General features: G+C 39.3%; 204 protein-coding genes, 3 tRNA genes and 2 pseudogenes (2 of these 209 cut by a window edge). 125 read left to right on the top strand and 84 right to left on the bottom strand.

Annotated elements, in window-relative coordinates; all coding sequences use genetic code 11:
- The 5 genes from dnaE to PP182_RS02460 form a co-directional block, all read left to right on the top strand.
- On the top strand, nucleotides 1-1364 hold the 3' end of the coding sequence (dnaE, locus tag PP182_RS02440; protein WP_272649741.1) for a DNA polymerase III subunit alpha. The gene continues 3073 nt to the left of window position 1, outside the view; only the last 1364 of its 4437 coding nucleotides appear in the window; its start codon lies off the left edge, out of view; its stop codon occupies nucleotides 1362-1364.
- A gap of 18 nt (nucleotides 1365-1382) precedes the next feature.
- The gene (locus tag PP182_RS02445; protein WP_272649742.1) at nucleotides 1383-2600 is read left to right on the top strand and encodes a multiheme c-type cytochrome; all 1218 of its coding nucleotides are present in this window, start codon (nucleotides 1383-1385) and stop codon (nucleotides 2598-2600) included.
- 97 nt (nucleotides 2601-2697) lie between these two features.
- Entirely contained in the window at nucleotides 2698-3015 is a 318-nt protein-coding gene (trxA, locus tag PP182_RS02450) for a thioredoxin (RefSeq protein WP_047246489.1), read from the top strand.
- Nucleotides 3016-3085: 70 nt separating this feature from the next.
- Nucleotides 3086-4015, top strand: a complete 930-nt coding sequence (locus tag PP182_RS02455) for a DUF58 domain-containing protein (RefSeq protein ID WP_272649743.1) — start codon at nucleotides 3086-3088, stop codon at nucleotides 4013-4015.
- Nucleotides 4016-4087: 72 nt separating this feature from the next.
- A tRNA-Asp gene (locus PP182_RS02460) sits at nucleotides 4088-4164 on the top strand.
- Between the two features lie 313 nt (nucleotides 4165-4477).
- Here PP182_RS02460 and PP182_RS02465 read toward each other — a convergent pair.
- The 19 genes from PP182_RS02465 to PP182_RS02555 form a co-directional block, all read right to left on the bottom strand.
- The gene (locus tag PP182_RS02465; protein ID WP_272649744.1) at nucleotides 4478-4954 is read right to left on the bottom strand and encodes a hypothetical protein; all 477 of its coding nucleotides are present in this window, start codon (nucleotides 4952-4954) and stop codon (nucleotides 4478-4480) included.
- A 76-nt stretch (nucleotides 4955-5030) separates the two neighbouring features.
- Complete coding sequence (locus PP182_RS02470; protein ID WP_272649745.1) at nucleotides 5031-5723, bottom strand: M48 family metallopeptidase; 693 nt, start codon at nucleotides 5721-5723, stop codon at nucleotides 5031-5033.
- Entirely contained in the window at nucleotides 5716-8895 is a 3180-nt protein-coding gene (locus tag PP182_RS02475) for a type I restriction endonuclease subunit R (protein WP_272649746.1), read from the bottom strand. The genes PP182_RS02470 and PP182_RS02475 overlap by 8 nt, the downstream gene beginning before the upstream one ends.
- Nucleotides 8895-9374, bottom strand: coding sequence for a DUF1643 domain-containing protein (locus tag PP182_RS02480; protein WP_272649747.1), 480 nt, complete (start codon nucleotides 9372-9374; stop codon nucleotides 8895-8897). Before PP182_RS02480 ends, PP182_RS02475 begins: the two co-directional genes overlap by 1 nt.
- Nucleotides 9371-10690: a restriction endonuclease subunit S gene (locus PP182_RS02485; protein ID WP_272649748.1), complete on the bottom strand. Its 1320-nt coding sequence runs from the start codon at nucleotides 10688-10690 to the stop codon at nucleotides 9371-9373. Before PP182_RS02485 ends, PP182_RS02480 begins: the two co-directional genes overlap by 4 nt.
- On the bottom strand, nucleotides 10687-12249 hold the full coding sequence (locus PP182_RS02490) for a type I restriction-modification system subunit M (RefSeq protein ID WP_272649749.1): 1563 nt from the start codon (nucleotides 12247-12249) through the stop codon (nucleotides 10687-10689). The genes PP182_RS02485 and PP182_RS02490 overlap by 4 nt, the downstream gene beginning before the upstream one ends.
- 162 nt (nucleotides 12250-12411) lie before the next feature.
- Complete coding sequence (locus PP182_RS02495) at nucleotides 12412-12885, bottom strand: hypothetical protein (protein WP_272649750.1); 474 nt, start codon at nucleotides 12883-12885, stop codon at nucleotides 12412-12414.
- A gap of 106 nt (nucleotides 12886-12991) precedes the next feature.
- Nucleotides 12992-13780 carry a hypothetical protein gene (locus PP182_RS02500; protein WP_272649751.1) on the bottom strand — a complete coding sequence of 263 codons (789 nt, stop codon included), beginning with the start codon at nucleotides 13778-13780 and terminating at the stop codon, nucleotides 12992-12994.
- A 265-nt stretch (nucleotides 13781-14045) separates the two neighbouring features.
- A complete protein-coding gene (locus PP182_RS02505) occupies nucleotides 14046-14315 on the bottom strand; it encodes a hypothetical protein (RefSeq protein WP_272649752.1) in 270 nt (89 codons plus the stop codon).
- A gap of 410 nt (nucleotides 14316-14725) precedes the next feature.
- Nucleotides 14726-16681, bottom strand: a complete 1956-nt coding sequence (locus PP182_RS02510) for a VapE domain-containing protein (protein WP_272649753.1) — start codon at nucleotides 16679-16681, stop codon at nucleotides 14726-14728.
- Entirely contained in the window at nucleotides 16671-16862 is a 192-nt protein-coding gene (locus tag PP182_RS02515) for a helix-turn-helix transcriptional regulator (RefSeq protein WP_272649754.1), read from the bottom strand. Before PP182_RS02515 ends, PP182_RS02510 begins: the two co-directional genes overlap by 11 nt.
- 152 nt (nucleotides 16863-17014) lie before the next feature.
- Complete coding sequence (locus PP182_RS02520) at nucleotides 17015-17983, bottom strand: hypothetical protein (protein WP_272649755.1); 969 nt, start codon at nucleotides 17981-17983, stop codon at nucleotides 17015-17017.
- Between the two features lie 3 nt (nucleotides 17984-17986).
- Nucleotides 17987-19267: a site-specific integrase gene (locus tag PP182_RS02525; RefSeq protein WP_272649756.1), complete on the bottom strand. Its 1281-nt coding sequence runs from the start codon at nucleotides 19265-19267 to the stop codon at nucleotides 17987-17989.
- 386 nt (nucleotides 19268-19653) lie between these two features.
- Nucleotides 19654-19833 carry a hypothetical protein gene (locus PP182_RS02530; protein ID WP_272649757.1) on the bottom strand — a complete coding sequence of 60 codons (180 nt, stop codon included), beginning with the start codon at nucleotides 19831-19833 and terminating at the stop codon, nucleotides 19654-19656.
- A 43-nt stretch (nucleotides 19834-19876) separates the two neighbouring features.
- A complete protein-coding gene (locus PP182_RS02535; RefSeq protein ID WP_272649758.1) occupies nucleotides 19877-21187 on the bottom strand; it encodes a TRAP transporter large permease in 1311 nt (436 codons plus the stop codon).
- Nucleotides 21184-21645, bottom strand: a complete 462-nt coding sequence (locus tag PP182_RS02540; RefSeq protein ID WP_272649759.1) for a TRAP transporter small permease — start codon at nucleotides 21643-21645, stop codon at nucleotides 21184-21186. The genes PP182_RS02535 and PP182_RS02540 overlap by 4 nt, the downstream gene beginning before the upstream one ends.
- 8 nt (nucleotides 21646-21653) lie before the next feature.
- Complete coding sequence (locus tag PP182_RS02545) at nucleotides 21654-22646, bottom strand: TRAP transporter substrate-binding protein (RefSeq protein WP_272649760.1); 993 nt, start codon at nucleotides 22644-22646, stop codon at nucleotides 21654-21656.
- Nucleotides 22647-22670: 24 nt separating this feature from the next.
- Nucleotides 22671-23867, bottom strand: a complete 1197-nt coding sequence (gene uxuA / locus PP182_RS02550; protein WP_272649761.1) for a mannonate dehydratase — start codon at nucleotides 23865-23867, stop codon at nucleotides 22671-22673.
- 432 nt (nucleotides 23868-24299) lie between these two features.
- The gene (locus PP182_RS02555) at nucleotides 24300-24710 is read right to left on the bottom strand and encodes a VOC family protein (protein WP_272649762.1); all 411 of its coding nucleotides are present in this window, start codon (nucleotides 24708-24710) and stop codon (nucleotides 24300-24302) included.
- Between the two features lie 278 nt (nucleotides 24711-24988).
- On the opposite strand from PP182_RS02555, the gene PP182_RS02560 reads away from it, so the two are divergent.
- From PP182_RS02560 to PP182_RS02575, 4 genes are all read left to right on the top strand, one after another.
- Complete coding sequence (locus tag PP182_RS02560; protein WP_272649763.1) at nucleotides 24989-25399, top strand: hypothetical protein; 411 nt, start codon at nucleotides 24989-24991, stop codon at nucleotides 25397-25399.
- Nucleotides 25400-25540: 141 nt separating this feature from the next.
- The gene (locus PP182_RS02565) at nucleotides 25541-26623 is read left to right on the top strand and encodes an efflux RND transporter periplasmic adaptor subunit (RefSeq protein WP_272649764.1); all 1083 of its coding nucleotides are present in this window, start codon (nucleotides 25541-25543) and stop codon (nucleotides 26621-26623) included.
- 24 nt (nucleotides 26624-26647) lie between these two features.
- Entirely contained in the window at nucleotides 26648-29890 is a 3243-nt protein-coding gene (locus PP182_RS02570) for an efflux RND transporter permease subunit (protein ID WP_272649765.1), read from the top strand.
- Complete coding sequence (locus PP182_RS02575; RefSeq protein WP_272649766.1) at nucleotides 29883-31328, top strand: TolC family protein; 1446 nt, start codon at nucleotides 29883-29885, stop codon at nucleotides 31326-31328. Before PP182_RS02570 ends, PP182_RS02575 begins: the two co-directional genes overlap by 8 nt.
- A 70-nt stretch (nucleotides 31329-31398) precedes the next feature.
- On the opposite strand, the gene PP182_RS02580 is transcribed toward PP182_RS02575, so the two are convergent.
- From PP182_RS02580 to dinB, 6 genes are all read right to left on the bottom strand, one after another.
- Complete coding sequence (locus tag PP182_RS02580; protein ID WP_272649767.1) at nucleotides 31399-33180, bottom strand: alkaline phosphatase; 1782 nt, start codon at nucleotides 33178-33180, stop codon at nucleotides 31399-31401.
- A 164-nt stretch (nucleotides 33181-33344) separates the two neighbouring features.
- Nucleotides 33345-35096, bottom strand: coding sequence for a RagB/SusD family nutrient uptake outer membrane protein (locus PP182_RS02585; RefSeq protein ID WP_272649768.1), 1752 nt, complete (start codon nucleotides 35094-35096; stop codon nucleotides 33345-33347).
- An 18-nt stretch (nucleotides 35097-35114) separates the two neighbouring features.
- The gene (locus PP182_RS02590; RefSeq protein ID WP_272649769.1) at nucleotides 35115-38180 is read right to left on the bottom strand and encodes a SusC/RagA family TonB-linked outer membrane protein; all 3066 of its coding nucleotides are present in this window, start codon (nucleotides 38178-38180) and stop codon (nucleotides 35115-35117) included.
- A 388-nt stretch (nucleotides 38181-38568) separates the two neighbouring features.
- The gene (locus PP182_RS02595) at nucleotides 38569-40293 is read right to left on the bottom strand and encodes a family 43 glycosylhydrolase (protein ID WP_272649770.1); all 1725 of its coding nucleotides are present in this window, start codon (nucleotides 40291-40293) and stop codon (nucleotides 38569-38571) included.
- Nucleotides 40294-40384: 91 nt separating this feature from the next.
- On the bottom strand, nucleotides 40385-43390 hold the full coding sequence (locus PP182_RS02600) for a DNA polymerase III subunit alpha (protein ID WP_272649980.1): 3006 nt from the start codon (nucleotides 43388-43390) through the stop codon (nucleotides 40385-40387).
- A gap of 19 nt (nucleotides 43391-43409) precedes the next feature.
- Nucleotides 43410-44624, bottom strand: a complete 1215-nt coding sequence (dinB, locus tag PP182_RS02605; protein WP_272649981.1) for a DNA polymerase IV — start codon at nucleotides 44622-44624, stop codon at nucleotides 43410-43412.
- 131 nt (nucleotides 44625-44755) lie between these two features.
- Here dinB and PP182_RS02610 point away from each other — a divergent pair, with 131 nt between their 5' ends.
- Together PP182_RS02610 and PP182_RS02615 are read left to right on the top strand one after the other, a co-directional pair.
- Entirely contained in the window at nucleotides 44756-45577 is an 822-nt protein-coding gene (locus tag PP182_RS02610; protein WP_272649771.1) for a 3-keto-disaccharide hydrolase, read from the top strand.
- Between the two features lie 16 nt (nucleotides 45578-45593).
- On the top strand, nucleotides 45594-46562 hold the full coding sequence (locus PP182_RS02615) for a 2-hydroxyacid dehydrogenase (RefSeq protein ID WP_272649772.1): 969 nt from the start codon (nucleotides 45594-45596) through the stop codon (nucleotides 46560-46562).
- A 43-nt stretch (nucleotides 46563-46605) separates the two neighbouring features.
- On the opposite strand, the gene PP182_RS02620 is transcribed toward PP182_RS02615, so the two are convergent.
- The gene (locus PP182_RS02620) at nucleotides 46606-47718 is read right to left on the bottom strand and encodes a Gfo/Idh/MocA family protein (protein WP_272649773.1); all 1113 of its coding nucleotides are present in this window, start codon (nucleotides 47716-47718) and stop codon (nucleotides 46606-46608) included.
- 228 nt (nucleotides 47719-47946) lie between these two features.
- On the opposite strand from PP182_RS02620, the gene PP182_RS02625 reads away from it, so the two are divergent.
- Both PP182_RS02625 and PP182_RS02630 read left to right on the top strand, forming a co-directional pair.
- The gene (locus PP182_RS02625) at nucleotides 47947-48828 is read left to right on the top strand and encodes a hypothetical protein (protein ID WP_272649774.1); all 882 of its coding nucleotides are present in this window, start codon (nucleotides 47947-47949) and stop codon (nucleotides 48826-48828) included.
- Nucleotides 48829-49026: 198 nt separating this feature from the next.
- Complete coding sequence (locus PP182_RS02630) at nucleotides 49027-50382, top strand: TolB family protein (protein ID WP_272649775.1); 1356 nt, start codon at nucleotides 49027-49029, stop codon at nucleotides 50380-50382.
- 308 nt (nucleotides 50383-50690) lie between these two features.
- Here PP182_RS02630 and PP182_RS02635 read toward each other — a convergent pair whose 3' ends face one another.
- Nucleotides 50691-51119 carry a response regulator gene (locus PP182_RS02635; RefSeq protein WP_272649776.1) on the bottom strand — a complete coding sequence of 143 codons (429 nt, stop codon included), beginning with the start codon at nucleotides 51117-51119 and terminating at the stop codon, nucleotides 50691-50693.
- Nucleotides 51120-51271: 152 nt separating this feature from the next.
- Between PP182_RS02635 and PP182_RS02640 the strand changes: the two genes are divergently transcribed.
- The 3 genes from PP182_RS02640 to PP182_RS02650 are packed head-to-tail and all read left to right on the top strand — an operon-like array spanning nucleotide 51272 to nucleotide 58761.
- On the top strand, nucleotides 51272-57325 hold the full coding sequence (locus tag PP182_RS02640; protein WP_272649777.1) for a PAS domain S-box protein: 6054 nt from the start codon (nucleotides 51272-51274) through the stop codon (nucleotides 57323-57325).
- Nucleotides 57312-57737, top strand: a complete 426-nt coding sequence (locus tag PP182_RS02645; protein ID WP_272649778.1) for a response regulator — start codon at nucleotides 57312-57314, stop codon at nucleotides 57735-57737. Before PP182_RS02640 ends, PP182_RS02645 begins: the two co-directional genes overlap by 14 nt.
- A 4-nt stretch (nucleotides 57738-57741) precedes the next feature.
- Nucleotides 57742-58761, top strand: a complete 1020-nt coding sequence (locus PP182_RS02650) for a response regulator (RefSeq protein WP_272649779.1) — start codon at nucleotides 57742-57744, stop codon at nucleotides 58759-58761.
- Nucleotides 58762-58886: 125 nt separating this feature from the next.
- Here PP182_RS02650 and PP182_RS02655 read toward each other — a convergent pair whose 3' ends face one another.
- Both PP182_RS02655 and PP182_RS02660 read right to left on the bottom strand, forming a co-directional pair.
- On the bottom strand, nucleotides 58887-59285 hold the full coding sequence (locus PP182_RS02655) for a response regulator (protein ID WP_272649780.1): 399 nt from the start codon (nucleotides 59283-59285) through the stop codon (nucleotides 58887-58889).
- 372 nt (nucleotides 59286-59657) lie between these two features.
- Nucleotides 59658-59738, bottom strand: a tRNA-Leu gene (locus PP182_RS02660).
- A gap of 164 nt (nucleotides 59739-59902) precedes the next feature.
- On the opposite strand from PP182_RS02660, the gene PP182_RS02665 reads away from it, so the two are divergent.
- The 3 genes from PP182_RS02665 (at nucleotide 59903) to pth (ending at nucleotide 62271) form a co-directional block, all read left to right on the top strand.
- On the top strand, nucleotides 59903-60844 hold the full coding sequence (locus PP182_RS02665; RefSeq protein WP_272649781.1) for a ribose-phosphate pyrophosphokinase: 942 nt from the start codon (nucleotides 59903-59905) through the stop codon (nucleotides 60842-60844).
- 60 nt (nucleotides 60845-60904) lie between these two features.
- Nucleotides 60905-61558, top strand: a complete 654-nt coding sequence (locus PP182_RS02670; protein WP_272649782.1) for a 50S ribosomal protein L25/general stress protein Ctc — start codon at nucleotides 60905-60907, stop codon at nucleotides 61556-61558.
- A gap of 83 nt (nucleotides 61559-61641) precedes the next feature.
- Nucleotides 61642-62271, top strand: coding sequence for an aminoacyl-tRNA hydrolase (pth, locus tag PP182_RS02675; RefSeq protein WP_272649783.1), 630 nt, complete (start codon nucleotides 61642-61644; stop codon nucleotides 62269-62271).
- A gap of 5 nt (nucleotides 62272-62276) precedes the next feature.
- Here pth and PP182_RS02680 read toward each other — a convergent pair whose 3' ends face one another.
- Both PP182_RS02680 and PP182_RS02685 read right to left on the bottom strand, forming a co-directional pair.
- Entirely contained in the window at nucleotides 62277-62960 is a 684-nt protein-coding gene (locus PP182_RS02680) for a hypothetical protein (protein WP_272649784.1), read from the bottom strand.
- The gene (locus PP182_RS02685; RefSeq protein ID WP_272649785.1) at nucleotides 62957-66742 is read right to left on the bottom strand and encodes a reprolysin-like metallopeptidase; all 3786 of its coding nucleotides are present in this window, start codon (nucleotides 66740-66742) and stop codon (nucleotides 62957-62959) included. The genes PP182_RS02680 and PP182_RS02685 overlap by 4 nt, the downstream gene beginning before the upstream one ends.
- 53 nt (nucleotides 66743-66795) lie before the next feature.
- On the opposite strand from PP182_RS02685, the gene PP182_RS02690 reads away from it, so the two are divergent.
- Both PP182_RS02690 and PP182_RS02695 read left to right on the top strand, forming a co-directional pair.
- On the top strand, nucleotides 66796-67725 hold the full coding sequence (locus tag PP182_RS02690; RefSeq protein WP_272649786.1) for a bifunctional riboflavin kinase/FAD synthetase: 930 nt from the start codon (nucleotides 66796-66798) through the stop codon (nucleotides 67723-67725).
- On the top strand, nucleotides 67725-69044 hold the full coding sequence (locus tag PP182_RS02695; RefSeq protein WP_272649787.1) for an HTTM domain-containing protein: 1320 nt from the start codon (nucleotides 67725-67727) through the stop codon (nucleotides 69042-69044). The genes PP182_RS02690 and PP182_RS02695 overlap by 1 nt, the downstream gene beginning before the upstream one ends.
- Here PP182_RS02695 and PP182_RS02700 read toward each other — a convergent pair.
- Entirely contained in the window at nucleotides 69041-69421 is a 381-nt protein-coding gene (locus PP182_RS02700; protein ID WP_272649788.1) for a VOC family protein, read from the bottom strand. The genes PP182_RS02695 and PP182_RS02700 overlap by 4 nt on opposite strands.
- Before the next feature lie 81 nt (nucleotides 69422-69502).
- Here PP182_RS02700 and serS point away from each other — a divergent pair, with 81 nt between their 5' ends.
- From serS to PP182_RS02790, 17 genes and pseudogenes are all read left to right on the top strand, one after another.
- Complete coding sequence (gene serS, locus PP182_RS02705; RefSeq protein WP_272649789.1) at nucleotides 69503-70774, top strand: serine--tRNA ligase; 1272 nt, start codon at nucleotides 69503-69505, stop codon at nucleotides 70772-70774.
- Between the two features lie 276 nt (nucleotides 70775-71050).
- A complete protein-coding gene (locus PP182_RS02710) occupies nucleotides 71051-72835 on the top strand; it encodes a tetratricopeptide repeat protein (protein WP_272649790.1) in 1785 nt (594 codons plus the stop codon).
- A gap of 60 nt (nucleotides 72836-72895) precedes the next feature.
- Nucleotides 72896-73525 (top strand): DUF4286 family protein, encoded by a 630-nt coding sequence (locus tag PP182_RS21010; protein WP_330097970.1) that lies wholly within the window; start codon nucleotides 72896-72898, stop codon nucleotides 73523-73525.
- 17 nt (nucleotides 73526-73542) lie between these two features.
- A pseudogene (gene rsmA / locus PP182_RS02725) lies at nucleotides 73543-74412 on the top strand (16S rRNA (adenine(1518)-N(6)/adenine(1519)-N(6))-dimethyltransferase RsmA).
- Nucleotides 74399-75751 (top strand): magnesium transporter, encoded by a 1353-nt coding sequence (mgtE, locus tag PP182_RS02730; RefSeq protein ID WP_272649791.1) that lies wholly within the window; start codon nucleotides 74399-74401, stop codon nucleotides 75749-75751. Before rsmA ends, mgtE begins: the two are co-directional and overlap by 14 nt.
- Nucleotides 75752-75804: 53 nt before the next feature.
- Nucleotides 75805-76170 carry a cupin domain-containing protein gene (locus PP182_RS02735; RefSeq protein ID WP_272649792.1) on the top strand — a complete coding sequence of 122 codons (366 nt, stop codon included), beginning with the start codon at nucleotides 75805-75807 and terminating at the stop codon, nucleotides 76168-76170.
- Between the two features lie 161 nt (nucleotides 76171-76331).
- Nucleotides 76332-76904: a dienelactone hydrolase family protein gene (locus tag PP182_RS02740; protein ID WP_272649793.1), complete on the top strand. Its 573-nt coding sequence runs from the start codon at nucleotides 76332-76334 to the stop codon at nucleotides 76902-76904.
- Entirely contained in the window at nucleotides 76901-77842 is a 942-nt protein-coding gene (locus tag PP182_RS02745) for a 2-hydroxyacid dehydrogenase (RefSeq protein ID WP_272649983.1), read from the top strand. The genes PP182_RS02740 and PP182_RS02745 overlap by 4 nt, the downstream gene beginning before the upstream one ends.
- 9 nt (nucleotides 77843-77851) lie before the next feature.
- Nucleotides 77852-78262 carry a response regulator transcription factor gene (locus tag PP182_RS02750; RefSeq protein ID WP_272649794.1) on the top strand — a complete coding sequence of 137 codons (411 nt, stop codon included), beginning with the start codon at nucleotides 77852-77854 and terminating at the stop codon, nucleotides 78260-78262.
- A gap of 103 nt (nucleotides 78263-78365) precedes the next feature.
- Nucleotides 78366-78836, top strand: coding sequence for a DUF4199 domain-containing protein (locus PP182_RS02755; RefSeq protein WP_272649795.1), 471 nt, complete (start codon nucleotides 78366-78368; stop codon nucleotides 78834-78836).
- A complete protein-coding gene (locus PP182_RS02760; RefSeq protein ID WP_272649796.1) occupies nucleotides 78833-79201 on the top strand; it encodes a VOC family protein in 369 nt (122 codons plus the stop codon). Before PP182_RS02755 ends, PP182_RS02760 begins: the two co-directional genes overlap by 4 nt.
- A gap of 1 nt (nucleotide 79202) precedes the next feature.
- The gene (locus PP182_RS02765; RefSeq protein ID WP_272649797.1) at nucleotides 79203-79661 is read left to right on the top strand and encodes a DUF1801 domain-containing protein; all 459 of its coding nucleotides are present in this window, start codon (nucleotides 79203-79205) and stop codon (nucleotides 79659-79661) included.
- Nucleotides 79658-80044 (top strand): VOC family protein, encoded by a 387-nt coding sequence (locus PP182_RS02770; protein ID WP_272649798.1) that lies wholly within the window; start codon nucleotides 79658-79660, stop codon nucleotides 80042-80044. Before PP182_RS02765 ends, PP182_RS02770 begins: the two co-directional genes overlap by 4 nt.
- Nucleotides 80045-80101: 57 nt before the next feature.
- Nucleotides 80102-80488: a YtxH domain-containing protein gene (locus PP182_RS02775; RefSeq protein WP_272649799.1), complete on the top strand. Its 387-nt coding sequence runs from the start codon at nucleotides 80102-80104 to the stop codon at nucleotides 80486-80488.
- A gap of 83 nt (nucleotides 80489-80571) precedes the next feature.
- Entirely contained in the window at nucleotides 80572-80895 is a 324-nt protein-coding gene (locus PP182_RS02780; protein WP_272649800.1) for an ArsR/SmtB family transcription factor, read from the top strand.
- 16 nt (nucleotides 80896-80911) lie between these two features.
- Entirely contained in the window at nucleotides 80912-81397 is a 486-nt protein-coding gene (locus tag PP182_RS02785) for a DUF6428 family protein (protein WP_272649801.1), read from the top strand.
- 11 nt (nucleotides 81398-81408) lie between these two features.
- A complete protein-coding gene (locus tag PP182_RS02790; RefSeq protein ID WP_330097971.1) occupies nucleotides 81409-81903 on the top strand; it encodes a GNAT family N-acetyltransferase in 495 nt (164 codons plus the stop codon).
- Here PP182_RS02790 and PP182_RS02795 read toward each other — a convergent pair.
- The 3 genes from PP182_RS02795 to PP182_RS02805 form a co-directional block, all read right to left on the bottom strand.
- Nucleotides 81900-83717 carry a lysophospholipid acyltransferase family protein gene (locus tag PP182_RS02795; protein WP_272649802.1) on the bottom strand — a complete coding sequence of 606 codons (1818 nt, stop codon included), beginning with the start codon at nucleotides 83715-83717 and terminating at the stop codon, nucleotides 81900-81902. The two genes, PP182_RS02790 and PP182_RS02795, sit on opposite strands and share 4 nt — an antisense overlap.
- An 83-nt stretch (nucleotides 83718-83800) precedes the next feature.
- Complete coding sequence (locus tag PP182_RS02800) at nucleotides 83801-85048, bottom strand: aspartate kinase (RefSeq protein ID WP_272649803.1); 1248 nt, start codon at nucleotides 85046-85048, stop codon at nucleotides 83801-83803.
- Between the two features lie 24 nt (nucleotides 85049-85072).
- Nucleotides 85073-85552 carry a GNAT family N-acetyltransferase gene (locus PP182_RS02805; RefSeq protein ID WP_272649804.1) on the bottom strand — a complete coding sequence of 160 codons (480 nt, stop codon included), beginning with the start codon at nucleotides 85550-85552 and terminating at the stop codon, nucleotides 85073-85075.
- A gap of 109 nt (nucleotides 85553-85661) precedes the next feature.
- Here PP182_RS02805 and fbp point away from each other — a divergent pair, with 109 nt between their 5' ends.
- A complete protein-coding gene (gene fbp, locus PP182_RS02810; RefSeq protein WP_272649805.1) occupies nucleotides 85662-86672 on the top strand; it encodes a class 1 fructose-bisphosphatase in 1011 nt (336 codons plus the stop codon).
- 48 nt (nucleotides 86673-86720) lie between these two features.
- Here the strand turns inward: fbp and PP182_RS02815 are convergent, their stop codons facing one another.
- Entirely contained in the window at nucleotides 86721-87143 is a 423-nt protein-coding gene (locus PP182_RS02815) for a tellurite resistance TerB family protein (RefSeq protein ID WP_272649806.1), read from the bottom strand.
- Between the two features lie 101 nt (nucleotides 87144-87244).
- Between PP182_RS02815 and PP182_RS02820 the strand changes: the two genes are divergently transcribed.
- Genes PP182_RS02820 through PP182_RS02840 form a run of 5 tightly spaced genes read left to right on the top strand, consistent with a single transcriptional unit; the run spans nucleotide 87245 to nucleotide 93925 of the window.
- Nucleotides 87245-88267 (top strand): ligase-associated DNA damage response exonuclease, encoded by a 1023-nt coding sequence (locus tag PP182_RS02820; RefSeq protein ID WP_272649807.1) that lies wholly within the window; start codon nucleotides 87245-87247, stop codon nucleotides 88265-88267.
- Nucleotides 88264-89910: an ATP-dependent DNA ligase gene (locus tag PP182_RS02825; RefSeq protein ID WP_272649808.1), complete on the top strand. Its 1647-nt coding sequence runs from the start codon at nucleotides 88264-88266 to the stop codon at nucleotides 89908-89910. The genes PP182_RS02820 and PP182_RS02825 overlap by 4 nt, the downstream gene beginning before the upstream one ends.
- 1 nt (nucleotide 89911) lies before the next feature.
- Nucleotides 89912-92380 carry a ligase-associated DNA damage response DEXH box helicase gene (locus PP182_RS02830; protein ID WP_272649809.1) on the top strand — a complete coding sequence of 823 codons (2469 nt, stop codon included), beginning with the start codon at nucleotides 89912-89914 and terminating at the stop codon, nucleotides 92378-92380.
- Nucleotides 92381-92393: 13 nt separating this feature from the next.
- Complete coding sequence (gene pdeM, locus PP182_RS02835) at nucleotides 92394-93065, top strand: ligase-associated DNA damage response endonuclease PdeM (RefSeq protein WP_272649810.1); 672 nt, start codon at nucleotides 92394-92396, stop codon at nucleotides 93063-93065.
- A 56-nt stretch (nucleotides 93066-93121) separates the two neighbouring features.
- Nucleotides 93122-93925: a tryptophan-rich sensory protein gene (locus tag PP182_RS02840; RefSeq protein ID WP_272649811.1), complete on the top strand. Its 804-nt coding sequence runs from the start codon at nucleotides 93122-93124 to the stop codon at nucleotides 93923-93925.
- A gap of 1 nt (nucleotide 93926) precedes the next feature.
- On the opposite strand, the gene PP182_RS02845 is transcribed toward PP182_RS02840, so the two are convergent.
- Complete coding sequence (locus PP182_RS02845) at nucleotides 93927-95276, bottom strand: dihydrolipoyl dehydrogenase family protein (protein ID WP_272649812.1); 1350 nt, start codon at nucleotides 95274-95276, stop codon at nucleotides 93927-93929.
- A 146-nt stretch (nucleotides 95277-95422) separates the two neighbouring features.
- On the opposite strand from PP182_RS02845, the gene mfd reads away from it, so the two are divergent.
- The 5 genes from mfd (at nucleotide 95423) to PP182_RS02870 (ending at nucleotide 103315) form a co-directional block, all read left to right on the top strand.
- Nucleotides 95423-98866: a transcription-repair coupling factor gene (gene mfd, locus PP182_RS02850; protein ID WP_419197720.1), complete on the top strand. Its 3444-nt coding sequence runs from the start codon at nucleotides 95423-95425 to the stop codon at nucleotides 98864-98866.
- 121 nt (nucleotides 98867-98987) lie between these two features.
- On the top strand, nucleotides 98988-99350 hold the full coding sequence (locus PP182_RS02855; protein ID WP_272649814.1) for a tellurite resistance TerB family protein: 363 nt from the start codon (nucleotides 98988-98990) through the stop codon (nucleotides 99348-99350).
- A 42-nt stretch (nucleotides 99351-99392) separates the two neighbouring features.
- Nucleotides 99393-100673, top strand: a complete 1281-nt coding sequence (locus PP182_RS02860; RefSeq protein ID WP_272649815.1) for an APC family permease — start codon at nucleotides 99393-99395, stop codon at nucleotides 100671-100673.
- Nucleotides 100670-101977: a serine hydrolase domain-containing protein gene (locus tag PP182_RS02865; RefSeq protein ID WP_272649816.1), complete on the top strand. Its 1308-nt coding sequence runs from the start codon at nucleotides 100670-100672 to the stop codon at nucleotides 101975-101977. The genes PP182_RS02860 and PP182_RS02865 overlap by 4 nt, the downstream gene beginning before the upstream one ends.
- Nucleotides 101978-101992: 15 nt before the next feature.
- On the top strand, nucleotides 101993-103315 hold the full coding sequence (locus tag PP182_RS02870) for a TlpA family protein disulfide reductase (RefSeq protein ID WP_272649817.1): 1323 nt from the start codon (nucleotides 101993-101995) through the stop codon (nucleotides 103313-103315).
- Nucleotide 103316: 1 nt separating this feature from the next.
- On the opposite strand, the gene PP182_RS02875 is transcribed toward PP182_RS02870, so the two are convergent.
- Entirely contained in the window at nucleotides 103317-103976 is a 660-nt protein-coding gene (locus tag PP182_RS02875; protein ID WP_272649818.1) for an aspartate kinase, read from the bottom strand.
- A gap of 89 nt (nucleotides 103977-104065) precedes the next feature.
- Entirely contained in the window at nucleotides 104066-104425 is a 360-nt protein-coding gene (locus PP182_RS02880; protein ID WP_272649819.1) for a YraN family protein, read from the bottom strand.
- Between the two features lie 189 nt (nucleotides 104426-104614).
- Here PP182_RS02880 and PP182_RS02885 point away from each other — a divergent pair, with 189 nt between their 5' ends.
- The 6 genes from PP182_RS02885 to PP182_RS02910 all read left to right on the top strand — a co-directional run bounded on the left by PP182_RS02885 (nucleotide 104615) and on the right by PP182_RS02910 (nucleotide 114082).
- Nucleotides 104615-106108, top strand: a complete 1494-nt coding sequence (locus tag PP182_RS02885) for a DUF1800 domain-containing protein (RefSeq protein WP_272649820.1) — start codon at nucleotides 104615-104617, stop codon at nucleotides 106106-106108.
- Nucleotides 106109-106119: 11 nt separating this feature from the next.
- On the top strand, nucleotides 106120-107832 hold the full coding sequence (locus PP182_RS02890) for a DUF1501 domain-containing protein (RefSeq protein ID WP_272649821.1): 1713 nt from the start codon (nucleotides 106120-106122) through the stop codon (nucleotides 107830-107832).
- 126 nt (nucleotides 107833-107958) lie between these two features.
- Complete coding sequence (metG, locus tag PP182_RS02895) at nucleotides 107959-110034, top strand: methionine--tRNA ligase (RefSeq protein WP_272649822.1); 2076 nt, start codon at nucleotides 107959-107961, stop codon at nucleotides 110032-110034.
- A 24-nt stretch (nucleotides 110035-110058) separates the two neighbouring features.
- On the top strand, nucleotides 110059-112200 hold the full coding sequence (locus PP182_RS02900) for a Tex family protein (protein WP_272649823.1): 2142 nt from the start codon (nucleotides 110059-110061) through the stop codon (nucleotides 112198-112200).
- 20 nt (nucleotides 112201-112220) lie between these two features.
- Complete coding sequence (locus tag PP182_RS02905) at nucleotides 112221-113123, top strand: histone deacetylase family protein (RefSeq protein WP_272649824.1); 903 nt, start codon at nucleotides 112221-112223, stop codon at nucleotides 113121-113123.
- A 125-nt stretch (nucleotides 113124-113248) separates the two neighbouring features.
- The gene (locus PP182_RS02910; protein WP_272649825.1) at nucleotides 113249-114082 is read left to right on the top strand and encodes a phosphatase PAP2 family protein; all 834 of its coding nucleotides are present in this window, start codon (nucleotides 113249-113251) and stop codon (nucleotides 114080-114082) included.
- A gap of 3 nt (nucleotides 114083-114085) precedes the next feature.
- Here PP182_RS02910 and PP182_RS02915 read toward each other — a convergent pair whose 3' ends face one another.
- Nucleotides 114086-115744, bottom strand: coding sequence for a solute:sodium symporter family transporter (locus PP182_RS02915; protein WP_272649826.1), 1659 nt, complete (start codon nucleotides 115742-115744; stop codon nucleotides 114086-114088).
- A gap of 226 nt (nucleotides 115745-115970) precedes the next feature.
- Between PP182_RS02915 and PP182_RS02920 the strand changes: the two genes are divergently transcribed.
- Both PP182_RS02920 and PP182_RS02925 read left to right on the top strand, forming a co-directional pair.
- Nucleotides 115971-117254, top strand: a complete 1284-nt coding sequence (locus tag PP182_RS02920; RefSeq protein WP_272649827.1) for a serine hydrolase domain-containing protein — start codon at nucleotides 115971-115973, stop codon at nucleotides 117252-117254.
- A gap of 84 nt (nucleotides 117255-117338) precedes the next feature.
- Entirely contained in the window at nucleotides 117339-117938 is a 600-nt protein-coding gene (locus tag PP182_RS02925; RefSeq protein WP_272649828.1) for a hypothetical protein, read from the top strand.
- Nucleotides 117939-117968: 30 nt separating this feature from the next.
- Here the strand turns inward: PP182_RS02925 and PP182_RS02930 are convergent, their stop codons facing one another.
- On the bottom strand, nucleotides 117969-119216 hold the full coding sequence (locus PP182_RS02930) for an NAD(P)/FAD-dependent oxidoreductase (protein WP_272649829.1): 1248 nt from the start codon (nucleotides 119214-119216) through the stop codon (nucleotides 117969-117971).
- Between the two features lie 119 nt (nucleotides 119217-119335).
- Here PP182_RS02930 and PP182_RS02935 point away from each other — a divergent pair, with 119 nt between their 5' ends.
- The 32 genes from PP182_RS02935 to PP182_RS03090 all read left to right on the top strand — a co-directional run bounded on the left by PP182_RS02935 (nucleotide 119336) and on the right by PP182_RS03090 (nucleotide 149830).
- Complete coding sequence (locus PP182_RS02935) at nucleotides 119336-120865, top strand: HAL/PAL/TAL family ammonia-lyase (protein WP_272649830.1); 1530 nt, start codon at nucleotides 119336-119338, stop codon at nucleotides 120863-120865.
- A 2-nt stretch (nucleotides 120866-120867) separates the two neighbouring features.
- On the top strand, nucleotides 120868-121989 hold the full coding sequence (locus PP182_RS02940) for a WG repeat-containing protein (protein WP_272649831.1): 1122 nt from the start codon (nucleotides 120868-120870) through the stop codon (nucleotides 121987-121989).
- A 14-nt stretch (nucleotides 121990-122003) separates the two neighbouring features.
- Nucleotides 122004-122750, top strand: coding sequence for a 3-oxoacyl-ACP reductase FabG (gene fabG / locus PP182_RS02945; protein ID WP_272649832.1), 747 nt, complete (start codon nucleotides 122004-122006; stop codon nucleotides 122748-122750).
- Nucleotides 122751-122763: 13 nt separating this feature from the next.
- Nucleotides 122764-123987 (top strand): beta-ketoacyl-[acyl-carrier-protein] synthase family protein, encoded by a 1224-nt coding sequence (locus PP182_RS02950; protein ID WP_272649833.1) that lies wholly within the window; start codon nucleotides 122764-122766, stop codon nucleotides 123985-123987.
- A gap of 5 nt (nucleotides 123988-123992) precedes the next feature.
- Nucleotides 123993-124235 carry an acyl carrier protein gene (locus PP182_RS02955; RefSeq protein WP_272649985.1) on the top strand — a complete coding sequence of 81 codons (243 nt, stop codon included), beginning with the start codon at nucleotides 123993-123995 and terminating at the stop codon, nucleotides 124233-124235.
- A 23-nt stretch (nucleotides 124236-124258) separates the two neighbouring features.
- Nucleotides 124259-125146 carry an LpxL/LpxP family acyltransferase gene (locus tag PP182_RS02960; RefSeq protein ID WP_272649834.1) on the top strand — a complete coding sequence of 296 codons (888 nt, stop codon included), beginning with the start codon at nucleotides 124259-124261 and terminating at the stop codon, nucleotides 125144-125146.
- Complete coding sequence (locus PP182_RS02965) at nucleotides 125143-126072, top strand: dialkylrecorsinol condensing enzyme DarA (protein WP_272649835.1); 930 nt, start codon at nucleotides 125143-125145, stop codon at nucleotides 126070-126072. Before PP182_RS02960 ends, PP182_RS02965 begins: the two co-directional genes overlap by 4 nt.
- Nucleotides 126069-127202, top strand: a complete 1134-nt coding sequence (locus PP182_RS02970) for a beta-ketoacyl-ACP synthase III (protein WP_272649836.1) — start codon at nucleotides 126069-126071, stop codon at nucleotides 127200-127202. Before PP182_RS02965 ends, PP182_RS02970 begins: the two co-directional genes overlap by 4 nt.
- Nucleotides 127203-127637, top strand: a complete 435-nt coding sequence (locus PP182_RS02975) for a hypothetical protein (protein ID WP_272649837.1) — start codon at nucleotides 127203-127205, stop codon at nucleotides 127635-127637.
- A gap of 5 nt (nucleotides 127638-127642) precedes the next feature.
- Nucleotides 127643-128098 carry an ABC transporter permease gene (locus PP182_RS02980; RefSeq protein WP_272649838.1) on the top strand — a complete coding sequence of 152 codons (456 nt, stop codon included), beginning with the start codon at nucleotides 127643-127645 and terminating at the stop codon, nucleotides 128096-128098.
- Nucleotides 128099-128100: 2 nt separating this feature from the next.
- The gene (locus PP182_RS02985) at nucleotides 128101-128511 is read left to right on the top strand and encodes a hypothetical protein (protein ID WP_272649839.1); all 411 of its coding nucleotides are present in this window, start codon (nucleotides 128101-128103) and stop codon (nucleotides 128509-128511) included.
- Nucleotides 128495-129502, top strand: coding sequence for a BtrH N-terminal domain-containing protein (locus PP182_RS02990; protein ID WP_272649840.1), 1008 nt, complete (start codon nucleotides 128495-128497; stop codon nucleotides 129500-129502). Before PP182_RS02985 ends, PP182_RS02990 begins: the two co-directional genes overlap by 17 nt.
- Nucleotides 129503-129518: 16 nt before the next feature.
- On the top strand, nucleotides 129519-130262 hold the full coding sequence (locus PP182_RS02995; RefSeq protein ID WP_272649841.1) for an ABC transporter ATP-binding protein: 744 nt from the start codon (nucleotides 129519-129521) through the stop codon (nucleotides 130260-130262).
- The gene (locus PP182_RS03000; protein WP_272649842.1) at nucleotides 130255-131520 is read left to right on the top strand and encodes an ABC transporter permease; all 1266 of its coding nucleotides are present in this window, start codon (nucleotides 130255-130257) and stop codon (nucleotides 131518-131520) included. The genes PP182_RS02995 and PP182_RS03000 overlap by 8 nt, the downstream gene beginning before the upstream one ends.
- Nucleotides 131510-131947, top strand: a complete 438-nt coding sequence (locus PP182_RS03005; RefSeq protein WP_272649843.1) for an acyl-CoA thioesterase — start codon at nucleotides 131510-131512, stop codon at nucleotides 131945-131947. The genes PP182_RS03000 and PP182_RS03005 overlap by 11 nt, the downstream gene beginning before the upstream one ends.
- The gene (locus PP182_RS03010) at nucleotides 131940-133085 is read left to right on the top strand and encodes a beta-ketoacyl-[acyl-carrier-protein] synthase family protein (protein WP_272649844.1); all 1146 of its coding nucleotides are present in this window, start codon (nucleotides 131940-131942) and stop codon (nucleotides 133083-133085) included. Before PP182_RS03005 ends, PP182_RS03010 begins: the two co-directional genes overlap by 8 nt.
- Before the next feature lie 59 nt (nucleotides 133086-133144).
- The gene (locus PP182_RS03015; protein ID WP_272649845.1) at nucleotides 133145-134206 is read left to right on the top strand and encodes a methyltransferase; all 1062 of its coding nucleotides are present in this window, start codon (nucleotides 133145-133147) and stop codon (nucleotides 134204-134206) included.
- A 5-nt stretch (nucleotides 134207-134211) separates the two neighbouring features.
- Nucleotides 134212-134823: a 3-oxoacyl-ACP synthase gene (locus PP182_RS03020; RefSeq protein WP_272649846.1), complete on the top strand. Its 612-nt coding sequence runs from the start codon at nucleotides 134212-134214 to the stop codon at nucleotides 134821-134823.
- Nucleotides 134816-135070, top strand: coding sequence for a phosphopantetheine-binding protein (locus PP182_RS03025; protein ID WP_272649847.1), 255 nt, complete (start codon nucleotides 134816-134818; stop codon nucleotides 135068-135070). Before PP182_RS03020 ends, PP182_RS03025 begins: the two co-directional genes overlap by 8 nt.
- Nucleotides 135071-135132: 62 nt before the next feature.
- Nucleotides 135133-136332, top strand: coding sequence for a beta-ketoacyl-[acyl-carrier-protein] synthase family protein (locus tag PP182_RS03030; protein WP_272649848.1), 1200 nt, complete (start codon nucleotides 135133-135135; stop codon nucleotides 136330-136332).
- The gene (locus PP182_RS03035; protein ID WP_272649849.1) at nucleotides 136329-137396 is read left to right on the top strand and encodes a beta-ketoacyl synthase N-terminal-like domain-containing protein; all 1068 of its coding nucleotides are present in this window, start codon (nucleotides 136329-136331) and stop codon (nucleotides 137394-137396) included. Before PP182_RS03030 ends, PP182_RS03035 begins: the two co-directional genes overlap by 4 nt.
- On the top strand, nucleotides 137390-138166 hold the full coding sequence (locus tag PP182_RS03040) for a polysaccharide deacetylase family protein (RefSeq protein WP_272649850.1): 777 nt from the start codon (nucleotides 137390-137392) through the stop codon (nucleotides 138164-138166). The genes PP182_RS03035 and PP182_RS03040 overlap by 7 nt, the downstream gene beginning before the upstream one ends.
- The gene (locus tag PP182_RS03045; protein ID WP_272649851.1) at nucleotides 138159-138776 is read left to right on the top strand and encodes a LolA family protein; all 618 of its coding nucleotides are present in this window, start codon (nucleotides 138159-138161) and stop codon (nucleotides 138774-138776) included. Before PP182_RS03040 ends, PP182_RS03045 begins: the two co-directional genes overlap by 8 nt.
- A complete protein-coding gene (locus tag PP182_RS03050) occupies nucleotides 138757-139362 on the top strand; it encodes a hypothetical protein (protein ID WP_272649852.1) in 606 nt (201 codons plus the stop codon). Before PP182_RS03045 ends, PP182_RS03050 begins: the two co-directional genes overlap by 20 nt.
- On the top strand, nucleotides 139362-139952 hold the full coding sequence (locus PP182_RS03055) for a porin family protein (RefSeq protein ID WP_272649853.1): 591 nt from the start codon (nucleotides 139362-139364) through the stop codon (nucleotides 139950-139952). The genes PP182_RS03050 and PP182_RS03055 overlap by 1 nt, the downstream gene beginning before the upstream one ends.
- The gene (locus tag PP182_RS03060) at nucleotides 139953-140321 is read left to right on the top strand and encodes a 3-hydroxyacyl-ACP dehydratase (protein WP_272649854.1); all 369 of its coding nucleotides are present in this window, start codon (nucleotides 139953-139955) and stop codon (nucleotides 140319-140321) included. It begins immediately after the preceding gene.
- A complete protein-coding gene (locus tag PP182_RS03065; protein WP_272649855.1) occupies nucleotides 140321-140806 on the top strand; it encodes a hypothetical protein in 486 nt (161 codons plus the stop codon). Before PP182_RS03060 ends, PP182_RS03065 begins: the two co-directional genes overlap by 1 nt.
- 94 nt (nucleotides 140807-140900) lie before the next feature.
- Nucleotides 140901-142070, top strand: a complete 1170-nt coding sequence (locus tag PP182_RS03070) for a DUF2062 domain-containing protein (protein ID WP_272649986.1) — start codon at nucleotides 140901-140903, stop codon at nucleotides 142068-142070.
- A complete protein-coding gene (locus PP182_RS03075) occupies nucleotides 142063-145746 on the top strand; it encodes a 1-acyl-sn-glycerol-3-phosphate acyltransferase (protein ID WP_272649856.1) in 3684 nt (1227 codons plus the stop codon). Before PP182_RS03070 ends, PP182_RS03075 begins: the two co-directional genes overlap by 8 nt.
- Nucleotides 145743-147293 carry a phytoene desaturase family protein gene (locus PP182_RS03080; RefSeq protein WP_272649857.1) on the top strand — a complete coding sequence of 517 codons (1551 nt, stop codon included), beginning with the start codon at nucleotides 145743-145745 and terminating at the stop codon, nucleotides 147291-147293. The genes PP182_RS03075 and PP182_RS03080 overlap by 4 nt, the downstream gene beginning before the upstream one ends.
- Complete coding sequence (locus PP182_RS03085; protein WP_272649858.1) at nucleotides 147293-148168, top strand: cupin-like domain-containing protein; 876 nt, start codon at nucleotides 147293-147295, stop codon at nucleotides 148166-148168. Before PP182_RS03080 ends, PP182_RS03085 begins: the two co-directional genes overlap by 1 nt.
- Nucleotides 148169-149830, top strand: a complete 1662-nt coding sequence (locus PP182_RS03090) for a C45 family autoproteolytic acyltransferase/hydolase (protein WP_272649859.1) — start codon at nucleotides 148169-148171, stop codon at nucleotides 149828-149830.
- A 280-nt stretch (nucleotides 149831-150110) separates the two neighbouring features.
- On the opposite strand, the gene PP182_RS03095 is transcribed toward PP182_RS03090, so the two are convergent.
- Nucleotides 150111-150443, bottom strand: coding sequence for a single-stranded DNA-binding protein (locus PP182_RS03095; RefSeq protein ID WP_272649860.1), 333 nt, complete (start codon nucleotides 150441-150443; stop codon nucleotides 150111-150113).
- Nucleotides 150444-151026: 583 nt separating this feature from the next.
- Here PP182_RS03095 and PP182_RS03100 point away from each other — a divergent pair.
- The 10 genes from PP182_RS03100 (at nucleotide 151027) to PP182_RS03145 (ending at nucleotide 160095) form a co-directional block, all read left to right on the top strand.
- The gene (locus PP182_RS03100; protein ID WP_272649861.1) at nucleotides 151027-152433 is read left to right on the top strand and encodes a glycoside hydrolase family 140 protein; all 1407 of its coding nucleotides are present in this window, start codon (nucleotides 151027-151029) and stop codon (nucleotides 152431-152433) included.
- A 70-nt stretch (nucleotides 152434-152503) separates the two neighbouring features.
- Nucleotides 152504-152797, top strand: a complete 294-nt coding sequence (locus tag PP182_RS03105) for a GNAT family N-acetyltransferase (RefSeq protein ID WP_272649862.1) — start codon at nucleotides 152504-152506, stop codon at nucleotides 152795-152797.
- Nucleotides 152798-152803: 6 nt separating this feature from the next.
- Nucleotides 152804-153235 (top strand): (4Fe-4S)-binding protein, encoded by a 432-nt coding sequence (locus PP182_RS03110; RefSeq protein ID WP_272649863.1) that lies wholly within the window; start codon nucleotides 152804-152806, stop codon nucleotides 153233-153235.
- A 23-nt stretch (nucleotides 153236-153258) separates the two neighbouring features.
- On the top strand, nucleotides 153259-154146 hold the full coding sequence (locus PP182_RS03115) for a sugar phosphate isomerase/epimerase family protein (protein WP_272649864.1): 888 nt from the start codon (nucleotides 153259-153261) through the stop codon (nucleotides 154144-154146).
- Nucleotides 154147-154162: 16 nt separating this feature from the next.
- On the top strand, nucleotides 154163-155326 hold the full coding sequence (locus PP182_RS03120; protein ID WP_272649865.1) for a mandelate racemase/muconate lactonizing enzyme family protein: 1164 nt from the start codon (nucleotides 154163-154165) through the stop codon (nucleotides 155324-155326).
- 4 nt (nucleotides 155327-155330) lie between these two features.
- Complete coding sequence (locus PP182_RS03125) at nucleotides 155331-155825, top strand: VOC family protein (protein WP_272649866.1); 495 nt, start codon at nucleotides 155331-155333, stop codon at nucleotides 155823-155825.
- The gene (locus PP182_RS03130; protein WP_272649867.1) at nucleotides 155826-156818 is read left to right on the top strand and encodes a 2-hydroxyacid dehydrogenase; all 993 of its coding nucleotides are present in this window, start codon (nucleotides 155826-155828) and stop codon (nucleotides 156816-156818) included. It begins immediately after the preceding gene.
- Nucleotides 156799-157152, top strand: a complete 354-nt coding sequence (locus PP182_RS03135; RefSeq protein ID WP_272649868.1) for a hypothetical protein — start codon at nucleotides 156799-156801, stop codon at nucleotides 157150-157152. Before PP182_RS03130 ends, PP182_RS03135 begins: the two co-directional genes overlap by 20 nt.
- 21 nt (nucleotides 157153-157173) lie before the next feature.
- Nucleotides 157174-158472, top strand: coding sequence for a Zn-dependent hydrolase (locus PP182_RS03140; RefSeq protein ID WP_272649869.1), 1299 nt, complete (start codon nucleotides 157174-157176; stop codon nucleotides 158470-158472).
- Nucleotides 158473-158541: 69 nt separating this feature from the next.
- On the top strand, nucleotides 158542-160095 hold the full coding sequence (locus PP182_RS03145; RefSeq protein ID WP_272649870.1) for a M20/M25/M40 family metallo-hydrolase: 1554 nt from the start codon (nucleotides 158542-158544) through the stop codon (nucleotides 160093-160095).
- 3 nt (nucleotides 160096-160098) lie between these two features.
- On the opposite strand, the gene PP182_RS03150 is transcribed toward PP182_RS03145, so the two are convergent.
- Together PP182_RS03150 and PP182_RS03155 are read right to left on the bottom strand one after the other, a co-directional pair.
- Complete coding sequence (locus tag PP182_RS03150) at nucleotides 160099-162666, bottom strand: cyclic nucleotide-binding domain-containing protein (RefSeq protein WP_272649871.1); 2568 nt, start codon at nucleotides 162664-162666, stop codon at nucleotides 160099-160101.
- A 264-nt stretch (nucleotides 162667-162930) separates the two neighbouring features.
- A complete protein-coding gene (locus tag PP182_RS03155) occupies nucleotides 162931-165261 on the bottom strand; it encodes a TonB-dependent receptor (protein WP_272649872.1) in 2331 nt (776 codons plus the stop codon).
- 214 nt (nucleotides 165262-165475) lie between these two features.
- On the opposite strand from PP182_RS03155, the gene PP182_RS03160 reads away from it, so the two are divergent.
- The 5 genes from PP182_RS03160 to PP182_RS03180 are packed head-to-tail and all read left to right on the top strand — an operon-like array spanning nucleotide 165476 to nucleotide 170492.
- Nucleotides 165476-168619: a WD40/YVTN/BNR-like repeat-containing protein gene (locus PP182_RS03160; protein ID WP_272649873.1), complete on the top strand. Its 3144-nt coding sequence runs from the start codon at nucleotides 165476-165478 to the stop codon at nucleotides 168617-168619.
- A 16-nt stretch (nucleotides 168620-168635) separates the two neighbouring features.
- Complete coding sequence (locus PP182_RS03165; RefSeq protein ID WP_272649874.1) at nucleotides 168636-169208, top strand: pentapeptide repeat-containing protein; 573 nt, start codon at nucleotides 168636-168638, stop codon at nucleotides 169206-169208.
- Nucleotides 169208-169591, top strand: coding sequence for an SMU1112c/YaeR family gloxylase I-like metalloprotein (gloA2, locus tag PP182_RS03170; protein ID WP_272649875.1), 384 nt, complete (start codon nucleotides 169208-169210; stop codon nucleotides 169589-169591). Before PP182_RS03165 ends, gloA2 begins: the two co-directional genes overlap by 1 nt.
- Nucleotides 169592-169645: 54 nt before the next feature.
- Entirely contained in the window at nucleotides 169646-170137 is a 492-nt protein-coding gene (locus tag PP182_RS03175) for a DUF6265 family protein (RefSeq protein WP_272649876.1), read from the top strand.
- Nucleotides 170094-170492 carry a hypothetical protein gene (locus PP182_RS03180; RefSeq protein ID WP_272649987.1) on the top strand — a complete coding sequence of 133 codons (399 nt, stop codon included), beginning with the start codon at nucleotides 170094-170096 and terminating at the stop codon, nucleotides 170490-170492. Before PP182_RS03175 ends, PP182_RS03180 begins: the two co-directional genes overlap by 44 nt.
- A 78-nt stretch (nucleotides 170493-170570) precedes the next feature.
- On the opposite strand, the gene PP182_RS03185 is transcribed toward PP182_RS03180, so the two are convergent.
- A complete protein-coding gene (locus tag PP182_RS03185; protein ID WP_272649877.1) occupies nucleotides 170571-171035 on the bottom strand; it encodes a CBS domain-containing protein in 465 nt (154 codons plus the stop codon).
- Nucleotides 171036-171154: 119 nt separating this feature from the next.
- On the opposite strand from PP182_RS03185, the gene PP182_RS03190 reads away from it, so the two are divergent.
- From PP182_RS03190 to PP182_RS03205, 4 genes are all read left to right on the top strand, one after another.
- Nucleotides 171155-173440 carry a M28 family peptidase gene (locus PP182_RS03190; protein WP_272649878.1) on the top strand — a complete coding sequence of 762 codons (2286 nt, stop codon included), beginning with the start codon at nucleotides 171155-171157 and terminating at the stop codon, nucleotides 173438-173440.
- A gap of 1 nt (nucleotide 173441) precedes the next feature.
- The gene (locus tag PP182_RS03195) at nucleotides 173442-174245 is read left to right on the top strand and encodes an SDR family oxidoreductase (protein ID WP_272649988.1); all 804 of its coding nucleotides are present in this window, start codon (nucleotides 173442-173444) and stop codon (nucleotides 174243-174245) included.
- A gap of 120 nt (nucleotides 174246-174365) precedes the next feature.
- Complete coding sequence (locus PP182_RS03200; RefSeq protein WP_272649879.1) at nucleotides 174366-174740, top strand: hypothetical protein; 375 nt, start codon at nucleotides 174366-174368, stop codon at nucleotides 174738-174740.
- A gap of 133 nt (nucleotides 174741-174873) precedes the next feature.
- The gene (locus PP182_RS03205; RefSeq protein ID WP_272649880.1) at nucleotides 174874-175575 is read left to right on the top strand and encodes a hypothetical protein; all 702 of its coding nucleotides are present in this window, start codon (nucleotides 174874-174876) and stop codon (nucleotides 175573-175575) included.
- A gap of 85 nt (nucleotides 175576-175660) precedes the next feature.
- Here PP182_RS03205 and PP182_RS21015 read toward each other — a convergent pair.
- A pseudogene (locus tag PP182_RS21015) lies at nucleotides 175661-175810 on the bottom strand (nuclear transport factor 2 family protein); the annotation flags it as partial.
- Between the two features lie 120 nt (nucleotides 175811-175930).
- Nucleotides 175931-176431 carry a hypothetical protein gene (locus PP182_RS03215; RefSeq protein ID WP_272649881.1) on the bottom strand — a complete coding sequence of 167 codons (501 nt, stop codon included), beginning with the start codon at nucleotides 176429-176431 and terminating at the stop codon, nucleotides 175931-175933.
- A gap of 65 nt (nucleotides 176432-176496) precedes the next feature.
- On the opposite strand from PP182_RS03215, the gene PP182_RS03220 reads away from it, so the two are divergent.
- Nucleotides 176497-177438, top strand: a complete 942-nt coding sequence (locus PP182_RS03220; protein WP_272649882.1) for an NAD-dependent epimerase/dehydratase family protein — start codon at nucleotides 176497-176499, stop codon at nucleotides 177436-177438.
- Nucleotides 177439-177445: 7 nt separating this feature from the next.
- Here the strand turns inward: PP182_RS03220 and PP182_RS03225 are convergent, their stop codons facing one another.
- The 17 genes from PP182_RS03225 to PP182_RS03305 all read right to left on the bottom strand — a co-directional run bounded on the left by PP182_RS03225 (nucleotide 177446) and on the right by PP182_RS03305 (nucleotide 194138).
- Nucleotides 177446-178207 (bottom strand): SDR family oxidoreductase, encoded by a 762-nt coding sequence (locus PP182_RS03225; protein WP_272649883.1) that lies wholly within the window; start codon nucleotides 178205-178207, stop codon nucleotides 177446-177448.
- Nucleotides 178208-178312: 105 nt separating this feature from the next.
- Nucleotides 178313-179203, bottom strand: a complete 891-nt coding sequence (locus PP182_RS03230; RefSeq protein ID WP_272649884.1) for a cation diffusion facilitator family transporter — start codon at nucleotides 179201-179203, stop codon at nucleotides 178313-178315.
- A gap of 92 nt (nucleotides 179204-179295) precedes the next feature.
- Nucleotides 179296-180348: a DUF4421 family protein gene (locus PP182_RS03235; RefSeq protein WP_272649885.1), complete on the bottom strand. Its 1053-nt coding sequence runs from the start codon at nucleotides 180346-180348 to the stop codon at nucleotides 179296-179298.
- 99 nt (nucleotides 180349-180447) lie between these two features.
- The gene (locus tag PP182_RS03240) at nucleotides 180448-181056 is read right to left on the bottom strand and encodes a hypothetical protein (RefSeq protein ID WP_272649886.1); all 609 of its coding nucleotides are present in this window, start codon (nucleotides 181054-181056) and stop codon (nucleotides 180448-180450) included.
- 31 nt (nucleotides 181057-181087) lie between these two features.
- A complete protein-coding gene (locus tag PP182_RS03245; protein ID WP_272649887.1) occupies nucleotides 181088-181594 on the bottom strand; it encodes a hypothetical protein in 507 nt (168 codons plus the stop codon).
- A 39-nt stretch (nucleotides 181595-181633) separates the two neighbouring features.
- Nucleotides 181634-182344, bottom strand: coding sequence for a DoxX family protein (locus PP182_RS03250; protein WP_272649888.1), 711 nt, complete (start codon nucleotides 182342-182344; stop codon nucleotides 181634-181636).
- 105 nt (nucleotides 182345-182449) lie between these two features.
- Nucleotides 182450-182995: an ASCH domain-containing protein gene (locus PP182_RS03255; protein ID WP_272649889.1), complete on the bottom strand. Its 546-nt coding sequence runs from the start codon at nucleotides 182993-182995 to the stop codon at nucleotides 182450-182452.
- An 86-nt stretch (nucleotides 182996-183081) separates the two neighbouring features.
- The gene (locus PP182_RS03260; RefSeq protein WP_272649890.1) at nucleotides 183082-183600 is read right to left on the bottom strand and encodes a hypothetical protein; all 519 of its coding nucleotides are present in this window, start codon (nucleotides 183598-183600) and stop codon (nucleotides 183082-183084) included.
- A gap of 8 nt (nucleotides 183601-183608) precedes the next feature.
- A complete protein-coding gene (locus PP182_RS03265) occupies nucleotides 183609-183890 on the bottom strand; it encodes a hypothetical protein (protein ID WP_272649891.1) in 282 nt (93 codons plus the stop codon).
- A gap of 399 nt (nucleotides 183891-184289) precedes the next feature.
- Nucleotides 184290-184622: a hypothetical protein gene (locus tag PP182_RS03270; RefSeq protein ID WP_272649892.1), complete on the bottom strand. Its 333-nt coding sequence runs from the start codon at nucleotides 184620-184622 to the stop codon at nucleotides 184290-184292.
- Between the two features lie 239 nt (nucleotides 184623-184861).
- A complete protein-coding gene (locus PP182_RS03275; RefSeq protein WP_272649893.1) occupies nucleotides 184862-187252 on the bottom strand; it encodes a glycoside hydrolase family 95 protein in 2391 nt (796 codons plus the stop codon).
- 154 nt (nucleotides 187253-187406) lie between these two features.
- Complete coding sequence (gene rimK / locus PP182_RS03280; protein WP_272649894.1) at nucleotides 187407-188774, bottom strand: 30S ribosomal protein S6--L-glutamate ligase; 1368 nt, start codon at nucleotides 188772-188774, stop codon at nucleotides 187407-187409.
- A 3-nt stretch (nucleotides 188775-188777) separates the two neighbouring features.
- Nucleotides 188778-190304: a bifunctional GNAT family N-acetyltransferase/carbon-nitrogen hydrolase family protein gene (locus PP182_RS03285; RefSeq protein WP_272649895.1), complete on the bottom strand. Its 1527-nt coding sequence runs from the start codon at nucleotides 190302-190304 to the stop codon at nucleotides 188778-188780.
- Between the two features lie 130 nt (nucleotides 190305-190434).
- Nucleotides 190435-190761 (bottom strand): hypothetical protein, encoded by a 327-nt coding sequence (locus tag PP182_RS03290; RefSeq protein WP_272649896.1) that lies wholly within the window; start codon nucleotides 190759-190761, stop codon nucleotides 190435-190437.
- Nucleotides 190762-190766: 5 nt separating this feature from the next.
- Nucleotides 190767-191744, bottom strand: coding sequence for a deoxyhypusine synthase family protein (locus PP182_RS03295; RefSeq protein WP_272649897.1), 978 nt, complete (start codon nucleotides 191742-191744; stop codon nucleotides 190767-190769).
- Nucleotides 191731-192669, bottom strand: a complete 939-nt coding sequence (gene speB, locus PP182_RS03300; protein ID WP_272649898.1) for an agmatinase — start codon at nucleotides 192667-192669, stop codon at nucleotides 191731-191733. Before speB ends, PP182_RS03295 begins: the two co-directional genes overlap by 14 nt.
- A gap of 20 nt (nucleotides 192670-192689) precedes the next feature.
- Nucleotides 192690-194138, bottom strand: coding sequence for an arginine decarboxylase (locus PP182_RS03305; protein WP_272649899.1), 1449 nt, complete (start codon nucleotides 194136-194138; stop codon nucleotides 192690-192692).
- A gap of 480 nt (nucleotides 194139-194618) precedes the next feature.
- Here PP182_RS03305 and PP182_RS03310 point away from each other — a divergent pair, with 480 nt between their 5' ends.
- The 3 genes from PP182_RS03310 (at nucleotide 194619) to PP182_RS03320 (ending at nucleotide 195872) form a co-directional block, all read left to right on the top strand.
- A complete protein-coding gene (locus PP182_RS03310; RefSeq protein WP_272649900.1) occupies nucleotides 194619-195329 on the top strand; it encodes a hypothetical protein in 711 nt (236 codons plus the stop codon).
- 167 nt (nucleotides 195330-195496) lie between these two features.
- Entirely contained in the window at nucleotides 195497-195781 is a 285-nt protein-coding gene (locus PP182_RS03315) for a GIY-YIG nuclease family protein (protein WP_272649901.1), read from the top strand.
- A 19-nt stretch (nucleotides 195782-195800) separates the two neighbouring features.
- Nucleotides 195801-195872 (top strand) — tRNA-Arg (locus tag PP182_RS03320).
- A gap of 294 nt (nucleotides 195873-196166) precedes the next feature.
- Here PP182_RS03320 and PP182_RS03325 read toward each other — a convergent pair.
- The 6 genes from PP182_RS03325 to PP182_RS03350 form a co-directional block, all read right to left on the bottom strand.
- A complete protein-coding gene (locus tag PP182_RS03325; RefSeq protein WP_272649902.1) occupies nucleotides 196167-196973 on the bottom strand; it encodes an SDR family NAD(P)-dependent oxidoreductase in 807 nt (268 codons plus the stop codon).
- A gap of 2 nt (nucleotides 196974-196975) precedes the next feature.
- The gene (locus PP182_RS03330) at nucleotides 196976-197740 is read right to left on the bottom strand and encodes an SDR family NAD(P)-dependent oxidoreductase (protein WP_272649989.1); all 765 of its coding nucleotides are present in this window, start codon (nucleotides 197738-197740) and stop codon (nucleotides 196976-196978) included.
- 29 nt (nucleotides 197741-197769) lie between these two features.
- Nucleotides 197770-198615, bottom strand: a complete 846-nt coding sequence (locus tag PP182_RS03335; protein ID WP_272649903.1) for a fumarylacetoacetate hydrolase family protein — start codon at nucleotides 198613-198615, stop codon at nucleotides 197770-197772.
- Between the two features lie 84 nt (nucleotides 198616-198699).
- A complete protein-coding gene (locus PP182_RS03340; protein ID WP_272649904.1) occupies nucleotides 198700-199572 on the bottom strand; it encodes an SMP-30/gluconolactonase/LRE family protein in 873 nt (290 codons plus the stop codon).
- 50 nt (nucleotides 199573-199622) lie between these two features.
- The gene (locus PP182_RS03345; RefSeq protein WP_272649905.1) at nucleotides 199623-200438 is read right to left on the bottom strand and encodes an alpha/beta hydrolase; all 816 of its coding nucleotides are present in this window, start codon (nucleotides 200436-200438) and stop codon (nucleotides 199623-199625) included.
- A gap of 19 nt (nucleotides 200439-200457) precedes the next feature.
- The gene (locus PP182_RS03350) at nucleotides 200458-201024 is read right to left on the bottom strand and encodes a RidA family protein (RefSeq protein ID WP_272649906.1); all 567 of its coding nucleotides are present in this window, start codon (nucleotides 201022-201024) and stop codon (nucleotides 200458-200460) included.
- 235 nt (nucleotides 201025-201259) lie between these two features.
- Here PP182_RS03350 and PP182_RS03355 point away from each other — a divergent pair, with 235 nt between their 5' ends.
- Nucleotides 201260-202501, top strand: coding sequence for an MFS transporter (locus tag PP182_RS03355; protein ID WP_272649907.1), 1242 nt, complete (start codon nucleotides 201260-201262; stop codon nucleotides 202499-202501).
- A gap of 57 nt (nucleotides 202502-202558) precedes the next feature.
- Here the strand turns inward: PP182_RS03355 and scpA are convergent, their stop codons facing one another.
- The 11 genes from scpA to uxaC form a co-directional block, all read right to left on the bottom strand.
- Complete coding sequence (gene scpA / locus PP182_RS03360; protein WP_272649908.1) at nucleotides 202559-204715, bottom strand: methylmalonyl-CoA mutase; 2157 nt, start codon at nucleotides 204713-204715, stop codon at nucleotides 202559-202561.
- Complete coding sequence (locus tag PP182_RS03365; RefSeq protein WP_272649909.1) at nucleotides 204708-206093, bottom strand: methylmalonyl-CoA mutase subunit beta; 1386 nt, start codon at nucleotides 206091-206093, stop codon at nucleotides 204708-204710. The genes scpA and PP182_RS03365 overlap by 8 nt, the downstream gene beginning before the upstream one ends.
- Nucleotides 206094-206168: 75 nt before the next feature.
- Nucleotides 206169-206930, bottom strand: coding sequence for a LytR/AlgR family response regulator transcription factor (locus PP182_RS03370; protein WP_272649910.1), 762 nt, complete (start codon nucleotides 206928-206930; stop codon nucleotides 206169-206171).
- Nucleotides 206927-207973, bottom strand: coding sequence for a sensor histidine kinase (locus tag PP182_RS03375; protein WP_272649911.1), 1047 nt, complete (start codon nucleotides 207971-207973; stop codon nucleotides 206927-206929). The genes PP182_RS03370 and PP182_RS03375 overlap by 4 nt, the downstream gene beginning before the upstream one ends.
- Before the next feature lie 124 nt (nucleotides 207974-208097).
- Complete coding sequence (locus PP182_RS03380; protein ID WP_272649912.1) at nucleotides 208098-208475, bottom strand: hypothetical protein; 378 nt, start codon at nucleotides 208473-208475, stop codon at nucleotides 208098-208100.
- A 354-nt stretch (nucleotides 208476-208829) separates the two neighbouring features.
- Nucleotides 208830-210377, bottom strand: a complete 1548-nt coding sequence (locus PP182_RS03385) for an aldehyde dehydrogenase (NADP(+)) (protein WP_272649913.1) — start codon at nucleotides 210375-210377, stop codon at nucleotides 208830-208832.
- Nucleotides 210378-210471: 94 nt separating this feature from the next.
- Nucleotides 210472-212088: a UxaA family hydrolase gene (locus tag PP182_RS03390; RefSeq protein ID WP_272649914.1), complete on the bottom strand. Its 1617-nt coding sequence runs from the start codon at nucleotides 212086-212088 to the stop codon at nucleotides 210472-210474.
- Nucleotides 212078-213544, bottom strand: a complete 1467-nt coding sequence (locus tag PP182_RS03395) for a tagaturonate reductase (protein WP_272649915.1) — start codon at nucleotides 213542-213544, stop codon at nucleotides 212078-212080. The genes PP182_RS03390 and PP182_RS03395 overlap by 11 nt, the downstream gene beginning before the upstream one ends.
- An 86-nt stretch (nucleotides 213545-213630) precedes the next feature.
- Entirely contained in the window at nucleotides 213631-214302 is a 672-nt protein-coding gene (locus tag PP182_RS03400; protein ID WP_272649916.1) for a bifunctional 4-hydroxy-2-oxoglutarate aldolase/2-dehydro-3-deoxy-phosphogluconate aldolase, read from the bottom strand.
- 25 nt (nucleotides 214303-214327) lie between these two features.
- Nucleotides 214328-215368 (bottom strand): sugar kinase, encoded by a 1041-nt coding sequence (locus PP182_RS03405; RefSeq protein WP_272649917.1) that lies wholly within the window; start codon nucleotides 215366-215368, stop codon nucleotides 214328-214330.
- 20 nt (nucleotides 215369-215388) lie between these two features.
- Nucleotides 215389-216792, bottom strand: a complete 1404-nt coding sequence (uxaC, locus tag PP182_RS03410) for a glucuronate isomerase (RefSeq protein ID WP_272649918.1) — start codon at nucleotides 216790-216792, stop codon at nucleotides 215389-215391.
- Nucleotides 216793-217338: 546 nt separating this feature from the next.
- Here uxaC and PP182_RS03415 point away from each other — a divergent pair.
- Nucleotides 217339-218559, top strand: a complete 1221-nt coding sequence (locus PP182_RS03415) for a site-specific integrase (protein ID WP_272649919.1) — start codon at nucleotides 217339-217341, stop codon at nucleotides 218557-218559.
- Nucleotides 218560-218782: 223 nt separating this feature from the next.
- Here the strand turns inward: PP182_RS03415 and PP182_RS03420 are convergent, their stop codons facing one another.
- Nucleotides 218783-219694, bottom strand: a complete 912-nt coding sequence (locus PP182_RS03420; protein ID WP_272649920.1) for a helix-turn-helix domain-containing protein — start codon at nucleotides 219692-219694, stop codon at nucleotides 218783-218785.
- A gap of 184 nt (nucleotides 219695-219878) precedes the next feature.
- Here PP182_RS03420 and PP182_RS03425 point away from each other — a divergent pair, with 184 nt between their 5' ends.
- The 7 genes from PP182_RS03425 to PP182_RS03455 are packed head-to-tail and all read left to right on the top strand — an operon-like array spanning nucleotide 219879 to nucleotide 225590.
- Nucleotides 219879-220673, top strand: coding sequence for a hypothetical protein (locus PP182_RS03425; protein WP_272649921.1), 795 nt, complete (start codon nucleotides 219879-219881; stop codon nucleotides 220671-220673).
- Between the two features lie 43 nt (nucleotides 220674-220716).
- Nucleotides 220717-221700, top strand: coding sequence for an aldo/keto reductase (locus tag PP182_RS03430; RefSeq protein WP_272649922.1), 984 nt, complete (start codon nucleotides 220717-220719; stop codon nucleotides 221698-221700).
- Nucleotides 221701-221734: 34 nt separating this feature from the next.
- Nucleotides 221735-222475 carry a carboxymuconolactone decarboxylase family protein gene (locus PP182_RS03435; RefSeq protein WP_272649923.1) on the top strand — a complete coding sequence of 247 codons (741 nt, stop codon included), beginning with the start codon at nucleotides 221735-221737 and terminating at the stop codon, nucleotides 222473-222475.
- 4 nt (nucleotides 222476-222479) lie between these two features.
- Complete coding sequence (locus PP182_RS03440) at nucleotides 222480-223538, top strand: alpha/beta hydrolase (RefSeq protein ID WP_272649924.1); 1059 nt, start codon at nucleotides 222480-222482, stop codon at nucleotides 223536-223538.
- Entirely contained in the window at nucleotides 223535-224026 is a 492-nt protein-coding gene (locus PP182_RS03445; RefSeq protein ID WP_272649925.1) for a cupin domain-containing protein, read from the top strand. Before PP182_RS03440 ends, PP182_RS03445 begins: the two co-directional genes overlap by 4 nt.
- 39 nt (nucleotides 224027-224065) lie before the next feature.
- A complete protein-coding gene (locus PP182_RS03450; protein ID WP_272649926.1) occupies nucleotides 224066-225160 on the top strand; it encodes an alpha/beta hydrolase in 1095 nt (364 codons plus the stop codon).
- 4 nt (nucleotides 225161-225164) lie between these two features.
- A complete protein-coding gene (locus PP182_RS03455) occupies nucleotides 225165-225590 on the top strand; it encodes a putative quinol monooxygenase (protein ID WP_272649927.1) in 426 nt (141 codons plus the stop codon).
- Between the two features lie 41 nt (nucleotides 225591-225631).
- On the opposite strand, the gene PP182_RS03460 is transcribed toward PP182_RS03455, so the two are convergent.
- A complete protein-coding gene (locus PP182_RS03460; RefSeq protein WP_272649928.1) occupies nucleotides 225632-226225 on the bottom strand; it encodes a hypothetical protein in 594 nt (197 codons plus the stop codon).
- A 138-nt stretch (nucleotides 226226-226363) separates the two neighbouring features.
- Entirely contained in the window at nucleotides 226364-226942 is a 579-nt protein-coding gene (locus PP182_RS03465; RefSeq protein WP_272649929.1) for a Crp/Fnr family transcriptional regulator, read from the bottom strand.
- Nucleotides 226943-227300: 358 nt separating this feature from the next.
- On the opposite strand from PP182_RS03465, the gene PP182_RS03470 reads away from it, so the two are divergent.
- The 4 genes in view from PP182_RS03470 to PP182_RS03485 are tightly spaced (at most 30 nt apart) and all read left to right on the top strand, a layout consistent with a single transcriptional unit that may run on beyond the window.
- Nucleotides 227301-228146, top strand: a complete 846-nt coding sequence (locus PP182_RS03470; RefSeq protein WP_272649930.1) for a DUF4440 domain-containing protein — start codon at nucleotides 227301-227303, stop codon at nucleotides 228144-228146.
- Between the two features lie 26 nt (nucleotides 228147-228172).
- Entirely contained in the window at nucleotides 228173-228619 is a 447-nt protein-coding gene (locus PP182_RS03475) for a nuclear transport factor 2 family protein (RefSeq protein ID WP_026810978.1), read from the top strand.
- A 30-nt stretch (nucleotides 228620-228649) separates the two neighbouring features.
- Complete coding sequence (locus PP182_RS03480; RefSeq protein WP_272649931.1) at nucleotides 228650-230269, top strand: carboxylesterase/lipase family protein; 1620 nt, start codon at nucleotides 228650-228652, stop codon at nucleotides 230267-230269.
- A gap of 16 nt (nucleotides 230270-230285) precedes the next feature.
- Nucleotides 230286-230686, top strand: partial view of an alpha/beta hydrolase gene (locus PP182_RS03485; RefSeq protein WP_272649932.1) — the start only. 505 nt of this gene lie beyond the right edge of the window; 401 of the gene's 906 nt are visible here — the first part of the coding sequence; it begins with the start codon at nucleotides 230286-230288; the stop codon falls past the right edge of the window.

The following is a 230686-nucleotide window of genomic DNA, read 5'->3' on the forward strand; positions in this document are numbered from 1 at the left end:
AGCATGTATTGGACAAAATGAAACCCAAGTTTATACAGCAGGCTTCCGCAAAAGGTCATCCCGAAGATAAGCTGGAAAAAATTTGGAAGGACTGGGAAGCATTTGCTGCCTATGCCTTTAACAAAAGTCACTCTACTTGTTATGCCTGGATAGCCTACCAAACAGCCTATTGTAAAGCCCACTACCCTGCCGAATACATGGCAGCCGTTCTTAGCAACAACATGAACGACATTAAACAGGTAACCTTTTTCATGGAGGAATGTAAACGCATGGGATTGGATGTATTAGGTCCTGATGTCAATGAATCCTACTATAAATTTGCGGTAAACAAAGAAGGCGCTGTACGTTTTGGTATGGGAGCCATAAAAGGTGTAGGGCGTGGTGCCGTGGAAACCATTGTGGAAGAAAGAAAGGAAAATGGACCCTACAAATCCGTTTTTGACATGGCCAAACGAATAGACCTGAGAGCAGCCAATAAAAAGGCTTTTGAAAATCTGGCACTCGCGGGTGGTTTTGACTCCATGGGAGATTCTCACAGAGCTCAGTATTTCCATAATGAAGGAGACGGGATTACTTTCTTGGAAAAGGTAATTAAATACGGCGCAAAGTTTCAAGAAAATGAAAATTCCGCTCAAGTAAGCCTTTTCGGTGACGCTAGTGAAGTTACGATTCCGGAGCCCATTGTACCTCCTTGTGAGGAATGGGGTACCATGGAAAAGCTACGAAGGGAAAAAGAGGTAGTGGGAATCTATATTTCCGGTCACCCCTTGGATGATTTTAAAACAGAAATTAAGGCCTTTTGTAATGCTAGTCTTTCCCATTGCAGCGACTTGCCCAATTATGTAAATAGAGAGCTGACCTTCGCAGGTGTTATTACGGACGTACAACACAGAATTTCCAAAAATGGAAAAGGTTGGGCCTCTTTTGTAATGGAGGATTATACAGATTCCTTCGAATTCAGGATTTTTGGAGAGGAATACCTTAAGTTCAGGCACTTTCTTATGCTCAATTCCTTTGCGTATATTAAACTTTATGTTCGGGAAGGCTGGGTGAATCGGGACACAGGAGTAAAGGGCGACCCTAGAATGCAGTTCAACAGTTTCATGCTACTACAGGACGTCATGGAATCCTATGCGAAAAAATTGACCATAAAATTGAATATTGATGAGTTGGAAGAAGAAAATGTTCATCAGTTAAAGGACACCTTGATTTCTCATAAGGGAGACCACGCCTTGAATTTTATTGTGTACGAAATGCAGGAACAGATTAAGGTCCGACTATCCAGCCGAAAACAAAAAGTTCAGATATCAAGTGAACTTTTGCAGCGACTGGAAGAACAACAAGTGCATTTTAAACTTAATTAAAATTTAGATTTATTACCGTTGAAGAAGAAACTCTATTTGATTATTGGCGCATTGCTTATAGGGTTTTTAGGCCTTAAACTCTATCAACACTTTTCCGGTCCCAAGGAAATTTCTGACCTGGAGGTAATTGCATACCATTATAACGGTAAGGGTTACGTTGGTTCATCGACTTGTATGGAATGTCATAGGGGTATTTATGAGACACACCTCAATACAGCGCATTACAACACTTCCATATTCGCGACACTGGAGAACATTAAAGGCAGTTTTAAGGAGGGTGAAAATTTAGTTTCCTTATTGGATGCAGAAATACGAATGGTAAGTAAGAAAGGAGAACCTGTTCAACATGCCCAAATAAAATATGGAAATAGAAGGACTTTTGACTGGACCATGGATATTACAATAGGCTCTGGATTAAAAGGCCAATCCTATCTTAGCAATCAACCCGATGGTTTATTTCAGTTACAAGCATCCTATTTTGTCCCAGCTGATACTTGGATAAATAGTCCCAATTACACCAATAGACTAAATCCATTACGTCCGGTAAACGACCAATGCTTAAAATGCCATGTGACCTTTGCAAAAAATCCAGATGATGCTATAAACTCCAATCAATATGATATTTCAAAAATTGTTTTGGGCGTGGATTGTGAAAAATGTCATGGTCCTGCGGAAAAACATGTAAGGTTTCAAAAAAATTGGAATGGAGTTTCCAAAGATTCCAGTTTAGTAAAATTGTCTTCTTTAACTAGGCAACAAAGTTTGGACCTCTGTGCTTCTTGTCATTCAGGACTCAGAAACAATCAGACCCAAAATCCATTTAAATTTTTACCTGGGGATACCCTGGTCAACTTTTCAAAAAATTACAATTCGCTAAGACCTAGTACTAACTTGGACGTCCATGGAAACCAATATGGTTTATTGACGAGTAGCAAATGCTTTGCCGAATCTACTCAGATGGATTGCATAACCTGTCACGACCCTCATAAGAATCAAAGAAATGACCACCTCTATTTCAACAATAAATGTGTGGGATGCCATAATACAAATAAAAAACACTGTACCATCCCTGCATCTAAAATGAAAGAGAACGGAAGCAACTGTATTCAATGTCATATGCCCGTGATACCATCCAAGAACATGCAGGTGCAACTTTCTAAACTAGAAAATTCAACTCCAGTAGGCGTAAGAACACATAATATTGCTATATATCCCGAAAGTGCTGCCCAAGAATAGATTACATCAATTTTGATATAATCAAAAGGAATACTATATGAGTAAGGAAACCTTTTATTATTTGACTAAATTTGCATAATCATTAAAAGAAATAATCATGGCATTAGAAATAACAGACGCTACTTTTGACGAAGTAGTTTTAAAAAGTGATAAACCTGTAGTTGTAGATTTTTGGGCTGCTTGGTGTGGACCTTGTAGAATGGTAGGTCCTATCATTGACGAAGTAAGCAATGAGTATGAAGGTAAAGCGGTTGTAGGAAAGGTGGACGTTGATGCCAACCAAGAATTCGCAGCAAAATACGGTGTACGGAATATACCTACGGTTTTGGTATTTAAGGATGGAGAAATTGCCAGTAGACAAGTTGGTGTCTCCCCTAAAAAAGTGTATACCGATGCTATAGACGCCCTTTTATAATAACATAATTAAAACAATTTCAGAAAAGGTCCAGTTTAAACTGGACCTTTTTTTATGTTATCTTTATTCTGTGGACATACGACAAGAATTAAACAATACTTCATTATTTCCCAATCTTGAACTTTTGGCCAAGCAGGTAGTAGAGGGGTTCATTAGCGGTATTCACAAGAGTCCTTTCCATGGATTTTCCGCGGAATTTGCCGAACATAAAATTTACAACAATGGTGAAAGTACCAAACATATTGATTGGAAACTTTTTGCCAAAACGGACAAACTCTATACTAAACGTTATGAGGAGGAAACCAATTTGCGGTGCCATATGATTTTGGACAACTCTGCCTCCATGTACTACCCAGAAGTAAAGAATATATCCTTAGGAAATCTCAACAAAATAGGTTTTGGTATTTTGGCCATTGCGGCATTGATGAATGTCCTTAAGAAACAAAGGGACGCTGTGGGGCTAAGTGTATTTTCTGATGACTATAATTACTATGCACCGGAAAAGGGCAGTGAACGTCACTTTCAGATGTTATTGGCCAAACTTAACGAAATTGGTGCCGAAAAACAACCAGCAAAGAATTCGAGAACATACACATACCTGCATCAGATAGCGGAAAAAATAAAAAGAAGAAGCCTAATCTTTTTATTTACGGATATGTTTCAGACAGAAAAAGAAGACAGTGAACTTTTTGAAGCCCTACGTCATTTAAAATACAATAAGCACGAGGTTGTACTCTTTCATTTAATGGATAAGGAGCATGAATTTCACTTTAATTTTGAGAATACCCCCAAACGCTTTTTGGATGTTGAAACAGGTGAGTATTTAGACTTGTATGCCGATAATATTAAAGAAGCTTATGAAAAAAGCATTAGAGACTATTATACGGCCATTAAGCTTAAATGCGCGCAATATCGTATTAAGTATGTAGAAGTCGACATCAACAATAATTTTTCTACCATCCTGAATACATTTTTGGTAGAACGCAGTAAATTTCTTTAAAGGAAAATTTTTTAAAAGAAAATGTTTGTGCAATTGAATAAGCAATGTATATTTGCACACGCTAAACGCCACGGTCTGGTAGTTCAGTTGGTTAGAATACCTGCCTGTCACGCAGGGGGTCGCGGGTTCGAGTCCCGTCCAGACCGCCAACAAATTCCCTAATAGTCTATTAATTAGATTGTTAGGGTTTTTTGTATTTCAAAGGGTGTATGCAAGGGTGTTTTTAAATAATAGTTGTTGCATTCCAAACCTATTTTGCTGAAGGTTTTAAGAAAAGAGGTGGGGGTGGTTTTAGATTCCGTTTTCCTTAGAATGGGGTATCCCCTAGACTATAGTTGTACCCTATCTTCTGTATTTATCTGATGCTTTTGACAGATATCAAATATAAATTCATCTAATTGTTAGGAATCGCCACTTGTTTTATTTGATTATTGTATTGAATACATTGTTATTAAGATTTTATTATCTCAACATTATATCATAATCCTTTAAAATAGCACGCATCAGCACTTCTCCATTTTTGCCAAGACCTTTATTATTTAATCCTAAATCTTTGCGCATTTCAGCCATTATTTTTGTCATATGCAATAAGTTAGTTTTAATATCTATACCAGATTCTGTATCCTGATGGTAAATTAATTGGAAATAATTAGAAAAAGCTTTTATCACAGCAGGTGAAGCATACAGCACATATTTTTTATAAAATTCAAACAAGTCTTTAATAAGTCTATCTTGATTAAGATTTTTATTCGTTTTTGAATTAGCAAATATTCCAATTATTAAATTCACATATTGCTGATAAATATCTCGCCTCTCTTTCGCTATTTCACTTATGAGTTCCTTTTTCTTTTCAATGTTGTGTTTGATAAAGTAGCCAAGAATCAAACCAAAGATTGGCAATACAATTGATAAAAGTGTGATGATTGTTTGTGTATTCATTTTTTCAGCTTGTTACCCACTATGGGATATAATTATTGATGATATTTCACTTAAAAGAGTCATAAGTAAAATCAACTTACAACTTCATCCCATACATCTTATCATCCAATTCCTTCCAATTTGGAATGTGCTTTGAAAGTTCTGCCCAAAACTCCTTTGAGTGGCTCTTTATCTTGGTGTGTACCAGTTCGTGAACCAGTAGATAATCAATTAAGCTGTAAGGAAGTTTTATAGCGTCTATATTAATTATGATATCGTTAGAGGGTGTGCAACTTCCCCAGCGTTTTTCTAGTTTTCTAATCTTGAAATTATTATACGCTAGTCCTGTAACTTTCACTAATTTCTTTATTCTTGGCGTTAACTTCTCTTCAGCTTTGGCTCTTAAAAAGGTTTCAAATGCTGCCATTAATTCCTCTTGATTATTTAGTGATGTAGGCAATGAAACCTTAAATTTGGATTCTGTAAAATCAATGATTACTTCATCAATTTCGTTGTTCTCAAATACCTCAACATAGTACTTTCTACCCAAGTATTGTATCCTTGAACCTGTTACAATATCATCGTCACCAATGGAACTTACCAAGTCCAATTTATCAAGTATCCATTTAGCCTTTTTCAGGATTAGTTTTTGCGCTTTTTCGTCAGAAATGGATTTACCTTTCAGTACAACACCATCACCCTTGTCCACAGTTATGTAATGCGATTTAAGTTTCTCCTTTTCTTTAAAGGAATATGTTATGGTTTTATGTCCGTATTGTACGCTAGGCATCCTTATTCTTTATTAGCACTTCCACCATTTCCTTTGCCTTCAATTTAGCATCTTCACGTTCTATTTTGGCTGTGGTCAAGTAGCGTCTAATTTTGTTTTCAATATCTTTTTTCACTTGTCCCTTACGTTGCCATCCAACAATACCCAATTCCCCTTTTATAAGGTCAAATATGGTCTTTGTAGCGTCTTCTGCGTCTTCACCGAATAAGACCTTCATAGAGTCATAAACGGCTCTCTCACGCTCTGTAACAAAGCCTTTTTGCTCTCCTTCTTTTTGTTGGTCAATGATTTCGTCCTGTATGTCGGTGTAGGCTTTTAGCAATTCTAATTGAGTGATGCGCTGTTCTGCTTTTAACTTCAACAGTTCATCCAATCGCTGTGCCAAAGGTTTATAGAAGTCAGGGTTCTTGTCAATACCAACCTTTATGGTGTGCTTTAAGTTATTTCGCATCTTCAACTCTTTGGTGGCTGGTGATGAGTTCATGATTTCCTCCTTAAACTTATCCTTGTCTATAATGGATATAGGTTCTGCCAGTAAACTTTCAACCCCTTCTGCTTTTAGATGCTCATCTATCATGGATTGAAGCATCTTGCTCTCGTCTTTGGTGATTTTCAATTCCTCATCCTCTGGGTATGCGTTTCTGGCTCTTAACTTAATCTCATTGAAGAGTTTAAAATCCCCTTGATACTTTAATGCTTTGGTGTTGGGCAGCACGATATTAATCGACTTATTGAAATCCTTTAACATCACCTTGAAATCATCACGCTTGTTGATTGGCTCAATAAACCGCACAGCAGCATCGATATAGTCCTCACGGTTATAGTTTCTGTCAATCTTCATTGATTTAAAGAACTCCACCAGTTTGGTGTGATTCATGACCAATTTGGGAAACTCTTCATTGATGTTCTTTAAGATATCATCTGGTCTTATATCGCCTGAAAAGATTTCCAATGCCTGAATCAAATACGCTGTGATACCGTTGTAATCAACAATATAACCAGCGTTCTTTCCTTTTCTGGAACGGTTGACCCTTGCAATGGCTTGTAACAGGTTATGTTCCTTTAATGGCTTATCCAAGTACAGACAAGAGGCTATAGGGGCATCCCATCCTGTCAACAGCATATCCGATACAATCATAAAAGCGGTATTGTCAAACTTCTTTTTACCAGACTTCTCCCTTTCTGCTGCGTTTCCAAAGGGCAGTTTGAAGTCATTGGTAGCATCCTTGATATCTTCTGGTGGCACGACCAAGACTGGTCTTTTATCATTAGGATTTTCTTTATTCCATTCTAAAGTCTCATAGTACGTTTTAGCAATTCTATCCGACTTTGGAGAGGCTATACTAATCACCACCTTAGATTCAAAATTGTGATAACCTTCTCCTTTAAGGGTCTCTAGGACTTCTTGATATTTAATTGCTGCCTCTCTTCCACTACAGACAATCATAGCTTTATGACCATCTGGGAAAATTTTATCCCTGTAGTGGTCAATCATGTGTCTTCCTATGGCATCCATGCGCTCTGCCGACAATTGGTATTTCCGCAAGGCTTCCCTTTTTAGCTTGTCTTTTTTGTCTTCCGAAAGATGACCAAATTGTTCTTCAAACTTTTGGTCTAACTCCTCTTTTTTAACATCCAACTTGGCGATTCCCTCATCATACAGTAACTCTACCGTTGCGCCATCAGCCACAGATTCCATAATGGTATACACATCTATATATTTACCACCATAAAACTCCGCTAAAGTTGATTTGTCTTCTTTGGAAATGGGTGTGCCCGTAAAGGCAACAAACTTTGCATTTGGCAATACGGTACGCATAAAGGACGCTAGAAAACCATAATGACTACGATGTGCTTCATCAACAAGGATGTAAAGGTTCTCCTTTCTGGATAGTTCTTCCAGTTCTATTTCTACTCGTTCTATTTCGACCCATTTACCTTTTTGGAGTACTTTGGTAATCTTAGTGAGGGTTTTCTCATTCAGATGTTTTTCAATTTTAAGATTTCCATGTTCTTCCAACTCTGTTTGGTCGGTTGAGGTGGTTGCATCTTTGTCGGTTTCTTGAAATTTCTGTAAGGTAGTTGTGATGATTCCCCCGTAATCGTTACGCAATAATTTATCCAGATGAACTACCGAAGAGGCTTGATTCACATTCTTAAAACCGACATTTTGAAAGGTAGTGGTAATCTGCCTGTCCAAGTCTTTACGGTCTGTCATTATCAGTACCGTTGGGTTGTTAAAACCATATTCGGGTGCTTGCAGCTTTCGGGTCACATATGCCATCGTTAGGGACTTGCCAGAACCCTGTGTATGCCAAACCACACCACCTTCACCCCCTTGTAAGCGTGCAATGGTTTTGTTGGTGGCTCTTAGTTGTTGGTATCTAGGTAACTTTTTAATGGTGCTCCCTTCCTCCACTTCGAACAGTACAAAGTGCCGAATGATATCCAACACCCTTTCTTTCTTAAAAAGTGCTATAATGAGTTTATCTTGGTCTTTCTTAGCTTGGTTGATGATGTCCGTATCTTCCTTACTGGTCTTAAATACAGAATAGAACTGTTGAGGTGAATTTATCGCTCCATACCTACCTCCAACCTCCCAAATACCAGCACAGATTTGATTGTAATGGAATAGCTTTGGTGAGTTTTCTTGGTAATATTTTAAATCGCTGTAGGCTTTGTCCCATGCGTTTTGTGCTGTGGGTGACTTGCATTCAATTACACCAATAGGTAAGCCGTTAATGTATACCACCAAATCAGGTACGGAATGTTGATACCTACCATGATACTTCATCTGGTTCACCACCAAGAAGTCATTGTTATCTGGATGCAGGTAGTCTATAAAGTGAACCACCTTAAATTCTTCAACCCCATCTATGGTCTGCTTCACAGAAAATGTACCCCCTCTAATGAGTTCCCAGACCTTTTCATTGATTTCCATTAATGATGCGCCATTAACGGTGGTTATCTCGTTATATGCTTTGTTGAGGTTGTTATCATTAATCCAAGTGTTGAGCCTTTTGATAGCAGCTAAAAGCCTGTCTTTTAGAATAACTTCTGTGATGTCCGCTCTTTCATCTTGCTGACTGGCATCAAAATAATGATACCCCATCTGCTGGAACAACTTTATGGCTGGTAATTCGCTGTGGATGTATTCTGGTGATTGGTTCATTAAAATTTAATTGGTATTAAATCACCATTTAAATACAAGGGATGAGCAGGTGAGTTTTCTTTGTCTTTATTTATTTTTAGATAATGTAAGTTTCTGAATTTGGAAAAAATGCGTTTTGGTCTACCTTCTTCATTGCCCCATGCACAGACAATCTTATCACACTTTATACTAAGTTCCATAAGATTCATTTCATTTTCTTCACCTATGGGATTTAATACTGATTTTAATACACTTCTATCTTTCGACCTAAAGGCGTATAAGTTGCCAACATAAAACCCCCCATAACCCCATTTAGTAGCATAACGGAAGCACTTTCTAATGGTAGCATCGTCTTCATCAGCATCTGCTGTACTTGGATTAAGCATGATAAACAGAATAGTTGGTTTGTTTTTATCCCAGATACGCCAAAGTTGGTAGCGATAAGTTTCACAATCTGATAGTACAGCGCCTTTAATTATTTCTTTAGTTGATTGGCTCATGAAGTAACAGAAGAATTTAGTTGTACTCGAACCTTACCAGTTAATAACTGCTGCATTAAGCCTTGTTTTAATTCTACGTAGTTTGTTTTCTTTTCTGATAATACTTCTAATTTCTTATCGGTTGTATTTAGAATTTCTGATATTTCCTTTTGTTCTTGAAATGTTGGAAGCACAGAAAGAAAACTTCTTTGCATCGTTATTGGAACTTGATTCCGTGTTGATTGTCCCATTACTTTTTCATATTGATTTTTAAAAGTTGGTGAACTAAGAAAAAATAACCAATATTTAGCATCAATAGTTTTATTGTCTAGTCTAAAATAAGTCGCAGTAGTGCTAAGTATAACAAAATCCAAATCAGTTTCTAAGAAAGCAACAGGACCGACTGTTGCATTGTGAGCAAAAAGCACATCACCATTTTTTGCAACACCTTTTCTAAATTGCAGAGAACGTTCCATTGATAAATGTTTGCATTTCGAAAAATCAACTTTACTATTAATAAAACAATTTGCGCTAATGTACGGTACACCATCATCTATAAATTCATCTGCTTTAGGATACAATCCACCATGATTACCGTCTAAATGACTAATTATTCTACCCTCATTTAATAGGTCTTGAATCTTTACCACTTTCCAACTTTTAGGAATCTCACCCAAAGATGAATCTTTAAACTCGGTATGCCCAATGCCTTTGGTCATTAGGCGTTGCATTAAGCCTTTTTTGAGTTCTTGGGTTTCGCTTATCTGTTGGTCTATGACATCAATTTTAGCATCTACTGTGCTTAGTATTTCTGCTATTTTTTGTTGTTCTGCGAGAGGGGGTAACAGAATAGGAGTAGACTCTACCTGTGATTTATTGACGAACTTAGTGGCATTTCCACTTGTTAGCCTATCCAAATATTTGTTCGAATACAAAAATCGCAATGCCTCTCTTACAAACGGAGGGAAAGCCAACGATTGAATAGGACGAATTAGAAAAATATTCCATGCAATCAATAAATCTATTTCCTTTTCTATAAGAACTGTTCTGCCAATCGTTCCTATGTTGGATAATAAAATCTCCCCGTATTTTGGTTGATACTTGTTTTTATACTTACACCAATCATCATCATCCACATACTTTGTATCATTCAACTGTATTTTTTCGCTAGTAATATGTTTTGCTTGAAGTATAGGATAACCATCATTAACATATTTTACTTTTTCAGCAACGGTATTGATTCCTTGATGATTACTAGCCGAGATATCCCCTAATGATTTTAAAGTCCAATCATCTGGTATATCATCATAGCCAAAGGGTTTAAGTTTTTCCATCATACCCCCAACTCCTTTAAAAATCCAGCTAGTTTTTTATCAATGTCAGTTTCACGTTGTTCCAACACAGCCAACTTTTGATGAACGGCTTTAATATCCACTTCGGGTTCTGGTTCGCTGGTATCAATAAAACGGGAAATATTGAGGTTGAAATCGTTTTCTGCTATTTCAGCAACATCAACAATGCGCATATATTTATCTACATCCACAGCACCATCGTAAGCGGTTACAATTTTACTAATATGTTCTTCCAGCAATTCATTTTGGTTTTTACCATCTTTGAAATCACTACTGGCATCAATGATGGTTACTTTACCTTTTTGTGTTTCTGTTTTGTCCTTGTTGATAATCCAAATAGAAGCTGGTATGCCAGTATTGTAAAACAATGCACTTGGTAAACCTACAATACCTTCCACCAAATCGGCTTCCAATAAGGCTTTTCTAATCTTACCCTCTGTACCACTTCTAAACAATGTGCCGTGTGGCAAAACCACACCAGCCTTTCCATCCTGTTTCAAAACAGCTATCATATGCTGTAAGAAAGCCAAATCCGCATACCCTCTGGGTGGTATCCCATATTGAAAACGTCCATAAGGGTCGCTCACTACTTTATTATAGTTGGGTGACACTTTTTTTTCCTTACCGTTCTTGTCCAACTTCACCTCAATAGAGTTTTCGGCAGGTGTCCACCAACCACTTTGAGAAAAAGGTGGGTTGGCGATTACTCGGTCAAAAAGGGTTAGTTCGTTATTATCATTCTTGTGTTGTGGGGTGGTCAGGGTATCTCCTTTTCTGATGTCGGCATCCATATAGTTATGTAGCAGCATATTCAGTTTACCTATTGCCCAAGTACCCAAGTTCTTTTCTTGTCCGAATAGTGAAACATTTACATTGTTCCCAACTTTACCGTTGGGTTGCTGTGCTATGTATCTGGCAGACTCAATCAACATACCCCCAGAGCCACAGGTAGGGTCATACACCTTTTGTTTGGGTTCAGGTTTAATCAGCTGTACAATCAACTGTACCACGCCTCTAGGGGTATAAAATTCACCACCTTTCTTGCCAGCGTCATCGGCAAACATCTTAATCAGATACTCATAGGCATCGCCTAAGAGGTCATTAGATTCTAGGTGGTCATTGCGCAATGAATGTTGGTTAAAGTGCCTTAACAAACGCTGTAATAACTCATCGGACAGCTTCTCCTTATCTCCAAACTTGGTAGCAGTCATAACCCCCTCTAATGAGGTGTTTTCACGCTCTATGGCTGCAAAGGCTTTGTCCAATGCAATACCAATGTTCTCGGTATGTTTCTTTATGTTCTCCCAACGAGATTCTTCTGGTAATTGAAAATAGGTTTCGTCTTCGGCATCTGCTCTGGAAACGCCATCACGTTGCATAATGTTTTCAACCTCTTCTTCAAACACGTCATTTGAGCGTTTTAAGAATAGTAATCCGAAGATGTAGTTTTTGAAATCCGAAGAATCGATGCTTCCTCTTAATATGTTTGCTGAATCCCACAGCCATGATTCTAGGGTGGAAAGGTTTAGTTTGTTTTGTGTCATTGTTCGATTAGTAATTCAACATTTTTACTGACTTAATTAAATTTAAAATTGGTCAGTTTTATATTACAGTTTAAAAATATGTAAATAAAAGTGAAATACTATTTTAACAAAAGAAAAGACAGCTGTTTAGGCTGTCTTTATTCTATATATATTGTAAATTATTTACTGTCTATTGTATACAGAATAGGTATAGATATTGCCCTTTGTGCTTATTTCCACACAAGGGTCGTCAATGCCGAAATTCATAGTGTTATTACCTATAAATTCTACTTCTAAACTATAAGAATCGGGTTCACCTTCTACTGTATAGTTCAAACGATAGAAACCATCGCCAATATTTTCCCATGTACCCATTTGGTCTTCAAAATCTACCAATTCACCATCCCTATATCTTAAATAAGTCATATCGCTATTGAATACCAAAGTTTGGTCATACTCATTATCGGAAGCAGGTCTGTCAGTTACTACTTCATCTGTCCCACAGCGATAATCATTTTGCGAAGCAAATAGCCATTCGCCAATAATTAATTCAGTTGCTTCTTCCATACTGTCATCATCTGAATCGTTAGAACAGGAACTTAAGCTAAACGTAAGGACTGTAACAAATAAATAGATTAAAGATTTTGAGATTTTCATTAGATAAGATTTGGATTATTTATTTATAATATTGGATTCCCGAGAAATGCGCTGTTTAACAGAATGCCTAGTGAGACATTTGCAACCAATGATTTTGAGTTACCATTTATTGCTTGATAAATGCACCCCCATCGAGTACGTTATCAGTAGCTGTATCTCTTATTTGTCCGCCAAAAACAATAGTTTCATATTGATAATGTGGTAATGCCAGATAGGCATCACCAAAACTGATAATACCATCAACTACCAACTCATTTGTATTTGCATTTTCAAGTTCAAAATATGCCTCAACTGTTTGCCCATTAGATGTTATATCAAAAGTATACCTACCTCCATTCACACTATTAGGTGCATATCTTATATTAGAAACATCCAGAGAATATAATCCACTTTCGTGTAAATAAAAGCCCGAGAAGTCATACAATTCCGCTCCTGTAGCATCAATACCATCTGTTCCGTCTGCTCCATCAGCACCATCCACGCCATCCTGTCCATCTGTACCGTTCTGACCATCTACACCATCAACACCATCTTGTCCATCTACCCCATCCTGTCCATCCGCACCAGCCACGCCATCCTCTCCATTTGTACCGTCTTGCCCATCTATACCATTACAGGTAACAATTTCATTGAATTGAATACCATCTGCAAACAATGTAACAATACTACCGCCATTCGGGCATTCTTCACTACCTACTTCTAAGTCAATAACTGTAGCTGTAATGCTTGCGCCATCTTGACCATCAATTCCATCCCTACCATCAGCACCAGCCACGCCCTCAATAATGGTTTCCTTTGTACACGACAAGGAGAGACATATAATAAAGAATACTAAAAACACCTTCTTCATAAGGCATATGGAGCTCTGAAAACTGGATAAAGGATTAAATATCATTAATGTAAGATTTTTATTAATAAAATATAGTGGAGATTGTGAGTTGTGATAACGGTATGATTTATTATTTATTATAACTGTGAGTCTAATTTAAAAGAGAGAAATTTGGATATACAAACATCTATAGGGAGCTAATTAAAATATAACCAAGAGTAACTCAAACCACGAAATAGACTAGTCAAGTTTGTTATATCAAAATGAATTGAATATACATTTAAGAAAAAAGACAGCTGATTAGCTGCCTTTAGTTTTAGCCTTAAAAAGTTTAACCCATTTTTCTCCATTCAATGTAATTGGATATGAACTTTAAAGCACATTCACATTCTGAATGATAAAACTGTCCATATTCATTTTGTATACAATACCAATCGAAGAATCCACCGTCTAACCTTTTTGGCATTAATTGAAAGAACTTCCCATTTTCAATACTTTGGTCTTCGTTCATCCTTGAATTGGTAACTGCAAAAACATTTTGATATCCAGTAAGTTTATGAAGCGTTTCTATTATAAAGTTTTTATCTATATCAATCATCATCTATTATATTTTAATTGTTATTATTAGAATTATAAGTTTTTCATTTTATTGGATTTAACCGTTAAGAATTTAATTTATTCAATGGAAAAAGTCCAAAATATTATTTGTTAGAGCAGACATTTTACTTTTACTAAAACATGGGAATGACATATTCAATATCCCTTCTAAGACCCTACTAGAATTGCAGTAAGCTACTTTTGCAAGGAGTGAATAAAGGGTAGTTTGTTAAGGGAGGTCTATTCTATTACACATCTAACCTAAACTCTCCAAGCAACTAACTATTTTTCTTCATTTACTAGCTTTTTAAAAAGAAAGAGGGGATAGGTAACGTTTATAACTTTTCCTTATATACTTATTTAATTAAATATATATTTTAAAAGTCTTTGGAAACTACTACCCCCTCCCCTATATTAAGCTGATAACTTTAAAACGGCTTGCTCATCATTGTCAAGATTAGATTTAATATCAATTGCATAAACATACCTACCACCTCTTTTTCGTTTCTTGTAACCACGTTGAGAAAGAAGTATACCTAACTTAACATTGTTTCGGTCATCTATTTGTACTTTGAACTCATCACTAAGATGATTTAGAAACTCCCCTGCATTCATATATAAATCAGCATCATTAATTTTATCCGCAGGTTTATAATTATCAATTAAATCTTCGAGAAGACTTTTTTGCCTGAATTTCTCATTTCTTGCAGTCAGCTTTTTGTTATCATCTTGGTCAAAATAGTACTTGAAACCAGATTTCAATAACTTATAGGCTTGTGAAAACACACCTTGATGATTTACTGGACTTGTATAGTCTATTTTATCAACTCTAAAACATAAATATCTCCTATTACCCGTAGTGTCCGTTAAGAACTGGTCTTCATTGACAGAACCAATAAATGAAGCGCTTCTAGGTAAATCTTCACTCATCTTTCCATATGGTCTTCTCACTTTAACCTTGCCTTTGGTAATCATTTCTTTCATTTCGTTATTGCTCTTTCTAGTAAGATTTGAAAGTTCATCTAAATCGATAATAAAGCATTCAGCTAAATAAATAAGTGAATCTTTACTTTTGGGTTCAATCATCCCAGAATACTGATAATGCCTTAACTGCTTTGGTAAGAGATTCCTAATAAAGGTAGACTTGCCAATACCTTGTCCTCCCGAAAATATCAACGCACTTTGGTTGACGATATCAGGATATATAGCACAAGCCACCATTGCCACAAACCATCTTTTGAAAGCATCAACAAAGAACTCATTGTCATCGGTACTGACTCTTTTAGCCAAGTCGGCTATATAATCCGTTTCTCCATCCCAAACAGGCAGTTCAGTTAGATACTCCACCATTGGGTGAAATTCAGGCGAAAAGTCAGATTCTAGAAGGTCTACTAGTTTATTCTTGTGAATCTTCAAACCTTCGATTTTCAATTCTCTTACAAAAGAGTTAACCGTTCTGTCGGTCAGACCACTATAACAAGTTTCACCCTTCTCCTTGTATTCAACTGAACCCTTGACAAGATTAAATCTAAAATCATATTTTCTGGATAAATAAGTCTCTATGGGGTCTGCTTCTTTAAACGAATCTTTTAAGGGCGGCAAAACCCTAGAATATGCACTATTTATGGTGCTTAAGACCTCATCCCTATCATAGGCATATTTACCCATTATAAATTTAGTTGCTGCTTTTATGGGTATTCCTAGCCTATTACAGTTACAAGCAAGTGAATAAACGAAATTGTTTCTCTGCCCCTCAATGAATTGATTAGACTTACTAGTAAGAACAAGTGCTTTTGAAAATTGTTCTTCAATTAAATCAACAATTTGGAAAGCCTTTGAATTTGGATTATAGAATAGTTCAGGGTCATAAGAAATGAAACACAAACGACTAACATCTTTACCGCTTTTATCTACTTCTAAATTCAAGAGAGATTCATAATATTCGGCAACCTGTTTAAAAGCTACAGCATGTAAATCTTTATCTGAATCGACCTGTACTAGGATTTTAAGTCCTGCGCCAGAGGGAGAGACAAACACAGCTAACGTATGTGGGTCATGAATTGCTTGTTGCTTAATCTTTGGTAGCTTTCTAATTCCTAAGTTGTCCAAATCTAGTACAATAAGACCTGAATATTCTTTTAGATTTCCTTCTTTTCGAGATACTTTGAATGTTCCACAGGGAGTAAAACCTGTCAAACCCCTCTTCAACTGGCTATAGTCTTCATCTCTCTTTTTTCGGTCTCTAATCTCTAGTAATATTTCTTTTTGAAAATCACCTTTCTTTATCCCTGATAAGATATCCGATAAATCCATTTCACATTTTGGCTTACTAAATCCTTCGAAATAACTTATTGTTCTTTTAGCTTGCATAACGTAAGTTTTTAGGGTTAGACAATTCTATTTGTGCAAGAACATCCTCTAAGAGATAAAGTGGTTTTCTTCCGATTTTATGGGATGGTTTTAAAATCCCCTTTTTGTTGTGATTGTGAAGTGTTACGAGTGAAATACCTAACATTTCCGCTACTTCTTTTCTACATAAGAACTTTTTCATATTTATAAATTTTAATTAACAGCACACCTTTTTGGCGAACTTGAGTACAAAATTACAATACGAAATAGGTGATTTTCCTAAAATGGGTATTCACAGGTCTTATTGTAGATAATTATTAATTTATTATATATAAAAATGGGTATTTAAAGGTATTAGAACAATTTGATAATATCATCAATTTGCTGTGAAGTAGATGGATTTTTTTTACTATTGGAAATATTAGTTATAGTTTCTAAGTTCGGATTTACGAAAACTCTTTGAGCAATTTGATGTACGTGTTTGTCGGTTATTTTACCCTCTGATTTCAGCTTTCTGAAAAAATAATTCAGTTCGTTCTTGTCGGCTATCCATATCATGGGTTTTATTAAGAACTTTTTATTAAGACCGAACAGCTGTTCAAGGTTCTCATGACTTGTTGTTCTACTGTTTAGAAATTTAGGAACTAACAACTTGTAAATTGACCTTAGTTTGTTTTCGAACCTATCAGGGTTAACCAAATGATACCCAGTAATAGGCAAATAAAGTCCGCTATACATTTGCTCTTCCTCATCATCATATTCTTCATCGTCCCATTCCTTTAGCAAATCCTTTAAATTAAATCCTAATTCCGATATCCTATATTCTAATTCTATATTTAATTCGTTAATATTTCGTAGAAGTAAATCTCTAAGACTGCTTTTTCTAACCCCCTTTCCCTCTAATATGTAGTTCCTTCTTTCCACTTGTTCATGAGGTTCAACGCTACGCAAATACTTTAAAATCTCTGCATAGGTAGAGGCTATCGAGGAAGGTTTCTCATACTTAAATTTAAGATGGTATTTGTAAAAATGAATCACCAAATCATCTATTTGATTTTGTAGAACATTATCTAAAGAACCATTATTAATGAAGCTAATTTCTGAATCGGTAAGGCGATAGCATTTTGATTTCAAAGTCCCTTGTTTAGATGCTTCTGGGTATAATTCAGTATTATGCTTACTTACGAAGAAATCAATAATCCACCAATTCATTGTTGCAATAAATGGGATTTGTTCAACCTTTCTCAAAAGCTTATAGTGTTCATCCAAATAATCATCTGATATCTTTGGGTACGGTAGGTTTATGGTTTTATTGTTCAGCATCTATTATATATTGAAAAATCCACTTTCGGCTATCCGAACCGCTCTTTCTTCTTTATCAATTCGAATATAGTTGTAAAATACTTTTTCTGAACTATGCCCTGAAACCTCCATTATTTGGTATGGTTTCATTCCTTTTTTGAACATATTAGTACAGAATGACCTTCTGGCTGTATGTGTTGCTATTAGTAAATATTTTGGTCTTTTTTCAACTATATTTTTATCTCCCTTAGAGTAGCTAACTTCTATAAGTTGGTTTATATCTGCTTTTCTTCCTACTTCCTTGATGTATCTATTAATATCTTGTTCATTCATTTTTAAGGATAGATTACCTTTATTTCTAGGGGCATTTATAATTTCCTTTATCTCATTTGAAATAGGACAAAAGACCTCTTTACCTGTTTTCTTTTGTTTAATTTTAAAGAACTCGTACCCCCTATTCTTAATGATATCTTCTCGAGTTAATCCATTATAGTCACTAACTCGTTGACCAGTATAACAACCAATTAAGAATATATCTCTTGCTTTTTCTAGTCTAGGGAAATCACTAAGATTCAATTCATGAATCCGCTTAATTTCATCTTCATCCAAATAGATAGCAACTGTTTGCTCCTTAATAACTTTAAACTCCCTCTGTCTATATAAGAAGTTTGTATTAATCCCTTCATTTGTAGCGGAGTTCATCACTACTTTTAGGTTCTTAATATGTTTACCAACAGTATTGGGGGCAAAATCCTTTGAATAAAGGAAATCAATGAATGCATCATAAAAGTCATGGTCAATTTGCACAAAATCTAACTTGTTGTCATATTCTTGCAGTAACCTATGGGTCTGTTTGTGCGAACCTAGTGTGGTTAGTTTGACTTTATCCTTCTTTCTCTGTATTAAGCGAGAATAGTATTCTATTAGGTTAGGCTTCTCGTAGGAATCTGCTTCTTGGTTTTTCCCAGTTATTTGGTCTAATTTCCTTGTTAAATACTCTTTAGTTATTGGTTTTCCTTGAGCATTCATTTTACTTATTTCCCTATACAACTCACTTTCTATTTTATTTAAATAGTCATTGACATAATCCCTATCGATAATATGAGCCTTATTCCTTATTCTTTGCTTTTGAGAGTCCCAATCCGAATAACAAGAATAAAACCCTGTTGAATATTTAAATCGTTCTTTTCCGTTACTGAAGTACATCATTATAAGAGATTCTCTTTTAGGTTCTTTTTCAAGTTTAACCTTTGAATCCTTAAATGTGAATCGAATAGTTCCTTTTGAGCGTTTTACTGTTGGCATTTTCTTATTTATTTAACACGGGGTGTAACATAGGGTGCTTTTAATACTTAACGAAAAGATACTAACATTTATTCTAATTAATTATAAAAACTCTGTAAATACTGTTAATATAAATGTTTAGGATTAAATACAAAAAAGTAGAGTTAATTTAAATAAACTAAATTCGAGTCCCGTCCAGACCGCGAAAAGCCTTCAAGAAATTGAAGGCTTTTTTTGTTTTTTAGTTTTACCAACAAATTACCTAATGGGGATTAATTTGCTCTTTACCTTTTCCACCCCGTCATGATCCAAGTCCTCAAGAATACGAATACTCCCTACTGGTTCGTTCTCTGCAGAGCCTTGCATACCGTTCATGTGCCCCGGCATCTGAATTACCCAATTCTGCCCTAATTAACAAAATACATAGCAACGGTTGCCTTTAGGAGCGGTTCAGATGCTATGACCTCCAAATAAAAACCCGCTTCCAACTTGTACACATACAAAGGAACTACAGTCTCCTTATAAGAGGTATCACAAGAATCTAAAAAAATACAGGTGAGAATTAGAGGAAGGAGCGCGAACTTCATAAAAATTTAGGCTTTAGATGTCCCCTTGTAATATTTTTTTCCTTTAATCAATCAAACCAAATAATTTAGGCAACCACAATGATATCTCTGGAAAATAAGTAATCAAAAACAAAACAAAAACCATGGCCATTAAAAGTGGCAATAATGGTTTGATAACCTTTCCTACTGATACTTGGGCCACGCCACTGCCCACAAACAGCAAGGTACCCACAGGGGGTGTACAAACTCCGATACATAAATTTAGGACGATTACCATACCGAACTGTACGGAATGCATTCCAAGCGCCATGGCAACGGGAAGAAAGATGGGTGTAAAAATAAGGACTGCAGGCGTCATGTCCATAAAGGTCCCTACAATAAGCAATATTAGGTTAATGAGTAAGAAAACCAAAATTGGATTACTTACCGAATCTACCATAAGCCCGGTGAGCATTTGAGGGATTCCCTCAAAAGAAAAGACCCAGGACATGGCCATTGAAGTGGCAATGAGAAACATCACGATAGCTGTGGTCTTGGCGCTTTTTAATAATATGCCCCTTAAATCAGCCAAGTGGAGCTCTTTATTCAAGAAACCCAGAAAGGTGGCATATATTACAGCTATGGCCGCAGCTTCGGTGGCAGTAAAAATTCCGGCTACAATTCCACCCACAACAATAATCAATAGAGTAAGGCTGAGGAACGCATCCTTAAAATGTATCAAAAGTTGCCTAAAACCTACCCTATCAGCTCTAGGCAATTTCTTTCGTTTTGCATAGATGTACACCATGAGCATGAGCACAAGACCGACCAAAATACCGGGCAGATAACCCGCGACAAAAAGTGCTGCAACCGAAGCTGTACCTCCACTGGCAAGGGCAAAAATAATGAGGACGTTACTCGGAGGTATCAATAAACCCGTAGTAGATGAACTTATGTTTACAGCAGCGCTGAATTGCCTAGGATACCCTTCCTTTTCCATCTTGTCCGTCAAGGTACTTCCAATGGCCGAAGCTGCCGCAATGGCCGACCCTGAAATAGCACCGAACAGCATGGCTGAAATGATGTTCACATAGGCCAACCCCCCAGGAAGACTACCAATGAGCGACTTCGCGAAAGCAATAAGCCTATTGGCCACACCCCCACGGTTCATCAACTCCCCAGCCAATATAAAAAACGGAATGGCCAATAGCGCAAAATTATCTATTCCTGTGGTCATTCGCTGCCCCACGGTGGTTACGGAGGGCATAAAAGCCATATTGATAACGAGCACGAGGGTAGTAGAAATCCCTATAGAATAGGCTACCGGAACACCGTACAGTAATAAGACAGCAAAACTTATGAAAAGGACCAATACACTTATAAGTTCTATACTCATTTGTTAAGTTTTTTAATGTTATACCAAGAAAAGAAGATAATAATAAGACCGCTCAGGGGCACAATGGCATATACATAGCCCAGTGGTAAGTGCAGGGCAGATGATGTTTGTCCTAAGCGAAGTGTGGTATAGACCAAATTGCCTCCACCTATTACCATGACCACCAACGCAAAGAGGGCCATGCTTATTTGAATCACCTTTTGTCTTCCTTTTCTTTTGGCTTCCGGTAACTTGGAAAGTAAAAAATCCATGGCCAAATGACCTTCTTGCTGCCCATTGATGTAGGCCGCGCCCAAGACTGTGAGCCAAATGAGTGAAAAGCGTGCGAATTCTTCCGTGAACGAACTGGATTGGCCCACGATATACCTTGAGATTACCTGCCAGACCACATCAATCACGAGCAGCCCAAAGATGGCCACCAAGAGGCCCTCAATTATTTTATTAATTAGGGTGTACATTTTTTGCATTACTCTGACCGTATTTTTTCAATGACCGTTTTCATTTTTTCATCCCGCATCATTCTCTCCAAAAGTGGAGTGGTCATTTTTGAAAATTCGCTTTTATCCGGATACAAAAATTGGACTTGGGCCTGCTTTAATACCTTCATGTTTTCTGCTACTGTTTCTTCCCAATACTGCTTTTGTTTTACCACACTTTCATCGGCTGCTTCCTGTAGCCAAATTTTTTCATTTTCGTTTAAGGTGTCCCAAAATCTTGTACCAATGACCACCACATCGGGCACCATGGTATGTTCATCAAACGTATAATACTTACAGACCTCATAGTGGTTGGAAGTGACAAAAGAGGGAATATTGTTTTCAGCTCCGTCCACTACATTTTGCTGAAGGGCGGTGTAGAGTTCCCCATAGGCCATGGGGGTTGCAGATCCACCAAGAGTATTGACCATGTCTACGGACATTTGGTCGTTCATGGTCCTGATTTTCATCCCATTTAAATCCTCCGGGCTACCTATCTGATTCTTCTTTGCATAAAAACTACGTGCTCCAGCATCATAAAAACAAAGCCCCCGTAGTAAATATTCCGTACTGCTCAATAATAATTCCTTCCCAATCTCACCTTCCAATACCTTAAAAAGGTGTTCCCTGTCCCTGAATAAATAAGGAATACTCGTTACCTGGTAATCAGGTGCAAAGTTGGAAAGTGAGGCGGCGCTTACTTTTGTCATGGAAATACTCCCTATTTGTAAAAGTTCCAAGACCTCGCGCTCCGTCCCCAGTTGCCCGTCCGGAAATACCTTTATTTGCAGTTGTCCATCAGATTTTTGGACCAAGGATTCCTTCATGTCCAGAATGGCCCTATGCACAGGATGGGTAATGGGAAGGGAATGTGCAAAATACATAACCTTGGTATTGCTTTCTAATGCACAGGCGTTCAACAAAAGGAACGTACACGCCCCGATGGTCAAATTTCTTATTCTTTTAAAAACGATAGTGTACATTTTCTGAATCAATTTAATACTACTTTAAAAACCAAAGCTTTCCCGTACGCCCATCTCTAACCCGGAGAGCTGGGCCAGACCCATGGCCCTTCCAATAAGGGAGTACCCAGAGTAGAACTCATGTTGTCGATTCTTATCCTCCAACAAAACATGCCCATGATCTGGCCGCATAGGAATGTCTACAATTCCTTTTTGAGTTGTATGTCGTATTTTTTGTTGCTCTACAATGGCCTTCATGACTTTGTCCATAGGCACAGAACCACTTAGATGGTCTGCCTCGTAAAAACTACCATCTTGGTCGCGCGCTACATTTCTAAGATGGATAAAATGAATCTTATCCCCAAAATCGGCTATGATTTTTACCAAATCATTGGTTTCCGATGCTCCCAACGAACCCGAACAAAAGGTCAACCCATTGTTGGGAGAAGGGCAACATTCCAATAAAAACTTAATATCTGCATAATTGGAAACGATACGGGGCACTCCAAAAACCGAAAATGGCGGATCATCTGGATGAATGGCCATACGAACGCCCAACTTTTCAGCTTCCGGAATAACGGCGTTGAGAAAATAGGACAAATTCTCCTGTAGTTGTTCTTTGCTTATGTTTAAAACAGTGGTGTGGTTCTTCTTGAAATCATTTAAATCTATGGTCTTTTTAGATCCGGGCATGCCCGCCAATATAGCCGATTTTAAAGCTCCTCTTTGTACATCTGATAAAGCTTCAAAATAGGATTTAGCCTGTTGATATTCTTCTTCTGTATATGACTCTTGAGCTCCTTTCCTTTCCAAAATAAAAAGATCGAAGGCCGCTGCGGAAATTGGACTATACCGTAGGGCCGAGGCCCCTGTTGGCAATATATAATCGAGATCTGTACGTGTCCAATCTATTAACTGCATAAAATTATAACAGACATTATAAATGTCGTTTTTTGCCAAGTTGCGCAAGGTCTGGATGTAATTAGCGATGTAAAGATCTCTTTCCGGTAAGCCATACTTAATGGCCGTATGAATATTAACGCTCTCCACTACAGACCATTCCATGTGGTGTGCCTCAATGGTAGATTTAAGTGATTTAATGACCTCTTCCGGCCAGACCTCACCTAGTGACACCTCTTGGCAAGCGGCTACTATGCCCTTAACACCCAATTGCCGTATCTCCGACAGTGATACGCCAAAATCTGGTCCAAACCACCGAAACGTTTTCTTCAAATTTTCCATTTACCAGTTAAGCTTTAATATTTTTTGTTGAAAATACACTTTCTACCTTTAAACCCATCAACAATATCCTCCATTTAAAAATATAGAAGAATTTGAAATGTACAGAAATACTGTTAGAGAAACTAATGGTTCCTACACACTCGAATACCAATTGAAACGCGCATCCATATCAAAAATACGACGTATAAAAAATTTTAGATGCATTAGTCAGATTTATAGAGGATATTGAAAATTGGGTAGAGAATTCTTGTCGTAGACTTTGGAAACAGTTGTTTATCCTCAATTAAAACCGACTGTTTTGTTTATTGAAAGCACTTGTAGCTTTTAAGGACCTCATCTCATGATTTCCAGTAACCTCCCGCTTATTTTAAAGAATAGGAATATAAACTGTTCAATAGTCATGGTTCCCTGTAAATTTAGTCCGACACATTTTCATTTCGGCATTTTATCCATTTCCATAAATAGCAAACTCCACCTATGACCATCCAAATCAGTGAAACCCATGGCATACATCCAGCCATCCACTTCAGAAGGATTCGCAAATATCTTACCGCCGGCTTCTTTTATGCGTTTGGCCATTTCGTCTACTTCCTCCTTGGACTGGGCATCTATATTTATCAAAATTTCAGAACCCTTACTCGTATCCGAGATCTCAGCTTGAGAAAAGTGCTGAAATGCATATTCCGGAAAAAGCATCAAAACAAAATTATGCTCACCAATTAAAAAACTACCAAGATTATCCGCGTTGGCATGCATAGGGTTTTCTTTAAAACCTATTTCTTTAAAAAAGGACTTGGATTTTTGGACATTCTTGACTGGTAAGTTTAACCAAATAGATTTCATATGGTCTGTGATTTAATTGGTTAGGTCCATCTTAAAATACAACCCTATGGTTGAATCGCCAATAAAAGTTGGAAATACAACATTTATTAATTAATGCGTAAAAATTATTCTTGCCTTAAATTTAGCTTAGGTTTTATCCATTACTTAGTGATAGTAATTACTGATTCTGTAAAATAGTATCCTATAAACTATAAAAACCGTTTTTATATCTAAATTTAGATTTTTTTAACAATCACTTTTTGTATGCCCTGTTTTCTTAACATAATTTCGCTCCCGAAATGAAACAAAGGCTTTTAAAATATATTGTACCTGTAGTGCTCACTCTGCTTTGCGGGCTTACCTTTGTCCATTCAAATCTGGAAATTGACGAAAGTTCTGTATCCAATTCCAACGCTGTTCTTTCTAGTCTTGACAATCAAGAACATCATGCCCAACTAGACAGTTTTTCAATTTCTAGCAATAGAAAAGTTGCACTGGAAATTGCGGAAACTGAAGAACAGGAAGAAGAGATAAGACATTCTTTCCTGGATCAAAGCAAACAATTTGGAAATAGCCTGGGAAGGTATTTACACGATCAATTTTTAGAATATTTTCTTAATCCAACAAAAGTATCTCACGCCAATCTTAAAAATCTGGCAACGGTTCTTCCATATAGTAGATACATTTGCTACCAGGTATTTAGGCTATAGCATTCTTTTTGGCCGCCCTATTCTGGGTTTCGTCAAGTCACTTTACAGTTTATCTATATCAACAGTTACCAAGAAACAGGTAGCGACCTATAGATAATTCCCAATAAAACTAAGTACAATCCATTTTAATAAAATTTGATTATGAGGAGAATTCCCATGATTGTAGGCCTTTTTGTTCTACTAGGCCTTACTAGTTGTAACTCGAAAAAAGAATCACATAAAGAAGAGACCCAATTTTTGGTCACTAGTCCCATTAAAAAAGATACTTCTATTACCAAAGACTATGTAGCGCAAATACATTCCATTCGCCATATAGAATTGAGAGCCTTGGAAAAAGGCTATCTCAATGAAATTCATGTAGATGAAGGTCAATACGTGAAAAAAGGGCAGAAGATGTTCAATATTATGCCCAATGTATATCAAGCCGACTTACAGAAAGCTGAGGCTGAAGCTAAAATTGCCGAGATAGAATTAAAGAACACCCAATTATTGGCGGATGGAAATGTAGTTTCCGAGAATGAACTCTCGTTGGCTAAAGCCACATTGGAAAAAGCGAAGGCGGAGGTATCCTTGGCCCAGACCCATTTGGGCTTTACGGATGTAAGAGCACCATTTGACGGTATCATGGATCACCTCCATGTAAGAGAAGGTAGTCTTTTGGATGAAGGCGAACTTTTGACCACATTATCGGACAACTCCGAGATGTGGGTTTATTTTAATGTCCCCGAAGCTGAATACTTGGATTATATAATGAGTACGGATAAAGATGAAAAAAAATCCGTAGGCCTTTTACTTGCCAACAACAAAACCTTTAATCAAATAGGTATTGTTCAGACCATTGAAGGTGAATTTAATAACGAAACGGGAAACATCGCCTTTAGGGCTACATTCCCAAATCCGGACAAAATATTGAGACATGGTGAGACTGGGAGTATTCTCATGACCATACCCTTTAATGATGCCCTTATTATCCCACAAAAAGCAACATTTGAAGTATTGGACAAAAAATTTGTCTTTGTCGTTGACAAGGGAGGAAAGGTCTTTCAAAAAGAGGTCACCATAGGTGGTGAGCTTCCTGACCTGTTTATTCTGGAAAAAGGCTTATCAGAGAATGACAGAATAATTCTTGATGGTATACGAATGGTAAAAGATGGTGATGTAATCCAAACAGAATTTATTGAACCAAAATCCGTAATCGGCAATTTGTCCTTATATGCCGAATAGGTTAAAAACTTAATTCTCCAAAAGATGTTTAAAAAATTTATTAAAAGACCGGTACTGGCTATCGTCATATCGGTTATGATAGTTTTCACTGGCCTATTGGCCATCAAACAATTACCGATATCGCAATTTCCTGAAATTGCTCCGACCACCGTAAATATATTCATTGCCTATCCGGGTGCCAGTGCCGATGTTTTGGTAAACTCCACCCTAATTCCATTGGAAACAGCTATCAACGGAGTCCAAGGCATGCGTTATCTCGCTTCGGATGCGACCAGTGCGGGGGAAGGCACACTTCGCGTCATCTTTGAGCCGGGCACGGACCCCAACAGGGCCGTGGTAATGGTAAAGACAAGGGTAGACCAGGTGATGCCCAACTTACCCGAGTTGGTTCAGAAAGAAGGCGTGGTAATTACTCCGGTGCAGCCCAGTATGCTGATGTACGTAAACTTGTTTGCCGAAGATGGTCACAATGATGAAAAGTTCCTTTATAACTATGCATACACTAAAATTATACCGGAAATTCAGCGGATCAACGGTATTGCAAGCGCCCAAATACTAGGGAGCCGAAAATACGCCATGCGTGTTTGGCTAAAACCGGACCGTATGCGTGCCTATAATGTTTCCGCAGAGGAAATCATGGAAGCCATGCAGGAACAAAGTATTATTGCCCGTCCGGGTAGAATAGGTCAGAGTTCCGGTATGAAATCACAATCCTTGGAATATGTACTTACGTATACAGGTAGGTACAATCAGCCGGACCAGTATAAGGAAATTATTGTCCGTGCCAATGCTGAAGGAGAAACGATCACTCTTGGGGATTTGGCAGACGTGGAACTCGGAAGTGAATTCTTTGATATTTATTCCAATCTGGATGGACATCCATCGGCTTCCATTATTTTGAAACAAACCCTTGGAAGTAATGGTAAAGATGTCATTGACCAGGTAAAGGCCAAATTGACGGAACTAAAAGAGGAGCTCCCTCCTGGGTTGGATTACAGCATCAACTACGACGTGGCAAATTTCTTAGATGCCTCCATAGAACAAGTGCTCCATACGCTAAGGGATGCCTTTATTTTGGTAGCCATAGTAGTGTTCCTTTTTCTAGGGGATTGGAGATCTACACTGATTCCTATTATTGCCGTACCCGTGTCCTTGATCGGAGCTTTCTTTGTAATGCAGCTATTTGGTCTTTCTATCAACCTCATCACCCTATTTGCATTGGTATTGGCCATTGGTATTGTGGTGGATAACGCCATTGTGGTGGTAGAGGCGGTACACGTAAAAATGGAGGAGGAAAAATTGAATGCATTTAAGGCGTCTAAAGAAGTATTGGGTGAAATAGGCGGTGCTATCATTGCCATTACCTTGGTGATGGTTTCCGTGTTCATTCCAATTTCCTTTATGACCGGACCCGTTGGTGTATTCTATAGACAGTTTTCCATTACCATGGCAGGATCTATTGTAATATCTGCCGTTGTAGCCTTGACCCTTACCCCTGTTCTTTGTGCTATCCTTCTAAAGAATAACCATGGAAAACAAAAAAGAAAATCGCCCATAGACAAATTTATTGACTGGTTCAATAAGGGTTTTGAAAGGCTTACGGGTGGTTATGTTGGACTGTTAAACAAAATAGTGGCCCGTAGGGTGGTTACTTTTGGGATTCTTATTGCCTTTTGCGCAGGTATTTTCTTTACCAACGAATCGCTTCCTGCAGGATTTATACCCAATGAGGATCAAGGAATGATTTATGCTATTATACAGACACCTCCTGGATCTACATTGGAAAGGACCAATGACGTGGCTCGTAAGCTTCAAAAAATATGTGAGGAGACCGAGGGTGTAGAATCCGTTTCATCATTAGCGGGATACGAAATCATGACAGAAGGTCGTGGATCCAATGCAGGTACTTGTTTGATCAACTTGAAGCCATGGTCAGAGAGACATCATTCCGTACATGAAATTATGGAGGAACTGGAGGAAGAAACAAAAAATCTTGGTGCAAGAATCGAGTATTTTGAACCTCCTGCCGTTCCAGGTTTTGGTTCTTCAGGTGGTTTCTCCATGCGTTTGTTGGACAAAACCAACTCCACGGATTACCATGAGTTTGGTAAAATCAACGACGACTTTATGGAAGCTTTGGGCAAGCGTAAAGAATTGACCGGTTTATTCTCATTCTTCTCCGCAAACTATCCTCAATATGAGCTTAAAATAAACAATAAAATTGCCATGCAAAAAGGAGTTTCCATCGGAAAGGCTATGGAAAACCTCAATATTCTCATTGGTAGTACCTATGAGCAGGGCTTTATCCTTTATGGACGATTCTTTAAGGTTTACACCCAATCAGCTCCAGAGTATCGGGCGCTACCATCGGATCTCGAGAAACTCTTTGTAAAAAACGAAGAGGGTGAAATGGTACCTTATTCGGCCTTTATGAGCTTGGAAAAACGATTGGGACCTAACGAAATTACGCGTTACAACCTGTACAATTCAGCGACCATCAATGGTCTTCCGGCATCTGGTTATACCACTGGGGATGCCATCAAAGCCATTAGGGAAGTTGCGGCGGAATCCTTACCAAGAGGATATGATATTGCTTGGGAGGGTCTATCGTTCGACGAGGCCAATCGCGGAAACGAGTCCCTTTACATTTTTATAGTCGTACTAATTTTCGTGTATTTCGTTTTGGCGGCTCAATATGAAAGTTTCCTATTGCCCTTTGCCGTAATTTTATCGCTACCGGTAGGTGTATTCGGGTCATTTGCACTGTTAAAGCTAATGGGCTTGGCCAATGACGTTTATGCACAGATCGGTGTAATCATGCTGGTGGGCCTTTTGGGAAAAAATGCAGTATTGATCGTGGAATTTGCTGTTCAAAAACATAGGCAAGGTGCCTCGGTTTTAGAAGCGGCCATCGAAGGATCAAGAGCAAGGTTTAGACCTATCCTCATGACATCTTTTGCATTTATTGCCGGTCTAATCCCATTGGTAGTAGCCACAGGCGCTGGCGCCATAGGAAACCGAACCATCGGCGGATCTGCATTGGGAGGAATGCTTATAGGTACAATAGGTGGTGTGTTGGTCATACCTGGACTCTACTACATTTTTGCAAAAATGGCCGAAGGAAAAAGTCTTATTAAGGATGAATCTTTTGAGCCAATTTCAGAAGAATTTATGCGTACCAGCGAGGGTGAGAGCAAAACAGCTGCAGCACTCCGAGAAATGAAAAAACTCTTGAAAAAATTAACCAAAAGAAAAGACGATGAATAATATTAAAAATCTAAATAATAAAAAATCGCTTTTCGTCTGTGCGATCCTATTAGGGGTGTTGTATTCCTGTGTTCCAACAAAAACGTTGAAAGAGGAAAACAAAAATGTTCCGGAAAGCTATCAAACGTTATCTACCGATTCTTTAAATACGGCTAATGTTCAATGGCGGGAGTTTTTCTCAGACCCTAATCTCATTTCACTGATAGATACCGCTTTGGTAAACAATCAGGAACTGAACATAATGCTTCGTAAAATTGATATTGCACAGAACGAGGTCAAGGCAAGAACGGGAGAGTATTTGCCATTTATAGACCTAAAAGCCGGCGCAGAGGTGGAAAAAGTTGGCGAGTATACCCGGAACGGAGCCGTGGAAAAAAACCTGAAAATTAGGGAAGAAGAAGAATTTCCCGAGCCTTTGACGGATTACTCAGCAGGTGTTTTTGCCTCTTGGGAACTAGACGTTTGGAAAAAGCTTAGAAATTCTAAAAAGGCGGCAGTAATGGAATATCTGGCCACCGTAGAAGGTAAAAACTTTATGGTGACCAGTCTTATTGCTGAAATTGCCAACTCCTATTATGAATTGGTTGCTTTGGACAATCAAATGGCCATTATTGAGCAGAACCTTGAAATACAAGGTAACGCCTTAAAAATGGTTCGTTTACAAAAGCAAGCTGCTAGGGCGACCGAGTTGGCCGTACGAAGATTCGAAGCAGAGGTTCTAAAAAACCAAAGTCACAAATTCGAGGTGCGACAACAAATCGTAGAAACAGAAAATAGACTTAACTTCTTGATAGGACGGTCTCCTAAACCGATTGAACGCAATTCTGAACGTTTTATAGAAAGTGAGATTGATACCGTATACGCGGGAATACCAGCTCAACTACTTCAAAACCGACCTGACATTCGACAGGCCGAATATGAGTTGGAAGCGGCGAAATTGGACATTAAAGTGGCTAGGGCCAACTTTTATCCCTCCATAGGAATTAAGGCAGGTGTTGGACTGGAGGCTTTTAAGCCCAAATATCTTACTTCAACTCCTCAATCCCTTTTGTATTCGGCAGTAGGCGACTTAGTAGCTCCTTTAATCAATAGAAATGCGATAAAAGCAGAATATAATACAGCTAATGCAAGACAGGTTCAAGCTGTTTATGAATATGAGAAGTCCATTTTGCAAGGTTATATAGAGGTTGCCAATCAGCTTTCTAATCTAGACAATCTTAGAAAGACCTATGACCTAAAAGCAGAGCAAGTAAAGGCCTTAACCGAATCGATAGACCTTTCTACCCGACTTTTTCAATCTGCCAGAATTGAATACATAGAAGTCCTACTGACGCAGCGTGAAGCATTGGAGTCCAAAATGGAGTTAGTGGAAACCAAAAGAGATCAACTGGTAGCACGTGTAGATATTTATAAGGCCCTAGGTGGTGGATGGAATTAGCTTTTCCCCTAAACCATTTTAAAAAAGCCTCCAAAAATCGGAGGCTTTTTTTATTTATGAAAATCGATTCCTATTTCTTTAAATCCAGCACCGCATTGATCTTTGAAAATATTCCTGAGTTTTCGTAAACTCCTCTAAAGTTTTGTGCCTGTGGGCCATAAGCGAACAATGGTACCATAATAGCCGTATGGTCTATGGTCAGAAAATCGCCTTGCACTTCTCCTTTTTGGATATCTCCTCCTACTATTCCAAAACCGGAAGTTTCATGGTCCGCAGTAATCAATACCAAGGTATTTTCGGTTTTATCCGCAAATGTTAAAGCTTCCGCGACAGCCGCATCAAAATCCAGCATTTCATCTACGATAGTAGACACTTTGTTAGAATGTCCTCCATTATCAATCTGAGCACCCTCAACCACAATGAAAAATGGCTTTTTACCGCTTGAAAGAACGTTCAAGGATTTTTCCAAGGATTTTGGTAACATATCCTTTCTACCATTTTGCATCGTAGGCATCTTATTGTCCCCAAGATAAATTGCTGTCCTACTATCCAAAGTATTGAATTCCCTTAGCGTTGTAGGTTTAAAAATATCGCTTAATTCAGTTTCGAAACTTCCCCCCCCAGAAATAAAAAAATCGAGGTTACTTTTTTTTAAGTCCTGTAAAATCCCTTGGGTATTGTCTCGGTCCTTTACGTGCGCATAAAAAGAAGAAGGGGTCGCCCCATAAATTGCATCCGTTGTAATAATACCGGTTCTATACCCTTTGCTGGACGCAATTTTAACCAAGCTGTTTAAAACCTCATCTTTTGGCCCCAAACCTATGGCCCTGTTGTTTGCTTTTTGACCTGTCGCCATTGCAGTTGCGCCTGCAGCTGAGTCCGTTACCAAATCATCATAGGAAGACGTTTTAATAAGTCCGATATCCTTGATATTCGTGAGACTCAGATCTCCTTTATTCGCTATCATAGCGGCCGTAATTTGAGCCAATCCATTACCATCCCCAATCATAAGAATAATATTCCATGGTTTGGTGTTGGGGTCAAAGTTGTATTTGGGATCGTACGTTGATTTAATTCGCCCTGTATAAATCTTAGTGTCCAAAGATTCCAAATAGTTATGTGCCAACGCCGGATTATCTGTATTGATAAAATCCACACCTAATTTTGCCAAACGGGCCCACGCGGTCTTGGTATCTGGCGTCGCCCAAAATCTAAAAGGTTTTTCATGGGCATGTACTTTATCCAGAATGCCCTTTACGGTCTGTAACTCTTCAGATACCATTCGTCCATACCCGTTCCAAATAGAAAATCTTTGAAAACTTAAGCTTATCATCGCTACCTTTTCCAGAGGAATACTGTCCAAATCATCGATACTTTGGTGATCAAACAATATATATTCCGGATAATTCGCATAATCAGCGGGTTTGGGTCGGTTTCCCGATATCACAAATTTCACTTTACCCTCGGTTATAAGGCTTGGATATTTTTTTAATACGTTCTGAATTTCAACTAAAGTCGATTCTGCTTCTGATTTAATATCAATCAGTAACTGTACATCGCGTAGCTTACCCTTTTCCTGCATCTGTTTTAAGGGGTCTAGATATAGTTTGGAGAAAGTATTTCCTTCTATTATTTCCGATTCCTCATGGGTAGCATAAAGAGTCTTGTTCTTGAGGAACAAGTCTACCTCTATAGATGCCGCATTATTGATATAGGCCTCAAAAAAAGGGAATTCCTGTTCATAATCGTTATGTGAATGTACTTTGTAGGGTTCCTGCCCAAAAGTAAAATGAAAGTTTAGAACAATCCATAATACCGAGCAAACAATTCCTTTTGAATAATTCTTCTTCATTATTTTATGATTGATACTTCTCGCACCCTTATTGTTGGTTCAACATAGGACAATTTAAACTTAATACGCTTTTACCGCAAAGCAATTGTTCAAAACATTAGAATTTCAACTGCAAAAAAGAAAACGGTAGGGCTATCCTTACCGTTTTCTTTTATCCCCTGCAATTAATACCCTGGATTTTGCTCCAAAAATCCCTCGATACCCGATGCTGCATCCACAGCACTTTGAGGAATGGGAAACAGTCTTTTGTTTGGGTCAGAATCTGTTTTTTCCGTCCAAGAATCCTCATATTTACCAAAACGAATCTGGTCTCCCCTTCTGAATCCTTCCCAATAAAGTTCAAACCCGCGCTCGTTGAACATAACATCTAAATCTATTGATGCCAGCGGTGGTGGTGTTTGATCTGGCCTTGCCGTTCTTGAGGCTCGCAGTGTGTTTAAATCAGCTAAAGCCCCAGCATTATCCCCATTCCTTAATTTAGCTTCGGCGCGCATTAGATAAACTTCGGCCAAACGTAAAAGTACCAAATCTACACTGCTGAAGTTATTACCATTGGGGGATGTGCGGCTAAACTGATATTTGGCACAGCGATAACCTGTGTTATGATAAGAACCCTCCAAAGAAAAATCAACTTCAAGAGTATGGTTTACATAAGCAACATCACGGTCAGTTGCATTGCCCTTGCGCTGTTGTACCGGATAAATTCGCACACCGCCGTCGCAAGTAATGAACTGGCCATCCTCTCCTTTTCTTGGTCCCCATTGGGTTCCCCTTATGATACCCCTATCCATTTCAAAGGTCAAAGGATCGGCACAGTAATAGCTGTCCTCCGTTTCTGTTACCAACAACTTGTCACGTCCTTCAAAATCCAGTAATTGAGCCTCTGGCACAATGGTGTTCCTTTTGTAGAACCTAGCATCGACGTTGGCAGGATCTTCATCGTAGGCGTTTAGCCAACTTTGTATAAAGTCTGGGTTAAACGCAGGTCCATCGGTTCCATCAGCACTAGGAAATTCTGGTCTTGGAAACATGGATCCTGCAATGGACCAGTAGGCCCAACGACTGTGCTCCCTGTTAAGTACACCACGTTGGTCTAAAGCCCAAATGAGTTCAGGATTGCTATTGTTTTCATCATTGAAGAGCTCAAAATATTCGGCCGATAGGGAGAAATTTCCCGAATTGATTATGTTGTCGGTATACCGTATTACGGCATTCATATCCTCCGAAGTGAAATTAGGCGAACCATAAGGGTCCCTATATACCGCCGCATTGAGGTGCAGTCTTGCCAGAAAGCCCCAAACTGCCGACTGGGTAATACGCCCTGGTGCTCTATTCGTATTGATGACGTCGACCACAGACAACAACTCACTTTCTATGTAATCAATGGCCTCTTGGGCTCTAAGCACTTCGGAAAGCTCGTTGGAATCATCTTTTTTGAGAACCAAGCCCCAACTATCCAACATGAGCATATTTAAATAGGCACGAAGCGCTATCATCTCGTGGAGGGCTGCGGTTGCCTCGCTATTTCCTTGCTCAGAAAGTGGTCGTAAAACCTCTATAGCAGATAATGTTCTGGAAAGGTTGGTGGTCACCTCATTCCATCCATCACCTATCAAGTCATTGGTTGGTGTAAAGCTATGTTGATGCGCAGCAAGAAACTTCCCACCATCAAACCAGTCTGTTCCACCTCTGTAAGGCAAGATGGCCTCATCGGAAGGTATAAGCTGAAGACCATAGTAGTTGGTATGTCTCCATACCCATGATACATATCCATAAGCCGGCGCAATTGCTCCGCTTACCAGTTCTGCCTGGCCACCAAATTCGGCCTCGTCAAGCCTCTCCTCTTCGAGATCTGTACAGTTCCAAAAGAGTAGGGATACAAAAATTGTAGCCGTAGTTATAATTCTATTTCTCATAATTCTAATTTTTTTGATTTAAAACGATACATTCAATCCAATCAATAGTGTTCTAGGGGTGGGATACGTAAAGCGATCTATACCAAAGGTCTGTATCCCATCAATGGTATCCCCGGTATTTACCTCAGGATCAAACCCAGAATAATCGGTTATAACAAAGAGGTTCTGACCGGTTATGGTAAGCCTAAGGTTATTGACCAAATCTTCCATTCCTATGGACGAAGGCGAAAAGGTATATCCTAAGGTTGCATTATTGAGCCTAAGGAAACTACCATCTTCTAGATACCTTGTAGAGACCTCATTGGAATTACTCAATGTTTCGGCAGGAAACTGAACGGCAAAAGGAGTCGTATTAAGATTTCTACTCAGTTGCCCTTTGGAGAATAAGCTCATGGCCGTATGGTTATAGATTTTATTTCCGGAAACACCATTGAAGTTAAAGCCCAAATCAAAGTTATTGTAGTTGAACTTCATGTAGAAAGCATATAGAATATCTGGTAAAGCGCTTCCGGCCACTATTCTGTCATTATCTAATGAAACACCATCTGGAACGACATCCCTAAATTGGTTTTCACCTTCATTGTTTATGCCCTCGAAATCTTTCATGAAAAAGGCACCAATAGCCTCATTGTTAATGTATCCATTTATGGTGGCCCCAGTCTGCCCAGCGCCTTGGGCTGCTCCTGTGGTAATGACCTCAAATTGTGAATTTTCTACCCGATTGTCCGTATAAGATATGTTACCCCCAACATTAAAAGTAAAGTCATTCGTGAAACTACCTCTATAATCCAAGGCCAGTTCAACCCCTGTATTCTTGATTTCCAAATCAGGAATATTGGTCCAGATTTTCTCTGTAGGTTGTACGGGATCTACCCTATTGGCGAAAAGCACCACGTCACTGGTTACCTTATTAAAATAATCTAAGGTACCGGTTAATTTATTCTGCCATAGGGCGAAATCAAGACCAATGTTCGTTTGGGTGGTCACCTCCCATTTCAGGTCTGGGAAGGCTGTACGTACCGGTACAGTACCAAACGGGTAATCTGCTAAGCTTACCTCATTCCCACTGATAGGATAGGTATCGTTTTCATTCTTAGAATCTATATAACTTGCTAAACTAACTTTACTGGGTATACCATCCTGGTTTCCTGTCTGCCCCCAGCTAGCCCTTAATTTCAAATTATTAAAAATGGAATTTTCTGACATAAACACTTCATTACTAATATTCCAACCCAAGGCTATGGAGGGGAAATATCCATATTTATTATTTTTTCCAAACCTAGATGAGCCGTCTGCACGCATGGTGGCCGTTACCAAATATTTATCGGCATATCCATAATTGACCCTACCAAAAAAAGACTGTAATTCATTAATAAATGCCTGTGAGTTAAGTGTGGTTGGAAAACGCTCGGAACTGATTTGGTCCTGATACCTTGGTTCAATACCATTATCGGCAAAATCATCCAATTCAAACATTTTTTGTTCCAACGAGGTCTCTTGATAGGAATGACCTCCCAATATGGTAGCATTGTGCTCTCCTTTATTGTAGGTGTAGGTAAGCGTATTCTCTACAAGCGTATTGCTGTTTACCGTGGCAGAGGTATTTAAAAACCCAAATTCAAAGCCCTCAATCAAAGAAAAGGGAATCCTTTGCACATCCCTTGTAGTAGAGGAGTAATCAACACCTAAATTTAACTTGTAGGTAAGTCCCTTGATAATCTCAACCGAGGGCATGATATTGGCCAAAATTCGATTGCTTACAGCGTCATCGGAATATATCCTGTTCCGCACCAAAGGGTTTAATCGTTCATCATAGAAAGAAGGTTCTCCATTGGTAAATGGCGAAAAGGTAGGGTTTAGCTGCAACATATCAACTACGGTAGCCCCTGCATCAGGTCTTTCATTCAATGTCCTTGAAGCTGTTAGATTCAAGTCTACATTCAATCGGCCATCCCAGGCCTTTTGATTTAAGTTAACACGGCCCGAATACCTTTTTAGGGAACTGTTTTCAAAAGTACCTTGCTGATTATCTACACCGGTGGACACAAAATAATTGAAACTATCGGACTTTCCACCGCTCATGGAGAAGTTTATATTTTTTGAAATACCAGTACGTGTAAGTTCGTCCTGCCAATCTGTATTGGCTCCTGCATCCAATAGGTTTCCCCCAACGGCATTGACTTGGTTCCTAAATTCACTAGCGGAAAATACATCTATGGGGTTGGCAATGGTGGCAAAGGCTGTTGAAACATTAAGATTCATTTCTGTTTTTCCAGCCTGACCTTTCTTTGTGGTAATAACGATAACTCCATTGGCAGCCCTAGCCCCATATATAGCAGTTGCAGACGCATCCTTTAATACGTCCATAGTAGCAATATCCTGTGGATTGATAAAGTTCAATGGATTAGATGCCACGCCTATACTTGAATTGTCTATTACAAATCCATCCACAACGAAGAGAGGGGTAGTACCAGAACGTAAACTCCCAACACCCCTAATGATGATATTTTGTGAAGCCCCAGGTTCACCGCTAACATTGGTAACATTTACACCCGCCAATTTACCTTGAAGCAGTTGGCCAGGATTGGCTACTACACCTTTGTTAAAGTTCTCACTTTTTACGGATGCAATCGACCCGGTAACATCAGATTTCCTTTGCGTACCATAGCCCACAACCACAACATCGTCCAATTGGGTAGCGTCCGGCTCCAATTGTACATTGATCGCGGAATTAGTTCCAACTACTATCTCCTTGGGACTATAGCCCAAATAGGATATTTGTAAAGTTGCTCCAAAATCTACATTGATGGTGAAATTTCCATCAAAGTCCGTAATGGTACCATTATTGGTCCCTTTTTCCATAACGGATGCTCCAGGAAGCGGTGCTCCCGTTTCATCCATAACCTGACCTGTTACAGCGTTCTGGTCAGAAAAAAGAACAGAATCAAGGGAATCCTCTATGGATACCCGTTCCTTTTCTATACTTTTACAGGTAGTTTTTGAGTTCCCAAATAGGAAACTGTTTCCTGAAATCGCCAAAAGTAAGGCAATGCCGATTTTAGTTCGTCGGTTTTTAAAATACATAGATTTAAAGTGTTGAAGTTTTAGTGATTTTCGATACTTTTTTAGAGAGCCTGTTGCCGCAGGCTCTTTTTCATGGTTTTTATTTTAGCCCAAAAATAGATCTTAGTCAGCCACAGCTATGTTAGCTGTATATTATGCTTTGTTTAATTAAAAACGTCTCATAATATTTAACTTTAATAATGATATTGGAGGAATTGAAAACCATATTGCCCTTTTATCGATAATTACCTTCAGGTGTTCGAAGAGTTTGTTTGATTTGGGATAGTTATATCTAAATTCATATTGGAATAACCAATTACCAAAAAAACAGATTATGAAAAAGTGTTTAATACTTCTTGCTATTTATACTTTGTTACTCCTTTTTTATTAAAAGTATACTAGGAAAATTTTATTCTAATGTAAGAATGGAAGATTTCTGAGACACCCCATTTTCATTGAAGGCTTCTATAGAAAAATAGTACGTCAGATTTATATTCAAGGATTTTATATCCAAGGAAGACTTATCATAAACCATCCAAGAACTATAGAGCTTATCCGGAGCAATGCCCCAAAGAATATTATAGCCTTGGGCATTTTTGATAGGGTTCCAAGATAATTTGGCCCCTCTTCGTTTATCCGTTCGGGTTATCTTGAGTTTATTTACGGTTCTTGGTGCTTTTCCAAAACCGTTTCCAAAGATTCTTATATCGGATATGGACAAATAGGTAGTGGGTACGTGCAAATTCCTGTATCTAATAAACCTTACTCTTTGAGGTTCGTTCAATGCAACATAATCATTAGGTACGTCCGTTTTATTCTTACTTTTATCAATGATTACCTCCCAATTAGTACCGTCCACGGAAGCCTCAATACTATATTGATGATATAGGGCGGGAATCTTCCCATATAGATTCGACTTGTAATCATTATAATTAACTTGAACCGCTCTTACCAAAGCTGGTTTTTCCAAATCTATTTCTATCCACTGTGAGTTGTTATTTTCATCTGCCAACCAAAATGTTTTTACATTTTCGTCAATCAGATTTTCTGCGGGATATTCATTGACAGATGTGGACACCTTCACCGGCTTTTTGTAAGATAGTAGCATCCATCCGGTAAATTCACCCATTTTATCGGTTTCAGAGGGTGCATAATGGGGGTAATCCCCAAATCTTGTATTGGAATATAGTAATCCGTCATCATCGATAAATGTGGGGAACATACCAATTCGTCGTTCCCAACCCACATTAATGCCAACGGACATGGACGAAAAATGCCAATATTGGTTATCTGGACCAAGTACGGTACTTCCATGTCCCGCACCATTTATAAAACCTCCTGGTTTATAGGAAAATGGATTGTTCGGAGCATAGGTAAAGGGTCCTAGCGGGGAATCGGACATATAAGTGCCGTCTCCGTATACATTGAATTCCGTTCCCGGAGCTGCATATTGCAAATAATACTTTCCCTTTATCTTGTTCATCCAAGGACCTTCGACGTATCCTCTATTAATGGTATCCGAGTGATTCTCCCCAAATCTCTCCCAGCCATGTTTTTCTGGCTCCAGATTAAAAAATTCGTGAATTTCATCTGATGGCCGAAACCTTTTGTCCTTGTTCAACATTCTAGCTCTTACAGGAAATTTATTGGAGGAACCCCAATACATATATGCTTTACCATCATCATCTATAAAAAGTGCGGGATCTTGAAGGTTATGAAGAATGGAAGGGGTAGCTTGCCATTCTCCCCTTTCCGGGGTTTCACTGAACAATACGCTCATTGATCCCGAAGGATTTCCCGCCACACATAAGACCGAATCCTTGTAATTAAAGGCAGCTGGTGCATTGGAGCCTTGAAAATACCATTGTTTTGGTTTAATAAACTCCCAACTGTCCATATCCTTTGAATACCAATACCCCATGGAACGGGTGACAAACATATAATACCCGCCCTTAAAATGAACCACTGCTGGGTCTGCACCGGATCTATAGGATATATCCTTATGGGCGTCATAAATCATGTAGGTATAATCTATATTGATGGGATTGCAATAGGTTGATGGTTGGGCATTCGACAGAAAAGGAGATAAGAACCAAACAAAAAGAAAATAAAAATGATTTTTCAAAATTTGCATAGTCCTATTGGAATAGAAATCAAATAAATTTAAGAAATTTATGTTTAGCCTTCCTTAAAATCCTTTTGCCATTCTTTGCCATTTACAGAATTCATAAAGGACTTTTACTACCAGAAAAGACCTTTTTACTCGTTCTCATATCCGCATATCTCGGATCCGGGATATAATCTTCCTTTTTCATTTTCACCACCTCTATGCTTAAAAAGTCGAATTCGCTCACCACCTTCCCATAAAATCGATAAACACCCCTACCCCTAAAAGAATACTTAGCAGCTACGGGCGGAAACAGCACCGTATCGAAAACAGTTCCCTGCTGATCTACGAGGGTAGCAAAGTGCATACGCTTACCTGTGTAGGTACTCGTATTCTTGACCGTAACCAAATACCCATAAATATCTATATATCCATTTATATATTGTTTTAAATCCTTGCTCCCGTTTTTGTTTTTTGGAGCCTCCTCCAATAATTCGAACGGACTGCACAAACAAAACCCCAATAGCTCCAATTGGGTAAAGGCATTTTCCAGCTCACTGGTATGCAATTGGGGAATTTTGAAATTTTGATGTACGGCTGGAAAAAGCTTGGGATGCTCAAATTTTGTTCCCTTATTCAAAAATAAATGGGCTTTCCATAGTAATTGATGTTTGTTTACACCCGTAAACCGAAATGCGTCAATACGTATTAGAATACCCACTTGTTCTATAGATATAAGTACGCGGTCCAAGAAATCCTCTAAGGAAACGAATTTTCCCGCTTTCATTCTTTCTTTTAGGATACGTTCCGCTACACGGCTTTCCAATTCCCGCAGATAGCCCAGCCCCAGATAAATAGACTTGCCATAAATAGCATTGTTGTTGTTGCTTTTATTAACACACGGAGGATGAATGGTTGCCCCCAGCATACGGGCTTCATGAACGTAAAATTCCGTACGGTAAAAGCCACCGCCATTGTTGAGAACGGCCACCATATATTCCAACGGATAATACGCCCTTAAGAATAGGGTTTGGTAGCTCTCTACCGCATATGAAGCGGAATGCCCCTTTGCAAAGGCATAGCCTGCAAAGCTGGCGATTTGCTCCCACACTTCAAAGATGATACTATCGGGTTCTCCTTTTTTACGGCAATTTTCAATAAACTTTAAACGTACTTTTTCAAATTCTTCCCGGGAACGGAATTTTCCGCTCATTCCCCGTCGTAAAACATCGGCTTCGCCCAAATCCAAGTCGGCAAAATAATGGGCCACTTTAATTACATCCTCTTGATATACCATGACCCCATAAGTATCCGGCATAATATTTAACATTACCGGGTGGGCTTTTTTTTCGGTTCTGCCCTTTTCCCGATGTCGTAATATATATTCCCGCATCATGCCGCTTTTGGCAACGCCTGGACGGATGATGGAACTCGCAGCGACAAGTCCTAAATAATTATCTACTTCCAGCTTCTTCAAAAGCATACGCATAGCAGGGGATTCCACATAAAAACACCCCATACACTGAGCCGTTTTTATTAGATTATTGATTCTTGGGTCCTTTTTGAATTTTTTGACATCGTGGATGTCAAAACTGGAACTATCTGGCCTATTATATCCAATAATTTCCAGGGACTCCTTGATTTTTGCCAACCCCCTTTGGCCAAGGATATCAAATTTATAAAGTCCCACGTCTTCCGCAATGACCATATCAAAATGGGTAGTAGGAAAACCCTTGGGGGGCAAGTGGGTAGCCGAAAACCAATGTAACGGCTTTTCAGTAATGAGAATACCCCCTGCATGAATGCTCAAATAGTTGGGCATTCCCATAATCAATCGACCATATTTTAACACCAGCCGGGTAACCTCATCAAGGTTCGACGGATCATATTTCCCCTCGGAAAGTAAATCTATTTCGTTCTTAGGGAGCCCGAACACCTTGCCCAATTCTCGAACAACCCCTCTTTCCTTAAAAGTAACATAGGTACCCAAAAGGGCTACATTCTTAAACCGCTTAAAAATGTATTGTGTCATCGCTGGACGATCCCAATGGGAAAAATCAATATCAAAATCGGGGGGATTGGTACGGTATAGATTTATGAACCGTTCAAAATAAAGATCTAGTTCCATGGGGTCCACGTCCGTAATCCGTAATAAATAAGCGACAATACTATTTGCCCCGCTTCCCCTACCCACATAAAAGAAACCCTGCTTTCGTGCATAGGAGACAATATCGCAATTGATTAAAAAATAGGAAACAAAGCCTTTTTTCTTAATCAGCCCCAATTCCTTGTCCAAGCGCTCTAGGACACCCTCCCCTCCATCCGGATAGCGATAGGGCAAACCTTCTTGACATAATCTTTCGATCATTAAATTATCTTCCTCCTTGGTACCTGTATAGGTTCGAAGATTTTGGGATTCCTTTTTCTCGGAAAAATCAAAATAAATGGAACAGGTATTTAAAAGTCGTTCTGTATTCTCTAAAATAAAAGGATACTCGGAGAAGGCGGCCGCTAAATTTTGAATAGGGTACATTTTTTCATCCTCATTACCTTCCTCCGTTTTGTCCAACTTGCTTAACAGCACATTTTTATCGATGGCCCTTAATAATCGGTGTGCATTAAAATCGTTCTTATGCCTAAAGGTTACGGGTTGCTGGACTACCAACTTATTTTTAAGTCCTTTTATTCTTGAAAATGGTAGTTTCCGTAAGTCGGCAATCGATATTCCTATAAATTCATTTTCTTTGAAATGTAACATTTCATTGAGCAAAACCTTTTCAAAAGGATAAACCACATAGGCATTTTGAAATTCCGGAGCATTGGACGGTAACTTTTTTTCTTCATGAAGGTATTCCGATAAAAAGTCGTTAAGCTCCAAATAACCTTCATTGTTTTTGGCAATACCTATAAAACATTGGTCCACACCGTTCCTAAAATCAACACCTAGGATGGGGGTCACATTAAACTCTGGAGCCTTACGCACAAAGTTAAGTGCAGCCGAAGTGTTGTTAATGTCCGTCAATACTAGCCGGGACACCTTATTTTCCTGGGCAAGGGACAAGAGTTCCTTTTCGGAAAAAGTACCGAATCTAAGGCTATAATATGTATGACAGTTTAAGTACATTGGAGTGAAATCACAAATTTCATTGTTTCCGATGTGCCAGTACGATTGGTGGTCGGCCATCGAACGGATTATGCATACGCCCAATGGTATTCTTTCCCATAGCAGAGGCGCGGACTACACTTTTATCGCCATAACGATTCCGAATATGGTCCATGGCATGGTAAAGATTCAATATCTCCTCGGTATCCTCGAATAGATTGATTTGATAATTACCTGACACCAGATGACTGAACCGAATCCCTATCAACCTTACCAATAACCTTCTATTGTACAGTGCCTTGAACAGTTCCAAAATTTTGGGAATAAGGATATGATCGGCACTCGTATAGGGAATCCGTACTTGTTTGGAATAGGTGTTAAAATCGGAATAACGGAGTTTCACCGTAATGCAGGCCGTTAATTTCTCTCCCCTGCGAAGTTGGTAGGCTAAGTTTTCGGTCATGGCGATAAGGATACCCTTTAACTTTACTACATCTATAGTGTCCCGATCAAACGTACGCTCCGTTGAAATAGATTTGCGCTCGCAAAAAGGAACTACGGGGGAATGGTCTATGCCATTGGCCCTTTTCCAAATTACCCTTCCATTCTTCCCCAATACCCTTTGCATAACATCCATGGGCATTTCTTGTATGGTCCGTACTTTTCGTAGCCCCAGGTTACGCAATGTTTGATAGGTCTTATCCCCGACCATAGGAATTTTCTTTATGGAGAGTGGGGCCAAAAAAGGCTTTTCCAATCCATAATCTATCTTCAATTGGTTATTGGGCTTGGCTTCGTTGGTGGCTACTTTGGAAACTACTTTGTTTACCGAAAGACCAAATGAAATGGGCAGCCCAGTCTCCTTTATAATCCTATGCCGTAATTCGGAAGCATATTTATAGGCGCCAAAAAAACGGTCCATTCCCGTAAGATCTGCATAGAACTCATCGATACTGGATTTTTCAAAAAGAGGAACACTTTCCTTGACGATATCGGTCACCACATCCGAAAATTGGCTATAGGTCCCTGCATTCCCCTTGATCTGTATGGCTTCGGGACAAAGTTCCTTCGCCATTTTCATAGGCATCCCGGAATGCACCCCATATCCACGGGTCTCATAACTACACGCAGCTACTACCCCACGGTCACTAAGTCCACCCACAAGAATTGGTTTTTTTAGCAACTTACTGTCGAGCTTTCGCTCTACGGACACAAAAAAAGTATCGAGATCTAAATGTAAAATAGTTTTGTCCATCATCAATCAAAAAAGGAAGACTAAATTATGGAATAAATCCATATTATTGGAAATATTCCATAATATATTTTAAAATATAGTATTTGGAATATTGCTACTTTTAAAATTCAATTCAATTTGAACATAAAACGATGATAAAATCTATACCTAACCTTTTAAAAGTTTATTTGTTGATAGGATTTGTTTGCCTAGTGAGCTGCAAAGAAAAAAAGGAGGATGAAGATAAAACCACCAAAGAGTCCGCTAAAGAAGAATGGGTCTCCATTTTCAACGGTAAGGACCTCAACGGATGGACCATGAAAATCAACGGATATCCCTTAGACGAAAACTTTGGCAATACTTTTAGAGTAGAAGACAGCATTCTGAAAATACGGTATGATGCCTACGGACCTGAATTTGGCGAGCGCTTTGGTGCGCTTTTCTATGATAAGGAATTGTCCGATTACCGATTAAAAGTAGAATATCGATTTGTGGGCGAAACCGCTGCCGGTGCTCCCGAATGGGGCTATAGGGACAGCGGGGTACAGATACATACCCAACCCCCCAATACCGTTCAACTGAACCAAGGCTTCCCCATTTGTCTGGAATACAACTTACACGGCGGTAATGGAACCGAGGATCGACCACTAGGTGCTATTTGCGGTATTGGAATGAAAGTAGAAATAGACGGAAAGCGAAGTGACCTGTTCTGTAATCCTGCAAAAGTGGCCAAAACCTTCCATGGAGATCAATGGGTAACCATTGAAATTGATGTACAAGACGGAAAAGTGAAGCATTTTGTAAACGGCGAGGAAATCATGAGCTACGCCAACCCCGTGTACGATCCAGAAAATGAATTTGCAAGGGCTTTTATCAAAGAAGGTGATTCCACGGTAAACAGCGGATATATTTCCCTACAATCCAATAGCCACCCTATCGATTTTAGAAAAATAGAATTATTACCCTATAACTAGCCCAAAAACTAAAACCATGAACGTATTGGTTTCCTTAAACTTTCCTTCCTTGGGGATAGAAATGTTAAAAAAAGAAGGGTTTGAGGTCACCGTGTGGACCCAAGACCTCCCCATGACCAGGGAACAACTACTCCAGACCACCCAAGAGCACGATGTGCTGTTATCATCAAGTATTTATACATTGGATGCCGATTTTCTGGAACAGAACAAACATTTAAAGTTGATTTCACAGTTCGCTGTAGGATACAATAATATCGACTTAAAAAAGGCAGCAGAACTGGGAATACCCGTTACCAATACACCAAACGCCATGACCGATGCTACCGCCGATATCGCTTTTGGGCTTTTGTTGGCCGTCTCCAGGAAAATGTTCTACATGCATAAAAAAATCATATCCGGGGATTGGGGACATTTTAGGCCAAAGGCCAATTTAGGCATGGAACTAAAGGGAAAAACAGTAGGGATATTCGGGATGGGACGAATTGGAAGTGCGTTCGCCAAGCGTTGTCACGGGGCCTATGACATGAAAGTCATCTACCATAACAGAACACCAAACCCCTCAGTTGAAAAAGAGCTAAATGCCAACTACGTATCCTTTAATGAATTATTGGAGCAAAGCGATGTCCTATCTATACACGCAAACCTTTCAGAAGAAACAAAAGGATTATTTAATGCCGCCGCCTTTTCCAAAATGAAACCTTCTGCCATTTTTATAAATACCGCCAGAGGAGGGCTTCATGATGAAGAAAATCTAATTAAAGCATTGCAAAACAAAACCATTTGGGGTGCGGGTCTGGATGTTACCAATCCCGAGCCAATGAAAAAGGACAACCCCTTGCTAACTATGGAAAATGTTGCTGTGACCCCCCACATAGGTTCTGCGACCATAGAGGCCCGCAACGAAATGTCACGATTGGCGGCTTTAAACATCATTCAATTTTCAAGGGGGGAGCCATTAACCAACTTGGTTAGCCCGGAAATATAAAATCTGCTCTGCCCCAATATTTTCTAGGGCCGGAAAATACGTTTTAAACTTCAATCTCAACCTTATCCCCTGTTTTCGCCGCCTTAAAAATCGCATCAATGATTTTCATATCCTTCACCCCTTCTTCTCCATCAACGGGTACAATAGGTTGTTTATCATTGAATATTAATTCGGACATACCATCCATTTGCAGGGTTTGATGCGTTACATGGGGCTGATCAAGCTCTCCCTTATGTGTACGCCCTTCTATTGGGCCGTACCCTGTGGAGGGTTTCATCTCCATCCAACCTTTGGAACCCGTCATGAAAAAACGATCCAAATTATTCATATTATAGGTAGATAGGCAATTGGCAACAGCGCCACTAGGAAAACCCATTTGAAACTGTATGGTCTCATCCACTCCTTCCTTAAATTTAACCGGGTCGGTTTTTGTTTCCTGGGCGGTCACCCAAATAGGGTCTTCACCCAAAACATATCTAGCACCATTAATGGAATAAATTCCTATATCCATCATGGCACCACCACCAGCAAGTTCCTTGTTTAATCGCCATTGTGTAGGGTCACCGATGACAAAACCTGATTGCCCCTGAAAAAACTTTGGCTGACCGAATTCCCCGTCCTTGCGCATTTGGATGACATGAACCGTTTTAGGTTCAAAATGCATCCTGTAACCTATTAGTAATTTTACATTTGCAGCTTTACAGGCATCCACCATTTTCTGGCCTTCCTCGGCATTCACCCCCATAGGCTTTTCGCAGATTACATGTTTACCTGCCTTCGCCACTCGAATAGTCTGTTCGCAATGAAGTCCATTTGGCGTAATTACATATACTGCATCTATATCACTATTATCCTTTATGGCATCAAAATTTTCATAATTGTAACAATTCTTTTCCGGGATATTATACTTACGTTGCCAATTTTTAATTTTTGAGGGAGTGCCGCTTATTACGCCCACCAATTTGGCTTTTTTGCAATCCAACATAGCTTCCGCGACCCTAGTTCCATAGCTGCCCAACCCCATAATAGCGACTCTTAAAATGGGACCCTCATAATAATCATCAGGTGAGGCGAATAGTTTTGTAGGGTTACTCAATAACGAAACCCCAATCGATGAAACTGCAATATTTTCTATAAATTTTCTTCTTGAACTCATTGTTAAATAGATTTTATATGCTTCCTATAAAAATAGTGTTTTCAACACACAATTGGGTAGTATACCTTAATCATTCAATTTTTAGACATAGAAAAATATCAGTTTTCATCATACCCACGGCTATAAACCCAACATTTTAATGTAAATAGCGTTATAATTGTAATCCCATGCTTTATTGGCTTTATTAAAATGAAAAGAAATTCATTTATTTTGCATTTTAACCCTCCTATGAAATCCCCCGTAATACCTATTATTCTTTGTTTGATGCTCAAACTTGGTTTTTCGCAAGAAAAATCAAACATTCAGATTACAGACCCGGCTCAGGGTACCATTTGGAACATTCCACAAAAGGTTACTTTGGAGTGGAATACCAAAAATATTGACACAGAAAAATCGATCCGTTTTTTCCTGGTAAGAAATGAAATGGTAGTACAGGAGCTAGGATCCTTTAAGAATTCGGGTACAGCGAATGGAATTGAACTAGCCAAGAACATTGGTTCTGGAGACCAATATCAAGTAGTGGGTATAGAGTTATTTCCTGATGATAAATTCAATATTGCAAAATTCGTTACACCCTTCTTTTCCATTACCAACAAGGCATCCGATGAACGGAAAAAAAAGCATCAGATGGCAGAAAAAGCTAAAAGAGGCCTTACAAAAAAAGAAAAGAAAAGAAATAGGAAAGCAAAGAAGGAACCGGTTCAGGCTCTAAGCACTGGACCCACCAAGGAAAGCCTCAAGCCCGAACCTTCCATAAGGGAACAGTTCGATGGTCGAAAAATTTCCTATACCGAAGAACTATCGTTCAGCAATGAAAACATAACAATTAAAATTTGGGACCACGGAAGACAGGATGGGGACATTGTATCCATATACCTAAACGGTTCCCCGGTAGTCTCCAAACACTATCTGACCTATTACAAGCGCGAATTTAAGGTGAAGCTGAATCCGAATAAATCCAATGATTTGTTCCTCTATGCGCACAACTTGGGCGATGCCCCTCCAAACACGGTTTCCGTGGAAATTTCGGATGGATCAAAATCCGAAAACTTAATTTTGAACTCGGACCTTCAGAGTTGTGAAGCCGTTATGATCAGTGTAAACAAGTAACTACCTTGATAGAAGGTATACTTTATTAAATCTATATTACGTTAGGCATTCTAATTTAGGTTCCTGCAAACTTTTTCTCCTTCCGTTCCAAAACAGCAAGTTCAATAATTTCAGACTATCCCATTTACAAATAGTTGTATGCAATTTTGGGAATCAAAAAATGTATATTTAAGGCATATTCTTTCTAAAAAAGCAATCATGAAGCACACTATTTGTCGTGAGAAGTATTTCACTGAAATTAAAGGAACACTGAGGTTTCTAATTTTACTGTTCGGAGCATTGACAACTACTGCGATGTATTCACAACAAAACAAGGACTCACTTGATATCATTGAACTTCTTGAAAAAGAGGGACTCACGTGGCGTTTAGGTGACAAGGAAAGACATTCCGAATGTTGGAAAGCTACCCCAAATGGTATCATGGTCATGTCCACAGCGGATGGCAATGTAATAAACATCCCCGTTGAGATGGTAATAGACCCTTCTCCCAATATGATCGGGAATGGTGGATTCGCATTTCACTTCAACCATAAAATGAATATAGGAGAAAATAAGGCGTGGGTAGGTCATGATGAAGTTTCCGTTGATACCTTGGGAAAGGAAACACTTTCTTATGAAGTGCGGTTCTTGAATAAATCAAATGATCGATGGAAGCTTGTTGGCCAATCCATGCATTTTTATAAGCATCCACCCGAAAACAAAATAGACACCACCAGTTACATACAAACGGTGGACATAGAAACCGGACGAATAGAAACCGTGTTACGTATTAACGAACATTTTGAGGCACCCAACTGGCATCCGGACGGTTATTTAATCGTAAACAGTAAGGGCAAACTATACACCTTAGATCTTAAAACAAAAAAATTAAACTTACTTGATACCGGTTTTGCAAACCAGTGCAACAATGATCATGGTATTTCGCCAGATAACAAGTGGTTGGCCATAAGCCACAATGATAAAGACAATCCTTCCTCCAAATCTTATAAATCGGCCATCTTCATCATGCCGATAAATGGCGGGGAACCAAAGCGTATAACGGCTAACGTACCCTCATATTGGCATGGTTGGTCCCCTAACGGGAAAACTTTGGCTTATTGTGCTGAACGTAACGGTAATTATGATGTATATACCATTGGGATCAATGGCGGAAAGGAAAAAAGACTCACCACTGCGGAGGGGTTGGACGACGGTCCTGAATATTCCCCGGATGGAAAATATATCTACTTTAATTCCTACAGATCGGGACACATGCAAATTTGGAGGATGACGGCAAATGGAAAAAAACCTGAACAGCTAACTTTTGACGAGAATTCCAATTGGTTCCCGCACCCTTCCCCGGATGGTAAATGGATTGCCTACATAGCCTATACCTCCGACCAAAAACAAAGTCACCTCTTCGGAAAACAGGTCAAAATCAGACTTATGGACGTGGAAACCAAGGTGATTCGTGATATCACTCCCGTTTTCTTTGGGGGCCAAGGAACCATCAACGTACCCTCTTGGAGTCCGGATAGTAAAAAGTTGGCTTTTGTGAGCTATTCCGTGAATTAATGGCATTACTTTAAATTAAAAAACCTCAACATGTTGTGGTTTTTAGATATACTCGAGGTGGGAATCGATTTGGTATTCTATTAACGAAGTTTCCCAATTAATTATGCATTAGGACGATGTTTTTAAAATAGAGTTTTAAACTTTTAACGCGGACATCGATAAAAAATTCACCATGAAGGAAGCGCAACAGATTTAATAAACCCTATTTGAACCGGAGATACACAGATAGTAACTTTGCAGCATCAAATCGCTTAATAATAAGTAATATAAATTGTTAAAACTTAAGTAGGAAAGTATTCACCTTTGGTTTAAACATTTTTCCTTTTGGATACTATTCGGAGTTTTTCCCAGTAGAGCAACATGTTCTTTATATATTCGGAAAAGTTCTCAATATCGTAGGGCTTGGTAACAAACGCATTAGCGTGATTTTGATACGCATAGTTGATATCCTTCAAATCACTGGATGTTGTTAAAATTACAACAGGTACATCAGCGTAGCTTGAATCAGCCTTTAAAAATTTCAATATCTGTCTACCATCAGGGCTCGGTATATTAAGGTCCAACAAAATTAGGTCGAATAAACCAATACTATCCCTTTGCGAAATATCCTTAATCTTTTTAAGGGCCATTTCACCATTGGTTGCCGTTTCTAAATGATACGCAAGATCTAATTCGTCGATAGCTTCCTGTATAATAAAGAGATCAGCTAGATTGTCCTCTACCAAAAGTATATTCATAGTTTATTACATAATGTAATAAAAATACTACAAAATAATCGAAGTCAGTAATCTAAATCTGTCAGTTTATTGAGTTTTTCTTTGTTAAAAATAGAACATTCCTTACCTTCTATTTGAGTATACGGTATTTCCCAAAATATTTAATCCAAATTATGGAACAATTACAGTTGACCAATATCTTTCTAGAACAAAGTAAAGTTCCATTTTGGATTATTGACCTTGAGTTTCAATTGCTTTATTCCAATAAAGCATACCAAGGCCTCACGAAAGTAGTGCCTGGGTTGACAAATAAACTGAACGAGTCGATATTTATCGAAGACGTTGGCAAAGAAGATGTTGAGAAGTGGGCAGCCTATTATAAAAGGGCTTTTAAAGGAGCATCTTTTGAAGCAGAAAATCACTATTATAATTCTGAGTTAAAAGAAACACAATATGGCCAAACAACTTTTGAACCTTTAAAAAACGAAGAGAACAAGATTTATGCGGTTGCTTGTCAATGGAAAAATGTATCGCACATTGTAAACCATAAAAGTGAAGCCAAACAATTAATGGATTCTTCTTTGGATGTATTCTGCACTTTTAATGAGCAGGGTGAGTTTCTTTATGTCAGTGAAGCAGCAAAAGAGCACTGGGGCTATTCCCCTGCGGAATTACTGGGTACACCTTACAGGTCGTTGGTAATTGAGGAGGATTTATCCGCTACAGATTCAATAGATACGACTATAAGGAACGGACAAGAAATTAAATCATTCTCAAATAGGTATCGAAAAAAAGATGGTGGAATTGCTTATAATATCTGGTCATCCAAATGGGACGAGCGTACAAAACGCTTTTACTCCGTGGCAAGGGACGGCAAAGAAAAACTTGAACAAGAAGAAAAGTTACTCAAAAGTGAAAAACGTTTTAAAGCGCTAGTTACAGGGGCATTCGACTTGGTGGCAGTGATAGATATTAAAGGACATTATTTGTACATGAGCCCTTCAATAACTGCCATTGCCGGCATTCCTCCTGAAGTATTTATTGGTAAAAATGCATTTGACTTTGTTCACCCAGATGATAAAAAACAGACAGCAGCCGAACTGGAAAAATCAATAAAAGAGGATAGGGTAATAATGAAACCCTATCGTGCTAAAAACCATAAAAATGAATGGAGATGGGTTGAATCTATACTAACAAATATGTTAGACAACTCAGCGATTAATGGCATTGTTATTAATTCAAGGGATATCACAGAAAAAATTGAACAAGAAGAGAAATTACTTCAAAGTGAAAGACGTTTTAAAGCACTAATTCAGGAGGGTTCCGATTTAATTGGAATTCTGGATACAGATGGCACCTATAGCTATGTGAGTCCAACAAGTAACGCTGTTCTTGGAATATCACCTGAAGAATTTATCGGCAGAAATGCCTTTGAATTTATTCATCCTAATGATGAGCCGAGAGTCTTAGCTGGTCTCCAAAAAGTACCTACAGAAAACAAAGTCACGCTGAAACCTTATCGTTTTTTAAACCACAAAAAAGAATGGCGTTGGGTAGAAACCGTGCTGACGAATATGTTAGACAACCCATCTGTGAAGGGTATCGTTGCAAATTCGAGGGATGTTACAGATAGAATTGAGCAAGAAGAACGAATTGTTCAAACTGAGAAAAGATTCGAGACACTGATTCAAAATAGTATGGACTGTATTGTTATTCTTTCACCAGAGGGTGAAACTAACTTTGTATCTGAGGCTATTAAAAATATTCTAGGTTACACCCCATCTGAAATAATGAAAATGGATATCTGGGAGTTGATTCATCCCGAAGATATTAAAGGCTCCCAGGCCGCATTGGCAAAATCCTTTAAGCAACCAGGAGTTTCTATAGAGGGTTTTACAGCAAGATTAAAGCACAAAGATGGTTCCTGGAGGTGGGTTGAACCTGTTGTGACTAATTTGGTTCATGATCCTTCGATAAGAGGCATTGTAGATGTTTTTAGAGACGTAACAAAGCGAAAAACAGAAGAACTTGAAAAAGACCTCATCAACCGAATTAGCGATATTTTCAACCAAAACACCCACAATGAGTTAACCACATGCCTATCATCTGTTTGCGAACAAGTAGTTCATTTTGATAATTTTAGTTTTGCTGAAATATGGTTGCCAACTTTTGACAGTAAAAAGCTTAACCGCGCAGCAAGTTACACCGGTAGTAAGGCAGGCAAGCAGTTTTTTAAGGAATCCAAAAAATTAAACGCTGTAGGCATAAAAGAAGGCTTGTCAGATCAAGTTTTGAAAAATAGAGAAACAGTTATTTGGGAATCCGTTGATGAAGAATGGCATTTATTCAAGAGAAAAGCTGCAGCAGAAAAGGCAGGGATTAAATCGCTTATTGCTATACCATTAATGCACAATGACAATCTATTAGGTGGCCTTTTGATAGGGACAGAAAAAGCCAAATCTGCCCTTTCTATGAATTTAGATTTGTTTCTAAAATTAGAGTCAACCATTGGGTCTGAGCTAAGCAGAAAGAAAACAGAAGTTGAGCTATCTCAAATTTTCAATTTCACACCTGATATGATTTGTGTGGCAGGTTTTGATGGTTATATTAAGCAAATCAATCCGGCGGGGTTAGCGTTATTGGGGTATTCATTGGAGGAGATCCGCTCTCGTCCAATAAAGTCATTTGTACATGAGGAAGATAAATCGCTCACAGAAGAAAATCAAAACAAACTATACAATGGCAAAGACCTAGACAGTTTTGAAAATCGATATATTACCAAAGCGGGCAAAGTCATTTGGTTGAGCTGGACTGCAACTTCTTTACCAGAGCAAGGTATTATTTATGCGGTTGCCAAAGACATCACTGAAGAAAAAAACCTTAGAGAATTGAACCGGCATGTTGGGCTGCTGGCCAAAATTGGAAGCTGGGAGGTAGATCTGGTTAAACAAACTGTATTTTGGTCAGATGAGGTCCATAAAATTTACGAAACAGACCCAAATTCATTCGTTCCCACTGTGGACAATGCAATTGATTTTTACAGAGAAGATTTTCGCCAATTTGCGCTGTCAAGTTTTGAAAAATGCATAGAAACTGGAGAGTCCTATGAAATTGAAGCGGTTATTGTCACTTGTAGTAATAAGGAGCGATGGGTGCGCACTACAGCAAAAGCCGAATTTATTGATGGTGCGTGTGTAAGAGTCTATGGTAGTTTTCAAGATATAAACGAGCGCAAGCAAGCAGAAAATAGGCTACAATCTCTGGCTGACAATATACCTGGAATAATTTACAATTATGCTATTTATCCAGATGGAACAGATGCATTATTGCATGTATCTGGAGATGTTGAAAAAATTTGGGGTTTTACGGCTGATCAAGTTATAGAAAACTCAAAACTAATATGGGACCAAATCAAATTGGGAGGCGATTTTGAAGAAGTTCAAGCAAGTGTTCAAAAGTCTATCCAAACAAAATCAAAGTGGATAAGTCGTTCAAAATATGTATCTCCAACAGGTGAAGTTCGTAACCTTTTAGGTTTTGGCAGTCCTAGTTTTTTAGCAGATGGCACCATTCTATTTAACTCTATTATTCTTGACAATACGCAACAGGCTAAAAACGAAGAGTTATTAACATCAACAGGAAAACTAGCCAAAATTGGAGGTTGGGAGGTTGATCTTATTAATAATTCTGTATACTGGACAAAAGAGACCCACTTAATTCATAAGACAGACCCTAACTTTTTTATACCAACCTTTGAGGGCGCAATTAACTTTTATAGAGAAGACTTTCATGATCTGGTAAGGTCTAATGTTGAAGAATGTATAAGAACTGGAGATCCCTATAAAATAGAAGCTGTTTTAATTACTGCAAATAAAAAGGAATTGTGGGTTAGAAGTAATGCTAGTGCAGAATTCATTAACGGTGTATGTACGCGTATTTATGGTAGTATTCAAGATATTCATGAGCAAAAGACTGCAGCTCTAGAATTAGAAAGAAGTATAAAAGCTTTGGGAGATTATAAATATTCACTGGACCAATCTGCCATTATCGCTTTCACAGACCAGAAAGGGGTGATAACTTCTGTCAACGATAATTTTTGTGAAATATCGGGCTACAGCAAAAAAGAGCTTCTTGGAAAAACTCATCGTATTATTAACGCTAGCTACCATCCTGCAAGCTTTTTTAAAGAGTTATGGAAAACAATAGCCTCAGGAAAAGTATGGCGTGGAGAAGTTAAAAATAAAGCAAAGAATGGCTCCTATTACTGGGTGGATACGACCATAACACCTTTTTTAAATGATAAAAACAAACCCGTACAATATTTGGCCATTCGTTTTGATATCACAGAACGAAAAAAAGCAGAAGATGAAAAAGCTAGATTTCAAGAAACGCTAGAAAACAGCTTGAACGAAATTTACATGTTCGACTCCAAAACCTTTAAATTCGGTTATGTCAACAAAGGAGCGATGCTCAACCTTGGTTATACAAAGCAAGAATTACATGATCTAACTCCATTAGATATAAAACCTGAGTACACAGAAGAGTCCTTTAACCAATTAGTTTCTCCTTTATTAAGTCATGAAAAAGAGAAGGTAATATTTTTTACCGAACATAAGCGTAAAGATGGTAGCCTTTATCCTGTAGAGGTCCACTTGAAATTAGTTGAGGAAGCCGACTATAGTAACTTCATTGCTATAATTTTAGATATTACCGAAAGAAAAAAAGCCGAAGAAGATTTAATTGCTTCCTCAGAAAGATTACGTCTTGCAACCAAAACTGGAAATATTGGCATATGGGATTGGGATGTGGTAAATGACCACCTTATTTGGGACGATACCATGTACGATATTTTTGATGTTGAAGAAAACGAATTTCAAGGTGCATTTGAAGCTTGGGAAGCCAAAATTCATCCTGATGATGTTGATGAAGCTAATGAGGAATTACAAAATGCATTAAAAGGCCTTTCCAAATTTAACGCAGAATTTCGAGTGGTTAGGCATGATAAGTCAATTAGATATGTTGCAGGAGAAGCTATCGTAATAAGAGATGAGGTTTCAGGAAACCCTATTAGAATGATAGGTACTAACATAGATATTACCGAAAGAAAAAAAGCTGAAAAAGAAAATAGGTTCAAAGCTAATTTATTAAGCATGGTTAGGCAGGGGGCAATAGCAACCAACCTAGAGGGGGAAGTTAACTACTGGAACAAAGGCGCCGAGATTATGTATGGTTGGAAAGCTGAAGAAGCTTTGGGGAAGAATATCATGCAACTTACCACTCTGGAAAATAATGAAGAAGAGGCCCGGAAAATAATGGAAATGCTGAAGAAGGGGGAGTCCTGGTCGGGCAATTTTGAAGTACAGAAAAAGGATGGCACAAATTTTACAGTCAAGATTACCAATTCTCCAATCTATGATGGGAAGAAAAATTTGAGGGGTATTATTGGTATTTCAACAGACATTACACAAGAAATTAAAAACAGGGAGTTACTAAAGCAGTATACTAAAGAACTTGAGCGCTCTAATGAAGAGTTGGAACAATTTGCATTTGTCACCTCCCACGATTTACAGGAACCATTGCGAATGATTTCTGGCTTTATGGATCAATTAAAAAGAAAGTACGAAGACCAACTGGACGATAAAGCGCTTCAATATATTTACTTCGCCACCGATGGTGCTAAACGCATGAAAAACATCATTTTAGATTTACTTGACTATTCTAGGGCCAGTAAACCCTCTGATGATCTTGAAGAAGTAAACTTAAATGAAGTCATAACCAGCTACGAACAATTAAGAAGAAAAGTTATAGCAGAAAGTTCAACGATCATAAAATCGGAAGAATTACCATCTATAGTAACGTACAATGCCGTAGTGACTCAAATCTTTCATGGATTGCTGGATAATTCCATTAAATATGCCAGAGAAGGAATTGCACCTGTTATAGAAATTAAATCTCAGGAAAAGGAAAATGAATGGAAGTTTTCAGTAACCGATAATGGAATAGGGATAGATGCTCAATTTTATGATAAAATCTTTGTTATTTTCCAAAGATTACATAATCGAGAAAGTTATGCCGGAACAGGAATTGGTCTTGCTATCGTTAAAAGGTGTGTTGAATTTTTAGATGGAAAAATATGGCTGACATCAACAGTTGGTGAGGGCACAACGTTTTTCTTTACCATAGCAAAAAATAGAAAACATAAAATACAGAAAAATGAAATTAGCTAATATTCTTTTGGTGGAGGATAATGAAGGAGATATTCTCCTTACCCTGGAAGCTTTTGAAGAAAGCCAAGTAAAAACAGAAATCAATGTTGCAAGAAATGGACAAGAAGCTCTTGATTATCTATACAAAAAAGGGGATTACACAGAAGTAAAAAAACCTGATTTGATTCTATTGGATATAAACATCCCAGTATTTAATGGGCATGAAGTATTAAAAAAAATAAAAGGCGACCCAATACTCAAAAAAATTCCCGTAATAATGTTGACCACCTCCTCAAATGAAAAGGATATTGAAAAAGCTTATGAAAACCACACCAACAGTTATGTAAGAAAGCCACTTAATATGGAGGATTTTTTAAAGGCAATTCTAAAAATTGAAGAATTTTGGTTGCAGATAACTACCCTAACCAAATAGGAAAATGCATAACGTTTTTAAACACAATGAACCAATCACCGTGTTAGTGGTTGAAGATAATGATGGTGACTTTATACTTGTTGAAGATTATTTGCATGAAAAATTCAAGAATATAGCGCTTAAACGCAGCAAGGATTTTAAGGAAACAGTTTTAGCTATTAAACAAAATAAATCAACCCTTTCTGCTATTCTTTTAGATACACATTTACATGATGGGAACGGTCTAGATCTTATAAAAAAAGTTCTTGACGCTGCAAACGATATTCCCATACTAATCTTAACAGGTTATTCAGATGTGTCTATTGCTCAATTAAGCCTTCAATTGGGTGTGTATGATTTTTTGGTGAAAGATGAGTTAAATCCAAATTTGCTACATAAAAGCATAGATTTTGCGATAAACAGGAGACAATTCATTTCGCAAATTGAAAGTGAACGTTCAAACTTTGAAAATCTTTTCAATTTCAGTCCCCAACCTATGTGGCTTTTAAATGCAGATGATTATACAATTTTAAACGCAAATTTATCGGCAATTGAAAAGTATGGATATACTTTAAAGGAGTATAAGAAAAAGTCCTATTTCGAATTACATCCAAAAGAGGAGTCCGAAAACATATCGAAACGCCTCTCAAATCATCATTTAGAAGTAGTAAACAATAATTTTACCCATTGTTTAAAGAGTGGTGAACAAATAAAAGTTGATTTTTATTGCAAAAAAGTTAAAGGAGAAACAGACGGTATGGAGAGAATCATCGTTCAATCCAATGATGTAACTGAAAAATTGAATCATATAAAGACCATAGAAATCCAAAATGAAAAACTAATGAATATAGCTTGGACACAATCTCATGAAGTACGGGCACCACTAGCAAGAATTTTAGGTATTATCGAGGTGATTGAGAATATAGATTTAGAAATGGAAGAATTACCATTTTGGCTGAAAAAACTAAAAATATCTTCAAAAGAATTGGATGAAATAATACATACCATTGTAGAGCAAACCCAAACATTAAATTTTAAGGATTAAAAGTACCGCTTACATATCTTTTAAAGATTAGGTATGATTGCCATGGAAATATTTGGTAGAATTATTATTTTTCTATTTTAGATTTGGGTAAACTCATCTTGTTTCTTCTTAAATGGAATAAACGTTCAAAGAGCTCTTTTAATAGGGTTTTGCAGCAGTTCCTCTATTTTTTCTATTTTTAATGGTTTAGTTACAAAATCCATAATATATTGTGGAAAGGTTTTGGCTATTGCCTTATCCTTTTTGTTTATAGAAGAAGTTACAATAACAACATCTATATTGGTGGTAAATTTTTCCAAAACCATACATTCTAGGAACTGGAAACCATTAATTTCTGGCATATTAATGTCCAAAAGAACTAGAATTGGGTTCTCACCTTTTTCATGTATTCGTAAATGATTCAAAGCTTTTACTGGATTAGTAAATGAGACGACCATATCCTCCAATCCCAACTTTTTAAGCATCATAAGATGCATTAGATTTACCAATTCCACGTCATCAATCAAGTAGATTTTAGAATACATAATTCCTATCTTTAACTTCCCTTTTATTTAAAGTTAATACTATTGAATTGCATTGCCAGTTTTTGTTGTGAATCTTTCATTTAAGTATATGAAATGCCTAGAATCCGATGTCATAATTTAATCATAGCCATGTTCTAAATATTGATGCTGCCCTTACTCAATCATGAAAGTGTTTAGCGGAATTCTTTCCAATTAAGTTTGTCAAAAAAATTGAAAAGCTTAAATTTCTTTTCTACGTAATGAAGGGTTTTATGTGCCAAAAGCCTCCAAATTATGAATATTAATGAGCGTGATCTACGAACAAAAGTTAAATGTGCACATGTTGTACCTGAGCAACAAAAAAGGCCTCAACATTTCTGTTGAGGCCTTAAGTACTCGAGGTGGGAATCGAACCCACACTCCAAAGGAACTGGATTTTGAATCCAGCGCGTCTACCAGTTCCGCCACTCGAGCTTATAAAATAGGACTGCAAAACTAAAAAATATTTTCTTTACCACATCAAAAATTTAAACAATAATACTTTAGCAAGACAAATTAATTTCTAAATTTGCACCTCCTTAGAAAACAGGGACTTCCAAGTTTTTCTTTTCGGGGATAATGATACAACAAGACAAGTCATGCCATATAGAGTTCCAGAACCTAAATTTTTTGCCTGTACCCAAAGTACGATTTTAGGTAAGAAAATTGCAAAAGCATACGGTGTGGATTTGGGCAATGTCATATTTTCCCGTTACAGTGATGGGGAATTTCAACCTTCTTTTGAAGAGTCTATAAGAGGTGCAAGAATATTTATTATTGGTTCTACGCACCCCGGTCCGGAAAACCTGATGGAAATGTTGTTGATGATTGATGGTGCCAAAAGAGCCTCTGCCCGTCATATTACTGCGGTTATGCCTTATTTTGGTTGGGCAAGACAAGACAGAAAAGACAAACCTAGGGTTCCCATTGCCGCCAAATTGGTTGCTAAAATGTTGGAAACCGCAGGTGCAACGAGAATCATCACCATGGATTTACATGCGGACCAGATTCAAGGCTTTTTTGAAAAACCTGTCGACCACTTGTTTGCCTCAACCCTGTTTCTTCCCTATTTAAGAAATCTTGGATTGGACAATTTAACCATTGCCTCACCGGATATGGGAGGGTCAAAACGAGCATATGCCTATTCGAAAGCACTGGATAGTGATGTGGTAGTCTGCTATAAACAGCGAGCTAAAGCCAATATTATTTCCCACATGGAGCTCATTGGTGATGTTCAAGGAAAAAATGTAGTGTTGGTAGATGATATGGTAGATACCGCCGGTACCTTGACAAAGGCTGCGGACCTAATGATGGAAAGAGGGGCAATCAGTGTAAGGGCCATAGCGACCCATGGATTGTTATCGGGGGATGCTTATGAAAAAATAGAAGATTCTCAATTAACGGAATTAATCATTACAGATTCCATTCCTATAGAGATAAAAAGCGATAAAGTACGAGTACTTAGCTGTGCAGATCTGTTTGCGGATGTAATGCATAAAGTACACAATAACAACTCCATATCCTCCAAATTTTTAATGTAGGTAAAGCATTGACACAAAGGAGAAATGGCAATTTTGAATTATTAATTTTTAATATATACAATGAAGTCAATTACAATTAAAGGATCAGAAAGAGAAAGCGTGGGCAAAAAGTCAACAAAGGCCCTACGTAATGCTGGAAAGGTACCTTGCGTAGTATACGGAGGGGATAAGCCATTGCACTTTTCAGCAGATGAACTAGCGTTCAGAGACTTGGTTTACACTCCAAATGCACATACAGTTGCAATTGAATTGGACAATGGAACTAAGGTAAGAGCCGTTATGCAGGATATTCAGTTTCACCCTGTAACGGATAACATTTTGCACATCGATTTCTATCAATTATTTGAGGACAAACCGGTAACCATGAACATTCCTGTTCGGTTGCAAGGGAACTCTCCCGGAGTTAGAAACGGTGGACGTCTATTGTTCAGAAAAAGAAAATTGGCTATCAAAGCATTACCGGATAAATTACCGGATTTCTTTGACGTGGATATTTCTAAACTTAAAATTGGACAGAATATCGCAGTTGAAAGTTTATTGAATGATGATTTTACTATTTTGCATCCCGACTCTACAGCAGTAGTACAAGTTAAAACAGCTCGTGCCGCAATTGTTACGGATGAGGAAGATGAAGAAGGTCTGGAAGGAGAAGAAGGGGCAGAAGCTAGTTCAGAAGGAGCGGAGGCACCGGCTGAAGAAGCGGCTCAAGAATAGTTCTGGGAAATTAAAGGAAAAAGCACTCCGGTTTAATTATCGGGGTGCTTTTGTATTTTTAAGGAATCGTTGCTGTTTGTAGTATGTTTAAATTTCTGAAAAATTTACTGGGTTTTGAAGAACCCATTTTAGAAGAGGTTGACCCTATGAAGAAATATTTAATAGTCGGTTTGGGTAATATCGGAGATGAATATGCCGAGACGCGACACAATATCGGTTTTAAAATTCTGGATGCCTTAGCAGATCAAAGAGCACTGGATTTTAAAACCCAAAAACTGGGCGAGGTAGCAATCCACAAACTAAAAGGACGCAGTATTGTCTGCCTTAAACCATCAACCTATATGAATTTGAGCGGAAAGGCTGTTCGCTATTGGCTGGAAAAAGAAAAAATCCCTGTTCAAAATCTACTAGTTATTACCGATGATATTAATCTTCCTTATGGAACTTTAAGGGTAAAGACCAAAGGAAGCCATGGAGGCCACAATGGGCTAAAGGACATCCAACACGTATTGCAAACTACCCAATATAACAGGTTCAGGTTTGGTGTTGGTGCTGATTTTGGTAAGGGAAGACAAGTAGAATATGTATTGGGAACGTGGAATGAGGAGGAAAATTCCAAATTAAAGGGGCGCCTTGAAAAATCTGTTGAAATTATAGAATCATTTGTACTATCTGGAGTGGCCCGTACCATGAACCAATTTAATGGTACTTAAACAAATTATAGCACACTAAAGGTATAAACGCCGGAATTTGTTGCATTACCTTCTGCATCCTTGGTAATTACGTTCCAGTAATACGTTGTACCGGATACGACCGAAACTTTTAAGGAGGAAGAACTATTGGATAGGGTAGCCTCCAAATCCGTGGGTGGATTTTGTTCCGAAAAATAGACTTCGATACTTTCAATATCATTATCCAAATCCGAAGCAGACCAAGATAAGGTAACCTCGTTATTGATGTCCTTAAAGACTTTTTCGGACATATTCGGAGTAAGGATTTCAGCTGGAAATGGGGCAAAAGTCGTTCTTGATCCAGAATTATAAAAACTCCATGTTTCACTTGAAATAGTATTGTCTACCTGATTGTTTCTAGATCGGACCAACCAAGAATAGGGCTGGCCTTTTAATAGTGGTAAACTAGAGGTCGTATTTGGCGTTGAAATGGTCTGTACGGTATTCGTATTTATATTGGTAACCCTTAATTCATAACTATCCGTATTATCGGACCTCTGCCATCTAAAGGTTACTCTACTGGTAGTGGCATCTTGATCCACACCCGTTGTACATTCAGAATTCTTATCCGGAAACAACAATTGTGCTTGTTCGGGAGGTTTTGGGTCGTCCTTTTTTTTACAACCAAATACTGCAAAAAAGCAAATAAAAAGTACTACGGTGCGCATCATCTTTTTATAATCTTAGTTGTTTTCCTTACTCCTTTGTTAGTAAACTGAAGATAATACATTCCAGTTGACAACATACTTAAATTATATTCCTTGGAAATTAAATCATCTTCTATTTTATCTGTTTTAAGTAATCTACCATCGGAACTAAATAGACTAACGGATGCCTTTTGTGTTGGAGTATCAAAATAAAGTTGTATGATATCCACAAAGGGGTTTGGAAAGACTACCGGACCGTTTGAAAGGATAATTTCCTCTTCATAAATTCCTTGACAGGGAATATCTGTATACACTTTTAAGAAGTTAATACCCGAAGATAAATCCAATATTATTTTATGATCTCCCGTGTAAATGGTATTACCATTGAGTTCCACATAATATCCTTTGGCGCCTTCCATGTCAACTTGAACCTGGGAGGACTGCAAAGAGACCTTTGAAGTTACATTAAGGGGCTCAGGCTCCGATATAACCACCTCCAAACAAAAGGGTTCGTAGGTGATAGTCCCGTCTGTTCCATTAATACAAATAGAATATATACCCGCGCTTAAACCCGTTAAATTGAAACTATTTGTGAAATTGTCAGTAACATTTGTGCCATTTCCATTTACGGTAATCTCATAATCCAAGAATACTTTTGGCACAATTCTAATGGAACCATCGTCCTTGTCCCTACAGGTTTCACTCTCTAGACTTACATTGAAATTCTCCTGTGAAAATCTATAAATGGCACAACCAAATTCATCAACTTCCTGTCCCAAAGGCGTATTAAGGCATAAATCCTCCCCATCATCAAAAACACCGTCCTGATCATCATCCGGCCTAAAATCGCCCTCTACACAAACTTCTAAAGAAAAATTATTTAACCTTCCACCATCAGAGGCGGCATTATCCTGTATTTCCAAAGTCCACTCCCCTAAAATTGACTCCCCATAAAATGAACTTAAAGTCCCTATAGGTCTTACCGTGCCGGTAATTGCCGGTGTTCCTGAACATGTAAACGTTTCGGCCGCTTCATCATCGAATATTGCATTAATATCGGAGTTATCCCCACAGGCGCTTGAAACCAGCACCACCGTTGTTCCGGCTGGCGATGTTAGGCTGATAACTAAATCCGACAAGTAGGTATGTTCAACATCTAAATTCACATTAATATCCGCCAAGTTCAAATCCTGATAAAAGAAAATCTTCGAAGTGATGGTGGGTGTACCCACAGGTGAAATTGAAACGGGCAGGTTGCTACTTGCCTTGTTGGTACAATTAAACTGGATTGTTGTAAAACTAAAAGGTACCCCAAATGTGCCCTCTCCACAACTATTTAAGGGTTTTACTCTCCAAAAATATTGTGTCTCATTCGATAAGTTGGCCGGTGAATACGAATTGCTGTCTACAGTATTGGACTCAACGATATCCATGAAATTGGTATCAGTGGCAATTTCAACGTCATATGAGGTACTTACCAAATCGCCCTCCCATTCCAATAGGACATCCTTGGACACATCCAAACTTCCATCCGTAGGGTTTGTAAGAACAACTTCAGAAAAATTGGTATCAAAGACGTTGAGCTGTAAAGTAACACTCTTAGTTGAGGATATCGAAGTAGCAACCACATCTATAGAATAGCTGCCAATAGCTAAATTTTCCGTACCTGAAAAAGTAATAGCTATAGGTGTGTTGGAAACGGAAACCGTATCCTGCGAAAAAACAGCCGTTAAGCCTAATGGAAGCCCAGCAGCGCTAAGTGTACTCTGTTCCGTAAAATCCAAATACGTCTCATAGTTGAAGTTAACAACCAGATCGTTCGGTTTACATATCTCATAGTTTAAATCGTCAAAATTCAACACCACTTCTGATTCCTCAATGGAAAAATCCGTAGTATTTACAGCAAAGAAAACATTATCCGATGCCTTTATCATGAATCTTCCAGAATCCGTACTAAATCCCCCTGGGATAACAACGGCATGACTTCCATCATTAACAACATTTTGGGCAATCAAATTAGGGAAAGTTATTCCACCATCAACAGAAAGAAAAATATCCACCGTTTCGGATGCTATGGGAAGCAAGTTGGTGTTTGCTACATCCCAAGTAATAGTCTCCGCTTCACCTGCAGTAAAAGTAGCCTCAGTATCTTGAGAGGTTACCGCAAAAGGTCCAGCCTCATTTGTAACCGTTACCGTGACCTCATCCGAAGCTGATTGCCCACCATTTAAAACGTTATCACGTACCGTTAACGAAAAATTTAAATCTCGTTGTACATTGGAAACCGTTTCCCATACGCCACCTTCAACAGGTGTGGATTGTGTGAGATTCCCAGAAATGACTCGACTTAACCTTGGAAAATAACGTTCAGGTGAAATGGAAGGCGGTAACGAACGGAACATAGCTCCAGTAGGGTTATTTGGGCCAAAAGTCGCCTGTGTCACAATTCCATTGTCTATCTGTTCCCAATCGTAAGTCAACACATCTGTAGTATCCGGATCGGTTGCATCCCCTTGTAGAACAAAAGCCGTTCCCACAGGTATGGTATAGTTATTAACCGGGTTTAATATTGGAGCATTATTGGTTAAAACTATAGTTTCGCCACAACTTATCGTCTGCAAATAGTCACGAATTTGCACAATACTCACGTAATGAAAATAATCATCGGAATTAGGGGCAACATCATTAGCCCCAGTAATTCCTGCGTATCCCATTATCGTAGTTCCACTTCCTGGTTCTACTTGGACCAAGGTGCCTTCCGATAAATGAGAGAAAGTATGGTTAGCACCAAATTGATGTCCCATTTCATGAGCTACTAGGTCAATATCGAATTGATCTCCTTGAGGAGATGATAAAGTTGTGTAAGCACTTCCCTTTTTATTATCCTGACAAACAGAACCAATAAAACCAGAGTTCCCATCCAAAGTATTATCTTCTTGATTAAACAAGTGACCGATATCATAATTCTCTTCTCCTATAACATTGGTCAATGTGTTTTGAGTTTGTGAACTCAGCCCCCCGGAGAATGGATCTGTATCCGGAGAAGTGTAAATAACTTGATCTGTGGTCGCAATTAACTCCAAGGTTACCCCGAGGTCCCTTTCAAAAACACCGTTTACCCTGGTTAGCGTGGCATTTATTGCAGCAAGTGCATCAGCGATGGTTCCCCCATGAAATAGAGTGTATTCTCCAGAAGCAGCAATAGCTACTCTAAATTTTCTTAGGCTTTGGTCGTCCACTAATTTTGCAGTTGAAGGGATAGTTTGTGGTGCTGAGGCCTGTGGATTGGTTTTACAAATGAAATCTAATTTTTTAGTATTATGATCCTTACCATTATATACCAAATAATCTCCGCTCACTCCTTTTTCCATAAAAACCGTGCCTTGCTTGGTAGGGTCCAGCACCATCGTCTGTACACCTTTGGGTGAAACACTAAAAAATATTGTTTTCTGATGTGGACCTAAACTTCTACCTCGATACGATTTTATATTCGGATATTTTTTTGAAAGCTCTGGCGCAAATAATTTGGACTCCTCAACACGGTATGCAATCTGAGCACCATCCTCATCCGGAAAATAGACAATTTTCGAAGTCTTGTTACTAATGGAAACCCGTGAAAGGGCTGCTTTTAAAGCATTTTCGTCTAAGCTAAAGGCCCGGGCATCTTGCAAATCCAATTGTCTTAAGGTGGTTTGGCGATCCAGGGTACTAAGCCCAACACTTTGCCAGTATTTGGTCTGCGCAAACCCATAAAAGGAAAGAAATGCTATGGTAATTGAAAAAACAAGACGTAATTTAGCAATCATTGAGAGGCTTTTATCTCCAAATCAAATATAGTTCTTTTTATTTTCTAGCACAGTTGATTACAGTCCAAAGCATTTCCAAATACGACGAACAACATCCCGTTGCCATTACCATTGGTACCTTTGATGGAGTGCATATTGGACACCGGAAAATATTGGAAAAAGTCATAAATCACGCCAAGAATTCAAATCTCAAATCCGCTGTCCTTACTTTTTTTCCTCATCCACGTATGGTACTCCAAAAGGATACCGACATAAAACTCCTTAACACCATAGAGGAAAAGAAAGCCATATTGGAGCAAATGGGTTTAGATTTATTGGTTGTACATCCATTTACCAAGGAATTCTCCAGACTTTCTGCAACCGAGTTTGTTCGGGACCTTTTGGTCAATACATTAAAATCAAAGAAAATTATCATAGGATACGACCACAGATTTGGTAGAAACAGAAACGCAAACATTTCTGACTTAATTGCCTTTGGAAATACCTTGGATTTTTCAGTTGAAGAAATTCCAGCACAGGAAATCGACGATGTTTCCGTAAGTTCTACTAAAATCAGAAAAGCCCTGGAAGAAGGGGATGTTGAAACTGCCAATTCCTATCTGGGATACAATTATATGTTAACCGGGACCATAAAAAAAGGTAAAGGATTGGGTAGGCAGATACAGTTTCCTACAGCGAACATCGCCATTGAAGAGTCCTATAAGCTCATTCCAAAAAATGGATCTTATATTGTAAGTAGTATTATTAATGAAAATGTAGTTTATGGTATGATGAATATAGGCTACAACCCCACTGTAGATGGAACGAAAAAAACTATAGAGGTTCATTTCTTTGATTTTGATGAAAATCTTTATGGGAAAAAGCTTCAAATTGATCTATTGTCAAGGCTTAGGGACGAGCAGAAATTCGAATCGTTGGAAGACTTAAAAAATCAATTGGCAATGGACAGAGAAAAATCCCTTAATTTCATATCAAAAATGTAATGGTCAACACGTTGTTATTTCGGAGAATTGACAACAGCCCGCTCATCATTTTTCGTATTTTCTTCGGGATACTTGTTGCTTTGGAATGTTTTGGAGCCATTGCCACAGGGTGGTTAAAAAGAAACCTTATAGAACCCACCTATACATTCCCATTTATTGACTTTGCTTGGTTAGAATCCCTTACAGGGCCTGGAATGTATGTTTATTTTTCAATTATGGGTCTTTTGGGCATCACTATTGCCCTGGGCTATAAATATCGATTTTCGATTATAACCTTTACATTGCTTTGGACAGGAAGTTATTTAATGCAAAAGACAGCATACAATAATCACTATTACCTACTCATCCTTATTTCCTTTTTTATGTGCTTTTTTCCGGCAAATACCGCCTATGCTTTGGATAATCGCTTGGGGAAAACGCAAAAGGCAAATTTTATGTATAGCTATATTAAGTGGGTGATTGTACTCCAATTGCTTATTGTGTATACGTATGCTTCTATAGCAAAACTATACGGCGATTGGTTGGATTTTGGTATGATCAAGTTGTTAATGCAACCCAAATCCGATTATTTTCTGGTGGGGGAGCTATTACAACAACCATGGGTCCATAAAATAATTGGATCGGCTGGGATTATTTTCGATTTGCTCATTGTGCCGGCCTTACTCTGGAAACCGACTAGAAAATTTGCTTTTGTCGCTTCCATTTTTTTTCACCTCTTCAATTCATTTATATTTCAAATAGGAATTTTTCCGTATCTCTCTCTTGCATTCAGTGTTTTCTTTTTTGAGCCAGAAACAATTCGAAAACTATTCTTTAAGAAAAAAACACCCTATCAAATACTCAAAATAGCGATTCCAAAATATAAAACTGCGTTTCTTATCGGGTTTGGAATATTTTTCCTGATTCAACTTATACTCCCGGTAAGACATCACTTTTTGAAGGATGATGTACTTTGGACAGAAGAAGGTCATAGAATGAGCTGGCGCATGATGCTTAGGTCGAGAAGTGGTTCAGGTCAATTTAAAGTAGTGCGGGAGAATGGCAAAGAACTATATATCGATATAGAAAAATACCTAAATAAGGGACAACAAAGAAAAGTACTCTCCTATCCTGATTTTGCCTGGCAGTTTGCACAATACCTTAAACGTGATTTATCTCAGGAGAGCAAAAGCCTTTCCGTCTATCTTATTAATTCCAAAGTACGTATTAATGGACACCCCCCGGCTCCGTTTATTGACCCAAAGGTAGATTTAGCCAATATTCCTTGGAAACCTTTTAAACATAGCGCTTGGATTTTTCACTCGAGACTAGAAGATTAAAACTTTGTAGTCCTTTGACACAATTGCAATGGCATACCCCATGGGTCTCTTAACATTACTAAATGACTACCGTCGTCTTTGTAAATTTCTTCAACAAAAGTAGCGTCATTGGCAACCAATCTAATTTTGTCCTTTTCGGCATCACCAGATTCAAAAGCAAGGTGAAAAGTCAATGGATGTTCATCCCTAAAATCCTTGCTTTTGGCATCCTCCCTACTATATAGTTCCAAAAACACCCTTCCTTTACTATCGGCTAAAAAGGTCATAAACGGCGCTTCCTTTTGCTTACTTACCACCTTCAAGTTTAAATGCTTACAATACCAATGAACCACCTTATCAATTTCCTTAACGTTCAACGCAAAATGTTCAAAAACCATAGGCCTTTATATTTTGGGGTTAAAAATATGCCTTTTAAGTGATAAGTTTAGCTTAAATTTGCAGCCAAATTATATGGATTAATGCTACAATTACAGGTAATTAGAGAAGAGAAAGCGAAGGTTATTGACGCACTAAAAAAGCGTAATATTGATGCTGAATCCATGTTGAACGGTGTACTTCTTTTAGATGAAAAAAGAAGAGCTGTACAAACTCGATTGGATAATGTATTGGCAGAGTCCAACAAACTTTCCAAGGAAATAGGTATGCTTTACAAGTCAGGTAAAGCACAGGAGGCGAACGCCCTAAAGGAAAAAACAGCTACTCTTAAGGACGAATCCAAGCAATTAGGAGACGATCTAACCAATACCGCAGAAGAACTACAATCCCTTTTATATCAAATACCCAATATCCCTAATAATTTGGTTCCGGCAGGTAGTTCCGAAGAGGACAATGAAGAGGTTTTTAAGGAAGGGGATATTCCTGAATTGGTGGAGAATGCACTTCCTCATTGGGAACTTGCCAAGAAATATGATATTATCGATTTTGAGCTTGGAGTTAAAATTGCGGGTGCCGGGTTTCCCGTTTACAAGGGAAAGGGAGCTCGTTTGCAGCGAGCTTTAATTTCCTATTTTTTGGATAAAAACACGGCTGCCGGTTACACCGAAATGCAAGTACCCCATTTGGTCAATGAGGCATCTGGCTTTGGAACGGGACAATTACCGGATAAAGAAGGTCAAATGTACCACGTCACCGCTGATGATCTTTATTTAATTCCTACGGCGGAAGTTCCTGTAACCAATATTCTAAGGGACACCATACTGCAGGAAAGTGATTTCCCAGTTAAATATACGGGGTACACTCCATGTTTTAGAAGGGAAGCTGGTAGTTATGGCGCACATGTACGTGGGCTTAACCGACTTCACCAATTTGATAAGGTCGAAATTGTACGTGTTGAACATCCTTCTAAATCCTATGAGGCACTAGATGGTATGGTAGAACATGTAAAAAATATTCTACGAGAGCTAGAATTGCCCTACCGCATCTTACGGTTATGTGGGGGTGATTTAGGTTTTACGGCTGCACTTACCTATGATTTTGAAGTGTTCTCTACCGCACAGGACCGATGGTTGGAAATAAGCTCCGTTTCCAATTTTGAAACCTACCAAGCCAATCGGTTAAAACTTAGGTACAAGGACGAAAACGGAAAAAGTCAGTTGGCACATACACTGAACGGTAGTTCATTGGCCTTACCGCGAGTATTGGCAGGAATTCTGGAGAATAATCAAACCAACAACGGAATCAAAATCCCAAAAGTTCTTATACCTTATTGCGGATTTGATACTATCGATTAATAGTTACAGGTTGTTATTTTTCATTGTATAGGATTCCCATTGATATCCCATTTGGACCCTGCGTAAAGCACATATGAATTCACCATCTGTGCTAACCTTTATAATCTCAGGAAGTACTTTTTTAAAGCGCTGACGTGCCTAAGCATTGGCCAGTGGGTTTGAATAACTGTGTGTTTTGCTGCACAATTGTCAAATACAATTTAGACCATTGACCTAATTATGCTTCACTTAACAGATTCTTTTAGTCAGCTTCCGTAAATTTGATAAATTTCAATTATGAAGTTTCTTGGACTTTTTACATTTCTACTATTCTCATTAACAATAAGTGCCCAAGAAGATTTTTTGGCCAAACAGTATTTTGCCGATGGCGATTTTGAAAAAGCAGTGGTTTTTTACGAAAAACTAGCAAAAAAAAGTCCAAGAAGGACAGATTTTCTACAGGGATTAATCGCCTGCTATCAACAATTAGAACGTTACGAGGATGCAGAAAATTATTTAAGGAATCAGCTAAATCAACGTAACCCGCATCCAACCTTGTTGATTGAAATGGGCTATAACTATTCATTACAAGATTTACCGGAAAAAGCCAGTGAATATTATGACGAAGCTTTGGAGTATATAGCGCAGAACCCTAATTATGGATATGCGTTAGGCTATCAATTTCAAAAATATAGTCTGTTGGATAGAGCAATATTGGCGTATCAAAAATCAATGGAGCTCAATCCTGCTTTGGATTATAATTACCAACTGGCAAGAATCTATGGCGAACAAGGGGATATTGAACGTATGTACAATGCTTACTTGGAACTTTTGGCAAATAACAAAACATCAAAATCCAATATTTTAAGAAGTATTGATGACTTCGTTACTAACGACCCGGAAGATGTAAATAATCAAACGCTTAGAATGACCCTACTCCAAAGGGCACAAAAAAATCCGGATATTCTTTGGAACGAATTATTGAGCTGGCTGTTCGTTAAGCAAAAGCAATTTAGCAGTGCTTTAAGGCAAGAAAAGGCCATTTACAAACGTATGGAAGGAAGTACAACCGGAAGATTGGAAAATCTCGGTGCCATGGCCCTCGAGGAAAATGAAAATTCGATTGCCAAAGATATCTTTGAATATATAAAAAAGGAATCCAGTGACCCAATAACCCAGTTGAACGCCGAACTTCATCTAATCGATATAGCTTTGGAGGAGACCGGCAAAAATCAATTGGATAACATACAAAAACAGTATGAAGGACTAATTGACAAGTATGGTTATCAATCCCAGACCCTTCAACTACAGGTTGCCTATGCCAATTTTCTCACGTTTAAGAGAAATGACCCTAGTCCTGCTATAGACATCTTGAAAAACAGTCTGGAACTTCCTTTGAACGAAAGAAGTAAAGCTTACATAAAGTTGGCGCTCGGCGATATTTTGGTCTATGACAAACGCTTCAATGAAGCCCTTATTTATTTTTCACAGGTACAGGATAAATTAAAAAACGATGTTATGGGTCAAAATGCCCGTTACAAAGTAGCGGAAACCAGTTTTTACAAAGGTGATTTTGACTGGGCGCTAACCCAGCTTAAAGTGCTTAGGGGATCAACATCTCAATTAATTGCCAACGATGCTATGCAGTTAAGTCTTTTAATATCGGATAATTCATTGGAAGACTCCACTCAAACGGCTTTAAAGAAGTATGCACGGGCAGACTTTTTGGCTTATCAGAACAAAACGGATGAGGCCATTGAAGGTTTGAACGATATCCTAGAAAACCATAAAGGCGAAAAAATTGAGGATGAGGCGTTACTAAAACAAGCGCAGTTATTAGAATCTCAAAAAAAATACGAAGCCGCGGAACTTAACTATCAAAAGATTATAGAATTCTATGGTAATGGCATATTGGCCGATGATGCTTACTTTGCTCTTGGAGAATTATATAGGAATATTTTAGACCAACCCGAAAAAGCGAAGGCCCATTATGAACGTATTATCTACGATTATCAGGACAGCTACTATTTTCCGCAGGCCAGAAAGAATTTTAGAATATTAAGAGGAGACGCAATCAATTAATGCTTCTTGATCAAATTAAAAATTAAACTTCCATAAAGATTTTTAGGACTTCAATTTATCATGTACATATATAACGTAACCAGCAATATAGAGGATAAGGCACATACTAAATGGGTATACTGGATGAAAACCGTTCATATCCCACAAGTACTAGCTACGGGCAAATTTTTAGGTGCAAAGATGACCAAAGTAGTTTCAGAAGAAGGTACCGGGCAAACCTATTCCGTGCAGTACACGGTAGCAAATAAAAAAATACTTGAAAGGTATTATAAAGAGGACGCACCGCAACTAAGGAAGGAAGGATTACGACTGTTCGCTGATCAATTAATTTCTTTTAGGACAGAGTTGGAAGTAATCGATGAATTTTATGTACATCAAAATTCTGCGACCCATCATTTGTTTACCTATGGTACGCTTCAAGAAAAAGAGATACAATTAGGTGTTTTTTCAAGATTACTGGGAGGCTTTGATGATACTTTGCATGGTCATAGAATTTCTGACCATAAAGTAGCGGGGCGCTACCCCACTTTGGAACTTACGGAAAACACACAAGATCAAATTTCCGGAAAAGTATATATTCTTACAGACGAAGAGCTGAAAAAGGCAGATTTTTATGAAGGTGAAGCTTATAATAGAATAGAGGTCATTTTAAGTTCTGGCAGAAAGGCATGGACATATCTGGCAAAGTAATCGCTTAAAATGGTGATATGGGAAGAAAGAGAAAAAAGAAAAAAACTGAGCGTTATGGGAACGGATACGAATCCAAGGGAAACAGTCCTGTAAAAGCGAAAAAATACCTTGGGCAACACTTTCTTAAGGACGAAGAAATAGCAAAAAAAATAGCGGGGACACTTTCCCTTAAAGGCTACAGGAATGTTATAGAAATAGGTCCCGGTACCGGGGTACTCACTAAATATCTATTAAAGGAGGGTATCGATTTGGTTGCAATGGATTTGGATGCCGATTCCATTATCTATTTAAACCATAGTTTTGCCCTAGAGCACCCAAAGGTATTACAAGGAAAAGGTTCCTTTAAAGTGATAGAGGCAGATTTTCTCAATTACGACCTCCATACGCTTTTCGGAGATGATCAATTTGCGATTACAGGTAACTTTCCATATAATATTTCAACACAGATTGTTTTCAAAATGTTGGAAATGCGAAATCAGGTGCCCGAGTTTTCAGGAATGTTCCAAAAAGAAGTGGCACAGCGGATTTGTGCAAAAGAAGGCAACAAGACCTATGGAATTTTATCTGTTCTGACCCAAGCTTTCTACGAAGCGGAATATCTTTTTACCGTACACCCACAGGTGTTTGACCCACCTCCAAAAGTGCAATCCGGAGTACTGAATCTTACTAGAAAAAATGACTACCACTTGGACTGCAACGAAAAATTATTGTTCACTGTGGTAAAAACAGCTTTCAATCAACGTAGAAAAACGATTCGTAACAGTTTAAAAACACTGGGACTTTCCGATAATCTTAAAGAAGATGCTATATTTGACTAGCGTCCGGAACAGCTTTCCGTTTCCGAGTTCATTGCGTTGACGAAGAAGATAGCAGATGACACCGTTTAAATTAACAGAAGAACTTATAGCTCAGATAGAAGAGCTTATCGAAAACCAAAGGGATACCAATCTAAAAACCCTTTTGGACGATGTTCACTATGCCGATGTCGCGGAAATAATAAATGAGCTTAACGAAGAGGAAGCCACCTACCTAATTAAGCTACTGGATAGCAAGAAAACATCCGATGTCCTAACTGAATTGGATGAAAATGTCAGGGAGTCCATTCTGGGTAATCTATCGTCAAAAGAGATTGCGGGAGAGCTTGGTGAATTGGATACGGATGATGCTGCGGATATTGTTGGCGAACTTCCTCAAGAAATCGTCCAAGAAGTAATTTCTGAGATTGAAGATCGGGAGCACGCCAAAGACATTGTAGACCTGTTACGCTACGATGAAAACTCTGCAGGTGGATTAATGGCCAAAGAATTGGTCAAGGTAAGGGAGAACTGGAACGTGTTAACTTGCGTTAAGGAAATGCGGGCCCAGGCTGAAAATGTAACCCGCGTGCATTCCATTTATGTCGTAGATGAAGAGGATAAACTTATTGGTAGATTATCCCTGAAGGATTTATTGACCACCTCCACAAAAACTCATATAAAGGACGTTTTCATTGCCAAGGTCGATTCCGTAAACGTCAATGAAAAACCGGAGGAAGTCGCTAAAATTATGTCCAAATATGATTTGGAGGCTATTCCTGTTGTGGATGAAATTGGCAGATTGGTAGGACGTATTACAATTGACGATATTGTAGACGTAATACGAGAGGAAGCGGACAAAGATTACCAAATGGCGGCTGGTATATCGCAGGATGTTGAAGCGGATGATGGTGTATGGGAGTTAACCAGGGCGCGTTTACCCTGGTTGATACTTGGTCTTTTTGGAGGATTGGGCGCTGCAGCCATTATGGGTGGGTTCGAAGAAATGATTGCCAAACACGCAGTGCTTTTCTTTTTTACACCTTTGATTGCGGCCATGGCCGGTAATGTTGGAGTACAATCCAGCGCTATTATTGTTCAGGGTTTGGCCAATGACGATTTAAAGGGAAGCATTGGCAATAGACTTGTTAAAGAAATGCTTTTGGCCCTGCTCAATGGCGTAATTTTAGCAACCATCTTATTATTATTCACTTGGGTATGGCAAGGAGCCTTCCTTTCTTCACTTGCTATTTCCATATCCTTGATTGCAGTTATTGTAGTCGCCGGTTTTATCGGTACGTTTATTCCGTTGTTCCTGCACAAAAGAGGTATAGACCCTGCAATTGCCACGGGCCCGTTTATAACCACAAGTAATGATATTTTTGGAATATTGATTTACTTTATGATTGCCAGAGTGGTTCTTGGGATTTAATTCTTTGTTAATGTCACTCCATTTTTCACTTGGAAAACCAATAAAAACACCCTATGAAAGCTATCAACCTAAAGGAAAAGCATTCCCTCTTTGATAAAAATTGGCATCCCCACCAAATTGCCGTTGTAGATGACATGCAAGTACTCTTGGCAAAAATAAAGGATGAGTTTGTATGGCATGCCCATGAAAATGAAGATGAGCTTTTCCAAGTGCTCAAAGGGACCCTCTATATGAAATTTAGAGATAGGACAGAAGTTGTAAAAGAAGGTGAAATTATAGTTGTACCGAAAGGGGTAGAACATTGTCCGTCGACCAAAAATGGTGAGGAAGTTCATGTATTACTTTTTGAAAAGCTTAGTACGGCACATACAGGGGCCGTACAACACGAACTCACACAAACGGAATATCCTAAGATATGAGTCGGTCAGCCCTAATATTCATAGTTATTTTTTGCCTTCTGTTTCAAGTAAGCATTGCTCAAAAACTAAGTCCGTCTGAAAAATCATTTATAAAAATAAAGCAAAAGCCGGGTATCCAAAGTACAACACTGTCGAACGATTTTAAAAATAAATATCCGGTAATGATAAGTTTTCCGAATGTTTCCAATAAAAAATACCGATTGATTATTGCCCTTCATTGGGCCGGTGGAGGCGACACCTATAAAACATTTTTTGAATGTCTTGCCTTACCCGGGTTGGATGATGAGGAAACCATAATTGTTTCACCTGAAGGACAAAATCAACTTTGGAATACGGGGAATAATATAAATAAAGTTAAGAATTTGGTCGGTAATGCCATTAAATACTGGAACGTTGACGCAAACAAAATCGCGGTAACGGGTTATAGTAATGGCGGTAATGGCAGTTGGTATTTTGCCGAACATTATCCCGAACTTTTTTCAGCCGCGATTCCTATGGCAAGTTCATATCCGATCAACAAAAAATTGAACACGCCACTTTATGTCATACATGGGGGTAAAGATGAGCTTTTTAGCGTTACAAAAACATCGGAATGGGTGGAAAAAACTAAGGAAGCGGGGAGTAATATTAGGTATATTATCATTGAAGAACGCTCCCACTTTCAAGGTTGTTCCTATGTGCCGGAACTAAAAAAAGCACAAAAATGGTTACAAAATTTATGGAAAGAAGAATGAAAGTTTTACACGTAGACACCAATCACCCACTAATTATAGAACAGTTTAACGAGCTGGGTTTTCAAAATGATGAAGACTATAACTCGTCTAAAGAAGCAATAGAGGAAAAAATTGAAGAATATGACGGACTTATTATACGAAGTAGGTTTTCCATAGATGCCTCTTTTTTGGACAAAGCCAAAAACTTAAAATTTATAGGACGTTTAGGGGCAGGGCTTGAAAATATTGACACCAAATATGCCAAATCGCTGGGTATTTTTCTCGCTGCAGCTCCCGAAGGCAACAGAAATGCCGTGGGGGAACACGCCATGGGAATGTTATTATCTCTTTTCAATAAACTCAACAAAGCCCATGGCGAAGTAAAAAATGGTACATGGGACAGAGAAGGAAACAGGGGTATTGAACTTGAAGGTAAAGTTGTGGGTATCATTGGATATGGGAACATGGGTAAAGCATTTGCAAAAAAATTGAAAGGCTTTGATGTCGATGAAGTCATCTGCTATGATATTGAAGGCGGCGTTGAAGATGAAAATGCTAGGCAGGTGGGTATTATGGAGTTGCATCAAAAAACGGATGTTTTAAGTTTACATGTACCACAAACCGAATCTACAATAGGTATGATCGATTCGGAATTTCTAAACAAGTTTCACAAGAATATCTGGATCATAAATACGGCCCGTGGAAAATGTATAAAAACAGAAGACTTAGTATCCGCTCTAAAAACCAATAAAGTGCTCGGAGCAGGCTTGGATGTGTTGGAGTATGAAAAGTCGTCCTTTGAAAATATGTTTACAGGGAACGGACTTCCCGAAGCCTTTGAATATTTGACTCGGTCCGATAATGTGTTGCTTACGCCACATGTTGCAGGATGGACCGTTGAAAGCAAAATCAAATTGGCACAAACAATAGTGGATAAGATAAAATCCAAATTTTGCTAACTTTATGACATGCGGAAGACGGTAATACTATTTGGCACTTTGGGCTTGGCCTTAGTGTTATTTTTTAAAATAAGCACCTACATTTTAATACAAGGAAACACGAACATTGAATTAATTTTGGTTCTTGTAGCTCTTATTTTCTTTTTTACTGGAATCTACCTCAATAAAAAAAGTCTACAAAAAAAAGACGATGCCACTTCCAATGTTGATTTAAATAAAGTCCAAAAATTAGAAATTAGCGAAAGGGAGTACCAAGTATTGAAAGAGGTTGCCTTGGGCCTATCCAATAAGGAAATAGCGGACAAACTTTACTTAACGGAAAGTACTATAAAAACACATGTCTCCAATTTGCTCTTTAAGTTAAATGCCAAAAGGAGAACTCAAGCTGTACAAATTGCCAAAGAACTTCAAATTCTTTGAATATGGCTTTTTTAGCCCAAAAAATTAATTTGGTACTTTAGTATGAATACTTAATTTGTAGGTAGTTATAGATTTATTTTTAGAATCTTAATCTATAAATAATATGAAAAACACCGTATTAAAATTTGGCCTTTATGGATTTCTTTTAGGACTTGGCCTTTTTCTATTGGGCCTGGTCATTTTGGAAGATTCAGATTTGTCCATTGCCGAAATTTTCGGATATGCTACCATGATTGCTTCTCTTTCGGTTGTCTTTTTTGGAATTAAACACTATAGAGATAATGTAAATAATGGTACCATTTCGGTAGGGAAGGCTTTGGGCGTCGGTATCTTGATTTCCGGTTTCCCAGCCTTGGGAGTTTCAATTGCGGACTATATCTATACTGCATTTATTAATCCCAACTTTTATAAGGAATATGTTGAAACGATGAAGGCCCAAGGCCATATGGAGCCCATACCCGAATGGAGCAGTAGCACAATGGCTCTCCTTATGTTCATAACAGTGGTTTTATTAGGTTTTATAATTTCATTGATATCCGCTTTTATCCTGCAAAAACAAAAACTAAAAATATGAAACTAGGTACTTTTTCCATCAGCCTAAGTGTCAAGGACATTAAGGCCTCCAAGGAATTTTATGAAGCCTTGGGCTTTTCAGTTTTCCATGGTGCTATTGAACAAAATTGGCTGATTCTTAAAAACGAAACTTCTACCATAGGGCTATTTCAAGGAATGTTCGAGAAAAACATTCTTACCTATAACCCGGGATGGGATTCGAACGCGAATACGTTAGAGGATTTTACGGACGTTAGGGAGATTCAAAAAGAATTGAAGGCTAAGGGATTAAATCTCGTCCGTGAGGTTGAGCAAGGTGCCGGCCCTGGCAGTATTACCTTGCTCGACCCGGATGGAAATCCAATTTTAATAGACCAACATATCTAAAATGCAATACAAGGCCGACACACCCGAAGATTATATTTCACAATTACCTGCCGAAAGAAAAGAGGTAATTTCAAAAATTAGGGAACGTATCCTAAAAAATCTTCCCGAGGGTTTTGAGGAACAGATCAGCTATGGGATGCTCGGCTATGTTGTTCCACATAATTTATACCCAGATGGTTACCATGTTAAACCGGAACTTCCATTACCGTTTGTTAATCTTGCCTCCCAAAAGAACTACATAGCGCTATATCATTCCGGGATTTATGCCGATAAAAATATTTTGGATTGGTTCATTAAGGAATTTCCAAAGCACTGCAAGCGAAAATTGGATATGGGTAAAAGCTGCATTCGTTTCAAAAGCATGGATGACATCCCTTATGATTTAATTGGTGAATTATGTAGTAAAATAACAGTGCAGGACTGGATCAATCTTTACGAGAAAAAAACTAAAAAACGATGAAAAATAGAGTTACAGGATTGGGCGGAATCTTTTTTAAGACAGCTGACCCCGATAAAACTAAGACATGGTACAAGAACCATTTAGGACTAAATACAGACCAATATGGCTGTACATTCTGGTGGAAAGATAAGGAAGGGAACGATTGCTCGACCCAATGGAGCCCAATGAATGAGGACACCAAATATTTTGAACCTAGTAAATCACCATTTATGATGAATTTTAGGGTGGAAAATTTGGTCGGACTTTTAAAAGCACTAAAAGAGGAAGGAGTAACGGTTGTAGGAGAAATTGAGGAATATTCCTATGGTAAATTCGGATGGATTTTAGATCCTGACGGAAATAAGTTAGAACTTTGGGAACCCATTGATAAAGTATTTTTGTGATTTACTTTTATTCTTTACATTTAAAGAACAGTTAACCACCAAAAAAAAAACAATACCATGTCAGAAGAAAACAAAGATTTCGGAGATAAGGCAGAGGATGCTGCCAAGGACTTCAAAGAAGACGTAAAAAAAACATTTGACCCCCAAAATCCGGACAATGGCAAAACAGTTGCCATCATTGCACACATTACCGTCATAGGATGGATAGTTGCCTTAATAATGAATAGTCAGAATAAGTCTGAGTTTGGTAGTTATTATATCAGGCAAACCTTAGGGATTTGGATTTTAGGGTTTATTCTAGGTATAATACCAGTGGTTGGATGTTTTGCTTTTATTATTTGTGTAGTTCTTATTATAATTAGTCTGGTAAATGCCGCTAATGATAAAATGGTGCCGATTGTTGGACTTGGCGAATACTTCCAAGATTGGTTCAAAAGCCTTTAAGTCATGTTTAAAGACTGAATTTATTCTTCAGTCTTTTTTATTTAAATTTATTATCGTAATATTGCGATATATAAATATAAGAGATGGGAATTACTAAAACACAGATATTCAACAAAAAGCAAAATGATTTGGCCGTTGTTTTTAAAGTATTGGCCAATCCTGCACGGATTGCCATACTAGAATATATTAGCAAACAAGAAGCCTGTATCTGTAATGATATTGTGGATGAAATTGGACTGGCACAACCGACCATATCACAACACTTGAAAGAGTTAAAGAGTATCGATTTAATTTCTGGCGAGATAGCCGGAAAAAAGGTATGCTATTGTATCAATCTTAAAAAATGGTCTGCGATTCAAGAAACCCTAAACTCATTTTTTAATACGACCAAAACAAATTGCTGTTAACTAAATTTTTTCTGACATGAAGACTAAAGAACTTTTAAACATCCTAAATGAGAACCCAAATAAAAATTTACTTTTTGAATATACCCCAGGTTCCTTTGTGGGTGCAAATTATCACATTACCGAAGTAAAAAATATAACTATCGATTCTATTGACTGTGGCGCACGACCAGACTATTGGAAGGAAACCATTATTCAACTATGGGAAAGTCCAAAAGAGAAAGATAAAAGGGACTACATGTCCGCATACAAGGCGCTATCCATTTTAAATAAAGTGGATAAAGTCAAACCTATGGAAAGAGAAGTTGAAGTAAAATTTGAATATAGCAACCCCAACTTTCACACGGCACAGTTGTACGTAAACGCCCATCAAGTAAATGGTGACAATCTTATTTTTCATCTAGGCGTGGAACAAACGGATTGTAAGGCTAAGGAAACCTGTGGGGTACCCGAAACGATAGAAGAGTCGGTCTCTGAATGTGCTCCTGGTAGCGGTTGCTGTTAACATTAGTTTCCGTGAATTTAATTAGAACTATGCTTGCCTCCGACTGGGGGCAAGTATCCAAAATCTATAAAGAGGGCATAGATACGGGTTTTGCAACCTTTGAAACCAAAATCCCTACTTATGATAATTGGGATAAGGTCCATTTAAAAAATTGTCGCTTTGTAGGTATCCAAAAAGACCAAATTACTGGATGGGCTGCCTTGTCTCCGGTTTCCAGCCGTAATGTTTATAGGGGCGTGGCCGAAGTAAGTGTGTATATAGCAAAAGATTTCAGGGGGCTAGGTATTGGAAAAGCACTTATGAAACACCTTATTTTAGAGAGTGAAAAGGAGGGTATTTGGACGCTACAATCTGGAATTTTTCCTTCCAACTCAAAAAGTATTAAACTTCATGAATCCCTGGGGTTTAGACATATTGGAAAAAGGGAACGCGTGGGTAAGCTACATGGGGTTTGGATAGATAACGTTTTGTATGAAAGAAGAAGCAAGGTCGTAGGACTGGACTAGCTATCCGCATTTTGTTGTGCTTCGGCCATTTTACGCTCCAATTCGGCCTGAAACTCCTCCATTACTGGCTTTACCGTACTTTCTGGCAGATCGGCAATTTTAATGTACATTAATCCATCCACCGAATTGTTGAACAACGGATCCACATTAAAAGCGACGACTTTCGCGTTTTGTTTGATGTACTTTTTTATGAGTACCGGCAATCGCAAGCTACCCGGTTCCACCTCATCGATCATCCTATCGAACTTATTTAAATCGGCTTGGGTTTCATCAAAAACGAATTCCTTGTCCGCGTCCTTTAACTTTACCTTGAATTCCTTTTTTGGTCGGATATACTGTGCAACGTATGGGTCCCAATAATTAGATTTCATAAACTCGATCATCAAGGACTTGGAAAAATTAGAGAATTGATTACTTATACTCACGCCGCCTATTAGATATTTATGTTCTGGATGTCTTAAGGTAGTATGGACTATACCTTTCCAAAGTAAAAATAATGGCATAGGCTTTTGTTGATACTCCTTGGTGATGTAGGCCCGGCCCATTTCAATGGAATTCTTCATCATCCCATATAATTCCGGTTCAACACGAAACAAGTCTTGTAGATAGAATCCATCTATACCGTACTCCGGGAAAATTTCAGACCCCATACCCATCCTATAAGCTCCTACAATGCACTGCTCAGCGTCGTCCCAAAGGAAAAGATGGTAGTAATAGGTATCAAATTTATCTAAATCAATGGAATTATTGGTTCCCTCGCCTATAGCTCTAAAGGTAACTTCTCGTTGCCTGCCAATTTCCTTTAGAATAAAAGGCATGTCTTTTTCCTTTGCTAAAAAGACCTCATAATTTTTGCTTTGTAGCAGACGACAATCCTTTTCCCGTAATTTTTCAATTTCGCCCTGCATCACTTCTTTGCGAATAGCTGAAGCAATTTTTTTAGGAGGCTTTGGTAGCTTAAGAGAAGCCGGCAACTGATCAATCAATCGTTCTTTTTCATAAGCGTTGGAAAGGATATAGGTTTTTCTTCGTAATAAATCTGAAAACTCCTCCAGACTTGCATGTTCCTTCTGTGTCTGTACCGAAATAGGTTGTCCTATCCTTATTTTAATGGGTCGGCTATGTTGTGTGAACACTTGTGATGGAATCATGGCCGTCCTAAAAATATCCCTGAACTTGGAAAGTCTATAAAAAAGTTTGCTATTTCTTGCATGAAAGTAAATCGGAACAACGGGGACCTCTGCCTTTCTGATTAGTTTTAAGGCAGCAACTTCCCAAGGTTTATCAACTATAAGCTTACCATCCCTGTAAGTCGATACTTCTCCTGCGGGAAATATTCCCAAGGAATTACCGTCCCTTAAATGTTGTAAGGTTTTTTTAAAGCCACTTACACTACTAATAACACCTTTATGTCCTTCAAACGGATTTACAGGAAGTATATAGGGCTCCAAGGGTACCATGCGTTGTAAGAGAAAGTTGGCCATTATTTTATAATCAGCCCTTCTTGGTATTAAAAGGTGCATTAACAAAACCCCATCGATTGCCCCCAAAGGATGGTTACTTACCGTTATAAAAGGACCCTCTTTGGGTAGTCTTTTAAACTCTTCTTCCGGAATTTGAAAATCAATTTCAAAATGATCTAAGATAGCTTGGGTAAACTCGGTTCCTTCTAAATGGGAAATACTGTCGTAGAACGTATTGATACCGGAAATACGGGTTACCTTCATCAATATCCATCCCATAAAGGTTCCTAAAAAGCCGTACTTGGATAAGTTAATAGCTTTGGCTACTTCCTTTGCGGTTACTAAACCCATATTCCTCTCCTGTTCTAAAGCATAAATATAGGAAAATAGAATCTGGAGGTCACTATTTTAGTGAAATGAAAGAAGTATTCTAGCTATTTGACTACCAATTGAACAGTCTCCTTGCCTCGTTGTTCCAACATAATTTCATGTCCATTCTGTAAGGATTCAAGAGCTTGAGCGTTAAAATGTCGTATGGTATACAAAGATACGTCCTCATGATGTACCACCTTGAACTTACTCTTCAATTGCTGCAACAGATCTTCCAAACCACCGAACTTATTATCCACACAAACGGAAAAACTAATGGCCGAGTTTTGAATAAGATCTACTTTCATTTTATAATCATGGAAAAGTTTGAAAATCTCACTGATGTTGTTCTCTACCATAAATGAAAAATCCAAAGAAGAAAGTTTCATCAAAACCTGATTTTTCTTTACGATAAAACAGGGAACCCTTGGTTCAATACCCATGCCCTTTCCTACCGTAGTTCCAGGGTCTTTTGGGTTTAAAAAAGATTTGACGTGTAATGGTATTTCTTTACGCTGAAGTGGTTGCAGTGTTTTGGGATGGATAACGGAGGCTCCATAAAAGGCTAATTCTATCGCTTCGCGATAAGAAATAGTGTTCAACAACTGTGTTTCCTTAAAATACCTAGGGTCTGCATTCAAAACACCCGGTACATCTTTCCAAATAGTAACTGAATCGGCATTTAAACAATAGGCAAATATAGCGGCCGTATAATCGGACCCTTCCCTCCCCAAGGTGGTGGTAAAGTTATTATCATCGCTTCCCAAAAATCCCTGAGTAATATTCAAGACCTTCTTATCTATATTCGCAACATTGTTTTGGGTCCTTTCCCAATTAACGGTAGTATCCCTATAAATGCTGTCTGTTTTAATGAAGTTTCGAACATCCAACCAATTGTTGGAAATACCTACTTCTTGAAGATATGCACTAATAATCACACTAGAAATCAACTCACCATAACCCACGATTTGGTCATACACAAAGTTATAATTCGGAGACTTGTTCCAAATTAAAAAACCGTTGATTTCATCAATTAAAACCTTAAAATCCTTATATATTTTGTGCTGCTTATTTTCAAAAAGGTTCGAAAGAATTTTGTTATGATAATCAACGATATCCGCTATTTTTGAAGGTATTTCTTTTTTATCCTTAAAATAGGCGTTAACTATTTCTTCCATCGCATTGGTCGTTTTACCCATGGCAGAAACTACCAAAAGGGTATTTTCATAGCCAACTTGCTGCAAAACATTCACGACATTTCTAACCGCATCGGCATCTTTTACGGATGCACCTCCAAACTTAAATACTCTCATAAATTTAATATTCTTCTACTATTTTTAAATATTGGCCAAATAATTGGCTATACCCTCTTCATCTAAATGTACCACGTCCCAATCCCTTTTCACATCGGCGCCTTTGCTTTCATAAAAGTTAATCGCAGGTTCATTCCAATCCAAAACTTCCCAGCTAATCCTCTTTACGCCCTGCTCATTACCGTACTTTACGACTTCATTCAATAAAGCAGTACCTAAACCGCTTCCTCTCATCTCCTCGGTTACTATTAAATCCTCTAAATGAATTATTGGCCCCTTCCATGTCGAATACCTTGGATATACTAAAGCCATACCCACAATGGCATTCCCTTTTTCGGCAACAAAACATTGGAAGCGTTTTTCTTCCCCGAAACCACTTTTCTCCAAATCGGCTACAGAAACCTCTACGGCGTTGCTTTCTTTTTCGAATACTGCGAGCTCATTGATCAATTGTAAAATAGAAGCCATGTCCTCTTTGCGTGAGGGTCTAATTGAAAAATCCATAGTTGTTACAAATAAAACACAAAGTTATATATTTAAATAAAGATTATAAAACTAAAAAACCGAGTTTCACAAAATAGGCGATATTTGTAAAGACAACAACCTATTTGATATGACGACCAACAGAAAACAGACCTTAGGGGAGTTCATAATAGAAAACCAGAATTCATTCCAATATTCATCGGGAGAGCTTTCTAAGTTAATAAACGCCATTCGACTGGCGGCCAAAGTGGTCAACCACGAGGTAAACAAAGCAGGGCTTGTAGATATTATTGGATCTGTTGGAGATACCAATATCCAAGGGGAGAATCAGCAAAAATTGGATGTTTTTGCCAACGAAAAATTTATTCAAACCCTTACAAATAGGGAAATTGTTTGTGGTATAGCCTCTGAAGAAGAGGACAGCTTTATTTCCATAAATAGCAGTGATGAAAATCATCAAAACAAATATGTGGTCTTGATAGATCCGCTAGATGGATCCTCTAATATAGACGTCAACGTATCCGTAGGAACAATTTTTTCGATTTATAGAAGAGTCACCCCAGTAGGCACACCAGTGACCATTAAGGATTTTTTACAGCCAGGAAATCAACAGGTTGCTGCGGGATATGTTGTTTATGGCACCTCTACCATGATAGTTTATACGACAGGGGATGGTGTCAATGGATTTACCTTAAATCCTGCCTTGGGGACATTTTACCTTTCTCACCCAAAAATGAAGTTTCCAGAAACCGGAAAGATTTATTCGGTTAACGAAGGTAATTACATCCACTTCCACCAAGGTGTAAAAGACTATATAAAATATTGTCAAATGGAGGAAGGGGACAGACCATACACTTCCAGATACATAGGATCTTTAGTTTCCGATTTTCATAGAAATATGATTAAAGGTGGTATTTACATGTATCCTAAAAGTAGTGTTACGGGAAGTGGAAAATTAAGGTTGCTCTATGAGTGTAACCCAATGGCGTTTATTGCTGAACAGGCCAATGGTATTGCTTTTGGGGGGAAGACAAGAATCATGGATATACAACCTACCGAATTGCACCAAAGAGTACCCTTTTTCTGTGGAAGCAAAAAGATGGTAGAAAAGCTTCAGGAGTTTTTGGAACGGTACCAATAGAAAAGGGAGCATAATTGCTCCCCCCCCTTTTTTATTTCAATCTAGTTTCTACTTCTTTACCAAATAAAGATAATCCTCGAAATCAAGTTTGCCTCCAAATATCTCAACGGATCGCTCTATGACAGCGTCCGCCTTATCGCCACTAAAACCAAGTCCGATTGCGTACTTCTTAACCAATAATTTTTCCTCATGGTCCATTTTATGGTCCGAATAAACAATACGGAATAGGTCATATAAACGCTCCAGCCTTTGTTCGGAACTGTTGGTTGCTTGTATAGGATAAACATTCTCCTTTTTAAGTACCTCATCATATTCTGCCTGGGTAATATCTAATTTCGTGGCAAAACGATCCAACAATTTTTTTTCTTCTGTACTTACTTCTCCATCAACCGAGGCAAGTGTTGCCAAGGCAGCAAAATGAGCTAGATTTCTTCTATGCTCTCCACTGGTATATAAATCTGCAATAGACATAGTTGTATTTTAAATTATTGAGCAAATATAATTTTTTTAGAGGTCATAGTTTATATCACGTGCAACTTTGTTTCATTGCAAATTTGTAACTTCACATAGCTATGAAAACACCTCTCCTGCAATTTACGGATAAAGGAATCTATTGTGAAAAAGCAGGTGTTTATCTAGACCCATGGAAACCCGTGGAAAAGGCTATTATTACACATGGTCATGCGGACCATAGCCGATGGGGACACAAGCAATATATTACCCATCATAGAAATATACCCATCATTTCCCACAGACTTGGGGATATCCACTCGACCGGAGTAGCATGGGGAGAAAGTTTTACTGTAAACAATGTAAAATTTAGCTTGCATCCTGCAGGACATATTATTGGATCTTCACAGGTAAGAGTGGAACATAAAGGTGAAGTATGGATCTTTACAGGAGACTATAAAACTGAGGACGATGGTATTTCCACTCCTTACGAGTCAATAAAGTGCGATACATTCATAACCGAATGTACCTTTGGACTACCCGCTTTTAAATGGATTCCTCAAAATGAGGTATTACGGGATATTAACGCATGGTGGAAAGAAAACCAAAATGAAGGAAAAACTTCCATACTTTTTGGGTACAGCCTAGGTAAAGCACAGCGATTACTGAAATATTTGGATACTGACATCGGTACCATTTATACCCATGGGGCCATAGAAAACATGACAGAGGTGCTAAGACCCTTAGTATCATTTCCAAAAACAACATTGATTACCAAAGAAACCTCCAAAAAAGAATTGTTGGGCAATATTGTCTTGGCACCGCCCAGCGCCCATGGAAGCACTTGGATACGGAAAATGGTTCCCTATGTAACCGCTTCCGCGAGTGGTTGGATGACCTTTAGGGGGGCACGTAGAAGAAGAGCTATTGATAAGGGGTTTGTACTGAGTGACCATTGCGACTGGCAAGGTTTGTTATCCAGTATTGAGGCGACTGGAGCGGAAAAGATCATTTGCACACATGGATATAGCGATATATTTTCAAAATATCTACGGGAACTAGGATATGATGCCAGAACAGAGGCAACTCAATATGAAGGGGAACAGGGCGAGATGGAGTCGTCAAAATCCAATACAGACTCATGAGAAAATTTGCCCAACTTATCAAGGCCTTGGACAGTACCAATAAGACCAAGGTAAAGGTTAATGCGCTTGCCGCGTATTTTCAACAGGCCGATGATAAGGACAAGGTTTGGACCATTGCAATACTTTCACATAGGAGACCTCCAAGACCGGTTAACACGACCTTGCTGCGGGAATGGGCCTCAGAACTGGCTAATATTCCACTTTGGCTATTCGAAGAAAGTTACCACATCGTAGGCGACTTGGCCGAAACTATCGCCTTGGTAGTCCCAAATTCGAACAAAACATCTTCTAAAAGCCTTACGTCATTTTTAAAGGAGATAAAATCTTTAAAATCCAAACCTGAGGATTTTAAGAAAGCCTATTTACACCAAAATTGGAAATCGCTCAACTATTATGAACGCTTTGTGTTCACTAAATTGATTACAGGTGGATTTAGGATTGGGGTTAGTCAAAAATTGATGACTCGAGCGCTTTCTAAAGCTACGGACATTGATGAAGACATTCTGGCCTATAAGTTGATGGGGAATTGGGACCCAGATAAAATTTCATTCCAGCAACTAGTTTTGGAAAAGAACGAGAGTGACTATTTATCAAAACCTTACCCATTTTATTTGGCTTATGCCCTTGAAGGTGAAGTGGAGGAATTGGGCGATGTATCGCAATGGTACTCAGAGCATAAATGGGACGGTATACGGTCCCAAGTTATCTTAAGAAATGACGAAATCTTTGTTTGGAGCCGGGGTGAGGAACTGGTTACGGACAAGTATCCGGAATTTGAACAATTTATCGGCGTTATTCCCAATGGAACGGTCATCGATGGTGAAATCCTACCCTATCCTAAAGGACAAATAGGCACCTTCAACGACCTTCAAAAAAGAATAGGCAGAAAGACCATTACCAAAAATTTGCTAACTAAATTCCCTGTAATCTTAAAAGCATATGACCTTTTGGAATGGAGAGGAGCGGATATAAGAAATAAAGCTTTTAAGGAACGTATGCAGTTATTGGAAGACTTGTTTGATCAAGTGACTTCGGTTCAGCTCAGCCATCAGAATTCCAAGGTCACTGAGCGGAGCCGAAGTGACCTGCCCCTTCAACTCTCAGGGACCCTAAGCTTTGGTTCTTGGAAGGAGGTCGCCAAGGAAAGAGACTTATCCCGAGAAAAACACAGTGAAGGACTGATGCTTAAAAGAAAGGATTCTCCTTATCTCGTAGGACGAAAAAAGGGGGATTGGTGGAAATGGAAAGTGGACCCGTTGACCATAGATGCCGTTCTAACCTATGCCATGCGAGGTCATGGAAGAAGAAGTAACCTATTTACGGACTACACCTTCGCGCTTTGGAACGAGAACGAGGAAGGAGAAAGGGAATTGGTCACTTTTGCAAAAGCGTATTCCGGATTGACGGATGCCGAATTCAGAAAATTGGATGCTTGGATAAAGATAAATACTTTAGAGCGGTTTGGACCTGTACGTAGCGTAACCCCTCATCATGTTTTTGAAATCGCTTTTGAAGGGATTGCACTTTCCAAAAAGCATAAGAGTGGAGTGGCTACTCGCTTCCCCCGTATGTTACGATGGAGGCAGGATAAAAATATTCATGAAGCGAATTCACTGAACGACCTTAAAGAAATGATTCCATAGAATGAATCGGGAAGAGCTTTTTATGATTGCCAAAAACTGGTTCCAACAGCAAGATTGGAAACCCTTTCCTTTTCAAAAAGAGACTTGGAAAGCCTTTCTGCAAGGAAAGCACGGACTGCTAAATGCCCCTACCGGAAGTGGGAAAACCTATGCTCTGTGGTTTCCTATTGTCCTCAATTATATCAAACAAAATCCCGATTATAAGAACAAGCATAAAAAAGGATTAAAAGCGGTTTGGATTACGCCCTTACGAGCCCTATCTCAAGAAATAAGACAATCTGCAGAGCGGGTTGTAACCGATTTGGGGACTCAGATGACCGTAGGTATTCGTTCTGGAGATACCTCGACGAAAGCACGTGCACAACAAAAAAAACAGATGCCCGATTTGTTGATTACGACCCCCGAAAGTCTTCAACTACTATTAGCCTCCAAAGGATATGATAAAATATTCAAGGACTGCACCTCCATAGTTGTGGATGAATGGCACGAAATCTTAGGTACTAAACGGGGCGTTCAGATGGAACTTGCGCTCTCTAGACTCAAAACCGTTTCAAAACATTTACGTATTTGGGGAATTTCAGCCACTATAGGAAACATGGAGCAAGCACGGGAAGTCCTCTTAGGCCCCCAATCCAAAGCCTTGGAAAATTCAGTGATGATAAAGGCCAACATCAACAAAAAAATTACGGTTAAAAGTATCATTCCAAAGAAAATGGAAACCTTTCCTTGGAGGGGGCATTTGGGGCTTCATTTATTGGAATATGTTATTCCGATTATCAATAAAAGTAAAACCACCTTGCTATTCACCAATACTAGAAGTCAGTGCGAAATATGGTTTCAGAAAATACTGGAAAAGCATCCCGAGTTTGCCGGTGAAATCGCCATACACCATGGGAGCATCAATAAAGAAACAAGGGTTTGGGTGGAAAATGCTATTAGAAACGAAACCCTAAAGGCCGTGGTATGTACTTCCAGTCTGGATTTGGGTGTTGATTTTGCTCCTGTAGAGACCGTGGTACAGATTGGCGGCCCAAAGGGAGTTGCCCGATTTTTACAGCGAGCGGGAAGAAGTGGCCACCGACCGGGGAAAGAAAGTGTTATTTATTTCCTTCCTACACATGCCATTGAACTTATTGAAGCGTCGGCACTTCAAAAAGCGGTGAAACAAAATACTGTGGAAGACCGTATTCCATACCTTAACAGCTATGATGTTTTGCTCCAATACTTGACCACATTGGCCATTTCAGATGGGTTTTATCCTAATGAAATCTTTAGGGAAGTAGCGGATACTTTTTGCTATCAGGCACTCAGTGAAGAAAACTGGCAATGGCTATTGAATTTTTTGGTCATGGGTAGCCAAAGTCTGCAATCCTATGATGAATACAAAAAAGTTGAGGTGGAGGAGGATGGAAAATTCAAGGTGAACAATCGAGGTGTGGCCATGCGTCACCGATTTCAAATCGGGACCATTGTGGGGGATGTGAACCTCACTGTAAAATATCAAAAAGGCGGGTATATCGGTACTATAGAAGAATACTTTGTCTCAAAACTCAATAAGGGCGATGTATTTACTTTTGCCGGCAGAAACCTGGAGTTTATTAGAATTAAGGATATGCAGGTCCATGTACGTAATTCCAAGAAGAAAACCAGTAAAGTTTCCAGTTGGATGGGTAGTCGCCTCACCCTATCCGCACAGATGTCCGAGCTTTTACGAAAGGAATTATATAGTTCTGACGAGGCCATAGAAAAACAATCCATTGAAATACAATCCTTGGCTCACATTTTTGAAAGACAAAGACGGGAAAGTATCGTACCCCAACCCTCGGAATTTCTAATTGAAACCTTCAAAAGTCGCGATGGCTATCATGCCGTTTTTTATCCGTTTGAAGGAAGGTTTGTTCACGAGGCAATGGGTAGTCTATTGGGATATCGCATCAGTCTCCTCTCCCCTATTACATTTTCACTCGCATTCAATGACTATGGCTTTGAACTTCTGTCCGATAAACCCATAGACATGCAACAGGTATTGGACAACGATCTTTTTACTACCGATTACTTGTTGGATGACCTACAAAAAAGTCTCAATGCTACTGAAATGGCTCGAAGAAAGTTTAGGGACATTGCTATTATCAGCGGTATGGTATTTACGGGGTATCCGAATAAGGGAATAAAAATGAAGCACCTACAAAGCAATTCCCAGTTATTATTCGAAGTGTTTCGAGATTACGAGCCGAACAATCTACTCTTTCAACAGGCATTTACGGAAACCTTTGAGCACCAGCTAGAGGAAGGACGATTACGACTTTCATTGGAACGTATCGCCACACAGAACATCATGTGGAAACAATGCGAAAAGGCCACTCCCTTTGCTTTTCCTTTAATTACAGACCGTTTGAGCCGGGAAAAATTATCCAGTGAAAAATTGGAGGACAGAATTAAACGTATGGCAGCCATTTTGATGAAGAAATAGGTAATTTTACCTCATGATGCATGGTATTATGATTCGTGACAACTCTTTCCAAATGCACTATTCCGGTGCCCTTTTCTGGAAGGAAAAATCGATTTTGCTCATTAGTGATGTCCATTTGGGAAAGGTTTCCCATTTTAGAAAATTTGGTGCAGCGGTACCCCAACAAGCGATACAAAAAAATTTTACGGCCATGGATGAGGCTTTGGAAACCTATCTTCCCAAAACCGTCATCTTTTTGGGCGACCTCTTCCATTCGCACCTCAACAATGAGTGGAAACTGTTCGAAGCTTGGGTAACATCAAAAACAATGGATTTTATTTTGGTTTCGGGGAATCACGATATTATATCCCCCTTAAAATACGAGGCTTTAAAAATTCAGATTCTTTCGGAGTTACTATTAGATGGTTTTTTACTCACACATCATCTGGAGGAACGGGAAGGTGCATTCAACTTTGCAGGACATATTCATCCTGCAATCCGATTAAACGGACTGGGAAGACAATCGGTTCGTCTGCCCTGTTTTTATAAGACCAACAACCAAATGATTTTACCCGCTTTTGGGGAGTTTACGGGATCTTATACCATGGAGCCCTGTGAAGATTGTGAGGTTTTCGCCCTATTGGGTGATGCCGTATTACCCGTTCCCATTAAGGAAGTGAAGAAAAAAAGGAAATATCGGAAATAGCTCTTTTCTTCTTGTTTTAAACTAATGAATATCCCTGGATACATGTACTTTTGACTATGACAAAAAAAGGATTTTCCCTTCTTAACCTAATATCTGTAATTGGGGTTATTGCAGTAAACTATAGTGCCCAAATCTTTTCATTCAATAACACGACTATTGGGGAAGTAAGCCAGCGATATGACAATCTCTTTACACCGGCCAGTTACGCCTTCGCTATTTGGGGCCTTATTTTTTTAGGGTTATTGGCATTTTCAATTTTTCAAGTAAGAAGGGCCTTTTATTCCGATAAGGAAAGTCCGTTCATAGAACAAACTGGATTTTGGTTTGCCTTGGCCAACATTTTAAATGGTTGTTGGGTATTTGCCTTTTTGTACGACTCTGTTGGGTTTTCCGTATTGATAATGTTCGGAATCCTACTCTCGCTAATCAAAGTCATCTTGAATACCAACATGGAACGATGGGATGCCCCTATTGCAACCATTGCTTTTATATGGTGGCCAATTTGTCTTTATAGTGGTTGGATTACGGTGGCCACAGTAGCCAACGTATCCGCCTATTTGAGTAAAGTAAATTGGGAAGGTGGTCCATTTTCAGAAATTACCTGGACATTGATAATGATAGCAATAGCCGTTTTAATCAATCTTCTAATGATTTGGAAGCGTAATATGAGAGAGTTCAGTGCAGTGGGTATTTGGGCTTTGGTGGCTATTTTTGTTAGACATCAAGATACATATTCGACCATTGCCTATACTGCGATGGCAGGTGCACTAATTCTTACCATTGTTTCTATGATTCATGGGTATAAGAATAGACATACTAATCCGGTCTATAAACTAAAACAACGTCTTCAAAAAACTTAACTTAAACCATACTCTTTATATCGTTTGCCCAGGATGGGTAGGTAAATATGGTACTTTGTAAATTGTCCCCGGTCATTTTTTGATTAATTGCCATCGTGAAAATATTTATGGTTTCACCGGCTTTGGGCCCTAAAAGATGGGCTCCAACGAGTTCTCCGGTACGTTCGTTCATGATAATTTTATAAGCATATAACGGTGCATTTATCCTTCTCGCATTAAACCAATTAGGGACTACCTTATAGTTGACAATTACATTCTTATATCTACGCTTGGCCTCTTCTTCAGAATATCCAACAGATGCCAAATTGGGCAAGGTAAATACCACAGAAGGAATAATGGGGACGTCCAAGGACTTGGTGTTCCCGTTTAGTATGTTTTCCGATGCCACATAGCCCTGTCTTCCGGAAAGTGGTGTTAGTGGTAGATTCTTGTCGGATACATCCCCACAGGCATACACTCTGGAATTTGAAGTACTTTGAAGATAGGAATTGGTGGTAATTCCTTGTTCATCAAAAGCCACATTTCCCTTTTCCAAATATAAGTTGGACAAGGCCGGAACGCGGCCGGTAGTATTGAAAACTAATTTTGTCTTAATCGATTTTTTGGAATTCTTCACTTCATAGGTAAGTTTATATTTTTTTGATTTTTTCTTAAGCGAGGTAGGTTTAGCGTTAAAAATAAATCGAATGCCCAATTTTTCGGAATAGTCTTTCAGTTCTTTGGTCAAATCTTTATCGAAGGGGTGTAAAATTGAATCTCCTCTATCCAGAACAACAACCTTGGAACCAGCCCTTGCAGCCATGTGTGCAAATTCCATCCCCACATATCCGGCACCGAGAAATGTAATGTGTTTAGGCAATTTTTTCAGCGTTAAAAAATCATCACTTACTTGCAAATATCCATTCCCATTGAAGGATAGTTTTCTTGGTTCATGACCTGTGGCAATGATTATGGTTTTAGCCGTGACCCTTTTTTTTCCAACGGATAGTGTTTTCTCGTCAATGAATTTTGGGGACTGATGAAATAGGGTTATTCCCAAATCACTGAGCATTTTCTCTGTATTTTCGGGAACGGGCTCCGTAAACTCGGTTTTAAATTTTTGTAGTTTCTTCCAATTTATGGTTAACGGCTTTACAATTCCTTTCTTCTTGAGATTGTTTGCCTGTTCAACAGCTTCGGTTGCTCCCAATAGCACTTTTTTTGGATCGCAACCTCGATTGGCGCAAGTACCCCCAAACGCTCTTTTTTCCGCAATTGCCACTTTTTTTCCCGCCTCCGCACAAGCTTTGGCGACCGTCTGCCCCGCAATTCCACTTCCAATGACAAATACATCAAACTTTTTTGAGTCCATTTAAATACATTTTAAAAACACCGTCTCCTTATATAATTACCGAACAAATGCTCAGGAATAATTCAACAATAGGGTGTTCGGCTTTTAAGCTTTTACAATTTCCGATTTTTTTGAGGCACTAACTGACCCATATTCGATAAAAATGAATGGTATCCATTGCCTGTGTATCCTTATATTTGCAAAAATTTTTTTTGTTGAAGGCATCCCAAATCCAACAAGTTTTTGGACAGTCTCCCCAACTAGGGAAACTGCAGGATACTATTTCCCAATTTCAAAATTCAGATAATAAAGACACTTCTAAAATTGGCCTAAAAGGATTAACGGGTTCCTCCCTCTCTTTTGTGCTTTCCGAGATTTACGGAAAACAGGAACGTCCTTTTTTGGTGATATTGAACGATAAGGAGGAAGCTGCGTATTTTCTAAACGATCTAGAACGAATCATTGGTGAAGACCATGTTCTTTTCTATCCGGGTAGCTATAGACGACCCTATCAAATCGAAGAGACGGACAATGCCAACGTGCTGCTACGTGCGGAAGTGCTAAACCGAATCAATTCCAGAAAAAAACCGGCACTAATAGTTAGCTATCCCGATGCGCTTTTCGAAAAAGTTCTGACAAGAAAGGAACTGGACAAAAACACCTTGAAAATGAAACTGGGAGATACCCTTTCCCTTGATTTTTTAAATGAGGTCCTGTTCGAATATAAATTCAAGAGAGTGGATTTTGTTACCGAGCCAGGGGAATTTTCGGTACGTGGCGGTATCGTAGATGTGTATTCCTTTTCGAACGATGAACCCTACCGAGTGGAGTTTTTTGGAGACGAAATTGATAGTATCAGAACCTTCGATGTAGAAACCCAACTTTCTAACGATAAGGTAAAAAGCATTTCCATTGTACCCAATATGGCCAACAAGTTCCTTGTAGAACAGCGCCAAAGTTTCCTGACCTATGTTGCCTCCGATACATTGGTATATACCAAGAATACCGACTTGCTTTTAGGCAGACTGGATGACTTTTTCGAAAAGGCTAATGAAGCTTTTTCAAAACTGTCCGAAGATATAAAACATGCCAGCCCAGAGGAGCTGTTTATGAGCGGAGGTGCATTTAAGGAGCATCTGCAAAATTTCACTGTATTGTCCGGGGACATTTCAAAAGACGACCAAAACGTATTTGAATTCAACACAAAACCACAGCCTTCATTCAACAAGAAGTTCGACCTACTTATCGATAACCTCAATAGTTACAGGGAGAAAGGATATACGAATTATATTCTTTGTGCGAGCGAACAACAGTCTAAACGATTTCAGGACATATTTGAAGAGGTAAACGAAAAAGTCCATTACCAGACCATTGTCTTTCCCTTGTACCAAGGTTTTGTGGATGATGACCTTAAACTAGTCTGCTATACCGACCATCAGATTTTTGAACGTTATCATAAATTTCAAATAAAAAATGGCTACTCCAAGAAACAGTCCATCACCTTAAAGGAACTCAACAAACTGGAAATTGAGGATTATGTGACCCACATAGATCATGGAATCGGGAAATTTGGGGGACTCCAAAAAATTGAGGTGGAGGGCAAAAAACAGGAGGCCATTAAACTAATGTATGGTGAGCGCGATATTCTTTACGTGAGCATTCATTCGCTCCACAAAATATCCAAATTTAACGGGAAAGATGGTGCCGTTCCCAAAATCTATAAACTAGGTTCGGGCGCCTGGAAAAAAATTAAGGATAAGACCAAAAATAGGGTCAAGAAAATTGCCTTTGACCTAATCAAGGTATACGCCAAACGAAGACTTGAAAAAGGATTCCAATATGCGCCGGACAGTTATCTACAAAATGAGTTGGAAGCCTCCTTTATCTACGAGGATACTCCTGACCAAAGTAGTTCTACTGAAGATGTAAAAAAAGACATGGAAAGTGAACGCCCCATGGACCGACTTATCTGTGGAGATGTTGGTTTTGGCAAAACGGAAGTTGCCATAAGAGCGGCTTTTAAGGCCGTGGACAATGGGAAACAAGTAGCTGTTTTGGTACCTACTACCATTCTTGCTTTTCAACATCACCGCACCTTTACCGAAAGATTAAAGGAAATGCCCGTTACCGTAGATTATCTAAACCGTTTTAGGACTGCCAAGGAAAAAAGGGAAACCCTGGAGAATTTGGGCAATGGTAAAGTGGATATTATCATTGGCACCCATCAACTTGTAAATAAAAATGTAAGGTTTAAAGACCTAGGATTGCTTATTGTAGATGAGGAGCAAAAATTTGGAGTTTCTGTAAAGGATAAACTCAAATCCATTAAGGAAAATGTTGATGTACTCACCTTGACCGCAACCCCAATTCCACGAACCCTACAATTTAGTTTAATGGCAGCCAGGGACCTTTCCGTTATCAATACCGCCCCCCCGAACAGATATCCCATAGAGAGTCAGGTGATCAGATTCAACGAGGACACCATAAGAGATGCCGTGAGTTATGAAATTGAGCGGGGGGGACAGATTTTCTTCATCCATAACAGAATAGAAAATATCAAGGAGGTTGCCGGCATGATTCAGCGGTTGGTTCCCGATGCCAAAGTAGGCATTGGTCACGGCCAAATGGACGGTAAAAAACTGGAAACTTTAATGTTAGGTTTTATGAATGGTGAGTTCGATGTGTTGGTGTCCACCACCATCGTTGAAAGTGGTTTGGATGTAACCAATGCCAACACCATTTTCATTAACAATGCGAATAACTTTGGTTTAAGTGACCTTCATCAAATGAGAGGTCGTGTAGGGCGCGGTAACAAAAAGGCTTTCTGTTATTTTATCACTCCACCCTATGAGGTAATGACTACGGATGCCAGAAAGCGTATTGAGGCCTTGGAACAATTTACGGAGCTCGGCAGCGGGTTCAATATTGCCATGAAGGATTTGGAAATACGAGGTGCGGGAGATTTATTGGGCGGTGAACAAAGTGGGTTTATCAACGATATAGGTTTTGAAACCTATCAAAAAATATTGGCTGAGGCCATTGAGGAACTTAAGGAAAATGAATTTAAGGAACTCTATGATGAGGTAGAAGGGCCACACGAAAAAATTTATGTAAAGGAAACGCAAATCGATTCCGATTTTGAACTGATGTTCCCGGATGATTACATCAACAATATCACGGAACGTTTAACACTTTATACCAACCTGAATAAAATAGAAGACGAAGAAGGGCTGCAAAATTTTGATAAACAACTTATCGACAGGTTCGGGGAATTACCTTCCCAAGCCGAGGATCTATTGAATTCTGTACGTATCAAGTGGATAGCCAACGGTATAGGGTTGGAGAAAATTGTCATGAAACAAGGAAAGATGATCGGTTATTTTATCAGTGACCAGCAATCGGATTTTTATCAAACCAAGAATTTTACCAAGGTATTGCAATATGTTCAGGCACATCATCAAAAATGTAAAATCAAGGAGAAAAAGACCCGAAATGGATTACGCTTGCTACTCACTTTTGACAATATTACGAGTGTTGACCAAGCTTTACAAGCGCTGCTTCCTTTTAAAGGCAACAAACCAAGTGAGAATGCAACGCAACTTCAGCAGTAAAATGAATTTAGTCTAATAATTGTTACTTTCATCAGATTAAAGGAAGTTTGACCCAACAATTGAAATATCTTAGCAAATCCCCCTGAAAAACCAAAAAAATAGCCATTAGAAACTTTTTAGAATGAAATTTGAAATATCGGAAAAACTGGCCATCGTAAGGGTTATCGATTCATTGATCTATGCCGATGGTATTGTCCATGAGGGGGAAATCAACGCGTTTTCAAAACTGATGGAACTGTTAGATTTTGATGCCAATTTTTTAATTCAGGCCAGGAACTTGGACACCGTACAAAGCATGGCAATCGTTAAAAACTTTTCCTCTAAGAAAAAAGGCCTTCTTGAAAATCTTATGGACGAAGTTGCCAAAGCCGATGGCTTTGTACATCAAAAGGAGATTGAAATGATGGAAAACGTGTTATCGGTCATTAGACTTGATTCAAAATCAAGTAAAATCAAGAATACCTATACAAATATATTACCTTAACTTGTAGCTCATTTTATTCGGTCAACAAATCCATATTAGGGGATGAGTGATAAAATAGGACTTAAAGAAGCTATGTCGATTGGTATCGGCGGAATGGTCGGTGGTGGCATTTTTGCCGTTCTTGGACTTGCCGTTTCCTTAGCAAAAGGTGGAACACCTATAGCCTTTCTCATTGCCGGAAGTCTAGCACTGTTAACTTCGTACAGTTATACCAAATTATCCTTGGTCTATCCGGATAGAGGGGGCACGGTAAAATTCATTAATCAAGGATTAGGGAAAAATATTTTCAGCGGAGGTCTAAACAATCTTCTTTGGATAAGTTACATTATCATGTTGGGCCTATATGCCTCGGCATTTGGCTCCTATGCCCCGAATCTTTTTTCCTTAACGGAGGACACCAATCTGGACACCCATATTTATTCCAGCGCCATTGTAATTCTGGCAACGGCCATCAACTACTACAGCATTAAAGTGGTTAGCAAAATAGAATCATATGCGGTCATTATAAAGCTGATAATTCTCATTGGTTTTATCGGGGTGGGTATTTATGGATTAATCGGTAACCCTAATTTAGATCAGTTGAACTTGAAAAGTTGGGAAGGACCTATAAACCTATTAACAGGGGGAATGGTCATTTTTGTAGCCTATGAAGGGTTTGAGTTGATCGCCAATTCCGCTTCGGACATCATTGAACCCAAAAAAAATATTCCTCGGGCCTACTACTGGTCGGTCCTTTTTGTAATACTACTTTATATCATTATTGCAGGAGTTACCATTGGATCCTTACCTTTTAAGGAAATTACAAGAGCGGAAGATTATGTATTGGCAGAAGCAGCAAGACCAACATTAGGGCAAATCGGTTTTACGATTATGACCATTGCCGCATTGATTTCAACATTTTCCGCTATTAATGCATCACTTTATGGAGGAAGCAGGGTTAGCTATGAAATTGCAGAAGATGATGAACTTCCACACGAACTTACCAGTCAATTTTGGAATCAACCCATAGGTTTAATTATCACGGCCGTTTTAACGCTGATTTTGGTAAACAGCCTTGAATTAGAGAGTATTTCCACTTCTGGCAGCGTTGGTTTTCTATTGATATTTTCCGTGGTAAATTATAGTGCCTATAGACTATCATCAAATATAAAAGCCAATAAATTGATTACCCTTTCAGGGTTTACCCTCTGCTTAATTGCTACCATAGTCCTAATCATCCAACAATATTCAGACAATAGACTTGGGGTAATCGTTTCAATTTCAATTATCTTTAGCTGTTTCCTTATGGAATTCATTTACAAAAAATATAAAAAACAATCATGAAGACTTCTACTAGTTGGCTCCTGAAAGATTCGTTTTTAGTCGTAAGCCTGGCATTTTTAATATTCGTATCCTGCAAAACGGAAAAGAAAAATGAAGATAACAGTACCGCTAAAATTTCGGTGGTTACCGAATCCACAAAAAAAAGAATCGATTCCACCCTACAGGCATTTGTAATTTCTGGCAACATTGCCGGTGTTTCGGCCCTAATTTACGAACAAGGCCAAGAAGTATATTTTAACGCTTTTGGGTACGCGGATAAAGAGGCTCAAGAGCACATGGACAGAAATACGATTGTTCAAATTTATTCCATGACCAAACCTATTACGGGAACCGCGCTCATGACCCTTTATGAAGAAGGAAAATTTGAGTTGGACGACCCTATTACGAAATATGCTACTGAATATTCCAATATGGAAGTTTATACCGGAGTCGATGAAAATGGAAATGTTGTCACCGAACCCTTGGACAGACCTGTGACCATTAGGGATGTCACTAGACACACGGCAGGGTTTCCAAACAGACCGAACATTCCAGGGCTTAGTGAACTATTAGCCGATGCCGATGCCATGAACCGGGAGAACACCTTGACCCAAATGGCCGAAAAAATGGGTGGCGTACCCTTATGGTTTCAGCCAGGTACCCAATGGGAATATGGTCCAAGTGTAGATGTACAAGCCTTGTTGGTAGAAAGGATTTCCGGTGTGCCCTATGGAGAATATGTCCGCAATCATGTTTTAGATCCCTTGGAAATGACTAAGACCCGTTACTATATTCCCGAAGAAGACCGAGAGGATTTTGCAAGGCTTTATATTAGAACGGGCGAAGGCGAACTTGTAAAGGACTCCGTAACGTACAGCAATTACACGGAACATTGGCCACTAACCAGAGGAGGGTCTGGGTTAACCTCTACTCTGGACGATTATATGAAGTTTGCCCAAATGCTTGTGCACGATGGAAGCCTGGATTCAGTAGAAATTTTAAAACCAGAAACGGTTAAACTGATGGCAACCAACCAATTGGCCGATAGTATAACCGAAAGGTCCTGGTTACCTTCAAAAGGTCAAGTAGGATTTGGAATAGATTTTGCCGTACGTGTAGCTCCGCCTGCAAACGCAGAAGAAAACCATGGTGTAGTTGGTGAATTTTATTGGGATGGAGCAGCCAGCACACTCTTTTGGGTGGACCCTGTGAATAAATTGACCGCCGTAATGTTCGTTCAATTATTTCCATATGATCAAATAGGATTACATAAAAAATTTAGGGATGCCGTTTATGGCCCTTACAAAGGTGAAAATGCCAAATAACGATTAAAATACATTATGAAATTATTTCAGATTATCATTGCATTATTGTTTACAGTTGGAGTACAATCCCAGCATACAGTCTCCGGTAATTTCTCCCCGGCCAGCTCTTTTAGATATCTAATGGTATACCAACTAGAACCAAATGGCATGCAATATGTTACGGACACTGGCATAAAGGATGGGCAATTTGCGTTTACCCTGCCAAACTCTGTTTCTCCTGGAATATATAGGCTGGTTTACGGTGTACCTCAAGATGATTATTTTATAGATCTTATCTACAATTGCGAGGAGGATATTGTATTTAATTTTGATTTGGAATCCGGTATCAAAATAGTTAGCTCCGAAGAAAACAGTCTTTACCACAATTATTTTTCGGATATCGATCAAGCCAAGAATAAACTGATGGATTTCTATAGTAACAATAGGTCCAATGAAAATGAATATATGAATTTGGTCGGTAATTTGGAGCGGGTCCAAGAGCATTACGAATCAAAATCCAAAGAAACTATATCCAATACATTTGTTGAAGCGAACCAATATTATTTACCTAAGAAATATATAGCGCTTAATGAGTATCTGGTAAAAAAGAAAAGCCACTATTTTGACCATATAGACTTTAAAAATACTACCCTACAAGCCTCCGAATTCTTTGCGGACAAGATATTGAATTACATGTTCTGGGCAATTCCCCCTGGAACAACCGAAAGAAAGGACCTCGTGAACGAAATCAAGAAAAACATCGATTTTCTTTATACAAAGTTGGATGTGGTACCGAAAGCACTGCAGGTAAACCTGTGGAATAAGGCTTGGCAAAAGGCAAATGAAAGTAAGGTATATGAAGTATCTGACTACATTTTTGACTCCTATCTGAAAAAACTTGCCATAGATACCGGTAATGAAAATCTAATTACCAATCTTGAAACCCAAACGAGACTTCGTATTGGTGCCGTTTCACCAGAAATAACATGGAAAGAGAACGGAGAGGAAAAATCATTATCACATTTGACCGGTGCCTCAAAGTATCTCCTTATTTTTTGGAGCAGTACCTGTTCCCATTGTTTAAATGAATTACCCATTCTGTATGAAGAACTAAAAAACATTAAAGATGTAGAAGTACTTGCCGTGGGCTTAGAGGACAATAAAAAAATCTGGGAAAGCACTATTCCAAAGTTAGCTGATTTTCATCATGCCCTTGCCCTAGGAAAATGGGATAGCCCATATGTAAAGACTTTTGCCATTCAGCAGACTCCAACCTATTTTATAATGGATAAGAACAAACGCTTCCTGGATAGACCTGAGGACGTTAATGCAGTTATTAAATCCTTAAAGAGTGATTAGGTTAAAGTGTTTTTAAGTCCTTGATGGTTTTAAAAGCAATATCTACCTGTTCGTCATTTACGAGTATGGTAAATTCATTCGTAGTAGAAATCACTTCGTAAAGAACAATTCCCTCCCAAGCCAATCGTTGAAAAATAAAGTAATAAATCCCTGGAACGGAAACATTTTCCGCTGGTAGTTTTACTGTAATGGATGAAAGGTTTTCTGCTTTCTGGGTACACTTTTCGTCCTTAAACAATTTTTGGACCGTAGCATCCATAACGTTGCTGATAACAATATTTATTTCATTTACCCCTCTACTGGAGGTATAGAACACATCCTGATTATCATTGATTTCCTCCAATAACTTGGCTTGATGTACAAGAATTTTATCGGATGCGAGAAAAGTATAATCCGTTAAAGAAGAACGGACGGTAATTTCTCCTATATTTTTCAAGACCTTCAAAATCTTATGTGTGGCCCTGAATTCAAGATCATCGGACAATCTTTTGAGTGCCATTACAATAGCACCATTTCTAATATCCTTCCCGAGTTCAGATTCTATCTCAGGTTTTACAATTCTGGAAAGTGAGGTAAGGTTGATGATTCCTTGTGCCAAAGCGCTTTGTAAAAAAGGCTTCTTTTTAATGTAATGTTCTACTACGGATGATATGGTTTTCATAAATCTTGATTGATTTACGCAAATATAACAACTTGTTATAAATAAAACAAAATGTTTTTAAATATTATCCCATAAAATTAATAGGATACTTAAAAATGATAGAAGGCCGATTCCAAATGCTCCACCTCCAAAGTCCCTTTTTGTTTTAAAATAGTAATGATATCAAATCGGATTTCAACATCGAGATCTTGTGAGGTAACATAATGATCAGCGGCCATGACCAAAAGTTTAATTTTCTTGGGAGTAACCGTTTCTGCTATGTTTTCCAAGAATTTAGAACTTCTGGATCGCACCTCCACGATGGCCAAAATACCATTCTTTTGGGCTATAATATCTACCTCGGCTTTAAGGTATCTGTAGTTTTGATAACAGATATTATAGCCCTTTTCTATAAGATAATTTTTGGCTATCCGCTCACCTTCCTTACCAAATTCATTATGCTTTCCCATAATATTCTTTAAATGAGTGTATTTCGTCGAAAAAATACGGTTTTTGACGTTTTTAAAAATTGAACACCCTAATTTCGGCTGTCGGTCAACGAAAATATACAGGTAAATATACTATCTAATATTTCGTTTCGTTAAATAGAAGCCCCAACTCTATAGAACGTAACTTTTTATAACGCCCTTTTTAAGACTATGGAATATTTCATTAATTGTAATACTTCTACTCTTGCGCCTCATAATGTTCCATTAGACCAGCTTAGAGCTTCGCATTTGTATAGAAGATTAGGATTTAGTGCATCCGTTGACACCATTAATCAGGCAGTTGGTCAGAATGCAGGTACACTTGTGGATTCTTTGGTAGACCAAGCAATCAACATGCCTCCATTAGCAGCTCCCACTTGGGCAGACTGGACCAATGCCAACTACCCGGAAGACGACGATGCCAGAAGACAAGTACGCAACCAACAACAATCAGAGTTCCGGTTAGATTATGCCAATGGCATGCTCAACAATAACCTCAGAGATCGGTTAAGCTTCTTTTGGAGCAACCACTTTGTTACGGAACTGGATGTTTATGACTGTAACTCTTTCTTGTATTACTATATTAATTGTCTACAACGAAACGCCATTGGTAATTTTAGGGATTTTACCAGCGAAATTGGTTTAACCAGCGCAATGCTTTACTATTTGGATGGTGTTTTCAATAATGGTAACAATCCAAATGAAAATTACGCTAGAGAGCTTTATGAGCTTTTTACGCTCGGTGAAGGAAATGGTTATACGGAAGAGGATGTAATTGAAACCGCACGAGCGCTCACAGGGTATGTGGAACGTGGCGAAGTGGGTTGTACGCAAGTAACGTTTAGGGCAGACCGGCATGATGCCGGAACGAAAACCATTTTTGGTCAAACCGGAAATTGGGGTTATGATGATGTCATTACCATTTTGTTCCAACAGCGACCCAATGAAATCGCAGAATTTATCTGTAGGAAATTATATGAGTTTTTCGTTCATCCAGACTCTAGGGACGAAGCCAACAATGCGCAGGTAATTATAGACGGCATGGCGGCTACTTTTTTAGCCAATGACTTTGAAATAGCCCCTGTTTTAAGGCAATTGTTCAAGAGTCAACACTTTTTTGACGACGAAGCCATTGGTGTCATCATTAAAAGCCCCATAGACTTTTATTTCAACACATTAAAGGAAACCAGCTTTGCCTACACGGATACTACCGTTAGCGAAATGCTAAACTATAGTAGACTGTTGAGCCAAGAATTGTTTGATCCTGTTGACGTTGCCGGTTGGCAAAGGGATAGATCCTGGATCAATACGAACTTCATTATTGGTCGATGGTTAACTATTGAAAGCATGTTGGAAGCATTTTATCAGGCAGACGATGAACAGTTCAGGTCCTTGGGATTGTCTATATCGGGAAATACCGGATTAACCAGTAACAATCCTGATGAAGTTTCTAGACTAATTATTGATTTTATCCTACCCAAAGGTCTTCTGAACGATGGGGAATATCAAAAAGCCTACGATATCTTTAGAAGTGATGTCGAGGATGTATATTACGAAGGAGGAAATCAAGTATCATGGACCTTGGCCACATGGCCAGCGGCTCCCTTCCAAGTCTATCTATTACTTCAATATTTGGCGAGACAACCTGAATTTCAACTAAAATAACACCTACGACTATGTGCGATATAAACCACAATTCTCCTCATAAAGGCCTACAACACGATGGCCATGATCAAGAACATCAGATCTGGAGCCGACGTTCCTTTTTGCAAGCATTAGGAATCGCCGGTTCCGGTTCCATGATGCTAGGCGCCAATATGCTTACGGCTTCAGGGCCATCCCCGTTATCTGCAGGTATTGCAGCAGCCGAAACCGATAATATTCTAATATTGATACGCTTATCCGGAGGCAACGATGGATTAAGTACCGTCATCCCTATAGAGCAATACGATAGTTATGCCAATGCACGTCCCAATATTTACATTCCGGAAAGTAAAGTATTAAAACTTACGGATGAATTTGGAGTTCCTTCCTATATGAGTGCCTTAGAACCCATGTGGGGCGAAGGCCAATTCAAGGCTGTCCACGGGGTTGGTTATGAAGGTCAGAGTCTATCTCATTTTACTGGGTCCGACATTTTTGCGAATACCGATTTGGCTACCACCGGATTTAGCGGTCTAAATACAGGTTGGATGGGTAGACATTTTGAAAACATTTATCCAGATTACCTAGTAAATCCACCAGCAGCCCCTGCGGCCATACAAATTGGACAATTTGGTAGTTTGGTGTTTCAGGGCGAGGAAACCAATTATGCATTTGTCACCTCAAACATCAATCAATTGGAAGAGATTGCAGAATCCGGAGTTGTATACGGTTTGGACGATTCTCTTTTTAATGATTGTATGTATGGCGACCAATTGAAATTCTTGAGAGGAGTTGCCAATACCACCTACGAATACTCTGGTTTAATCCATGAAGCTTACGAACGCGGTGATGCACTGGGATGTGGTGTAGAGTATCAAGATAACGGCTTTGCAAGACAATTATCAGTTATTTCCAAATTGATTAAAGGGAACTTAGGAACCAAGGTATATATGATATCCATGGGTGGTTTTGACACGCATGGCAACCAACCTTTGGCCCATGAAAGATTAATGTCCAATCTTTCCATAGCTATCAACAGTTTTTATGAAGATTTAGCCTGTACAGAACAGGACAATAAGGTTCTAAGTATGACTTTTTCCGAGTTCGGCAGAAGAATCTTTGAAAACGGTTCTAATGGTACTGATCATGGCAAGGCCGCTCCTACCCTATTTTTTGGTTCTGGCTTAAATGGCAGTGCGTTTGTAGGTGACCACCCAACCTTGGACAATCCAGATGGAAGAGGAAATCTGGAATACACTATGGATTTTAGGGATTTATATGCCACAGTATTGGCAGAATGGTTATGTGTAGACATTCCGTTAGTGGAACAACATTTATTGGACCATCCTTATGCGCCGGTAAATTTAGGTTTCAATTGCAGTGGTACGGATTTTCCGGATATCGTTTACAGTGATGGTGAAGTAACACCTCCGACACCACCAGGAGAAGAAGGTACAGATCCCGCGAATCCAGATTTGCTTAATACCATTGTACATAAACCATTCTATCCAACGGATAGTACCCCGCATATTTACCTGGAAATGCCATTCACGGCGCAGGTTGATATACAACTTTATAACATTCTTGGACAACATGTAGGCACAGTCTTCAACGAAATGATGCTGGAGGGGTCCACAGAAATCAATATACGAGAGCGCGTGCCCAAGCAACTATCTACCGGCAAGTACATTTATAGAATTAGTGTACAAAATCAAAAGATGAGTAAGTCAGTAATGGTCGCTTAAACGGTTTCCCCACATGTTACTTAACCTTCGGTACTACTAAATTGGTATACCGAGGGTTTTTCTTTTTTAAAAAACAGGTCTTTTACGGGCTTAAAAATCTTTATTTTTGTGGCTTAAATTATTTTGATGTCCACAACAAAAACACCCAAAAGATATACAATTACTGCAGCCCTTCCTTATACCAATGGCCCTATACATATTGGACATTTAGCTGGGGTTTACGTACCTGCGGATATCTATGCAAGATACTTAAGGCTCATAGGAAAAGATGTTGCCTTTGTCTGTGGAAGTGATGAGCACGGAGTGGCCATTTCAATGAAAGCTAAAAAAGAAGGTATTACTCCCAAGGATGTCATCGACAAGTACCATGGAATAATAAAACAGTCTTTTGAGGACTTTGGAATCACCTTTGACAATTACTCCAGAACATCGGCACCTATTCACCATAAAACCGCATCGGATTTCTTTAAAAAATTATATGAGCAGAATGATTTCATTGAGGAAACAACCGCTCAATTATATGATGAGGAGGCCAAACAATTTTTGGCGGACCGATTCGTAATCGGTACTTGCCCAAAATGCGGAAATGAGGAAGCCTATGGAGACCAATGTGAAAACTGCGGTTCTTCCTTGAACGCCACCGATTTAATCAATCCAAAATCTACCATCTCCGGATCAATTCCAACAACCAAAGAGACGACACATTGGTTTTTACCGTTGGACCGATATGAAGATTTTCTTAGGGACTGGATTTTAAAAGGCCATAAAGACGACTGGAAACCCAATGTTTATGGGCAATGTAAATCCTGGATAGATGGTGGTTTGGAGCCACGGGCGGTAACCCGGGATTTGGACTGGGGCATACCCGTTCCAGTAAAAGGTGGCGAAGGCAAAGTACTATACGTATGGTTCGATGCCCCTATCGGTTATATATCATCTACCAAAGAATGGGCAGAGAAAGAGAACTTGGATTGGGAGCCCTATTGGAAGGACAAAGACACCAAACTGGTCCATTTTATCGGAAAGGATAATATCGTGTTCCACTGCATCATTTTCCCGTCCATTTTAAAAGCCCATGGCGATTATATTTTACCGGAGAATGTTCCCGCTAACGAATTCCTCAACTTGGAAGGCAACAAACTATCTACCTCAAAAAATTGGGCCGTTTGGTTACATGAATACCTTTTGGATTTTCCAGAGATGCAGGATGTGCTCAGATATACCCTAACGGCAAACGCTCCGGAAACCAAGGATAACGACTTTACTTGGAAAGATTTTCAAGCAAGGAATAATAACGAACTGGTCGCAATTCTAGGTAATTTCATAAACCGGGTCGTTGTTTTGACCCATAAATATTATGGAGGACAAGTGCCCACTCCAGAAGCTTTTTCAGAGGTGGACAAGGAAACCTTGGCCGAGCTTAAAAAGTATCCTGAAATTATCTCCAGTTCCCTTGAACGATATCGATTTAGGGAAGCCGGGCAGGAACTGATGAACCTTGCGAGATTAGGGAATAAATATTTGGCAGATGAGGAACCATGGAAAGTAATTAAGGAGGATGAGCAACGCGTTAAAACAATAATGTTCTTAGCCCTTCAAATTGCTACTGGATTAGCCGTTTTGAGTGAACCCTTTTTACCTTTTACATCGGATAAGCTTAAAAATATCCTAGCTGTCCGGTCGAGCGCAGTCGAGACCTCGTGGAACGATGTATCCTCCAAAGAAACCCTGCTACCTTCAGGACATCAAATAAACAAGGCCGAATTACTCTTTAGAAAAATAGAGGATACTGAAATACAGGCACAGCTGGACAAACTGGAGGCAACTAAAAAAGCAAATCAACAAGAAAACAAAACACTTATGCCACAAAAAGATACGATTACATTTGATGACTTCTCCAAATTGGACATGAGAGTGGGAACAATTGTTGAAGCGGAAAAAATGGCAAAAACCAAAAAATTATTGGTCTTAAAAGTTGATACAGGATTGGATGTACGCACCATAGTTTCAGGTATTGCAGAAAGTTTTACTCCAGAAGAAGTTGTGGGCAAAAAGGTTTCCGTTCTGATCAATTTAGCGCCTAGGGCATTACGTGGTGTAGAAAGTGAGGGCATGATTTTGATGACGGAAAACAAGAAAGGTAAATTAGTCTTTGTGAATCCTGACGAAGATGGGATTGGAAATGGAATTGGGATTAATTAAAGTATCCATTAGAAATTTCAATTTATGAATAACACCAAAGATTCCGATTTGGTACAATATATTATACTTCATACGCAGCTTCCTGAAAAAGGAATACATAATACCATCAAACTTTTAAATCAAGATAGTACCGTACCCTTTATCTCCCGATATAGAAAAGAAGCTACAGGTGGATTGGACGAAGTCCAAATTGGAAGTATTGTCCAATTCAAGGAACAGTACGAAGCACTGGAAAAAAGAAAAAAAGCTATTATTAAAGCGGTTGAAGAACAAGGCCTTTTAACTCTAGAGCTTAAAGCAAAATTTGAAGCGGCTACAGATTTGACCCTTCTTGAAGATTTATACCTTCCGTTTAAAAAGAGTAAAAAGACCAAGGCTGAAGTTGCAAGAAAACAAGGCTTGGAACCTTTGGCCAAAATTATCATGGCGCAGCGTTCGGACAATCTTATGTTTACGGCCTCCAAATACCTAAGCTCAGAAATTAAAAATGAGGACGAGGCCTTGGAAGGGGCACGCCATATTATAGCGGAGTGGATTAATGAACGAACGGATATTAGAAATCAAATCCGTAACCAATTGGAGCGATATGCCCTTATCACAACAAAGGTTGTTTCCTCAATGAAAAAAGAGGAAAAAGCTCAAAAATATCGGGATTACTTTGACTGGAGCGAACCGCTAGATCGTTGTCCGTCGCATCGCTTATTGGCCATTTTACGTGCCGAATCAGAAAAATTTATTCGTGTAAAAATAGACTTAGATGATGAACGTCTTTTGGAACGTATTAAAAACCGAATCATAAAGTCCAAAAATAATTGTGCTGAGCAAATCGAATTGGCAATTACGGACGCTTATAAAAGATTGCTGTTTCCTTCTCTTTCAAACGAACTACTAAAAAAGGCCAAGGAAAAAGCCGACGATGAAGCGATTGCCGTTTTTTCTAAAAATCTACGGCAATTACTATTAGGCGCGCCTTTGGGCGAAAAACGAATTTTGGCAATCGACCCAGGTTTTAGAACAGGTTGTAAAGTGGTGTGTTTAGATGAACAGGGTAACTTGTTGCATAATGAAACCATTTACCCACATGCGCCACAAAATGACACTTCAGGGGCCATAAAGAAATTAAGTTCACTCGCCAATGCCTACAGGATTGAGGCCATTGCTATTGGAAACGGAACGGCCTCCAGGGAAACAGAGCGTCTCGTAAAAAAAGTAGCATTTAAAAACCCTATAGAAGTTTTCGTTGTAAGTGAGGCCGGAGCTTCTATTTACTCAGCTTCCAAGATTGCACGAGAGGAATTTCCAAATTATGATGTAACGGTCAGAGGTGCGGTTTCGATTGGTAGAAGGTTGGCAGACCCCTTGGCGGAATTGGTGAAAATTGACCCGAAATCAATTGGTGTGGGACAATACCAACATGATGTAGACCAATCAAAATTGAAGAAGTCCTTGGATATGGTGGTAGAGAGTTGTGTTAACTCCATTGGCGTAAACATCAATACGGCTAGTGTCTCCCTTTTAAGCTATGTATCCGGAATCGGGCAGAAATTAGCAGAGAATATTGTATCCCATAAAAAGGAACATGGCGCCTTTAACAGTAGACAAGAAATTTTGAATGTACCGCGTTTGGGAGGCAAGGCCTTTGAACAAGGAGCTGGATTTCTACGCATCAAGGATGCCAAAAACCCATTGGACGACTCTGCCGTGCATCCAGAAAGTTATTCCGTAGTTGAAGAAATGGCATCCGATAAGAAGAAAGGCGTTACGGAACTCATTGGCAACAAAACCCTGTTACAAGAAATTGATTTAAAAAATTATTGTTCAGAAACTATAGGGCTTCCAACCTTAAAAGATATCCTTTCAGAGCTCGAAAAACCAGGCTTGGACCGAAGGGATAAAGCCAAGATTTTTACTTTTGACCAAAACATAAAATCCATTTCCGATGTAAGGGAAGGGCAGTTATTGCCCGGTATCGTAAACAACATTACCAATTTTGGGTGTTTTGTGGATATCGGTATTAAAGAAAGTGGACTTATTCATGTATCAAACCTAGCCGATACTTTTGTAAAAGATGTCAATGCCCATGTTAACCTACATCAACAGGTTATTGTGAAGGTATTATCGGTAGATATCCCAAGAAAACGAATTCAATTGAAATTACATAAGTAAGACTTTTGTAACTTTTCGGGATGCTTAAGATTGCCAATCACCCTATTTACAAACATCCGTTACCAGAGGGGCATCGGTTCCCCATGATAAAGTACGAGTTACTCCCCAAGCAATTGCTATATGAAGGAACTTGTACGGAAGAAAATTTCTATGAGCCTGATATCCCTAACGACAAGTATATTGTTTCTGTCCATGAACCCGAATACTTTTATGACCTGCTGAATTTAAAAATACCCCATAAAGAAGCGAGAAAGATAGGATTTCCGTTAAATGAAACCTTGATCCAACGGGAAAGAACAATTGCGGACGGTACCATGAAAGCTTGTGAATTTGCGTTGGAACATGGTATTGCCATGAATATCGCCGGAGGCACACACCATGCTTATAGCAATCGAGGAGAGGCTTTCTGTATGTTGAACGACCAGGCAATCGGCGCTAGATATTTACAGGCCAAAAATTTAGCCCATAAAATATTGATAGTGGATCTCGATGTTCATCAAGGTAATGGTACGGCGGAAATATTTCAGGACGACACATCCGTATTTACGTTCTCCATGCACGGAACAGGGAATTACCCCTTTAAAAAGGAACGGTCAGACTTGGACATTCCCTTAGAAAAAGGAACTCAAGATAAAGAATATCTCTCCATTTTAAGGAATACTTTGCCAAGGCTTATAGAGGAACAGCAACCAGATTTTATTTTTTACCTCTCCGGTGTGGACGTATTGGAAACCGATAAATTGGGAACATTGAGCATGTCCTTGGAAGGTTGTAAACAAAGGGATAGTTTCGTCCTGAAGACCTGTAAAGAAACAGAAATCCCGGTTCAATGTAGCATGGGCGGAGGATACTCTAAGGACATAAAGACAATTATTGAAGCGCATGCAAACACATTTAGGTTGGCAACGGATATCTTTTCATAGAAGTATTCTTTTATCAGATTTTCTTACCATTCCTACTTTTAAAAAGGAAATGAGTTAAGCTTTTAAGCTATTCAACCTTTGAAAGGTTTGGTTTTTTAATACTTTAGAAGCCTTAAAACAAAAAATTGAGATACTTAGTACTTACCTTTTTATTTTTTCTGTCTATTCAGTCTTACGGACAATCAAAAAAACTAGACACTATCGATACCCGATGGAAAATGTTAACCTATGATATTGGAAATGTGTTTACTGGGGTAGGATACTCCTATACAAGGCCTTTTCATTGGAAAGGCAAACAATGGGCTGACTTTGGTACCGTGGTTGGTGGTACAGGTCTCGTTTATCTTTTCGATGATAATACGTCTCGCTTTATAAGAAACAACAGAGAAGGAGTTCCTAGATGGTTACGTGATTATGGAGAACTTTATGGAAGTCCTGAAAATAATTATATAGCCACCACAGGTGTCTATTTAACAGGTCTTTTTCTAAAGGATGAAAAACTAAGAAGAACTGGAGTTCTATTGATTGCATCTGCTACTTCGGCCGGACTTTTACAACAAGTCCTAAAGTCAGTTGTAGGTAGAGCCAGACCCTTGGCAGAACTTGGAAAGGATACTTTTGATCCTTTTAATTCCAGTAGGAATTTCCATTCCTTTCCTTCGGGTCATGCCATATTAGCTTTCACTAACGCCTATGCCATCGCGAAGCAATTTAAAAACCCATGGATCAAAGCTGGGATTTACACCGTTGGTGCAATTCCGGGCATTTCCAGAGTTTGGGACGGGCAACACTGGTTTAGCGATATGGTCTTTGCTTTTGCCATTAGTATTGCGACCGTAGAATCCATTGATAGATATTTGGATTCCAAGTACGACCAAAAATATAATAATCAAAGTAAAAAAGTTAGCTGGAACCTTACTTTTGGGCCTGGTCAATTAGGACTCAATCTGAGGTTTTGAAGTTTACTTAGCGAAATAAATATATATTCCCACTACGATTACCACAACCATAAGGCCCGCCTGTTTTACATACTTATAAGGCAATATATCTACCTGTTCCGTATATTTTAATTCGAAAGCCTCCTTCCTAGGATAGAACTTACCTATGACCAACATGATTATGCAGTTCATCAAGAACAAGATGGCCATTACATGCAAATAATGCGGGTAGGCATCGGCCTCTACCAAGGATAACTGGGCAGGGTCAGTAACCCCAGCGTTCTTGGCCTCCTCCAAAGCATTCCCGATAAAATGGGGCTTCATAATAAATTGACTAACGATATAAAGGGCAGAGCCTAGGAATATTCCAATTTTGGCGGCAATGGCGGGAACCCGCTTTGTTAAATATCCCACCACGATGATGGTAAAAATAGGAATACTATAAATTCCGTTAATTTCCTGAAGATAGTTAAAAAGGCTCCCTGCGTTTGCAATCAAGGGAGCGATGAACATAGCCGCTAGAGCCAAGCAAATTCCAAAAATCTTACCGTATTTCACCACGGTTGCTTCGGACGCATCTCTGTTAATGTGTTGCTTATAAATATCGATCCCGAACAAGGTAACCGAACTATTAAGCACGCTATTGAAGGAACTTAATATAGCCCCGAAGAGAACCGCAGCAAAAAATCCAACTAAGGCTTTTGGTAAAACCGCGCGAACCAATTCAGGGTAGGCCAAATCACTTGATGCCAATCCTCCCTCAAAATAATAAAAGGCAATCATTCCTGGCAGTACAAGTATGATTGGACCTAAAATCTTTAAAAATGCCGCTAGGAGAAGACCTTTCTGACCTTCGGCCAAGTTCTTGGCCCCTAAAGCCCTTTGAATTATTTGTTGATTGGTTCCCCAATAAAACAACTGCACCAACATCATGCCGGTAAAAATCGTAGCAAAAGGAACTTCCTGGCCCTTTTCCCCCGTAGAATCGAATCGTTCCGGATTGGAGCTAATCAAAACATCCAGACCTTGGGTAACACTACCATCGCCAATGGCCATCAATCCAAAAACAGGAATCATAATACCACCAATGATAAGACCTATCGCATTGATACTATCCGAAACGGCAACTGCCTTCAATCCGCCAAACACGGCATATATTGACCCTATAATCCCTATGCCCCAAATACAGTAAACCAAGGCTGCTGATTCTGAAATATTAAACATTCCGGGAACATCGAACATACCACTGATCGCAACAGAGCCGGAATAAAGAATTACGGGAAGTAACACCACTACATAACCTGTCAGAAACAAGGCTGAGGTAATCGTTTTTGTTGCAACATCGAATCGTTCGGCCAAGAACTGGGGAACCGTGGTCAGTCCGCCTTTCAAATACCTGGGCAATAAAAACACTGCTGTGACCACCATGGCCATTGCAGCAAGGGTTTCCCAAGCCATAACCGATAAGCCATCCTTATAGGCACTACCGTTAAGGCCAACAATCTGTTCAGTGGATAGATTGGTAAGTAATAGGGATCCTGCAATAACTCCAGCGGTTAAGCTTCTACCCCCTAAAAAGTAACCGTCAGAAGATTTCTCATTTGTGCTTCGTGTAGCATACCAGGCGATGATCGCCACAAGTAAGGTAAAGCCAAGAAAGGAAAATACAGCAAGAAAATCCATAAAGAGGGAAAATTAGTCGGTTAATTTAGTTTGTTTTTCATCCTAAATCCTGTTTTTCAATCCATTATTGATGATTACTTATGAATTGACAGGAGGGTAAATTATGAAATTCACACAAAAGGATGGCAACTAATATAATACATACAATTATAGTGGGCGCATTTTAGCGATTAAATAAGGAAAACTTTTGTTACATTTAAAAAATAACAACCAATTGTCATTCTATATGAAACGTCTTTTCCAATTGTCCCTTGTGCTTTTTTCTCTATGCCTAACTGCACAAACAAATTCAATAAAAAACAGTCCAGCTCTTATAGCCGCTAATCCATCCTCACAGGGAATGTCCCCGGAAAGATTGGATAGAATTGACCTGATGTTGAAAAACGAAATCTCAAAAGACAATTTGCCCGGGGCAGTAGCACTTATAGCTCGTAACGGTAAAGTAGTATTTCATGAAGCGTATGGGATGGCTAATTCTGAAAAAGGAAAGGAGATGGAAAAAGACGCCATTTTTAGAATCGCATCACAAACAAAGGCTATTACCGCTACGGCCGTAATGATTCTTTGGGAGGAAGGTAAGTTCAAATTGGACGACCCTATTTCAAAATATATACCCCAATTTGAAGCGGCTCAGATATTGGACACATTTAACGAAGCCGACTCTACCTACACAACCAAACCCGCAGAAAATCAAATTACAATAAGGGACCTCATCACACATACCTCGGGCATTGGCTATGGAATGATCGATGGCGACGAACGTTTTAGAAAAATATATGCCAAAGCAGGAATCATCGATGCCTTCACTTCTAAAAAGATACTAATCGGGGATAATATAAAAAAGCTGGCTACCCTACCCTTGCACCATGAACCAGGCGAAGCATGGACTTATAGCGAGGGTCTGGACGTACTTGGATATTTAATAGAAATTGTTTCAGGTATGCCCTTTGACGAATTTTTAAGTACGCGAATTTTTGAGCCCTTGCAGATGAACGACACTTATTTTTATCTGCCAAAAGAAAAAGCGGACAGATTGGTTTCGGTTCAATACAAAGATGGGAACAAATGGAAAAATTTTAGCACACCCGTTTTTGAAATAGACTACCCCAATAGCGGAGGAACTTTCTTCTCGGGCGGTGCTGGTTTATCCAGTACCGCTAAGGATTACGCCACTTTTCTTCAAATGTACTTAAATGGCGGAGAATTAAATGGGAAACGACTTTTGAGTAGAACTACCGTTTATAGCATTTTAAGCAATCAAATTGGTACTATTTGGGATGGAGGAAAGGATTACGGCCTTGCTTTTGAAATTGTAAATGAAAAAGGCGCCATGTCCGGTGGTGAAGGTAGCGAAGGCACGTTTAGTTGGGGAGGATACTTTAATACCCAATATTTCGCGGATCCCCAAGAAAATATAATAGGCATCATTATGAAACAGACTCAAGGCCCTGTAAATGATTATACGGGTTGGAAATTTAGACAAATGGTCTTTACGGCTATTGATGATTAAAATATAAAGTGCACTTACACGTTAACCAATAGATCATTTAATCATCCATAGATAAAAATCGCCATTAATTCTAAAAATTAATTTATGAAAAAACAATTCGTATCCATTGTACTAGTATTGGCTAGCCTAAGTGTATCGGCACAGCGTTTAAAAACCCAAGAAGGAGATTTTAAAAACCTTAAAGGAATAGACACCTATAGCCTAGTTTTTGATTATACTGATGTGCAAATACCCAAATTTGACAACGAAGAAGCTTTCCTAAAGGATAAAATGGACAAAAGGGAAGAAAAAAAGGCAGGCGACGGGGAACGTTTTAAAAACGATTGGTTCAACGACCGGCCAGATAAATATCACCCAAAATTCATTGAATCGTTTAATAAGAGATTTGATGATAATGAATTAAGCGTATCGGAAGATGCTGCGGAGTATACCATGAAAATCCACACTACTAAAATATACCCTGGGTACAATGTTGGAATTGTTAGGCACAATGCAGAAATCGATGCTACTGTCATAATCTATGAAACAGGAAATGAAAACAATATTCTATTTTCCGGAAGTTACAGGGATGTACAAGGAAGTGGGGCCATGGGTTACGATTATAATTCGGGCTATAGAATTTCCGAGTGTTATGCAAAACTCGCAAAAAACATGGCAAAAGAATTCAACAAAAGAGTCTTATAAATTTTTGTATGGCCTATAAGTAAACGCTGGTTATGATTGACCGGCGTTTTCTTTTTCCATATCCGTAATATGGGCCACAGTTCGCACTAATCGATGATGATTCTTTACGAAAGGATTTGATCTATCCCATACATACCCGGCCAATACCGAACAGATCTGCTTTTTAATAATCGGATTTTCTGAATCTGTAAAGAATATTTTCTGCAAATTCCCGGTATACCATTCCTTCACATAGGTAGAAAAAACATCGACACCCTCTAACATATATTGGGAATACTCGGTTTCCCAGTCCACTCTTTCTCCGTTTAGCTCTCTAGCAATGAGTTGTGCAGAAAGGTGGGCAGATTCTGTGGCAAAAGTTACGCCCGAAGAAAATACAGGATCTAAAAATTCCGCACTATTTCCTGTAAGCACATAACCTTTTCCATATAATTGTTTTACGGATTTTGCTATGTTCTTAATCATTTTAGGTTCAAATTCATATGGCAGGCCATCGAACCTATCGTTATAGTGGGTACTTAATTTCATCATTTGACGTAACCGTTCTTCGGTGGTTCCCTCAAAAGATTCTAAATAGTCGGTCGGTCCTACATAACCAATACTGGTATACCCATTTGAAAACGGAATAACCCACAGCCAGGTCTCTTGACTTACGATATCAAAAGTAATTCTATGACCCTCCCAACCTTCGGGTTTTCTTACATCCTTGACATGGGTAAAAATAGAAGAATGTTTAGGGATTACAGAAGGTTTTTCCAAATCTAACAAACGCGGTAACACCCTGCCGAATCCGCTGGAATCGATAATAAATTTGGCTTCAATTTCAGAAATTGTACCCTCCTTGTCCACGATGGTTGTCCGGGAATGATTTCCGTTGAAACTTACTCCGGTTACTTCTTTTTCAAATTCAACATCTACTCCTCGTTTGAGAAGCTCATCGGTCAACGTTTTATCAAACTCAGCCCTTGGAACTTGCCATGTCCAATCCCAACCTTTGGTATGTTTTTTACTGAAATCGAACTCACAGACTTTTTTACCTTGTAAAAATCTTGCCCCCGTTTTAACTTCAAAACCCTTCTCTTTTAGACAATCCATTAACCCTACAGCCTCGAAATGATCCATACATCTAGGTATAAGACTTTCCCCTATCACAAACCTTGGAAACTTATTTTTCTCCACTACCTTGACAGAAAAGCCTTTATTGAAGAGATAGGAAGCTGCAACGGAACCGGAAGGTCCCGCACCAATAACCAACACATCTATTTTTTCTTCTTTCATTGTAGGATTATTTCCTTAACAATCATTAACCTAATTCGCTAATTATTTTAAATTTGCTGCTAAAGATGCTTATTTATAATGACTAAGGTATTATTTATACCTTTTAGAATCAACCATACATGCCAGAAATTAAAGGAAGTCTAGGAATTGAAGATTTTTACAATGTAATTTTTGAAAAAAAAACCATTCAACTTTCAAAAGAACTACTAAATACTGTCGAGGAGAGCCATAATTTTTTGAAAGAATTTTCCAAAAATAAGATTATTTATGGTGTAAATACTGGATTCGGGCCTATGGCTCAATATAAAATCAAGGATTCCGAAACCCTACAATTACAGTACAATTTGATAAGGAGTCACGCCTCGGGTACGGCAAACCCAATTGAACCCAAATATGTTAAAGCGGCTATGCTAGCCCGTTTAAACACATTGAGTTTAGGAAATTCCGGAGTTCACGTATCTGTGATTACCGTTATGGCAGAATTGCTCAACAAGGACATAATTCCCCTAATCTATGAACACGGTGGGGTGGGGGCCAGTGGAGATTTGGTTCAATTGGCACATTTGGCATTGGTGCTCATTGGTGAAGGCGAGGTGTTTTATAAAGGAGAAAGAAGACCCACTGAAGAAGTTTTTAAAATCGAAGGAATTAGCCCTATAAAGGTGGAATTGAGGGAAGGCCTAGGTCTAATGAACGGAACCTCCGTGATGACAGGAATTGGAATTGTAAATACTATTTATACCCGTAGATTGTTGGAATGGGGCATCTCATGTTCCTCGGCCATCAATGAAATTATGCAGGCCTATGACGACCATCTTTCCAGTGAGCTTAACCAAACCAAGAAGCATAGAGGTCAAAGGGAAATAGCTAGGGCCATGCGTAGCCATTTAAGTGATAGCGCTTTGACCCGCAAGCGAGAGCATCATTTGTATAGTGATAATAATGAAGTATCGGTTTTTGAGGAAAAGGTACAGGAATACTACTCCATCCGCTGTGTACCTCAGATTCTGGGGCCAGTTCTGGACACCTTGAACGAAGTGGAACGCATCCTAATTGAGGAGGTAAATTCTGCAAATGACAATCCTATTGTAGATGTAGATAAAAAACACGTCTATCACGGCGGAAATTTTCATGGTGACTACGTTTCATTGGAAATGGATAAATTGAAAATCGTGGTCACTAAAATGAGTATGCTGGCAGAGCGACAATTAAACTATTTATTAAACTCTAAGTTGAACAATATCTTGCCTCCTTTTGTTAATTTAGGTACATTAGGATTAAATTTTGGAATGCAGGGAGTTCAATTTACTGCAACTTCGACCACGGCGGAAAACCAAATGTTGTCCAATCCCATGTATGTCCACAGTATTCCGAACAACAATGACAATCAGGATATTGTAAGCATGGGCACCAATGCGGCCCTCATTACAAAAAAAGTGATCGAGAACGCTTTTGAGGTAGTTGCCATTGAAATGATAACCATTGTCCAAGCCATTGAATATTTAGGAATGGCCGACAAGGTTTCCTCCAAAACCAAGATAATGTACGATGCCGTTCGTAAAATAGTTCCCCCGTTCAAGGAGGATATTGTAATGTATCCCTTTGTAAATCAAGTCAAGAACTATATTATTAACCATCAAAATAGATAATCATGAAACGAATTTTAACACTATTGTCAACTTTTACCTTTGTCTTTTCTTTTGCACAAGAATTGGCTCTGGTTCGTGAAAATGACCTGTTCGGCTATATAAACACTTCAGGGGAATATACGATTGAACCTCAATTTGAAACGGCCAAAAGTTTTTCTGAAGGATATGCCCCAATAGAAAAGGATAAAATGTGGGGGTTCATTAACACAAAAGGAGAATGGGCCATTGAACCAACATACGATAGGGTTAAATATTTCAACTCTGGCTATGCCTTAGTCTTGAAAGACGATCGTTGGAGGTATATTGACCCTAGCGGAAATGAACTGGAGGTACCTTCCACCGAAAAATTCTATGATTTTGAGGGTGGCGTTGCATTTATTCGTCAAGGAGATAAGATAGGATTAATTGGTACGGATGGGAAAATGGTATTAGAACCTACCTACGACGAGATAAAATCTTTTAGGGACGGTTATGCCAAAGTTAGAAAAGGCGAATTATGGGGTATGATAAATAACCAAGGGGAAGTCGTTATCCCCGTGGAGTATGAAGAAATTGGGAATACATGGAACAAGGCCGGTGTTTATGGAAAAAAAGGGGACACTTTTGGAATTATACATAACGGATCATTTAACGTTATCGATGGAGCAGATAAAGTTTGGAACTTTCATGGAAACTCTGGATTAACCTATGCCAGAAAGGATAAAATGACCGGTTTTGTTAATTCGAACGGAGAATGGGTAATTCAACCCATTTACAAAAAAGCCCGTGCCTTCTCCAATGGCTTGGCTCCAGTAGCGGAAAACAAGGAATGGGGATTTATTGATAAGCAAGGAAAAACCGTAATCGACTTTCAATATAGGGACGCCGAGGTATTCTCCGAAAATGGAATGGCACCAGTAAAAGATAAGGATTGGGGGTTTATAGATACTTCAGGAAACCTAATTATACCTATGGACTATGATATTACCGCCGGCTTCGCCTTTTTATCAGGGGATAACGACAAAGGGTTTTTAGGTGATTTCGCCCGTTTAAAATCAAAAGAAGGTTGGGGGTTCTTTAATACAAAAGGTGAACTTCTAGGAAACAAATGGTATCAAAATGCAGAGCCATTTGTAAAAAATTAATTGACTATTTTTTAATGGGAAAAGAAAAAATTAAATATGCACTGGTTACCGGTGGGTCCAGGGGAATTGGACGAGCAGTTTGCATCCAACTCGCAAAAGATTTGGATTATACCTTACTAATTAATTACAATAGTAATAAGGATGCTGCGGAAGAAACCCTTGCCATAGTAAAGGAGGTGGGAGGATCTGGAGAAATTATACAGTTTAATGTCACTAATTCGGAAGGGGTAAAAACCAAATTGGAACAATGGCATGAAGACCATAAAGATGCGGTCATTGAGGTACTGGTGAACAATGCCGGTATAAAAAAAGACGGTCTCTTTATGTGGATGCCCAAAGAGGACTGGTCCTCCGTAATCAATACAAGTTTGGACGGTTTTTACAATGTAACCAATGCGCTAATCCAAAAATTATTGACCAATAGATACGGCAGGATCATCAATATTGTATCTGTGTCCGGACTCAAGGGAACCCCTGGCCAAACCAACTATTCAGCGGCCAAAAGTGCAGTTATTGGCGCAACAAAAGCCCTGGCTCAAGAAGTGGCCAAAAGAAAAATAACCGTAAATGCCGTGGCTCCTGGATTTATTGAAACCGATATGACCGAGGATTTGGAAGAGTCCGAGCTAAAAAAGATGATTCCTGTCAATAGATTCGGCAAACCTGAAGAAGTGGCTCATGTAGTTTCATTTTTGGCTTCGGACAAAACATCTTATATTACCGGCGAAGTAATAAATATTAACGGAGGTATTTATTCTTGAGTAAAAGAAGCGGTTGATGAAGCGAGTCGTAATTACGGGTATGGGCATTTATTCTTGCATAGGCAAGAATCTAGAGGAAGTTAAAAACTCATTGTATCTGGGCAAATCCGGTATTGGCATTGATCCAGTCCGAGCGGAATTTGGATATAGATCACCATTAACAGGGATTGTAGAAGACCCGGACTTGAAGAAGCTGCTTTCCAGAAGACAGCGTGTAAGCATGGGCGAAGAAAGTCGTTATGCGTATGTAGCTACACTAGAAGCAATGCAAAATGCGCTGATTGATGAAGATTTTTTCGAAAAAAACGAAGTAGGCATTATTTATGGAAATGATAGTACGGCTTTATCCGTAGTTGAATCCATTGAGGTTATCAAGGCAAAAAAAGACACTACACTTGTGGGTTCCGGTGCTATTTTTAAAGCAATGAACTCAACGGTAACCATGAATCTTTCCACCATTTTTAAACTCAAGGGTATCAATCTAACCTTAAGTGCAGCCTGTGCAAGTGGTTCACATTCTATTGGATTGGCCTATCATTTGATAAAAAGCGGGTTACAAGACTGCATCATTGCCGGTGGCGCTCAGGAAACAAATCATATTTCTATGGCAAGTTTTGATGGTTTGGGTGTATTTGGAGTGCGTCCAGAAGAACCTACGAAGGCCTCAAGACCCTTTGACAAAGACAGAAACGGCCTTATCCCGAGTGGTGGAGGAGCAACCATTATTTTGGAAAGTTATGATAGTGCGCTTAAAAGAGGGGCACCAATCCTTGGCGAAGTCATTGGATACGGTTTTTCATCAAATGGGGACCATATCTCAACACCAAACGTCGATGGACCTGCAAGGGCAATGGGCAAAGCATTAAAGGATGCAAAAATAGACGCCAAAACAATTGATTATATAAATGCCCATGCAACCTCAACACCTGTCGGTGATGCAAATGAAGCCAAGGCTCTTTTCGAGGTATTTGGCAACAGTGCACCTCATATTAGTTCCACAAAATCAATGACCGGACACGAATGTTGGATGGCAGGTGCAAGTGAGGTGATTTATTCCATGCTGATGATGCAAAACAGCTTTATTGCACCAAACATTAATCTCGAAAACCCCGACGAAGACGCTGCAAAACTAAACCTTGCTAACAAAACGCTAGATAAAAAAATTGATGTATTTTTGTCCAATTCATTTGGATTTGGCGGAACCAACTCCGCTTTGATAGTTAAAAAAGTTGACTAAGAATGATGACCAGACAAACCATAATCGAGAAGATTAACGACTTCTTGATTGAAGATTTTGAAGTAGAAGAGGAAGAATTGGAACCTAGTGCTAACCTAAAGGATACTATAGGTTTGGACAGCCTTGACTTTGTAGATTTGGTCGTGGCCGTTGAAAGTAATTTCGGTGTTAAATTGGTAGGTGAAGACTTTGTCAACGTAATTACCTTACAAGACTTCTATAATCTAATTGAAAAAAAACTGGATTAGAATAATCCATAGAATTTAGGTGAATGGCGACTGAATGGGAAGGAAAATCTAAAGGTACCGTCCTAGGCTATAAGCTATATATCTTTTTTCTAACAACTTTTGGTATAGGAACCGCTTATTTTATTCTTCGGTTTGTAGTTTTCTACTATTTCTTATTCTCGATTAATAGCTCAAGAGCTATTTACTATTATTTTAAAAGAAGGCTCAAGTATTCAACTTCAAAAAGTATTGCTTCTATATATAAGAGCTACTATATGCTGGGAAGGGTACTAACGGATAGGGTAGCAATTTCTACCAATTTCAGGGATAAGTACAATTATACCCATGATGGTATTGAGCATATAGACCATTTGCTACAACAAAATAAAGGAGGAATCCTTATAAGTGGTCATATTGGGAATTTTGAGGTTTCTCATTATTTCTTAGAAAATAGGTATTCGATATCAAAAATTTTTATGGTTACTACGCATGCGGAGCATGAGAACATAAAAGAATATATGGATGGAATAGTAGCAAAGTCATCTATGGAATTCATAGTCGTACAGGAAGATATGTCCCATATTTTTGAAATTCACTCCGTCCTAGATCAAGGAGGTTTGGTGGTCTTTACCGGAGATCGTTACCTTCCAGGATCAAAAACCTTGAAACAGGAGTTCCTAGGAACAGAAGCTGATTTTCCGCTAGGTCCATTTCTTTTGGCCACCAGGTTAAAAGTTCCCGTACTTTTTGTTTATGTAATGAAAGGTCCTAATAAAGAATACCATCTATTCGCCAAAAAAGCAGTAGCCAAAGCAAGGGACCCACTAGCGCTGTTAAAGGAATTCACACAAAGTATGGAATGGATATTAAAAAAATACCCACTTCAATGGTTTAATTATTTTGATTTTTGGAAAGACAGTCTTAAGAAATGAAAGAAGTTTTAATTATATACTATTCGCAGACTGGTCAATTATTATCCATATTGGAAAATATGGTAACAAACATTCAAGGGGATAACATTAATATCACTTATTTTGAAATTGTTGCAAGACCGAACTATGAATTCCCTTGGGATAAGGAAAAGTTTTATGACAGTTTTCCAGAGTCTTTCCTGCAGATTCCCAGTAATTATGAATTGCCTGCAAAGCATATTTTGGACAAGAAATATGACTTGGTAGTATTGGGCTATCAAGTTTGGTTTTTAACCCCATCAATACCAATCAATACCTTCCTAAAGTCCGAAACCGCAAAAGTTCTTTTAAAAGATGTTCCAGTCGTTACTGTTGTAGCTTGCAGAAATATGTGGATTATGGCACAAGAGAAAATGAAAAAGCTATTACAAAATGTGGAGGCAAATTTGGTGGGTCATATCGCTTTAGTGGATAGAAACATAAATCATATCAGTGTAATTACCATTGCCCACTGGATGTTCTCTGGGAGAAAGGACCGTTATTTAGGAATTTTCCCTAAACCGGGTGTTTCAGAAAAGGATATACAAAATGCGGAAAGGTTTGGTATCCCCATAAAAAAAGCTCTTGTAGACAGCGAATTCGAGACGCTTCAAAGCCAAATTTTAGCTTTGGACGGAGTTAAGGTTAATCCGTTTTTAATTATGACGGATAAGCGTGGAAATGTACTTTTCTCCAAATGGGCAAACCACATTATTAAGAAAGGAGCGCTCGGAAATCCTAAACGCTTAAAATGGATTGGTTTCTTCAAGATTTATTTGTTATTTGCCATTTGGGTCATAGCCCCTATAGTTTTTATCGTATTTTTGCTGACTTATTTGCCGAGCTACAAACGAAGAAGAAAAGATAAAATCTATTATTCTTCAGTTGCGTTAAAAGAGAATGAATGAAGGACGTATTTATAACTAAAATCGCCAAATTTTTACCCAACAAACCTATTTCCAACGAGGAAATGGAGGAAAAACTGGGAGTTATCAACGGGAAAGCTTCTAAGGCAAGACGTGTAGTTTTAAGAAACAACCAAATAAAACAACGGTATTATGCCATTGATGAGCATGGCAACACCACACATAACAATGCCCAATTGACAAAGGAAGTCGTAGAAAAACTCTGCGACGAAAATTTTAGGTCTAAGGATATTCAACTTTTATCTTGCGGCACTTCCAGTCCAGATCAAATTCTGCCCTCCCATGCTGCGATGGTACATGGATACTTAAAAAACGGAAACATGGAAATCAACTCTCCTTCCGGGGCTTGTTGTTCAGGTATGAACGCACTCAAGTATGGTTTTCTTTCGGTGATGACGGAACAGGTGCAGAATGCTGTTTGTGCTGGCTCCGAACGCACTTCTTCTTGGATGAAAAGTGATGTTTTCGAAAATGAGGTCGAACATTTGAAAGACTTGGAAGACAATCCAATATTAGCTTTTAATAAAGAGTTCTTGCGATGGATGCTTTCCGATGGTGCAGGAGCCGTTCTTTTAGAAGGTGAACCAAACGGCCCAAACCCGTTAAAGATAGAATGGATGGATGGTTATTCCTATGCCTTTGAAATGGATGCCTGTATGTATGCCGGGGCAGAAAAAAAGGAGGATGGAAACTTAAAACCTTGGAGCGAATTCCCTGCGAATGAATGGGGGAAGAAGGCTTTGTTCGCCATGAAGCAGGATACCAGGTTATTAGGCGCCAACATTCTGGTAAAAGGTGTGGACAGTCTTAAGCAAGCCTATGCAAAACATGGAATTGGCCCGGAAGATGTGGACTACTACCTACCACACATTTCTTCCTATTATTTTAAGGAAAGCCTGTATCAAGAAATGGAAAAACAGGGTGTACCCATGCCTTGGGAAAAATGGTTTCTAAACCTTGAACATATCGGTAATATCGGTGCCGCCTCAATATATGTTATGCTGGAAGAATTAGTAGCTTCGGGCAAACTGAAAAAAGGAGATAAGATTCTATTACATGTACCGGAAAGCGCACGTTTTTCATACATGTACGCTTACCTAACCGTTTGTTAAATGAAATTGGTACAGCCACCTATAACCAATTTGGATTTTGTCATCAATCTGATTCCACAGAAAGAACCTTTTGTTATGGTGGACAAGTTATATCAGTTCTCTGAAGATATAATTGTTTCTGGCCTTACGATACAGGAAAATAACCTTTTTTGTTTTGAAAATATTTTTTTGGAGCCCGGACTTATAGAAAATATGGCCCAAACGGTGGCCATGCATAAGGGCTACACCTATTACTTAAAAAACGAACCTGCTCCAGTTGGTTATATTGGCGCTATAAAAAAAGCGGAAGTCTTTGACCTTCCAAAATTGGGGTCTGAGTTAGTTACTACGGTTACTATTTTGCACGACATCATGGGTGTTACCTTGGTAGAAGCTAAAGTAGAATGTGACCAAAAACTTATTGCCGTTAGCGAAATTAAAACAGCCTTAGCCTAAAAAACATGGAAGGAAACGGGCAAAAAATAGATATTAAAAAATTCTTGCCCCACAGACCACCTATGTTATTGGTCAGTAATATGCCCTTTATAGATAACACTTCGGTTATTACAGAATTCATTATAACTCCAAAGTGCATTTTTCTAGAAAATGATTTTTTTACCGAAGGTGGTCTCATCGAAAATGCCGCTCAAACCTGTTCGGCAATCGTAGGACAAAGTTTTTACGACGATGAAGATTTAGAAGGGAATAGTAATAATTTAATAGGTTATATAAGTGCAATAAAAAAGGTGGAAATCTTCGCACTGCCAAAAGTTAATGAGACTTTAGTGACAAAGGCCAAGCTACTTTCCAGATATGACCTTAATGGTGTTAGCATCTGCACCATGAGTTCCAATACTTTTAGAAATGATGATTTAATCGTAGATTGTACTTTAAACTGCTTGATTCAAGAAGTATAATTATGAAGAAAGAAGAAGTGCCTCAGGACGAGAGTAATCTTGCCTCTGCCAATTTTAGGGAGATGGTATACGCAGTTGATGACGATGGTAAGTATACTACTTCTTTAAGTACAGGCTGGGATCCAAAAAAAATTGCCTTGGATAATGCTATTAAAGAAATAGAGGAGCGCATCGCCAATGCAAAAACCAGGGTATTAAATAACGAAACAAGTCCCATAGAATACTACATGGAAGTACACAAAATGGACCTGCCTGTTTTGGCCAGTTATGTGGGTATGTGGCAATGGCGAGTGAAAAGGCATTTCAAACCTTCTATTTTTAAAAGACTCAACCAAAAAACCCTAAAAAAATATGCCGATGTTTTTGACATTAGCGTTGAACAATTAAAAAATATTGATGCCGGAGAATCTTAAAATAGACTTTGCACATAATCAGTCTGCGCATTGCGAAAACGGAGTCGTTTCAAACTTAATGAAGCATAACGGTTTTAATATCAGTGAACCCATGGTATTCGGTATTGGTTCTGGATTGTTGTTCAGTTATCTTCCTTTCTTGAAAGTCAATTACGCTCCTGTTTTTACCTATCGTTCCATGCCAGGGTTGATTTTTAAAAAATTTGCCAAGCGGACAGGTATAAAAATGAAACGGGAAAAGTTTAAGAATCCCAAATTGGCACGGCAACGTCTTGATCAAAATTTAGAAAGAAACAATCCCGTAGGATTGCAAGTTGGGGTATATAACTTAATTTATTTCCCTGACGAATACCGCTTTCATTTCAACGCTCATAATATGGTCGTCTATGGTAGGGAAGGCGACAGATATCTCATTAGCGATCCGGTCATGGAGGAAGTTACCAGCCTAACGGAGAAGGAATTGGAGAAGGTTCGCTTTGCCAAGGGTGCTTTTGCCCCGAAGGGACATATGTACTACCCTATTTCCTTTCCCGATGAATTGGAACTCAAATCTGCCATTGTGAAAGGTATTAAGCAAACCGCCAGAGATATGACCGCGCCTGTTCCTATTGTGGGTGTTAAGGCCATGAGATGGGTAGCAAAAAACATTAGAAAATGGCCCAAGAAATTAGGTCCCAAAAAGGCAAATCATTATTTGGGTCAGATTGTTCGTATGCAGGAGGAGATAGGCACCGGTGGCGGTGGTTTCAGATACATTTATGCTGCATTTTTACAAGAGGCCAGCGCAATTTTGGATAATCCTAAATTAATGGAACTTTCAAAGGATATGACCTCTATTGGAGATGCATGGCGCGATTTTGCCGTAGATGCCTCCCGAATCTACAAGAATAGAAATGCAGCGAGTAGTGGCTATGATGAAGTGGCCCTACAGCTAGAAGCATTGGCCCACAGGGAAGAACAGTTTTTTAAATCCCTGAAAAAAGCGGTATAAGACCGTCAATTGTCCTATGATTCAAATCGAACAACTTTCGAAAAAATACAAGAATGCTGATCATTTTTCCCTGTTAGACTTGGATCTGAAAATTAGTTCAGGAGAAATATTTGGATTACTGGGGCCAAATGGGGCTGGCAAAACGACACTTATCTCCATACTCTGTGGATTGATAAAGCCTACATCCGGCACTTTTACCATAGACGGATTGGATTTTGCCTCCGCTAAAAAAAAATTGAAACAGCTAATAGGAATCGTACCCCAAGAATATGCCCTTTACCCTAGTTTAACGGCCTACGAAAACCTATACTATTTTGGTAGTATGTACGGTTTAAAAGGTAAGATATTCAAAGAATCCATTGATAAGCATCTTGACATTCTGGGACTCCATAAATTCGGTGATAAAAAAGTAAAGTCATTTTCTGGTGGAATGAAACGCAGGGTAAACCTTATCGCTGGCATTCTCCATCAGCCCAAAGTGCTATTTCTGGATGAGCCTACCGTTGGAGTCGATGTACAATCCAAAACGGCGATCATAGATTACCTTAGAGAACTAAATGCAAAAGGAACAACCATTGTTTACACTTCCCACCATTTGAACGAAGCGGAGCTTTTTTGCACCAATGTCGGAATTATAGACCATGGCCAGCTCATTTGCTTAGGGACTCCCAAGGAACTGATCCAAAAAGAGGAAGGTGCCAAACATTTGGAAGAGGTATTTCTGTCGTTAACCGGAAAAGCCTTGAGAGACTATGCATAAGCTATTGGTTTCAGCGCAAAAGGAATTTTGGCTGCTCACAAGGGATTTGGGAGGATTGGCCGTTCTGTTTTTAATGCCGCTACTTTTGGTAATCACCATCACCCTGATACAGGATAATACCTTCAAGAGCATACAAGAAAACAAAATACCTATACTTTTGGTAGACCTAGACAAAGGAGAGGTGTCCAACCTTATCACTAATAATCTTAAAGAATCCAGTCTTTTTGAAATTGTTGATGAAAGCAATGAAACCAGTGCTCAAGATTTGGTTCAAAAAGGAGATTATCAATTGGCAATTATACTTCCTAAAAACCTAACCAAAGACCTCAATTTAAAGATTGACCAAAACGTTACGGGAATATTAGCGGAATTCGGCGTGGAAGAAAAATCAGAATTAAGCAACTTAAAAATTGAGAAAAAGGAAATTCGCCTCTATTTTGACCCAGCGACGCAACGGTCTTTCAAAAGCTCTGTCAAAAACAATATAGATAAAATGATTTCAAAAATTGAAAGCCAGTCCATATATAAGGCCTTTCAAGAGGAACTGGGAGAAGAGAGTTCAGAGCCCATATTTGACATGGAAAGCTTTATTTCCTTTAACGAAATTGTTCCTAATACAGATAAACAAGAGGGAATCCCCAATTCCACCCAACATAATATTCCTGCATGGTCTCTTTTTGCAATTTTCTTCATCATGCTCCCTTTGTCCATCAACATGGTAAATGAAAAAAATCAAGGTACTTTTATTAGACTACGGACTCAACCTATACCTTATGCTACCGTTTTGGGCGGAAAAACCTTGGTTTTTCTCGTAGTATCCCTAATTCAATTTATTTTAATGTTGGTCCTTGGAGTATACCTTTTTCCGGTATTAGGGCTTCCAAAATTGGATGTAACGGGAAGAATTCCGCTTTTGTTAATCGTAGCCTTCTTTGCCGGGTTGGCAGCCATCGGATTGGGTCTATTATTGGGTACTATTGCAAAATCACAGGAACAGTCCGCACCCTTCGGGGCAACCTTCGTAGTCATCTTGGCTGCAATTGGCGGAGTTTGGGTACCGGTGTTTGCCATGCCTGCGTTTATGCAGACACTTTCCAAGCTATCCCCAATGAATTGGGGCTTAAATGCCTTTTATGATGTATTTTTGAGAAATGTAGGTTTTTCGGAAATAATTCCAGAAATATCCTCCCTTTTACTTTTTTTCATAGTAACAACTGCTATTGCAATCATTTATAACCAAAGAAAGAATGCTGTCTAACAAAACAAAGGAAATTAGTTTTACAAGTAAGGTTCGTGTTAGGTTTACGGAAACCGACCCCTTGGGCATCGTATGGCATGGCAATTACATCCAATATTTTGAAGATGGAAGAGAAGCTTTTGGAAGGCATCACGGGATTTCCTACCTAGATCAGAAAAAACACAACTTCTCATCTCCTATAGTAAAATCGACCTGTGAACATAAACTGCCCTTACGTTATGGTGATGTTGCAGAGATTAAGACAACCTATGTCGATTCTGCCGCCGCCAAAATGATTTTCAAATACGAAATATTAAATCCGGAGGGGAAAGTGGTCTGTACCGGGGAAACGGTACAAGTTTTCGTGGAACTTCAAGGTGAGTTATCCTTGGTCATTCCTGAATTTTTTATGGATTGGAAGAAAAAAGTAGGTTTGTTGGATGGATAATGTCTACTTGTCACATAACAATATTGTTTCTTCATTAGGATTTAATAGTGATTCGGTAATTGATAATATCGAAAAGGGAAACTGTGGATTGTCCGTTTATGAGGATAAAAAGGTGCTGCATGTCCCCTTCTGCTCTTCCAGAATCAATCAAAACGAACTTCAAAAAAAATATAAAGACCTAAACCCAAAATCAGAGCATACCCGTTTGGAAAAAATGATGTTGGTTTCCCTATCGGATACCATTTCCAAATCAAATTTAGCCTTGGACGAAAGAACCGGTTTAATCATATCTACCACTAAGGGGAACATTGATGTATTGGAAGAAGACAGTAGTTTTCCCGAATCCAGGGCCTATCTCTCCGAATTAGGAGACCAAATACAGGTGTTTTTTGGTTTTAAGGATAAGGCCATCATTGTATCCAATGCCTGTGTATCTGGAATTTTGGCCGTTGCCGTTGCCAAAAGAATGATACGACAAGGTAAATACGACCGTATATTCATCGTAGCCGGGGATATGGTGACCCAATTTATACTTTCCGGGTTCAATGCCTTTCAAGCACTAAGTTTGGAGCCTTGTAGGCCCTATTGTAATTCCAGAACCGGAATCAACATTGGTGAAGTGGCGGCCAGTGTATTGGTTACCAAGGACCCTATCGAGTTGGCCCAAGAATCGGTTCAAATTATAGGAGAGGCCTCTTGTAACGACGCAAATCACATTTCTGGTCCATCACGTACAGGGGAAGGACTTTTTAGGTGCATTGAAAATGCTGTGCAACAATCGGGTATAGAAAAAAAAGACATAGATTATATTTCAGGGCATGGCACGGCCACTATGTTTAACGACGAAATGGAATCCATTGCTTTCGATAGGGCGGGGCTTTCCAAAACGCCGCTGAACAGTCTAAAAAGTTATTTTGGCCATACTTTGGGGGCTTCAGGATTATTGGAAAGTATCATCGGTATACATTCCCTTCATAAAAACACCTTGTTCGCCTCCCTTGGTTTTCAAGACTTGGGAGTATCAAGGCCCATGAATATCATTAAGAAAACCACAGAAAAAAACATAAATACATTTTTGAAAACCGCATCGGGCTTTGGGGGTTCCAATACCGCCGTATTATTTAAAAAGGTCCAATAATTGTTATTAATAAATGGGATATCTTAAATTCGCCATTTTTAAATTTGTGAATCAACGTAATGTCTAAAAAGTACATAAAGGCAATTGATGCCCTACAGGAAGCACAAAAGATAGCTTTTGCCCCATTTGTTTTTCAAACTACCGTTACCCTTAAAAATTTGGGCATTTTTGATTTTATATTCGGAAATGTGGCCAAGGGTGGTGTAACCCTCGAAGAAATATCCAAAGCTTTGTCTATAAGTGAATATGGGTTAAGTGTACTTTTGGAAATGGCAGAAAGTTCCAACATTGTCTCTTTGGATGAACAAGGAAAGTATGAACTTACCAAAATCGGGTATTTCCTAAACTACAATCCCATGACCCAAGTGAATATGAATTTCACACAGGATGTATGTTATCAAGGTTTGTTTCATTTAGAGGAAGCTATTAAAGAAGGGAAACCTGCCGGCCTTAAGGAATTGGGAAATTGGAAAACCATCTACGAGGGACTTTCGGAATTAAAACCGAATATTCAAAAATCGTGGTTTGATTTTGATCATTTTTATTCGGATGGTATTTTTGATGAAGCCCTTAAGATTGTTTTTAAACACCAGCCCAAATTATTGTTTGACATTGGTGGAAATACGGGAAAATTTGCCATTCAATGCTGCAACTACAACCCCGATGTAAATGTGCATATATTCGATTTGCCCGGGCAATTAAAAAAAGCGTTACAAAACACGGCTGACCAAGGTTTTGGTGCCAGGGTTCATGGAACGAAAATAGACTGGCTGTCCGAAAATCCGGTTATCCCAAATGGAGCGGATACCATATGGATGAGTCAGTTTTTGGATTGTTTTTCCAAAGAGGAAATCCTGAAAATTCTTAGGACTGCAGTAAAGGCAATGGATTCTGATACCGAATTGATTATCATTGAAACCTATACCGACAGACAAAAGTTTGATAATGCCAAATTTACGTTGGAGGCAACTTCACTCTACTTTACCGCTTTAGCCAACGGCAACAGTAAAATGTACAAGGCAACGGACCTTTTGGAGTTGGCCGACAAAGCCGGTTTAGAAATCAAGGAAGATGTGAGTTTGGGAGAATTCCATACCTTGTTCGTTTGTAAGAAGAAATAATTCATTTGAAGAACGACTATTACATAGAAAGTTATAGCCATGTAAAAAACGGTGAAATATCCGTCAATGGAAAAATAGTTTTCAAGACGTTGGAAACCGAGTTTAAACCTGTTATGAAAGCGGCCTACAAAAAGTTGGTCGTGGACTACCCCAAATTCTTTAAGATGGACAACTTAAGTAAGCTTGGGTTTTTGGCTGCCGAAGTCTTACTAAAAAATGAATCCGACAAAGATATGGCCATGGTGTTTTCCAACAGAGCATCTAGCTTGGATACAGACCGTGGATATCAAAGTTCTATAAAAGACTCCACTCAGTATTATCCTAGCCCGGCGGTATTCGTGTACACCTTAGCCAATATTTGTATGGGAGAAATTAGCATACGGCACCAAATTCATTCTGAAAATTGTTTTTTTGTCATGGATGAATTTTCATCAGAAACCCTGAGCTATTATACCAACCAATTATTGGATGAAAACAAGGCGAAAAAGGTATTATGTGCCTGGGTAGATGTGGATAATGGAAAATATAATGCATTTTTGTATGTTGTATCAAAGAAAGGTACTTTTGTGCATTCCAATGCTGAAATAAATCGATTATACAAGACGACCAATGAGTGAATTGAAACAAGAATTAAAGGAAAAAATTATAGAGCAGTTGAACCTGGAGGATGTTTCCGTAGAGGAAATCGCAGACAATGACCCATTGTTCGGAGATGGTTTAGGTCTAGATTCCATTGATGCTTTGGAACTCATCGTAATGCTGGACAAAGACTACGGCATAAAATTGGCAGACCCAAAAGAGGGAAGAAAAATTTTTGAGTCCATAAATACCATGGCCGCTTACATTAGCGCAAAAAAAGCATAAAAAGCTCACCATTACACAACTTCGTTTTACGTGTAATTTGCTATTTTGTTTAAATATTTTAAATGAACCGAGGAGTTGCGATTACTGGAATGGGAATGATTTCTGCCATTGGCAACAATGTCGCTGAAAATTTTGCTTCCCTCCTTTCAGGTAGGTCGGGAATTTCAAAAATTACCCAAATTAAAACGGTTCATGAAAGTGAAATCATGGTTGGCGAAATTCCTTTGACCGACGATGCCCTGGAAAACACCTTAGGTTATGCCCACGACACGTATTCCAGGACTCCACTATTGGGTATAATAGCGGCAAAAGAAGCCTTGGCCCAAGCCGGGATTAAAGATGTTTCCGACTATAAAACCGGACTAATTTCCGGAACTACCGTTGGCGGAATGGATAAAGCCGAGGAATATTTTTATGACTATTACCAAACCGATGCCCATTGGAACCATATCAATGGATTGCATGCGGGAGATTCTACCCAGAAAATAGCAGATGCTATAGGACTTACTGAAAGTTTTGTAACCACCATCAGTACCGCTTGCTCCTCTGCCGCCAATGCAATAATGCTTGGAGCAAGAATGATAAAAAGCGGGGAGTTAGACCGGGTCATCGTTGGTGGTTCCGATTGTCTTTCAAAATTTACCATTAACGGATTTAAAACCCTTATGATCCTCTCCGACACGTATAACACACCTTTCGATGAAAATAGAAAAGGGTTGAATTTGGGTGAAGCTGCCGCTTTTTTAGTTTTGGAATCGGATAAGGTTGTAAAAAACGAAAATAAGGAAGTGCTAGCCTATGTAAAGGGATATGGTAACTCCAACGATGCCTACCATCAAACCGCTTCTTCCGAACATGGGGACGGGGCTGTATTGGCCATGGAAAAAGCGTTAAAAGTAGCGGGGATAGAACCTAAGGACATTGATTACATCAATGCCCACGGAACGGCCACTCCCAATAATGATCTTTCTGAAGGTCGGGCCATTATTCGGGTGTTCGGGGATAATATCCCTGAATTTAGTTCTACCAAACCCTTCACAGGTCATACCTTAGCGGTAGCCGCGGGGGTAGAGGCAATTTATTCCGTTTTGGCCATTCAAAACAACATTATCTACCCCAATTTGAACTTTAAGACCCCAATGTCAGAGTTTAAGCTTCTTCCGCAAACAACACTAAAAAACAAAGAAATAAATACGGTCCTTTCTAATTCTTTTGGCTTTGGAGGTAATTGTTCTACCCTTATTTTTACAAAGGAAGCATGAAAAAGGAAGTCTACATAAATAGTATAGGTTCTGTCTCCGTACAAAAAACCTTTGACGATTCAGCTTTTCTAGAAGACATAGTAACCTATAACGATAATGCAATAAAAGTTGTAGACCCCAACTATAAAGAATTTATACCACCTGCCGCCGCCCGTAGGATGGCAAAAGGCATTAAAATGAGCGCGGTAAGCTCCCAAAATGCGATGAAAGAAGCTGGGCTGGAAAATGTGGATGCCATAATTGTAGGAACAGGTCTGGGGTGTTTGGGTGACTCGGAAAAATTTGTGCGCGATATTTTGGACAATGACGAGCAATATCTTACACCAACACGTTTTATTCAATCTTCACATAATACCGTAGCGGGTTCAATTGCCTTGGACATGGGCTGCAAAGGATACAACTTTACTTACGTCCATTCTAATCTCTCGTTTGAATCCAGCCTATGGGATGCCAAACTGCAACTGGCGACAAATGAAGCCGAAAACATTTTGGTAGGTGCAGTGGACGAGCTGGTGAACCATCATGTGGAGACCCATAAATTTATCGACCACATAAAAAAGGAAGCAGTTCCCATGGAAGACGTTCTTAATTCTGGGACCAAAGGAATTGTTTTTGGGGAAGGTTCTCATTTTTTTGTCTTATCCAACAAGAAACAGGGTTCTACTTATTCCAGATTAATAGATATGGGTATTTATAACACCCTGCCAGAAGAAAAGATATCGGAAACAATAACATCCTTTTTGGAAAATAATAAGATTTCGATTAGCGATTTGGACGGCGTCATTCTAGGGAACAATGGTGATGTGGAATTTGATAGCATTTATAAAAACCTAGGCACTTCCCTATTTGAAGAAAATCCGCAACTGGTATACAAACATCTATCGGGCGAATACGATACCGCCTCGGGATTCGCTTTTTGGTTAGCGAACAAAATTTTTAAAACGGGCAAAGTTCCAGAAATCCTTCGCTGGAACAATTTACCCATCAATAACCCCAAAAGACTCTTGATCTACAATCAATATAGAGGTAAAAACCACAGTCTAGTATTGCTGGAAAAATGCTGAAAAGAAAAACTGTAAATAGTATTTTCATCCTAGGTTTAATTGTACTTGTAGGCCTGTCTTTTTTTCTGTCTTTTCCCTGGTATATTTTTTTACTTGTTGGTTTTATATGGTTCTTATTGACCTTATTCGGCTCTTTTTTTGTACGATGGAACTACCACTTAGTTTCCCTACATTCAAATAAGAGTACTACCAAAAACGAAGTTGCCATTACTTTTGATGATGGACCAAACTCACAGTATACCCCTATGGCGCTGGAATTACTCAAAAAGTACGATGCGAGGGCCACTTTTTTTTGTATCGGAAAACACATTGAGAAACATCCTGAGCTTTTCAAACAAATAATAAGGGAAGGACATACAGTAGGGAACCACACTTTTTCACATGACAATACCTTCGGTTTTTACGGTACCTCCAAGGTTGCCCATGAACTTTCCAAGTCCATCGATCTTGTTGAAAAATTGGTCGGGTTAAAAATGAGGCTTTATCGCCCTGCCTTTGGAGTAACCAATCCCAGTATAGCCGAAGCGGTTAATAAATTGGGCCTAATCTCAATAGGTTGGAACGTAAGGTCTTTGGATACTACACCCAGAAACGAAAAGATGGTCTTAAAACGGATAACCACCAGAACAAACAGGGGGGATATTATTTTGCTGCATGATACGAGCGCTAAATCCATAGCTGTTTTGGAACGGTTATTGTTATTTTTGAAGGAGAAAAACCTAAAGTCGGTCACCGTGGACCAATTACTAGAACTAAAAGCCTATGTATAGAGTATTAGCCATAGCCTTATTCCTTGTCCAGGCACTCTATCCCCAGAGTAAAATGTCCATGGAAGAAGCCCAAGAACTACAGGCTCAGGTAAAACAAAAGTCCCAGTCTACCAAAACCATTACGAGCGATTTTGTTCAGTACAAACATCTGGATTTTTTGTCCAACGACATTGAATCCACTGGGGAAATGGCCTTTAAGGCCCCGGATAATGTAAGCTGGGAATATGAAACCCCATTTTCTTATAAAGTCCTGTTCAAGGATGAAAAACTATTTATAAATGATAATGGCAACAAAAGTAAGTTGGACCTAGGTTCCAACAAGCTTTTTAAACAATTGAACCAATTAATTACAGCCAGTATTAGTGGAGATATGTTCAATGATACAGAATTTGATATTGCATATTCTAAGGAGAATGGCAATCGTATGGTACACTTTTTACCTAAAGACCCTCAGTTCTCGGAGTTTATAAAAGCATTTCACATTTCGTTTTCCGATCAGGGCGCGGTGAATGAGTTGAAAATGATTGAACCAAGCGGTGATTATACCAGAATCATATTTTCTAATAGGGTGGAAAATAAAGCAATTCCAGATGCGGTTTTTACTCAGTAGCCTTATTGTGTTCTTCCTTGGGTGTACGCCATATCCAAAAAAATTAGGCTATTCTCCTGATCAGAGTAAATCCAAAACCTTTACCAATCCCTATTTCTCGGATTTGCAAAAAGACTATGTTTACAAAGCGAATATTTCTGCGTTTAAAAATGAGTTCAGCGGAATTTTAGTGATTAAAAAAACCGACGAAAACAAACATCGAGTAGCCTTTACTACGGAACTTGGCAATACTATTTTCGATTTTTCAATTGGTGATGATAGCTTTGAAGTGAATCATATCCTAAAAAAAATGGACCGTAAACTTCTTTTGAACGTATTGGAACAGGATTTTAGGACTTTGATAAAAGAAAATATAGCTTTTACCGAGACATACGCAAAGGAAAATACAAAACTCCTAAAGGCTAAAATCGGTACCAAAAACCATTATTATAATTTTAAAAAAGACACCTTGCAATCTATTGCAAAGGTTGGTAACCAAAAAGAAATAGTAGTTATCACTTTTTCTGAAAGAAGCGAAAACCTAGCAAGACATATTCAAATTTTACATAAAAACATTAAACTTGCCATATCTTTACAGGCCATTTAATGAACAAGTTAACTACATACTTTTTATTGCTTTCCTGCCTTTATATTTCGGTATCAAGTGCACAAGTAGCTCCTGGTATTAAATTAGGATATAACGAAAGTAGCATTAGTAAAACGCGTTTAGACTCAAAAGCAGGTTTTTATATAGGAGCTGTTATAGATATTCCAATTTCAACCAGATATACGCTTCAACCGGAAATTCTTTACTCCTCGCAAGGTGGTACCTCTAACAGTCCAGATTATGGTGATGTCGAAATTGATTACCTCTCCATTATGGCTGCCAATAAGTTCTACGTTGGACCAAATAAAGGTTTTCATTTCAATCTGGGTATCGGTTTGGACATCAATCTTAAGAATAACTTTGTTAATCTTTTCAATGGAGATGGAGACGGGGAAATATCCCCTTTTGATGTCGTTGTATTCGGAGGCTTAGGCTACGAATTTGATTTTGGATTGACCTTGGAGGCCCGATATAAACAAGGTACAGTAAGTGTTGATTTTTTTGGTGCAGACGATTTTTACGAAGAGGATGGGAGCAACTTAAACGGAGTATTTCAAGTCGGTGCCACCTATAAATTTAAACTAAAATAGATGCTGTTAGAAGGATTGTACGTGATTCAGGATTTTGAATACCAAGAACCCCATATCAAGGCCACCGTTAAACTGGATAAAGACCATAGGATTTTTGAAGGTCATTTTCCGGGTCACCCGGTTTTACCCGGTGTGTGTGTTATACAGATAATCAAAGAGTTAACGGAAAAAGCCTTGGATAAAAACTTGATGCTTTCGGTGGCGTCCAATGTCAAGTTTATGTCCGTTATCAACCCTGAAAAAAATGATATTATTGAATTCCGAATAGAACTTTCACAAACCGAAGAAGGTGTTAAAATAAAAAATACGGTACGTTTTGAGGAAACCGTGGCATTAAAATTGAGTGCTTTCTTTAAAACAAAAGCCTGATGAAAGCTTTATTGATTATTTTTTTTGTTTCGGTTTTGTTTCTTCCCATAGATGTGCAAGAAGCAAGAGAATTGTATCCTATGGCTATTGATGATGCCGAGGTTGCCGATTCATTATATAAAAAATTGACTGCTATCAACTTAGAAAATAACGCCACGCTATATGGTTATAAAGGGGCTGCATATACGCTTAAGGCAAAGCACGCCAAAGGTATTAAGGAGAAAAAAACCTATTTCAAGGAAGGTGTGGCCATGATAGAGTCTGCCATAGCCCTAGATCCTGAAAATGTTGAGCTTCGTTTTGTTAGGCTTAGCGTGCAAGAAAATGCTCCTAAAATTGTAAACTACAGAGAAGATCTTGAAAGCGACAAGAGCTTTATTCTCAAAAAATATCCACAAATCAAGGACCCGACCATAAAGGAATTGATCAAGAAATACAGCAAAGATTCCAAGGTCTTTTCCGAGGAGGAAAAGGCAACATTATAGACCTTTACGTTTATGTATCTTTGCCCACAGGAATAACAATAAGGTTTTACCAATCTTGCAAAACGTGCCCAAACCAGCTACCATACAGGAGAGAATGCAACAACTAGGCTGCTGTGTTCTAATACCTACCTACAACAATGAAAAGTCATTGGCTAGGGTTTTACAGGACGTTCTGGACTATACCACAAATATTATAGTCGTAAACGATGGGGCAACGGATAACACCAAAGAAATACTAAAAGGATTCCCCGAAGTAGAACAAATCCACTTTGAAAAAAATCAGGGTAAGGGAAAGGCATTAAAGTCAGGCTTTAAAAAGGCTCTGGAGAAAGGTTATCAATTTTCCATTACCATGGACTCGGATGGTCAACACTTTGCAGAGGATATCCCTATTTTTCTAGATGCATTGGAGGAGGAACCCAACAAAAATATCCTTTACATAGGTGCTCGAAATATGAACCAAGCGGACGTTCCCGGAAAAAGCAGTTTTGGAAATAAGTTTTCCAATTTTTGGTTTTGGTTTGAGACCGGTACTTGGCTTCAGGATACCCAATGTGGGTTTCGTCTTTATCCGCTAAGGGAAATTGATAAACTTCGCCTATACACGCCAAAATTCGAATTTGAAATAGAGGTTATCGTTAAAGCCGCTTGGCAAGGTACTTTGGTAAAAAATGTTCCCGTTAAAATATTATATGATGACGTGGACCGTGTATCCCATTTTAGAACGGTTCCGGATTTTACCCGTATAAGCATCCTAAATACATGGTTTGTCCTGGTGACTATTTTCTATATAAAACCCAGGGATTTCTTTCGAAAAATCAAAAAAAAGGGATTCAAGAAATTTCTTCTGAACGATGTATTAGGCAGTAACGATTCACCATTAAAAAAAGCATCTTCGATTACTTTGGGAGTATTTGTAGGGCTGAGCCCATTTTGGGGTTTGCATACCCTCTTGGTGCTTTTTTTATCCTTTATTCTTAAACTTAACAAGCCCATCGCCTTTGCATTTTCCAATGTCAGCCTCCCGCCTTTTATCCCATTTATTGTATTGGGAAGTTTGCAAACAGGAAGTTGGATATTGGGAGAATCCTATTCTTTTTCACTGGACTCCATCAATAAAAATTTCGATTTTTTAACCCATCTGAAGGCATACCTCATTGGGAGTTTTGTATTGGCGGTCGTAGGTGCCATAATTGTTGGAGGAATAGGCTATCTTACCCTTACATACTTTGGAAAGCGGAAAATAGCCGTTAATAATGGGTGATCTCTTTTTTAGGATATATCGGAATATAAAGAACAATAGGATAGCCAGCGTATCGGTACTATTGCTAATTCTTGGTGCACTTGTATTTTCCGCTACCAATGTGCAATTCAAGGATGACATTACCGCACTGATTCCTTCAAATCCAGAGACAAGGCGAATTCAAAAGGTATTAAAATCTATCGCTTTTACGGATAAAATTATCGTCAATATTGAAAGACCGCAAGAAACCTCCATAGATGAATTCACGCAATCTGCTTCAGATTTTCTGGATAGTCTCCAAAAAAAGTATCCAGAATACATAAAGAGTATCCAAGGCAAAGTAGATGACGCCCAAGTTCTGAACACTTTCGATTTGGTCTATAATCATCTTCCACTTTTTTTGGATGAAGAAGATTATGCGGCCATAGACCGAAAACTTAGAAGTGATAGTATCCAGTCTCAAATGGAGCAAAATTACCGCACCCTGGTATCCCCCTCTGGAATCATCGCTAAGAAAAGCATTTTAAAGGATCCCTTGGGCCTATCGTTCATTGCCCTTAAAAAACTACAAAAACTGGGGGTAGCAGAAGATTTCAAATTAAAGAACGGTTTTTTACTGAATAAGGAAGAAACCAATATTCTACTTTTTATCACCCCTGTAAACCCTTCAAGTGCAACCGTTGAAAACCAACCTCTTGCAGCAGGGTTATATAATTTAAAAGAACAGCTATACGCCAAGTACGGGAATAACATACATGTTTCATTTTTTGGGGCGGCCTTGGTTGCTGTAGCCAATGCACAACAAGTTAAAAACGATATCATTTTTACCGTGAGCATTGCCATGGCAATCCTGCTCATTTTGTTGATGTTGTTCTATAAGAGGGTTACCCTGCCTTTAATATTGTTCACTCCTACCCTATTTGGAGCGCTACTCGCTATATCCTTTTTAGCACTGACAAGGGAATACATTTCTGCCGTTTCTTTAGGTATTGGAGCCATTCTCTTGGGAGTAACGTTGGATTATGCCCTTCACATCCTAACCCATATTAGAAAAGGAGAGGAATTACAACTCTTGTACCGGGAGGTTGCCCCCTCTATCCTTATGAGTAGCCTAACAACGGCCTCGGCCTTCTTATGCCTTTTGTTTTTAGAGTCACAAGCCCTGCAGGATTTGGGCATATTCGCTTCAATAAGCGTTGTAGGTTCCGCTATCTTTTCTTTGTTATTTATACCGCAGGTGTATGTTTTTGAGGGACATAAAGAAAGAAAAACGACAGTTCTGGAAAAAGTTGCGGCCTTCGAATTTCAAAAAAGCAAATGGGCGATTGGCATACTAACCCTAGGGTTTATTCTAAGTATATTTTATTATAACCGGGTAACCTTCAATCAGGATATTAGCAAGCTGAACTATGAATCGGAAGTTTTAATCGAGGCACGTAAAAAACTGGAATCCCTAACCGATTTGGAATCCAAATCGGTCTATCTTTCTACGTATGGGGAGCAACAGGAAAATGTTTTACAGCGAAACGATGCTATTTTCGAAAACTTAAAAGCACTGAAACGGAACGGGACCCTAATTAATTTCACTTCGGTGTCCAGTTTGATAAAATCAGAGAGAACCCAGAACAAAAAGATTGAACGTTGGCAGCAATTTTGGACGAATCCCAAAATGGATTCCCTACAAATTGAAATCAATGAAAACGCAGAAAATTTAGGGTTTAAAACCAGTACTTTTCAATCGTTTTACGATTGGCTCCAGACGGATTTTGACCCCATGGAACTATCAGAATTCAAGGATATTCCTGCCCTTAGTGTTGATGACTACATCGTCAAGGATAGTACGGGAACAACCGTCACCTCATTGATCAAACTTAATGACGATAAATACGATCAGCTAAAACCCCATTTTTCCGAAGAGGAAAATACCCTGTTGATCAATAGAAAAGAGGTCAATGAATCCTTTCTGGGAACGCTAAAAAGAGATTTCAACAGGTTGCTCTGGCTATCCTTTGTCACCGTGGTATTGATTCTTGCCTTGTTCTATAGAAGCCTGTCCCTAACCTTGGTAACGGCCGTTCCAATTTTTCTAACGTGGTTTCTGACCGTCGGCGTAATGGGCGTGTTGGGCATTGAATTCAATATATTCAATATTATTATCTGCAGTTTCATTTTTGGCCTCGGGGTAGACTATAGCATTTTTGTTACCAATGGATTATTGCTGGAACATCAAACGGGAATCAAATCCCTACCGACCCATAAGACCTCCATTATCCTTTCGGTCATTACGACAATTGCTAGCGTAGGCGTCATGATTTTCGCCAAACACCCGGCACTCTACGCTATTTCCCGGGTATCCTTAATTGGTATTTTCTCTGCGGCCTTTGTTGCCTTTACCATACAACCCTCATTGTTCCGGCTTTTTATAGGCAATCGAAATAAGCGGCCGATTTCTTTACGATATTTTATCCATTCTGTACTGTCATTTTTGTATTTCGGCTTGGGCGGAATATTCTTTTCCATCTATGCGTGGATTGTCACCCTTTTCAATCCCAATCAAGCAAAAAAACAAAATCTTGGGTTCCACAAGGCAGTCTCCAAATTGATGAAATCGGTTTTATATACCAACCCTTTCGTTAAAAAGCAGGTATTGAATCCTTCAAAGGAAACTTTTGAAAAACCGGCCATGTTGATTGCCAACCATACTTCTTTTCTGGATATTTTATGCATCGGAATGCTACATCCCAAGATTATCTTTTTAGTGAACGATTGGGTATACAACTCTCCTATTTTTGGGAAAGCCGCCAAATTAGCGGGAGCCTACCCCGTTTCCGGAGGTGTGGAAAATGGCGAGGCTTATCTACAGCAAAAATTAGAACAAGGGTTTTCCATCATAGCTTTTCCAGAGGGTACGCGCTCCACAAGTAACAAGATCAAAAGGTTTCATAAGGGTGCTTTTTATTTGGCCGAAAAATTTCAGTTGGACCTCATCCCCATATTGATTCATGGTAATTCAGAGGTGTTGCCCAAAGGTAGTTTTGTAATACGGGATGGCAGTATTACAGTGAAAATCATGCCAAGAATACCCTTTGGGGATAAGCGATTTGGAGAAAATTATTCACAACAGGCAAAAAAGATCGGGGCACAATTTAGAGAAGATTTTAAGGAATTTAGAACGGAAATCGAAGTAGAAGGATATTGGACCAAAACCCTATTGGAAAACTTTAGATTTAAAAATGATCATATTTACAAAAAAGTAAAATCCGATTTAAAAGCCAATAGCAAGGCGTATCGGCAATTATTGGAACAGATTCCTCCAAAGGCAGGCATAATACACCTTACTAAAGATGAGGGGCAACTAGATTTACTTTTATGCTTCGATTCCATGGATAGAAAACTGCATACTTATTTGGAGGATAACGATTCCGCCATTGGCCTTGAACAAAATTTCCTACTTCAGAAGTATGCCAAGATCACATGTTATACTTCCATGTATGATGCACTTTCAAATACCGCGGATATACTACTTATTAATTTGGAAAGCTTTTCGTTTTCATCAATAGAAACAAAGAACTTTGAAACCATCATACTGATAAAATCCGGTAGATTCTTGGATTACAAGGAAGTTTTGTCCTCAGATTTTTTGGTTACTGGGCAAAATGATAAATTTATTGTTCTTAATAAAAAACCATCAAATTGAAAGCGCATTACGATGTCATCATAATCGGGAGTGGTATGGGAGGCTTGGTAGCCGCCAATATCATGGCTCGTGAAGGACGTAGTGTTTGTGTTTTGGAAAAAAACAACCAATTTGGAGGCAATCTACAGACCTTTGTTAGGGACAGGACCATTTTCGATACTGGAGTACACTATATAGGAGGACTTTCACCAGGTCAAAATCTATATCGCTATTTTGACTATCTAGGCATTTTGGACGGACTTCATTTGAAAAGAATGAATCGGGATGGTTTTGACATCATCACCTTTGATAATGATGATACCATTTATCCCCATGCCCAGGGCTACGATAATTTTACCGCCCAATTGGTTGAGAAATTTCCAGAGGAAAAAAAGGCCATAGAAAGCTATTGCGAAAAGCTTCAAGCCATTTGTAACAAGTTTCCTTTATATAATTTGGAAGAGGGCAAGCCCTATGGCAATGATCCTGAGATATTTCAACAAACCGCAAAGGCATACATTGAAAGTATTACCAGGAATGAAAAGTTGAGGGCGGTTTTAGCAGGCTCCAACCTATTATATGCAGGGGACCCTGACAAAACGCCGCTTTACGTCCATGCGCTATCCATTAATTCATACATTGAAAGTGCTTACCGCTGTGCGGACGGTGGAAGCCAAATCACCAAATTATTGGTACGAAGGCTAAAGGAAAATGGAGGGGAAGTCTACAAACATAGTGAGGTTGTAGATATGACCTGTAAGGACAAGAAGCTAGAATCCGTAACCATAAAAAATGGCAATACCGTCTCAGGGGACATCTTTATATCCAATATTGAACCCAAGCATACGTTACGGATGATCGGGGAAGAACATTTTAGGAAATCGTACACCAGGCGTATTCAAGATATGGAAAGTATTATATCCGCCTTTAGTATTCATATCGTACTTAAGCCCAAAACGTTCAAATATCTGAACAAAAACTATTATCATTTTAAGGATTACAGAAAAATTTGGGAGGCCCATAATTACACTGAGCAGACTTGGCCAGAAACCTATATGGTTTCCATGGGTGTGCGCAAGCATCAAGATGAATGGGGTGAGCAACTTACGGCCATCACGTATATGAGGTATGAAGAGGTAAAGGAATGGGAAGACACTTTTAATACGGTGGCCCAAAAAAATGACCGGGGAAAGACCTATGAGGCATTCAAAAAATACAAAGCGGAAATCTTCCTAAAAGAATTAGAAAAAAAGTTCCCCAATATTAGGGAGTGTATTCAATCTGTACATGCTTCCACTCCCCTGTCCTATCGGGATTATATTGGCAACCACAAAGGGTCTATGTATGGATACGTTAAAGATGTAAACGAACCCTTGAAGTCCTTTATATCACCCAGAACAAAAATAGAAAACTTGTTTTTAACGGGACAAAGCTTGAATATGCATGGTATTCTCGGCGTAACCATAAGTGGTGTAGTCACCTGCTCCGAAATATTGGGTGGAGCCTCTCTGATCGAGAAGATAACCGATGCACATTCTAAAAAGTCCAATGATAAAATCACAGTATAATGGGAACGTTCAAGACGACTCCAATTACCGTATTGGAAACCATTTCTAAGGAAGATTTCGTTGAAAATTATTACAAGCCCCAAAAGCCGGTTTTACTTAAGGGCCTGACCAAGGATTGGCCAGCGTATAAAAAATGGACCCTTGACTATATACAGAACAAAGCCGGGGACCAAATGGTACCCCTCTATAACAACGAACCTGCCAAGGACAAGCAAAGTGTTTATGCTCCTGTAGAGGAAATGAAACTGGCCGATTATATTGAAATTCTAAAGACCAAACCTACAGATCTAAGAATTTTCTTTTACGAAATATTGAAGAAAATGCCCGATTTAGTCAACGATTTCGAATATCCGGACATAGGCCTAAAATTCTTCAAAAAATTACCCGCGCTCTTTTTCGGTGGTGGTGAATCCAAGGTATTTATGCATTATGATATCGACTTGCCCGATAGCATGCATTTTCATTTTGACGGTCATAAACATGTGACTCTTTTCTCCCCTGAACAGACAAAATACCTCTATCGGGTTCCTTATTCCATCCATAATCTGGAATCCATTGATATGGACGATCCCGATTTTAAAAAGTATCCTGCCCTACAATATGCTGAAGGTGTCACCGCCAACATGGAACATGGAGACGCCCTTTTTATGCCTAGTGGTTATTGGCACTATATAAAATATCTGGACGGAGGTTTTTCCATGACCTTACGTGCGCTTCCCAGAAGTCCCCTAAAATTCGCCAATATGCTCTATAATGTGGTGATCATGAGAAATATTGACAATTTTACCAGGAAATATTGGGGTCAAAAATGGTTAGATTATAAGGATAGAAGGGCCATAGAGAAAACGCATAAGAACATCCTTAATCTTACTTAATTGGGAAAACCAAAAATACTATACCGTGCAATTACACTAATTCTAAGTATAGGTGTTCTTTCCTCTTGTGGGGTTAGGAAATCCCTACTGGAAAAACCGGATATCGCCGCCTACGAAACTCAAATTCCCGAGCGAAAAAAAATCAATGATTCCACCTATAACATAGCCGATAATTTTCTACGAAAGAATAAACAAGGGCTTTGGGAACTCCACGTGAGTGGAAATCCTTTGGAATTGGGTTTAAAAACGGGAAGCCTTACCCAAGAATTGTTTAACGAACAGGAGGATATTTTCGTTAAGAAGATAGATGATTTGGTGCCCTCCAAGGGCTATCAAAATTTACTGAGAAAGTTCTTGGCATGGTTCAACCGGAAAATGTACCTCAACATAGATGCCCAATATAAAACGGAGCTTTATGGAATATCCAAATATGCCTCTCCGGATTATGACTATATCGCCAAGCCCTATCAGCGCGTCATGTATTTCCATGGAGCACATGATATAGGCCATGCACTTCAGGATTTGGCTTTGGTGGGTTGTTCTTCCTTCGCTGCTTGGGGCGACAAGACCAAAGACGGAAAATTATTGATTGGAAGGAATTTCGATTTTTATGCAGGTGACGAATTCGCCAAGAACAAAATAATTGCTTTTATAGAACCACAGAATGGACACAAATTCATGTCGGTAACCTGGGGCGGTATGATCGGAGTGGTCTCCGGAATGAACGACCAAGGACTTACCGTAACCATCAACGCCGGAAAGTCCCAATTTCCATTGATTGCCAAGACTCCGGTTTCATTGGTCACACGGGAAATTTTGCAATATGCTTCTACCATCGACGAAGCTATTGCCATTGCCAAGAAGAGAGAGGTATTTGTCTCGGAATCGATATTCGTGGGTAGTGCCAAGGATAAAAAAGCAGCCATCATAGAGGTATCGCCACAAAATTTTGGTGTCTATGAAGTAGAAAACAACAATCAGTTAATTTGTTCAAACCACTTCCAAAGTGCTGCCTATGCCAATGACAAAAAAAATCAGAAACATATTTTGGAAAGTCATTCGCAGTATAGATACGAACGCATGGAAGAGCTGTTGGAAGAAACTTCCAAAGTAAATCCTACCGAAGTGGTTTCCATTTTAAGGGATAAACAGGGTTTGGACGAGGAGCAAATAGGGTACGGAAATGAAAAGGCCTTGAATCAATTGTTGGCGCATCATGGTATTGTTTTTCAACCGGAAGATTTATTGGTCTGGGTTTCCAGCAATCCCTATCAACTGGGTGAATTTGTAGCGTATGATTTAAAAGAAGTTTTTAACCTTCCCAAGGTAACGAATCGGCCTATCGCGCAGACCGACCTGAATATCCCTAAAGACCCTTTTTTACAAAGTGAGGCTTATAAAAATTATGAGCGGTACAGAATGTTGAGGGATGAAATAGAAGATGACATTTCCGAAAAAGACCATATAGACCAATCCCGATTAGAAAATCTGGTTGCACTCAACCCCAATTTTTGGGAAGGGTATTTTTTGGCCGGAGTATACAATTACAACATGGGATATGATTATGTCGCCTTACAATATTTTGAAAAAGCCCTAGAAAAGGAAATTACTACAGTTCCCGATATGGAAAACGTCGAAAAATATTTGAAAAAACTGCGCTAGCAAATTCTCCGCTTACCAGGCAATTACGTGGTATTCAATTTGTTAAAATCAATAATAATTAAAACATGTCAGGTCTAGCTGTCACATCGAGCGCAGAGGAGATGCGAGACCTTTCTTGGAATAATCTCGTTAAATGTATCCTCGACTGCGATAAGGGTGACATTTGCTGACGATACGGTGTTGTTTGATTTAAAAAAATATGCTTAAAATGAAACTAAAAATAACAAAAAAGCCCCGAAACCCATTAAGGGTATCGAGGCTTATCTAGTTCTGATTTATCTCATTTTCCCAACATCAATAATTCATTACAACGGACTTCCGTAATATATCTTCTTTCTCCCTCCTTGGTCTCATACGAGCGGTGAGTAAGCTTACCTTCTACGGCCACCTGCTTGCCTTTGAGCAAATAGTTCTCTACAATTTCTGCCGTCTTGCCCCAAGCCACAATATTGTGCCATTGGGTATCCTCTACCTTTTCCCCTTTGGCATTTTTATAGCTCTCGGTAGTGGCCAATGAAAACTTGGCCAATTTGGTGCCATTTTCTAGGGTTACGATTTCTGGGTCCTGTCCCAAGTTTCCAATCAACTGTACTTTGTTTTTAAGTGCGTTCATAATTTTAAATTTTTGCGTTAAACAGTTAATACTATCAAGCCTCCATGACTTGACAGGGCAAACATATTTACAGCTCAAAAGATTACTCGGTTCTAAAACACTTATTTTCGTTTGTAATCGTTTACATTCGTTTGTAAACTTTTATAAAATTGAATATCAATGTTTTATTTATAATATTGAATTGTAATTTATTTTCTAGGTATAGATGATTTCTGGGCATCTCTTAAAAAAGACCTACCACCACAAAAGGAAAAATAGGCAATGATCCAACCAACAAATTGCCAAAACCAATCTAGTTGCATCTCATGTCTAACTGATGCTTTAGGTTCGAGCAATAAATAAGGAGTCCTTTTTACCAATGAAATAAAATCCGGAAGAAGGAAAACCACAATTGCAGTACTTAGGCAGATAAAAAGTATCCCTAGTACTGTCTCTATTATTTTACGGGCCCTTGACACATCAATAAAAGTATTGATTTTTAGATAGTAGAAAAAATTCTAAATTTATAAGGTTATCGAATTATCCAAAACATTGGAAATAGATACAAGAAATTGATTCGAAATTGAACCCCATCAAAAGAACTATGAATGTACCCTTGAAATCACTCTATACTCTTATCAGTTCTCTTTTATTAGTGCTCACCACCCAGGGACTGTTGTCCCAGCGTTTACAAGTAAGTTCCAATGGTCGGTATTTGATTACCCAAGAGGGCGAACCCTTCTTTTGGTTGGCGGATACCGCATGGGAGCTCTTTCATAGATGTAATGAACAGCAGGCGGATCTATACCTCAAAAAAAGGGCGGAACAAGGATTCAATGTTATCCAAGCGGTGGCCTTGGCCGAATTGGATGGTTTGAACGACCCAAACCCCTATGGTGAAACCCCATTGTTGAACAACGATCCTTCCACCCCCAACGAGGCCTATTTTGATCATGTGGATTATATCATAAAAAAGGCGGATTCCCTTGGACTCTATATTGCCTTGTTACCCACTTGGGGCGACAAGGTCAATACCAAGGAATGGGGCGTGGGTCCTGAGATATTCAACGCGGCTAACGCCTATACTTTTGGCAAATGGATTGGAAATAGATATAGAGATTTTGACAATATTATTTGGGTCATTGGTGGAGATCGAAATCCCCGTAAGAATTCTGAAGATGTTAACATATGGAATCAAATGGCGGAAGGTGTCGCCCAAGGTGCCGGTGGGTATGAAAACACGCTCATGACTTTTCACCCACAACCTAAAGAGGGCGGAGGATCTTCTACATGGTTTCATAATCAAGATTGGTTAGATTTTAATATGCATCAGACAGGTCATTGTGCCAATAAAGGTACCTACAAGCATATTGAACAAGATTACAGCCTGCAACCTGTAAAACCAGTATTGGATGGTGAACCACTTTACGAAGACCACCCTAACTGTTTTAACGCGAAGGAACTCGGCTACAGCACTCCTGAAGACATTAGAAGAATCATGTATTGGAACGTTTTTGCCGGAGCTTTTGGACAATCCTATGGGTGCCATGCCGTATGGCAGATGTACACACTAGATAAAGAGCCTATAAATGGACCTTTACGACCGTGGACCGCTGCGTTGGACTTGCCCATGGCCGATCAAGTTAGGCATCTTAAAAATTTGATGTTATCAAGACCGTTCTTTTCTCGCATACCTGATCAAAATATGATTAATGGAGACCAGGAAGAAAATAATGACTATAAAATTGCCACAAGAAGCGCAGACAGTACTTATGGCATGGTATATCTACCCACAGGCGGAACCGTAAATCTTAATCTTTCATCCTTTTCAACCAATGAGCTAAACGCCTGGTGGTATGATCCAAGGACAGGAAACAGCTTTTCAGGAGGCAAGATATCCAAATCAAACGCTCTGAAAATAAAAGCTCCGACCTCCGGAAAAGGTCATGATTGGGTACTTGTCCTAGACGAACCGTCTAAAGGCTTTCCAATTCCCGGTAAAAGGCTCTAAATCGAACCCTTAAAATCAATAACCAACTCAGTATTTTTTCCTAACTTAAAAAACTTAAAATTGAATCATTGTGGATTTAAAGGTAACCGATAATCCTTCTAAAAAAAGGTATGAGGCCGTAGTGGATGATTCCCTCGTTTTCATAGAATACATCAAGACCAAGGAGAAAATTTATCTCACCCATACCGAAGTACCAAGTGCTTTAGAAGGAAAAGGAATAGGCTCTTCTTTGGTATTAGAGGTTTTAGAGGATGTGGAAAGGCAAGATTTGACCTTAATTCCGCTTTGCCCATTTGTAGCGCTCTATTTAAAAAAGCATCCGGAATGGAAAAAATTGGTCATGAAGGGAATTAATATCGAATAATCGAATATGGACAAAGAAATCATCAAAGAATACACCAACGGGGAACTTACCGTTGTATGGAAACCTAAAAAGTGTATCCACTCAGAAGTTTGTGTAAAGAAGCTCCCCGAGGTATACAAACCTCAGGAAAAACCGTGGATTACCCCCGAGGAAGCGAGTACCTCAGCTTTAAAGGCCCAAATAAATGAGTGTCCCTCCGGGGCCTTGACCTTTTATATGAACCATGGTGAAAAGCAAAAGGTAACCAAATCAGATCAAAAAGCAGAAGTCACGGTGCTAGCTAACGGTCCACTTAAAATCATAGGTGATTTGCATATACAATTAGCTTCTGGAGAAACGGTACAAAAAGAAGGAGCAACGGGATTCTGTCGCTGTGGGGCATCGGAAAACAAACCTTTTTGCGATGGTTCGCATCGAAAAATAAAATTCATTGGATAACTAGAAAAACTTAAATTACACCTATGGAATTAGCCATTCACAACTGGATGCGGGCAGAATCTTTGGAACATACGTTGACTCGTATCTCCAAACTAGGATACACCTTTCTTGAGATTCAGGGGGCACCTGAAAATTATGACGCCAAAAAAATAAAGCCGATAATGGATGCTCATGGAATCAAATGTTGGGGTTCCGTTACTCTGATGTTGGAGGAACGAAATCTATTGGCAAAAGACCCAGCTCAACGTAAAATGTCCATCCAATACGTTAAGGATTTGGCAAAAATGGTCGCTGACTTGGGGGGTTCGGTAATTTCTTTGGTTCCGGCCACGGTGGGTAAGATTATCCCGGACGCTACCCCAGAACAAGAATGGGAATGGGCCGTGGAGGGCGTACAGGAAATTTATAAGTATACTGAGGATCTAGGCCTACGTATAGGTATTGAGCCCATAAATCGTTTTGAAACGTATTTCATAAATCGGGGAGCACAGGCCTTGGCCTTGGCCGAAGCTGTAGGTCCCAATTGCGGGGTGTGCCTGGATACCTTTCACATGAATATAGAAGAAGAGGACATGTTCAGTACCATGAAACAAGTGGGCGACCGATTGGTTAACTTTCACGTTGCCGATAATAATAGAATGGCCCCAGGAATGGGACATTTAAATTGGAAAAAAATTATTGAAACCTTACAGCAGATCAATTACGATAAGGTACTATCCGTGGAGTTTTGCGCACCTTTGGATAGAACACCTGCCAACCCATTTCCAAACTCCATTGAAACCGATCCCAAGGAATTAACGGCCGAGCAAAAGAAGTTTTTGGAAGATCATGGTAGTTCTGCCATAACCGATGAATTTTATACGATGCTGACGAAAAAATCCATGGATACATTAACCGAAATACTTAAATAATCAGAAAAATTAAACCGTGAAAATAACCAATATAGAAGCGTTTTGGCTGCGATGTCCTATTCCAAAAGAAAAACAACATTTTAGCGATTATGGGCTATTGACGAATTTTGATATGACCCTGGTCGTGGTTACTACGGATACCGGACTCCAGGGTTTTGGTGAGGCAAAAGCCGCAGTAGGGTCCTCTGGCTCCTGTGCCAGTATCGTTAGTTGTGTGGAAAACGAATTAAAACCCCAACTCATAGGTCAGGATGCCCGAAACATTTCCCGTATTTGGGAAATGGTCTATAATGGCACCCGGGATCATTATTCCCTGTCCAGGGGACGTAAGTTTCCAATTTTGGGACGACGGGGCCTTACTATTTCTGCGCTCAGCGGCATAGACACAGCCCTTTGGGACATTAAAGGAAAATCCTTGGGAGTTCCAGTCGTGGAATTGTTGGGTGGAAGCTGTAGGGATAAAATGGAAGCCTATGCCAGTGGCGGATGGGCCAAAGTGGATGCTATTGGGGAACAATTGAAAGGCTATACCAGTAAAGGGTTTTCCGGAGTAAAAATGCGTGTAGGCATTATGGATGAAACCGTCAAAGCCAGTGTAGAACGGGTAAAGGCAGCCCGAGAAGCTTTAGGGGACAACATCAAATTGATGACCGATGCCCATGGAACCTTTAGTGTTCCGGAAGCCAAACAGTTTTGTCGCGGCGTGGCCGATTGTAACCTGTACTGGTTTGAGGAACCCATCAATCCGGATAATAAAATTGGAACCGCAGAAGTTCGGTCCAATACGGATATTCCTATCGCCGCGGGTGAAAGTGAATACACCGCTTTTGACATTAGGGATATGATTGCGGAAAGAGCACTGGATGTGCTGCAGCCCGATTGTGCCATTATTGGTGGTATTACGGAAGCCATACGGGTATCGCAATTGGCACACACCTATCAGTTGGAACTGGCTCCACATTGTTGGGGATCGGCATTTTCTTTTATGGCAGGAGTTTCCGTTGCCTTCGCTTCACCATCCGCAAACGTAATTGAATTCTCTTTGGGCGGAAATCCGATGATGTATGATTTGGTGGAGGAAAATATCCGTGTTGATGATAAAGGTATGATCAAGGCACCCGATAAACCCGGATTGGGGGTAACCCCTAATTGGGATTTTGTAAAAGATTTTAAACAATAATATCATGGCAAGAGCAGTAAAGATTAACCATGTGGCATTGGTAGTGAGTAATTTGGAAGAAGCTTGTAAATTTTATGAGCATGAATTGGGCCTAGAGCCCATTCCGGCATTTTTATTCGACTACCCTACCGCTTTTTTTAAGTTCAACGAAGAACAACAGTTACATTTAACGGAATGGGAAGATTCCTATTCCTTTAGGGGACATCTATGTGTTACCGTGGATGATATTAATGCCGTTTTCTTTAGAATGAAGGAACTGGGGGTTATCGATATTAAACCCTGGGGCAAGGTACGTCAGCTTCCGGATGGTGCCATTCAAATGTTTGTTCGCGACCCTTCAGGTAATTTAGTGGAATTATCCTCATTCCCCGAAGACAAGGATAAGATAGACCCTAAAATTTTTGAGGACGAGTTATACAAAGAGGGAATTTATGTTTCCGGAAGGAATGACTTTAGGGGATATAAAACGAAAGACGCTACTTTATATCACAACAAATAAATGCCAAAAAATATTCTTTTATTGGAAACCGTTGCCGAAGACGCCATGAAAGTATTGGAATCGGCCGGGGATATGAACATCCTGACGGGATTTGATGAAGCTTCACGAAATAGCCACATAGCCACAGGTCAAATTGACGCTATTATTACTAGGGGAAAAGGACAAGTAAGGTCGACTTTAATGGATGCCTTACCAAAATTGCAAGTGATTTCGAGGTGTGGCGTGGGCTTGGATAATATCGATGTGGTTGAAGCCACAAAAAGAAAGATTAAGGTAGTAAATGCGCCCAATTCCAATGCCAACACCATCGCAGAGCACACCATCTCACTCTTATTGGTCTTGCAAAGAAAACTTTTCAATGCCATTACCATGGTTAAGGAAGGTCGATGGCAGGATCGGGGCGGTTATAAGGGCGATGAACTACACGGAAAAACCTTGGGCATACTGGGTATGGGAAATATTGGAACAAAAGTGGCAAAACTTGCCGATGCCTTTGGCATGAAAGTCATCTATTGGAGCTCCAAAAAAGAAGACGTTCCCTTTTCCTTTACCGATTTGGATACCGTATTAAAAACATCGGACGCTATCAGCATACATCTACCCTTGACCCCAGAGACCGAAAACTTAATCGATGCTTCGGCATTGGAGAAAATGAAACCCAGTACTTTGCTAATCAATACAGCGAGGGGTAAGATTATTGATCAAAAAGCTTTGGCCGAATCACTCTATGCAAATAAATTGGGCGGATTTGCAGCGGACGTACTATCCGAAGAACCTCCTAAACCAAATGACCCCTTATTAAAATTGCCCAATACCTATATCACCGCCCATGTTGGAAGTCTAACCAAAACTACCTATGACTTTATGTGTATGTTCACAGTACAAAATACCCTGGCGATTCTTCGAGGGGAGCAACCTGCAGAGCGTTGTATTTTCAATAGAAAAGAATTAAAAACCGACTTAGACCAAACCAATGAACCCACAAAAAATTAAACAGTTCGTTTTTACAATAGCCTTAGCTTCTTTTATCTCTGGCTATTCCCAAGTAACTGTAAATCAAGATCGGTTGGAGCAGCGTATTTTTGATTTGGCAAAATTTGGACTTCAAGAGAACGGGGAAACGGAACGGGTCGCTTTTAGCGATGCCAATATTGAAGTAAATAAGTGGGTCATATCAGAATTGACAAAAATGGGATTGGAAACCCATACCGATTTTGCAGGGAACATTGTGGCGACCAGGTCAGGTACTAAGAAGAACATGAAACCCATAGTCTTTGGGTCGCACATAGATCGTGTCCCAAACGGAGGCAATATAGAAAAGAATTAAAAACCGACTTAGACCAAACCAATGAACCCACAAAAAATTAAACAGTTCGTTTTTACAATAGCCTTAGCTTCTTTTATCTCTGGCTATTCCCAAGTAACTGTAAATCAAGATCGGTTGGAGCAGCGTATTTTTGATTTGGCAAAATTTGGACTTCAAGAGAACGGGGAAACGGAACGGGTCGCTTTTAGCGATGCCAATATTGAAGTAAATAAGTGGGTCATATCAGAATTGACAAAAATGGGATTGGAAACCCATACCGATTTTGCAGGGAACATTGTGGCGACCAGGTCAGGTACTAAGAAGAACATGAAACCCATAGTCTTTGGGTCGCACATAGATCGTGTCCCAAACGGAGGCAATTACGATGGCTGTGTGGGTTCCATGGCCGCTTTGGAGGTCATCCAAACCTTAAATGAGAACAAAATCAAAACCCAACATCCTTTACAGGTCATTATCTTCTCCAATGAGGAAGGGGGTGTTATGGGCAGTCGGGCCATAGCCGGTCATTTAGGAAAAACTGCCTTTGGCGTTAAAAACTCCACGGGGTATTCCATGGGTGAAGGAATCATGCGTTTGGGGGGTGATACCACTCGCATTGCCGAAGTCGCAAGAAAAAAAGGGGATGTTGCCGCTTTCTTGGAACTTCATATTGAACAGGGAGGCACTTTGGAAAAGGAAAACATAGAAATCGGCGTAGTTGAAGGTATTGTTGGACTTAAATGGTGGGATGTTGAATTTACAGGTTTTGCGAATCACGCCGGTACAACGCCTATGGATGCAAGGCAAGATGCCCTCCTGGCAGCTGCTAAATATATTGTAGCCGTGAACGAGATTACCAATAGTTTTGAGGGGGCTCAAGTAGGTACTGTCGGTAGAATTAAGGCAAATCCGGGAGCACCAAATGTAATTCCTGGAAAAGTGGTCGCCAGTCTAGAAATCAGGGACCTTTCTTCGGATGTCATTGAAAAAGTCTTCCATGCCATTAAAACTAAAACGGAAGTCATTGCGGCCTCTTCCAATGTCCAAGTTGAATTCCATCCCTTAGATACTACTGCGGACCCAGCCATTATGAATTCAGAAATACAAAAAACCATAGCGGAAAGTGCCAAATCTTTGGGGTTAACCTTTAAATATATGCCCAGTGGTGCGGGGCACGATGCCCAGGATATGGCGCTTATTGCTCCGACCGGAATGATTTTTGTCCCCAGCAAAGGTGGCATTAGCCACTCACCAAAAGAGTTCACTTCTGCCAAGGATATGGCTAACGGTGCCAATGTATTGCTTAAGACCTTACTTTCAATGGACAAAATGGTGGATTAATATAGCTGGTAAGATTCATTTTCGAGGTATAATTGCTAACTTGGAACTTCATCCGTAAAGCATAAGAAAATGAAAAAACAACTACTCTTTACCTTATTATTTGTACTAGGTTTATCGCTCACAGCAAGGGCACAAACTACCGAAGAAATCGTTGCCGCCATCGAAAAAGAGGGAACGGAAAACTCCCAGCTGGAAGAATTGGCGTATCAGCTTATGGATTTTAACGGACCAAGATTAGTTGGAACACCTGAAATGAAATCCGCCCACGATTGGGCCGTTAAAACATACAAAAAATGGGGGATTGATGCAGAAAGCCAGCAGTGGGGTACATGGAAAGGATGGCAAAGAGGCATTACCCATGTAGATATGGTATCACCTAGGATAGCTTCCCTACATGCCACACAATTGGCATGGAATCCTAGTACCGGAAAAAAAGGAGTCACTGCAGAATTAATTACGCTACCCAAAGTCAACGATTCCGTGGCATTTGCAAATTGGTTACCCAATGCAAAAGATAAAATTGTCATGGTAAGTATGATGCAACCTACCGGTAGACCTGATGATAATTGGGAAGAATTTGCAACGGAAAAATCCTTTACTAAAATGAAGGAGGAAAGAGCAGAAATGGAAAAAGCTTGGCGCCAAAATATGGACAATACGGGATATTCCAGCAGAACCATTAACAAGGTTTTGGAAGAAGCTGGTGCTGTAGGTATTGCTCAGTCCCGTTGGTCTAGAGGTTTTGGAGCTAATAAAATATTCAGTGCTGGTACGGATAAAATTCCTGTAGTTGACATTTCTTTGGAAGATTATGGAATGTTGTATAGAATGGTGGAACATGGCGTGAAACCTGAAATAAAAATTGTAGCGGAATCAAAAGATTTGGGAGAGGTACCCACTTTTAATACCATCGCCACCATTCCTGGAACGGAACTACCCGATGAATATGTGATTCTTTCCGCCCATTTTGATTCTTGGGATGGAGCTACTGGAGCTACGGATAATGGTACCGGAACCATTACGATGTTAGAAGCTGCCAGAATTTTGAAAAAAGTATATCCCAACCCAAAAAGGACCATTCTAATAGGTCACTGGGGAAGCGAGGAGCAAGGCCTTAATGGGTCAAGGGCATTTGTGGAAGATAATCCAAAAATCGTGGAAGGCCTGCAAGCACTTTTCAATCAGGATAATGGTACGGGAAGGGTAGTACGTATTTCAGGACAAGGCTTTTTAAATTCCTATGCCTATATAGGAAAATGGTTAGAGGCTGTTCCCGATGCCTATAAAAACGAGATTGAAACCACTTTTCCCGGAACTCCAGGTGGAGGAGGTTCCGACTATGCATCCTTTGTGGCTGCCGGTGCCCCTGCATTTTCGTTAAGCTCTTTGAGCTGGGCCTATTGGAACTATACTTGGCATACTAATTTGGACACGTACGACAAAATTGTGTTTGACGATGTCCGAAACAACGCCATCTTAACAGCTATTTTAACCTATATGGCCTGTGAGGACCCTGAAAAAACATCTCGTGAAAAAGCGGTATTGGGTATCAATCCAAGAACGGGAGAGCAACGGGAATGGCCATCCCAACGAAGTCCCACTAGAAAGGGAGGATTGGATTAACTGTTATAACTGATTTTCCATTTCAAGATTGTCCACCGATTGGAGTGCCTTTTTTATCGCGCCACTCCAAAGGGCATATCCCCTTTTGTTCAAGTGTAGCCCATCGGACATATACAATTCGGGTATCGGTCTATTTTCCGTGGTAATCATCTGGCCGAAAACATTAATGTATTGCGCATTGAGTTCGGTAATCATATATTTGGACAATAATAGATTGGTTTCCATAATCAGGGGAATCAATGCTTGGCGTTCAACACTTGGCTTCAGGCTTATCAAGGCCAATTCTATACTGGGGTATCTGTTATATATCATATGGACCAATTCTTTACAATCGGCCAGAACCTCTTGGGGGGCCCTCCCTTCACTTAAATCGTTCTCACCGGCGTAAAGCACTATTTTAGATGGATGTACATCTTTGAACACTTCTTCAAAATAATGGATACACCATGCAAAGGAAGAACCTCCAAAACCTAGATTGAGCACATTCATAGGCTCTAAATCTCGCTGCATATTGACCCATAAACGTATGGAAGAACTCCCGTAAAAGGCAATAAGGTTTTCTTGGTCCGTTAATTTTCCGACCCTTCTTCTAAGCCTTTTTATTTCATTTCGCCATATTTCAGGTGGTTCTTGCAAATCCTCTGTATCCGTGGGTGACATAAACAAATGCTCCGCCCTGGATATTGCATCCTTAACATACTGCTTATACTTCTCTTGATACTCGTTTACAAAACGAACCAAGTCCTCTATCTTTCTTGAAGGCACTTTTTCACTCAATTTAAACGGTTTCTTTATACTGCAATAATACAGGGATTTTCCAATCCTATGATCAAAATTAACCATTACTACAGGTACTATGTAAGGTTCCGGGTCAGAATATAGGGCCAGTTTGAAAGTCCCCAATTTAAATGGTCCCGGGGAATCCTCCGTCCTATAAGAGGTGCCCTCGGGACTGATGATTAAATTGTACTTGTCCTGCAAATGTTTAGAAGCCTGACTATAGAAAATGCTCCTAGACGCTAGCTTCTCTTCCCGCGAAGTCTCATCGGATTCCTTGGTGTATACATTGATATAGCCTAGATTATCATAATAATTTTGATGCCCGTACTCCTGTCCCTTCCCCACTCTAACCGTCCTGATACCCGGCTCACCATACTTCTTGTACAGTACCATGGAACTTAAAAAATGGGAATCCAAAGTGATTTGAAAACTATTGTTAAGGGTATAATAGGAGTCATTGATCAAGTGATTATAAATAAAAACATGACCTGAATCTTCCGGGAGGTTTTCCCATCCCTCTATGAGGTGCGGTACATTATCAAAAACTTTCGTCGTTATTTCCGCACAGGCTCGTCGATTACTAATCGCGCCTTCGCTGTTCTTCTCGGCAACGGTTTCGTAAACATGCTGAAGCCCTTTAACAAAATTCAATTCCTTTTTGTCTTCTGCCAATAATTCTAAACTCAAGGAAGCCAAATGTCTTTCCAATGAGGAGCCTGTATTGAGAATTTCGGAAAGTACTCGATAAGCATAAGGCTTGGTATTTATATTTTTCAATAAGTGCGGCACTTGGTGTAAAGGAGAGGATAGGGCAATCCTGGATTTGTTATTGTTTATCAACTGATACACCGCTTGTAAATTGTGCTTTCCCAGGAGTCCAACATACCTTACAAAAGCGGCGTTTAACTGGTTGCCCATCAACCACAATAACTGTTTAAAAAATTGTTTTTCAAAAGACTTATCGGAATCAAAAAGCTGGGCGAATTCCGATTGCGGAATAAAATATGCCGATGTCTTTGTTATGGTAATCGCAGAACAAATATCTTTTTCACCTAATAGTGAGGACCATCCAAAAATAAAGCCGGAGTTCTTTATGGAGCGTTGTTGTATTTCAATATTATTTTCAATCCGTTTAATGGACACTTCTCCTTCTATGAGTATAAAAAGACCATTACTAGAACCTTCTTGTATATAAAGGATTTCATCCGGCTCATATTCCCTACGCTCCGCAATTTTCGCCATGTGCGTTAGATATTTTTCCTCAAAATAATCCAGAAAGGGAGAACGGCGCATCAAGGCAACAATCTCTGTTTGTTCGGTATCGGGTGATATATAAAACTCTCGATCCTCCACGAAGGGTTGAAACCGTACAGGGCTTAAAAGCTCTGTTTGCTTTAGTAAAGCAGTCCGTAACTGATGGTATAGTTTTACACCGATACCTTTAAGCAAGGTATTTTCGCCATCATGTTTAATATAATCCTTGAGTTCTATTAACGGAACCTCGAAAAAGACCGCCTTTGGGGATGAAACTATGGCCTTGTAGGTATATCTTTTTCTAGAATTAAAACCATTTAGTCCAATGGTAGTAAAAGGCTCTGAACAGTTGTTTACTAGAATATCATTTTCAGGGTTTTCTACGGAAATATAATAGTCTATACTACCTTCCAATAACCATCGGAACGTTTTTACCTTTCTGTGAATATCACAGATAACATAGTCCTTTGGATAACTTTGGGTACTGCCCGTGGGAAAATACCCCTTCAATGCCTCAAAACTAATTTTTTCTTCCAAAAAGTTATGTTTTACTCACCCAGAGGGCAGACTAACTTATTAAGATTAAACTTAAAAACGAAGTTTAAAACACATTAAAATCAATTTGTCAATATCGGTGATAGTTATTTGAGAATCGGCAATTATTATGGCTCCTTTTATGCAATACAAGAACTGGAATAGGTGAAAAATAAAGAAATTAAAGAGGTCTAGAATTAAACTTTTCAAAAAATCCAATACTCCATTTCCTTAGGACAGCACTTTAAACTTTATTAGTAGTACCTCTTAAAAAGCTTTAACCAATTTTCCTGATACACCGTTAGGGGTTATCGCATATGCCCTTAGGTTTATATCGGTGACATCTTCGGGCGAGTCCAAGGTAATGACCGCTTGGCCCTTTTCATCCGTTTCAAGGTCTGGGTTCCAGTATAGCAAATTCAATCCCCGCATTTCCCGCTTTGAAACATCCTCAAAATTTATAGTGGGTTCATAACCTTTAAAATCCAATTTCCCTTCTTTTCGGTTTATGAATTCATTTTCAGAACCATTTCGTGTAGATATGAGGAATGCTCCCCCAGTACCGCGCGAACCAAACATAGCGGCGTCCGGACCAAAAACAAATTCAATTTTATAAACATCTGCTGGCGAAACCAAACTCATCACTTGGGCTAAAGGAGTTTGTCCGTCGAGAGTGGCTATACCCTCTCCCGCTACAATAAATCCATCAACAACATATAGTGGGGCCAATCCTTTTAATGAACTAATAGATGGGTTAAAAGTTCCTATATTAGCTACGTTTACGCCAACGAATTCAGAAAGCATCTGTTCAAGAGGTTTTGGTTTTTCTTGATCTTGAAATTTAACCATACTTAATGAACTTGTCTCCGGGAGACTATAATTTGATGGACTATAATATTTATCAATCTTCTTGTCTGCAACCTCGACTTCGTCCAATTCAATTAAATCCTTATCATCAACATAACCTAGGTAATCTTTTGAAGGCGTCCTTTTACCTGGATGTGTTTCATGTTCAGGTAAATTCGAATTATCAAATGAAAGAGGTGCCATAGGAGAGTTTACTCGTCTCACCCTTACCAGCCGTTCCTTGGTATTGTCCCCCTTGGTCCTGAATACCAATTCCGCTTCCCCGGTAAGGTCAAGATTTTGAAGGGACAACAAACCTTGGTCATTCGTTTTGGTTTCAATAATGGTATTTTCCGTTTTCGATATGCCCATTACCTGAATCGCTGTATTGCGTAAAAGGCTGTTGTTTAAATCGTAGGCATATCCATTAAATTCGAGCCCGTTGGAAGTTTGGCTACCTATTGAACTATTTGCGGAATTTAAATTCGTATTCAGTAATTGAACGTTTAAATCATTTAGAAAAAGCTCTTTCCTTTGTTCCTTGATGTCACCAAAACTTTCATGGACTGCATCCCCGGATACATTGAAGATGTTCAATTGATCACAGGAATTGGTTGCTTCAATTGTTTCGGCCAATGGATTAATACTAACGGACAACTTGGTTTTAACCGGATTTTCATTTTCATCCGTCACCTGTAACCTTATTTTTCCCCGTCCGTCATCAGAATCGGACAACACATTCGCTTCAATGTTCAACATGCCGTGATTGAGCATAAAAGGTCTAGAGGTCAACACATTGCCTTCGTTATCCCGAATCTGAAAATTGAAAATCCCATTAGGCAAATTGTTTTTGTTTAACCTAAAATCAATTTCATGGCCATTTTTAAAGTCCAACTGAGTTTCTAAGTAAGTATCGCCGCCCAAAGTCGCGACCAATTTTACATTCTTATCTTCCAAAACCGGTGTAACTCGAGCCTTGACTTTTATTTTTTCCGAATCTACACTGTTAATCTGTAATTGGTAACCTTCCTCTACCTTGTAGGGTATTGGATGGTTCGATCCGTTCAACAGTGCTATCCTATAGTTAGCGAGTTTCCGGGGTTTCAAAATGGCAGTTGCCAAACAATCCCCGAATTTAAATACATCGGCCACTTTACTGCCTTGACTGTCTTCTACGGCACCAATTCGTCCATTTTCGAATTGATTATTATCGTTTAATTTGATTACCAACCTGTTTTCATATCCCTGTATCAATAAACCACCCTCTGGCACTACGCTAACAATGGAATTATTGGTTTTTATATCATCCCGCTCAATCTCACCAATTAAAACTTCTTGAATAGAATAGGCATCTGGATAGTTCTTCATTCGATTTGTATAGGCCCTCAAAATGTACTTTCCAGGCTCTAGCTTTTTATCAAGACTCAAGTTCCCATTTACTACGCCATCGACTATTTTATGGGATTGCGTTTTTATTATTTTGGATTGCGCATCCAACAATTCTACAACCAGTACATTGCTTCTTGTATCGCCCTTAAAATAAAAGTCAGAAAAAATATAGCTTTTAAAAAATATGGTCCCTTGCTCCAAATGCCCGTTCGCCACATGAAGTATCACTTGTTCCTTGGGTAATTCATAGGAATCCTTTGCATATATTATACTATCCGTAGTTTTGGAGAACCCATGGTCAAAGCAAGCAAAAAAGAAAATCAGAACTAAAAAGGTTTTGTACTTAATAGAGGAAAGCTGCATAATTCAAGGTTTTTATTCTCCATTAAGTTAATAATTAAATCATTATTCCGAACTTATATCTATTCGTTTTAATTGATTATTAACAGTTTACAATAACTATCAAAATTAAAAAACAGTTCCTCTTTTTTAGGATTTGAAAAGCTCGTTAAAACTCTTTAGAAACCCATAATCTATTTTCTTATCTTACCCTTCCAATTTTGAAAACCGACCGAATATGAAAACCATCCGACTATTGCTTCTTGTTGCCCTAATATTTCCTTTGGCAATGCATTCACAACGCAAAAAAAACAAAAACCAATCGGACTATGTACAAGTTCAGGACTCCATGTTCACCAGCCTTAAGTGGCGTAACATAGGACCGTCCAGAGGCGGAAGAAGTGTCGCCTCTACCGGGGTCATTGGGGAGCCCATGACCTATTACATGGGAACCGTAGGTGGTGGCATCTACAAAACGACCGATGACGGAATAACTTGGAAAAATATTTCGGACGGATTTTTAAAAACCGGTACTGTTGGAGCTATTTCCGTAGCCGAAAGCAATCCCAATATCGTGTTTGCCGGGATGGGTGAGCATGCAGCAAGAGGGGTGATGACCTCCATGGGTGATGGAATGTATAAATCTACCGATGCCGGAAAAACATGGACCCATGTGGGATTGGATGAGACAAGACATATTTCGGATGTTATTATTCATCCTACCAATCCAGACATTGTTTTTGTAGCAGCCCAGGGGGCGCAATACGGTCCCAGTGCGCAACGAGGTATCTATCGTTCAACCGATGGGGGTGCTACTTGGGAAAACGTACTCTTTGTGAATAACAATACCGGGGCCTCTTCCTTATCGATGGATATGAAAAACCCCTTGATATTATATGCGGCCATGTGGCAACACAGAAGATACCCTTGGGTCATGGAATCGGGAGGTGAAAATTCCGGGATTTATAAATCCACCGATGGGGGTACTACTTGGAATCAGCTAAAAGAAGGGTTGCCTGAGGAAATGGGGAAAATTGGAATATCCGTTTCGCGAGCCAATCCTGAAAAAGTATTTGCCGTGATTGAGGCAGAAGGTGAAAAAGGCGGTGTATATCGGTCCGATAATGCCGGTAAAAAATGGGCACAGGTCAACAAGGACCGTATCAATATCGCTAGATCTTGGTATTACATGGAAATTTTCGCGGACCCTCAAAATGAAAATATAGTGTATGTTTTGAACGCCCCAGTTACCAAGTCCATTGATGGAGGAAAAACGTTTACACCTGTACCTACTCCTCACGGAGACAACCACCATTTATGGATCAACCCTTATGACAACCAGAAGATGGTCAATTCCAACGATGGGGGTGCCAATGTTTCCAATAATGGAGGTAAAAGCTGGAGTACCCAAGAAAATCAAACCACGGCACAGTTTTATAGAGTCATTACCGATAATCTGTTTCCCTACAACGTTTATGGCGGACAACAGGATAATTCCACCGTCGCCATCGCTTCCAGAACCAATGATTCCGGTATCGATTGGAAGGATTGGCATGCCGTTGCCGGGGGAGAAAGTGCCTTCTTGGCCTTTGACCCGGACGACCCAAAATTAATTTATGGAGGAACCTACCAAGGAAATATTGATAAGTGGGATGCCGAAACCAAGGAATCAAAACCTATAAAGGAATATCCAGAACTTGGACTCAGTATTGCTCCAAAGGATTCTAGATACCGTTATAATTGGAATGCTCCTATAATTACGTCCCCACATAATAGAAAAACCATTTACCATGCCGGGAATGTTGTTTTTAAGTCCACGGATGAAGGAATCAGTTGGACGCCAATTAGTCCCGACCTCACAAAAAATGAGAAGGATAAACATGGCGCAGGTGGAACCCCGTTTACCAATGAAGCCGCAGGTGGGGAAAATTACAACACCATTACCTACTTGGTAGAATCTCCACACGAGGAGGGCGTTCTTTGGGCAGGAAATGACGACGGTCTATTGCATATGACCAAGGACGGAGGACAAAACTGGCAAAATGTAACCCCGGAGGGTATCCAGGACGGAATCGTAAATAGTATAGAGGTTTCCCCTCATGATCCAGCTACCGCATACGTAGTGGTCATGCGCTATAAGTCCATGGACTTGAATTCCCATATTTTTAAGACTACAGATTACGGTACCACTTGGACAAAAATCGTGAACGGTATTACTGGGGAACATAATTTTACAAGGGTCGTTCGTGAGGACAAAAAAGTAAAAGGCCTGCTCTATGCAGGTACCGAAACTGGCCTGTTTATTTCCTTAAACGATGGATTAAATTGGCAACCCTTACAATTAAACCTACCCGTAGTTCCCATCAATGACCTCATTATCCAGGACAACGATTTGGTGGCCGCCACAGCAGGTAGGGCCTTTTGGATATTGGATGACCTTTCGGCATTGCAAAACATAAAGACCCAGAAACAACAGGTTTCCATTTTTCAGCCTAAGGATACCTACCTGTTTTTTGGAGGATATAACGAAAAGCCTGTTCCCGGAGTGGGGTCCAACCCAAAAAGTGGGGTAACCTTTGATTATTATTTGGAATCAAAATTGGATTCTACGGAACTCCAACTAGAAGTGCTGCATAATGGTGAAGTCATTCGCACCATCACCAACAAGAAACCAAAGGATTTTAAATCTTGGCCGGGAGGTCCTTCAAAACCGGAAGTCCTACCTTCCAAAAAAGGGTACAATCGCTATACTTGGAACTTTAGGAAAGACCCACTTCCTGCCGTGGACAAAGTTTTTGTTTATGGAGGGGACCAAGGATCCACTATTGGCCCAGGCACGTACACATTGCGCTTATCAACGCCTGAAACCTCTTCGGAAACCAGCGTAAACGTATTGGCCAATCCCAATATTGATGCATCCCCTGCCGATTACCAAGAACAACAAGAGGTTTTAAACACTATCGATAGAACCGTTGTGGAAATTCATGAAGCGGTCAATGCCATGCGCTCTGCCAAATCCCAACTAAAAGCATACAAGAAGCTTTTGAAGGAAACCGAAAAAGCAACTGAACTCCTGACGCAGGGAGATTCCATTTTGGAACATATAACGGATTGGGAAGAAAAATTAATTCAGCCGAAACAAAAAACGTTTCAAGATGTCATCAATTTTAAAAATCAGCTCAATGCCCAATTGCTGAATCTTAAGAGTTATGTAGATGTGGCCGAACCTGAAGTTACGGCAGGTGCCAAGGAAAGATTAAGGGATTTATTGACTGCTTGGAGGAGTTTAAAACAAGAACAGCAGACTATCATTCAGCAAGAAATGGCCAGTTATAACCAATTGTACAGAACACTTGAACTTCCGGCCATTATTATGGAATAATATTAATTCATACAAGATGACCGATTTTATCTGCGACCGGACCTTTAAATCCGAGGACTTTACGCAAATACGATTAAAAAGGGCAGAATATGAAAACTGCACCTTCGAGGGCTGCAATTTTTCCGACGGTTTTTTGGATAATCAAAACTTTATGGAGTGCACTTTTAGGGACTGTAACCTAAGTAATGCCAATCTCACAAATACCATTTTCAAGGATGTGGACTTTAAGCACTGCAAAATGATGGGTATGAAATTCGAGAACTGCAACGATTTTTTAATGGACTTTTCATTTTTGGATTGTACCCTAGACTATACCTCGTTCTATGGTTTGGATTTAAAAAACATACAGATTATTGATTGTAAACTTGTGGCCACGGATTTTACGGATTGTAATTTATCCGGCTCAAAATTTAATAGCTGTGATCTTGATAAGGCCATATTCATCAATACGGACCTATCCAATGCCGATTTGGGTACTTCGTACCATATAACCTTGGACCCGGAGCAGAACAAATTGAAGCATGCACAATTTTCATTGGCTAGTCTGCCGGGCCTTTTGGGCAAACATGAAATACGCGTAAGCTCTTGATGATTTCAAAAGTCCATCATATCGCCATAATTTGTTCCGATTATGAAAAGTCCAAAAATTTCTACACCCATTTTCTAGGACTCACCATTATCAATGAAACCTATAGAAATGAAAGGGCATCTTATAAATTGGATTTGGCCTTAAACGGCGACTATATTATAGAATTGTTCTCATTTCCCAACCCTCCCGAGAGAACCTCAAGACCAGAAGCGTGCGGTTTAAGACATTTGGCTTTTCAGGTTCCCAGCATCGAGCGCATTGTTGAACATTGTAAAAACCATGATGTTCTCGTAGAGCCTATTAGGATGGATGAAATGACGGGGAAAAGGTTCACTTTCATTTCGGACCCCGATGATTTGCCCATTGAGTTTTACGAAAGCTGATTTTATAGGCGTTTGTAATCGGATAATTTGTAACTTGATTCAAACAATCCTAGTATGAAATTAGTTATCCCGTTATTCTTTTTGGTTTGCCTAAGTATTACGGCACAGAACACGCTATCCTTGGAAGAAGGTGCCACCTCCCCAAAAGCTACACTTTTAGATGTCGAATGGATGACGGGACATTGGAAGGGCGAAGCCTTTGGTGGTATTACGGAAGAAATATGGAGTCCGCCATTGGGAGGAAGTATGATGTTCTCTTTTAAACTTGTAGTGAATGGAATGGTCAACTTTTATGAATTGGGGCATATTAAGGAGGTCGACGGAACCTTGTTATTACAATTGAAACATTTTGACGGCGATTTAAAGGGTTGGGAAGAAAAGAACGATACGGTCGATTTTAAATTAGTTAAACTAGAGCCTAACAAGGTATTTTTTGATGACTTTACGCTGGAAAGGATATCAGACCAAGAAATTAATTTATTTGTTGTCGTTGGCGACAATGATGGGAATCAGGAAGAAGTACAATTCAATTACAAAAGACAATAAGGTGGAAAAAAGAAAATGTCTGGAGTGCGGTTCCGAAATCATGGGCCGAATAGACAAGAAATTTTGTAATGATTATTGCAGGAACGCTTACAATAACAAAGTCAATAAGGATAGTAAAAACTTGATGCGCAACATCAATAACCGACTGCGCAAAAACTACAGGATCCTAGATAGTTTTAAACTTACCGATGGGAAAACCAAAACCACCAAAACCCGCTTAATGGACAAGGGTTTCGATTTTGAATTCATCACTAACCTGTATACCACAAAAAAAGGGACTACCTATTATTTTGTTTACGATTTGGGATACCTACCCTTGGACAATGATTATTATATGATTGTAAAGAGGGAATAACAACCATCCTCTTCTAGATAATGCATAAAAAATGCTCCCTTTCAGGAGCACCCATGTTAACTAAATTGGTTTGAAAAATTATTTCCAGTTATGACCGCTTAATTTAAGTGCGGCGATAACGATATCCTTTCTACTTATTTGGCCCACCAAAATGCCATTTCGCATTACCGGAAGCCTTCTCCGGTTGTGTTTGTCAAAAATCCCGGCAGCATCGAATATAGAAATATCATCAGGTATGGTTTCTACTTCCTTCGTCATAAAACGTTCTACATTTTTATCCAGTATGGGTTGATTAAAGTAACGACTCTCTGAAATTTGCTTCATACAATCCGCTTCCGAGATAATACCCACTAAAAATCCATTGTCGTCCAAAACAGGACCACCGGAAATATGATGTTTGGCGAACTTCTCCATCACATCCAAAATAGATTGGTCCGGTCTAAAAGTGACCAATTTCGTGGTCATATAATCAGCCACTAAAATTGGGGCCTCAAACTCTTTTTTAATAATCTTCCGAATTCCTTGAAAGCTTTTGATTCCCATGACTTTATGTTTAAAGATTAATTAATAAATATATTAAAAAAAAGTTAATCTGCTAAAAAAAATAGATGAATGGTGTCATCTCTTTAATATTTAATAATTTTAGACAGAACCCATAACCAATGAAAAAGACCTCCTCCGTACTTACTTTACTCCTATTAACGCTAGCCGTTTATTGGAGTATAAAGTCATTAATGCCAAGCTACACTCCTGATGAAAATAAAAGCGAAACCGAATTTTCTACCGATAGGGCATTGGCCCATGTAAAAGAGATTGCCACAGAACCGCATGGGGTAGGTTTTCCCGGGCACTCCAAAGTACGTTCCTACTTAGTTTCCGAATTGGAAAAAATGGGTTTGAAAACCGAATTGCAGACGGGCTATACAGCCGGGGACTGGGCAAACCTTAGCAAGGCCACGAATATCCTGGCCAGGATTAAGGGTACTGGTTCAGGGAAGGCACTTTTACTTTTAAGTCACTATGACAGCAGTCCCCACTCTTCCCATGGGGCAAGTGATGCCGGCAGTGGTGTTGCCACAATTTTGGAGGGCATACGGGCATTTATAGCCAAAAACAAGCAACCCAAAAATGATATTATCATATTGATATCCGACGCTGAGGAACTTGGGTTAAACGGTGCCGACCTATTTGTAAAAGAGCATAGATGGGCAAAAGATGTAGGACTTGTTTTGAATTTTGAGGCGCGCGGCAGTGGTGGCCCTGGTATTATGTTGTTAGAAACCAATCGTGGAAATTATAATCTCATTAAAGAGTTTACTAAAGCCAACCCCAAATATCCTGTTGCCAATTCTTTGGCCTATAGTATCTATAAATTGTTACCTAATGATACGGATCTTACGGTATTCAGGGAAAAAGCGGATATTGATGGTTTCAATTTTGCCTTTATAGATGACCACTACGATTACCACACCGCGAATGACACCTATGAACGGTTGGACAAAAACACCCTTGCTCATCAAGGAACCTACCTCACTGCATTATTGGACCACTTTAGTGATTTGGAACTAAATACGGTAAGAAGCCTAAAGGATTCCGTTTACTTTAATATGCCCTATTTTAATATGGTCTCCTATCCTTTCGAATGGATTTGGCCCATGCTATATCTTGGAATAGCCCTATTTTTTGTGTTATTGATTTTGGGTATCAGAAAAAAGGTGTTGAACGGAAAGGACATACTCAAAGGTTTTGCCCCAATGCTTATGGCACTGGTCATCAACGGTCTAGTCGGATATTTTTCGTGGGCACTATTAAAGTCGCTTTATCCTTCCTATACAGATATGCTTCATGGATTTACATATAATGGGCACGCCTACATATTTGCCTTCGTCTTATTCTCCCTAAGTATTTGCTTTTATGCATACCACAAATTTCAAATGGTAAAGACCCCGAACTTGCTAATAGCGCCCTTGTTTATATGGCTAGTTCTTTGCACCTTCTTATGTGTTTATCTCGACGGAGCAGCGTTTTTTATCATTCCCGTCTATGGGGCTTTGGTTGCTTTATATATTCTCATCAACCAAAAGAATCCCAATGGTTTTTTGCTACTCTTTTTGGGCCTTCCCGCAATTTTTGTATTGGCCCCGTTTATCCAATTATTCCCTATTGCTTTGGGAATTAAAATGATGGTAGCCAGTACGGTGTTTACAACACTCACCTTTTTTCTTTTACTGCCTCTAATTATTCGATATAGAAATAAACGCGGCTTGGCGTTTTTAAGTTTTTTATTGTTTTTGGGCTTTTTGGTATCGGCCCATATGAACTCCAGTTTTAACGGGGAAAATCCAAAGCCTACCAGTCTACTTTATGTTCTTGACGTGGATAAAAATCAAGCCAATTGGGCCACTTATGAGAAGGTATTATCCGATTGGACACAGCAATACATTGGAAAAAACAAAGAAAACCCAAAGGATTTATCGAAGAATACCATTAGTAGTAAATACGGATCCGGCTTTAGCTATATTGCAGATGCTCCCATAAAGGAAATCGCCACACCATTGATTGAAGTGGTATCGGATACGATTATCGGGGCACGACGATTATTGGAACTGAACATCGTTCCGCAGCGAAAAGTAAATCGCTTGGAAGTATTTACCAACGAAACACCTATTACAAAAGCTGTTGTGAATACTATTCCACTTTCTGAATACTACTTGAATAATAGAAGAAATGGAAAATTGGTTACCCATTACATTAGTGATAATGCCTCCACCTCCCTGCAACTCGTATTCCCGGCTTCTGAAACCTTAGAGCTTACTTTCTATGAAGCGTCCAATGATTTATTGAACAATGCTATGTTTACCGTTCCAGAACGACCTGAAGATAATATTCCTATGCCATTTGTGCTAAATGATGCTATCTTAACCATTAAAAAACAACGATTTGAATAAAGTGATCGGCGTATTGGGTTGTGGATGGTTAGGATTACCCCTGGCTAAAAAGCTATTGGACCTGGGCTATAAAGTAAAGGGAACGACCACCTCAACCAATAAAATAGAAAATCTGAAGAAATCGGGGATTGACCCTTATTTGATTCAGGTAACGGATACCAAAATAGAAGGCTCCATTGCCCAGTTTTTAGAAAGTGTAGACATCATAATCATTAACATTCCTCCAAGATTAAGAGGAAAAGGACCTAAGGAAAACTATGTACGTAAGGTCGTGTTATTGATTAAGGAACTTGAAAAAGCCCAGGTGCCAAAAGTCATTTTCATCAGTAGTACTTCTGTTTATAGCGACGAACAAGGTGAAGTAAACGAGGATACCGTTCCGCTACCCGCTTCGGAATCTGGCAAGCAACTTTTGGAATCCGAAAAACAGGTAAGGGATAGCAGCGAATTTGAATCTGCCATTATCCGTTTTGGCGGACTTATAGGACCAAATAGACACCCGGTAACCATGCTTTCTGGCCGAACGAATCTCAGTGGAGGCAATGCCCCTACGAACCTGATACACTTAGATGATTGTATCGGCATCATAACCACTATTATTGAGAAAAATGGCTGGGGAGAACTCATCAATGGGGTGTACCCAGAACATCCTATAAAAAGCGAATACTATGCCCAGATGGCATTAAAAAAGAATATCCAACCTCCAGAATATCAAGAAAATGACAGTGATAATCATAAAAAAATAACAATTTGTAATACTTTTCTTACTAAATACTACCGATTTTTAACCTCGATTCTTCCTTAGTTCGCAACACTTTTTTGGCATTTCACAACAAATTTGGATATTTATTGTTAATAACACATTGATTTTTAATGAGTTATCGACCAAATGCATACCTTTATGTAAATTTTAAAACCATTGGTCATGAAAAAGTCTAAGCTTAATGAACGGATTATCATGGAATTGGAACGCCTAATTTCACAAAGTTGTGCAGAGCGGCGAAGAACAGGTAAGTTTACTCAGTTGCACGTAGCGCTATTAAAAAAGTACTATAATGCCGCTGATGTTTCTATAGACTATCACAGGCACCGAATTAAAATGGATGTCCTTTTGGACGATTCATCCTATAGTCCGGGGAAACCCAATATAAATTTACCCGTTTTACATATCAACTTATTGTTCGATAATCTAAAAGAATTTCTGCGGTCCTGTATTGATAGAGACCGAAAAAGTATTGGTTTTTATGCACAGCTATTAAAGGCATTTGGGAAAAAAGAAGAAATCTATTCCTTGGTATAAATACCATGAATAAATTCAAATTAAAAGGGCGCCAATGGGCGTCCTTTTTCATTTACCAGTAATTAAAGCTTTCCTTAACAAGTTCATTCGGAATATTTTAATAGTTTAGCGCACCAAAAAAAATCAAAACGTAATGAAAAAATTAGTTGTTGCGCTTGTGCTGACTTTAGGATTCTATGGAACGGCGCAAACCAAAAGTGAGCTCTTAAAGCACTATGAGGAGTTTTATGATCAAATGAGATTACAAGGAGATGTAGACGGTGTTATCAACGCTATTACCCATTTAAATGTGCTCTCTCCATCCAAGGAACGTATGGATACCCTTGCCTATATCTATGCTAATGACAATCAACACCTCCAGGCATTGAATACCATTGGTATCGAAAAAGTAGATTCAGATTCAGATTTGGCCGTGCAAGTAAAGGCAATCTCCCTGAAAGCCTTAAACCAACCGAAAAGGGCCTTGGAGCAATTTGAAATCCTATACCAAAGAAATCCGAACGCCTATTTGGCCTATGAATTGTCCGATTTAAAGATTCAACTTGGAGATAATGCTGGGGCCCTTACACATATAGAATATGGAATCGCCAATTCCAAAGAGGATATGCGCTATGCTTTCTATGAACGCCAACAACCCTATGAGGTTCCTTTAAAAGCAGCATTTCTGCACCTTAAAGGTTTGGTTCAGTTCAATACGGATAAAGAAAACATAGATGCAGCCATCGCAACTATTGACCAGGCCTTGGCCATTGACCCTAACTTTAATCTCGCCAGTCTAAGTAAACAAGCACTCACGGCAAGAAAACAGGCTCCAGCAGAAGAGCAAAAACAATAGGAAAAAATTAGTAGTACATAAGAAGCGGGCAATACCCGCTTCTTTAGTTTTTAGTCATTTGCTCCGGAAGCGTATTATCGGTAGCTTATTTAATGCGAATAAGTTCAGCAACATGGTCATTGGGTACGGTAATGGAAAGTATATAATGGGCAATTTTCCATGTACCATCGACATTTTCCAACACCCCGGAACCCCTGCAGATTTTCATTTGGGTATCCAGTAACTCATCAAACCAAAATAGGTATCAAGATTGGCATCTCCGGCGGCCTTGTGCCACGCCTCCAAGGCTTGGTTTATTACTTTTTTACTATCCTACCCCGTCACTATAGAAGTGATGCTGACCAAAAGGATAAAACTAAGTATCTTCATTTTCTATTAATTCAGTGGGCAGCGTGTTGTTCACCGTAACGTTAAATTGTTCCCGTAATGCATTATAGGCAGTAATCATTTCCTTAATGGAATTTTCCGGGTCCTGTCTATATTCCAAATCACCCTTGGTCTTAAGAATGTAGGTCTTTACCACTTTTTGTCTACCCTTTATTTGGGGAATGTCGAATTCCTCCGGATACACTGCTTTTTCTAGAAGTTTCTGCTTTTCCACCAAATCGTCGATGACCAAAACGAGGTCTTCCCTATAATCGATTGTGTATATCCGTTCAAAGCTTTTATCAAAAGAATAGAATTCCTTCCAGGTGTCTAAAATCACCCTTGCTTTCGTGTTTACGGGTACTACTTTGGGCAACTCGTTCGCCATGGCCTCAAAATTTGATACCTCGCCAGTCGCTGCCTCGGAAACTCTTTCCTTACAAGAACCCAAAATCATTAGAAGTACAAGAAAATACAGGAATTTTGGCATGGAACGAATGTACAAATTTTAAGAAAAGGTATCTTTACCGGAATCGCTATTTAACTTCTTTTTTGATGGAAAAATACATTTTGATTATTGGTGCATGCGGACAAATAGGAACGGAACTGACCCTGACCTTAAGAGAACGTTTTGGGAATGAACATGTTGTTGCCAGTGATATCCGCGAGGGAAGTGAAAGTTTAATGAATTCCGGACCGTTTGAAATCTTGGATGCTACCAATTACGATGCCTTGGAGGAAGTCTTAGCTTATTATGAAATCAGTGAGGTTTACCTGATGGCCGCGATGCTCAGTGCAACCGCCGAAAAATTTCCCATGCGTGCCTGGAACCTCAACATGAACTCGCTCTTTAATGTTTTGAACCTTGCAAAGGAGAAAAAAATCGATACGATTTTTTGGCCATCGAGTATTGCCGTTTTTGGTCCCAACACACCCAAGGAAAATACACCGCAAAATACCATCATGGAGCCCAGTACGGTATACGGTATCAGTAAACAATCCGGAGAACGCTGGTGTGAATACTATTATAATAAGTTTGGTGTGGATGTACGAAGCATTCGTTACCCGGGTCTCATTAGTTGGAAAACGATGCCCGGTGGCGGTACTACGGATTATGCCGTAGAGATTTACCACAAAGCTTTAAATCAAGGTTCTTATACTTGTTTTCTAAAAGAGGACACTTCATTGCCCATGATGTTCATGGATGATGCCATTAAGGCCACCCTTCAGCTTATGGAGGCCGAATCTGAAAGTATTAAAGTCCGTTCGGCGTATAACTTATCTTCCATGAGTTTTAATCCAAGTGAGATTGCAAAAAGCATACAAAACCATATTCCTGATTTTAAAATAGCCTATGACCCGGATTTTAGACAAGCCATTGCGGATTCCTGGCCGAGTAGTATCGATGATTCCGAAGCACAAAAAGATTGGAATTGGAAACCTGAATTTGACCTTGATCGAACCACGGAGACCATGTTGGAAAATTTAAAATCCTAGGAAGACCTTACAACATGGTACCCCCTGAGGCTTCAATACGCTGTCCATTGATCCAGCGGGCATCATCGGTACACAAAAATGCGACCAATCCTCCAATGTCCTCGGGTTCCCCTACCCTTCCCAGAGCCGTTACGCTGGATACCATTTTTCGTTTCTGTTCATTTGTTTTGTTCTCCCCGTTACCAAAATCCGTAGCTACCGCACCAGGTGCTACCACATTGGCACGAATCTTACGATCTCCCAACTCCTTGGCCAAATAGCGGGTAAAGACCTCTACCCCACCTTTCATGGACGCATAGGCCGAGGACTTGGGAAAGGTAAATCGTGCCAAACCAGAGGAAATATTAACAATACCCCCACCATCATTCAAGTATTTTAACGCCTTTTGGGTCAAAAAATACACCCCTTTTAAGTGTATGTTCATCATCTCGTCAAAATCCGCTTCTGTGGTATCCACAAAAGGTTTATAAATGCCTGTTCCAGCATTGTTTACCAGAAAGTCGAAGCGCTCGCTCCCCATGGTTTCTTTTAGCCCTTTTCCAAGGCTTTCATAAAAAGTATTAAAACTGGAAACTTGGCTAGTATCTAGCTGTATCGGGAAAGCGTTTACTCCAAGATTTTTAAGCTCCGAAACCACCTCCTCGGCAGCCTTTTTGTTAGAGTGATAGGTAATGACAACATCCAGACCTTTTTTTGCAATTTGTAAGGCCATATCGCGACCAAGACCCCTACTTCCTCCAGTGATTACTACTATTTTCTTTGTGCTCATAGGTTTTGTTTTATTATTTATACAAAGTTCGAAAAGATAGATTCAAAAAACGTATCCGTATTCAAGGATTATGGAGCCAAATCCAATTTTCGCTCTAAAACAGGATTAAACATTATCCCCATCACCTAAATCATCCGGCTCTATATGGATCAGTACATGCTCCAAATTGGGTATCTCCGCTTTGAGGTGATCTTGTAACCGATGTGCAATGTCATGCCCGTCCCGTACAGAAATATCGGCCTTCACCATGGCATGCAAATCGATATGGTACTTCATACCGGCCTTACGGATGTAACACTTTTCCGTTCCTTCTATGCCGGCTACCTTCATGGATTCCATCCTAATCGTATCCAAGATATCATCATAGCGATGTTCGTCCATAATTTCCCCCAAAGCCGGCCTAAATATAAGATAGCTGTTATAGAGAATAAAGCCCGATGCCAGTAAGGCCGCCCAATCATCTGCCGTTTCGTAGCCCTTGCCAAAAATTAGGGCGATGGAAATACCAATAAACGCCATGACCGAGGTAATGGCATCACTACGATGGTGCCAGGCATCTGCCCTAAGCGAGGAACTATGGGTCTGCTTGCTTTTCTTGAGTACAATTCTATAGGAAACCTCTTTCCACAGAATAATAACCCCCAGTACGATCAGGGTCCAAGGCTTGGGCACCTTATGGGGCGTACGGATGTTCCCAATACTTTCATAAGCGATTACCGTAGCGGAGGTGACCAAAAAAGCGACGACCAAAAAGGTGACCAAAGGTTCAATTTTCCCGTGACCATAAGGGTGGTTCTCGTCCGCCGGTCTTTTGGCATAGGTAAGTCCGAACAATACCAAAAAGGAGGAAAATATGTCCGTGGTGGACTCAATGGCATCGGCAATGAGGGCATAGGAGTTGCCAAAAAAACCTGCCAACCCTTTTACCATGGCCAAACAAGTGTTTCCTATGATACTGAAATAGGTGGTTCGTATGGCGCTTTGTTCGTTGGACATATTGCTTTGGATGCATCCTTGGACTTTAGCAAAAGTACCACCTTCCCCCCTTTTATGGGCCGCTTTATCTTAATAGTTTTATGAGTTTAGGATTACTTTAGGTACTTATCTTCAAAGTCACCCACTTTACGTTCCAGGTAATCGGGTGCCTTTAATCGAATGCCCAAAAAAAGGTGGTAAAAAACGCGTGTATCGTGATTTCGAACGGTCGTGTTTTCTTGCCTGTATTGGGTACCTGAAAGCGTCGCGTACAGCCCCGAATAAAACCGATCCCCATTATAGCCAATCCCAGCCTTCCCATCCCAACGGAACAATAAATTATCCTGATTGCTGATGACATCAGCTGTGTTTAGACGTGTGGTAAGTTTGGTATGTAAATAACCTATTTGGGCCTGTCCGCCCAATGAGACATAATACTTTTTATTTGCTACAAAAGTATAGGCATAGCCAGGACCTATACTCGTCTCCCAATTGTTAGATTTTTGGGTACCCGGCGTTTCCGAAGTATCGTCCACGATATAATAGCGCAAATTGAACACCGGAATAAAACTACCGGCACTCTTTAACTGTCGCTCTGTTTGTGAGGTAAGACTTTTAAATGAAAAACGGCTGTTATTGTAGTATCCCGAGGTCAGAGAAAAACCAGTGTAACGTAAATCCGGAAACTGAATATAGGGGTCTCCAGGCCCGCGGACCGCAAAATCATCGGTGTTATCCAGATAATACCCTTTTACCCTATTATAAGACACCTCAAAAAAACTATGTTTAAAGATAAGGGTTGTCCCCAGACCAAAACTTTTGGTCTCCCCTTTTAGGTCCTCGTCTCCATTGCCCGGTATAAAGTTAGGTGCCATGGAAAAACCCACAGAAAGAAATCTGTAATTGAGATTATACCTCAAGTTTGTGGCCGCATTGGGGTGAATGACGGTTCTTTGGTTGGGCGTTCGCACCTCAAAAACCTCGTAGGCATTGTTTAGTGAGAGGTCCATAGCAATCTTATCACTCATTTTTTCTATCCAACCGTCCTGTATTATCGAAGTCGAATCTTGGGTTTGGGCCATGGATGTGAAGAAAAAAAATAAAAAGGACAACTGTATAAAGTTGACTTTTGTGTTATTACAAAAGCAAATAGCACCTCTTTTCATAACTTCAAGATATGCTATTCCTAAGCTATTTCAAAACTCTTGTAACTAACCCCTAAAAATCCAATCAAAAAATAGCATGTCTAGACAATAAGAGTCATTTCAAAGACAATTATTATATTCCTCCACAACTTTTTTTATATCCTCCTTATTGTAGGATTTGCTTTCCAATTTGGCAACCAGTTTGGAACAGTCTGAAAAGTAATCCATAGCTCTTTTTTTAAATGAACGGGAAAGTCTGGCCGTAATCATGGGGCTCGCCAGTTCTTCTCCTTCCCTGATTACATAAAACTCATTAAAATTATTAAAAGAATAAACTTGGAAACCTCCTGCCGGTCCCGAAGCAGAAGTTACACTAACACTTCTGGCGTATAGCGTGGCTTTACCGCTGGTAATTACTTGAAAAAGTCCTTTTTTGTTGTCTGAAATTGGAATGTATTCAAAATAAGCAATTTCCGAGTCGGACCTTCTAAAGATGACACTCTTAACCTGAGTCTCATCAAACTTGTTTATTTTAGACTTCCTTTTCTTTCGGTATTTAACTTTTTCCTTACCGTTAAATGCAATTAGATTTTTGGAAATCATCGGTAGTTTAATTTGGCCAACAAGAATTTCACCATTTTTTAGGACTAATTGCCCATTGGTCCAGCTATACTGGCCATAGCTCAATGAAGCTGATAAAAACAAAAATAATAAGAACTTATACTTCATAATTTAAGGCTCACACGAATTCAAAGGCACTTTAATTGGTTAAATAATATTCAACATCCACCAGTTCCAAAACCTCAATACGCCCTAAATCAAGTGAACTTTCCAAATCCAACATGTATGTACAGCTACCATTGGCGTCTAATTGGTCACAAGGGGCGGTTACATATTGGTCGTAGGATGTTTTTTGGGTCAGACCATCAACGTTGATTGTCAACATTGGAAAACCCTTTACAGCAACATTATTATTGTTATTTAGCACAATCTCAAACTGAAAACGGGCCGTGTTGCTTTCCTCATCTTCCGTATAGTTCCATTCCACCACATCGTATATAAAATTCTCCAACAACGGAGGTTCAATTTCTTGAATAGGTTGTGCATCTGGAAAATCACATGGAACCTCTATTTTCTCATCATAGGTATATGATTGAGACCCGACGCTATACGAATAGGGGACACTTATTATTTTTGTACAATCTTCATCCTTAGAACAATTCGAAAGAAAAACGATTAAAAAAAGTAGTGGGAGAAGTCGATGCATGAAGTAGGTTTATAAAAATAGAACGCCTATTACATTGGTTTATTTCACCGCTTTTTCATAGCTTTCCAAACAAGCATCCAAAGGATTTCCCTGGGTATGGATGCATTCACAGAACTGATATCCCGCTTCTTGGTTGGGTGCATCCGCAAATTGTTTTTTACAATCCTTAAGCGAATTCCTGGGCATGACTTCATGGCCAAACTCAGCATAGGCAACGGTAGCCACTAGGGTCAAGAGTACAAAACCGGCGAACAGGTATGGAAACTTCCAACTGTATTTTTCCGGCTTGCGAACAATCCCCAAGTCCGAAAAGTGGTTTAGAGGCAACACATAACGCACTCGATCATAGTTCCATACCAATAAAAAAAGACAGGCCAACACCATGAGTGGGGAGGTCACATACGACCCCTCAAAGCGAACGGCATAGGAGAGCAACCAAATATTCACGATAATAGGGAAGTATAATAGGGCTCCTAAGGTCACCGTTCTGGGAATAAGCAATAGAATTGCGGCAAGGATTTGGGCAACTCCAATGAATGTATAATAATAGCCTGTTAGGTGCAGGGCTTCCAAATAGGCTCCCATAGGGTGCATTACAGCTAGGCCACTGGCAAAACGTTCCCCAATGATCTTTACCCAACCCGCCACCAAAAAGGCAAAGGCCAAACTGACCCTGCAAAAAAGGGAAAACAGCCAATACCAGCGGTTTTGTTTTATCGTGACATAAAAGGCTTCAAATTGTGCCAACATGGGTTACTTGGTTTTCGTCCCTAAGTTACTGAAACAAAAAATAGTTATGTGCGTAGTAATGAATACAACATAGCTGAACCTTTTTTAAGAAAATTGTTTAACGTGCTATGGCCAAATGGTCTTAAAAGTCTCACAAACCACGAGCATATCCTCAGAAAAAGTTTCTGGGCCATCCTCGAAGGTACTTTCAAAAAATACCTGATGCGCCTTTTTCCATTTTGGAAGAGGTTCCTCCTCCGTTCCCATGTCCATAGCAGCGTAAGCTTCTGAAATTTGTTTAAAGGGAACGGTGTCTACTTGCACAATCTCAATAATGGCCTGTGCCGTACCGTCAAAATTGGTGATGATGCTTTTGGTGCCTACACCAGGCAAATCCGCCCCTGCATCCTCATACCACTTGTAAAGCCCGGATGACGCCCTCTTTTTCCTGTTTATAACCAGTTGTGCCAACCGATCGGCGTCTTTTTGATTATCGTGAAAAAACCAGGATTCTGGCATCCCTTCGCTTTTTACTTCTGGATGGGCTTGGCCATAGTCCTCCCACATGGCGTATACCGTAGGGTCAATTTCGGTTTCCTTGGGGGCTTCCGCTTTGGGCTCGCTTTTGCAGCTTGCCAAAAGGAGTAGTAAGATAAAAGGGAGGTGTTTCATTTTTTAATAATTGACCATTTAACCAAGTGGTGTATTGAAATAAAAAGACTTGTTTTTTAACTCAGTTCTTTGTAAGTCAACTTATTTTAATTTTCGCCTTCATCACTTTCAGAATCACTTTCCTTTCTAGACAAAGAAATCATATTTTGATTTATAAAGACTTTTCGGTCTTGCGCAAGTTTATCTATAATCGTATTTATTTCATTATGTGAAAGCTTTTTCTGTGGATAAAGATTGTCCATAAAATGACATACAGTCTCGCGTGTTAAGACTTTAGTTTTAGTTATTAAAGAGATTATGATGGTTTCTGTTTGTTCCTCTTGAGTCTGTGATGAATCACCAGAACTTAAAGATGTTTTAAAAATGCTTGACTGCATAGCCTCATAGTTGCTTTTCATCAATCCAAATGTGTCAGAATAAAATCTGTCAAATAGCCCTTCTATTTTCCTTGTGTTGTTTTCAATTCCTTTTGAGAGCTCAAAAGTTTGCTTATTAGATTTGTCTGACCACCTATAAAATAGTATTGAAAAAACTAGAGATACTATTGCTAATATTATAGATGCAATAGCCACTGTAAAAGATATTGATTCAAAATTTATTTCCATAATATTTTTTATTCGTAAGCATTATTATGAAGCCAGTCAAATCCCCTTTTACTAAATCCCTTTCCAGCCCAAGATTCTCCAAATTTTACAATCAATAATTCATCATTTGAATCAATAAACTCTTTTAAGTGATTTCTAATTTCCTTTGCAGATTTAGGTGATTTTATAATCCAAGTAGAATCCAAATGGTGCCACCAATAACCATAAGATTTGATTTCCTCATATAATTCAGAGTAATCTTGACCTGGAGAATTCAAATCGTAACATACTAAATATAAATTACTAGACATATTTTGATCTTATCTTCATTATGATTTTAAAACGTTTCATCTAATTGTGTTATGGGTTTAAATGTGGCAATCTTTTATTAAAAATTTCACTTATAAATCGTTTAAACAGCATAGTGTTTTTTAAACATATTCCTTTTTCTTTAAGTATTCCATCAATTTTATAAGTTCTGCAAAAGCAATTTTTGTCAAACTGTTCATTTGTTCCGTTTCCTTTTTAATTTCTTCGCGTGAATAAATGTCAGGATTGTCTTTAAGAGGAATTAGCCAATCTCCTCTCCCATAAACACGTTTTGAACTGTAATCTGTAAATTCTTCAAGAGCCAGTATGAATTTACTAAGTAAATTATTTACTTCTTTATTTGAAGTTTTGTAACCGATTAGTTTTGCTTTTTCTTGAAATTAAAGAATTCTGTAAATATCTTCTCTTTGATAACCATTCCAAGCATCTTGTCTTACAATATCTTCATGAAATTTATCAATATTTAATGTGTTTAAAAGCTCCTTTATAATTTTTTTGTCTGATTTTTTAGGTTTTTCTTCTAGTTCTTTTACTCTCTTCGTTAAGGTTATAATTTCATAAACCAAAATCCCCAACAAGATTACAAGAGAAGTAATTATTGAATTTTTCCAATTCTGAAAGATGATTGGAAGTTCAAAGTAATTAGTCAGATAAGTTAAGATGATTGGTATAATAAAAACACTCAAATACCATTTATCTAAAATTTTTCTCATGATTTGATCTACATAATGGATAACAAAAATATATGCGTACTAGTACACCTATTGTCTATTTTAGGGGAAGTGACTTAAAAATCCTACAAATTATTGATTGGTGGAAATAAAGTTTTGGGTATACAGAGTTTTTAGGCCTCGCCTGCCCTTTGACTTCGCTCAGGACAAGCTGCTCAAAGCGACAGTGAGAACACGTTGGGCATACCAAAGTGCATCAACCAAAAAACCTTCCTAAATCCCTACCAATCTACTTCTACGGTCTGTCCTTGTTGTAAGGTGATTTCCTTTTGTTTGCCGTCGTAGATAATTGTAGGGTTTCCGGCTACCGTTGCGGTAATCACCGTTTTTTTTAATTGGGTATTTTCCCATTCCAGCGCCACCTCATACCCTCCCCTGGCCTTGATACCTGTTATGGAGCCGGATTCCCAGGTATCGGGCAACGCGGGCAAAAGGAAAATTGTATCGTCCCGGGATTGCATCAACATTTCAATGACCGCTGCAGAACCCCCAAAGTTGCCATCTATCTGAAATGGCGGGTGGGCATCCAACAGGTTGGGATAGGTGCCCCCGCCCCTACGCGAACCCTTCATGTCATCCGGATCTACATAGTTGAGCAACTCTCGATACATTTTATAAGCACGGTTGCCGTCCCATAAACGGGCCCAAAGATTGATACGCCATCCTTTGGACCATCCCGTAGTATCGTCTCCCTTTATTTCCAACGTGGTTCGGCTCGCCTGGGCCAATTCCGGGGTTTCCTCCATCGTGATATGGTGCCCGGGATACAGCCCAAAAAGATGCGACTGATGCCGATGTTTTGGGTCCTCATCTTCCCAATCGTAATACCATTCCTGAAGGTTCCCTTTTTTCCCGATTTGATACGGGTATAGTTGTTCATGGACGGTCTTTACCCTTTCCCTGAATTCGGTATCTCGATCCAAAATTTCGGAGGCCTTAATAAAGTCCTCAAAAAGTTCCCTGATCATGGCCAAATCTGAAGTAGCACCGTACAAGGTTGCCCCATGATAGCCATCCGGAGTAATAAAGATATTCTCGGGCGATGTGCTAGGTGAGGTAATATAATTGCCCTGTTGGTCCTTGACCAACCAATCCAGGCAAAAATCAACGGCACCTTTCATTAAAGGGTAGGCTTTTTGGGCCAAATAATTTTTATCCTGGGTAAAGGCATAATGCTCCCAAAGATGGGTAGACAGCCAAACCCCGCCCATGTTCCAATTGGCCCAAGTAGGACCTCCAGCGTTTTCGCCCACAGGATTGCTCATGGCCCAAATGTCCGAATTGTGACCCACGACCCAACCCTCTGTATCATAATAGGTTTTTGCCGTTTCCCTACCCGTTATCGCCACGTTGCCAATAAATCCTAATAAAGGTTGATGCAATTCGGAGAGATTGGCGGTTTCCGCCATCCAATAATTTTCCTCCACATTGATATTTACCGTGTAGTTACTGCTCCACGGCGGTCTCATGTATGGATTCCATATCCCTTGCAGGTTGGCTGGAACACCAGGAGTTCTGGACGAGGAAATCAACAGATACCGACCAAAATTAAAATACAGTTCCTCCAAACTTTTATCCTCTGCCCCATCGGTATATTGCAACAAACGTTGATCGGTGGGCAACGTTGCTTTCTCGGATGCTTCAAGGGTCAATTCCACCCGATCGAACAATTCGCCATAGTCGGTCAAATGGTTCTTTTGTAACGTGTCATAGGGTTTTTCCATGGCCTTTTCCAAGCGCTCTTTGGCAAGGGCTTCGTTATTCCGGCCTTCCGTTACTGGGTTTTTGTCAAAACCATTGAAACTGGTCGCAATCGAAATATAGATTACCGCTTCGGTGGCATTGGAGAGAGTCAGTTTTGAATCGGTCGTAGTTACTTCCCCGTCACTACTTTGTATTTGAAATAAGGAAGTGAACCGAGTTCCCCGATTTTCATCGAACTGTACCGGTTCCGGTTTGTCGTTGATATAGTTGGGTTCTACGTTGTAGGGCGCATATCCATTGACCATCAATTTATCCCCTTCGATTTCGGTCTTAAACTGGAGTAAACTTTGAAAACCAAGACTACAATTGATGGCCTTCTTTTGGTCCGATGTCAACCGAATGACCATAATCCGGTCCGGATGGGAAACAAAATACTCCCGCGTAAAATGAACACCATTATTTGTATAGGTCGTTTTGGCCATGGCCCTGCCAAGATCCAGTTCCCGATAATACTCCGTCGATTCCCCGGAATGCCCAAAATCAATTTCCAAAGTACCCAAAGGCATATAGGATTGGGAATAGGGGCCTTGGAGTGTGCTCTGCAGGGAATCGGCCAATTGATAATTTTCTTCAACCAGCGCCTTGCGTATTTCGGCAACGGCTTTGTATGCATCCGGATTCGGATTGGGTGCAACCGGTTCGCCCGACCATAAAGTGGCCTCGTTTAGGTATATTTTTTCTTTGGCAATCCCGCCGAATAGGGCCGCACCCATGGTCCCATTGCCCAATACCAAGGTTTCCTCAAAATATTGGGCAGGTTTGTCATACCACAAGATTTTATCCGCCTGGGCGGATAGTTTTGAAGGAATCCAACAACAGATGATACAAATGAACAGTATTTTTTTCATTGGTTGATATTAATGCCAAACTTTGGTGTACTGGATAAAGATAAAGTTAAAAAATAGCATCAAGCGACCTTAGGGATATCTGGAACTTCCATTATATGGAAAAGCCACCACCAAATTGGCAGCGGCTTTTATAAAATATTTGCGTTTTACATGCTTAGCTGAACTTCAGCTTGCGTTCAATGGCCCGGATCATTTCATTGGCGATGTCTTTACCGGTCGCATTTTCTATCCCTTCCAGACCCGGTGAAGAGTTTACCTCCAATAACAATGGCCCTTTATTGGAGCGGATGATATCTACTCCTGCTACGGCCAAATTCAAGGCTTTGGAAGCTTTTAAGGCCAGTTTCTTTTCCTCTTGGGTAATCTTTATCATCGATGCCTTTCCGCCTTGGTGAATATTGGCCCTGAATTCGCCTTTTTCGGCTTGGCGCTGCATACTGGCAACCACCTTGCCGTTTACTACAAAACAACGAATATCCTGCCCATTGGCCTCCTTAATGAACTCCTGGACCAAGATATTGGTATTTACACTCTTAAAGGCATTGATCACACTCTCCGCAGCTTTATTGGTCTCCGCCAATACCACACCTTTTCCTTGGGTACTTTCCAATAATTTAATGATCAAGGGTGCCCCGTTGACCATCTTGATCAAATCCTTGGTATCCATGGGCGACTTGGCAAAACCGGTAATGGGAATATGAATATCGTTTTTGGAAAACAGTTGTGACGCAAAAAGTTTATCGCGCGATTGGGTAATGGATTCCGCCGAATTTTGGCAATACACCCCCAAATTATTAAACTGCCTGATCACCGCGCAGCCATAAAAGGTTACCGCCGGTTTTATTCGGGGAATCACGGCATCAAAATCCTTTAATATATTTCCGCCACGGTACCGTATTTCAGGAGAATGGGCATCCAATTTCATATAGGCCTGTTCCACGTTCAAGAACACAATTTCATGCCCTCGGGCCTCCGCAGCTTCCATTAAACGCATGTTGCTGTATAGCTTTGGATTACTGGCCAGTAACCCAATTTTAAGTCCGGTCTTTTCCTTAAAGTAGGGTTTGTACCTAGCACTAATCTCGTCTTCTGTGAACTCCTGTATTTGATTGTTCACGGCAGGGTTCACGATATAACGGTCGGTCAAGGCTTCCCTACCCAAGAGCATTCGAAACTCCATAGTATCCCTATTGGCCAAGGTAAGTTCAATATCAAAAGTATCCTCGCCTAAGGTAACCGGGGTCTTGACCACCAAACGCTCCTCGGAAATACCGCTGGAACTTTTTACCATTCTACGATCTACCAAACGGGCCTCACAAGGAATGGTAATACTACGGTTTTCCTGTAGGGGCGTAACCTCAAATTTTACCCATTCCTGATTGTTTTTAGTAATTACTTTTAAGCTGGTCGCTTGAATGGATGAGGTTTTGGCCCCGGAATCTACCCTAGCCTTTATGGCCGGGACACCCAAGCTTTTAAATACACACCATTCTTCACTTCCTATAATCTTTAAATCTTCCAAATCTTATTTTTTTCTCAGTTCAAAAATATCCGTTCTACGGTCCTTTAAATTTCGTACCGCCCCAAACTGGTTGAGTTCCCTTAGCAGGCCTATATCCACGTTTGCAATAAGTATCATCTCCGTATTGGGTGTCGCCTCTGCCTTGATTCCGTTAGTAGGAAAGGAGAAATCACACGGAGTAAATACCATACTTTGGGCAAATTGGATGTCCATATTCTGTACATTGGGCAAGTTTCCTACGCTGCCCGCGATGGCCACATAGCATTCGTTTTCAATGGCACGGGCCTGGGCGCAATTGCGTACCCGTGAATATCCGTTCTGGGTATCTGTAAGAAAGGGCACAAAGAGAATATCCACCCCTTCTTCCGCCAATAAGCGGGGAAGTTCAGGGAATTCTACATCGTAACAAATTAATACCCCAATTTTCCCACAATCGGTATCAAATGCCTGTATCTTAGTACCTCCTTGTAAGCCCCAAACTTTGGCTTCGTCCGGGGTAACATGCAGCTTTTCATAACGCTCCAAGGTTCCGTCCCTTCGGCACAGATAACCCACATTGTACAATCGACCGTCAATTACTTCGGGCATACTCCCCGCAATAATATTGATATTGTAGGTGATAGAGAATTCCGAAAATTTCTGTACCAAGACTTCGGTATGTTTCGCCAATTCCCGAATGGCATCTGAGGTGCTCATGTGATTGTTACCTGCCATTAACGGGGCGTTGAAAAACTCTGGAAATAAGGCAAAATCCGACCGATACCCCGATACGGCATCGATAAAATACTCCGCTTGCTGCAAAAGCTCCTCGATATCCTTGTAGGGACGCATTTGCCATTGAATCAATCCCAAACGAATCACCGTTTTTGTAGTAGCGGCGGTATACGACGGTTTTTGATAATAAATATTATCCCACTCCATGAGAATGGCAAAATCGTTGGAATCCTGATCGCCTTCCAAATAACCCTTCATCACCTTGGACGGGTGAAAATCGTTACTGATCTGAAAATTAAGGACCGGATCTTCGATTTCCTTCCTTCGTACCTGTTCTATATATTGTTTGGGAGTGAGTTCTTCAGCGTATCTATGGTAATTGGGCATTCTTCCCCCGAACACGATACTCTTCAGGTTCAGTTTTTCGCATAATTCCTTTCGGTAATCGTACAACCTTCGTCCTAAACGCATTCCTCGATAACCGGGAACTATAAATACATCGATACCGTAGAGGACATCGCCTTCATCCGTATGGGTGTTAAACGTATAGTTACCCGTAACCTTTTTATAGGTGTGGTTGTTCTCAAACTTGGCATAGTCGACGATTATGGAAAGGGCGCAACCTGCCAACTTACCGTTGATTTTGATAACCACCTGCCCTTCCGGAAATTTATTGATCAGCCGACCGATTTCCTTCTCCGTCCAAAAAGCATCGTGCATATTCAGATAGGAAGAAACCATAGCGACTTTCAGCTCCTTATAATCGGTAAGACTAAGGTACTCCAGCTCTATATTTTCAATATCTTCTACTTTCATAGTATTCTTAACGATGCAGATTTTTTAAATGATATTTTGCATAAAAAAATAGGGGTTCGGGGCATACGCGCCCAAACCCGATACTCTGTATGTACTTGATTGATTTATTTTTTGAGACGGTTCTCCGTAGTTAATCCTCCTCTTCTTCCCCATCGACCATGTCCTTTGGATCAGGCTCCATGATTGCATCCGGGTCGTCGTCTTCAAAATCTTCGTAGTCATCCTCAACATAGTTTTCCATGGTGTACTCCAGCTTGGCACTGATCTTTACCAGATACTTGGTGTCCTCCGTAAGTACTTCCACAGCTTCAATACGTTCCCCTTGAGCATTTTTAAAGGTAATGATGTTACGATCATCATACCCATCTGGATATCGCTCCACTAAAAGTTTCAACACCTCGGGGGTCAACTTCTTAAAATCTACAATGACTCTTTTTAAATGTGCGTTCTTGTCCATAATAATTATAAGTCCAAAAGATAAGCAAAAATTAAAGGAGCAACAATGGTCGCATCACTTTCTATAATAAATTTAGGGGTATCGATATCCAATTTTCCCCAAGTGATCTTTTCGTTGGGAACGGCACCGGAGTAGGAACCGTAGCTTGTGGTACTATCACTGATTTGGCAGAAATAGCTCCAGAAAGGCGTATCCGTGCGCTCCATATCCTGATATAACATAGGTACTACACAGATAGGAAAATCCCCTGCGATACCACCACCAATTTGGAAAAATCCGATTCCATTTTCGGAATTATCAGTATACCAATCGGCCAAAAAAGTCATGTATTCGATACCTGACTTCATAGTACTTGCCTTTAACTCCCCTTTCATAACATAGGAAGCGAATATATTTCCCATGGTACTATCTTCCCAACCCGGACAGATGATGGGGAGGTTTTTCTCCGCCGCGGCATACATCCAAGAATCCTTTAAATCGATTTCATAATATTCTTCCAAGGCACCCGAAAGCAACATTTTATACATGAACTCGTGCGGTAGGTATCGTTCTCCCTGATTATCGGCATCTTTCCATATTTTGAAAATATGCTTTTGCAATCGGCGGAAGGCTTCTTCCTCTGGAATACAGGTATCGGTAACCCGGTTTAAGCCTTTTTCCAACAAATCCCACTCCTCTTTTGGTGTCAAATCCCGATAGTTAGGTACACGTTTGTAATGGGAGTGTGCCACCAAATTCATGATATCCTCTTCCAAGTTGGCTCCTGTACAGGAAATGATATGTACTTTATCCTGACGGATCATCTCCGCGAATATTTTACCCAATTCCGCGGTACTCATAGCTCCAGCCAAAGAAACCAACATCTTGGCACCTTTGTTCAGTTGCTCTTCATACCCCTTGGCGGCATCTACCAAGGCTGCGGCATTAAAGTGTAAATAGTATTTTTCAATAAAATTGGAGATTGCTCCCTTATTCTTCGTCATCATTAAATTTTAAACTAGTATTCGATTTATAATCTACATCAAAGGTGTTATCGTATTCTTCATCCACCTCTTGACCCATAAACTTATAGCTCAACATTTTATAATATAATTTGGCGGCCAAGAAATCCGACGACTTATCGGAAGGATTGGGGCATAGCTCAACGATATCAAAACCTACTACGTTCTTTTCCTCAAAAACCTGCTTTAGAAAGTCCAGCGTCTCGTACCATAGTAACCCACCTGGTTCCGGCGTGCCCGTAGAAGGCATAATGGAAGGATCCAAAACATCCAAATCAAAAGTGATGAAGACATTTTCGGTCATGGCTTCCAAAACCTTGTCAATCCAATACTCATCGGTTACCATTTCATGGGCGAAAAAGGTTTTTTCCTCATCCATGAACGTTTTTTCTATGGCGTCCATGGAACGAATACCCACCTGAACCAAATTGGTGGTTTGGCTGGCCTCATGTACGGCACAGGCATGATTGTATTTGGTGCCATCATACGTTTCCCGTAAATCCGCATGTGCATCGATGTGTAAAACGGTTAGGTCATCAAAACACTCGTTAAAGGCTCGGATCGTTCCTATGGAAACGGAATGTTCCCCTCCAAATAGCGTCACGAACTTGTTCCGCTTTATATAGTCCTTAGTAACACTATAGACATCCTTGACCATGGCATCGGGAGTGCTATGACCTTCAATAGCGTCCGCCAAGTATATCCCTTGCTCGTAGACCTCGGTTTCGGTCTCAATATCATAAAGCTCCATGTTTTCAGAAGCTTCCAAAAAGGCCTTGGGTCCCTTATCGGCACCTTTACCCCAAGTACTGGTACCGTCGAACGGCACCGGTATTAAAATAACCTTAGCGGTTTCCAATTGTGCGAATTTATCAGGGATACCTGCGTAATTCTTTGACGTACTCATTGTTATAAAATTTGAACAAATTAATTAGATAGTTGTTTTTCTTTTTTATGGGATTTTTCCTTTTTAGGATGGGGTTGTTCGTAACCTAAAATTCCCAAAAGGTCTTCTGCCTTTTGCTGTGGGCTAAATAATGTGGTCACTAAATTCCCCTTTTTATCCTTTTCTATTAGAATATGTTTGGGCTGGGGTATTAAACAATGTTGTAGACCACCATAACCACCTATAGTTTCTTGATAGGCCCCCGTATTAAAAAAGCCGATATATAAGGGTTTGTCCTTTTTATACTTGGGAAGATAAATCGCGTTCATGTTCTGTTCACTGTTATAGTAATCATCACTATCGCAAGTTAGACCTCCTAGGAGCACTCTTTCATATTCCTCGTTCCAACGATTGATGGGCAGCATGATAAACCGTTTGTTAATGGCCCATGTATCCGGTAAGGTGGTAATGAAAGAGGAATCGATCATGTTCCATTTTTCGCGATCATTTTGCTGTTTCTGGTACAAAATTTCATAGATGGCACCGCCGCTCTCCCCTACGGTAAAACTCCCGAATTCCGTAAAAATATTGGGAACAGGAACCTCCGCTTCCGCACAGGCAATATTAATTTGATTTAGAATTTCATCGACCATATACTGGTAATCATACTCAAAGGCCAACGAATTCTTTATAGGAAAACCGCCTCCGATGTTTAGGCTGTCCAACGAAGGGCACATTTTTTTAAGGCGCACATAAACTTTAAGACACTTTACCAATTCGTTCCAGTAATAAGCATTATCGCGAATACCGGTATTGATAAAAAAATGCAGCATCTTCAATTCAACCTTGTCGTTGTCCTTGATTTGATTTTCATAAAATGGGACTATGTTTTTGTAACCGATACCCAACCTTGAGGTATAGAATTCGAACTTGGGCTCTTCTTCCGAGGCAATACGAATTCCCACCTTAAAGGTGTCATTTATACTTTCCGACAACAAATCGATTTCCTCATAATTGTCTATAATAGGAATGCAATTGTTATGCCCCCCGTTGATAAGCCTAGCTATATTCTCAATATACTGTTCACGTTTGAATCCGTTACAGATTACAAAGGCCTCATTCTTTAATTTTCCATCCCTTTTTAATTGTTCCACGATATTAATATCGAACGCAGAAGAGGTTTCAATATGGATATCGTTCTTTAAGGCTTCATGCAATACATGCTGAAAATGGGAACTTTTGGTACAGTAGCAATAGTGATACTTTCCTTTATACGCGTTCTTTTCAATGGCATTGGCGAACCAGTTCTTTGCCCTAGCAATATTTTCCGATATTTTAGGTAAATACGTAAATTTTAAAGGGGTTCCATATTCCGCAACCAAATCGTTCAATGGAATATTATGGAATTTTAAATGGTCCCCATCGAGGGTAAACTCCTCTTGTGGAAAAAAATAGGTCTGATCAATTAGATCAATATATTTAGTATTCATTTAAGAATTTTGAGTTTAGATTATTAAAATACATTATATAATTGGATAAGATGTGCTCATATCATGTTAAGAAAACATGATGTATTTTCCTAATCAAATAATAATTTGTTCCTGAGTAGTAGGAATGAAGAAATAGATGTGCTGACTTTGCACGATCGAGGTATTAAAAGCAGAAGTTAGCTTTAAAATTCGGCTGCTTATCTTATAAGCTACTTTTGGGTTTGACTTCCTACTTCCCAAAAGTCCGAACATAGAAACAAATTGCATGCTGTTCAGCTAAAAGCCTTAGGCCTTAAAGGGGTTTAACACTCCTTTTAAAGGCACAAATGAAAACAAAAAAAATGAAAAAACTATCGTTTTCATTCAAAATACGGTTAACGACCAAAAAAAGATTAAAGGAATCCTTATTTTCATTTATAAAATCGCACAAACTATTTATATTCAGTATATTAATCTCACTATTTTAAATAAAAAAAATCCATGAAACCGTATAGAATCTTAAAAACGTTCCATTTTTTAGCCTTTGTATTCTTTTTGCCCATTGTAAATGCCCAAATTCCTTCAGGAGTATACTTTTCCGAGGATGAAAATACGCGTCATGAGCTCAAAATTGACCAAGGTTACCTAACGCATACCGTTTATAAAACTGACCCTGCCGAATTTATAAAAGCCGTAGGAGGTTTCTTTTCTGTGGATGATAATAAGCTAAGGGTATCTTTGGAATTCAATTCGGCCTATGAACAAGACAGGATAAAAAATTTGGAAATCCCCTATACCTTGGCCGGTGAACGTTTAAACCTGAAACTGGATCAGGAGATGGTTTTTGACAAAAGGGAAGCGCAGAATCAGGCCTTGGACGGTCAGTGGTTATTTGCCACTCGCGGCCCAGATACGGGCCAAGATCGCCGAGGGGAGGAAAATCCGAGAAAAACTTTAAAGTTTTTGTTGGACGGTCGCTTTCAATGGATAGCCTATCAAACAGAAACGATGCGTTTTTCCGGAACAGGCGGTGGTAGCTTTACCGCTGAGGATCGTGTTTACACCGAGAACATTGAGTTTTTCTCGCGAGATAATGACAGGGTCGGAGCCAGTTTAAAATTCAATTATGAAATTAAGGGGGACGATTGGCACCATACGGGCAAGAACAGTAAAGGCGAACCAATGTATGAAATTTGGGCCAAAAGAAATTGATTGAATCACTTTTACGGAAAATTGACAAAAAACCTTATTTTTGCCAGTCTATTTGGCCTCGTAGTTCAATGGATAGCCCCGATAGCTATCGGGGGAAGTTTACCGGTCAATAGTAGAAATGTTCTTGTAAATTTTGAATCGATTTTATAAGCAATACCAAGGAAAAGATGCATTATGTGTATATCATACAATCTTTTATGGATAAGTCATTTTACATTGGCAAGACTTCTAATTTGGAAACTCGTTTGATATTTCACAATAACGTAGAATTGAATACAGGTGTAACAAGAAGAAAAATACCTTGGCAATATTTTTTTACTTTGCCTGTCGATAATGCGTTGATTGCCGGTAAAATTGAAAACCATATTAAGAAAATGAAAAGCAGGCAATATATTAAAAACCTTGTAAAACACCCTGAAATGGGTAAAACGCTTATCAAAAGGTTTTCTTGATTTGAAAATACCAAAAAATGGCCTCGTAGTTCAATGGATAGAATAGAAGTTTCCTAAACTTTAGATGCAAGTTCGATTCTTGCCGAGGCTACAAATAAATACATACAGATACGCCGAAGGCGTTATTAATCGACTATAAAAAAAAGGACGGCCTGCCAGTCCTTTTTTTATGTGATTTCTAAGGGGATAGCATCTTTATGTATTTTCAGCTTGAGACACAAAAGAACAATGAAGTTATCTCTTGCCGAGGATTATTAAGATATCAAAAAATAACAACAAAAGCCAAATATTGCCTATAAATAAAGACCTCTCGACTGCGCTCGAGGTGACAAAAAGGTAGGATTTACACATTTTCAAATACCCAGAATATCCTAGTCAAAAATCATTAACCCTTTCCCCCACTATTTTGTAATTGGCTATCCATACTTTCCGCTGCAAATTTCCCTTGAACGCTCCATCCCCCATCTACATAGAACAACTGACCAGTAACGTAACTAGATTCATCGGAAGCCAGAAAAATTGCAGGTCCTATCATTTCCTCTGGTTCCCCAGTACGCTTCATAGGTATAACGCTTCCCCAATTTTGTTTATAATCCGGATCCTCCGATAGATTACGCTCCGTATTTATGGGTCCCGGTCCAAAGGTATTTACCCGAATATTATAAGGGGCAAGTTCAACGGCCATTTGTTTGGACATGGCCTCGATACCGCCTTTACTCGTAGAATAACAGATTAAATTCTTCACACTCAATACGGAACAAATGGAAGAGATATTTATAATACTACCGCCCTTTCCATTTTCTTTCATCATCCTTGCCGCCTCAATGGCACAAAATAAAGTCCCCTTGATATTTAAACCTATTACTTTATCAAAAAGTACTTCGTCGGTATTAAAGAAATCACTCCAACCCGTGATTCCAGCATTGTTTACCAATACATCCAATTGACCATATTCCTGTTGAATATAGGCGAACATTTTGCGAATGTTCTCTACATTAGAAACATCCGTTGCATATAACTCCGCTTTTCCACCTTTTTCTTTTATTGCATCCACAACCTCCTGTGCATAGGACGTTCCGGGCAAATCATTTATGATAACAATCGCACCTTCCACAGCAAACCCTTCTGCGATTTCCTTGCCAATACCTTTTCCCGCTCCTGTTACCAAGGCAATTTTCTTGTCCAACCTCATTCTTATGTATTTAATTTTATAAAACCACCATCAATGGGATAATCCGTACCTGTTATAAAGCGCGCTTCATCACTACATAAATACAGCGCCAGGGTCGCAATTTCTTCTGGTCTGGCCATTCTTCCGATGGGTTGGGTCTTGGACAATTTTTCGAACATTTCCTCCTGATTATCCGGAAAATTTTTGGCAAGGTAACCATCCACAAAAGGCGTGTGGACACGCGCGGGAGAGATGGAATTACAGGTAATTTTATCTTTGATAAAGTCTTTGGCAACTGTTAATGTCATATTCAATACGGCGGCTTTGGACATAGAATAGGCAAATCGATCTTGTAAGCCTAACGATGCTGCAACACTTGCCATATTCAAAATGGTACCGCCCCCATTTTTTTTCATCAACGGAATTACCGCGTGCAAACAATTATAAACCCCTTTGACATTGATTTGATAAATTTTATCAAAATCGGCCTCGGTAGTATTCTCTGCAGTACCTATATGGGCTATACCTGCATTATTTATTAAAATATCAATCTTCTCGATAGCATTGAATGTGGTTACAACCGAACTTTGATTACTTACGTCACAAGAATGAACATGGGCTTCTCCACCATACTCCTGTATAATTGCCAAGGTGCTTTGTGCAGCTTCTTTATTTAGTTCCAAAATATGAATTACAGCACCTTGTTTGCCCAATGCTATAGCTATGGCTTGACCTATACCGCTCCCTGACCCAGTAACGACAGCTACTTTATTTTTTAAATCGAACATCATATTCATTTAATTAAACCAATATATAATCAGGCATTGACACAGATTTGTTCTTGACGCCCCAACTGCTCAATTTCCAAGACCACATGATCACCGGATTTTAAATACTGCGGCGGTTTCATCCCCAATCCGACTCCTGGTGGTGTACCTGTGGATATTACATCCCCGGCCTCCAAAGTCATAAACTGTGATAGATAGTGAACAACGAAGTAGCAATCGAATATCATGGTATTCGTATTGCCATTTTGAACCTCGACTCCGTTGACCCAAAGCTTCATCTTTAAATTATGGATATTCCTAATTTCGTCCGAAGTAGCTAAAAATGGTCCGAGAGGGTTAAAATTATCGCAGGACTTTCCCTTGGTCCACTGCCCCCCCTTTTCCAATTGAAAGGCTCTTTCGGATACATCATGCGAAATACAATACCCCGCAATGTAATCCTTGGCTTCTTCCGTGGAATTAAGATATCTAGCGTCTTTTCCGATAACGATACCCAACTCCACTTCCCAATCCGTTTTTTCACTATTTCTGGGAATAAGAATATGGTCGTTTGGACCAACTACGGTATTGGCCCCTTTTTGAAAAATTATGGGTTCTTCCGGTATGGCCATCCCCGATTCTGCGGCGTGATCTGAGTAATTAAGTCCAATGCAAATTACTTTACCCGGACGGGGAACACAAGAACCTAAACGCTCGTTGGCATCAACTTCCGGAAATTGTGAGAAATCCAATTGCCTAAGCTTATCCAGTCCTTCATTTTGAAAAAAGGAATGATTCCAATCTTCGAAATCGCTGGATAAATCCTTTCTTTTCCCATTATCATCTAGTATGCCTGGCTTTTCTTCACCAACCTTGCCAAATCGTATAAGTTTCATCTGTTTCGTTTATTGATTTTATAAGTTAAAGTTCTATTTTGGTAAATACCAAAGATGCTTATTGCATTCCAATTTAATTCATAATCATTTAATGAATTCATTTGCAGAAATTCCCTGGTAGCCACAATTTTTAATTACGAACAAAGAACCTGCCAGAGGCTGCTTCTTTTTTTGCTCATCTGTCAAATCTACTTTGGCCGATGTTATATACAAATCCTTTAAGTCTTTACCACCAAACGTACAAGAAGTAATCTTGGCAACTGGCAATTTTATACGTTTTAATAATTCACCTGTATTTGGATTCCAACGGGTCACCTGCCATCCACCCCAATGGGCAATCCAAAGCATCCCTTCTGAATCAATGGTCATTCCATCGGGATAACCCTCTTTTTCTTCCGTTTCCAATATTACCCTCTTATTGCCTATAGCACCAGTAACTATTTCAAAGTCATATCCTACAACAGTCTGGGTCGGTGTGTCTATAAAATAAAAGGTTTTGTGGTCGGCACTCCAGGCCATTCCGTTAGAAATGGTAGTTTTTTCAATCTTTAAGGTACTTTGATTGTTCTCAAATAGATAAACCGATCCTGTATTCGAAGCTTCGGACAAAGACATGCTACCTACCCATAATCTACCGGCAGGATCACATTTACCATCGTTAAACCTATTTTCAGGTAAATGACTTTCTGGATTATCCACATATTCTATTTTTCCGTTTTCCCTATCCAAAAACCCGATACCCGATGTAGAAGCCAAAATGAAATTATTGTCATCGCACAAAGCGATACAGCCGACCATTTTTTTGACTGGATACATCTTGTGCTTCTTTTTTCTCGGGGAATACTCGTGGATTTCCCCATTTAAAATATCCACCCAACAAATTGCGTTATTTTTTGAATCCCATACCGGTCCTTCCCCCAATTCACATTGATGACCATGTACAACTTCTACTTCCATAATTTACATGTCTTTCACAAGTTCTGGAATAACCAGAAGCATGAGCACAGCTATTCCTGTGATTTTTCTTTAACAAAATTCAACAACAAAGGTATAGCTGGATATACCATATTATGACCATAACCATCCAATTCCATCAATTCGACATCGAGGTGGCCAACTACTTTCATCATTCTATAGAAATATGCCGTTTCTTCATATCTTCCTAACATTTCCATTTCCCTATTTCCCGTAATCAACAACATAGGAGGAGCATCCTTTCTAACATGGTATAAGGGAGCGTACTTATCAATAACGGCCTGTGTACCTGGAATACCTCTTTCCTTCCTTATGGTAAAATGGGTAATGGTATGGCCACTAAAGGGGATAAGTCCAGCAATTTGATTGGCATCAATATTGTATTTGGAAAGGTAATTCTTATCCATCCCAACCATGCTTGCCAAATAACCCCCGGCGGAATGCCCCGTTACGAAAATCTTATTTTTATCGCCATTATATTTGTCAATATTTTTAAAAGTCCATGCCACTGCCGCCGCCGCATCCTCTATATAAACAGGATGTTTCACCTTTGGATGCAAGCGATAATTAACCGTTACTACCAATACTCCTTTTTCTTTCAATCCCTCCGGAATGTGTTTTTCACCACCTTCCAAACCACCACCGTGAAACCAAACGACTACAGGGACTTTAGTCATATCTTTAGGGTAATACACATCCAATTTACATCTTTCTTTTTGATAGTTCTCTTGGGACTCAACTAGAGTATCATAGTAGTTAATGTTTTCTACTAGTTCATATTGTTCGCCCTGTGCCTTAACAAAAACCATTGGAACTAAAAGCAAGAACAATAGGTAAAACCTTCTCATATATTTTATGCTTATAAAATTAATTCTCCCAAACTTCCACGACCATTTCAACTTCCACCGCCATATTTCCAGGAAGGGAACCCATGCCCACTGCAGCTCTGGAATGTTTTCCATGGTCACCAAAAACTTCGACCATAAGGTCGGAATAGCCATTAATGACTTTTGAATGATCGGTAAATTCTGGAATAGCATTGACCATGCCCTTTACTTTCACAATTCTTTTCATCTTACTTAAATCTCCTAACTCTTCCTTTAAAACCGACAGCTGATTAATACCGGCTTCCCTAGCCGCATTGTAGCCTTCCTCTACCGACAAATCAGAACCTAGTTTCCCCACTACATTTTCACCACTAGCTTGTTTAGGTCCTTTCCCGGCAAGAAAAAGTAAGTTTCCTGTTCGTACGGCATGCACATAATTTGCAACTGGTTTTCCAATAGGTCTTAAAGTAATGCCCAATTGTTCCAGTTTTGCTTCGGGGTTATAGTTTACTGGCGGTCCACTTTTCTCATTTGTTTCACTTTCCGAAACCTTGGTTTGGCAACCGGTTATGACCAAAAGAAAAAATACAGGAATCAGTTTTTTCATAAACTAGGATAAATTGCGTGAATATTGAACCAAGGTAATCTTTAACATTTTACTTTACAAATACCTATATCTCCTGATTTACATTCAATTAAAATTCAATCCGACCTTGGTAAAACCTATTAATCATGCAATTTTAAACAGTTAAACTATGATTTTCTTAAAAAAGAAGGGAAATTATCGCATTTTTATTAGCTTAGCGTGCTAACCAAAAAACATATTAACAAAACCAACAAATATGACGAGTTCTACAGCAACTTCAAACGTAAATGCGAACAGACTGTTCTACGCCAGTTGTTTCGCCTTGATTACCACGGCGTTTTCTTTTGCAATCGCAGCGGGTATTTTAGATCAATTAAAAACAGAATTGGAATTAACTGCCGGTGAAGCCGGGCTAATTTCTTCCATGTGGTTTTTGGGTTTTCCCATTTCAATGGTTATCGGTGGACTTATCTATCATAAGGTAGGAGGAAAAAACATTATGCAGTTCGCCTTTTTCGCACATACCATTGGTATACTGCTACTTATTTTCTCAGGCAGCTATGGTTTGCTTTTAATTGCCAACTTACTTATCGGATTAGGAAACGGTTGTACCGAAGCGGCTTGTAATCCAATGATTGCAGATGCTTACCAAGGAACTCGTATGAGTAAAATGCTGAATAGGTTTCACATGTGGTTTCCTGGTGGTATTGCTATTGGAAGTTTGCTTTCCGGATTAATGACAAATATGGAAATTCTAGGACAAAGTCAGGTATGGTTGTTATTGATACCTGCTGTTATTTACGCATATATGTTTTACGGTCAGACCTGGCCCAAAGCCAAGGTAGAAGAGGCCGCAACGCTTACAGGCAATCTGAAGGCCATGATTTCACCACTCTTTATTTTCATGATTATTTGTATGGCCTTGACCGCTATTACAGAATTTGGTCCTAACCAATGGGTAGGATTGATTCTCGCCAAAAGTGGAGCACACCCTATGTTAGTTTTGGCATTGACTTCTGGATTAATGGCCATTGCTAGATATTTTGGAGGAGATATGGTTAAAAAATTCGATCAGACCGGAGTATTATTGGGGTCAGCGGTTTTAGCCACTGTCGGACTATATTTGTTCAGTTCACAAACAGGTGCAATGGCCTATGTCGCTGCCATTTTCTTTGCCTTAGGAATCGCTTATTTCTGGCCGAACATGCTAGGATTTGTCGCGGATAAAATACCAAAAAGTGGCGCATTGGGTTTATCAATTGTAGGTGCTGTGGGAATGTTTTCTTCTTCCATTTTTCAACCTATTATTGGTGGATGGATTGATGCCGATCAACAAATGGCCGCAGATCAAGGATTAATGGGAGATGAACTGGAATTGGTTGCAGGGCAAGCTACCATAGGCACCATGATGATGTTCCCTATCATTTTAATCGTTCTCTTTACTTTGCTATACTTCTGGATGAAAAGTAAAAAATCTAAACAGGTAGCAACTGCATAAGAAATACAAAAACATATAAAAAAGGGACCCTAGATAGGGTCCCTTTTTCACTTTAGATTACATAGATCTATTCAATAATATTTCCAAGATTTCAATGGCCGCCTCACTAATTTTAGTACCAGGCCCATATATTGCTGTAACACCTTTCTCGGTAAGAAAATTGTAATCCTGTTTGGGAATCACCCCACCCACAACAACAAGAATATCCTCCCGGGAATAGTTTTTAAGTTCTTCTATTACCGAGGGAACCAATGTTTTGTGACCCGCGGTTAGAGAGGAAATTCCCAGGATATGGACATCGTTTTCCACGGCTTGTTTTGCTACTTCCTTGGGTGTCTGGAACAAAGGTCCTATATCCACATCAAAACCTAAATCAGCGTAGGCAGTGGCTACGACTTTGGCTCCACGGTCATGGCCATCCTGTCCCATTTTAGCGACCATTATTCTTGGTCTTCGACCTTCCTTATCGGCCAATTGATCCCCCAATTCCCTAGCTTTTTTGAAGCTTTCATCTTCTTTAATCTCTCTCGAATACACGCCCGTTATGGTATTGTTTATTGCAGTATGCCTCCCAAAGGCGATTTCCAGTGCATTACTAATTTCGCCTAAAGTGGCTCTCGATTTTGCCGCTTCTACCGCTAAAGCTAATAAATTATCCCTTTCATTATTTTTGGTAAGTGCGTCCTTTGCAGTTTTCGTTAGAAGCGCTAGATTCTTTTGAACCTGATCTTCATTCCTACTTTCTTTAATTTTTTCCAGTAGTTGAACCTGTTGTCTCCTTACCTTCTCATTATCTACTTCCAAGATACACAGGTCGTCCTCTTGGCCCAATCTATACTTGTTTACCCCTACCAAAACATCTTTACCGCTATCAATTCTCGCTTGTTTTTTTGCTGCGGCTTCTTCAATTCTCATTTTAGGTATTCCCGCCTCTATGGCTTTTGTCATTCCCCCTAAGTCTTCTACCTCTTCCATTAGGGTCCATGCCTTTTGAACCAATTCATGGGTAAGACGCTCCACATAATAGCTCCCTGCCCAAGGGTCAACAGTTTTGGTAATTTTGGTTTCCTCTTGAAGAAATAACTGTGTTTCCCGAGCTATCCTCGCAGAAAAATCAGTGGGTAAAGCAATGGCTTCATCTAAGGCATTGGTATGTAAGCTTTGCGTTCCCCCAAAAACAGCTGCCATGGCCTCTATCGTCGTTCTGGCCACATTATTAAATGGATCCTGTTCGGTAAGACTCCATCCACTCGTTTGGCAGTGGGTGCGTAGCATGAGAGATTTTTGATTTTTAGGGTCAAACTCCTTTATCATTTTCGCCCATAACAGTCTTCCGGCTCTCAACTTGGCGATTTCCATAAAGTGGTTCATACCAATACCCCAAAAGAAAGATAATCGAGGTGCAAAATCATCAATTTTTAAACCCGCTGACAATCCAGTCCTTATGTATTCCAAACCATCCGCCAAGGTATACGCAAGTTCCATCTGTGCCGGAGCACCGGCTTCATGCATATGGTATCCCGAAATACTGATGCTATTGAATTTAGGCATGTATTTACTAGTGTACTCGAAAATATCTGCCACCAATTGCATGGAAGGATTAGGTGGATAGATATAGGTATTCCTCACCATAAACTCCTTGAGAATATCATTTTGAATGGTACCGGCCAACGATTCCATGGACACTCCCTGTTCCTCGGCCGCCACGATATAAAATGCCATAATGGGCAAAACCGCTCCGTTCATGGTCATGGAAACGGACATTTTATCCAAGGGAATCCCATCGAATAAAATTTTCATATCCTCTACGGAATCAATGGCAACTCCTGCCTTGCCAACATCTCCCACTACCCTTTCATGGTCACTATCATATCCCCTGTGAGTAGGAAGGTCAAAGGCTACCGATAACCCTTTTTGCCCGCCTTCCAAGTTCCTTCTGTAAAAAGCATTACTTTCTTCTGCTGTGGAAAATCCGGCGTACTGTCTGATGGTCCAAGGTTTTTGAACATACATCGTTGAATAGGGTCCTCTTAAAAATGGAGGTATTCCTGCTGCAAAATCCAAATGCTCCAGCTCCTCTATATCTTTTTGGGAATACACTTTTTTCAGGGAAATTCCTTCGGCGGTGGAAAAAGAGTCGGATGAGCTATGAGCCGACCTAGGGCCGCTTTTATCATTATATAGCGTCATTTGTTGTAAATCCTTTCTACTCATCTTCCAATCTTTTTTGCTCCAAAACTTCGGCTAACCTAGACTCAATAATGGGTTCAATCAGTGTCTTTCTTGGTCGATTTTTTACAAATGGATATAATTCCAGTTCATGCTTCATGACATCCGATGGGTTTTTGTAGTTGTTGGTACCGACCAGTACCTCATCACCATGATTGAATTGTTCCTGTTGCCTCTCAGCAGACTCTTTTATTTTTTTCTGTATGGTATGATTCTTCAACAGCTTTAAGAAACCACCCTTTTTCTCAATATCCTTAAATAAAACCAATGCCTTATCAGCCATTTGTTGGGTTAAAGATTCCATATAATAAGCACCGTCAGCCGCATTGGAGACTTTATCAAAGTAGGCTTCTTCCTTTAAGATCAATAACTGATTTAAAGCGATACGACTAGAAAAATCATTGTCCTTATGGTAAATTGTATCATAGGGTTGGTTTAGTATAACATTAGCGCCCCCTAGAATTCCCGACATGTACTCTGTCGATGTGCGAACCATATTCATGTTATAATCGTAAAGGGTTTTGTTCCTATGAGATGGTTCGGCTACTATTAGACACTCAATTTTTAATCCATATTCCTTCATTAATGAATTCCAAAGAATTCTAAGGGCCTTTATTTTCGCTATTTCAAAAAAATAATTTCCTCCCAAGGCTACCTTAAAGGTAACATTCCTTAGCCTGCTAAGTGTTTCGCGTTCACTGAGATGATTTATGTATTCATGGGCATGCCCCAACCCAAAGCCCAATTGTTGAACGATATCCGCTCCAGCATTCTCGTACAAAGTAGTGTCTACAGATATTATTTGGTTAAAATTGGATTTTAAAGATTCTTCGAGTAATTGATGGTCTTTCTTCAAGTTATAATACCAATTTCCATTCCGTGCCAAATTCCCAATGATATCAATATTCAAATAAATATTTGAATTTCGACCTTGAACGAGTTTGATTAGAGCCGAAAGGTCATTTGTGGGTAAAAAATTGAATTGGAATGAAATTGGAACAACTTCCAAATCGATATCTTTCAAAAGAATTTCAAAATTGATTTCTTCTTTAGGGACGATAAAATATAGCGTTTCGACCCCTTTATTTAAGAAATTATGAGCCCTTTTATTGGCCTTTTCTGAATTTCCGGCAAATATGGATTGTCCTATCCGCCAATCGGCCACTGCTCCGGCAACAGGCGTGAGATTTTCTAAATCTTCATTGTGATAAAAAGGCTTTACATGGATACCCTCACGGGACTCCCAAACCAGTTTCTCATTGTAGTCCAATCCCTTTAAATCGTACTGAATCTTTTGTTTCCAAGCCTTGGAAGAAACAGGAGGAAATTCATCAAAAAGAAGTTTGCCTTTTTTTTCTGACATTAATTAATTGTATCTAAATAGTCCTTTCCCAAAGATACAATAAGAATAAAGTATTATATATCGGGTTAATTATAGTTAGGAATTCACCCAATTTTTAAAGGGGGTGGCCTTCGCTTTACTCACCACAATTTTTTCATCGCACGCAGGGCTAAGCGTTACGATAAGTTTTCCATTGAAGTAGAACTTGATGCTTTCCAACGCATCTTTCCGTACTATGAATTGTCTATTGACCCTATGGAAAATAGAAGGATCCAATTCTTCTTCTATTTCCTCCAGTTTCTGGTCCATAACATAGGGTTGGTTATCTACCGTTATCCCCTTGACCACCCCAGTATCTATTTTAAAGTAGGCGATATTCCGAGTTTTTAGAGGAATTAATTCATCACGGTGACTGACTAAAAAAGTTTCCCTATACTTTTTTTTGCTATCCCCTATAAGACTTAATAAACCCTCAATTTGTTGTTGATCAATACCTTTTTCAGGGGTCCGGTTCTTAAATTTATTGATTGCCTCATTGAGTTCATCTTCATCAATTGGCTTTAATAGGTAATCTATACTATTTACCTTAAAAGCTTTTAAGGCGTATTGGTCATAGGCCGTGGTAAAAATAATAGGGGTATTCACTTCTACTTTCTCAAAAATTTCAAAGGAAAGTCCATCCGCCAAATGGATATCCATGAATATCAAGGTAGCATCATAAGGCATAGCAAAAAACTCCAAAGCGTCCTTTACGGATTCCAGCACCTTTTCAACCTCAATATCATTATCAATGGATTGAAGTAGATAAGCTAGGTTTTCGCTAGCTGCCAATTCGTCCTCTACAATGATTACTTTCATGGTTCTTTGGTTAATGGAAGTTCCACACTAAACGTGTCGTTATCCGTACGGATGGTAAGTTGCTGTTTTAAAAGTAATTCGTACCTTTTTTTCAAGTTTGCCAACCCATTTTTGGTCCCTTCCGCCAAATTGGTCCTTGGCCTTATCTTATTTTCTACAAATAAGGATCCATTGTTTTGAAATATATTGACATATAAGGGATGAGATGCGGATATCTCGTTATGTTTTACCGCATTTTCAACCAAAAGCTGCAAGGCCAAGGGAGGTACTTTTTCATCTAAATAGTTGTCCCCTATTTCTATGTTTAGGTTAAATCTATCTCTATATCGTGTTTCAATGAGATAGGCATAGCTTTGCAAAAATTTTAATTCTTCCTTAAGGGTGACCATGTCGGAATCTCCACTTTGCAAAATATACCTGTACATATGGGATAGTTTGTTCACAAATTGTGTCGCGGGTTTGTTCTCCCTGATTAGGGAAGTGAGTGAATTTAAGGAATTGAACAAAAAATGGGGGTCAATCTGATTTTTTAATGCGGCAAGTTCATTCTGTAAATTTTGCTGTTTCAACCTTTCGTTCTCCAATTTACTTTCTTGTTGGTCTATCTGAAGTCGTAATACCCGTGAAATAAAAAAAAGCACTACCATTAACACGGTATAGTTAAAATTGCTGAAACCGCGAGTCCTTTCACTTACTTCCTCACCGGTGACCCATGGAAACAAGAAGTTGAAAATAGCCAAGAATACTAGGAGAATAAGAATATTCGTCAGAATTAAAATAATTGTCCTAACTGAAGTGGAACCATTAAATCTTAAATAGGCCAAATTGGTATTTAACTGTAGTACAATCCAAGAAAATAAAGCGAAAAAAACGTAGCGATAAGTGAAGTCTATTACCAAATCACCGGAAAGATCCATATTACCATCGCTGAACAGATTGTATAGGTAAATAGACCTAGGTAGTGATATTAAAAGTGCCAACAAAAGGGATACCTTAATTATCTGGCCGTTTTTTACGGGTTTATACATGGTGGCGATATACATAATGGTGTGGTTTCAAATTTACATCAATTTTGGTTGGTCAGGTGAATGCAATGGCTATGAAGGAGAATAGGCCTCCAAATTAATGAAGACCTATAGAAGGTGTTAACTAACAACAATCAACCACCTATTTTGAATAAGCATCAAAATTTTCCGGAAGATATTGGGTAACATCAAAATCCAACACCACTTCTTCCTCATCTTCCAACACTACAATTTCATTAGCATCGAGTTCCATACCTTCGTAAGCATTGAAACCAAGCGGAAGATAATCGGCAGCATTAAAACCTAAATCCACTTCTACTTCCTCTTCAAAAAGTACTATTTCTTTAGCGTCCAAATTAGCAGATGCCATTTCCATTTTAAGACCTTCCGCAAAAGGATTAAAGGAAACTTTTGGTTTATGTGAATTGTTATCCATATCTGAACAATAATGATTTGCCGTTGAAGAGATCAATAGTACTCCCAAGATTCCGATACCTAATAATGCACTTAATTTTTTCATGATATTTATTTTTAAATTCTTAATTGTTTTATGATTAAAATACAGGACAAATGTAATATTGAAGGTCTGTTCTCTGTAGACTTTCTAAGTGAAGTGACTGAAAATCAAACTGAAGCGACTTCATTGCAAGATGAAGCGAAACCAAATTTTTAAGTGGTAGTGATTATTTAAAATTTGGCCCCTGATGGGATTACGAAAGAAACCAATAAAATGAAAAAACCTACTACAAAATCCGGTTAGAATTTTATAGTAGGTGAAGTAAATTATACGAAGCTTCGATGTAGTTATGAACTAGGGTTTGGAAATACCCCAAAATCCAAATTAAAGATCAAAACTTCGTTAATTGACCTGACCTTATATCGTTTTTTTAGTAAATTCTCCGTCTACAAGTCTCCATACGTCCAAGGGATTGTTATTTTTAAGGACATCTGGCAGTAAATTTTGCGGATAATCTTGATAACAAACAGGGCGAACAAACCTTTTTATAGCATTGGTACCAACAGATGTTGAACTCGGTGCCGTGGTAGCCGGGAAAGGGCCTCCATGTACCATGGAGTGACAAACTTCCACTCCAGTAGGATAACCGTTTACCAAGACGCGACCCACTTTTTGTTCCAATATCTCAAAAAGCTCAGCGTACTCCTTCAAATCTTCATCCGTACCATGTACTGTGGCTGTAAGGTGACCATCCAACTCCCTTGCTGCTTTTAGAATTTCTTCTTTAGTTGAAGCTTCTACCAAAAGGGAAGAAGGGCCGAAATTTTCTTCGGACAATTTATTGTTTTGAAGAAAGGCATCTATAGTGGTTTTAAAAACCTTGGACTTTACCCCAATCTGGTCACTTGGTTTTTTACCTTCTCCCAGTAGACTTAATTTTTCATTTTTGGCAAATTCCTCCAAACCACTATTATAAGCGGATTGTATTCCGGAAGTCAGCATAATGGCAGGTTCAGTACTATTGATTTGTTCCGAAAGTTCCTTCATAAAAACTTCCGAATTTTCACTCTTTGAAAAAAAGCTTAGTCCTGGGTTTGTACAAAATTGACCAACACCCATATTTAGGGAATTAGCGTATCCTTGTGCCAATTGTTCTGCCTTTTCTTCCAAGGCACCCGGTAAAATAAACATGGGATTAGTGCTTCCCATTTCCGAAAAAACAGGAATTGGGACCGGACGTGAATTGGCATAATTGAAAATGGCCATACCTCCATTATAGGAACCTGTAAAACCGACCGCTTTTATATCTTCATGTTTTACAAGGTGCTCACCAACTTTTATAGAGGTACCTTGAACCAATGAGAATACTCCTTCGGGCAGTCCCATTTTCTTTATCGCATTCTGGATGGCCCCATAAATCATTTCCGTAGTTCCTGGATGAGCAGGATGTCCCTTATATACTACTGGACATCCGGCAGCCAAAGCAGATGCCGTATCACCACCGGCCGTGGAAAAGGCCAACGGAAAATTACTGGCCCCGAAAACGGCTACCGGACCCAATGGAATTGACATATGTCGTATATCTGATTTTGGAAGAGGTTCCCTTTTAGGTTGGGCCAAATCTATTCTTGCATCTACCCAAGAACCTTCCCTTACCACATTCGCAAATAACTTTAATTGATTCATGGTTCTTCCACGTTCTCCGGTAAGTCGTCCTAAAGGCAGTGCTGTTTCCAAGTGGCAACGCTCTAATAATGCGTCTCCCAACGCATTAATTTCAATAGCTATTTGTTCCAGAAACTTGGCTTTCGTCTCGTTATCAATTTTTCTATACGTTTGAAAAGCACTGGCCGCATTCTTTGCCGCTATATCTACATCTTGATCCGTAGAATTCTTGAATTCCCCGCGCAAAGTCTCACCTGTTGCTGGATTTATTGCTTGGTAGTAGTTTTTTTCGCTGCTCATTGTATTTGCTTTTTCTGGTAAAATTTTTATGTACCTTAAAATTACGGAATGTAGTAAAGTTAACCTCGATTTTAAACAACTATTTAGTCCTTTTTCAAAGGGAAACGCCGCGCTTCCAAGGAATAAAATCATCTTGTCCCAATTGGTCCGCCTTAGCAATTATTTCACCACTGGCCACCTTGATTACATTCTCCAAAATTACTTCGCCCATTTCCTCAATGGTTCTTTCTCCCCTAATAACCGCTCCGGTATCAATATCAATAATATCTGGCATTCGTTTGGCCAATTCCGTATTGGAGGACACCTTGAGTACAGGAGCTATAGGGTTTCCGGTTGGTGTTCCCAGACCTGTAGTAAAAACAACTACATTAGCCCCTGAGCCCACCATACCCGTTGTGCTTTCCACATCATTTCCAGGTGTACAAAGCAAGTTCAGACCAGGTTTGACCACATATTCCCCATAATCCAAAATAGCTTGAATGGGTGAAGTTCCTCCTTTTTTTGCCGCTCCCGCGGATTTCATCGCATCGGTAATTAGTCCGTCCTTAATATTTCCAGGGGATGGATTCATGTCAAACCCCGAACCCACTTGTTCTGCCGAAGCCTCATAATCTTTCATCAACTGAATAAAACGTGAGGCATCCTCATCTTTCACGCATCGGTTTACCAATTCTTGTTCCACACCACAGAGTTCTGGAAATTCCGATAGAATGGGTGAACCTCCTAACGCTGCCAAAATATCCGAGGCATACCCTAAGGCCGGATTTGCAGAAATCCCTGAAAACCCATCGGAGCCGCCACATTCCAATCCCATTTTTAGTTTAGAAAGCGGTGCAGGTTCTCTTTGAATCTTATTTGCTTCTTTTATTCCCTCAAAGGATTCTTTAATGATGGTATTCAACATTCCCTCTATTGTTCCCATCTGTTGCTGTTCATAGACGAGCACCGGTTTTTGGAGATTGGAATCCAATGTATCCAATGCTTCCTTTAGAAGGTTAATCTGTAAATTTTGACAACCCAAACTTAGCACGGTAGCACCTGCTACGTTCGGATTTTTAACATAGCCTGCCAATAATTTTGCCAAAGTTTGTGAATCTTGACGTATACCACCACAGCCCCCCTGATGGGTAATGAATTTGACCTCTATATTTTCAAAGGTTCTTTGGGTATTTTCCGAATTATCATCGTTAAAACCTATATCGTTTCCATGGATTAGGTTACGTAATAATTGTCGCTGCTTACTTATCTTCCCTATAGCCAATTCCTTTTCGAAAGCTTCCTTTAAAATTTCGATATTTCTATTTTCACAGAAAACCAACGGAAAAAACAACCAAACGTTTTGAGTGCCGACTTGCCCATCAGGTCGGTGATACCCCATAAATGTTCTGTCTTTCCATTTGGAAACATCCGGCGGGTTCCAGGAAAAGGTCTGAGTTTTCGCTTTTACAATAGCACTCTGATGCTTAACGTTTTCCGTGGTTAAAAGCCCTCCTTTATCAATTGTACTGGTCGCCTTACCTACTAAAACACCGTACATTATTATTTTATCCCCTTCCATTAAACTTTCCAGAGCTATTTTATGCTTTGCTCTGGTATCCGAAAGCGTTACGATGTCCTCACCCTCAAAACGAATCTTTTCCCCTTTCGATAAATCCACAAGGGCAATCCCTACGTTATCCGTTTCCTGAACTTTTATCAATCTACGTTGCATGCCTTTTTGTATCTAGTTTTTTTGAATAGTTTTTGTATCCATTTTCAACACCCTCTTTTTCCAAACATTCCAATGCTATAACCACAGCTTTGGACAAACCTTGGACCTTGTTTAAGTCGGTCTCCCAGAAGGATACATTTCCCAATACGTGTTCCACTATTTGATTTAAATCTTCCAATTGCCAAAGTTCCTTAAAGTAGGTAATAATGGTATCATCATCGTTTATGGGCAATTCCTTTCCTTTCCAGCTTCCTTTATAGAATCGAATCAAACAAGCAAAGGAAAATACAGTTCGTACAGGTAACTCGTTTTTTAAATGTACATACTTCAATAGACTTGGCAACACCCTTACCTTAAACTTGGATACTGTGTTTAGGGCAATGCTAGATAATTGATGCCTAATAAAGGGGTTTTTAAATCGATCAAATACGGCATTCGCAAAGGTCTCCAGCTCTTCTCTTTCCATGTCCAGGGTGGGAATGACCTCATCAAATATTAAAGAATGAACAAAGGAACCCGTTAAGGGTTTATCTATTGTTTCCTTTACGGTCTCATTTCCGTAAAGTATAGAAAAGGGCACCATCGCCGTATGTGCTCCATTCAATATCCTGACCTTCCTAGTCCTGTAAGGCTGCAGGTCGCCCACAATCCTAACATCCAAATCAGTTTTGTGAAAGGGAAGTTTTTCCTTTAAGCTCGAATTGCCCTCGATGACCCATAAAAAAAAGGTCTCCGCACTAACAATGAGTTGGTCTCTATATTCCAGCTGGCTATTATATATCTCAATTTGATCTTTTGGATAACCCGGTACAATTCGATCTACCAATGTATTGTGAAAGGAACAAGCATCTATAATCCAATTTTTAAATCCTTCAGAAAGTTCCCAAAGCGATATATAGTCCAATATTATCCTTTTTAAAGTATCCGCGTTGTAATTAATAAGTTCACAAGGGATAATCGTTAGCCCCTTATTCTCATTTCCTTTGTAATGCTTATATCTTTCATACAGAAAACGGGTCAGTTTTGCAGGAAAAGAGTTAGGAGGTGACATCTGCAATGTATCTCCCTTATCATAACTGATACCGGCCTCTGTAGTATTGGAAATTACAAATTCCAACTCCTCTTCTTTGGCCAATTCAAGGTACTCTTCAAAATGTAAATAGGGGTTGACCCCTTTCACAATGTTGGAAATCAGTACTTTTTCTTGGGTTTCTTTTCCATTTTTTATTCCTTTTGTAAATAAGGTGTATAATCCATCTTGGGTATTTAAAAGGGGCACCATACCCTCTTCAATTGGCTGTACCACTGCTATCCCCGCATTAAAACCAAGTACCTCGTTTAATGTGTGAAAAGCAAAATCTACAAAGGCGCGTAAAAAATTACCTTCACCAAATTGAACCACCTTTATCGGTGATAATTTAGTATTGGAGATAGTATTTCTGTTTAAATCCTTCATACGTTTAAAGCAAGAAAAAAAGTTACCCGGAACAAATTCATAATCGTATCCCAAAAAATCAATATTGACATAAAGCTTTTAAGGAGTTATCTATTCCTTATGGTTTTGATAAGCTGTAAGGTTTCCGCAACATTTTTACGCAACCCATTAAAATCCTTGTTCGCCAAGACCTCTTTACTTATAAGCTTAGATCCCATACCCACACAGGTAACACCCGCTTCGAACCAAGCTTTGAGATTACTCTCTTCCGTACTTACACCACCTGTGGGCATAACACTTGTCCAAGGTTGAGGACCTTTGATGGCCTTTACAAAACCGGGGCCGTAGGTAGAACCTGGAAAGAGTTTGATGATTTCACACCCAAGTTCCTCTGCTCTATTAATTTCTGTCAGGGTTCCGCAACCGGGTGACCACATGACCTTCCTTCTGTTACAGACCAAAGCAATGTCTTCCCTAAGAGAAGGTGTCACAATAAAATTAGCGCCCATTTGCATAAACATACTGGCCGCCCCCGCATCGGTTATGGAACCTACGCCCATAATCATTCCGGGAAGTTCCTTAATAGCATATCTGTTTAGTTCCAAAAAAACTTCAAAAGCGAAATCTCCCCTTGCCGTGAACTCCATCAACCTAGCACCACCATCATAACAGGCTTTCATAACTTTTTTCCCTAAGTCGATATCTGGATGGTAGAATAAGGGGACCATTCCAGTTTCTTCCATTGCTGCTACAACTTCTAATCTTGTGTATTTTGCCATAAAATTGATTCTTAGTTTAATTTGATTATCTGGCGACCCTTCCGGAAGCATCGCCTCCCATTAGTTTTTCCACCTCACCCACGGTGACAAGGTTGGCATCCCCTTTTATGGTATGCTTCAGGCAGGATGCGGCCACTGCAAAATCTAGGGCCGCTTGGTCGTCCCCGGAATACTTCATTAGGCCATAGATGAGGCCGCCCATAAAGGAATCCCCACCGCCGACTCTATCCACAATATCGGTTATCTGATATTGGCGCGTCTCGTACATTTTCTTACCGTCCCAAAGCACGCCCGCCCATGTATTGTGTGAAGCCGATATGGAGCCCCTTAAGGTGGTTATCACTTTTTTTGCTTTAGGAAACTTCTCCATCATTTGTTTGCAAACGGAAAGGAATGCCTCCGCCTTTACATCCTGGCCGTCCTTATGTACGTCCAGTCCTTCCGGATGAATCCCGAAATGTTTCTCCGCGTCTTCCTCATTACCCAATATAATATCGCAGTATGAGGTAAGTTCCGTCATGATTTTTTCACGGTCTCCCCCATAGTTCCATAATTTAGCGCGGTAATTTAGATCCGTGGAGATGGTGATACCCCTTTCGTCGGCGGCCTTCACCGCTTCCAGACAAACATCCGCCGCACCCTGGGAAATAGCAGGAGTTATCCCCGTCCAATGAAACCAGCCGACACCGTTGAAAACGGCATTCCAATCGATCATTCCGGGTTTAATTTCGGCAATGGCCGAATGTGCCCTGTCATAGACTACCTTAGAGCCCCTTGATACGGCACCGGTCTCCAAGAAATAGATTCCCAACCTATCTCCACCATATACTATTTTTTGGGTACCTACACCTCTTTTCCTCATTTCCATCAAGGCGCATTCCCCGATATCATTCTTGGGAAGCCGTGTTACAAAATCCACTGGCACACCATAATTTGCCAAGGAGACCGCTACGTTGGACTCCCCTCCACCGTAAACCACATCGAATTGGTTGGTTTGGGAGAACCTTAAAAACCCCGGGGGCGACAAACGGAGCATAATTTCTCCAAAAGTGACTACTCTTTTCATACTATGAACAGATTTATTATTTAAAAATTAAAATATTCCTTGGCGTTACGGTAACAGATATCCTGGACGACACCTCCCACCAATTCAAAATCCTGTGGAATTTCACCTTTTTCCATTTCTTCACCAAAAAGGTTACAAAGTACTCTTCTGAAATACTCGTGGCGAGGATAGGACAGAAAACTTCGAGAGTCTGTCAGCATACCTATAAAGCAGCTAATAAGGCCCATATTGGAAAGTGCGTTCAACTGTTTTGTCATGCCATCCTTTTGGTCCAAGAACCACCAACCGGAACCAAATTGCATTTTACCCTTTATCCTTCCATCGTTGAAGTTTCCAATCATTGTTGCAAGGACCTCATTATCTGCTGGATTAAGATTATAGAGGATGGTTTTTGCCAAAACATCCCTAGTGTCCAAGGCATTTAAAAATCCGGACAAACTCTCTGCTTGCTTATAATCGCCAATAGAATCCCAACCAGTATCAGGACCTAACAATCGGTTCATCCTTGCATTGTTATTTCTCAATGCCCCCAAGTGGAATTGCTGTACCCAATTTCGATTATGATACTGTTCACATAGAAATAACAAAAGTGCTGTCTGAAACTTTTCACCCTCTTCAACCGTTATAGACTTATTTTCTCTTCTTTTTTGAAAAATGGCTTCAATTTCTTGGTCCGTATACGCCTTATTTGGCACATAACTTAGACCATGATCTGATAATTTACATCCGTTTTCCTCGAAATAATCCAAGCGTAAGGACAAGGCGTCGCATAGAGATTTAAAAGAGTCTACCGATACTCCACTCACCTCGGATAAGCTATCAATATATCCCAAGTAATCCGGTTTTGAGATTAGTATCGCCCTATCCGGTCTAAACGCCGTACTTATTATTACTGGGAAATCACTCATTCCCAGTTTTTCGTGATGCTCCAAGCTGTCCGTAGGGTCCTCGGTGGTGCAGACCACCTCCACATTCATTCTCTTAATGAGCTGCTGGCAACTAAATTCTGGAGTTCCTAATTTATGGGATGCCTCTTGGTAAACTTCATTGGCCGTATTCTCATTCAATAAAACATCAATATCAAAATATCTTTTAAGCTCCAAATGCGTCCAATGGTATAAAGGGTTTCTAAGTGTATATGGAACCGTTTTAGACCATTGCCCAAACTTCTCACGATCCGACGCATTCCCCGTAATAAATTTTTCATCGATACCGAACGTACGCATAGCCCTCCATTTGTAGTGATCCCCATCGATCCAAACTTTGGTCAGATTTTCAAAAGTATGGTCGTTCGCAATTTCAGCGGGCGATAAATGGCAGTGGTAATCTATTATAGGCATATCGGCCGCATAGTTATGATACAACTCCTCCGCAAATTTGTTTTGTAATAAAAATTTATCTGTTATAAAACTGGTTTTTACCATAAAGTAAATTTTCTATGCATTCTTTTTTGTATCGTTACCGGTTTTTATTTTTCGTTTTTCCAAATCATTTAGAGGTAAGTAAAATAAAAACAAATCATTTAAAAAACACTTCAAGTACTCTTTTTTAATAAAAAGTACCACGTTATTGATATTTCTATCCTTATTACATTTTTTAATGATTCAAAAATCTAAATATACTTTCTTTCTGTAGAATTTAAGAATGTATGCTATTAGCGAAGATAAAATATATGAATTAGATAAATCTCAAGCTGAAATCGAGAATGCTATTGGCTTTATTAGAAGGAATAAAAAATAAAAAAATCCAACCTAACTGAATAGATTGGATTTCTAAATTTGCTCCTCCTCTTGGGCTCGAACCAAGGACCCTCTGATTAACAGCGGTCGGATTATTGAAACATATTGATATGTTTCAGTTTATATTTAATTGATTATTAGTTAATTAATAAAATTCAGTCTTTTTTAAACTGATTTGAAACCATATATTTATGTGCAAATTATGTGCAAATTTTTATCTACCTTTAGAATATGCAGACGAGTTTAAGCCTAAGTTTGGATACCCGAAGAAAACGAAAGGATAATTCATTTCCTATAATTATCCGATTGGGTCACTATCAAAAAACCACTTCGATTGCCACTGGGCAATCCGTAGAAAAAATATATTGGGACGATTCAAAAAAACAGGTAAAACGTTCTTATAAAGGGGTGAAATCTGTAAAGTTTTTGAACAACCTGCTCCTCACAGAACTAGCCAAAGCTCAAGAAATTGTTAACCGACTGCATTACAAAGGAGAACTGGATTTTTTATCGGTTAAACAACTAAAAGATAAAATAGTTCGAAAAACAAAGTATGATTCTTTCTATGTATATGGTCTGAATCAAGCAAAGGAATTAAGGATTGCGCAGCGGTTCGGTACTGCTCGAAACTATGAAGGGGTGATAAGTATTCTAAAAGTGTTCACAAAACAAAAGGATTTAAAGTTCAACGAATTGAACCATGACTTTTTAAAACGTTTCGAACGTTTTCACTTATCAAAACCCGGCAATAGCCAAAACGGTTTAGCTTCCTACATGCGAACTATAAAAGCGATATATAACAAAGGCATTAAGGACGATATAATAGAGAGGGAATATTATCCTTTTTACAAATATCAGATCAGAACGAATCCAACTGAAAAAAGAGCAATAAAGGTTAAGTATATCAAAAGAATTTTAGAGCTGGATTTAAGTAAGGAACATTCCCTGTTTCATTACCGAAACTACTTTCTTCTTTCCTATATGACCATGGGGATGTCCTTTATTGATATGGCGTTTCTACGAAAGGAAAATATTGTGGACGGCAGAATCAAATTCCAGCGTAAGAAAACATCTAAAATGTACGATATTAAGGTAACTGAACAAATGCAGGAGATTTTAAAATTCTATACCACCAAAAAGACACGAAAAGACTTCATTCTTCCAGTTCTAAAGAGAGCTTCCCTAGAACTTCAATATAAAGATGCGCAATGGGCACTAAAAAATTATAACAAAGGTCTTAAGAAAATTGCAGAGCTTTGCGAAATTGAAGAACGTTTGACTTCCTATGTTTCAAGGCATAGCTTTGCCACCCACGCCCTATTTAAGAATATTCCCTTGCCAGCAATTTCTTCGATGTTAGGTCACAGTAAATTATCCACTACACAGATTTACCTAAAATCTCTTCCAAGCAATGTTCTTGATACCTATCAAGAGGAGCTGAATGTTCTCTAAAGATGCTCAAATCAATTATATATTCGACGAATTAAAAGTTTCGTAAAAACATTTTTAATGAAACTACTAAAAGAGACGGCTAATGGGACACGTTACACAAAATTCGTCTAGACTAGGAAAAGTGTGCCGTAAATCGGCCCTTTTAAAGAATTGTAGTTTTGAAAATGATTTTGAAAATAAAAAGAACCCTATTCTCTATCCTATTTCCTTTTTAACTGAAAAATCAGTTCAAATTCCGAAATTCACTTGGCGAATGTCCTACCCTTTGTTTAAAGAGCCTTGTGAAATGTTGTGGATATTTAAACCCTAATTCATATGCTATCTCACTTAAAGATTTTGATGGGTCAAATACGCGTTCCTTAGCAACTTCTATCAGCTTGTTCTGGATGTACTCTTGGGCAGATTTTCCCGTTTCCTTTTTCACCAAATCTCCAAAATAGTTGGGCGAAAGGTGCAAGCGATCCGCAAAGTAACCCACAGTTGGAGTGCCATGCTTTTGTGGTTTATCTGATGAAAAGTACTGGCTCAACAAAACATCGAATCTCTCCAAAGAACCTATATTTTCTACCTCTCGTGTAATGAATTGTCTATCATAAAAACGAGTGCAATAATCCAAAAAGAGTTCAATGTTGGCTACGATCAACTTTTTACTGTGCTTGTCCAAGTTTTGTTCCAACTCAAACTGTATTTTTTCAAGTAGACTTAGAATTACCTTCCGTTCTTTAGCCGAAAGGTGCAGCGCTTCATTGCTTGAATAGGAGAAAAAACTATAGCTATGTAATTTTTTGCCCAATTCCGTACCTATCAATAAATCAGGGTGGAATAGTATTGCATACCCCTTGGGTACATAATCAGGGTCAAAGCCGCTTAATTCAATGGTTTGACCGGGAGCCATAAAGACAAGGGTTCCCTCATCATAATCATAGGGCTTCCCCCCGTAATGCATTTTGCATCCCTTGGCATCCTTCAAGAAAACAGCATAGCAATTATAATGAAAGGCATCATAGTCTTTGTTTTCGTAGCCTTCTTTGTTTACGTTCTCAAAATCAACGATACCCACCAAAGGGTGCAACACCTCTTGTTTTCTCAAATTAAGGTAATCTCCAACGGTATCTATGTGCAGTACATTTTTCATTGACTTCTAACTTTTTGTTAAAGATAGGCCATTGATTACCAGTTATTCAAGCGGTTGAAGCAAAATCTGTAATAGTGGTAGGTATAACCGTAATTTGGGTAAGTCCAAGCATGTGGACAACCTATACTTTTGAAAAAAATTCTTTACCTACACATTGAGCCACTTGAACAACAAATGAACTTTAATGAAAAAACAGTTTCACCATTCACAATTGATTACTCTTTATGTATTCTGTATGTTACCCGTGTTGGGATTGGGGCAATTGGAACATAAACCGTTTCTTGACGATTTTCAAGGTATGGCAAGTGTTACCCATAATGGTATTTCATTGGTGCCATCGTTCTCTTTAGGTGAACCCGCAGCCATTTTTGACGTGAAAATGACCAAGGGAAAGTTCAGTTTCGAACCCGATATGCGATTTGCATTGGAGGGAAAACCATGGTCCTTTTTATTTTGGTTTCGATACAAGGCAATTCAAAAAAAACGTTTTACGTTGCGGATCGGGGCGCATCCTGCATTGAATTTTAGAACGGTCAATGTCATTCGTAATGGGGCCAATGAGGAATTGATAGAATCTCGACGTTTTCTGGCATCTGAAATTGTACCTAATTATAAAATTTCTGATAAAGTAAGTCTAGGAATGTACTACCTTACAGCTAAAGGCTTTGATGATGGACTTAGAAGTTCAGATTTTTTAACAGTTAACGCATCTTTCACAAATTTGTCCATATCAGAAAAGTTATATTTCAATGTATCTCCCCAGGCTTATTACTTGCGTCTTGACGATAAAACGGGATATTATGTTGTTGCTTTTATAACATTGGCAAAAAAGGATTTTCCACTTTCCATTTCATCGATTTTGAACAAAGCTATAGACACGCAAATAGTTCCAGAGGATGATTTTATTTGGAACATATCCTTGAACTATAGTTTTGGCGGAAATAAAAAAGTCCCTAAAAAGAGCGTCCAGAAAATTTAGTGCCAATATATTTCATTCACTGTGGTGTAAAAAAATATAAAAAATGAAAACAAGAACATTAGGAAGGAATCTGAAAGTATCGGAAATCGGCCTCGGTTGTATGGGGATGAGTTTTGGATATGGCCCTGCGAAGGACGAAAAGGAAATGATACAAGTCGTCCGAAAAGCGGTAGAAATGGGGGTCACCTTTTTTGATACCGCCGAAGTGTATGGGCCTTATATTAATGAGGAATTGGTAGGAAAGGCCTTAAAACCGTTTAAAGATCAGGTACACATAGCCACCAAATTTGGATTTGGTTATCAAGATGGAAAAGTGACGGGCTTGGATAGTAGTCCTGACACTATTCGGAAAATGGTGGATGCTTCCTTACAGCGTTTACAGGTAGATACTATAGATTTATTGTATCAGCATCGGGTTGACCCAAAGGTTCCCATTGAGGAAGTTGCGGGTACGGTTAAGGGTTTGATAGCTGAGGGAAAAGTGCAACATTTTGGACTTTCCGAAGCAGGTGTCGAAGTAATCAAAAGAGCACATTCGGAGCAACCGGTTACTGCCTTGCAAAGCGAATATTCATTGTTTTGGCGGGAGCCGGAAGAAGAAATCATGCCCGTATTGGAAGCATTGGGTATCGGTTTTGTACCTTTTAGTCCCTTGGGGAAAGGTTTTTTGACAGGCAAAATAGATAGGAACGCCAGTTTTTCCGATAATGATTTTAGAAGTACCGTGCCTCGATTTTCCAAAGAGAACCTGAGGGATAATTTTGTTTTGGTAGATTTGGTTACGGCTTTTGCCAAGGAAAAAGAGGCCACTCCGGCACAAGTTGCTTTGGCTTGGATTCTTTACCAAAAATCATGGATCGTACCCATTCCCGGTACTACAAAGTCTTCAAGGCTGGAAGAAAATTTAGGGGCGACCGGTATTTCTTTTACAGATGGGGAACTGCAACAAATTACAGAGGCCACCTCAAAGATTGATTTGGTGGGTGAACGCTATTCCGAAGCGAACCAGAAAATGATAAACCGCTAGTAAGTAGCGAAAAATTAAAAATAATAGCAAAAGGATGAAACAGCTTATAACAATTGGTATTGCCATAGTGATTACTGCGTTTCTTGGCGTTACAAATCATGTGAATGCCCAATCCAAGGATAATACAACCGTGAATTTGGATGCGAAGCAACAATCCATAATTGCCATTGCCTCACTCACCGCAAAAGGCGACCTGCAAACTTTGGAATCTGCTTTAACGAAAGGTCTGGATGCCGAATTGACCGTAAGCGAAATCAAGGAAGTTATGGTGCATCTATATGCCTATTGTGGATTTCCAAGGAGCCTACGTGGTTTACGGACGTTTATCAAAGTTTTGGACGAACTCAAGGCCGAAAAAGGTGAAGATCAGCTAGGAGCGCAAGCTACCCCAATAGAAGATAACCGTACAAAATATGAACGGGGCAAAGCGAATTTGGAAACCTTGGTACAGGCCAAATTGGACGGCCCACCGGCCGATTATGCCCAATTCGCCCCGATCATCGAAGTCTTTTTAAAGGAGCATCTGTTTGCGGATATTTTTGATCGGGACATTCTGAATTATCAGCAAAGGGAGCTGGTCACGGTTTCGGTTCTGGCAACGATCGGCGATGTGGAACCCATGTTGCGTTCGCACATGAACATCTGTTTAATACAGGGCATCACGCCAACTCAATTGCAGGAATTAGTGGATGTGGTGGGAAAAAATGTAGATCAGGAAAAAATCGATTCGGCCAAAAAAGTATTGAACGAATTATTGGAATCTAAAAAGCAGTAAGGAAATGAAATATATAGGATTATTAATTTTAATGAGTATGCTGGCATTAAATCAGACGATTAGGGCACAAAGCGAAAAAAACCCTTTTGGATTGGTATATGAGGGAGCAATTACGGAGAATGTGGATGGAAAAGTCAACATACATCCCGTTAGGTATAAATTGAACGGAATCGATATTGCGGCCAATGTTTACACACCAGCCAATTATGACCGGACAAAGAAATATCCGGCAATAACAATTGCACATCCTAACGGAGGGATAAAAGAACAGACAGCAGGTCTATATGCACAGCATTTGGCAGAGGCCGGTTATATTACCATTACGGCAGATGCTGCCTATCAGGGTGCAAGTGGGGGCCAGCCACGCCATATGGATAAACCCCAATTTCGTACTGAAGATATCCGAGGTATGGCCGATTTTATTTCACAGTATCCTGGGGTCGATAGAGAACGTTTAGGCGCTTTGGGCATTTGTGGCGGCGGTGGCTATACCTTGAAAGCGGTCCAATCGGATAAACGGTTTAAAGCAGTGGCAACCTTGAGTATGTTCAATACAGGAATTGTACGAAAAAATGGTTTTTTGAATTCGCAAGTTTCGACCATTCAAGAAAGGCTAAAACAAGCTTCAAAGGCAAGAGAACAGGAGGCTGGAGGCGGCGAAATCGTTTATTCCGGAGTAGACGGTATTACCGACGAAGAACTAGCAAAAGTTTCAACGCTTTTTTATCGTCAAGGCTATGAATATTATTTTAGGACCCACGCCCACCCCAATTCGACGTTTCTTTACACCACAAGCAGTTTAATGGATTTAATGGCCTGGAATGCTACCGACGATATTGAGCTCATAGACCAACCTTTATTAATGATTGCTGGCAGCAATGCCCAAACATTATATTTGACCTTGGATGCTTTTCCAAAGGCGACCAATGCGAAAAGCAAGGAATTGTTCCTTATCGAAGGTGCAACGCATATAGAAACCTATTGGAAGCCAGAATATGTGAATCAAGCAGTAAATAAATTAGTGGACTTTTACCAAAACCATCTTTCAACTACAGACCTATGAACAGAAAAAATCTTTTAGCGATTATATTGATGGGAACATTTATATTTTCCTGCAAGCAAGCAGCCGAGAAAAATCAAACCGTCGATTTGAATTCCCAACAAGAATTGATTTTCCCTAAAGGGGAAAAGGTCACGAACAATAATTTCATTGGGGATGTATGGGTACATATGCAAGTGATGGCGGATAGTGTGAACCAAAATTCAGTTGGAACGGTAACCTTTGATCCTGGGGCTAGGTCCAACTGGCATTCACATCCCAACGGACAGATTATTATGTCTTTAGATGGCGAAGGCTATTATCAGGAAAAAGGTAGTGAGAAAAGAATACTACGAAAAGGCGATGTGGTCAAATGCCCTGCAAACACCCCGCATTGGCACGGTGCAAGCGCAGAAAAACCGTTCATACAAATAGCTATAACAAGCAGAGTTGACGGTCCAACGGAATGGCTAGATCCTGTGACCGAAGAACAATATTTAAATAGAAATTAAGAAGTACCTCTATACTTTTAAATTAATAAAATCTTAGTGATGAAAAATATCAAGACAACATTGTTATTGCTTTTAATTGTTCAATTATTGGTAAATGATGTTTATGCTCAAAAGCAGCCCATTACCCTTGTAAAACAAGGCAGTTTTACCGTGGGTGGTAGCGTTAAAACCAGCCCTGGTACTTTTGACCCAGTTGCCCATGGCGCATTTAATCCTTCCAATCAGGCTACCGAAGGACAAACCTTGCATGGAGACCATGCCACTGTTTTTTATCAATTTCCTGATAGTGCAAAAAAATTACCTTTGGTTTTTTGGCATGGGTATGGACAGAGCATGCGTACCTGGCAAACGACCCCAGATGGCAGAGAGGGGTTTCAAACACTATTTTTAAGGCGTAATTTTCCCATATACCTTATTGACCAGCCCCGTAGGGGATTATCAGGGAGGAGCACGGAACCTACTACGATTTCGGCAGCCACGGATGATCAATTGTGGTTTGGGATATTCAGATTGGGAACGGGAAGCACATTTTATCCAGATGTTCAGTTTTCCGAAGACCCAGGGGCGCTGAACCAGTTCTTTAGGCAAATTACCCCAGATACGGGACCGTTGAACATCAACCTCAACACAGAGGCAGTTTCCACGCTGTTCGATAAGATTGGACCAGGTGTTTTGGTTACCCATTCCCATAGTGGCGGCCAAGGTTGGTTGACGGCCTTAAAAAATGGGAACATCAAAGGCATTGCATCCTATGAACCAGGCAGTAATTTTGTCTTTCCAGAAGGCGAAGTCCCTATGACCATCCCCTATGTGGGAGGAGCTTTAAGTGCGAGAAGCGTACCCATGACAGAATTTAAACGATTGACGGAAATACCCATTGTTATCTATTATGGGGATTATATACCCAACGAACCAGTAGCGCATCCTGGTCAGGAACAATGGCGAGCCGCCTTGCAAATGGCAAAGCTTTGGACGGCCACGGTGAACAAGCATGGGGGTGATGCCACATTGGTACACCTTCCAGAAAAGGGCCTAAAGGGAAATACCCATTTTCCAATGTCCGACCTGAACAATGAAAAGGTGGCCGTGTTGTTAGCGGAATGGCTAAAAGAAAAAGGGTTGGATAAAAAATGACACTATGCTGACTAAAAAATTGGGGCTGTTATTGGTATTACTGCATCTGTCTTTACTTAGTTTGGGGCAAAGCGATGATGCCCTAAAAGCGGATACTGATCAAAGAAAAATGATGGTTCGCATAGCGGAACTTGAAATTGAGACGGATTATCTAGATGAATATTTAGAGATACTGAAAGAGGAATCGGAAGCATCACTTAGGCTGGAGCCCGGGGTAATCTGCATTTACCCCATGTTTCAAAAGGAAAATCCTACACAGATACGACTTTTGGAAATTTATGCCAGTAAGGAGGCTTACGAATCGCATTTGAAAACACCTCATTTTCAAAAGTATAAAACAACCACAGCAGAAATGGTAAAAGATTTAAAACTGATTGATATGGAAGCTATTGACCCTGAATCGATGTCGATGGTTTTTAAAAAGCTTTGACCATACAGGAACATTTCTTAATCGGTCAATTTGTAGCTGTTCTATCTAAACTCCAATCGAACAAAAAGTCCATAATTTGCGCCTTCTTCCTTAAATGGACCTGACTGTTCCAAATTAGCTGCAAGACCAAAAATAAACTGTTTTCTTTTAAGCCCCGCTCTTAAATACAGATAGCGATGGTTATTGGTGCCAAGCTTCCAACTTTGATTATAAACATATTGTAGCCGGGTATAAAGTCCCCAATGCTCATTGAAAGCGGGCTTATATTCGTAGAGACCAAAAAGTTTAAAGTCTTGGTCTTCATTTAGAAAAAAAGACGCGACATTTACAATAAGCCAATCTTTTGATGCATAGTTGAATTGAGGTCCAACAATGGCAGAAAATCCTGAGATACTGTTGATGTCCGTACCTACCATTAGTCCGAAGCCTTTCCCTATATCATAACTCACCTGAACAGGCATAACAATGCTGTTTTCCTCTTTGTTATTTTCATAATCGGCAGTGTAGGTGGCTACAGTAAAGAAATTAAGCCTACTATTAGGGGTGAATTTTTTCTTGACCACCAACTGAAAATACAAGGCTTCATTACCAAAAAAAGCTTCAACGGGTATTGGAGGTTCTGGCTTTTGTGCCATTACTTTACCTAAAATTAGAAAAAATAAAATGAAAACAAATCTTTTTGACCTTGGCCAATCCATACGTAAAATTTATATGGGACAAAATTAGTTGGCCTACAACGAAGAAGTATTGCCCTAGAGCAACACTTTGAATATTTAGAGTTCGGTTTTTAACCTACTTAAGGTATATGGAGTTATTCCCAAATAGGAAGCTACCATTTTATTGGATAAACGCGTAAGAATAAAAGGCTGATATTTCATTAACCACTTCAATCTATCCAGTGCACTTTCTCCTTGAAAATTATAAACCCGTTTTGTGGTTGTAATATACGCCATTTCAAGAATATCTCTGTAGACAAGATTTATCTCTGGAATCGTTTTAACAAGGTGGTAGAAATCATTTCTAGAAATTATAAGTACTTCTGATTTCTCTACGGCTTGTATATTCTCATTGGAAGGTTCTTGGTTTATAAGACTTGTTAATGAGGTGCCAAATTTATTTTCAAAAGCAAAATATCGCGTTAATTCTTTTCCTTCATCACTATAGGAATAAAATCTAAGGCATCCCTTGTTGACAAAAATATTGAAGTTGCAAACAGTATTTTGATGAAGAAGTACCTCGTTTCGTTTAAGTGTTTTTAGCTTAAAATAGTGGCAATAGTCAAGAAAAGCGTTTTTTTCTACTTGAGTTTTTCGCTGTAGGTAGTCATATAATTTTACGTATACATCATTCATAAGTTAATTTTAAAAATTTAATATGAACAAAACAAACGGTATTATTCAATTTGACATTCGATACTCCTGAAGTGGATACCACACGTTTCTTAAAAAGTCTTGTGAAGTGCTCTGAGTACACTGCATCTAAATTTAAATTCGGAACAATAATCATCGACCCATATCTAATCTTTTGTGTTGGACAGAGAAGAAAACTATTTTTTGAATTTAGTTAATGCTTTGTGAACAAATGGTTTATACCCCTGTAATCCGTAATAATGGTAGGTGAATCCGTAATTGTGGTAAGCCTATCCTATGAATTATACCATAGCTTTGGAAAGGGTAATTTATATAATCTAAATCAATTAAATAAAACAAAATGAGAGCATTATTGACAGGCTTGTTTATAGGTATGTTAAGCATATCTTCCTTTGCGCAAGAAGCTATTTTTCCCATGGGGGCAAAAGCGAAAAACGTACACCATACCGGTGATATTTGGCTTACGCATGTTGTAGATGCCGATGAAACTTTTAAACATAACGTAGCCCAAGCGGTTTCAGCACCTGGAGCATTTCTCAATTGGCATTTACATCCAGACGGCCAACAATTGTTGATCACTAATGGCGTTGGTTTTTATCAGGAAAAAGGAAAGGAAGTACAAGTGATGCGAGCTGGTGACGTTATCAAATGCCTTCCCAATGTAGAACATTGGCATGGTGCCACTCCTAAAAGTGCAGTGACCTATTTGGCGATAGGTGGTAGCACACCTACCAAATGGACAGATGAACTTAGTGTTGAGGATTATAACAAAATACCGCTTCCTGAAATTAACAATTCAAGTCTTGAAAATGAGATCAAGGAACTTTCCAAAGCCAAATGGAAATGGATGGCCGAAAAGGATGTGGACAAGTTGGCCAATTTGTTTCATGACAAATCAAGGTTTGTACACATGAGCGGCTCCTGGAAAAAGGACAGGGAATTGGAAATCATCGAAACGGGAAGCATTTGGTATAAAAATGCCGATGTACACGATGTGGTCGTGGAAACTTTTGATGACAATACCGTGGTACTTTGGAACAGAATAACACTTACGGCCCATGTTCGTGGTAACGATGTATCCAATGAATTTACCGTGACCGAATTCTATAAAAAAGAAGGCGACGATTGGAAATTATTGGACCTTACCTTTAGCAGCGTTCGTGATACCCATGAAATTGCGCATTAATACTTCAGAACAAATAATTTATAAAAATGAACAGGAAAATAATACTAAGTCTATTAGTTATGCTCATCACAGGAAAAGTCGCCCTTGCCCAATCGACTGATTTAGAAAAGGAAATCAGAGAGCTGTCCATTCATAAATGGCAATGGATGGCCGATAAGGATGCCGATAAATTGGAAGGCCTTTTTCATGATAAAGCCAAGTTCGTCCACATGGGCGGCACATGGGGAAAGGACCGCGAAGTAGAAATCATTAGAGGTGGGTTCATCCACTATAAAAAAGCTGATGTCCATGAAGTCATGGTCGAAGTCTTGAATGATAATACCGTTATACTTTGGAACCAAATTACACTCTTGGCCGTAGTAGGCAGTAATGAAGTGACCAATCCCTTTATGGTAACGGAGGTTTATGTAAAGGAGGATAACACTTGGAAATTGGCCGATCTGACCTTTAGCAAAACAATGACAAGGGAATAACTTGAACAACGCAACTAAATAAACACTCAAATGAAAAAATACATATTAGGATTGTTGGTACTCCTTGGAGTTACTATTTCCGCGCAAGAAAGTACACCCAAAGTAAAGACCGAATTAGGGGTAATTCGAGGCGTCTATGAAGATGGTGTTGATAGCTTTAAAGGAATACCCTTTGCGGCTCCTCCAGTTGGTGAGTTTCGTTGGAGAGCCCCTCAACCATTATCCCCCTGGGAAGGTGAATTGGATGCTACGGAGTACGGTGCAAACTGCGCACAGTCCGGATGGGGCGGTGCCCCGGGAACCATTAGTGAAGGTTCATCCGAAGATTGCCTGTACCTGAATGTGTGGAAACCCGCTTATGTAAATTCGGGTGCGAACTTGCCGGTCATGGTTTGGATTCATGGTGGAGGCTTTGTTGGAGGAAGTGGTTCCGGAGCTGGAATCGCGGGTGATGAATTTGCGAAGAAGGGAGTGGTTTTAATCACCATTAATTACCGTTTGGGGCGTTTGGGCCATTTTGCATTTCCAGCGTTGAGTGCAGAACATCCTGAAGAACACAAGGGTAGCTATGCTTATATGGATCAGATTGCGGCACTTCAGTGGGTACAAAAGAACATTGCCGCTTTTGGCGGAAATCCAGATAATGTGACAATTTTTGGTTTTTCTGCCGGAGGGGTTTCCGTACATTCTTTGATGACCATTCCAGATGCAAAAGGACTTTTTCATAAAGCCATTAGCGAATCTGGTGGTGCCCGAGATGGTGTCCTTACCGGAAGGCCAATAAAGGAAGAAAATGCAAGTGCTTTTTACCCCTTATCGGCAGAAACCATTGGTATCAACTTTGCCAAAAAACACGGAATAGAAGGTACGGATGCCGATGCCTTGACCAAGCTTCGCGCGTTGCCAGTGGAAGAAATTGTGGATAGCGGTCAAGAAACGGATGGTGAAGGAGGCCCTAGAATCTATTCCGGGCCGATTTTGGACGGCAAATTGGTAACGGAAACTGCCGAAAGTGCCTACAACGCTGGTAGACAAATGCAAATACCGTTGATGATCGGTTCTAACAGCGCCGAAATCGGAGGTAGTTTTGTCAACAACAGTAAAACAAAAGAAGAACTATTTTCACTTTTTGGCGAGTTTAAGGAGGAAGCACAAGCTGCCTATGATCCTGATGGAAGTAAAGCATTCGAAGAGGTGATTACCAAGTTCAATACCGATTGGGTGTGGGGAGAACCAGGACGTTTTGCCGCAAGAGCTTTCGCGGAACAAGGTGAACCCACGTTTATTTACCATTTTGGGTTTGTACCCGAACCTATGAAGGAAAGAATGAAATACGGTGCCGGCCATGGTTCCGAAGTGGGCTATGTGTTTAATAATCTTGATGCACGTTGGGGTAATCCAGAGACAACTCCTGAAGATAAAAAAGTGGCGGAAACCATGAATGGGTACTGGGTAAATTTCGCCAAGAACGGAAACCCGAATGGAGATGGATTACCAAACTGGCCAGTCTATACTAAAAATGAAGGTGAAATTATGGATATACAGTTAGATGGTGAAGCCGTTGGTAAACCAGATCCAAGAAAAGCGAGATTGGATGTCATTGAAAAAGGGGTTAAACTCAGAAATAAACTACAATCACGGGGAATATAAACCAGTTGTGCATTCGATGAATAAAATCAACAACATAGTTACAACAGCGGTATTGTTTTTAACCTTTGTAGGTCAAGGTTTTTCACAAACAAATCCGGTAATTGAGGTATTTCCTAAGGGCACCGTTTTGCATGGCAATGTAAACTATGCCAACGACACGCTGCAAAAACATTTGTTGGATATCTATTTGCCCCAAAAAGTATCGGGTAAAATACCCTTGGTCGTTTTTGTGCATGGCGGGGGATGGTTGGTCAACGACAAATACGCCGATATCGGGTATATGAGAAAAACGGTTGCTGAAATCGTTTCCAAAGGTTTTGCCTTGGCCTCCATTGATTACCGTTTTGCGACCCAAGCTGTTTTTCCTGCCCAAATTCAAGACTGTAATCGTGCGGTTTCCTTTTTGGTCGATAATGC

The organism is Maribacter sp. PR1 (assembly GCF_028464145.1).
Classification (GTDB): Bacteria; Bacteroidota; Bacteroidia; order Flavobacteriales; family Flavobacteriaceae; genus Maribacter.

What these genes read in the sequence shown, in the direction of transcription:
- PP182_RS03040 (WP_272649850.1), top strand. Translation starts at nt 137,390, where the DNA reads ATGCTGAAAAGAAAAACTGTAAATAGTATTTTCATCCTAGGTTTAATT.
- PP182_RS03380 (WP_272649912.1), bottom strand. Translation starts at nt 208,475, where the DNA reads ATGAAAAAATTAAGTGCATTATTAGGTATCGGAATCTTGGGAGTACTA.
- dinB (WP_272649981.1), bottom strand. Translation starts at nt 44,624, where the DNA reads ATGGACAAAACTATTTTACATTTAGATCTCGATACTTTTTTTGTGTCC.
- PP182_RS03050 (WP_272649852.1), top strand. Translation starts at nt 138,757, where the DNA reads ATGCGGTTTTTACTCAGTAGCCTTATTGTGTTCTTCCTTGGGTGTACG.
- PP182_RS03370 (WP_272649910.1), bottom strand. Translation starts at nt 206,930, where the DNA reads ATGAAAGTAATCATTGTAGAGGACGAATTGGCAGCTAGCGAAAACCTA.
- PP182_RS03215 (WP_272649881.1), bottom strand. Translation starts at nt 176,431, where the DNA reads ATGCCAAAATTCCTGTATTTTCTTGTACTTCTAATGATTTTGGGTTCT.
- PP182_RS03245 (WP_272649887.1), bottom strand. Translation starts at nt 181,594, where the DNA reads ATGCATCGACTTCTCCCACTACTTTTTTTAATCGTTTTTCTTTCGAAT.
- PP182_RS03475 (WP_026810978.1), top strand. Translation starts at nt 228,173, where the DNA reads ATGAACAGGAAAATAATACTAAGTCTATTAGTTATGCTCATCACAGGA.
- PP182_RS03010 (WP_272649844.1), top strand. Translation starts at nt 131,940, where the DNA reads ATGGATAATGTCTACTTGTCACATAACAATATTGTTTCTTCATTAGGA.
- PP182_RS03030 (WP_272649848.1), top strand. Translation starts at nt 135,133, where the DNA reads ATGAACCGAGGAGTTGCGATTACTGGAATGGGAATGATTTCTGCCATT.
- PP182_RS02775 (WP_272649799.1), top strand. Translation starts at nt 80,102, where the DNA reads ATGTCAGAAGAAAACAAAGATTTCGGAGATAAGGCAGAGGATGCTGCC.
- PP182_RS02935 (WP_272649830.1), top strand. Translation starts at nt 119,336, where the DNA reads ATGCCAGAAATTAAAGGAAGTCTAGGAATTGAAGATTTTTACAATGTA.
- PP182_RS02525 (WP_272649756.1), bottom strand. Translation starts at nt 19,267, where the DNA reads ATGCCAACAGTAAAACGCTCAAAAGGAACTATTCGATTCACATTTAAG.
- PP182_RS03390 (WP_272649914.1), bottom strand. Translation starts at nt 212,088, where the DNA reads ATGCAACGTAGATTGATAAAAGTTCAGGAAACGGATAACGTAGGGATT.
- PP182_RS03240 (WP_272649886.1), bottom strand. Translation starts at nt 181,056, where the DNA reads ATGAAGTATAAGTTCTTATTATTTTTGTTTTTATCAGCTTCATTGAGC.
- PP182_RS02490 (WP_272649749.1), bottom strand. Translation starts at nt 12,249, where the DNA reads ATGACACAAAACAAACTAAACCTTTCCACCCTAGAATCATGGCTGTGG.
- speB (WP_272649898.1), bottom strand. Translation starts at nt 192,669, where the DNA reads ATGAGTACGTCAAAGAATTACGCAGGTATCCCTGATAAATTCGCACAA.
- PP182_RS02465 (WP_272649744.1), bottom strand. Translation starts at nt 4,954, where the DNA reads ATGAATACACAAACAATCATCACACTTTTATCAATTGTATTGCCAATC.
- PP182_RS02475 (WP_272649746.1), bottom strand. Translation starts at nt 8,895, where the DNA reads ATGAACCAATCACCAGAATACATCCACAGCGAATTACCAGCCATAAAG.
- PP182_RS02870 (WP_272649817.1), top strand. Translation starts at nt 101,993, where the DNA reads ATGAAATTATTTCAGATTATCATTGCATTATTGTTTACAGTTGGAGTA.
- fbp (WP_272649805.1), top strand. Translation starts at nt 85,662, where the DNA reads ATGACGACCAACAGAAAACAGACCTTAGGGGAGTTCATAATAGAAAAC.
- PP182_RS02875 (WP_272649818.1), bottom strand. Translation starts at nt 103,976, where the DNA reads ATGAAAACCATATCATCCGTAGTAGAACATTACATTAAAAAGAAGCCT.
- PP182_RS03330 (WP_272649989.1), bottom strand. Translation starts at nt 197,740, where the DNA reads ATGTTCGATTTAAAAAATAAAGTAGCTGTCGTTACTGGGTCAGGGAGC.
- PP182_RS03385 (WP_272649913.1), bottom strand. Translation starts at nt 210,377, where the DNA reads ATGAGCAGCGAAAAAAACTACTACCAAGCAATAAATCCAGCAACAGGT.
- PP182_RS03230 (WP_272649884.1), bottom strand. Translation starts at nt 179,203, where the DNA reads ATGTCCAACGAACAAAGCGCCATACGAACCACCTATTTCAGTATCATA.
- PP182_RS03045 (WP_272649851.1), top strand. Translation starts at nt 138,159, where the DNA reads ATGTATAGAGTATTAGCCATAGCCTTATTCCTTGTCCAGGCACTCTAT.
- PP182_RS02785 (WP_272649801.1), top strand. Translation starts at nt 80,912, where the DNA reads ATGAAGACTAAAGAACTTTTAAACATCCTAAATGAGAACCCAAATAAA.
- PP182_RS02995 (WP_272649841.1), top strand. Translation starts at nt 129,519, where the DNA reads ATGATTCAAATCGAACAACTTTCGAAAAAATACAAGAATGCTGATCAT.
- PP182_RS02635 (WP_272649776.1), bottom strand. Translation starts at nt 51,119, where the DNA reads ATGAATATACTTTTGGTAGAGGACAATCTAGCTGATCTCTTTATTATA.
- PP182_RS02980 (WP_272649838.1), top strand. Translation starts at nt 127,643, where the DNA reads ATGGAAGGAAACGGGCAAAAAATAGATATTAAAAAATTCTTGCCCCAC.
- PP182_RS02555 (WP_272649762.1), bottom strand. Translation starts at nt 24,710, where the DNA reads ATGAAATCTATTTGGTTAAACTTACCAGTCAAGAATGTCCAAAAATCC.
- PP182_RS03460 (WP_272649928.1), bottom strand. Translation starts at nt 226,225, where the DNA reads ATGGCACAAAAGCCAGAACCTCCAATACCCGTTGAAGCTTTTTTTGGT.
- PP182_RS03480 (WP_272649931.1), top strand. Translation starts at nt 228,650, where the DNA reads ATGAAAAAATACATATTAGGATTGTTGGTACTCCTTGGAGTTACTATT.
- PP182_RS02620 (WP_272649773.1), bottom strand. Translation starts at nt 47,718, where the DNA reads ATGAGTTCAAGAAGAAAATTTATAGAAAATATTGCAGTTTCATCGATT.
- PP182_RS03260 (WP_272649890.1), bottom strand. Translation starts at nt 183,600, where the DNA reads ATGGAAATAAATTTTGAATCAATATCTTTTACAGTGGCTATTGCATCT.
- PP182_RS02925 (WP_272649828.1), top strand. Translation starts at nt 117,339, where the DNA reads ATGAAAAAACAATTCGTATCCATTGTACTAGTATTGGCTAGCCTAAGT.
- PP182_RS21010 (WP_330097970.1), top strand. Translation starts at nt 72,896, where the DNA reads ATGTACATATATAACGTAACCAGCAATATAGAGGATAAGGCACATACT.
- PP182_RS02780 (WP_272649800.1), top strand. Translation starts at nt 80,572, where the DNA reads ATGGGAATTACTAAAACACAGATATTCAACAAAAAGCAAAATGATTTG.
- PP182_RS02930 (WP_272649829.1), bottom strand. Translation starts at nt 119,216, where the DNA reads ATGAAAGAAGAAAAAATAGATGTGTTGGTTATTGGTGCGGGACCTTCC.
- PP182_RS02760 (WP_272649796.1), top strand. Translation starts at nt 78,833, where the DNA reads ATGAAACTAGGTACTTTTTCCATCAGCCTAAGTGTCAAGGACATTAAG.
- PP182_RS02920 (WP_272649827.1), top strand. Translation starts at nt 115,971, where the DNA reads ATGAAACGTCTTTTCCAATTGTCCCTTGTGCTTTTTTCTCTATGCCTA.
- PP182_RS03075 (WP_272649856.1), top strand. Translation starts at nt 142,063, where the DNA reads ATGGGTGATCTCTTTTTTAGGATATATCGGAATATAAAGAACAATAGG.
- PP182_RS02640 (WP_272649777.1), top strand. Translation starts at nt 51,272, where the DNA reads ATGGAACAATTACAGTTGACCAATATCTTTCTAGAACAAAGTAAAGTT.
- PP182_RS03425 (WP_272649921.1), top strand. Translation starts at nt 219,879, where the DNA reads ATGAAAAAACAGTTTCACCATTCACAATTGATTACTCTTTATGTATTC.
- PP182_RS03065 (WP_272649855.1), top strand. Translation starts at nt 140,321, where the DNA reads ATGAAAGCTTTATTGATTATTTTTTTTGTTTCGGTTTTGTTTCTTCCC.
- PP182_RS02900 (WP_272649823.1), top strand. Translation starts at nt 110,059, where the DNA reads ATGAATAACACCAAAGATTCCGATTTGGTACAATATATTATACTTCAT.
- PP182_RS03180 (WP_272649987.1), top strand. Translation starts at nt 170,094, where the DNA reads ATGGGAATCAGGAAGAAGTACAATTCAATTACAAAAGACAATAAGGTG.
- PP182_RS03185 (WP_272649877.1), bottom strand. Translation starts at nt 171,035, where the DNA reads ATGGGAATCAAAAGCTTTCAAGGAATTCGGAAGATTATTAAAAAAGAG.
- PP182_RS03095 (WP_272649860.1), bottom strand. Translation starts at nt 150,443, where the DNA reads ATGAACGCACTTAAAAACAAAGTACAGTTGATTGGAAACTTGGGACAG.
- PP182_RS02590 (WP_272649769.1), bottom strand. Translation starts at nt 38,180, where the DNA reads ATGTATTTTAAAAACCGACGAACTAAAATCGGCATTGCCTTACTTTTG.
- metG (WP_272649822.1), top strand. Translation starts at nt 107,959, where the DNA reads ATGTCCACAACAAAAACACCCAAAAGATATACAATTACTGCAGCCCTT.
- PP182_RS02830 (WP_272649809.1), top strand. Translation starts at nt 89,912, where the DNA reads ATGAATCGGGAAGAGCTTTTTATGATTGCCAAAAACTGGTTCCAACAG.
- PP182_RS03055 (WP_272649853.1), top strand. Translation starts at nt 139,362, where the DNA reads ATGAACAAGTTAACTACATACTTTTTATTGCTTTCCTGCCTTTATATT.
- PP182_RS03340 (WP_272649904.1), bottom strand. Translation starts at nt 199,572, where the DNA reads ATGGAAGTAGAAGTTGTACATGGTCATCAATGTGAATTGGGGGAAGGA.
- PP182_RS02845 (WP_272649812.1), bottom strand. Translation starts at nt 95,276, where the DNA reads ATGGACTCAAAAAAGTTTGATGTATTTGTCATTGGAAGTGGAATTGCG.
- PP182_RS03440 (WP_272649924.1), top strand. Translation starts at nt 222,480, where the DNA reads ATGAAATATATAGGATTATTAATTTTAATGAGTATGCTGGCATTAAAT.
- PP182_RS03395 (WP_272649915.1), bottom strand. Translation starts at nt 213,544, where the DNA reads ATGAAGGATTTAAACAGAAATACTATCTCCAATACTAAATTATCACCG.
- PP182_RS03175 (WP_272649876.1), top strand. Translation starts at nt 169,646, where the DNA reads ATGAAATTAGTTATCCCGTTATTCTTTTTGGTTTGCCTAAGTATTACG.
- PP182_RS03365 (WP_272649909.1), bottom strand. Translation starts at nt 206,093, where the DNA reads ATGTCAGAAAAAAAAGGCAAACTTCTTTTTGATGAATTTCCTCCTGTT.
- PP182_RS02565 (WP_272649764.1), top strand. Translation starts at nt 25,541, where the DNA reads ATGAGGAGAATTCCCATGATTGTAGGCCTTTTTGTTCTACTAGGCCTT.
- trxA (WP_047246489.1), top strand. Translation starts at nt 2,698, where the DNA reads ATGGCATTAGAAATAACAGACGCTACTTTTGACGAAGTAGTTTTAAAA.
- PP182_RS02740 (WP_272649793.1), top strand. Translation starts at nt 76,332, where the DNA reads ATGATAAGTTTTCCGAATGTTTCCAATAAAAAATACCGATTGATTATT.
- PP182_RS03335 (WP_272649903.1), bottom strand. Translation starts at nt 198,615, where the DNA reads ATGAAACTTATACGATTTGGCAAGGTTGGTGAAGAAAAGCCAGGCATA.
- PP182_RS02495 (WP_272649750.1), bottom strand. Translation starts at nt 12,885, where the DNA reads ATGAAAATCTCAAAATCTTTAATCTATTTATTTGTTACAGTCCTTACG.
- PP182_RS03125 (WP_272649866.1), top strand. Translation starts at nt 155,331, where the DNA reads ATGGCAAGAGCAGTAAAGATTAACCATGTGGCATTGGTAGTGAGTAAT.
- gloA2 (WP_272649875.1), top strand. Translation starts at nt 169,208, where the DNA reads ATGATTTCAAAAGTCCATCATATCGCCATAATTTGTTCCGATTATGAA.
- PP182_RS03190 (WP_272649878.1), top strand. Translation starts at nt 171,155, where the DNA reads ATGAAAAAGACCTCCTCCGTACTTACTTTACTCCTATTAACGCTAGCC.
- PP182_RS02500 (WP_272649751.1), bottom strand. Translation starts at nt 13,780, where the DNA reads ATGATATTTAATCCTTTATCCAGTTTTCAGAGCTCCATATGCCTTATG.
- PP182_RS03200 (WP_272649879.1), top strand. Translation starts at nt 174,366, where the DNA reads ATGAAAAAGTCTAAGCTTAATGAACGGATTATCATGGAATTGGAACGC.
- PP182_RS02585 (WP_272649768.1), bottom strand. Translation starts at nt 35,096, where the DNA reads ATGAGAAATAGAATTATAACTACGGCTACAATTTTTGTATCCCTACTC.
- PP182_RS02960 (WP_272649834.1), top strand. Translation starts at nt 124,259, where the DNA reads ATGGCGACTGAATGGGAAGGAAAATCTAAAGGTACCGTCCTAGGCTAT.
- PP182_RS03205 (WP_272649880.1), top strand. Translation starts at nt 174,874, where the DNA reads ATGAAAAAATTAGTTGTTGCGCTTGTGCTGACTTTAGGATTCTATGGA.
- PP182_RS03015 (WP_272649845.1), top strand. Translation starts at nt 133,145, where the DNA reads ATGTCTAAAAAGTACATAAAGGCAATTGATGCCCTACAGGAAGCACAA.
- pdeM (WP_272649810.1), top strand. Translation starts at nt 92,394, where the DNA reads ATGATGCATGGTATTATGATTCGTGACAACTCTTTCCAAATGCACTAT.
- PP182_RS02865 (WP_272649816.1), top strand. Translation starts at nt 100,670, where the DNA reads ATGAAGACTTCTACTAGTTGGCTCCTGAAAGATTCGTTTTTAGTCGTA.
- fabG (WP_272649832.1), top strand. Translation starts at nt 122,004, where the DNA reads ATGGGAAAAGAAAAAATTAAATATGCACTGGTTACCGGTGGGTCCAGG.
- PP182_RS03345 (WP_272649905.1), bottom strand. Translation starts at nt 200,438, where the DNA reads ATGAGAAGGTTTTACCTATTGTTCTTGCTTTTAGTTCCAATGGTTTTT.
- PP182_RS02505 (WP_272649752.1), bottom strand. Translation starts at nt 14,315, where the DNA reads ATGATGATTGATATAGATAAAAACTTTATAATAGAAACGCTTCATAAA.
- PP182_RS02535 (WP_272649758.1), bottom strand. Translation starts at nt 21,187, where the DNA reads ATGAGTATAGAACTTATAAGTGTATTGGTCCTTTTCATAAGTTTTGCT.
- PP182_RS03405 (WP_272649917.1), bottom strand. Translation starts at nt 215,368, where the DNA reads ATGAAAAGAGTAGTCACTTTTGGAGAAATTATGCTCCGTTTGTCGCCC.
- PP182_RS02710 (WP_272649790.1), top strand. Translation starts at nt 71,051, where the DNA reads ATGAAGTTTCTTGGACTTTTTACATTTCTACTATTCTCATTAACAATA.
- PP182_RS03235 (WP_272649885.1), bottom strand. Translation starts at nt 180,348, where the DNA reads ATGAAAAGAGGTGCTATTTGCTTTTGTAATAACACAAAAGTCAACTTT.
- PP182_RS02840 (WP_272649811.1), top strand. Translation starts at nt 93,122, where the DNA reads ATGACAAAAAAAGGATTTTCCCTTCTTAACCTAATATCTGTAATTGGG.
- PP182_RS02650 (WP_272649779.1), top strand. Translation starts at nt 57,742, where the DNA reads ATGCATAACGTTTTTAAACACAATGAACCAATCACCGTGTTAGTGGTT.
- PP182_RS02665 (WP_272649781.1), top strand. Translation starts at nt 59,903, where the DNA reads ATGCCATATAGAGTTCCAGAACCTAAATTTTTTGCCTGTACCCAAAGT.
- PP182_RS02795 (WP_272649802.1), bottom strand. Translation starts at nt 83,717, where the DNA reads ATGGGTTTAGTAACCGCAAAGGAAGTAGCCAAAGCTATTAACTTATCC.
- PP182_RS03000 (WP_272649842.1), top strand. Translation starts at nt 130,255, where the DNA reads ATGCATAAGCTATTGGTTTCAGCGCAAAAGGAATTTTGGCTGCTCACA.
- PP182_RS03225 (WP_272649883.1), bottom strand. Translation starts at nt 178,207, where the DNA reads ATGAGCACAAAGAAAATAGTAGTAATCACTGGAGGAAGTAGGGGTCTT.
- PP182_RS02560 (WP_272649763.1), top strand. Translation starts at nt 24,989, where the DNA reads ATGAAACAAAGGCTTTTAAAATATATTGTACCTGTAGTGCTCACTCTG.
- PP182_RS03445 (WP_272649925.1), top strand. Translation starts at nt 223,535, where the DNA reads ATGAACAGAAAAAATCTTTTAGCGATTATATTGATGGGAACATTTATA.
- PP182_RS02755 (WP_272649795.1), top strand. Translation starts at nt 78,366, where the DNA reads ATGAAAAACACCGTATTAAAATTTGGCCTTTATGGATTTCTTTTAGGA.
- PP182_RS02770 (WP_272649798.1), top strand. Translation starts at nt 79,658, where the DNA reads ATGAAAAATAGAGTTACAGGATTGGGCGGAATCTTTTTTAAGACAGCT.
- PP182_RS03455 (WP_272649927.1), top strand. Translation starts at nt 225,165, where the DNA reads ATGCTGACTAAAAAATTGGGGCTGTTATTGGTATTACTGCATCTGTCT.
- PP182_RS02520 (WP_272649755.1), bottom strand. Translation starts at nt 17,983, where the DNA reads ATGCTGAACAATAAAACCATAAACCTACCGTACCCAAAGATATCAGAT.
- scpA (WP_272649908.1), bottom strand. Translation starts at nt 204,715, where the DNA reads ATGAGTAGAAAGGATTTACAACAAATGACGCTATATAATGATAAAAGC.
- PP182_RS02885 (WP_272649820.1), top strand. Translation starts at nt 104,615, where the DNA reads ATGGAATATTTCATTAATTGTAATACTTCTACTCTTGCGCCTCATAAT.
- PP182_RS03350 (WP_272649906.1), bottom strand. Translation starts at nt 201,024, where the DNA reads ATGAAAAAACTGATTCCTGTATTTTTTCTTTTGGTCATAACCGGTTGC.
- PP182_RS02815 (WP_272649806.1), bottom strand. Translation starts at nt 87,143, where the DNA reads ATGTCTATTGCAGATTTATATACCAGTGGAGAGCATAGAAGAAATCTA.
- PP182_RS02985 (WP_272649839.1), top strand. Translation starts at nt 128,101, where the DNA reads ATGAAGAAAGAAGAAGTGCCTCAGGACGAGAGTAATCTTGCCTCTGCC.
- PP182_RS02970 (WP_272649836.1), top strand. Translation starts at nt 126,069, where the DNA reads ATGAAGGACGTATTTATAACTAAAATCGCCAAATTTTTACCCAACAAA.
- PP182_RS03060 (WP_272649854.1), top strand. Translation starts at nt 139,953, where the DNA reads ATGCTGTTAGAAGGATTGTACGTGATTCAGGATTTTGAATACCAAGAA.
- PP182_RS03250 (WP_272649888.1), bottom strand. Translation starts at nt 182,344, where the DNA reads ATGTTGGCACAATTTGAAGCCTTTTATGTCACGATAAAACAAAACCGC.
- PP182_RS03415 (WP_272649919.1), top strand. Translation starts at nt 217,339, where the DNA reads ATGCAGACGAGTTTAAGCCTAAGTTTGGATACCCGAAGAAAACGAAAG.
- PP182_RS03420 (WP_272649920.1), bottom strand. Translation starts at nt 219,694, where the DNA reads ATGAAAAATGTACTGCACATAGATACCGTTGGAGATTACCTTAATTTG.
- PP182_RS03085 (WP_272649858.1), top strand. Translation starts at nt 147,293, where the DNA reads ATGGGAACGTTCAAGACGACTCCAATTACCGTATTGGAAACCATTTCT.
- PP182_RS03140 (WP_272649869.1), top strand. Translation starts at nt 157,174, where the DNA reads ATGAACCCACAAAAAATTAAACAGTTCGTTTTTACAATAGCCTTAGCT.
- PP182_RS03315 (WP_272649901.1), top strand. Translation starts at nt 195,497, where the DNA reads ATGCATTATGTGTATATCATACAATCTTTTATGGATAAGTCATTTTAC.
- PP182_RS03450 (WP_272649926.1), top strand. Translation starts at nt 224,066, where the DNA reads ATGAAAAATATCAAGACAACATTGTTATTGCTTTTAATTGTTCAATTA.
- PP182_RS02855 (WP_272649814.1), top strand. Translation starts at nt 98,988, where the DNA reads ATGAAATTTGAAATATCGGAAAAACTGGCCATCGTAAGGGTTATCGAT.
- PP182_RS03165 (WP_272649874.1), top strand. Translation starts at nt 168,636, where the DNA reads ATGACCGATTTTATCTGCGACCGGACCTTTAAATCCGAGGACTTTACG.
- uxaC (WP_272649918.1), bottom strand. Translation starts at nt 216,792, where the DNA reads ATGGTAAAAACCAGTTTTATAACAGATAAATTTTTATTACAAAACAAA.
- PP182_RS02680 (WP_272649784.1), bottom strand. Translation starts at nt 62,960, where the DNA reads ATGATGCGCACCGTAGTACTTTTTATTTGCTTTTTTGCAGTATTTGGT.
- PP182_RS02655 (WP_272649780.1), bottom strand. Translation starts at nt 59,285, where the DNA reads ATGTATTCTAAAATCTACTTGATTGATGACGTGGAATTGGTAAATCTA.
- PP182_RS02545 (WP_272649760.1), bottom strand. Translation starts at nt 22,646, where the DNA reads ATGTACACTATCGTTTTTAAAAGAATAAGAAATTTGACCATCGGGGCG.
- PP182_RS02595 (WP_272649770.1), bottom strand. Translation starts at nt 40,293, where the DNA reads ATGCAAATTTTGAAAAATCATTTTTATTTTCTTTTTGTTTGGTTCTTA.
- PP182_RS02805 (WP_272649804.1), bottom strand. Translation starts at nt 85,552, where the DNA reads ATGGATTTTTCAATTAGACCCTCACGCAAAGAGGACATGGCTTCTATT.
- PP182_RS02700 (WP_272649788.1), bottom strand. Translation starts at nt 69,421, where the DNA reads ATGGTTTTTGAACATTTTGCGTTGAACGTTAAGGAAATTGATAAGGTG.
- PP182_RS03435 (WP_272649923.1), top strand. Translation starts at nt 221,735, where the DNA reads ATGAAACAGCTTATAACAATTGGTATTGCCATAGTGATTACTGCGTTT.
- PP182_RS02765 (WP_272649797.1), top strand. Translation starts at nt 79,203, where the DNA reads ATGCAATACAAGGCCGACACACCCGAAGATTATATTTCACAATTACCT.
- PP182_RS02480 (WP_272649747.1), bottom strand. Translation starts at nt 9,374, where the DNA reads ATGAGCCAATCAACTAAAGAAATAATTAAAGGCGCTGTACTATCAGAT.
- PP182_RS02530 (WP_272649757.1), bottom strand. Translation starts at nt 19,833, where the DNA reads ATGAAGTTCGCGCTCCTTCCTCTAATTCTCACCTGTATTTTTTTAGAT.
- PP182_RS03270 (WP_272649892.1), bottom strand. Translation starts at nt 184,622, where the DNA reads ATGAGAAAAATTTTAGATAAATGGTATTTGAGTGTTTTTATTATACCA.
- PP182_RS02915 (WP_272649826.1), bottom strand. Translation starts at nt 115,744, where the DNA reads ATGGATTTTCTTGCTGTATTTTCCTTTCTTGGCTTTACCTTACTTGTG.
- PP182_RS03110 (WP_272649863.1), top strand. Translation starts at nt 152,804, where the DNA reads ATGGACAAAGAAATCATCAAAGAATACACCAACGGGGAACTTACCGTT.
- PP182_RS02965 (WP_272649835.1), top strand. Translation starts at nt 125,143, where the DNA reads ATGAAAGAAGTTTTAATTATATACTATTCGCAGACTGGTCAATTATTA.
- PP182_RS03255 (WP_272649889.1), bottom strand. Translation starts at nt 182,995, where the DNA reads ATGAAACACCTCCCTTTTATCTTACTACTCCTTTTGGCAAGCTGCAAA.
- PP182_RS03275 (WP_272649893.1), bottom strand. Translation starts at nt 187,252, where the DNA reads ATGAAAAAAATACTGTTCATTTGTATCATCTGTTGTTGGATTCCTTCA.
- uxuA (WP_272649761.1), bottom strand. Translation starts at nt 23,867, where the DNA reads ATGGAAAATTTGAAGAAAACGTTTCGGTGGTTTGGACCAGATTTTGGC.
- PP182_RS03115 (WP_272649864.1), top strand. Translation starts at nt 153,259, where the DNA reads ATGGAATTAGCCATTCACAACTGGATGCGGGCAGAATCTTTGGAACAT.
- PP182_RS03355 (WP_272649907.1), top strand. Translation starts at nt 201,260, where the DNA reads ATGACGAGTTCTACAGCAACTTCAAACGTAAATGCGAACAGACTGTTC.
- PP182_RS03100 (WP_272649861.1), top strand. Translation starts at nt 151,027, where the DNA reads ATGAATGTACCCTTGAAATCACTCTATACTCTTATCAGTTCTCTTTTA.
- PP182_RS02890 (WP_272649821.1), top strand. Translation starts at nt 106,120, where the DNA reads ATGTGCGATATAAACCACAATTCTCCTCATAAAGGCCTACAACACGAT.
- PP182_RS02600 (WP_272649980.1), bottom strand. Translation starts at nt 43,390, where the DNA reads ATGTACTTAAACTGTCATACATATTATAGCCTTAGATTCGGTACTTTT.
- PP182_RS02670 (WP_272649782.1), top strand. Translation starts at nt 60,905, where the DNA reads ATGAAGTCAATTACAATTAAAGGATCAGAAAGAGAAAGCGTGGGCAAA.
- pth (WP_272649783.1), top strand. Translation starts at nt 61,642, where the DNA reads ATGTTTAAATTTCTGAAAAATTTACTGGGTTTTGAAGAACCCATTTTA.
- PP182_RS02990 (WP_272649840.1), top strand. Translation starts at nt 128,495, where the DNA reads ATGCCGGAGAATCTTAAAATAGACTTTGCACATAATCAGTCTGCGCAT.
- PP182_RS02975 (WP_272649837.1), top strand. Translation starts at nt 127,203, where the DNA reads ATGAAATTGGTACAGCCACCTATAACCAATTTGGATTTTGTCATCAAT.
- PP182_RS02735 (WP_272649792.1), top strand. Translation starts at nt 75,805, where the DNA reads ATGAAAGCTATCAACCTAAAGGAAAAGCATTCCCTCTTTGATAAAAAT.
- PP182_RS03265 (WP_272649891.1), bottom strand. Translation starts at nt 183,890, where the DNA reads ATGTCTAGTAATTTATATTTAGTATGTTACGATTTGAATTCTCCAGGT.
- PP182_RS03325 (WP_272649902.1), bottom strand. Translation starts at nt 196,973, where the DNA reads ATGAGGTTGGACAAGAAAATTGCCTTGGTAACAGGAGCGGGAAAAGGT.
- PP182_RS03375 (WP_272649911.1), bottom strand. Translation starts at nt 207,973, where the DNA reads ATGTATATCGCCACCATGTATAAACCCGTAAAAAACGGCCAGATAATT.
- PP182_RS02905 (WP_272649824.1), top strand. Translation starts at nt 112,221, where the DNA reads ATGCTTAAGATTGCCAATCACCCTATTTACAAACATCCGTTACCAGAG.
- serS (WP_272649789.1), top strand. Translation starts at nt 69,503, where the DNA reads ATGCTACAATTACAGGTAATTAGAGAAGAGAAAGCGAAGGTTATTGAC.
- PP182_RS02615 (WP_272649772.1), top strand. Translation starts at nt 45,594, where the DNA reads ATGAACGTATTGGTTTCCTTAAACTTTCCTTCCTTGGGGATAGAAATG.
- PP182_RS02610 (WP_272649771.1), top strand. Translation starts at nt 44,756, where the DNA reads ATGATAAAATCTATACCTAACCTTTTAAAAGTTTATTTGTTGATAGGA.
- PP182_RS03295 (WP_272649897.1), bottom strand. Translation starts at nt 191,744, where the DNA reads ATGACGAAGAATAAGGGAGCAATCTCCAATTTTATTGAAAAATACTAT.
- PP182_RS03290 (WP_272649896.1), bottom strand. Translation starts at nt 190,761, where the DNA reads ATGGACAAGAACGCACATTTAAAAAGAGTCATTGTAGATTTTAAGAAG.
- PP182_RS03285 (WP_272649895.1), bottom strand. Translation starts at nt 190,304, where the DNA reads ATGAAAGTAGAAGATATTGAAAATATAGAGCTGGAGTACCTTAGTCTT.
- PP182_RS02580 (WP_272649767.1), bottom strand. Translation starts at nt 33,180, where the DNA reads ATGAAGAAGAATTATTCAAAAGGAATTGTTTGCTCGGTATTATGGATT.
- PP182_RS03220 (WP_272649882.1), top strand. Translation starts at nt 176,497, where the DNA reads ATGGAAAAATACATTTTGATTATTGGTGCATGCGGACAAATAGGAACG.
- PP182_RS03430 (WP_272649922.1), top strand. Translation starts at nt 220,717, where the DNA reads ATGAAAACAAGAACATTAGGAAGGAATCTGAAAGTATCGGAAATCGGC.
- PP182_RS02575 (WP_272649766.1), top strand. Translation starts at nt 29,883, where the DNA reads ATGAATAATATTAAAAATCTAAATAATAAAAAATCGCTTTTCGTCTGT.
- PP182_RS03465 (WP_272649929.1), bottom strand. Translation starts at nt 226,942, where the DNA reads ATGAATGATGTATACGTAAAATTATATGACTACCTACAGCGAAAAACT.
- PP182_RS02515 (WP_272649754.1), bottom strand. Translation starts at nt 16,862, where the DNA reads ATGAAAAAGTTCTTATGTAGAAAAGAAGTAGCGGAAATGTTAGGTATT.
- PP182_RS02625 (WP_272649774.1), top strand. Translation starts at nt 47,947, where the DNA reads ATGAAATCCCCCGTAATACCTATTATTCTTTGTTTGATGCTCAAACTT.
- PP182_RS02745 (WP_272649983.1), top strand. Translation starts at nt 76,901, where the DNA reads ATGAAAGTTTTACACGTAGACACCAATCACCCACTAATTATAGAACAG.
- PP182_RS02695 (WP_272649787.1), top strand. Translation starts at nt 67,725, where the DNA reads ATGGTCAACACGTTGTTATTTCGGAGAATTGACAACAGCCCGCTCATC.
- PP182_RS03005 (WP_272649843.1), top strand. Translation starts at nt 131,510, where the DNA reads ATGCTGTCTAACAAAACAAAGGAAATTAGTTTTACAAGTAAGGTTCGT.
- PP182_RS02540 (WP_272649759.1), bottom strand. Translation starts at nt 21,645, where the DNA reads ATGTACACCCTAATTAATAAAATAATTGAGGGCCTCTTGGTGGCCATC.
- PP182_RS02470 (WP_272649745.1), bottom strand. Translation starts at nt 5,723, where the DNA reads ATGCCTAGCGTACAATACGGACATAAAACCATAACATATTCCTTTAAA.
- mfd (WP_419197720.1), top strand. Translation starts at nt 95,423, where the DNA reads ATGGTATCCATTGCCTGTGTATCCTTATATTTGCAAAAATTTTTTTTG.
- PP182_RS03035 (WP_272649849.1), top strand. Translation starts at nt 136,329, where the DNA reads ATGAAAAAGGAAGTCTACATAAATAGTATAGGTTCTGTCTCCGTACAA.
- PP182_RS03130 (WP_272649867.1), top strand. Translation starts at nt 155,826, where the DNA reads ATGCCAAAAAATATTCTTTTATTGGAAACCGTTGCCGAAGACGCCATG.
- PP182_RS02510 (WP_272649753.1), bottom strand. Translation starts at nt 16,681, where the DNA reads ATGCAAGCTAAAAGAACAATAAGTTATTTCGAAGGATTTAGTAAGCCA.
- PP182_RS02630 (WP_272649775.1), top strand. Translation starts at nt 49,027, where the DNA reads ATGAAGCACACTATTTGTCGTGAGAAGTATTTCACTGAAATTAAAGGA.
- PP182_RS03135 (WP_272649868.1), top strand. Translation starts at nt 156,799, where the DNA reads ATGAACCCACAAAAAATTAAACAGTTCGTTTTTACAATAGCCTTAGCT.
- PP182_RS03025 (WP_272649847.1), top strand. Translation starts at nt 134,816, where the DNA reads ATGAGTGAATTGAAACAAGAATTAAAGGAAAAAATTATAGAGCAGTTG.
- PP182_RS03145 (WP_272649870.1), top strand. Translation starts at nt 158,542, where the DNA reads ATGAAAAAACAACTACTCTTTACCTTATTATTTGTACTAGGTTTATCG.
- PP182_RS02880 (WP_272649819.1), bottom strand. Translation starts at nt 104,425, where the DNA reads ATGGGAAAGCATAATGAATTTGGTAAGGAAGGTGAGCGGATAGCCAAA.
- mgtE (WP_272649791.1), top strand. Translation starts at nt 74,399, where the DNA reads ATGACACCGTTTAAATTAACAGAAGAACTTATAGCTCAGATAGAAGAG.
- PP182_RS02485 (WP_272649748.1), bottom strand. Translation starts at nt 10,690, where the DNA reads ATGATGGAAAAACTTAAACCCTTTGGCTATGATGATATACCAGATGAT.
- PP182_RS03305 (WP_272649899.1), bottom strand. Translation starts at nt 194,138, where the DNA reads ATGAATACTAAATATATTGATCTAATTGATCAGACCTATTTTTTTCCA.
- PP182_RS02750 (WP_272649794.1), top strand. Translation starts at nt 77,852, where the DNA reads ATGCGGAAGACGGTAATACTATTTGGCACTTTGGGCTTGGCCTTAGTG.
- PP182_RS03070 (WP_272649986.1), top strand. Translation starts at nt 140,901, where the DNA reads ATGCAACAACTAGGCTGCTGTGTTCTAATACCTACCTACAACAATGAA.
- PP182_RS02645 (WP_272649778.1), top strand. Translation starts at nt 57,312, where the DNA reads ATGAAATTAGCTAATATTCTTTTGGTGGAGGATAATGAAGGAGATATT.
- PP182_RS02825 (WP_272649808.1), top strand. Translation starts at nt 88,264, where the DNA reads ATGAGAAAATTTGCCCAACTTATCAAGGCCTTGGACAGTACCAATAAG.
- PP182_RS02685 (WP_272649785.1), bottom strand. Translation starts at nt 66,742, where the DNA reads ATGATTGCTAAATTACGTCTTGTTTTTTCAATTACCATAGCATTTCTT.
- PP182_RS03400 (WP_272649916.1), bottom strand. Translation starts at nt 214,302, where the DNA reads ATGGCAAAATACACAAGATTAGAAGTTGTAGCAGCAATGGAAGAAACT.
- PP182_RS02940 (WP_272649831.1), top strand. Translation starts at nt 120,868, where the DNA reads ATGAAACGAATTTTAACACTATTGTCAACTTTTACCTTTGTCTTTTCT.
- PP182_RS02800 (WP_272649803.1), bottom strand. Translation starts at nt 85,048, where the DNA reads ATGAGAGTATTTAAGTTTGGAGGTGCATCCGTAAAAGATGCCGATGCG.
- PP182_RS03155 (WP_272649872.1), bottom strand. Translation starts at nt 165,261, where the DNA reads ATGCAGCTTTCCTCTATTAAGTACAAAACCTTTTTAGTTCTGATTTTC.
- PP182_RS03160 (WP_272649873.1), top strand. Translation starts at nt 165,476, where the DNA reads ATGAAAACCATCCGACTATTGCTTCTTGTTGCCCTAATATTTCCTTTG.
- PP182_RS03310 (WP_272649900.1), top strand. Translation starts at nt 194,619, where the DNA reads ATGAAACCGTATAGAATCTTAAAAACGTTCCATTTTTTAGCCTTTGTA.
- PP182_RS02570 (WP_272649765.1), top strand. Translation starts at nt 26,648, where the DNA reads ATGTTTAAAAAATTTATTAAAAGACCGGTACTGGCTATCGTCATATCG.
- PP182_RS03470 (WP_272649930.1), top strand. Translation starts at nt 227,301, where the DNA reads ATGAGAGCATTATTGACAGGCTTGTTTATAGGTATGTTAAGCATATCT.
- PP182_RS02860 (WP_272649815.1), top strand. Translation starts at nt 99,393, where the DNA reads ATGAGTGATAAAATAGGACTTAAAGAAGCTATGTCGATTGGTATCGGC.
- PP182_RS02955 (WP_272649985.1), top strand. Translation starts at nt 123,993, where the DNA reads ATGACCAGACAAACCATAATCGAGAAGATTAACGACTTCTTGATTGAA.
- PP182_RS02820 (WP_272649807.1), top strand. Translation starts at nt 87,245, where the DNA reads ATGAAAACACCTCTCCTGCAATTTACGGATAAAGGAATCTATTGTGAA.